Origin of the sequence: Desulfurococcus sp., assembly GCA_026626905.1 — an archaeon.
Lineage (GTDB): Archaea > Thermoproteota > Thermoprotei_A > Sulfolobales > Desulfurococcaceae > Desulfurococcus.
On record JAPNUX010000001.1, the window covers coordinates 57,672 to 278,264 of the forward strand.

223 protein-coding genes, 4 tRNA genes and 3 pseudogenes (1 of these 230 cut by a window edge) are annotated in these 220,593 nt (G+C 46.8%); 133 read left to right on the forward strand and 97 right to left on the reverse strand.

The annotated features are described in order from the left end of the window. On the forward strand, nucleotides 1-285 hold the 3' end of the coding sequence (gene feoB, locus OWQ48_00320) for a ferrous iron transport protein B (GenBank protein ID MCY0867668.1). 1,779 nt of this gene lie to the left of the window's left edge; 285 of the gene's 2,064 nt are visible here — the last part of the coding sequence; the start codon falls outside the window, past its left edge; the stop codon is at nucleotides 283-285. On the opposite strand, the gene OWQ48_00325 is transcribed toward feoB, so the two are convergent. After that, entirely contained in the window at nucleotides 282-1,268 is a 987-nt protein-coding gene (locus OWQ48_00325; GenBank protein MCY0867669.1) for a phosphate uptake regulator PhoU, read from the reverse strand. The two genes, feoB and OWQ48_00325, sit on opposite strands and share 4 nt — an antisense overlap. 123 nt (nucleotides 1,269-1,391) lie before the next feature. Between OWQ48_00325 and pstS the strand changes: the two genes are divergently transcribed. The 7 genes from pstS to alaXM all read left to right on the forward strand — a co-directional run bounded on the left by pstS (nucleotide 1,392) and on the right by alaXM (nucleotide 6,566). Next, on the forward strand, nucleotides 1,392-2,504 hold the full coding sequence (pstS, locus tag OWQ48_00330; protein MCY0867670.1) for a phosphate ABC transporter substrate-binding protein PstS: 1,113 nt from the start codon (nucleotides 1,392-1,394) through the stop codon (nucleotides 2,502-2,504). 29 nt (nucleotides 2,505-2,533) lie between these two features. Continuing rightward, nucleotides 2,534-3,415, forward strand: coding sequence for an ABC transporter permease (locus OWQ48_00335; protein ID MCY0867671.1), 882 nt, complete (start codon nucleotides 2,534-2,536; stop codon nucleotides 3,413-3,415). Then, nucleotides 3,408-4,253 (forward strand): ABC transporter permease subunit, encoded by an 846-nt coding sequence (locus OWQ48_00340; protein MCY0867672.1) that lies wholly within the window; start codon nucleotides 3,408-3,410, stop codon nucleotides 4,251-4,253. The genes OWQ48_00335 and OWQ48_00340 overlap by 8 nt, the downstream gene beginning before the upstream one ends. Further along, complete coding sequence (locus OWQ48_00345) at nucleotides 4,253-5,008, forward strand: phosphate ABC transporter ATP-binding protein (protein ID MCY0867673.1); 756 nt, start codon at nucleotides 4,253-4,255, stop codon at nucleotides 5,006-5,008. Before OWQ48_00340 ends, OWQ48_00345 begins: the two co-directional genes overlap by 1 nt. Further along, complete coding sequence (locus OWQ48_00350; GenBank protein ID MCY0867674.1) at nucleotides 4,992-5,627, forward strand: phosphate uptake regulator PhoU; 636 nt, start codon at nucleotides 4,992-4,994, stop codon at nucleotides 5,625-5,627. Before OWQ48_00345 ends, OWQ48_00350 begins: the two co-directional genes overlap by 17 nt. 82 nt (nucleotides 5,628-5,709) lie before the next feature. After that, nucleotides 5,710-5,799 (forward strand) — tRNA-Gln (locus OWQ48_00355). 50 nt (nucleotides 5,800-5,849) lie between these two features. Then, nucleotides 5,850-6,566, forward strand: a complete 717-nt coding sequence (gene alaXM / locus OWQ48_00360) for an alanyl-tRNA editing protein AlaXM (protein MCY0867675.1) — start codon at nucleotides 5,850-5,852, stop codon at nucleotides 6,564-6,566. Nucleotides 6,567-6,577: 11 nt separating this feature from the next. Here alaXM and OWQ48_00365 read toward each other — a convergent pair. From OWQ48_00365 to OWQ48_00395, 7 genes are all read right to left on the reverse strand, one after another. Then, nucleotides 6,578-6,705: transfer RNA gene (locus OWQ48_00365), tRNA-Ser, on the reverse strand. 198 nt (nucleotides 6,706-6,903) lie between these two features. Then, complete coding sequence (locus OWQ48_00370; protein ID MCY0867676.1) at nucleotides 6,904-9,687, reverse strand: glycoside hydrolase; 2,784 nt, start codon at nucleotides 9,685-9,687, stop codon at nucleotides 6,904-6,906. Nucleotides 9,688-9,950: 263 nt separating this feature from the next. Next, complete coding sequence (locus OWQ48_00375) at nucleotides 9,951-10,130, reverse strand: hypothetical protein (GenBank protein MCY0867677.1); 180 nt, start codon at nucleotides 10,128-10,130, stop codon at nucleotides 9,951-9,953. 25 nt (nucleotides 10,131-10,155) lie between these two features. Beyond that, nucleotides 10,156-10,302: a hypothetical protein gene (locus OWQ48_00380; GenBank protein ID MCY0867678.1), complete on the reverse strand. Its 147-nt coding sequence runs from the start codon at nucleotides 10,300-10,302 to the stop codon at nucleotides 10,156-10,158. A 50-nt stretch (nucleotides 10,303-10,352) separates the two neighbouring features. Beyond that, nucleotides 10,353-10,496 carry a hypothetical protein gene (locus OWQ48_00385; protein MCY0867679.1) on the reverse strand — a complete coding sequence of 48 codons (144 nt, stop codon included), beginning with the start codon at nucleotides 10,494-10,496 and terminating at the stop codon, nucleotides 10,353-10,355. Nucleotides 10,497-10,638: 142 nt separating this feature from the next. Next, nucleotides 10,639-12,525 (reverse strand): DUF87 domain-containing protein, encoded by a 1,887-nt coding sequence (locus OWQ48_00390; GenBank protein MCY0867680.1) that lies wholly within the window; start codon nucleotides 12,523-12,525, stop codon nucleotides 10,639-10,641. Between the two features lie 16 nt (nucleotides 12,526-12,541). Continuing rightward, complete coding sequence (locus OWQ48_00395; protein ID MCY0867681.1) at nucleotides 12,542-12,814, reverse strand: hypothetical protein; 273 nt, start codon at nucleotides 12,812-12,814, stop codon at nucleotides 12,542-12,544. A gap of 268 nt (nucleotides 12,815-13,082) precedes the next feature. On the opposite strand from OWQ48_00395, the gene OWQ48_00400 reads away from it, so the two are divergent. Further along, nucleotides 13,083-14,885 (forward strand): DUF87 domain-containing protein, encoded by a 1,803-nt coding sequence (locus tag OWQ48_00400; protein ID MCY0867682.1) that lies wholly within the window; start codon nucleotides 13,083-13,085, stop codon nucleotides 14,883-14,885. 1 nt (nucleotide 14,886) lies between these two features. Continuing rightward, on the forward strand, nucleotides 14,887-15,198 hold the full coding sequence (locus OWQ48_00405; protein MCY0867683.1) for a hypothetical protein: 312 nt from the start codon (nucleotides 14,887-14,889) through the stop codon (nucleotides 15,196-15,198). Here OWQ48_00405 and OWQ48_00410 read toward each other — a convergent pair. The 6 genes from OWQ48_00410 to OWQ48_00435 form a co-directional block, all read right to left on the reverse strand. Continuing rightward, nucleotides 15,195-16,307, reverse strand: coding sequence for a glycosidase (locus tag OWQ48_00410; GenBank protein MCY0867684.1), 1,113 nt, complete (start codon nucleotides 16,305-16,307; stop codon nucleotides 15,195-15,197). The genes OWQ48_00405 and OWQ48_00410 overlap by 4 nt on opposite strands. Nucleotides 16,308-16,365: 58 nt before the next feature. Further along, on the reverse strand, nucleotides 16,366-16,773 hold the full coding sequence (locus OWQ48_00415) for a nucleotidyltransferase domain-containing protein (protein ID MCY0867685.1): 408 nt from the start codon (nucleotides 16,771-16,773) through the stop codon (nucleotides 16,366-16,368). Continuing rightward, entirely contained in the window at nucleotides 16,760-17,164 is a 405-nt protein-coding gene (locus OWQ48_00420; GenBank protein ID MCY0867686.1) for a HEPN domain-containing protein, read from the reverse strand. The genes OWQ48_00415 and OWQ48_00420 overlap by 14 nt, the downstream gene beginning before the upstream one ends. Before the next feature lie 114 nt (nucleotides 17,165-17,278). Then, on the reverse strand, nucleotides 17,279-17,590 hold the full coding sequence (locus OWQ48_00425; protein ID MCY0867687.1) for a hypothetical protein: 312 nt from the start codon (nucleotides 17,588-17,590) through the stop codon (nucleotides 17,279-17,281). A 3-nt stretch (nucleotides 17,591-17,593) separates the two neighbouring features. Next, the gene (locus tag OWQ48_00430) at nucleotides 17,594-17,821 is read right to left on the reverse strand and encodes a DUF5622 domain-containing protein (GenBank protein ID MCY0867688.1); all 228 of its coding nucleotides are present in this window, start codon (nucleotides 17,819-17,821) and stop codon (nucleotides 17,594-17,596) included. A gap of 12 nt (nucleotides 17,822-17,833) precedes the next feature. After that, complete coding sequence (locus OWQ48_00435) at nucleotides 17,834-18,571, reverse strand: GtrA family protein (GenBank protein ID MCY0867689.1); 738 nt, start codon at nucleotides 18,569-18,571, stop codon at nucleotides 17,834-17,836. A gap of 201 nt (nucleotides 18,572-18,772) precedes the next feature. On the opposite strand from OWQ48_00435, the gene OWQ48_00440 reads away from it, so the two are divergent. Further along, the gene (locus tag OWQ48_00440; GenBank protein ID MCY0867690.1) at nucleotides 18,773-20,398 is read left to right on the forward strand and encodes an APC family permease; all 1,626 of its coding nucleotides are present in this window, start codon (nucleotides 18,773-18,775) and stop codon (nucleotides 20,396-20,398) included. A 67-nt stretch (nucleotides 20,399-20,465) separates the two neighbouring features. On the opposite strand, the gene OWQ48_00445 is transcribed toward OWQ48_00440, so the two are convergent. Next, complete coding sequence (locus OWQ48_00445; protein MCY0867691.1) at nucleotides 20,466-22,139, reverse strand: hypothetical protein; 1,674 nt, start codon at nucleotides 22,137-22,139, stop codon at nucleotides 20,466-20,468. Between the two features lie 105 nt (nucleotides 22,140-22,244). Here OWQ48_00445 and OWQ48_00450 point away from each other — a divergent pair, with 105 nt between their 5' ends. Then, nucleotides 22,245-22,925, forward strand: coding sequence for a cytidylyltransferase family protein (locus tag OWQ48_00450; GenBank protein ID MCY0867692.1), 681 nt, complete (start codon nucleotides 22,245-22,247; stop codon nucleotides 22,923-22,925). On the opposite strand, the gene OWQ48_00455 is transcribed toward OWQ48_00450, so the two are convergent. Continuing rightward, nucleotides 22,906-23,643: a flavodoxin family protein gene (locus OWQ48_00455; GenBank protein ID MCY0867693.1), complete on the reverse strand. Its 738-nt coding sequence runs from the start codon at nucleotides 23,641-23,643 to the stop codon at nucleotides 22,906-22,908. The genes OWQ48_00450 and OWQ48_00455 overlap by 20 nt on opposite strands. Before the next feature lie 119 nt (nucleotides 23,644-23,762). Between OWQ48_00455 and OWQ48_00460 the strand changes: the two genes are divergently transcribed. From OWQ48_00460 to OWQ48_00475, 4 genes are all read left to right on the forward strand, one after another. Continuing rightward, nucleotides 23,763-24,248 carry an NUDIX hydrolase gene (locus tag OWQ48_00460; protein ID MCY0867694.1) on the forward strand — a complete coding sequence of 162 codons (486 nt, stop codon included), beginning with the start codon at nucleotides 23,763-23,765 and terminating at the stop codon, nucleotides 24,246-24,248. Nucleotides 24,249-24,382: 134 nt separating this feature from the next. Beyond that, nucleotides 24,383-25,096, forward strand: coding sequence for an ECF transporter S component (locus OWQ48_00465; protein MCY0867695.1), 714 nt, complete (start codon nucleotides 24,383-24,385; stop codon nucleotides 25,094-25,096). A gap of 43 nt (nucleotides 25,097-25,139) precedes the next feature. Then, nucleotides 25,140-26,432, forward strand: a complete 1,293-nt coding sequence (locus OWQ48_00470) for an ATP-binding cassette domain-containing protein (GenBank protein MCY0867696.1) — start codon at nucleotides 25,140-25,142, stop codon at nucleotides 26,430-26,432. Between the two features lie 6 nt (nucleotides 26,433-26,438). Continuing rightward, a complete protein-coding gene (locus OWQ48_00475; GenBank protein MCY0867697.1) occupies nucleotides 26,439-27,146 on the forward strand; it encodes a hypothetical protein in 708 nt (235 codons plus the stop codon). Between the two features lie 171 nt (nucleotides 27,147-27,317). On the opposite strand, the gene OWQ48_00480 is transcribed toward OWQ48_00475, so the two are convergent. The 8 genes from OWQ48_00480 to OWQ48_00515 form a co-directional block, all read right to left on the reverse strand. Beyond that, nucleotides 27,318-29,522, reverse strand: a complete 2,205-nt coding sequence (locus OWQ48_00480; protein ID MCY0867698.1) for a DEAD/DEAH box helicase — start codon at nucleotides 29,520-29,522, stop codon at nucleotides 27,318-27,320. Next, nucleotides 29,523-29,792, reverse strand: coding sequence for a hypothetical protein (locus OWQ48_00485; protein ID MCY0867699.1), 270 nt, complete (start codon nucleotides 29,790-29,792; stop codon nucleotides 29,523-29,525). 363 nt (nucleotides 29,793-30,155) lie between these two features. Beyond that, nucleotides 30,156-30,335 carry a hypothetical protein gene (locus OWQ48_00490; GenBank protein MCY0867700.1) on the reverse strand — a complete coding sequence of 60 codons (180 nt, stop codon included), beginning with the start codon at nucleotides 30,333-30,335 and terminating at the stop codon, nucleotides 30,156-30,158. A gap of 98 nt (nucleotides 30,336-30,433) precedes the next feature. Next, entirely contained in the window at nucleotides 30,434-31,684 is a 1,251-nt protein-coding gene (locus OWQ48_00495; GenBank protein ID MCY0867701.1) for a molybdopterin molybdotransferase MoeA, read from the reverse strand. Next, nucleotides 31,668-32,537, reverse strand: coding sequence for a DMT family transporter (locus OWQ48_00500; GenBank protein ID MCY0867702.1), 870 nt, complete (start codon nucleotides 32,535-32,537; stop codon nucleotides 31,668-31,670). Before OWQ48_00500 ends, OWQ48_00495 begins: the two co-directional genes overlap by 17 nt. 22 nt (nucleotides 32,538-32,559) lie before the next feature. Then, nucleotides 32,560-34,797, reverse strand: a complete 2,238-nt coding sequence (argS, locus tag OWQ48_00505) for an arginine--tRNA ligase (protein MCY0867703.1) — start codon at nucleotides 34,795-34,797, stop codon at nucleotides 32,560-32,562. Nucleotides 34,798-34,852: 55 nt separating this feature from the next. After that, nucleotides 34,853-36,811, reverse strand: a complete 1,959-nt coding sequence (locus OWQ48_00510) for a glyceraldehyde-3-phosphate ferredoxin oxidoreductase (GenBank protein MCY0867704.1) — start codon at nucleotides 36,809-36,811, stop codon at nucleotides 34,853-34,855. 164 nt (nucleotides 36,812-36,975) lie between these two features. Then, nucleotides 36,976-37,425 carry a PadR family transcriptional regulator gene (locus OWQ48_00515; protein ID MCY0867705.1) on the reverse strand — a complete coding sequence of 150 codons (450 nt, stop codon included), beginning with the start codon at nucleotides 37,423-37,425 and terminating at the stop codon, nucleotides 36,976-36,978. Between the two features lie 88 nt (nucleotides 37,426-37,513). Between OWQ48_00515 and OWQ48_00520 the strand changes: the two genes are divergently transcribed. Genes OWQ48_00520 through OWQ48_00530 form a run of 3 tightly spaced genes read left to right on the forward strand, consistent with a single transcriptional unit; the run spans nucleotide 37,514 to nucleotide 43,020 of the window. Continuing rightward, the gene (locus OWQ48_00520; protein ID MCY0867706.1) at nucleotides 37,514-38,236 is read left to right on the forward strand and encodes an ABC transporter ATP-binding protein; all 723 of its coding nucleotides are present in this window, start codon (nucleotides 37,514-37,516) and stop codon (nucleotides 38,234-38,236) included. 11 nt (nucleotides 38,237-38,247) lie between these two features. After that, on the forward strand, nucleotides 38,248-41,790 hold the full coding sequence (locus OWQ48_00525; GenBank protein ID MCY0867707.1) for a hypothetical protein: 3,543 nt from the start codon (nucleotides 38,248-38,250) through the stop codon (nucleotides 41,788-41,790). A 15-nt stretch (nucleotides 41,791-41,805) separates the two neighbouring features. Beyond that, on the forward strand, nucleotides 41,806-43,020 hold the full coding sequence (locus OWQ48_00530) for an ABC transporter permease (GenBank protein ID MCY0867708.1): 1,215 nt from the start codon (nucleotides 41,806-41,808) through the stop codon (nucleotides 43,018-43,020). A 3-nt stretch (nucleotides 43,021-43,023) separates the two neighbouring features. Here the strand turns inward: OWQ48_00530 and OWQ48_00535 are convergent, their stop codons facing one another. Then, nucleotides 43,024-44,052: a TIGR00269 family protein gene (locus OWQ48_00535; GenBank protein ID MCY0867709.1), complete on the reverse strand. Its 1,029-nt coding sequence runs from the start codon at nucleotides 44,050-44,052 to the stop codon at nucleotides 43,024-43,026. A gap of 78 nt (nucleotides 44,053-44,130) precedes the next feature. Here OWQ48_00535 and OWQ48_00540 point away from each other — a divergent pair, with 78 nt between their 5' ends. Continuing rightward, complete coding sequence (locus OWQ48_00540; protein ID MCY0867710.1) at nucleotides 44,131-44,799, forward strand: metallophosphoesterase; 669 nt, start codon at nucleotides 44,131-44,133, stop codon at nucleotides 44,797-44,799. A gap of 69 nt (nucleotides 44,800-44,868) precedes the next feature. Next, nucleotides 44,869-45,513 (forward strand): class I SAM-dependent methyltransferase, encoded by a 645-nt coding sequence (locus tag OWQ48_00545; protein ID MCY0867711.1) that lies wholly within the window; start codon nucleotides 44,869-44,871, stop codon nucleotides 45,511-45,513. A 31-nt stretch (nucleotides 45,514-45,544) separates the two neighbouring features. Here the strand turns inward: OWQ48_00545 and OWQ48_00550 are convergent, their stop codons facing one another. Both OWQ48_00550 and OWQ48_00555 read right to left on the reverse strand, forming a co-directional pair. Beyond that, nucleotides 45,545-46,183: a class II aldolase/adducin family protein gene (locus OWQ48_00550; GenBank protein ID MCY0867712.1), complete on the reverse strand. Its 639-nt coding sequence runs from the start codon at nucleotides 46,181-46,183 to the stop codon at nucleotides 45,545-45,547. Between the two features lie 34 nt (nucleotides 46,184-46,217). Next, on the reverse strand, nucleotides 46,218-47,711 hold the full coding sequence (locus tag OWQ48_00555; protein MCY0867713.1) for a carboxypeptidase M32: 1,494 nt from the start codon (nucleotides 47,709-47,711) through the stop codon (nucleotides 46,218-46,220). A 170-nt stretch (nucleotides 47,712-47,881) separates the two neighbouring features. Between OWQ48_00555 and OWQ48_00560 the strand changes: the two genes are divergently transcribed. From OWQ48_00560 to OWQ48_00575, 4 genes and pseudogenes are all read left to right on the forward strand, one after another. Then, a complete protein-coding gene (locus OWQ48_00560) occupies nucleotides 47,882-48,808 on the forward strand; it encodes an MBL fold metallo-hydrolase (GenBank protein ID MCY0867714.1) in 927 nt (308 codons plus the stop codon). A 26-nt stretch (nucleotides 48,809-48,834) separates the two neighbouring features. Beyond that, nucleotides 48,835-49,533: a phenylalanine--tRNA ligase beta subunit-related protein gene (locus tag OWQ48_00565; GenBank protein MCY0867715.1), complete on the forward strand. Its 699-nt coding sequence runs from the start codon at nucleotides 48,835-48,837 to the stop codon at nucleotides 49,531-49,533. Nucleotides 49,534-49,824: 291 nt separating this feature from the next. Then, nucleotides 49,825-51,171, forward strand: coding sequence for an acetyl ornithine aminotransferase family protein (locus OWQ48_00570; protein ID MCY0867716.1), 1,347 nt, complete (start codon nucleotides 49,825-49,827; stop codon nucleotides 51,169-51,171). A gap of 133 nt (nucleotides 51,172-51,304) precedes the next feature. Then, nucleotides 51,305-52,426 (forward strand): annotated as a pseudogene (locus OWQ48_00575) (DUF763 domain-containing protein). A 73-nt stretch (nucleotides 52,427-52,499) separates the two neighbouring features. Here the strand turns inward: OWQ48_00575 and OWQ48_00580 are convergent. The 4 genes from OWQ48_00580 to mvk all read right to left on the reverse strand — a co-directional run bounded on the left by OWQ48_00580 (nucleotide 52,500) and on the right by mvk (nucleotide 56,541). Beyond that, nucleotides 52,500-53,678 carry an iron-containing alcohol dehydrogenase gene (locus tag OWQ48_00580; protein MCY0867717.1) on the reverse strand — a complete coding sequence of 393 codons (1,179 nt, stop codon included), beginning with the start codon at nucleotides 53,676-53,678 and terminating at the stop codon, nucleotides 52,500-52,502. Nucleotides 53,679-53,800: 122 nt separating this feature from the next. Next, entirely contained in the window at nucleotides 53,801-54,910 is a 1,110-nt protein-coding gene (locus OWQ48_00585) for a glycosyltransferase family 2 protein (GenBank protein MCY0867718.1), read from the reverse strand. 131 nt (nucleotides 54,911-55,041) lie between these two features. Then, a complete protein-coding gene (locus OWQ48_00590) occupies nucleotides 55,042-55,482 on the reverse strand; it encodes a hypothetical protein (protein MCY0867719.1) in 441 nt (146 codons plus the stop codon). Between the two features lie 105 nt (nucleotides 55,483-55,587). After that, nucleotides 55,588-56,541 (reverse strand): mevalonate kinase, encoded by a 954-nt coding sequence (gene mvk / locus OWQ48_00595; protein MCY0867720.1) that lies wholly within the window; start codon nucleotides 56,539-56,541, stop codon nucleotides 55,588-55,590. A 246-nt stretch (nucleotides 56,542-56,787) separates the two neighbouring features. Here mvk and OWQ48_00600 point away from each other — a divergent pair, with 246 nt between their 5' ends. Both OWQ48_00600 and OWQ48_00605 read left to right on the forward strand, forming a co-directional pair. Then, nucleotides 56,788-57,639, forward strand: a complete 852-nt coding sequence (locus OWQ48_00600) for an Mrp/NBP35 family ATP-binding protein (GenBank protein MCY0867721.1) — start codon at nucleotides 56,788-56,790, stop codon at nucleotides 57,637-57,639. A gap of 50 nt (nucleotides 57,640-57,689) precedes the next feature. Beyond that, nucleotides 57,690-58,367, forward strand: coding sequence for a hypothetical protein (locus tag OWQ48_00605; GenBank protein MCY0867722.1), 678 nt, complete (start codon nucleotides 57,690-57,692; stop codon nucleotides 58,365-58,367). Nucleotides 58,368-58,383: 16 nt separating this feature from the next. Here OWQ48_00605 and OWQ48_00610 read toward each other — a convergent pair whose 3' ends face one another. The 3 genes and pseudogenes from OWQ48_00610 to argF all read right to left on the reverse strand — a co-directional run bounded on the left by OWQ48_00610 (nucleotide 58,384) and on the right by argF (nucleotide 62,522). Further along, nucleotides 58,384-58,920, reverse strand: coding sequence for a hypothetical protein (locus tag OWQ48_00610; protein MCY0867723.1), 537 nt, complete (start codon nucleotides 58,918-58,920; stop codon nucleotides 58,384-58,386). A 122-nt stretch (nucleotides 58,921-59,042) separates the two neighbouring features. Next, on the reverse strand, nucleotides 59,043-61,493 hold the full coding sequence (locus OWQ48_00615; GenBank protein MCY0867724.1) for a peptide transporter: 2,451 nt from the start codon (nucleotides 61,491-61,493) through the stop codon (nucleotides 59,043-59,045). 84 nt (nucleotides 61,494-61,577) lie between these two features. Then, nucleotides 61,578-62,522, reverse strand: a pseudogene (argF, locus tag OWQ48_00620) (ornithine carbamoyltransferase). A gap of 58 nt (nucleotides 62,523-62,580) precedes the next feature. On the opposite strand from argF, the gene OWQ48_00625 reads away from it, so the two are divergent. The 4 genes from OWQ48_00625 to OWQ48_00640 all read left to right on the forward strand — a co-directional run bounded on the left by OWQ48_00625 (nucleotide 62,581) and on the right by OWQ48_00640 (nucleotide 67,306). Beyond that, complete coding sequence (locus tag OWQ48_00625) at nucleotides 62,581-63,630, forward strand: DUF711 family protein (GenBank protein ID MCY0867725.1); 1,050 nt, start codon at nucleotides 62,581-62,583, stop codon at nucleotides 63,628-63,630. Between the two features lie 118 nt (nucleotides 63,631-63,748). Next, entirely contained in the window at nucleotides 63,749-65,275 is a 1,527-nt protein-coding gene (locus tag OWQ48_00630) for an AMP phosphorylase (protein ID MCY0867726.1), read from the forward strand. A gap of 109 nt (nucleotides 65,276-65,384) precedes the next feature. Beyond that, a complete protein-coding gene (locus OWQ48_00635; protein ID MCY0867727.1) occupies nucleotides 65,385-66,752 on the forward strand; it encodes an NAD(P)/FAD-dependent oxidoreductase in 1,368 nt (455 codons plus the stop codon). Then, nucleotides 66,746-67,306 (forward strand): DUF429 domain-containing protein, encoded by a 561-nt coding sequence (locus tag OWQ48_00640; GenBank protein MCY0867728.1) that lies wholly within the window; start codon nucleotides 66,746-66,748, stop codon nucleotides 67,304-67,306. The genes OWQ48_00635 and OWQ48_00640 overlap by 7 nt, the downstream gene beginning before the upstream one ends. Before the next feature lie 267 nt (nucleotides 67,307-67,573). On the opposite strand, the gene OWQ48_00645 is transcribed toward OWQ48_00640, so the two are convergent. Continuing rightward, nucleotides 67,574-68,527, reverse strand: a complete 954-nt coding sequence (locus OWQ48_00645; GenBank protein ID MCY0867729.1) for a DHHA1 domain-containing protein — start codon at nucleotides 68,525-68,527, stop codon at nucleotides 67,574-67,576. A 117-nt stretch (nucleotides 68,528-68,644) separates the two neighbouring features. Between OWQ48_00645 and OWQ48_00650 the strand changes: the two genes are divergently transcribed. Beyond that, on the forward strand, nucleotides 68,645-69,364 hold the full coding sequence (locus tag OWQ48_00650; protein ID MCY0867730.1) for a hypothetical protein: 720 nt from the start codon (nucleotides 68,645-68,647) through the stop codon (nucleotides 69,362-69,364). Nucleotide 69,365: 1 nt separating this feature from the next. Here the strand turns inward: OWQ48_00650 and OWQ48_00655 are convergent, their stop codons facing one another. Then, complete coding sequence (locus tag OWQ48_00655; GenBank protein ID MCY0867731.1) at nucleotides 69,366-71,048, reverse strand: type II/IV secretion system ATPase subunit; 1,683 nt, start codon at nucleotides 71,046-71,048, stop codon at nucleotides 69,366-69,368. Between the two features lie 108 nt (nucleotides 71,049-71,156). Here OWQ48_00655 and OWQ48_00660 point away from each other — a divergent pair, with 108 nt between their 5' ends. From OWQ48_00660 to OWQ48_00700, 9 genes are all read left to right on the forward strand, one after another. After that, nucleotides 71,157-72,899 carry a type II secretion system F family protein gene (locus tag OWQ48_00660; GenBank protein ID MCY0867732.1) on the forward strand — a complete coding sequence of 581 codons (1,743 nt, stop codon included), beginning with the start codon at nucleotides 71,157-71,159 and terminating at the stop codon, nucleotides 72,897-72,899. A 13-nt stretch (nucleotides 72,900-72,912) separates the two neighbouring features. Then, on the forward strand, nucleotides 72,913-73,671 hold the full coding sequence (locus OWQ48_00665; protein MCY0867733.1) for a hypothetical protein: 759 nt from the start codon (nucleotides 72,913-72,915) through the stop codon (nucleotides 73,669-73,671). A 71-nt stretch (nucleotides 73,672-73,742) separates the two neighbouring features. After that, nucleotides 73,743-74,519 (forward strand): hypothetical protein, encoded by a 777-nt coding sequence (locus OWQ48_00670; protein ID MCY0867734.1) that lies wholly within the window; start codon nucleotides 73,743-73,745, stop codon nucleotides 74,517-74,519. Beyond that, nucleotides 74,519-77,125, forward strand: coding sequence for a DUF2341 domain-containing protein (locus OWQ48_00675; protein MCY0867735.1), 2,607 nt, complete (start codon nucleotides 74,519-74,521; stop codon nucleotides 77,123-77,125). Before OWQ48_00670 ends, OWQ48_00675 begins: the two co-directional genes overlap by 1 nt. Then, nucleotides 77,122-78,240: a hypothetical protein gene (locus tag OWQ48_00680; GenBank protein MCY0867736.1), complete on the forward strand. Its 1,119-nt coding sequence runs from the start codon at nucleotides 77,122-77,124 to the stop codon at nucleotides 78,238-78,240. Before OWQ48_00675 ends, OWQ48_00680 begins: the two co-directional genes overlap by 4 nt. 8 nt (nucleotides 78,241-78,248) lie before the next feature. After that, a complete protein-coding gene (locus tag OWQ48_00685) occupies nucleotides 78,249-78,635 on the forward strand; it encodes a hypothetical protein (protein MCY0867737.1) in 387 nt (128 codons plus the stop codon). After that, on the forward strand, nucleotides 78,632-79,969 hold the full coding sequence (locus OWQ48_00690) for a hypothetical protein (protein MCY0867738.1): 1,338 nt from the start codon (nucleotides 78,632-78,634) through the stop codon (nucleotides 79,967-79,969). Before OWQ48_00685 ends, OWQ48_00690 begins: the two co-directional genes overlap by 4 nt. Nucleotides 79,970-80,168: 199 nt before the next feature. Next, nucleotides 80,169-80,963: a hypothetical protein gene (locus OWQ48_00695; protein MCY0867739.1), complete on the forward strand. Its 795-nt coding sequence runs from the start codon at nucleotides 80,169-80,171 to the stop codon at nucleotides 80,961-80,963. Nucleotides 80,964-81,304: 341 nt separating this feature from the next. Further along, the gene (locus OWQ48_00700) at nucleotides 81,305-81,493 is read left to right on the forward strand and encodes a helix-turn-helix domain-containing protein (protein MCY0867740.1); all 189 of its coding nucleotides are present in this window, start codon (nucleotides 81,305-81,307) and stop codon (nucleotides 81,491-81,493) included. A 17-nt stretch (nucleotides 81,494-81,510) separates the two neighbouring features. On the opposite strand, the gene OWQ48_00705 is transcribed toward OWQ48_00700, so the two are convergent. Further along, complete coding sequence (locus OWQ48_00705; GenBank protein MCY0867741.1) at nucleotides 81,511-81,636, reverse strand: hypothetical protein; 126 nt, start codon at nucleotides 81,634-81,636, stop codon at nucleotides 81,511-81,513. 78 nt (nucleotides 81,637-81,714) lie between these two features. Here OWQ48_00705 and OWQ48_00710 point away from each other — a divergent pair, with 78 nt between their 5' ends. The 8 genes from OWQ48_00710 to OWQ48_00745 all read left to right on the forward strand — a co-directional run bounded on the left by OWQ48_00710 (nucleotide 81,715) and on the right by OWQ48_00745 (nucleotide 87,316). After that, nucleotides 81,715-83,223 carry an HD domain-containing protein gene (locus OWQ48_00710; protein MCY0867742.1) on the forward strand — a complete coding sequence of 503 codons (1,509 nt, stop codon included), beginning with the start codon at nucleotides 81,715-81,717 and terminating at the stop codon, nucleotides 83,221-83,223. A gap of 8 nt (nucleotides 83,224-83,231) precedes the next feature. Next, nucleotides 83,232-83,498, forward strand: coding sequence for a hypothetical protein (locus OWQ48_00715; GenBank protein ID MCY0867743.1), 267 nt, complete (start codon nucleotides 83,232-83,234; stop codon nucleotides 83,496-83,498). Nucleotides 83,499-83,731: 233 nt separating this feature from the next. Next, nucleotides 83,732-83,917: a hypothetical protein gene (locus OWQ48_00720; GenBank protein ID MCY0867744.1), complete on the forward strand. Its 186-nt coding sequence runs from the start codon at nucleotides 83,732-83,734 to the stop codon at nucleotides 83,915-83,917. A 2-nt stretch (nucleotides 83,918-83,919) separates the two neighbouring features. Continuing rightward, nucleotides 83,920-84,324 carry a hypothetical protein gene (locus tag OWQ48_00725; GenBank protein MCY0867745.1) on the forward strand — a complete coding sequence of 135 codons (405 nt, stop codon included), beginning with the start codon at nucleotides 83,920-83,922 and terminating at the stop codon, nucleotides 84,322-84,324. 16 nt (nucleotides 84,325-84,340) lie between these two features. Beyond that, complete coding sequence (locus OWQ48_00730) at nucleotides 84,341-84,889, forward strand: nicotinamide-nucleotide adenylyltransferase (GenBank protein ID MCY0867746.1); 549 nt, start codon at nucleotides 84,341-84,343, stop codon at nucleotides 84,887-84,889. A 33-nt stretch (nucleotides 84,890-84,922) separates the two neighbouring features. Continuing rightward, nucleotides 84,923-85,591: a YkgJ family cysteine cluster protein gene (locus tag OWQ48_00735; protein ID MCY0867747.1), complete on the forward strand. Its 669-nt coding sequence runs from the start codon at nucleotides 84,923-84,925 to the stop codon at nucleotides 85,589-85,591. Then, the gene (locus tag OWQ48_00740; GenBank protein ID MCY0867748.1) at nucleotides 85,584-86,489 is read left to right on the forward strand and encodes a biotin--[acetyl-CoA-carboxylase] ligase; all 906 of its coding nucleotides are present in this window, start codon (nucleotides 85,584-85,586) and stop codon (nucleotides 86,487-86,489) included. Before OWQ48_00735 ends, OWQ48_00740 begins: the two co-directional genes overlap by 8 nt. A gap of 188 nt (nucleotides 86,490-86,677) precedes the next feature. Next, the gene (locus tag OWQ48_00745) at nucleotides 86,678-87,316 is read left to right on the forward strand and encodes a hypothetical protein (GenBank protein MCY0867749.1); all 639 of its coding nucleotides are present in this window, start codon (nucleotides 86,678-86,680) and stop codon (nucleotides 87,314-87,316) included. Between the two features lie 10 nt (nucleotides 87,317-87,326). Here OWQ48_00745 and OWQ48_00750 read toward each other — a convergent pair whose 3' ends face one another. Continuing rightward, nucleotides 87,327-88,892, reverse strand: a complete 1,566-nt coding sequence (locus OWQ48_00750) for an oligosaccharide flippase family protein (protein MCY0867750.1) — start codon at nucleotides 88,890-88,892, stop codon at nucleotides 87,327-87,329. A gap of 70 nt (nucleotides 88,893-88,962) precedes the next feature. Between OWQ48_00750 and OWQ48_00755 the strand changes: the two genes are divergently transcribed. From OWQ48_00755 to OWQ48_00765, 3 genes are all read left to right on the forward strand, one after another. Further along, a complete protein-coding gene (locus tag OWQ48_00755) occupies nucleotides 88,963-89,973 on the forward strand; it encodes a thiamine-phosphate kinase (GenBank protein ID MCY0867751.1) in 1,011 nt (336 codons plus the stop codon). After that, on the forward strand, nucleotides 89,951-90,808 hold the full coding sequence (locus tag OWQ48_00760) for a dual specificity protein phosphatase family protein (protein MCY0867752.1): 858 nt from the start codon (nucleotides 89,951-89,953) through the stop codon (nucleotides 90,806-90,808). Before OWQ48_00755 ends, OWQ48_00760 begins: the two co-directional genes overlap by 23 nt. Before the next feature lie 131 nt (nucleotides 90,809-90,939). Continuing rightward, on the forward strand, nucleotides 90,940-92,142 hold the full coding sequence (locus OWQ48_00765; GenBank protein ID MCY0867753.1) for a hypothetical protein: 1,203 nt from the start codon (nucleotides 90,940-90,942) through the stop codon (nucleotides 92,140-92,142). Nucleotides 92,143-92,180: 38 nt separating this feature from the next. Here the strand turns inward: OWQ48_00765 and OWQ48_00770 are convergent, their stop codons facing one another. From OWQ48_00770 to OWQ48_00780, 3 genes are all read right to left on the reverse strand, one after another. Next, nucleotides 92,181-92,684: a mechanosensitive ion channel gene (locus OWQ48_00770; protein ID MCY0867754.1), complete on the reverse strand. Its 504-nt coding sequence runs from the start codon at nucleotides 92,682-92,684 to the stop codon at nucleotides 92,181-92,183. Continuing rightward, a complete protein-coding gene (locus OWQ48_00775) occupies nucleotides 92,684-92,806 on the reverse strand; it encodes a hypothetical protein (protein MCY0867755.1) in 123 nt (40 codons plus the stop codon). Before OWQ48_00775 ends, OWQ48_00770 begins: the two co-directional genes overlap by 1 nt. Nucleotides 92,807-93,158: 352 nt before the next feature. Then, nucleotides 93,159-93,860, reverse strand: a complete 702-nt coding sequence (locus OWQ48_00780; protein MCY0867756.1) for a VTT domain-containing protein — start codon at nucleotides 93,858-93,860, stop codon at nucleotides 93,159-93,161. 99 nt (nucleotides 93,861-93,959) lie between these two features. On the opposite strand from OWQ48_00780, the gene OWQ48_00785 reads away from it, so the two are divergent. From OWQ48_00785 to OWQ48_00815, 7 genes are all read left to right on the forward strand, one after another. Then, complete coding sequence (locus OWQ48_00785) at nucleotides 93,960-94,478, forward strand: DUF2299 family protein (protein ID MCY0867757.1); 519 nt, start codon at nucleotides 93,960-93,962, stop codon at nucleotides 94,476-94,478. Between the two features lie 33 nt (nucleotides 94,479-94,511). Beyond that, nucleotides 94,512-94,940, forward strand: coding sequence for a hypothetical protein (locus OWQ48_00790; GenBank protein MCY0867758.1), 429 nt, complete (start codon nucleotides 94,512-94,514; stop codon nucleotides 94,938-94,940). Between the two features lie 76 nt (nucleotides 94,941-95,016). Beyond that, the gene (locus OWQ48_00795; GenBank protein ID MCY0867759.1) at nucleotides 95,017-95,373 is read left to right on the forward strand and encodes a helix-turn-helix domain-containing protein; all 357 of its coding nucleotides are present in this window, start codon (nucleotides 95,017-95,019) and stop codon (nucleotides 95,371-95,373) included. Nucleotides 95,374-95,375: 2 nt separating this feature from the next. Then, nucleotides 95,376-95,726, forward strand: a complete 351-nt coding sequence (locus OWQ48_00800; protein ID MCY0867760.1) for a hypothetical protein — start codon at nucleotides 95,376-95,378, stop codon at nucleotides 95,724-95,726. Continuing rightward, a complete protein-coding gene (locus tag OWQ48_00805; protein ID MCY0867761.1) occupies nucleotides 95,727-97,244 on the forward strand; it encodes a radical SAM protein in 1,518 nt (505 codons plus the stop codon). 55 nt (nucleotides 97,245-97,299) lie between these two features. Then, entirely contained in the window at nucleotides 97,300-98,820 is a 1,521-nt protein-coding gene (metG, locus tag OWQ48_00810) for a methionine--tRNA ligase (GenBank protein ID MCY0867762.1), read from the forward strand. Further along, nucleotides 98,807-99,799: an ROK family protein gene (locus OWQ48_00815; GenBank protein ID MCY0867763.1), complete on the forward strand. Its 993-nt coding sequence runs from the start codon at nucleotides 98,807-98,809 to the stop codon at nucleotides 99,797-99,799. Before metG ends, OWQ48_00815 begins: the two co-directional genes overlap by 14 nt. Here the strand turns inward: OWQ48_00815 and OWQ48_00820 are convergent. Then, nucleotides 99,787-101,151: a hypothetical protein gene (locus tag OWQ48_00820; GenBank protein ID MCY0867764.1), complete on the reverse strand. Its 1,365-nt coding sequence runs from the start codon at nucleotides 101,149-101,151 to the stop codon at nucleotides 99,787-99,789. The genes OWQ48_00815 and OWQ48_00820 overlap by 13 nt on opposite strands. Before the next feature lie 48 nt (nucleotides 101,152-101,199). On the opposite strand from OWQ48_00820, the gene OWQ48_00825 reads away from it, so the two are divergent. Both OWQ48_00825 and OWQ48_00830 read left to right on the forward strand, forming a co-directional pair. Then, complete coding sequence (locus tag OWQ48_00825) at nucleotides 101,200-102,183, forward strand: isoaspartyl peptidase/L-asparaginase (GenBank protein ID MCY0867765.1); 984 nt, start codon at nucleotides 101,200-101,202, stop codon at nucleotides 102,181-102,183. Next, nucleotides 102,180-102,752 (forward strand): HAD hydrolase family protein, encoded by a 573-nt coding sequence (locus OWQ48_00830; protein ID MCY0867766.1) that lies wholly within the window; start codon nucleotides 102,180-102,182, stop codon nucleotides 102,750-102,752. The genes OWQ48_00825 and OWQ48_00830 overlap by 4 nt, the downstream gene beginning before the upstream one ends. Here OWQ48_00830 and OWQ48_00835 read toward each other — a convergent pair. Continuing rightward, nucleotides 102,749-103,534 carry an ATP/GTP-binding protein gene (locus tag OWQ48_00835; GenBank protein MCY0867767.1) on the reverse strand — a complete coding sequence of 262 codons (786 nt, stop codon included), beginning with the start codon at nucleotides 103,532-103,534 and terminating at the stop codon, nucleotides 102,749-102,751. The two genes, OWQ48_00830 and OWQ48_00835, sit on opposite strands and share 4 nt — an antisense overlap. A 7-nt stretch (nucleotides 103,535-103,541) precedes the next feature. Continuing rightward, nucleotides 103,542-104,615, reverse strand: a complete 1,074-nt coding sequence (gene amrS / locus OWQ48_00840) for an AmmeMemoRadiSam system radical SAM enzyme (GenBank protein MCY0867768.1) — start codon at nucleotides 104,613-104,615, stop codon at nucleotides 103,542-103,544. A 60-nt stretch (nucleotides 104,616-104,675) separates the two neighbouring features. Between amrS and prs the strand changes: the two genes are divergently transcribed. The 3 genes from prs to OWQ48_00855 are packed head-to-tail and all read left to right on the forward strand — an operon-like array spanning nucleotide 104,676 to nucleotide 107,342. Continuing rightward, complete coding sequence (prs, locus tag OWQ48_00845; protein ID MCY0867769.1) at nucleotides 104,676-105,578, forward strand: ribose-phosphate diphosphokinase; 903 nt, start codon at nucleotides 104,676-104,678, stop codon at nucleotides 105,576-105,578. 20 nt (nucleotides 105,579-105,598) lie between these two features. After that, nucleotides 105,599-106,603 (forward strand): TRM11 family methyltransferase, encoded by a 1,005-nt coding sequence (locus tag OWQ48_00850; GenBank protein ID MCY0867770.1) that lies wholly within the window; start codon nucleotides 105,599-105,601, stop codon nucleotides 106,601-106,603. After that, complete coding sequence (locus OWQ48_00855) at nucleotides 106,593-107,342, forward strand: ribonuclease Z (GenBank protein ID MCY0867771.1); 750 nt, start codon at nucleotides 106,593-106,595, stop codon at nucleotides 107,340-107,342. The genes OWQ48_00850 and OWQ48_00855 overlap by 11 nt, the downstream gene beginning before the upstream one ends. Here the strand turns inward: OWQ48_00855 and OWQ48_00860 are convergent. Both OWQ48_00860 and OWQ48_00865 read right to left on the reverse strand, forming a co-directional pair. After that, on the reverse strand, nucleotides 107,339-107,734 hold the full coding sequence (locus OWQ48_00860; protein ID MCY0867772.1) for a hypothetical protein: 396 nt from the start codon (nucleotides 107,732-107,734) through the stop codon (nucleotides 107,339-107,341). The two genes, OWQ48_00855 and OWQ48_00860, sit on opposite strands and share 4 nt — an antisense overlap. Beyond that, nucleotides 107,715-108,272, reverse strand: a complete 558-nt coding sequence (locus OWQ48_00865; GenBank protein MCY0867773.1) for an AAA family ATPase — start codon at nucleotides 108,270-108,272, stop codon at nucleotides 107,715-107,717. Before OWQ48_00865 ends, OWQ48_00860 begins: the two co-directional genes overlap by 20 nt. A 164-nt stretch (nucleotides 108,273-108,436) precedes the next feature. Here OWQ48_00865 and thpR point away from each other — a divergent pair, with 164 nt between their 5' ends. The 3 genes from thpR to OWQ48_00880 are packed head-to-tail and all read left to right on the forward strand — an operon-like array spanning nucleotide 108,437 to nucleotide 111,166. Further along, complete coding sequence (thpR, locus tag OWQ48_00870) at nucleotides 108,437-109,006, forward strand: RNA 2',3'-cyclic phosphodiesterase (GenBank protein MCY0867774.1); 570 nt, start codon at nucleotides 108,437-108,439, stop codon at nucleotides 109,004-109,006. 19 nt (nucleotides 109,007-109,025) lie between these two features. Continuing rightward, complete coding sequence (gene cca, locus OWQ48_00875; GenBank protein MCY0867775.1) at nucleotides 109,026-110,417, forward strand: CCA tRNA nucleotidyltransferase; 1,392 nt, start codon at nucleotides 109,026-109,028, stop codon at nucleotides 110,415-110,417. Then, nucleotides 110,360-111,166, forward strand: coding sequence for a serine/threonine protein kinase (locus OWQ48_00880; GenBank protein MCY0867776.1), 807 nt, complete (start codon nucleotides 110,360-110,362; stop codon nucleotides 111,164-111,166). The genes cca and OWQ48_00880 overlap by 58 nt, the downstream gene beginning before the upstream one ends. Here OWQ48_00880 and OWQ48_00885 read toward each other — a convergent pair. Beyond that, entirely contained in the window at nucleotides 111,150-111,413 is a 264-nt protein-coding gene (locus tag OWQ48_00885; GenBank protein ID MCY0867777.1) for a hypothetical protein, read from the reverse strand. The two genes, OWQ48_00880 and OWQ48_00885, sit on opposite strands and share 17 nt — an antisense overlap. 246 nt (nucleotides 111,414-111,659) lie before the next feature. On the opposite strand from OWQ48_00885, the gene OWQ48_00890 reads away from it, so the two are divergent. Then, a tRNA-Pro gene (locus OWQ48_00890) sits at nucleotides 111,660-111,765 on the forward strand. Nucleotides 111,766-111,873: 108 nt separating this feature from the next. Here the strand turns inward: OWQ48_00890 and OWQ48_00895 are convergent. Then, nucleotides 111,874-112,278, reverse strand: coding sequence for a thioesterase family protein (locus OWQ48_00895; GenBank protein ID MCY0867778.1), 405 nt, complete (start codon nucleotides 112,276-112,278; stop codon nucleotides 111,874-111,876). A gap of 210 nt (nucleotides 112,279-112,488) precedes the next feature. Between OWQ48_00895 and OWQ48_00900 the strand changes: the two genes are divergently transcribed. Continuing rightward, nucleotides 112,489-112,755: a hypothetical protein gene (locus OWQ48_00900; GenBank protein ID MCY0867779.1), complete on the forward strand. Its 267-nt coding sequence runs from the start codon at nucleotides 112,489-112,491 to the stop codon at nucleotides 112,753-112,755. A gap of 2 nt (nucleotides 112,756-112,757) precedes the next feature. Here the strand turns inward: OWQ48_00900 and OWQ48_00905 are convergent, their stop codons facing one another. Beyond that, complete coding sequence (locus OWQ48_00905; GenBank protein MCY0867780.1) at nucleotides 112,758-114,875, reverse strand: minichromosome maintenance protein MCM; 2,118 nt, start codon at nucleotides 114,873-114,875, stop codon at nucleotides 112,758-112,760. Further along, entirely contained in the window at nucleotides 114,859-115,455 is a 597-nt protein-coding gene (locus OWQ48_00910; protein ID MCY0867781.1) for a DNA replication complex GINS family protein, read from the reverse strand. Before OWQ48_00910 ends, OWQ48_00905 begins: the two co-directional genes overlap by 17 nt. 74 nt (nucleotides 115,456-115,529) lie before the next feature. Between OWQ48_00910 and OWQ48_00915 the strand changes: the two genes are divergently transcribed. Together OWQ48_00915 and OWQ48_00920 are read left to right on the forward strand one after the other, a co-directional pair. Further along, complete coding sequence (locus OWQ48_00915; protein ID MCY0867782.1) at nucleotides 115,530-116,516, forward strand: replication factor C small subunit; 987 nt, start codon at nucleotides 115,530-115,532, stop codon at nucleotides 116,514-116,516. Nucleotides 116,517-116,522: 6 nt separating this feature from the next. Beyond that, entirely contained in the window at nucleotides 116,523-117,800 is a 1,278-nt protein-coding gene (locus OWQ48_00920) for a replication factor C large subunit (protein MCY0867783.1), read from the forward strand. 21 nt (nucleotides 117,801-117,821) lie between these two features. Here the strand turns inward: OWQ48_00920 and thiI are convergent, their stop codons facing one another. Then, nucleotides 117,822-119,273: a tRNA 4-thiouridine(8) synthase ThiI gene (thiI, locus tag OWQ48_00925; GenBank protein ID MCY0867784.1), complete on the reverse strand. Its 1,452-nt coding sequence runs from the start codon at nucleotides 119,271-119,273 to the stop codon at nucleotides 117,822-117,824. 186 nt (nucleotides 119,274-119,459) lie between these two features. Between thiI and OWQ48_00930 the strand changes: the two genes are divergently transcribed. Beyond that, complete coding sequence (locus OWQ48_00930) at nucleotides 119,460-120,146, forward strand: DUF432 domain-containing protein (GenBank protein ID MCY0867785.1); 687 nt, start codon at nucleotides 119,460-119,462, stop codon at nucleotides 120,144-120,146. A 1-nt stretch (nucleotide 120,147) separates the two neighbouring features. Then, nucleotides 120,148-121,014: a mechanosensitive ion channel family protein gene (locus OWQ48_00935; GenBank protein MCY0867786.1), complete on the forward strand. Its 867-nt coding sequence runs from the start codon at nucleotides 120,148-120,150 to the stop codon at nucleotides 121,012-121,014. Nucleotides 121,015-121,215: 201 nt separating this feature from the next. On the opposite strand, the gene OWQ48_00940 is transcribed toward OWQ48_00935, so the two are convergent. Together OWQ48_00940 and OWQ48_00945 are read right to left on the reverse strand one after the other, a co-directional pair. Beyond that, entirely contained in the window at nucleotides 121,216-122,220 is a 1,005-nt protein-coding gene (locus OWQ48_00940; protein MCY0867787.1) for a hypothetical protein, read from the reverse strand. A 19-nt stretch (nucleotides 122,221-122,239) separates the two neighbouring features. Continuing rightward, a complete protein-coding gene (locus OWQ48_00945; GenBank protein MCY0867788.1) occupies nucleotides 122,240-122,452 on the reverse strand; it encodes a hypothetical protein in 213 nt (70 codons plus the stop codon). Nucleotides 122,453-122,862: 410 nt separating this feature from the next. Between OWQ48_00945 and OWQ48_00950 the strand changes: the two genes are divergently transcribed. The 7 genes from OWQ48_00950 to OWQ48_00980 all read left to right on the forward strand — a co-directional run bounded on the left by OWQ48_00950 (nucleotide 122,863) and on the right by OWQ48_00980 (nucleotide 129,945). Beyond that, a complete protein-coding gene (locus tag OWQ48_00950) occupies nucleotides 122,863-124,026 on the forward strand; it encodes a pyridoxal-5'-phosphate-dependent protein subunit beta (GenBank protein ID MCY0867789.1) in 1,164 nt (387 codons plus the stop codon). Between the two features lie 402 nt (nucleotides 124,027-124,428). Then, nucleotides 124,429-125,097: an orotidine-5'-phosphate decarboxylase gene (gene pyrF / locus OWQ48_00955; GenBank protein ID MCY0867790.1), complete on the forward strand. Its 669-nt coding sequence runs from the start codon at nucleotides 124,429-124,431 to the stop codon at nucleotides 125,095-125,097. Beyond that, nucleotides 125,085-125,678 (forward strand): orotate phosphoribosyltransferase, encoded by a 594-nt coding sequence (pyrE, locus tag OWQ48_00960; protein MCY0867791.1) that lies wholly within the window; start codon nucleotides 125,085-125,087, stop codon nucleotides 125,676-125,678. Before pyrF ends, pyrE begins: the two co-directional genes overlap by 13 nt. After that, complete coding sequence (locus OWQ48_00965) at nucleotides 125,679-126,440, forward strand: dihydroorotate dehydrogenase (protein MCY0867792.1); 762 nt, start codon at nucleotides 125,679-125,681, stop codon at nucleotides 126,438-126,440. It abuts the gene before it with no gap. Next, nucleotides 126,437-127,345, forward strand: coding sequence for a dihydroorotate dehydrogenase PyrD (gene pyrD / locus OWQ48_00970; protein ID MCY0867793.1), 909 nt, complete (start codon nucleotides 126,437-126,439; stop codon nucleotides 127,343-127,345). Before OWQ48_00965 ends, pyrD begins: the two co-directional genes overlap by 4 nt. Nucleotides 127,346-127,580: 235 nt before the next feature. Continuing rightward, nucleotides 127,581-128,252: a SagB/ThcOx family dehydrogenase gene (locus OWQ48_00975; protein MCY0867794.1), complete on the forward strand. Its 672-nt coding sequence runs from the start codon at nucleotides 127,581-127,583 to the stop codon at nucleotides 128,250-128,252. A gap of 190 nt (nucleotides 128,253-128,442) precedes the next feature. Continuing rightward, nucleotides 128,443-129,945: a hypothetical protein gene (locus OWQ48_00980; protein ID MCY0867795.1), complete on the forward strand. Its 1,503-nt coding sequence runs from the start codon at nucleotides 128,443-128,445 to the stop codon at nucleotides 129,943-129,945. Nucleotides 129,946-129,997: 52 nt separating this feature from the next. On the opposite strand, the gene OWQ48_00985 is transcribed toward OWQ48_00980, so the two are convergent. Then, entirely contained in the window at nucleotides 129,998-130,768 is a 771-nt protein-coding gene (locus tag OWQ48_00985) for a hypothetical protein (GenBank protein ID MCY0867796.1), read from the reverse strand. A gap of 176 nt (nucleotides 130,769-130,944) precedes the next feature. Next, nucleotides 130,945-131,460, reverse strand: coding sequence for a flavin reductase family protein (locus OWQ48_00990; protein MCY0867797.1), 516 nt, complete (start codon nucleotides 131,458-131,460; stop codon nucleotides 130,945-130,947). A gap of 129 nt (nucleotides 131,461-131,589) precedes the next feature. Here OWQ48_00990 and OWQ48_00995 point away from each other — a divergent pair, with 129 nt between their 5' ends. The 3 genes from OWQ48_00995 to OWQ48_01005 are packed head-to-tail and all read left to right on the forward strand — an operon-like array spanning nucleotide 131,590 to nucleotide 134,732. Continuing rightward, nucleotides 131,590-132,015, forward strand: a complete 426-nt coding sequence (locus OWQ48_00995; GenBank protein MCY0867798.1) for a flagellar protein G — start codon at nucleotides 131,590-131,592, stop codon at nucleotides 132,013-132,015. Nucleotides 132,016-132,067: 52 nt separating this feature from the next. Further along, a complete protein-coding gene (locus tag OWQ48_01000; GenBank protein ID MCY0867799.1) occupies nucleotides 132,068-133,336 on the forward strand; it encodes a type II/IV secretion system ATPase subunit in 1,269 nt (422 codons plus the stop codon). After that, nucleotides 133,323-134,732, forward strand: coding sequence for a hypothetical protein (locus OWQ48_01005; protein MCY0867800.1), 1,410 nt, complete (start codon nucleotides 133,323-133,325; stop codon nucleotides 134,730-134,732). The genes OWQ48_01000 and OWQ48_01005 overlap by 14 nt, the downstream gene beginning before the upstream one ends. Before the next feature lie 40 nt (nucleotides 134,733-134,772). Here the strand turns inward: OWQ48_01005 and OWQ48_01010 are convergent, their stop codons facing one another. Genes OWQ48_01010 through OWQ48_01025 form a run of 4 tightly spaced genes read right to left on the reverse strand, consistent with a single transcriptional unit; the run spans nucleotide 134,773 to nucleotide 137,308 of the window. Next, complete coding sequence (locus OWQ48_01010; protein ID MCY0867801.1) at nucleotides 134,773-135,588, reverse strand: ABC transporter ATP-binding protein; 816 nt, start codon at nucleotides 135,586-135,588, stop codon at nucleotides 134,773-134,775. Further along, complete coding sequence (locus OWQ48_01015) at nucleotides 135,589-136,380, reverse strand: energy-coupling factor transporter transmembrane component T (GenBank protein MCY0867802.1); 792 nt, start codon at nucleotides 136,378-136,380, stop codon at nucleotides 135,589-135,591. Then, nucleotides 136,344-136,661 carry a PDGLE domain-containing protein gene (locus OWQ48_01020; protein ID MCY0867803.1) on the reverse strand — a complete coding sequence of 106 codons (318 nt, stop codon included), beginning with the start codon at nucleotides 136,659-136,661 and terminating at the stop codon, nucleotides 136,344-136,346. The genes OWQ48_01015 and OWQ48_01020 overlap by 37 nt, the downstream gene beginning before the upstream one ends. A gap of 2 nt (nucleotides 136,662-136,663) precedes the next feature. Further along, nucleotides 136,664-137,308: an energy-coupling factor ABC transporter permease gene (locus OWQ48_01025; protein MCY0867804.1), complete on the reverse strand. Its 645-nt coding sequence runs from the start codon at nucleotides 137,306-137,308 to the stop codon at nucleotides 136,664-136,666. A 94-nt stretch (nucleotides 137,309-137,402) separates the two neighbouring features. Here OWQ48_01025 and nikR point away from each other — a divergent pair, with 94 nt between their 5' ends. From nikR to OWQ48_01060, 7 genes are all read left to right on the forward strand, one after another. Then, nucleotides 137,403-137,807 (forward strand): nickel-responsive transcriptional regulator NikR, encoded by a 405-nt coding sequence (gene nikR / locus OWQ48_01030; protein MCY0867805.1) that lies wholly within the window; start codon nucleotides 137,403-137,405, stop codon nucleotides 137,805-137,807. A gap of 334 nt (nucleotides 137,808-138,141) precedes the next feature. Further along, complete coding sequence (locus tag OWQ48_01035; protein ID MCY0867806.1) at nucleotides 138,142-138,804, forward strand: FmdE family protein; 663 nt, start codon at nucleotides 138,142-138,144, stop codon at nucleotides 138,802-138,804. Nucleotide 138,805: 1 nt separating this feature from the next. Then, a complete protein-coding gene (locus tag OWQ48_01040) occupies nucleotides 138,806-139,951 on the forward strand; it encodes an ABC transporter substrate-binding protein (GenBank protein MCY0867807.1) in 1,146 nt (381 codons plus the stop codon). Nucleotides 139,952-140,017: 66 nt separating this feature from the next. Further along, nucleotides 140,018-141,007: an iron ABC transporter permease gene (locus tag OWQ48_01045; protein ID MCY0867808.1), complete on the forward strand. Its 990-nt coding sequence runs from the start codon at nucleotides 140,018-140,020 to the stop codon at nucleotides 141,005-141,007. After that, nucleotides 140,988-141,746, forward strand: a complete 759-nt coding sequence (locus tag OWQ48_01050) for an ABC transporter ATP-binding protein (GenBank protein MCY0867809.1) — start codon at nucleotides 140,988-140,990, stop codon at nucleotides 141,744-141,746. Before OWQ48_01045 ends, OWQ48_01050 begins: the two co-directional genes overlap by 20 nt. A gap of 220 nt (nucleotides 141,747-141,966) precedes the next feature. Then, nucleotides 141,967-142,326, forward strand: a complete 360-nt coding sequence (locus OWQ48_01055; GenBank protein MCY0867810.1) for a hypothetical protein — start codon at nucleotides 141,967-141,969, stop codon at nucleotides 142,324-142,326. Continuing rightward, nucleotides 142,323-143,081, forward strand: coding sequence for a hypothetical protein (locus tag OWQ48_01060; protein MCY0867811.1), 759 nt, complete (start codon nucleotides 142,323-142,325; stop codon nucleotides 143,079-143,081). The genes OWQ48_01055 and OWQ48_01060 overlap by 4 nt, the downstream gene beginning before the upstream one ends. Nucleotides 143,082-143,195: 114 nt before the next feature. Here the strand turns inward: OWQ48_01060 and OWQ48_01065 are convergent, their stop codons facing one another. Beyond that, the gene (locus OWQ48_01065; protein ID MCY0867812.1) at nucleotides 143,196-144,311 is read right to left on the reverse strand and encodes a hypothetical protein; all 1,116 of its coding nucleotides are present in this window, start codon (nucleotides 144,309-144,311) and stop codon (nucleotides 143,196-143,198) included. 43 nt (nucleotides 144,312-144,354) lie between these two features. Continuing rightward, nucleotides 144,355-145,971, reverse strand: a complete 1,617-nt coding sequence (locus OWQ48_01070) for an NAD(P)H-hydrate dehydratase (GenBank protein MCY0867813.1) — start codon at nucleotides 145,969-145,971, stop codon at nucleotides 144,355-144,357. A gap of 34 nt (nucleotides 145,972-146,005) precedes the next feature. Between OWQ48_01070 and OWQ48_01075 the strand changes: the two are divergent. From OWQ48_01075 to OWQ48_01120, 10 genes and pseudogenes are all read left to right on the forward strand, one after another. Next, nucleotides 146,006-146,707, forward strand: a pseudogene (locus OWQ48_01075) (TIGR00266 family protein). 116 nt (nucleotides 146,708-146,823) lie between these two features. Beyond that, entirely contained in the window at nucleotides 146,824-147,774 is a 951-nt protein-coding gene (locus tag OWQ48_01080) for a MoxR family ATPase (GenBank protein MCY0867814.1), read from the forward strand. Further along, entirely contained in the window at nucleotides 147,755-148,483 is a 729-nt protein-coding gene (locus OWQ48_01085) for a hypothetical protein (protein ID MCY0867815.1), read from the forward strand. Before OWQ48_01080 ends, OWQ48_01085 begins: the two co-directional genes overlap by 20 nt. Before the next feature lie 2 nt (nucleotides 148,484-148,485). Beyond that, nucleotides 148,486-148,740 carry a hypothetical protein gene (locus OWQ48_01090; protein MCY0867816.1) on the forward strand — a complete coding sequence of 85 codons (255 nt, stop codon included), beginning with the start codon at nucleotides 148,486-148,488 and terminating at the stop codon, nucleotides 148,738-148,740. Beyond that, nucleotides 148,737-150,518, forward strand: a complete 1,782-nt coding sequence (locus OWQ48_01095) for a hypothetical protein (GenBank protein ID MCY0867817.1) — start codon at nucleotides 148,737-148,739, stop codon at nucleotides 150,516-150,518. The genes OWQ48_01090 and OWQ48_01095 overlap by 4 nt, the downstream gene beginning before the upstream one ends. Continuing rightward, nucleotides 150,502-151,347 carry a hypothetical protein gene (locus tag OWQ48_01100; GenBank protein ID MCY0867818.1) on the forward strand — a complete coding sequence of 282 codons (846 nt, stop codon included), beginning with the start codon at nucleotides 150,502-150,504 and terminating at the stop codon, nucleotides 151,345-151,347. Before OWQ48_01095 ends, OWQ48_01100 begins: the two co-directional genes overlap by 17 nt. A 4-nt stretch (nucleotides 151,348-151,351) precedes the next feature. Beyond that, on the forward strand, nucleotides 151,352-152,896 hold the full coding sequence (locus OWQ48_01105; protein ID MCY0867819.1) for a DUF58 domain-containing protein: 1,545 nt from the start codon (nucleotides 151,352-151,354) through the stop codon (nucleotides 152,894-152,896). Nucleotides 152,897-152,960: 64 nt separating this feature from the next. Further along, on the forward strand, nucleotides 152,961-153,383 hold the full coding sequence (locus OWQ48_01110) for a hypothetical protein (GenBank protein ID MCY0867820.1): 423 nt from the start codon (nucleotides 152,961-152,963) through the stop codon (nucleotides 153,381-153,383). A gap of 4 nt (nucleotides 153,384-153,387) precedes the next feature. Then, entirely contained in the window at nucleotides 153,388-153,873 is a 486-nt protein-coding gene (locus OWQ48_01115) for a DUF1616 domain-containing protein (GenBank protein MCY0867821.1), read from the forward strand. Nucleotides 153,874-153,878: 5 nt separating this feature from the next. Beyond that, nucleotides 153,879-154,433 carry a DUF1616 domain-containing protein gene (locus tag OWQ48_01120; protein MCY0867822.1) on the forward strand — a complete coding sequence of 185 codons (555 nt, stop codon included), beginning with the start codon at nucleotides 153,879-153,881 and terminating at the stop codon, nucleotides 154,431-154,433. A gap of 250 nt (nucleotides 154,434-154,683) precedes the next feature. On the opposite strand, the gene OWQ48_01125 is transcribed toward OWQ48_01120, so the two are convergent. Beyond that, nucleotides 154,684-156,327 carry an ABC transporter permease subunit gene (locus OWQ48_01125; GenBank protein ID MCY0867823.1) on the reverse strand — a complete coding sequence of 548 codons (1,644 nt, stop codon included), beginning with the start codon at nucleotides 156,325-156,327 and terminating at the stop codon, nucleotides 154,684-154,686. Then, the gene (locus tag OWQ48_01130; protein MCY0867824.1) at nucleotides 156,327-157,232 is read right to left on the reverse strand and encodes an ABC transporter ATP-binding protein; all 906 of its coding nucleotides are present in this window, start codon (nucleotides 157,230-157,232) and stop codon (nucleotides 156,327-156,329) included. The genes OWQ48_01125 and OWQ48_01130 overlap by 1 nt, the downstream gene beginning before the upstream one ends. Nucleotides 157,233-157,307: 75 nt before the next feature. Between OWQ48_01130 and OWQ48_01135 the strand changes: the two genes are divergently transcribed. From OWQ48_01135 to OWQ48_01165, 7 genes are all read left to right on the forward strand, one after another. Next, nucleotides 157,308-158,144: a radical SAM protein gene (locus OWQ48_01135; protein ID MCY0867825.1), complete on the forward strand. Its 837-nt coding sequence runs from the start codon at nucleotides 157,308-157,310 to the stop codon at nucleotides 158,142-158,144. A 90-nt stretch (nucleotides 158,145-158,234) separates the two neighbouring features. Then, a complete protein-coding gene (locus tag OWQ48_01140) occupies nucleotides 158,235-158,480 on the forward strand; it encodes a hypothetical protein (protein MCY0867826.1) in 246 nt (81 codons plus the stop codon). A gap of 120 nt (nucleotides 158,481-158,600) precedes the next feature. Then, on the forward strand, nucleotides 158,601-160,124 hold the full coding sequence (locus tag OWQ48_01145; GenBank protein MCY0867827.1) for an amidohydrolase: 1,524 nt from the start codon (nucleotides 158,601-158,603) through the stop codon (nucleotides 160,122-160,124). 173 nt (nucleotides 160,125-160,297) lie between these two features. Next, complete coding sequence (locus OWQ48_01150) at nucleotides 160,298-161,590, forward strand: ABC transporter substrate-binding protein (protein MCY0867828.1); 1,293 nt, start codon at nucleotides 160,298-160,300, stop codon at nucleotides 161,588-161,590. A 10-nt stretch (nucleotides 161,591-161,600) separates the two neighbouring features. Continuing rightward, nucleotides 161,601-162,515 (forward strand): sugar ABC transporter permease, encoded by a 915-nt coding sequence (locus OWQ48_01155; GenBank protein MCY0867829.1) that lies wholly within the window; start codon nucleotides 161,601-161,603, stop codon nucleotides 162,513-162,515. Beyond that, entirely contained in the window at nucleotides 162,512-163,381 is an 870-nt protein-coding gene (locus OWQ48_01160) for a carbohydrate ABC transporter permease (GenBank protein MCY0867830.1), read from the forward strand. Before OWQ48_01155 ends, OWQ48_01160 begins: the two co-directional genes overlap by 4 nt. Nucleotides 163,382-163,394: 13 nt before the next feature. Continuing rightward, a complete protein-coding gene (locus tag OWQ48_01165; GenBank protein ID MCY0867831.1) occupies nucleotides 163,395-164,465 on the forward strand; it encodes an ABC transporter ATP-binding protein in 1,071 nt (356 codons plus the stop codon). A 100-nt stretch (nucleotides 164,466-164,565) separates the two neighbouring features. Here the strand turns inward: OWQ48_01165 and OWQ48_01170 are convergent, their stop codons facing one another. From OWQ48_01170 to OWQ48_01180, 3 genes are all read right to left on the reverse strand, one after another. Further along, nucleotides 164,566-164,898, reverse strand: coding sequence for a nucleotidyltransferase domain-containing protein (locus OWQ48_01170; protein MCY0867832.1), 333 nt, complete (start codon nucleotides 164,896-164,898; stop codon nucleotides 164,566-164,568). Nucleotides 164,899-164,918: 20 nt separating this feature from the next. After that, nucleotides 164,919-165,320: a HEPN domain-containing protein gene (locus tag OWQ48_01175; GenBank protein MCY0867833.1), complete on the reverse strand. Its 402-nt coding sequence runs from the start codon at nucleotides 165,318-165,320 to the stop codon at nucleotides 164,919-164,921. Nucleotides 165,321-165,394: 74 nt separating this feature from the next. Next, nucleotides 165,395-166,156: an AAA family ATPase gene (locus OWQ48_01180; GenBank protein ID MCY0867834.1), complete on the reverse strand. Its 762-nt coding sequence runs from the start codon at nucleotides 166,154-166,156 to the stop codon at nucleotides 165,395-165,397. 96 nt (nucleotides 166,157-166,252) lie between these two features. On the opposite strand from OWQ48_01180, the gene OWQ48_01185 reads away from it, so the two are divergent. The 4 genes from OWQ48_01185 to OWQ48_01200 are packed head-to-tail and all read left to right on the forward strand — an operon-like array spanning nucleotide 166,253 to nucleotide 169,620. Next, nucleotides 166,253-167,734 carry an FAD-dependent oxidoreductase gene (locus tag OWQ48_01185; GenBank protein ID MCY0867835.1) on the forward strand — a complete coding sequence of 494 codons (1,482 nt, stop codon included), beginning with the start codon at nucleotides 166,253-166,255 and terminating at the stop codon, nucleotides 167,732-167,734. Continuing rightward, on the forward strand, nucleotides 167,721-168,206 hold the full coding sequence (locus OWQ48_01190; protein MCY0867836.1) for a 4Fe-4S binding protein: 486 nt from the start codon (nucleotides 167,721-167,723) through the stop codon (nucleotides 168,204-168,206). Before OWQ48_01185 ends, OWQ48_01190 begins: the two co-directional genes overlap by 14 nt. A gap of 5 nt (nucleotides 168,207-168,211) precedes the next feature. After that, nucleotides 168,212-168,493 (forward strand): (2Fe-2S)-binding protein, encoded by a 282-nt coding sequence (locus tag OWQ48_01195; GenBank protein ID MCY0867837.1) that lies wholly within the window; start codon nucleotides 168,212-168,214, stop codon nucleotides 168,491-168,493. Beyond that, nucleotides 168,490-169,620, forward strand: coding sequence for an FAD-binding oxidoreductase (locus OWQ48_01200; protein ID MCY0867838.1), 1,131 nt, complete (start codon nucleotides 168,490-168,492; stop codon nucleotides 169,618-169,620). Before OWQ48_01195 ends, OWQ48_01200 begins: the two co-directional genes overlap by 4 nt. Nucleotides 169,621-169,726: 106 nt before the next feature. On the opposite strand, the gene OWQ48_01205 is transcribed toward OWQ48_01200, so the two are convergent. From OWQ48_01205 to moaA, 4 genes are read right to left on the reverse strand one after another with little or no spacing between them, the layout of a single operon-like run. Continuing rightward, nucleotides 169,727-170,191: a molybdenum cofactor biosynthesis protein MoaE gene (locus OWQ48_01205; protein ID MCY0867839.1), complete on the reverse strand. Its 465-nt coding sequence runs from the start codon at nucleotides 170,189-170,191 to the stop codon at nucleotides 169,727-169,729. A gap of 1 nt (nucleotide 170,192) precedes the next feature. Next, nucleotides 170,193-170,429: a MoaD/ThiS family protein gene (locus OWQ48_01210; GenBank protein MCY0867840.1), complete on the reverse strand. Its 237-nt coding sequence runs from the start codon at nucleotides 170,427-170,429 to the stop codon at nucleotides 170,193-170,195. After that, nucleotides 170,413-170,871: a cyclic pyranopterin monophosphate synthase MoaC gene (moaC, locus tag OWQ48_01215; GenBank protein ID MCY0867841.1), complete on the reverse strand. Its 459-nt coding sequence runs from the start codon at nucleotides 170,869-170,871 to the stop codon at nucleotides 170,413-170,415. Before moaC ends, OWQ48_01210 begins: the two co-directional genes overlap by 17 nt. Then, entirely contained in the window at nucleotides 170,871-171,839 is a 969-nt protein-coding gene (gene moaA, locus OWQ48_01220) for a GTP 3',8-cyclase MoaA (protein MCY0867842.1), read from the reverse strand. The genes moaC and moaA overlap by 1 nt, the downstream gene beginning before the upstream one ends. A 280-nt stretch (nucleotides 171,840-172,119) precedes the next feature. On the opposite strand from moaA, the gene OWQ48_01225 reads away from it, so the two are divergent. Continuing rightward, nucleotides 172,120-173,019: an ARMT1-like domain-containing protein gene (locus OWQ48_01225; protein ID MCY0867843.1), complete on the forward strand. Its 900-nt coding sequence runs from the start codon at nucleotides 172,120-172,122 to the stop codon at nucleotides 173,017-173,019. Between the two features lie 92 nt (nucleotides 173,020-173,111). Here OWQ48_01225 and OWQ48_01230 read toward each other — a convergent pair whose 3' ends face one another. From OWQ48_01230 to OWQ48_01270, 9 genes are all read right to left on the reverse strand, one after another. Further along, on the reverse strand, nucleotides 173,112-174,077 hold the full coding sequence (locus OWQ48_01230; GenBank protein ID MCY0867844.1) for a radical SAM protein: 966 nt from the start codon (nucleotides 174,075-174,077) through the stop codon (nucleotides 173,112-173,114). Further along, nucleotides 174,058-175,602 carry a phenylalanine--tRNA ligase subunit alpha gene (locus OWQ48_01235; GenBank protein MCY0867845.1) on the reverse strand — a complete coding sequence of 515 codons (1,545 nt, stop codon included), beginning with the start codon at nucleotides 175,600-175,602 and terminating at the stop codon, nucleotides 174,058-174,060. Before OWQ48_01235 ends, OWQ48_01230 begins: the two co-directional genes overlap by 20 nt. A gap of 65 nt (nucleotides 175,603-175,667) precedes the next feature. Then, complete coding sequence (locus tag OWQ48_01240) at nucleotides 175,668-176,453, reverse strand: dipeptide/oligopeptide/nickel ABC transporter ATP-binding protein (protein MCY0867846.1); 786 nt, start codon at nucleotides 176,451-176,453, stop codon at nucleotides 175,668-175,670. Continuing rightward, nucleotides 176,450-177,406, reverse strand: coding sequence for an ABC transporter ATP-binding protein (locus OWQ48_01245; protein MCY0867847.1), 957 nt, complete (start codon nucleotides 177,404-177,406; stop codon nucleotides 176,450-176,452). Before OWQ48_01245 ends, OWQ48_01240 begins: the two co-directional genes overlap by 4 nt. Further along, complete coding sequence (locus OWQ48_01250; GenBank protein MCY0867848.1) at nucleotides 177,397-178,287, reverse strand: ABC transporter permease; 891 nt, start codon at nucleotides 178,285-178,287, stop codon at nucleotides 177,397-177,399. Before OWQ48_01250 ends, OWQ48_01245 begins: the two co-directional genes overlap by 10 nt. Nucleotides 178,288-178,296: 9 nt before the next feature. Next, complete coding sequence (locus OWQ48_01255) at nucleotides 178,297-179,325, reverse strand: ABC transporter permease (GenBank protein ID MCY0867849.1); 1,029 nt, start codon at nucleotides 179,323-179,325, stop codon at nucleotides 178,297-178,299. After that, nucleotides 179,326-180,945 carry an ABC transporter substrate-binding protein gene (locus OWQ48_01260; protein MCY0867850.1) on the reverse strand — a complete coding sequence of 540 codons (1,620 nt, stop codon included), beginning with the start codon at nucleotides 180,943-180,945 and terminating at the stop codon, nucleotides 179,326-179,328. A 174-nt stretch (nucleotides 180,946-181,119) separates the two neighbouring features. Next, the gene (locus OWQ48_01265; GenBank protein MCY0867851.1) at nucleotides 181,120-181,485 is read right to left on the reverse strand and encodes a hypothetical protein; all 366 of its coding nucleotides are present in this window, start codon (nucleotides 181,483-181,485) and stop codon (nucleotides 181,120-181,122) included. A gap of 144 nt (nucleotides 181,486-181,629) precedes the next feature. Then, nucleotides 181,630-182,580 carry a triphosphoribosyl-dephospho-CoA synthase gene (locus OWQ48_01270; GenBank protein ID MCY0867852.1) on the reverse strand — a complete coding sequence of 317 codons (951 nt, stop codon included), beginning with the start codon at nucleotides 182,578-182,580 and terminating at the stop codon, nucleotides 181,630-181,632. A gap of 135 nt (nucleotides 182,581-182,715) precedes the next feature. Here OWQ48_01270 and OWQ48_01275 point away from each other — a divergent pair, with 135 nt between their 5' ends. After that, nucleotides 182,716-183,825, forward strand: a complete 1,110-nt coding sequence (locus OWQ48_01275) for an aminopeptidase (protein ID MCY0867853.1) — start codon at nucleotides 182,716-182,718, stop codon at nucleotides 183,823-183,825. On the opposite strand, the gene OWQ48_01280 is transcribed toward OWQ48_01275, so the two are convergent. The 4 genes from OWQ48_01280 to OWQ48_01295 form a co-directional block, all read right to left on the reverse strand. Then, a complete protein-coding gene (locus OWQ48_01280) occupies nucleotides 183,812-184,357 on the reverse strand; it encodes a ZPR1 zinc finger domain-containing protein (GenBank protein ID MCY0867854.1) in 546 nt (181 codons plus the stop codon). The genes OWQ48_01275 and OWQ48_01280 overlap by 14 nt on opposite strands. Before the next feature lie 33 nt (nucleotides 184,358-184,390). Next, nucleotides 184,391-185,299, reverse strand: coding sequence for a radical SAM protein (locus OWQ48_01285; GenBank protein MCY0867855.1), 909 nt, complete (start codon nucleotides 185,297-185,299; stop codon nucleotides 184,391-184,393). Between the two features lie 172 nt (nucleotides 185,300-185,471). After that, nucleotides 185,472-185,981, reverse strand: a complete 510-nt coding sequence (locus OWQ48_01290; protein ID MCY0867856.1) for a PA14 domain-containing protein — start codon at nucleotides 185,979-185,981, stop codon at nucleotides 185,472-185,474. A 13-nt stretch (nucleotides 185,982-185,994) separates the two neighbouring features. Beyond that, nucleotides 185,995-186,201, reverse strand: coding sequence for a hypothetical protein (locus tag OWQ48_01295; protein ID MCY0867857.1), 207 nt, complete (start codon nucleotides 186,199-186,201; stop codon nucleotides 185,995-185,997). A gap of 197 nt (nucleotides 186,202-186,398) precedes the next feature. On the opposite strand from OWQ48_01295, the gene OWQ48_01300 reads away from it, so the two are divergent. The 3 genes from OWQ48_01300 to bgaS all read left to right on the forward strand — a co-directional run bounded on the left by OWQ48_01300 (nucleotide 186,399) and on the right by bgaS (nucleotide 190,344). Beyond that, on the forward strand, nucleotides 186,399-187,196 hold the full coding sequence (locus OWQ48_01300; GenBank protein MCY0867858.1) for a phosphohydrolase: 798 nt from the start codon (nucleotides 186,399-186,401) through the stop codon (nucleotides 187,194-187,196). A gap of 61 nt (nucleotides 187,197-187,257) precedes the next feature. After that, on the forward strand, nucleotides 187,258-188,556 hold the full coding sequence (locus OWQ48_01305; GenBank protein MCY0867859.1) for an asparagine synthetase A: 1,299 nt from the start codon (nucleotides 187,258-187,260) through the stop codon (nucleotides 188,554-188,556). Between the two features lie 309 nt (nucleotides 188,557-188,865). After that, on the forward strand, nucleotides 188,866-190,344 hold the full coding sequence (bgaS, locus tag OWQ48_01310) for a beta-galactosidase BgaS (protein MCY0867860.1): 1,479 nt from the start codon (nucleotides 188,866-188,868) through the stop codon (nucleotides 190,342-190,344). 24 nt (nucleotides 190,345-190,368) lie between these two features. Here the strand turns inward: bgaS and OWQ48_01315 are convergent, their stop codons facing one another. Further along, nucleotides 190,369-190,503: a hypothetical protein gene (locus OWQ48_01315; GenBank protein ID MCY0867861.1), complete on the reverse strand. Its 135-nt coding sequence runs from the start codon at nucleotides 190,501-190,503 to the stop codon at nucleotides 190,369-190,371. Nucleotides 190,504-190,570: 67 nt separating this feature from the next. On the opposite strand from OWQ48_01315, the gene OWQ48_01320 reads away from it, so the two are divergent. Further along, nucleotides 190,571-190,810: an AbrB/MazE/SpoVT family DNA-binding domain-containing protein gene (locus OWQ48_01320; protein MCY0867862.1), complete on the forward strand. Its 240-nt coding sequence runs from the start codon at nucleotides 190,571-190,573 to the stop codon at nucleotides 190,808-190,810. Next, complete coding sequence (locus OWQ48_01325; protein ID MCY0867863.1) at nucleotides 190,803-191,204, forward strand: type II toxin-antitoxin system VapC family toxin; 402 nt, start codon at nucleotides 190,803-190,805, stop codon at nucleotides 191,202-191,204. Before OWQ48_01320 ends, OWQ48_01325 begins: the two co-directional genes overlap by 8 nt. Before the next feature lie 178 nt (nucleotides 191,205-191,382). Here OWQ48_01325 and OWQ48_01330 read toward each other — a convergent pair. Next, a tRNA-Arg gene (locus tag OWQ48_01330) sits at nucleotides 191,383-191,457 on the reverse strand. A gap of 127 nt (nucleotides 191,458-191,584) precedes the next feature. On the opposite strand from OWQ48_01330, the gene OWQ48_01335 reads away from it, so the two are divergent. The 6 genes from OWQ48_01335 (at nucleotide 191,585) to OWQ48_01360 (ending at nucleotide 197,059) form a co-directional block, all read left to right on the forward strand. Further along, on the forward strand, nucleotides 191,585-192,451 hold the full coding sequence (locus tag OWQ48_01335; GenBank protein ID MCY0867864.1) for a hypothetical protein: 867 nt from the start codon (nucleotides 191,585-191,587) through the stop codon (nucleotides 192,449-192,451). Nucleotides 192,452-192,489: 38 nt separating this feature from the next. Further along, complete coding sequence (locus OWQ48_01340; protein ID MCY0867865.1) at nucleotides 192,490-193,641, forward strand: AAA family ATPase; 1,152 nt, start codon at nucleotides 192,490-192,492, stop codon at nucleotides 193,639-193,641. Between the two features lie 218 nt (nucleotides 193,642-193,859). Continuing rightward, complete coding sequence (locus OWQ48_01345) at nucleotides 193,860-194,045, forward strand: chromatin protein Cren7 (GenBank protein MCY0867866.1); 186 nt, start codon at nucleotides 193,860-193,862, stop codon at nucleotides 194,043-194,045. A 290-nt stretch (nucleotides 194,046-194,335) separates the two neighbouring features. Beyond that, complete coding sequence (pgk, locus tag OWQ48_01350) at nucleotides 194,336-195,571, forward strand: phosphoglycerate kinase (GenBank protein ID MCY0867867.1); 1,236 nt, start codon at nucleotides 194,336-194,338, stop codon at nucleotides 195,569-195,571. Beyond that, complete coding sequence (locus OWQ48_01355; GenBank protein MCY0867868.1) at nucleotides 195,565-196,638, forward strand: type II glyceraldehyde-3-phosphate dehydrogenase; 1,074 nt, start codon at nucleotides 195,565-195,567, stop codon at nucleotides 196,636-196,638. The genes pgk and OWQ48_01355 overlap by 7 nt, the downstream gene beginning before the upstream one ends. Before the next feature lie 4 nt (nucleotides 196,639-196,642). Further along, nucleotides 196,643-197,059 carry a universal stress protein gene (locus OWQ48_01360; protein MCY0867869.1) on the forward strand — a complete coding sequence of 139 codons (417 nt, stop codon included), beginning with the start codon at nucleotides 196,643-196,645 and terminating at the stop codon, nucleotides 197,057-197,059. Here OWQ48_01360 and OWQ48_01365 read toward each other — a convergent pair. Then, complete coding sequence (locus OWQ48_01365; protein ID MCY0867870.1) at nucleotides 197,052-198,590, reverse strand: glycogen/starch/alpha-glucan phosphorylase; 1,539 nt, start codon at nucleotides 198,588-198,590, stop codon at nucleotides 197,052-197,054. The genes OWQ48_01360 and OWQ48_01365 overlap by 8 nt on opposite strands. Before the next feature lie 82 nt (nucleotides 198,591-198,672). Between OWQ48_01365 and OWQ48_01370 the strand changes: the two genes are divergently transcribed. Genes OWQ48_01370 through OWQ48_01380 form a run of 3 tightly spaced genes read left to right on the forward strand, consistent with a single transcriptional unit; the run spans nucleotide 198,673 to nucleotide 201,996 of the window. Continuing rightward, nucleotides 198,673-200,316, forward strand: coding sequence for a M28 family peptidase (locus tag OWQ48_01370; protein MCY0867871.1), 1,644 nt, complete (start codon nucleotides 198,673-198,675; stop codon nucleotides 200,314-200,316). Nucleotides 200,317-200,322: 6 nt separating this feature from the next. Beyond that, nucleotides 200,323-200,847 (forward strand): hypothetical protein, encoded by a 525-nt coding sequence (locus tag OWQ48_01375; GenBank protein MCY0867872.1) that lies wholly within the window; start codon nucleotides 200,323-200,325, stop codon nucleotides 200,845-200,847. 39 nt (nucleotides 200,848-200,886) lie between these two features. Continuing rightward, nucleotides 200,887-201,996 carry a hypothetical protein gene (locus tag OWQ48_01380; GenBank protein ID MCY0867873.1) on the forward strand — a complete coding sequence of 370 codons (1,110 nt, stop codon included), beginning with the start codon at nucleotides 200,887-200,889 and terminating at the stop codon, nucleotides 201,994-201,996. Nucleotides 201,997-202,088: 92 nt separating this feature from the next. Here OWQ48_01380 and OWQ48_01385 read toward each other — a convergent pair whose 3' ends face one another. Together OWQ48_01385 and OWQ48_01390 are read right to left on the reverse strand one after the other, a co-directional pair. After that, nucleotides 202,089-203,270 carry a cation:proton antiporter gene (locus OWQ48_01385; protein ID MCY0867874.1) on the reverse strand — a complete coding sequence of 394 codons (1,182 nt, stop codon included), beginning with the start codon at nucleotides 203,268-203,270 and terminating at the stop codon, nucleotides 202,089-202,091. A gap of 63 nt (nucleotides 203,271-203,333) precedes the next feature. Further along, complete coding sequence (locus OWQ48_01390; GenBank protein ID MCY0867875.1) at nucleotides 203,334-204,224, reverse strand: hypothetical protein; 891 nt, start codon at nucleotides 204,222-204,224, stop codon at nucleotides 203,334-203,336. 180 nt (nucleotides 204,225-204,404) lie between these two features. Between OWQ48_01390 and OWQ48_01395 the strand changes: the two genes are divergently transcribed. Beyond that, nucleotides 204,405-205,127: a phosphoribosyltransferase family protein gene (locus tag OWQ48_01395; protein ID MCY0867876.1), complete on the forward strand. Its 723-nt coding sequence runs from the start codon at nucleotides 204,405-204,407 to the stop codon at nucleotides 205,125-205,127. 14 nt (nucleotides 205,128-205,141) lie between these two features. Here OWQ48_01395 and pyrB read toward each other — a convergent pair whose 3' ends face one another. Both pyrB and OWQ48_01405 read right to left on the reverse strand, forming a co-directional pair. Further along, complete coding sequence (gene pyrB, locus OWQ48_01400; protein MCY0867877.1) at nucleotides 205,142-205,984, reverse strand: aspartate carbamoyltransferase; 843 nt, start codon at nucleotides 205,982-205,984, stop codon at nucleotides 205,142-205,144. 102 nt (nucleotides 205,985-206,086) lie between these two features. Then, nucleotides 206,087-207,430 carry a dihydroorotase family protein gene (locus OWQ48_01405; protein ID MCY0867878.1) on the reverse strand — a complete coding sequence of 448 codons (1,344 nt, stop codon included), beginning with the start codon at nucleotides 207,428-207,430 and terminating at the stop codon, nucleotides 206,087-206,089. Between the two features lie 206 nt (nucleotides 207,431-207,636). Between OWQ48_01405 and OWQ48_01410 the strand changes: the two genes are divergently transcribed. After that, nucleotides 207,637-208,998 carry a TrpB-like pyridoxal phosphate-dependent enzyme gene (locus OWQ48_01410; GenBank protein MCY0867879.1) on the forward strand — a complete coding sequence of 454 codons (1,362 nt, stop codon included), beginning with the start codon at nucleotides 207,637-207,639 and terminating at the stop codon, nucleotides 208,996-208,998. A 147-nt stretch (nucleotides 208,999-209,145) separates the two neighbouring features. On the opposite strand, the gene OWQ48_01415 is transcribed toward OWQ48_01410, so the two are convergent. From OWQ48_01415 to rbsK, 4 genes are all read right to left on the reverse strand, one after another. Continuing rightward, entirely contained in the window at nucleotides 209,146-210,189 is a 1,044-nt protein-coding gene (locus tag OWQ48_01415; protein ID MCY0867880.1) for a substrate-binding domain-containing protein, read from the reverse strand. A gap of 179 nt (nucleotides 210,190-210,368) precedes the next feature. Then, the gene (locus OWQ48_01420; GenBank protein ID MCY0867881.1) at nucleotides 210,369-211,334 is read right to left on the reverse strand and encodes an ABC transporter permease; all 966 of its coding nucleotides are present in this window, start codon (nucleotides 211,332-211,334) and stop codon (nucleotides 210,369-210,371) included. A gap of 9 nt (nucleotides 211,335-211,343) precedes the next feature. Further along, nucleotides 211,344-212,921, reverse strand: a complete 1,578-nt coding sequence (locus OWQ48_01425; protein MCY0867882.1) for a sugar ABC transporter ATP-binding protein — start codon at nucleotides 212,919-212,921, stop codon at nucleotides 211,344-211,346. Then, the gene (gene rbsK, locus OWQ48_01430; protein MCY0867883.1) at nucleotides 212,918-213,856 is read right to left on the reverse strand and encodes a ribokinase; all 939 of its coding nucleotides are present in this window, start codon (nucleotides 213,854-213,856) and stop codon (nucleotides 212,918-212,920) included. The genes OWQ48_01425 and rbsK overlap by 4 nt, the downstream gene beginning before the upstream one ends. Nucleotides 213,857-213,953: 97 nt before the next feature. On the opposite strand from rbsK, the gene rbsD reads away from it, so the two are divergent. Beyond that, nucleotides 213,954-214,373 carry a D-ribose pyranase gene (gene rbsD, locus OWQ48_01435; GenBank protein ID MCY0867884.1) on the forward strand — a complete coding sequence of 140 codons (420 nt, stop codon included), beginning with the start codon at nucleotides 213,954-213,956 and terminating at the stop codon, nucleotides 214,371-214,373. On the opposite strand, the gene OWQ48_01440 is transcribed toward rbsD, so the two are convergent. Beyond that, a complete protein-coding gene (locus OWQ48_01440; protein ID MCY0867885.1) occupies nucleotides 214,370-215,275 on the reverse strand; it encodes a ribose-phosphate diphosphokinase in 906 nt (301 codons plus the stop codon). The two genes, rbsD and OWQ48_01440, sit on opposite strands and share 4 nt — an antisense overlap. A 147-nt stretch (nucleotides 215,276-215,422) precedes the next feature. Here OWQ48_01440 and OWQ48_01445 point away from each other — a divergent pair, with 147 nt between their 5' ends. Then, nucleotides 215,423-216,403, forward strand: coding sequence for a methionine synthase (locus OWQ48_01445; protein ID MCY0867886.1), 981 nt, complete (start codon nucleotides 215,423-215,425; stop codon nucleotides 216,401-216,403). Nucleotides 216,404-216,493: 90 nt separating this feature from the next. Here the strand turns inward: OWQ48_01445 and OWQ48_01450 are convergent, their stop codons facing one another. Beyond that, nucleotides 216,494-217,201 carry a 5,10-methylenetetrahydrofolate reductase gene (locus tag OWQ48_01450; GenBank protein ID MCY0867887.1) on the reverse strand — a complete coding sequence of 236 codons (708 nt, stop codon included), beginning with the start codon at nucleotides 217,199-217,201 and terminating at the stop codon, nucleotides 216,494-216,496. 218 nt (nucleotides 217,202-217,419) lie between these two features. Here OWQ48_01450 and OWQ48_01455 point away from each other — a divergent pair, with 218 nt between their 5' ends. Beyond that, the gene (locus OWQ48_01455; protein MCY0867888.1) at nucleotides 217,420-218,109 is read left to right on the forward strand and encodes a corrinoid protein; all 690 of its coding nucleotides are present in this window, start codon (nucleotides 217,420-217,422) and stop codon (nucleotides 218,107-218,109) included. Beyond that, complete coding sequence (locus OWQ48_01460; GenBank protein ID MCY0867889.1) at nucleotides 218,090-219,688, forward strand: ASKHA domain-containing protein; 1,599 nt, start codon at nucleotides 218,090-218,092, stop codon at nucleotides 219,686-219,688. The genes OWQ48_01455 and OWQ48_01460 overlap by 20 nt, the downstream gene beginning before the upstream one ends. Here OWQ48_01460 and OWQ48_01465 read toward each other — a convergent pair. Continuing rightward, the gene (locus tag OWQ48_01465; protein MCY0867890.1) at nucleotides 219,685-220,590 is read right to left on the reverse strand and encodes a tetrahydromethanopterin S-methyltransferase subunit H; all 906 of its coding nucleotides are present in this window, start codon (nucleotides 220,588-220,590) and stop codon (nucleotides 219,685-219,687) included. The genes OWQ48_01460 and OWQ48_01465 overlap by 4 nt on opposite strands. Between the last annotated feature and the right edge of the window lie 3 nt (nucleotides 220,591-220,593).

Genomic DNA, 220,593 nt, shown 5'->3' on the forward strand with positions numbered 1-220,593 from the left:
ATAGTAGGCTTCATCGCTAAAGAGCTCGTGGTTTCAGCTATGCTTATAGCAACAGGCTCTGACACTATGAGGGATGCAATGGCTTTAATAGGGTTAAGCGACCCCCAGCTACTATCTCTAGCAGTCTTCGTGACCCTCTACGTGCCCTGCCTTGCAACTATCGCGACAATATACTCTGAGACAAGGAGCTTAAAGTGGACTCTACTAGCTGTAGCAATCTCGCTTTCAGTAGCATACGTCTTTGCTTCTCTCGTAGGACTGGTAGCCATGCTGGCAGTAGGCTAGTCGCCACACTTCGAGGATCTCACGCTTCTACTCACTACTATATCCATTGCAGCCTCAACAATATCTGTTAGATACGCGATTATACGCATCAAGTGTACTACCGCGCTTGCATCAATATCCCTGCTCTTCAACTCCTCCTCCAGGCTCCTTAGCTTCAATATGGATTCCTCCACGCTGAGAGGCCTGCCTGGATCCTCGAGTATACTAGTGTACTCGCTGAGAATATTAATCATGGCTTCACGGATCCTCTCCATGAAGCCTTCAACACTCTCCAGCTCGCCTGCACTCCTACCCCTAGACCAGTAGTATAACTGGACTATGTGGTCGCCTATTCTCTCAAGAGTTTTAAGCGTGCTTGCAATAGAGAGGGCTTCGCTAAGAGACTTCAACCCGGTTTTATCTAGTGGTAGCCTGCCCTGCATAACCATATTCAACTGCCTAATAGAGTAGAGGTATAGCTTGTCGATTAATCCATCCCTCTCCTCTACGTCGAGAGCCAGCCTGCTTCTAATGGATTCTTCAACCTCCCTTATGAATAATGGTAGAGCCCTACTCATCTTTCTAACAGCCTCGATTAAGGGTAGTGATGCCACGTCAACCAGGCAGGCGAAGGTTATATAGCCTTCCCCCTCCTCGATGACCTCTAAGCCGATTAAGCTTGACTCGAGAACCCTGTACACTCTCTCCCTGAACTCACTGCACTTCAACCCGCATTTAACTCTAATCAAGTCTACTCCATTAACGTAGAGTGACACCAGCTTCAGGAATGCCTCGTTAAACCCTATGCCCTCGTAGTCTACTGTAAAGCAGCTCTGCTGAACAGGCTTTCTAGTAGTAGACGGCCTTACGATCAACGTGTAGTCTTCAGCTACTTCAACTTCTACTTCATCTCCTCTCTTCAAGCCGTGGTAGCGCAGCCACTTCTTCGGCAGGGATACCCCTAGCGATGCAGCCCCCATCTTCTGGAGTCTCCTCCTGTACACTCCACGACACCATTCTACTGGTACGTATCACATATACGGTTTAAGAATGCTCTTACAGTACGACCATACCCCTACACCGTGTATTTAATCAGTAAAGTTCATTCAGCCAGCATGGTGCATGTTATGGAGAAACCCGTGCTTCAGATCGCAGTTGTAGTTGTAGCAGTAGCTACTATAGCTCTAGCACTATACCTCCTCCTCCCACTATTCTCACCAGGTTCAACCCAGCAGTCAATAGTGATTAACGGGGCTGGAGCAACATTCCCAGCCCCCCAGGTGCTTGAGTGGGCTAAGAGATTCAGCATGGAGACCGGGATTACAGTAGAGTATAATCCTGTTGGGAGTGGTGCTGGTAGAGCAATGCTCTTCAATAAAACTGTTCTATTCGCATTCAGCGACCCGCCCTTAGAGAGAGACCTCTACCTTGAATACCAGGGTAAAATACTCCAGATACCAGTAGTCATAGGAGCAATAGCAATATCCTACAATATACCGGAGCTACCGAAGAACATTCACCTTAACTTGACAGGCGAGCTACTAGCCTTAATATACAAGGGTGAGATCTCAAAGTGGAGTGATGAGAGAATTAAGAGAGTAAACCCTGAGGTAGCAAGCCTCCTCCCAGATAAGGATATAGTTGTAGTTCATAGAACAGACTCCAGCGGGACCACAAGGATCTTCACAGGCTACCTGCATAAAGTCGCTCCTAGTATATGGGGGTCTGATCTCGTCGGCTTCACAGTAGACTGGCCGGTGGACAAGCTTGGCAGAGGGCTAGGTGGTAAGGGTAATGAGGGTGTAGCCCAGCTAATACAGCAAACCCCTTACTCCATAGGCTACGTTGAAACAGGGTATGCTTTAGCAGTAAACATGCCTATAGCAAAGCTAATGAATAGGGATGGATACTACACGCTTCCAACTCGTGAATCAGTTCTCTCAGCCCTCGAGAACGCTGTAAGCAAGCTGCCAGACTCCCCGTTAGACGACTTCAGCATGGATCTCGATGTAGCTCTAGACGCACCTGGCTCTAACTCCTATCCTATAGCAGCATTCTCCCACATGGTACTCTACGCTAAATACGATGATCCACTAGTAGCTAAAGCTCTAGCAGACTTCATCAGATTCATTGTAACCAAGGGTCAGCAGTATCTTCTCCCAGGATACTACCCGCTCCCCGATAGAATAGTAAGCCTAGGCTTAAAGGCTGCAGAGATACTAGAGAAGACTGGTGGCTGAGATTTAGGAGAGATAAGAGCTTCTTCTACATTCTTTTAACCCCTTCTCTCATCCCTCTCATAATACTCGCTCTCCTAACCCTCCACGTCCTCCTTATATCTCTAGATGCATTCAAATCCTACGGAGTTAACCTAATCCTAGGGGTGGTATGGGATCCACCCTCCCAGTCGTATGGTTTACTTCCAGCTCTAGCTGGAACACTAATCTCAAGTTTTATTTCAGCTATTATTGCAACCCCTATCTCAGTATCCTTGATGTTTCTCATCGGGGATCTCCTACCTAAATCTGCCTCGAGGATCCTTCACAGGCTTGTCGAGGTCATGGGTTCAATCCCCACAGTAATCTACGGGCTGTGGGGCAGCACTATTGTAGCAGAGTTTCTGAGAAGCCAGGTTTACAGCCCGCTGTACAGCTACCTCGGCTTCCTACCGTTGTTCTCCTGTGAGCCTTTAAGCGGCCAGAGTATTCTGACAGCCGGGGTAGTCTTAGGGTTCTCGATAATCCCGTTTGCTTCATCCCTCCTGATTGAAGGCTACCGTGCGCTCCCCGTTAAGTATCTTGAAGCAGCCTACTCTCTTGGATTCTATAGGTTTGAAGCCTACAGGCTTCTCCTCGGTGTCATGAAGCCCATTATTGTTGCCTCAGTACTCTTATCTCTCAGCAGGGCTCTAGGAGAGACAACAATAGTCACCTTAACTATTGGCAACGCGTACCTGCTATCCCCCTGCCTCTTCAACCCTGGTTCAACTATTTCATCATGGGTTGTAAACCAGTTTGAGAGCTCCTTCCTCTACCCGGGCGCGTTTCAAGCACTCTACTCTGGTGTACTACTAGTAATGATCCTCGCGTTAATCTTCAGCTACATTGGTGTCTCCTTGATTAACAAGTGGCAGGGTGTAATCTATGGCTAGAAGACTCAGATTCATCTTAGATAGATTGATGTTAACCCTGGTGGCTGCAGCAGGATCCCTAGGCCTTCTAGTATTATTCTCCCTGCTCTACAGTACAGTGGTTAAAGGACTACCCGTTCTACTGGAGAGGGGTGTTTCATTCCTCACAGACCTTCCTCCAACCCCCCTGGAGGAGGGTGGAGGTATTGCTCCAGCACTCGTGGGGACACTGCTCTCGTCGAGTATAGCGGTGGCTCTAGCAGTAGTACTAGCGTTCTTTACATCTTTCTTTACTCGTGAATACATGTTCTCGAAGACCTCTAAGCTCATTGAGTCTGTTATAAGAGCTTACAATGGTATCCCGACAATCATTGTCTCAATGTTCGTTTACATGGTAATAGTTGTATGGATGAGGCGCCCGAGCATTCTAGCAGGAGCTATAGCACTCTTCATTGCAGTCCTCCCTACAGCCCACTACTATCTTTCAACAGCATTAAGGAGTGTTGAGGAAAGGTATAGGGAGGCAGCTCTCTCACTAGGCTTCAAGAGAATCCATGTATTCAGGTACATCTATCTCGGTATAGCCGGCAAGCAGATAGCCTCGGGAGTCCTGGTGACATTCATTAGAGCTATAGGGGAGACAGCCCCCCTCCTCTTTACAATCGGCTTCCTCACGAATGCAGTCTTCAAGGGTATTGATCAACCGGGTAATGCTATCTCCCTCCTAATATTCAATTATGCTAGAACCCCTTACAGAAGCTACCATGAGGTAGCATGGGCTGCAACACTGGTTCTCATGGTGATTGTTCTAATAGCTGCACTAATCATCGAGGTCTCTATGAGGGAGGTGAGGAAGTAGTGTCGGCTTACATAGTTGAAGTAAAGAACCTTGTTGTTAAATTCGATGGGAAGACAGTTTTAAACGGGGTTTCAATGAGCATTAAACGCAATACTATATCAGTCGTGATGGGTCCAAGCGGCTCTGGCAAGTCTACTCTACTCAGAGTACTGAATAGACTGATAGATGTGAATCCTGAGGCAGAAGTATCCGGTAGCGTAGTAGTATTAGGGAGGGATTTATACGAGTGGGATCCCTACGAGCTGAGGAGGCATGTAGTGTTAGTTCAGCAGGAGCCAACACCCTTCCCTAATCTAAGCATATTCGATAATGTAGCTCTACCAGCAAGAGTAAACGGGGTTGCAAGAGGAAGAAGGGATCTAGAGAAGCTTGTGAAGTGGGCTCTAGAGAAGGTGATGCTCTGGGATGAAGTCAAGGATAGACTGGATAAGCCTCCCACAATACTGAGCGGGGGGCAGAAGCAGAGGCTCTGCATGGCTAGAGCTCTAGCTCTTCACCCCGAGATCCTCCTGCTCGATGAGCCGACAGCTAACATAGACCCAGTTAACACTATTAAGATCGAGGAGAGCTTAAGAGAACTGCGGAATGAAACCACAGTGATCATGGTGACCCACATGCCCCATCAGGCTGTTAGAGTCGGCGACTACATATACATTCTATTCGATGGTAGAGTCGTCGAGGAGGGGCCGGTTGAAGATGTCACCCTCCACCCGAGGCACGAGGTGACAGTTAAGCTCCTTGAGGGAGCGTGGTAGCATGAGCTATGATCTAACTAGTCTTAGAAACCAGGTAGCCCGCCTCTACCTTGAAGCTCTAAGCCTGCTCAGAGATCTCGCCATGCTACTCGAGCCTGGAGATGAAGTGAGGAGAGAAATTGGAAGAATATTCCAGGAGAAAGGCGAGCTACTCATGGTTACCCGTGATCAGCTCATTAACAGTATTCTAGTCTATATTGCTAGAGTACAGCCGCTGGGCCCTAGTCTCGTAGAAGCGAGTAACCTGCTCTACTTAACCTACGATGTCTACAGGTTCGCGAGGTACGCTAGAGAGATATACATAGCTGACGTAAAGGGTGTAAGCCTCTCTACGCCGAGGTTGAAGAGTATTGTTGAGCCAGCCTTAAGAATAGCAGTTGAAGCAGCTGAAAACGCTTATAGAGTCTACTTCGAGGATTGCACTACATGTATTGATAGTTTAAGAAGGCTTGGAGAAGAGTCAGATAAACTCTACTTAAACCAGCTTGAGAAGATATCGTCAACTCCCCTCGTAGAGAACACTGATGCAGTAGCCCTCCTAGTGCTAAGGCATGTAGAACGCATAGTAGACCATGCTGAGGGAATAGCATTAATGAAAACTAGAATAGCGAGACGGTGACCTATAAAACACTACTCCACTCTTCACACAGAGAATAGCGTTTAAAACACCAAAACACGCTAAGAAATATATCTTGGAAGGTAGCCGGGTCGTCTAGCGGCCAAGGATGCGGGGCTTTGGTCCTTACACGGGAGGAAACCCCGAGACCGGGGTTCGAATCCCCGCCCGGCTACCTTAAACATTATTAATTCCTTCAGCCGATACCCTATGGAGGTGGCGGGTTTGACTGAGCTTGTATACCAGTACGACTCCTACATCAAGGAGTATGAGGCAGTTGTGAAGAGTGTTACCGGGAGCAAAGTCTTCCTAGATAAAACTATATTCCACCCTCGGAGCGGCGGTGTTGAAAACGATACAGGATTCATTATTGCAGGGGGTAGGAGCCTGAGGGTTGTAAGCGTCTACTACGATAAGGAGACTGGGGATGTAGCACATGAAGTAGATGATCCATCACAGCTAGCCCCAGGCCTAAAGGTTAAGCTACAGCTGGACTGGGAGAGAAGGTACAGGTTGATGAGGCTTCACACAGCAGCCCACATACTCTCAGCAGTAATGTACAGGGATTACGGGGCGCTGATCACAGGTGGCAACATAACTCCTGAATACGCCTACGACGATTACAGCCTAGAGGAGTTCAAGCGGGAGGTCTTCGAGGAGGCTATCGCTAAAGCAAACAAGGTGGTAGCAGAAAACATAGAGGTGAAAGTATACTGGCTGCCGAGAGAGGAAGCCTTGAAGATACCAGGCATAGTGAAGCTCGCTGCAAGAATGCCGCCTAGCATTGAGAAGCTGAGGATCGTGGAGATACCCGGCGTTGACATTCAAGCTGATGGAGGACCCCACGTTAAAAACACAGGAGAGATAGGAGTAATCAAGTTGCTGAGAGTCGAGAATAAAGGAAAGAACAAGAAGAGACTATACTTCACGGTAGAACCATAGATGATTAGCAGCGCCGGGGGCGGGATTCGAACCCGCGTACCCCTTCCGGGGCAGTGGGTCTCCCACAGTAGAGCCGGAGCACTCCTTAATCCTCTTAAAGCCTCGAGCCCACCCCCTTAGGCCGCTCGGGCACCCCGGCACCACTCTAACAGCATGTAGTAGAGGATTATTTATCTCTTACCTTCTTCAGTGCTCCCGCCCCTCGCAGCCAGGGGATTCTTCACCCTATCAGAGGGTAGTCTCCCGACGGGGCTTCATCGGGGCCTAGAAAGCCTATGGTTCAAGCCCCTCTTTAACTTGTAGTAGTGGAGGGTTTCATGGAGGAAGAATTAAAAAACTAGTTGTAGCCGAATGTAGCTCTAGCATAAGCCCAGCTTGCAGTCGATATGCTTGCTTGAAGTTTAACTACATACTGCATTGTATACTTTACTAGATCCTGGCTACCAGTCCACTTTAATCCTTGTACTGGAGTGATTGACGCGTAAGCCCCTGATACAGAGTTATTGAAGCCAAATGTATTAGTATTCAAGGGACTGTTGAGTTGCACGAGCTTATTGCCGTAGAATAGATTGTTGTAGACGTCGACAGAGAAGCCTACTGCAGTGTAGAGGGTTCCATTAATAGTCCCCAGGTATGAGACATAGAGGTTTACTGAGGAATCGTAGAGCGTGTAGTACTTGTAGAAGTCTGGCTTCCCATCGCTATTGAGGTCTGGAGCATTAAGCTTTACTACAACCTTCTTTGCTGTAGTGTCACGGTAGACTGAAGCTAGAGTGTAAGAGACATTATAGTAGTTTTTACCTGTAGCTGTAAAGTAGTCGTCGGCGAAGAAGCCTACATGCGCATCCCTATACCAGATATCCCGCGTGGTTCCCCAGTAGACCATTGGGGCTCCAACAGCCATAAACACCTTGTTCAGAGTCTTATTGTACATGAAGATATAGGGTGCTGCCCCGCCTCTATCATCTATGAACACGAATAGATACTGGTTGTATATTACCACTTCTTTTCTTCCATCCCAGTCGAAGTCCCCGGTTATATAGGATGAAACAGTCACCTTTCCAGCTCTAACGTCGTCAAGCCATTTAGCTGCAGTTAAGAGGACGTTGACGAGTCTTAAGTGATTCCATATTGTGAGACCCCATCCAGGGGCATCGTGGAGGCCATCGCCATCCCAGTCGAAGTCGTCGTGCCAGGCTGTTTCGTAGAGCATGGCGTTTGCTGTTATAAGTGCAAGCCACCAGATCTCGTTTCTAGGTGTTGTATCGAAGAGTCCGCCGGGGGCTAGAAGCCTGTAGATAACTGTGTTGTTAGGGGAGCCGTTATAGGAGGTGTAGCCGAATACATCGCCGAGAGGCATTATCGTGTCAGGTAGATAGTAGTTTGGTTGTGTAACCCCGCTACCATACCACGCGAAGTTCTTCTCCACGGAGGTACCCCAGTACCAGCCGTCGTAAGCCCTCCTGTAGTCGTATGGGTAGCCTTGAACCCAGTCCTTAATGAATTTGTAGGTATCATAACCGCAGTAGTAGCCTGTTACAGGGCTCCACGCGCCGGAGTCAAGCCATCCTACGATTTCATCTGGTGTCACCACCTGGATCCACGGGTGCATGGCTATCCACGTCAAGGAGTTATTGTACCTGTAGGGTCCTCCTGAATCCCAGCCTGCTACCCCGGCAGCTTTCTCCCAGTCATCAGCGTACACGAAAACCATTTGCTGGTCGCTGTTAGTTGCAGCCCAGATATACTTCCTCCTTAAATCTATGTGGAGGCCTCCATCAGTGTTAGCAAGTATCAGCTGCTGTGTATCCCAGTCTATGAAGAACACGTAGAGGGTTCTCCCAGCGGTCTTCGAGGTATCATACTTGTGAGGCTTGTACGGGTTAGTGCCGGGACTCCACTCATCGTGATGAGTGTTCGCATCCAGGATTACAGCACGATAATACTTGCTTAGAGTGTAAGCTATACCAGTTCTCTCATCATCCCACGTTCTCTCGGGAACCCATGCTACTACTGGGTCGTATCCTAGAGTACTCTTAGTGTACAGTTTAGTAAAGTATGCTGAGGGGTCATTGAAGTTATCGTAGAAGTAGGCTGTGATATGCTCAGCCCAGACGCCTCCTAGTACTGTGGCAACACCCCTTGATACTATATTCTTCACGTAGCTTATGAAAAGGGGATCCCACCACAGGAAGCTGGCGATCAAAGTACCACTCATATGTATGGCTACAGGGATCCTCCTACCAGTCTTATTACTGAGGTAGTCATGCACAGAGAGAATGTAGCCGTAGCTGTTAACTGAGGATGGATTGTTAAGAGCCCGGTTATCTGTTAAATGCTGGTTGCCGTGGTGTACTAGTGATACTTTAGCTGTACCGCAGGCTGCATCACTGAATAATGCTCCACTCCACTCAGCTCTACCACTCCCCACGCTAATAGTATTAGGCATTACATCAGATATAATGCTTTCCCCACTAGTAGTAACCAGCGTGGATGCAACCTTCGCCCATACCCTCGTAGTATCACTCCAACCATAACTCGCTAGTATAGTCTTGGGGATCCCGACTTCAACAATATCCCACTGACTATTGAATGATACAAGGAGCCCGCTGTTTGAAGCCACCTTACTCCACTTGTAGTCATAGACTGTGTAGTGGGTGGAGCCGTATATAGCTATTGCTAGAACCCAGTGATAGTCTGACAGGTGAACTCCATACCCATTGAACTTAACGTAGTCTGGAACCCACTCCTGGTATCCCGGTGCACCAGCCCAGCCTATAAGAATGTACAGGTTTAACGCGTCACTTATACTACCACTAGATGCTACTTCAGCACCATAGGCTAAGTCCAAGAGGTCAATTCTCATGAAGACGTAGCTTGAGCCGACGAGATAGTACCAGGCGAGCAGGTCGCGGCTATCACTATAAGAGCTGTACGAGTCTAGCAGGTCACCTGCATAATCTAGTGCGTGACAGGAAGAGTAAGGCCAGTCGAAGCCTAATCCATCAACGCTCACCGGCTCACTTCCAGCTTGCACAATACCGGTCTTTAACGGGATTCCAGGCGTTAATATTAGTGCTACTAGGAGGAGGATTAGTATATTCCTAATATACCTCTTCATAACGTATACACCGGCACTAACTTAATGATATAGAATTTAGTATTAACAAGGGTTTATAAAAAAATTTACCACTAAAGGGGGCAGAACTAATCCAGGCTACTACATTACAGCTCTCTAGAATACTGGTACCTTCCGAAAAGTCTAAGGCCACTACTCTCTAAGCTTGCATCCTGCAGGATTTCACGCTGACCTCTATGAAGCCTCCTGTATTCTACTTAATCCTGTATTCTTATCAACAGGTGGTTGAAGCTGCAGGTAGAATTCTAGACTATTCTACGGGATTTCTTAAGCCACCAGCTGTAGGGTAGTTTACTCAACCTCTCTTTACTAACTACGTGTAAATCAATCATGAATGCAATGCTACCCAGCTTATCCTCTAGTATCCTAGATAAAAGTACATGGGTTTCGCGCTCACTAAGATTGCCTGGGATAGCGACCAGCATGTCTAGGTCGCTTGCACCTGTAACTCTAACCTTCTAGTATGCTACCGAACACGTAGACTTCTACATCTGGTATGACCTCCTTTAAAATATGTGCGTCAGTATACGATAATCTCTCCCGGCTACCTAGCACGTACCGCCGTCTAGACAACCATTCTCCAAGATCTCTCGACAATGCCTAGGATCTCCCCCGCTACATTAACTGTGATCTCTGCTTCCTCGCGGTCAATATTTAGAGCTCCATACTGCCCTATAATTACGGGGAGGCTCGAACCCAGACTTAACTATCAGGGCTTTCAAGGCTAGCTGGGCAGCAATCTCGTCTTCAACAACAGCTACATCAAGCCTTCTATCTGCAAGGTTACTTATAGCTGACTCCAGGTATCTTCTAGCTCGACTAAGTAGTAGTTCAGCTTACTCCACGCTCATGACGTAGAACCCCTAGGGGTCTAGGTGTATTGCTATCCTAGAACCCTAAATACTTGTTGTAAGCCATGTAGTTTAAAGTAGTCTACTCTACACGGTCTAGTTTAACTATTACTGGTGGAGGTGGTGGTTCACTAGGCTGGCCTGTAACCTTTAATACAGCGGTACCCACTGGTAGAGAGGTTAGTGTCTTCTCGAGGAGCCCAGCATAATCAGCGTCTATTGAGCTGAGCCTCCTGGCGTCTCCCCCAGCAACCTGGAAGACTACTTTCACGCCTGTATTAGTGAGTAGTGATTGAATTAAGTGTTCTGGTAGCTGGCCTGTATGCTGGTGTGCTATGACTAGGTGCAGCCCGTACTTTCTCGCCTCACTTAACACTGTGTCTAGGACTGGTAGATCCGAGATCAACTGGAACTCGTCGACTACGAGTAGCACGGGTGTCCTCGGCTCGCCTAGACGGGCTCTAGCTAGCACCTCATACCAAGTTTTCAATACTATTGTTGACGCTACTAGCCTGGCGAGCTCCTCCCCGAGGGATGCCTTGGGTGTAGAGAAGAGTGTTACTGAGGCGGGCTTCATGACATCTCTCATATCTATAGTTGTCCTGCTCGTCAGCTTCCTTAGGAGCTTGTCTCTAGCGTAGGGTTCAAGCCGTGAGAGCGCTGAGATCAATGACTGCCTCTGCATGCTTCTCAGGACAGCCACCTGCCTTCTCCACTCAGCGTCCCGCGTGTCCTCTAGGCTGCTTCTTCCCTCATAGAGTTCTAGTATAGTGTTGTAGACGTCGGCCATTGTAGGCGAGTCGCTCTTAGAGTACAGGTACCGTAATACAACTCTAAGGAGGTAGCGGACGTTTACAGCTGTAGCCATGAGCTTCAAGATATCCTCGAATATACTGAGTAGTACGTCTATAGCTACTGTCACAGCATGCTCACGATCCCTATGCCTGGGCAGGTCGAGCGGGTTCAAGCCGAATGGTGCTTCAAGAGGATCATAGAATCTCGCCTCAGGGATCATCGAGTGTAGCTCCCTCGACATATCCCCGTGGGGGTCTACTACTATGATGCCGACACTACTATTCTCTCTAACCCTGTACACTAAGAGCTTTAGGAAGCTGGTTTTACCACTCCCTGTCTGCCCCACCACGTAGACATGTCTAGCAAGGTCTCCAAGGCTTAATCTAACCTCTCTACCTGAAGGCGTCACCCCTATCCTGAAGGAGCTCGAGCTTCTTAACGGTACTGTCTCCGGGAGTAGCCTGCCTCTCGCGAAGTCCACTGGATGGAAGCTTGGATCCGGGAGGACTATGGAATCGTAGATAGCGCTCCCGCATGCAACAGGTATACTCCTCGTGAAGAGTTTATCAAGGAATTTGAACTTAAAGGGTTCAAGTAAGCCTGGTAGAGCCTCGAAGCCAGCCTTCTTCTCAACCCACTTTAATCTTGTTGATGATGCAGCTGATACAGCATCTTCAGCCTCACTTACAGTACTCTCACTGCTAGCTGCAATAGTTATTCTTAGACTCCACACCCCTCTCCCAGCTCTCTCTAGAATCAAGCGTGCCTCAACCCCGCCACCACGGCTCCCGCCTTCCAGCAGGCTACGGGCCTTCGAGCGGAAAATAGCGTCAAGCACATGATCTCTTGAAGCCCCAAGACAGAGGAGAACCGGGGGCTTCAGGGATACAGTCAAGCCGGGTGGATCAGTAATCACTGTATCCTTGAGCCAGAAGTCTCTTTCATCAGCCAGCCTGGCTTCCGCTACAAGTACCCTCTCCCCGAGAACCCCCTGCAGAATGCTGAAATCGTATCTTTCAACCACAGCGAGCTTCTGGAGAACTACTTCAGGCATTCTAGTCTCAATGATTACTTGAAGCCTTCCTCCAGTATTGAGAAGACAGTAGGTGAAGCGGTAGCCTAGGAGAGCCGGCTCAAACCTAGTGTTAATTCTAGGGAGAACCCGGTAGATCAATCCGAGGGCACTCTCTTCAAGCTATGAGAGTAGAGATTAGGACCCATAGGAAGGCTAGTAGTAGTGCTCCAGCAATCGAGCCGGCTACCAGCTTCTTCCCCTCCTCTACATCACCTAACACTATCTTTAAGACACCGTAAACCCCGGCACCTACTACTGCAACCCATGCAAGCCAGTAGATCCAGCTGAGTATTCTCGCTACAGCCTCCCCGATCCCCGGCGGAGGCTCCGGTGTAATCGTGATGGGTATAGAGTTGAATAGTAGGTCAGCTGAAATTTTATGCTTCACGTGAAACACCATGCTACATGCTCGTTAAGGGGTTAAATAATGAGGAGTACTACTAGGGTAGCAGAGGCCGGTTCCCCATCCCCGGTGGCGCGAAGGCTACTATACGCCTGCCGAGCTCAAAGCTGCATTAGTGGATATGGGGCGTCATTCCTCCTCTGAACTGCTTCTCCAATGGTACTTTCTCACGCTTCCCAGACACCTGAATTCTCTCTGAGAGGCTAGAGTAGTCTAGTATAGCATGTTATTTGACACTTCCTCCCAGTAGCTAGTGGTGTTTAAAGTGAAGTATTCGTGGTGGAGGTTGAAGGGTATTCCATTCTACTCCCTCAGTGATAGTGATAGAGATGTAGCTCTCAGCGAGTGGCTGGCAGTGATCTCCACGATTAAGAGCGGCGTAGTATTAGCGAGGAGGATTCCAGGCAGGTACAGGTACAAGGAGTTTGAGGTTGATACAGCTAGATACGAGTACTATGCTCTAGCCCCCATTGAAGTTGATCTCTCAAGGTTCTTTAATGCTGTAAGAGAAGAGCCCTTGAGACCCGGGGTTGCCGGGTTAAGAGGCTTCAAGACCCTAGTACTCGAGAGCGGGGAGCTTGCCCGAGTCTACGTAGCATTCAAGTTTCCTCTACAGCTGCCTGAAGGATTCACCTACATGCTTCTAGCAGCCTGTGATGAAGTCGCATTGGTATTCGAGAGAACCCCTAGGGCTAGAGCTCTCTCAATAGCGGACTCCCTGAGGAGGAGAAGAATGGGGATTATAGGCGTGAGGGAGGAGGCTAGTGTTGAGCTAGCAGGAGAACTCGCCTCGAGGGTTATAGAGGGAGCAGAACTCTACGTATTCTACCTGCTCTTAGTTCTAAAGGCATCCAGCACGAAGGTACTGGAAGAGAGAACAGAAGTCTTGGAGAGCACGCTTAGAGGATACAGTATTGAAGCTGAAGCACCACCACTACAGCCTCAACTCTACAGCTTCAAGGCTCCCGGGTTCCCCCTGCAGTTAGAGGAGAGGTATACTGATACATTCTCGCTTAAACCATTCTTTCCTTTAATAGACGAGGAGTTAAACGATGAAGGCGGAGTCTTCCTCGGTGTTTCAAGCGCTCAGTCACCCGTGGTATTAGACTTGTGGAGCAAGCCTAACTTAAACTTCACTATTCTAGGTGTATCAGGTTCAGGTAAATCAATGACCGTGAAGATCTTCTTGAAGAGACTGCGCGAGCAGCATCCCAGCATAGTCTACATGGGCGTGGACCCTGAAAGCGAGTACACTAGGGTAGCAGGGGTTCTCAGGGCTACTGCAATCGAGATCAGGGAGGGCTGGAAGCTAGGCTTGGATCCAGTTAAACTAATGCTTGAAGGTGTACTGGAGCTAGGGCAGGTTGCAGACCTGCTCTCAGAGCTCTACGCTATACCCCCTAAGCTCCAGGGGTTACTGAGAAAGGAGCTCTTCTTGAAGGCTGAGCTAGCTGGAGGTATAGAGGGGTTTGTAGAAGCCATTGAGAACAAGCAGCTCAAGAGGCTTCTAGAGGGTGCAGTAGCACCTCCAGACGTCTACGTTTATGAAGGCACAGCCCCTGAAATAGGAGGTTCAGCTATCTTCGGCTTAGCAAGCGTGAGATCAAAGAGGCTTAAGGTACTTATAAGCGCGTTAATGAGTGCTTACGCATCGAATAAACTGCTCGCTGGAGTACGCAGGTCAGTTCTATTCATTGACGAAGCCTGGCTCTTCACTGAAACACCCTCAGTGATGAGCCTGGTTGAGAATGCTGCTAGAAGAGGGAGAAAGCATGGTGTAGCCTTCATATATGTCACGCAGAGAGCTGAGGATCTAGCTCGGACACCACAAGGCAGGAGTATTCTAGAGCAGTCAGCTACAGTGTTAATCTTAAGGCAGGAGCCGGAGGGTAGGGATACAGTTAAAACAGTATACAGGCTCAGCGAGACTGAAGCCGATATGCTGGTTAATGCTCCACCAGGCTACGGGCTCCTCAAGGCTGGAGATAAGAGGTTGTTCACGAGGATACTGGCTACAAGAGAAGAGTTAGAGCTGTTTTCAACTAGAGGTGTCTAGAGTGAAGGCTAGGCTACACCGCTTCGTGTACCTTGAGGAGGTATCCCTGCTAGACGAGAGGCTGGTAGGCTCGCTAAGACTCAGGAGCACTCTACTTTTAGCCCCAGGTATAATACTACTGCACTCATGGCTTACTACGGGCTCGCTAGGCTCTCTTCTCTTAAGTATTATGCTAGCCTCCCTCGCTTTCCTTGATGCAGTATACCCTAGGAGAACCATGCCTCCACTTCAACTGCTAGCAGCATACACCTACACAACCATTAAGCTACTATACTACCCGCCTACGAAAAGAACTCGAGTCCCTAAAGACTAACCAATCCTTCCCTTATCCAGCTCGCTCTCCAGCTCTGCTAGGTCTAATCTACCAAATCCAATCACGTAGTCGCCGGCACCGTAGGATATGTAGACTTCATCTTTCTCTCGGAGAACCCCGCAGGGGAAGATCGTGTAGGGTCTATCACCGAATACCTCGTAGAGTTCCCTCGGCTCCATAATATACCTGGGTGTAACAGCTGTAACAGCCACCTCGCTTCCCCTCAACTCTAGTTCAATAGCGAGTAAACGGTAGGCTTTAAGCTCTCTATCAACTGCGTGCAGGAAGACTATAATCCTGCCATTAGAGGCTGTAATCGGAGGCGTTGACCATCCAAGCTTCTCCTCCCACGGGGAGGGTTTTAAGACCTCTATGTTGTCAACGAGAGCTACCTCAAGCATACCACCTACCCTTGTGTAGCCTCCCTCCCTGCCCACTAGAAGGTAGTGTTGCTCGTCATCCATGTACGGCCGGTGGAAGAAGTACGTGTAGCCGTCATATTTGAATGCAAATGCATCTTTATTGCTTACTACATTTCCATGCTGCTCCGCTGGCAGCTTATGCACATACATCTTCACCCACTCTCTACTACCAGCCTCCTTGACAGCTGTTACAGGTAGAGTTTTATCGAAGCGTGCTGACGGGTCGAGGTAGCTTACCGTTCTACCAGTATACGTCATGTACAGTTTACCATCGGTAAAGTATACTCTGGGATCCTCAGCACCCCATAAGTCATACCTTGTAGATGGGTATACTACTAGTCTAGCAGTATAACGATTGTAATTCACGCCCCCGTTCTCCAGGTCATCGAAGGGTACTGCTAGCTCGATAATACCCGACACATACATGTAGTAGCCGCTTATGATCCTAGCGTAAACGTATATTTGCGAGCCCAGCTTAATCATCGAGGAATTAAAGACTGCAGGAGGATGGATTACCGGGTAGTTATCCATGTAGACTCTATCAGGTGATATAATACCTATCCTCTTCACTATATCCCTGGTCTCGTTTACTCTTAAACTACTAGCTTCAGCTGAGCCTGCAGCAAGAGGGAATCGCATGCTAGTAGTATTACTCAATGAATAATCAACCTCCAGCCTGGCATCCACTATGAAATATAGTCCACTCTAGCATTTAAAACCCAGTTAGCTTAGGCTCTCCGAGCAGCTACAGCTTATCTGGTAGTATTACCGTGGTATGCGTTCTTCTTAACCCTTTCTCTCTGAGTTCACGGTATTTTTCCAATAGAATTTCATACTCGCTAGTTGAATACAGTACTATACCTTCCTCAATAGCGTTAACTATGATAGGGTTACCCTTGGAGAGCATTTGAACAGCTTCCTCCAGGGTATAGGGATGTGGTTCTATGTTAAGCACTGTGTCTCCTAGAAGGTCTAGAATGATCTTGATTCTATCAAGGTACTTGTTCTCAAAGTCAGCAATGATCAATAAATCGTAGTCACTCCACGGTACCCAGTCTCCGCGAGCTCTTGAACCAAATAATATTATCGCCTTCGGTTTAAATCTCTCCACAAGCATTCCGACTATCTTTTGTAGTTCATCAGCTACTACCATCTAGCAATCTCCTGGCATATTCTACTATTTCTTCAGCAGCCTTAATAGCTCTACTTGATGTATCCTCATCGTAGGCTTCATGAGGAGCACCAGCTGGATGAGCATTCGGATACCTGGATGGAATGTAGTGTCTATCGAGTTCCCTAGCGTTATTTAGAAGGATAGGGTTGGCATTTTCCCTCCTTCTCTCAAAATACCTCTCGAGAAGTACGCGTACACTATGACCCCATGGAGCCTCATTCACACTATACAATAGTGCTTTAACAGCTTTTTCTGCTGCTTGATGAGAGTAGAATGCTGCGGCATTATATCTCCTCTCTCTGTGAAGTATTCTAGCTGTCTCTAAATCCCACAGTGCTTCATCAAGCCATCTGCGGGCCTCTTCCTTCAAGCACGCCACCTCAATACAATAATTTTGTTGGTTTATGAGGGTTTACAAGATTCACCTTTAGACTATTATTGAGGATACCATTATATTCTGCTAGTACTAGTGTTTGATCTATATTTATCTGCTGGCTGCTTCTACCTGACTATCTACTTGCTCTAGCTTAGAGTGTACTTTGGCTGCCAGCTCCTGGATTGACTTGGCGAAGATGTAGAGGCCCCTTGGCTCGTATTCTATCTCCTTGCAGTCAAAGGAACTTGCTGCATCAGCTCTAACCAGCTTCCCGTAAACGTGCTCGCCACGCGTTTTAGGCAGGCAGAGTATATACTTGCGTGAAGCTATGGATGCAATGAATAGTATATGGGATCCCTGATCCTCTGAGATAACTCTCTCGAAAAATTTCTCCAGTTCTTTTCTCACAGGATTCTCCAAGCTTTAAACCTCGTGAAGGAGGTTTCTCACAGCCTGGGGTAGTGCATCCTCGCTTAAGACTACTGCGCTCGCCGGGGGCTTTACTGTTTTAACATTCATCACAATGTACCTGGAGGGATCACTTAAATCTAGCTCCTGCTTCTTCTTCAACCTAATATTGAGGACTCTCACCTTAACGTACACTCCATCACTCCTCTTAACGTAGATGTACTTGCCGTGCTTCAAGCCCATAGCCGCCACCTCTTAAATCCTGTCTCTGCTCCACGTATACACGTATCCTAATATAAAACTTATAGTGAAGCCTGCTATAATACCTGCTAGCTGTCCAAGCCAGAAGGGAGTTTTAAGGTAGACTGGTAGCAGGGTTGAGAGTAGCGCCTGCATAATCCAGCTAGCTACACTGGCTGCATGATACCTAGCAAGCCTTGAAAACCTATCGAGCAGGCTGCTCTTAAGGCCGGCACCTCTGAAAGTCCAAGCTTCATTAAGAGCATAGTTCCACATGACGCTTGACTCGAATCCAATAGTGGATGCAGCAGGGTTTACTATGAATGGGTCTCCGCGAATTGATCTATGCGCTAGTTCCGCTGCAAGCAGGTTCACGAGAACCCCGATCCCGTTGACAGTGATAAACTTTAAGAACCGGTCGATCTCAGATAACGGTAGAGCTAGTATTCGGGGAAGCCTGCGATTGTATAGTTCTAGCTTTACCTTCCACCCTGGTTCGAATACTCTCACTTCTACTCCACTTACATCTAGCGGTATTGAGTCACCTGCAGTCGTAGTAAACCCTATTATAATGCCGCCACAATAATAGTAAACAGGGATCTTGAGTAGCTTGAATAGAATTCTATCAAGAATATTCAATCTCAGTGTTATTAGAGCAGGAGCTTCACCAGGATGAAACCCCTTGAATAAATCCTCTAAGCCTTCTTCAACGTAGAATTTAACTCCATTTCTCTCTGAAACCACCTTAAACACTCATCCCACCTTGATTCATCCTCACTACTCAAAGTTTACTCTCACCTGTGAAATAAGTGTTTACTGCACCACGCTACTATATTCTAGTAAGCCCCGCTGCGAGCCCTGTTAAACCCTGACATAGTAAAACAGTAGAAAACCTTATTTAGAATCCCAGCTACTCATACTACATGAGACTCTAGGTATTAGAGGTGTTGGCTGGTGAACGAGGAGGAGTCTTTCCTAGTTTTCAGAGCGTATCTTCTTCGAAGAGAGTTCACTCTACTCGACGTGTTTCTATGGGTTATCGCTGCTCCTCTGGCTTCAGGCCTCATCTACTACTCTGTTTCAGCTGTGGGATTCCACGGCTATTATGGTGGTGTAGTCTACCTAGCATTCCTGCTGGGTGGGGTAATCTTCCTCCCTATAACCCTGGCATTCATGGTTACTGCTTCCTCACTGCCTCGTAGTGCATCCCCCTATGTTCTATCAACTAGAAGTCTAAGTGTTCTCGCAGGATACATTGCTACAGTAGTATACTTGTTTATTAGTGGAGGCTTGCTGAGCATAGGCTTCCTAGCTTTTTCATCTATTGGTGTTATAGGCGATGGGTTAATTCTAGGCGGCTACATTAGTGGCAGTAGGATTCTAGCTGGTTTAGGCGAGTACTTAAAGAACCCGGCTATTGCGTTTATCTCTACCCTGGTTGTCTTCACGATCCTATTCTTCGCTGAATCCTATGGGAGGAGGATGGTGAAGATACTATTATATGCCTCTACAATCACACCGCTCGTGATCTATCTAGCCGTATTGCTATCCATGTACCCCTTCTCTAACAGCGTGTTTAAGAGCAACTGGGATAAACTATTCAATAACTCATACCAGGCAATCATAAGTATAGCTCTACAGGGCGGGGTAGTTAATGGAAGCATTGTAGAGCCCTTAAAACCTGTTGACATGTGGAGTGGAACTATAAGCTTAGTTACAATGGCTATGTGGGCTTACATGGGTGTAGAGGCGGCTAGTTTTATAGCTAGTGAAGTCAAGGATCCCTCTAGAACATATCGTAGAGGATATATTGCAGGCTACCTGCTACTCCTAGCTATCTATACTTCTACGCCAGTAGCTATTACTTCTCTAGCAGGCTACGACTTCCTAGCTGCATACTCGTACCTCTACCATAGCAACCCTGTTCTACTGAAGAGCCTGATGAGGGTTGAAGGCCCTCTCCCCAGCCCCAGTATGGTGACCGTTATATCAGTCTACACTAACAGCGTCTTCTCAACCATGCTATTCACTATCACGGCTTTTCTACTATACTTTGATACACTGCTGGTGACATGGGTGAGTGCTGTGAGAATACTGTTCACTTTAAGTGAGGACCACTTAATGCCTAGACTTCTCAGTAAGGTGTCGAGGAAGTATAGTGTTCCATTCTACTCGAATCTTCTAATATACATTCTCTCAGTAGTTGTCGCTCTGCTAACCGTGTACATTAGATCTCAGCCAGCCCTAGAGCATGCTTTCCTGCGGTACATGAACTTAGGGTACGCTGTCTTCGTAGCTATCATAGGGCTCTCGCTAGTAAACATCCCGCTGGCTTCTAGGAGTCTACGTGGATGGTTTAAGCATATGAGAGAGTGGCAGCTTCGATTCCTAGGCCTCATAGTATTCATTACTGGATTCCTGATGGCCGGCTTCGATCTCATGTGGTTCTCGCTGAGGGATCTAGCTGTCATATCAGTTATCCTCACGGGAGTAGTCGCCTCATACATCGCGGTCACAGGGTACATGAAGCGGAGGGGAGTAGTGTACGAGGAACTCGTATCCAGGGTTCCGCAAATGTAGCTTCCAGCGTAGTGGCTGCCTCCTAGGCTGAATGGTAGTGGCTGGTCAGCTAGAAGCGGTACTCCACCTATGAGCGTTTAACAGGCTCCTCTACGACGCTTAATACTGGTGCCCCCATGCCTTCAAGTGACTCCAGCATTACACGGAGTCTTCTCTCGCCAAGGGTGATTTCAACGGGTGTTATTGAGGCTGCAACATACACCTGGTTTGCGAGCACTATACTAGCATACAGCTTAGAGTACAATCCATCGATGTTCAACGGCTTATTACGGTGGCCTACGTACACGCATATAGTTTTATCCCTGCAGGCATTCAGGGTAACCCACGCGTTAAACGCTTTCTTATCAGCTGTCACTAATACCACAATCTCCTCGCTTAACACGTGTTTAGCAACTACTATTGAAGCCTCGCAGGGCTGGCTTACAGCCGGGATGTGTACTCCCCTGTAGCGCTGCTTGATTTCGTCGGCAGCCCTGTTGGCTAACAGCGCCATTATATAAGAGTACCTGAGTACTCCAGTAGCTCCACTTGATACCTCCGCGACCTTACCGTTTATCTCTGCTTCAGCGCATACAGGAATGTAGATTCTAACCCCTTCAATCGGCCCCCACGGCCTCCCGCTTCTTATACTCGCTTTAAGCAGCACCATGTGCAGCCCTTGATAGAACATGTTGGTGTCAGGGAGTAGTGCTACAGGCTTACCCAGCTTCTTGTATAATTCGATTAGGAGGCTGTGGATCTTCCACCCCTCGAAGTCCCTGGCTTCAGAGCCTTCAACTTCTCTTGCTATTAAGTCTACTGCACCAGTATACCTCTGGAACTGCATGAGTACTCTTTCAATAAGGGATTTATCGATGTCAGGGTGGTTCTCGTGGACTATATCAACTAAATGCTTCCAGTTACTCATGAGCATATTAACTGAATCCTCGTTTAACCCCTCGGAGACCTTGAATGAAACCATTTTCTTTCTCTCGCCGCTGACAGGGTTCACAGCGTTCACAGATAGCACTGGCGACTCCCCTGAAACATCTACTCTAGACTCCCCGCCAAGCCTCTCAGCTATTCTAGTGGCTGCTAGGCTGTTTACAAGCCGGGAGATACTCTCGAAGATACCTAGACTCCCCCTCCATTGTATTTTACCTCCAGCTGGCTGCGTGTAAGAGAGCATGCCTGGGAGACTGTAATCTACACTAGGGGACAGCGCACCGGCTCGAGCAGTATTATCGTAGATGTAGACTTTGTGCATCCACCTAGGGCTTCCAGGGTACTGCGGGAGCTCTGGGAGAGGCACTACATCCACGAAGGTATACGTCACCAGGGGTGAACTACCCTGTCTATCTAGTGCTTCACGGAGCGTGATGGCGAAGGAGCCTGTTGTGAGAGTTAAATCCACGTATATGCTTCTAGCTTTCTCGCCAACACCTTTCACGAGGTGCGCTAGAATAATGGAGTTCTCGAAGACACTATCCCGTAGAATACTCCTGTATACAGCGTTATCAACGTATACATTAATATCTCTAAATAACTCCCGGTTAAGCGAGCGGTACACGTCGTCGACGAGCTCTCTCCTCGTGAGAACAACAAAGTCTAGTACCCCTAGCTCCTCGCTTAACCTGTTAACTACTGTAGCAGTACTCCACGGTGAAGTTAAAACCGGTACAATCGATAAACTCCCGCCATGGAAATCCTTCGAGCTAAGAAACTCGAGTAGCTGGCTAATGTAGCCTCCAGTGGCCTCCATTAAGAAACACCCTTAATACTCAACAGTCTTTACAGGTTAAATATCCCAGTGCACTCGTCACGTGAATTTAGTGTTAGACTGCTAAATATACTAGGGGTGTGCTTATTGGAGGAGTGCGAGCGGATTAAAGCCTACATATATAACGTGGAGCAAGCTCTCAAGCAGGTAGACAAGGAGAGGCTCAACCAGTATAAGACTATAGTAGAGCTTGCAGAAGCGTACACTAGTGACGCAAAATACTACCTGGATAGAAAGGACTGCTTCACTAGTCTTGCATGCATAGCCTACGCTGAAGGCCTTCTCGATGCTCTCAGGCATCAAGGTGCTTTATCATTCGAGTGGAAGCCTCTCACCCAGCTACTCAAAAGACCTAGAGTCCTTGTTGCAGGCAGCTTCGATATACTTCACCCAGGCCACATACACCTGCTTCGAGAAGCCTGGAGACTGGGAGAGGTCTACGTTATCGTCTCAAGGGATAAGAATTTCAAGAGGTTTAAGGGAAGGAAGCCTCTTCTCAGCGAGAATGAGAGGCTTTTAATGATCGAGAGCGTCAAGTACGTCTCGAAAGCAGTCCTCGGTGATGAAGAAGACTTTCTCAAGCCTATTGAAGAGTTGAAGCCTGACATAATACTTTTAGGCCCCGACCAGTGGTTAACCCCCGGTGAGCTGAAGAAGCTGCTAGAGGAGAGAGGCCTTTCAGACATCAAGGTAGAGAGGTTGGAGTCAAAGCTTAACGAGTGGAGTTCCAGCGGGATTATCGAGAGGATTAAACGCGAGCACTGCTGAGTAGAAACTCCAGCTTCTTTAATCTCTCTCCTCTAACTCCTCTAGCACCGGCTTCACTCGAGTACTTGAGTACCAGCTCTCTGAGCTCGCGGGTGTTGACTGAGGGGTTGTATCCAATGTGCCTCCCGTACTCCATTAAAGCTCTCGCTGTCTCTACAACTATGTAGCCGACATTATATGCATCTCTGAGGGCTTGCTCATCGTCAGCTATGTTCTCTGAGTGACTGTAAGCCATGCTCCACGGCACTATATGTACTCCCATGCTGTTTAAGACTACAGCTAGATAAGATATAGCCATCATAACCCCGCTGTCGAGCCCGGTGGCTATGAAGCCTGCTACTTTTCCTTCCAGAAGACTCCTTCCCTCGTGAAATATCATGTTCTCTAAGCTTGTCAATCTGTCAATGAAGTTCTTTAGCACACCGCTGGGAGCATACCAGTAGACTGGTGTTGATACTATAAGCCCGTGAGAGTTTAGCAGTCTCCTAGCAATACTATTGAAGTCGTCATCGTTGACTATGCACGGGAACCTGCAGTATTTGACGTTGTCTGAAACACACCCCAGGCAGGGCTTGATGCTATACTCGTAGAGGTTTACGATCTCGTAGGTTCCACCTGCATCTTCAACGCCTTTAGCTGCAATCCTAGCTAGCTGCATCGAAGAGCCGTATCTACGGGGAGATCCATTAATTATTAGCACGTGAGGACTACCCTTCATTTAAGCCACCTCCGTGAACTCGGCTTTAAGCAGCCACCATGAATAGGATCTTTAAAGGTTACTTCCAGGCTTAAATAATTTCACGTTTATCCATGTAGAAGCAGCATAGGCGTTGAAGCATGGAGAGAATCTACCCGCGTTTCGCTCTAGGAGCTGTTGGAGCAGTCCTGGTAAAAGAGGATAGAATGCTTTTAGTAAAGAGGGGGAGTCCACCAGGCAGGGGTTTATGGAGTCTACCGGGAGGGCTAATTAAGCCTGGTGAGAGAGTGGGGGAGGCAGCTAGAAGAGAGCTGAGAGAGGAGACAGGACTGGATGGAGAGCCTCTTGGAGTAATATATGTACTCAATAATGTTGTCCTGGATCAAGAGGGGAGTGCTAGATACCACTATATAATCCTAGATGTCTTATTCGACCCTGATAGCATTAAAGGAGAACTTAAAGCAGGCAGCGACGCACTTGACGCTAAGTGGTTCTCTCTTCCTGAAATTCTAGCTGGTAAAGGAGTCTCTAGAATAGTATTAAAGCTTGTTCACCGCATGCTTAGCAGCGGGTTAAGCTACATACCATTAGAGTATGTTGAGAACATAGTGTCTGAAAGCAGCTAGAGAAAACAGCGCTCCCCAAAGGTTATTTAATTCGAGGCGGCAGCCAGGCTGAGTATTACTCTCCAGCAGCCTCTTATTGAACGTTCAAATCACCTTAAAAGAATAGTTGAGGATCACAGTTAGCGGTGAAACACGTGAAGACACGCCTCATTGTGGATGCTGTTGTATTCACAGTGCTTGTTTACGCTGCTACAATAGTTCTCCAGGTATACCAGCCTGTGACAGGAGGTTACTTTAATCTAGGTGAATCAATGATATATGTTGCAGCCATGGTCTCCACCCCTCTGGCTGCAGGAGTAGCGGGAGGTATAGGTGCCTCGCTAGCAGACCTGACAACCGGCTACCAGATCTTCGCGCCAGCTACTCTAGTAATAAAGTTCACTGAAGGTTACATTGCAGGTATCCTCATCGAGAAGCTTAAAGGCAGGCATGGAAGGATTACAGGCGGAGTGCTCGGCTCAGCGTACGCCTTAGTCTTCGCAAGCTTCGCCTTAGCATACTACGCTGGCCCCATCGAGGTTGGGCCCACTGGTATCACTGTAAACGTGCCGTGGTTTATCTGGCTGCTTATCAGTATAGCTTTAGGCTTCACAGTAGTGTACTCTCTAATCTCAAAGTATAGTAGTGTGGGTGAGGCTCTAGCACTACTAGCAGGCGGGTTAATAATGGTTACAGGATACTTCCTCTACGAGTACTACGTGTCAAATCCGTATACTGGTAGGCCGGCAATCCACGCTGTATTCGAGATCCCAGTTAACTTAGGACAGGCGATTACAGGTATCATGATAGCCCTCCCCCTTGTCTCCTGGCTTAGAAGAGCCGGGTACCTGGAGGGTAAGTCTTCATAAGGATTTTTCCCTTCAAGCAATCCTTTACACTCTGGTGGCATCTGTGCTGAAAGCTAGTATTAAAGCAGCAGGCTATCGCGGCGGATTTACACTTAGAGACATCAACCTAGAGATCCCTGACGGGGAGATCCTGGTTGTAACAGGGCCTTCGGGCAGCGGGAAGACTACTCTTCTTCGAGCTTTAATCGGAGTGCTAGATAAGATTGGAGGCTTCGTGGAGGGCTCAGTCTTCATTGATGAACACAATCTAAGTGAAATACCACCTTGGAGAATACACGAGCTAATAGCATACATACCCCAGGAACCCTGGTATGCTATCGTAGGCTACACTGTGAGATCCGAGTACTGCTACACGCTATCCCTCACCGGCTTGAAGTGCAACTACAGGCATCTCGATAGACTAGGATTAACAGGTAAGCTGGAGTCCCTGACAGCTAATTTAAGTGCTGGTGAAACCCAGAAACTCCTGTGGGCTGGGGCATCTGCTGGAAGAACCCGTGTACTCGTGTTAGACGAGCCCCTCGTATACCTTGACGAGGAGACTAAGGGGATTGTTGGCAGGATAGCAATGGAAGCCTTAGAGAATAAAACGTCGCTAATAGTAGTAGACCATAACCCCTACTACTGGAGGAATATGCCTGGGAAGCTCTTAATCCTAGATGAAGGAGTTGTCAAATACTACGGTGAATGGAGTGACGACGCGCTAGCATTAATTAAGCCATCCTGGGCGCTGGATAGAAGGAGAGAAACACCTAATAGTAGTGACGCTGCCATCGAGGTTGAAAACCTCTGGTTTAAGTACCCGGGGGAGAAACCACTCTTTAAAGGCTTAAATTTAATAGTAGAGAGAGCGCAGCTTACAGGCCTCACGGGCAGGAATGGTAGCGGTAAGTCAACTCTTCTCAAGCTAATGGCCGGCATGCTGAAGCCTGTAAAAGGCCGTGTTAAAAAACGTGGACGAGCCACCTACATACCCGAGAACCCGCTACTATACTTTACTAAGCCTACACCAGTAGAAGAGCTACTCTACGCTGCAGGGGGAAGGCTTGAAAGAGTCACCGATGTAGCCGAGGCATTCGGGCTCTCGAAATCCCTTGAAACTCCGCTTGCAAGGCTTAGCTCTGGTGAGAGGAGGAGGCTTGCTATAGCCTCAGCATACCTTAGCGGCTTCGACATATACCTGGTGGATGAGCCTACAGGCGGCTTGGATCAATGGAATACAGTAAAAGTGCTGGAAGCTCTCTCCAATATAGTAGATAGCGGTGGGACTGTTGTAGTCGCTACGCATGATGAAAGAATAATTAGAATACTTGACAGCGAGTACCAGCTGGGCTGACTAGATATGGCTGTACTAGGCTGGCTTGTATCAGTTGTCTACAAGGCTTTCTTCCTTAAAGGTGACACGGGATTTAAGCGGGCTCACTGGACGGTTAAAGTACTCTACATAGCCATTCTGACTCTTATTATTGCTAGAGGAGATCTAGGGCTGCTTCTAGGAGCCCTGCTGGTCTCACTAGCTCTAGGTTTAATATCACCCGGCTATGAATGGGTTCTCTCAACTCTAACGCTTTCATCAATAGTCTCAGCCTACATGTCGCTGACATCTCTCATAGCATCTCTCGCTGGTTTCTCACCTGTAGGAGGCTACTGGAGCATAGTATTCATCGCTTTAAGGACTCTCTCACTTTCCACTATCATAGCATTCTCCTTCGTTATTATATCGCCTCTCGAGATATCCTCACTACTCATACTACTAGGAGCTGGAAGACTAGCCGGCATCCCCCTGCTCGTATGGAGGCTGATACCCTACGGGCTTAAATCTTTCAGTGAAAGCCTAGGGATAGGATACGTTAAAGGTGAAAGGGTCTCCCAGAGGATCCCGCCTGCTGTTGCAAGCGTGATCGAGATTGGAGGATTCATCGAGGAGTACTGCTTCTACAAGCTGAACTCTAAAGCTAAACGCATAGTGCTACCGGAGTATACGTGGAGGCATACAGCTATTTTAGCATTAAGCAGCGTGATCCTGATGCTCCTGCTGGCGGCTCAGTGAGGCGTGTCAGGTGCTCACCCGTTAATCACAGCACGGGTGGCTCATAATTCGGAACCATCATCATCCATTAAACACTATATTCACGCAGAGTATTATGGCTTCACGCTATAGGTTTACCTTCACGCTCCTCCAGTGGTCTACCTGCAGCAGTTACTCCTCTTCTAATCTTGCTTAACACGTACACAGCCTTCCTGCGTGAAAGGACTTGGTTATTACGCAGTATGGGCTGTACACGCATCTAGGGCATCCATCCTCGCAACTACACTTACTCATGATTTCTAACGCTAGGTCCTCTGCTCTCTCGAATCTCTCGTAGAGTAGCTTTGATATCCCGCTACCACCTATAGTGGAGTCGTATACCACGATATCGCCGCTCGGATAGCTTATCCCGCCTAGATCTGTTAAGCCAGCACCACATGTAAGCCTAGCGGCAGAGATTAAAGCATGCTCGACCGCGTGGAATGCTTCCGCGTTACCCTTTAATCCTAGCTCTCTGAACACCGGGTATTTCAGTAGCACTGCTCTCGTTGAATACCTGTATTTGACCGGCTCTGTGAGGTACTCGGTTGAGATTATCTCCCCACTATACATGTCCTTGAAGACTACTCCCTCTACACTAAGCTCTAAGAGTACTCTCGCATATGCTATTCTAGTACCATGGAGGGTCAGCCTCTCGGATAACACCTCGTATTCTACTATATCAACAGTGTACAAGGGTCTAGTGTAGTACCCGGCATCAGCTTCCACCTTCCTCACTGTAGCTTTACTACTCGAGAGATCTACTGATTCAACGATGTAGGGTTCACCCATGTATAGGTAGATAGCTCTAGGGTATAGTTCGAGTAGAGCTATAGGAAGCTCTCTAGTCGCGATTACACTGCCAACTCCAGCTTCAACTACACTGACAACCGGGCCAACCGCTCTTAAACCCCCCTTCTCGTTGAGAAGTCTTCTCGCATGGTATCGCATGGGCTTAACATACCCATTCACCTCTCTCACTAGATTCATCGCTTTCAACTCGCCTAGAACCCTCCTCCATGCTTCAGGCAGATCGCCTGCTCTCGCTCTCCCAGCTTGAAGGATGTATGCTAGCAGGTGGACTTTAGATACTTCTTCATTAAAAGGCTCGATTACCACAGGTGGTATATCCTGCTTGAAGAACCGATCAGGGTCTCTAGCGTAGTAGGCGTCAATTGGATCCTCTCCTAGTATAGTGAACACGTAGCCCTTACCTCTCCTGCCAGCCCTGCCGGCTCTCTGCAGGTATTTAGCGTAGGAGGGGGGAGGTGAAGCCATTACTACAGCGTCTAGAACACCTATATCAATACCCAGCTCGAGTGTCGGTGTTGCTACAACACCCTCCAGTCTACCCTCCCTGAGCTCAGCTTCAATACTCCGCCTAATACTAGCTGGCAGGCCAGCTCTATGAACCATGACATTAATACCGTATCTTACTCTTAGAATCCTCGTCAATAGCTCTGCTAGCTGCTGGCTATCCACGAAGACTAGGAATCTCAACCCCTTTTCTGATAGAATATGTGCTAGGCTAGCTGTAACACTCCACCTGCTTAAGTAGCCAGCTGAGATTAAAGCATGGATAGCAGTACCCTTCCTCCAGGCTTCTCCTCTAACTTCAGTGAAGCTCTCGTTGAAGAGCGCTTCAGCAAGTTCCCTTGGATTGCTTATAGTGGCTGATGAACCAATGAATACAGGCTTCCTGCTAGCCGTTCTCTTCAGCCTCTCTGCGAGGTGGTGGATATGGCTTCCAAGCACCCCTTCGTAGACGTGTAGCTCGTCGAAGACCATGAAGCTGGATCTCTCAGTGAAGCTCCGTATATGCTCACTATAAACTAATCCAATGTGAAGCATATCGGGATTCGATACTATAATAGAGGGTGGATTCAACGCCAGCCTCCTTCTAACCCTGCTCGGAGTGTCTCCATCGTATATTCCGAAGCTGATAGCAGGGTACACTAGGTAATCGCGGAATCTATTCACCTGGTCTCTAGCAAGGGCTTTAGTAGGGTAGAGTATCATTGCTCTCGGGTTAGCGCCTCTATGCTCACTAATATGCTTAAGTATTGGGAGAAGGAAGGCCTCAGTTTTACCCATCCCTGTTCCAGCTGAGATAACAGTATTCTCGCCATTCAGGATACGCTTGTAAGCCTCATATTGAAACTTATACAGTCTCCTAATACCCCTGCGCTCAAGGACCCCGAGTACTTCAGCAGGCAGATCTACATCCCAGATGCTTGGCCCTGGCTCAGGCTCGCCGGTCTCTTCTACTTTCTCGTAGAGAATTGAGACACCGCTTCCAGGATACCTGGCTGCTAGCTCATCGTTAACCTCTGCAACCAGTGGATCCTTAAGTTTCAATCAAGCCCCCTTTCTAGCGAGATCTCTTGCAAGACGTTCAGTTTTACTCAGCCTCCTCCACATCTTATAGTGCTCCTCGCAGAGGTACACGTAGCCGGGTCTCCTAGGGGGCTGAGCATCAATAGGATTCAGCTTCAACCCATGCTTCTCAAGGATCCTTGCATCCAGGTAGCTTAACCGGTGCAAGCCCTCCCCGTTGCAGCCTTCAACACTACATCTCCTAGAATCCATGGTAAACCCCCAGCAAGCTACATCCAGCCTAGACCTCACGCTCCAGGAGACTTTATATGAATGCTACCTTTTAAGGAAAAGAAGCTCCACTTCAAGGTAAGAAGGCTGAGGAAGGCATGGTAAACCCGTTAAGGCTACAGGCAGGCTAAGATACATCAACTGGAAACAGGTGGATGCGGCTGAGTGAGTAGTTTTAGGCGGCATGAGTCCCGAAACCTTGTGGAGACGACGGTGCTTTAAGGCTTAGTAGACTGATGAGCCCCCTTAGTGCTGGGTTCTCTTGCAGGCTTAACCTCTGTGCCTCCGGTGATAGCCGTAGATGTTCTCCTATTGCTATGCGATGAAATAGCGTTATTCTAGAATAGAGTGTACCGAGATAGAGACGTAATTGGAGACATGTTCTCAGCAGTTAAAACCTTCTAATCCCGCTGAGAAGCCCCACGTATACATAGTACTCGGCAAGGGTGGAGTTGGCATGTCAACTACAGCTATAGCTCTCTCCCTGAAGCTATCTAAGGAGGGGAAAACCCTGCTGGTGAGCTTTGGATCCTTAGAGAGTACTGTAATATGCCTGCTCAGCATTTATGCCTACCCTTCCTGAAGAATCCTCCTTCAACACTCAAGGATGTAGAGGCTTTATGGGAGGAAGCCTTCAACTGCTGTAGTAATACAGTTCCTGGTTAGAACAAGTATACTGGTACAATGCTATCCTTCTCGAATCCCTCCACGTTCTCAGGTATAACTATGTAGCCGTGGCTCCTGAGAAGGCTTGAGAGTACACCGCTCCCTCTTAGCATGTACGGTTCAGCAACGTATTCTCCACCGGTATCCCTCAAGGTGACTCTTATGTAGCTTGTATAACCTACAGTATTAGGTATTCTACGGGACAGCCTAGCGTACACCACGGGTCTTTCAACACCCTTTAGCCCCAGCCACTTAGAGAAGGCTGGCATTAATATGGCTTCGTATCCAGTCCACGCTGCAACTGGGTACCCGGATAAATGAAGCACTGGCTTCCCTTCTACTAGTGATAGAGAGGTTGGTCTTCCAGGCCGCATTCTAACACCACGGAATACTAACCTCCAGGAATGCATTGCTACATCTATTACAGTGTCACCCTCGCTGACACCAGTGCCAGCTGTTGTCACCACGAGGTCGTTTTCTACAGCCGCTTTTCTTAACGCGTCTCCCAGTATCTCAGGGTCGTCGGGGAATACCCCATAGTATTTTACGCTTGTGAATCCCGTGTTGAGTAGGAGGGCTACAAGCAGCCTCGCTGAGGAATTATAGACTCCTGTCTCGCACTCTACATCTACTCCTGGCTCACAGACCTCGTCGCCTGATGCTAGAACACCTACCTCCAGCTTCCTGTAGACTTTAACCTTATCTACTCCTATGCTGGATAGAGCTGCAATATGAACAGGTTTTAGCAGTGTGCCTTTAGCAACTACTAGCTCTCCTCTAGTGAAGTCTTCCCCCATCCTCGATATATTCTGGCCTGGTGAGACAGGCTTGTAGACTAGTATTCTACTATCAGCGACTTCAACGTCTTCATCCATTACCACAGCATCAGCTCCACAGGGCACAGGTGAGCCTGTGTGAACTCTTATAGCCTCCCCATGGCCTATACAGGTGCTGGGGGGATACTCGCCAGCTGCCACTGAACCCTTCAATAAAAGTTCAACCGGGTTGTACACTGATGCGTTAACAACATCAACTGCTCTAACAGCGTAGCCGTCTACAGCACTTCTATTGAATGGAGGTATATTTATGCCTGCGTAGACATCTTCTGCGAGAATCCTGCCCAGCGCGCTTGAAACCCTAGCCTCCTCTACGCTGAGCTTTACTGTACCCCTGAGGATCCCGGCGAGCAGGTCTACGGCTTCACTAATACTTACAAGTGCTGTGATCCTCTTACTCAACCCTGCCACCTGCTGAACCTGGATTTCCACCTCTATAACCGTAGATTATTAGGGCTAAAGATAATATTATGATAGCGCCGGCTACAAGATCACTTAAAGCTATAACCTGACCGAGAATTACGTGTGCTAGTAAGCCCGCTCCAAACGGCTCTCCAAGGGACACAGAGGTTACAAGGTGGGCTGGATAATACCTTAAAAGATAATTCATAAGAGTGTGGCCTAGCATCATGGGTATTAAAGCCATTAAAGCGAAGTAGACGTAGGATACAGGGTTACCTGGAATAGGATTCAAGCCAGCGGCAATATTATAGGCTAGCGTGAACACTGCTGCAGTAAGATACGTTGGAAACGCGTAGTCAGCTAGAGTCTCCCCTCTAGTACTCCTCGCATACCTACCTATTTCAAAGTATACTGCTACCGAGAAGCCTGCTGCAAGCGATGAGATCGCGCCTGGATTAAAGGCAAGCCTGTTAACCCCTATGTAGAAGACTAGAGATAGTACACTCGTAGTAAAGCCGAGTAGCTGCAAGCCGCTAGGCCTATAACTGTATAGAGCTACCTCTAATAGAAGCGAGTATAAAGGGTATAGTACAACGAGCAGTGTGCTAGTATACACTGAAACCATGAAGAGACTCTTCATCCATAAGATAAAGTGGAAAGCGAGAGCGGCCCCTGATGCCACGTGATGCAGTCTTACCTGCGGCTTCTTCTCCAGCCATGATGGCAGTAGCAGTAGTGATGAGAGAAACATTCTCCAGAATGCATTAACCTCGCCGGGAGCACCTGAAAGCACGACTAGAATGCTAGCTGAGCTTATTGCAAGCCATATGACTGGGAAGAAGAGAAGATGTTTCACCTGCATTTAAAAGCCCTTTTCAAGGGTGCTACAGCTTCCTAAGCTTATAGAACCCCATTACATCTGATAGGTCTGCTAGCAGCAGCATAGTAGCTATAGTCAGCAGTATCCTCGCGCTCCTCTTAACAGGGTCGGGCTCGTTTATTATCCTGTGCTTCTCGTAGAGCTTGTTGAAGCCTAACGCTAAATTCACAGCGTACACGAGGATTTTATCAGGCCGCATGTACTCGTAGGCCTCTCTTAAGACCTTCATGTAATCTAAGAGCTCTTCAACCAGCTGCCTCTCCTCCACACCGAATTCCAGCTCCCTGCCTTTAAGATTCGAGAGTACCTCCATGCCTCTAGCTCGCAGTTCACCAGGGTTATCTAGGGGCTCGAAGCCCCAGAGCTTCCTGAGCACGCTTTGAGCTCTCACAAGACTATATGTGACTATGACTCCATGCTCGAAGGCTCTCGCATTCTTTAAGTCGAATGTAAGCACTTTGCTCGGCTCAACGGAGAGTAGGAGGGCTCTCAGGTTGTTCACAGCTAGCATTCTAGCTGCTTCCTCTAAATCACTGCTCTCCCCAGTTGCCTTACGCTTCTCCTCCGAGCTTTCCAGCTGTTTTTCAATCATGAAGTCCACTATATCAGCTAGTAGCTCGTCGATCGTATAGTATATGCCTCTCCTGCCACTCATCCTCATACCCTTTAAGTGAACCATCTCGTACGAGAAGTGGATGAGATTCTCCGCCTCTTTTTGATATCCCAGTAGGTGTAGGATGGCTTTCAGCTGTTTCTGCGCGCGTGCCTGCTCGACAGCTATAACATTGTAGACTTTATCCGCATTATACCTTGTAAACTTCATGAGAGTGTAAGCGATATCCCGTGTCACGTAGAGTGTGGTTCCATCCCTCCGCCTGATAATGAATCTACCGGGTTCATCAGGGTAGAATAGCCTTCTAACGTACTCGTGTTCCTCTCCAGCCTTGTTCAAATCTACTTCTACAGCTCCATCCACTATTCTAGCATACCGCGATCCCGCGACATTATCTACGATACGCTTCGATAACTCTAGTATCTCGTCGCTGGACTCGTGGTCGAATCCATCGAAGAGTATATTCAGGCTGCTTAGGGTTTCCTTGAAGCCTCTTAAAACCTCCCTGGATACATCTCTAAGAAGGCTTCTAGCTTCAGGATCGCCTTTCTCCGCTCTCCTCATTAACTCTGCTATTTCTTCTTCAGCCTTCTCATACCCTTCAAAGGCTTTGAGGAGGCTTACGCACTCCACATGGTAGTCTCTGCACAGCTTGTTCCTGGCTTTCACGTAACCCGCGTACTCTTCATGAAGCTCCATGTATCTCGTAATGACATCTAGGAGTCTTGCTCTATAGGGGCTTACAGCGGGATGCTGGCTGCCTGAAACCTCCCGGACTACTCTAAGTAGCTTTAGCGTGTCATGCTTAAGCTCTAACTTGCGTAGTACTAGCGTGATCTTCGAGTAGATCCTCACTGCCTCAGGATCCTCTCCGCTAAGCTTTTCTCGAAGTGACCCAGCTATATCCTCTAGGATGCGCTTCAACTCCACTTTTAGATCAGCGAGCTTACCAGCCAGCTTATCCTCCTCTATCAGGATGTTAGTTAACGCGTATACTACACCATACCAGTGGTCTACCTTTAACTCCCGTCTAGGCTCTACTCCTAGAGCTTTAAGCTTGCTGACACCGTATGCTAGCACTGCTATTTGACGGCCGAGATCGTTAACGTAGAAGAGTCTTATGGTATTAAAGCCCAGCCGTTTAAGTAGTCGTGCATAGGTGTCACCTAGCACACTGTTTCTAGCGCTACCAAGGTGGAGAGGGTGGACTGGATTAGCACTTGTATGCTCGACTACAATTATTCTACCAGCTCCAACTCCTTTCAACTCTTCTTCCATTTTCCCCGAGAGCAGGGACTCCATGAAGGATGAGAATAACGTAGAGTAATCTACCTCAATGTTGAGGTAGCCGTTAGTAAATAGTGTCTTTCTAGCCCTGCACTCAGAGGGGAGATAGCCTAGCAGCCTCTCTGCTATTAGCTCTCCCAGCTCACCCCACTTCTCGCGAGGATAGGATTTCAGTACGGCGTGGAGGGGAATACCATAGTCGCCCATAGCAGGGCTAGGAGTTGGAGCAACCTTGATTCTCCCCTCTCTTATGTAAGCCTCTAGTAGGCTACTATCTAAACCTAAGACTTCTCCTGCAGCCTTGATAAACCCTTGTAGTATGCACTCTTGAAGTCCTGTCAAACCTTAATCCCTGTCTTCAACAGGATACTAGAGTAGATTAAAATACCGTGTTGATTTAGATTCCTCCTAGTAGCTCCTGGATCCTCCTATAGAAGCGCTCCCACCACTCTCTTGCAGCATCCTCCTTGTTTGAATCGAACCTACGGCTCCAAGCTTCATTACCATACTCTCTGGCTGCTAGAGCCATGAAGTCTACTATCTTGCTTGAATCCCAGTAGGCTGGGAGTGCTCCAGCCAGCTTCTGATATCTAGCTATCTCCCTGTATACTTTCAGTGATCTCTCTAAAGGCTTCTCGAGACCATAGTATCTCTCGAGTATGACTGGTATTGTCTTCTCAGCCCATCCCCTGTGGAATCTACATATCCCCATATCTGTCACCAAGGCTTCGTTGATAGCTCTCTCAAAGGACTTAGATGCGAATTCCTCGGGCTCCAGGAATACACCAGAGTAGAGGGTCCAGTACTTGCCTAGAACTATCATCGGGGCGACAAGCCCGGGAGTCCAGTAGAAGTTCGGCGTGATGTGTCCTTCCTCACCGAAAGCCGCGTATACTGGGATATCAGTGAACTTGGTTTTACTTGTAGTAGTTCTATCACTGTACAGTATGTCGAGTACTCTAGCAGCTGACCTTAACCCCTTCTCACCTATAAGTCTCAGTATCGGGTTGCCTCCGAAGGCAAGCTGCTCTATTAATCTAACAGCTAGCTCGGCGTTGACACGTGCATGCTCGATGCTATAGGATGCTGGATCGAAGAATGGCTTGCTCGGTAAGCCGACCTCCTCAGGCTTCAGTAGACCCTTGTGTAGTGCTTCGAATACAAACCCGACTATCTGGGCTAGCTCTATAGCGTCGAATCCATACGCGTCTGCTAGTTCAACAGCTTTCTCGGCTTCATGTATATCTAGGACGCCTATCATGGGTCCAAGGCCATTGTACGGCTCGTAATCACTCTTGTACCGGTCTCTCCTCACCTTCTTGCATGCAAGCGGGCAGGGTTCACCACAGGTCTTCCAGCTCTTAGTTTCAATAGCCTCTTTATTGAACGGCTCCCACATGTACTTCATTATAAGCTCGTGGAGTTTTTCTCTCACATCTCTCGGCTGGTAGATGAAGTTCCAGTTGAACATTGGTGTTGTTACCCCTAGGTGAGGATAGTTGCCGCCGAGTGTTCCCCCGGTATTCAGCTTGGAGTCGTATCTATACTTGACTCCAGCATTAATCACTGCCTGAGTGTACGGCTGCTTAATCAGCTCGGTGAATATCTTGTCTAGTCCACGTGTATCCCTTAGGTCTTCAGGTAACTTTACGCTTCTATCGTATCTACCCCCGTAGATTATAGCTGCAACCCCGTGGGCTCTGTAGAGAACGCTTCCTCCTCCTGCTCTAGCAGCGAAATCCTCGCTTCCAAGATCCATTCTACCCTTATGGAGTGTTATAGATGCTAGTGCACCTATATTAGTGTACTTGGATGCCGGGCCTACTAGAATAGACCTCCCATCGTACTCCTCGTAGAAGCTCTTAAAGTTGTCACTAAGGTACTGCTGGAGCGCGTAGACACCCTTGAAGCCACTGTAACCCCTCCACACTTCTTCAAGCTTCTCTTCAGCTATCTCGTGGAATTCAACTACGGGTTCCCCGCCTCCCTCATCGTAGATTTTAACTACTAGAGGTGTAGTAGATTTGCCAACTACGACTATTGCGTCGGCGTTAACTCTAAACTGGAATGCAGCGCCCCCCATCTCAGAGGAGTGTAGTCCCCTTGTTAACGGGCTGCGGAATACAGCTACGAATCTATGGGCACCATACATCTTAGAGCCTGTGAACAAGCCGGCTCCTAATACCAGGGCGTTATCAGGGTGGTAGACAGGCTTACTCCACGACTCATACCTCTCAAGGTGTAGTTTAATACCCAGGGAGAGCGGCGAGTAGACCTCGCTTAACGGGTATTCTTCAATCCAGTACTTCCTTTCTCCTGCATCAATGAATAGAGCCCTATACTTACGCTCACTCAATTCTCTCACCCATCTTCAAGACGGTTGTGATCTAGGCATCCTTATTTAAAGCCTTCTACATATTGTTCCACATTAATGTCTTAGAGATTTTAATTACGTGATTCAAAATAGGTATTCCAGCAGGCTAGGGCTCACGTGAGTAGGCATTGAACTAAAGCTAGCTCTCAGGTAAGCACGCTGTTTAATATAAGCCTAAACTCGTTGATCCCGCACTCAATTTCACGGAGTTGCCTGGGTTCAAGCTCGTCTAGCCTATCAATAAGCTTTAATAGCCATCCAATAAGCTCCAGCACACCGATTTTCTTTGCAAGTCTTAGCTTTGAAAGATACTTTCTTGCCTCCTCTAGCTTTTCTCTATTCTCATTAAGATATCGAGCCCCCTTCTCAGTAAGCTTGAAGATCTTTCTTCGTCTACCATCAACTTTATTTTCTTCAACGCTAAGCAACCCCTCTCTAACCATCTGCTTCAACAGCGTGTAGAGAATGCCGGGGTTGACGGGTAGCCCTGTCTCTACTCTAATACTCTTTAGTAGACTATAACCGTAGAAGCCTTTATCTCTGGCTGCTTCAAGCACTAGTAGCTTGATATACTTGCTCTTATGCCTTAGATTCACCGCGATCATCGCCTCGGAAACTTAATTTAAACTAATATATTAGTTTAAATAGTTTCAGCTATCACTGGTATCAATGGTGCTAACACCTATGAGAGAAGTCTTAAGGCTTGAAGATGTCTGGAAGATCTATAGGACAGGGGAAGTTGAAACTAAAGCTTTAAGAGGAGTAACTCTCGGGGTTAATAGAGGCGAGTTCATAGCTGTAATGGGTCCAAGCGGCTCCGGCAAGTCTACTCTACTCAACATCATGGGCTTACTCGACAAGCCTACGTCAGGGAGAGTGTTTGTTGAGGGCAGGGATGTAACAGAGCTTGATAAAAATGAAATAGCTGATATAAGGAATAGAAAAATAGGCTTTGTCTTCCAGCGTTTTAACCTAGTTAACAGGCTTACAGTCCTAGAGAACATTGAGCTACCATTAATTCCCAGAGGTATCCCGAGGAGTATTAGAGTTGAGAAAGTAGTTAGAGCCCTCAAGATGGCTGGAGGAAGGGAGTCCTGGCTTCTCAAGAAGCCTGAGCAATTGAGTGGTGGCGAGCAGCAGAGAGTTGCTATCGCTAGAGCGATTGTCGGCGACCCTGAGGTTATACTAGCTGATGAACCCACAGGTAACCTGGATAGAGCTTCAGCCAGGATTGTTGTAGAAACGTTCCTCTCATTGAGGAGCACAGGGCTAACTATTGTTGTTGTAACCCATGACCCGGAGATAGCTAACTGCTCTGAGAGAATACTCGTGATAAGAGATGGAGTTATAGCATCTATAGTAGACCCCGAGCCGGATAAATGCATCATGAAGACACTAAGCTCGTGAGAGTGGTGTGCATGAATACCACTTTACCACGCATCCTCTTAACCCTCATAATAATTGGAAGCCTAGTCCAGTTAACTCTAGTTAATACTCAGCAATCCGAATGGGTTCTAGAAGGCTACTCCTACAAGTCGAGGACCGGTGGCAACGTATACCCTGGCAGCTCGGCGACAGTGCTCACAGTAGACTACAGGTATACAGGGTTAAACACAGCTCTCTCACCTCACGCCTGCCTCTCAACACCAGAAGGCTTTATGATTAGAGGAGCTGAGTGCACTGGAGCGGTGTACCCTAATGGAACATACGCTACTATAATATACCAGGGGGATGTAGCTAGGTTCACCTTCACACTAGATGTATCCCGTGATGTCACGCCAGGCGATCACTATTTCACCTTGAATATCTCATACTACGTTGGCGGTGAGAGAAGAACTTACACCACGCTTCTAAAAGTCAGTATATCACCTTATCCTCCTCTCCTACTAGCAGTTGATAAAGCCTACTTCACCCCATACAGCTATGCTGGCTCAAACCCTGTAAGCTTATACCTGGAGGTATTGAATAATGGTGCCACAGATGTAACATCCATGGATCTCACATTGAGGCTGCCCAGCGAGTACTTTACGCCTCCAGTAGTCAATGCAACGTATACAGGTCGCATAGCTCCGAGTGAAGCAGCCTCAGTAGTCTTCAGCGGCATTGAAATTAAACCCTACACTCCCCCCGGCGTGTATAAAGTGCTCCTAGAGGTTTCAGCGAGACTTGAAACCAGTGATGGAGTCTCATACCGTGATTCAACTATACTAGAGCTCACTGTGAGTGTTGAAAGCGCTCCGCAAGTAGATTTAAGAGTACTAGACTACTCTCTTACAGCCCAGTACCCGTTGCCCGGCTTAAACAACACGGGTTTAAGACTCCTACTACAGTCCCTTGAGCCTACTACCCTGAGAATAGTCTACATGGAGGCTGAGTTCAAGGGAGCTTCAACAGGCAATGGCAGTAGCCGCGTGATCGTGGAGGTAGGCCAAGTGCTCTCATACATGGATACAGTTGAATTGAGGGTTATAGGCCTCAATACAGCGGAGAATACTTCTATAGTTGAAGCCGACATCCTGTTATTCTGCATGGTGAACAGGGAGGGAGCATGGTATCCTGCACTACACCATGTAAAACTAGCTATACCTCTACTCTCCCTCGCCAAGCTCAATGTGTCTGTAAGTAGTGTCTCCTGGCTGACAGCTGAAGCGTTCCCCGGCTCCACTAACCTAGGTCTCACTGTAACAATACTGAATGCAGAAGGCTTCAGCCTCCGGGATATTGAGGCAGTACTATTACTGCCGGAGGGATTTAAGCCGAGTGAAGTAGTCTCAAGGAATAACATGGTAAACCCGTATTCTCTAGCCGAGATATCTTTCACAGGCATTGATATAGCTGCATCCACCAGTCCAGGATTATATAGAGCCCCAGTGATTCTCAAAGGCTTCATTGTGAATAGTGATGGCTCAACAAGGTACGTCGAGCTCACGTTAAGTGTTAGCCTAGTAGTACTAGGATTCGAAGAGCGATCCCAGTGGATTCCTAGACTCGAGCTAGCAGACTACTACTGGGGTGAGGTAGCACCTGCCTACGTGTACCCTGGGAATCCGAGAGCGGCTTTAACAGTCGTGCTAGCTAACACCGGGTTGTATCAAGCCTCCAACATAGTAGTGGAGATCCAGGCTCCCAGCGACGTGAAGCCTATACTGCATAATGCTACCTGTACTACACTGCTTACACCAGGCTCAACATGCCAAGCTGTATTCTACCTGGATCTCTCCAATGCATCACCCGGCTTAAAGCTGTTTAATCTCACAGCAAGGTACCTTGTTGATGCATTTAACACTAAGATCGCTTTCAACAGTACATTAAGCTTCAAGCTACTGCTTCCAGAATACAGGGCTGGCAGCGGGTTGGCAGTAGCTTACTCCTCCTGGGAGAGTGGGAACCCCGTGTACCCAGGTGAGAAGGGAGTAGTCTACACTATATCCATAGCTAATCTCGAGCCGTACCCGGTATACTCGATGTGGATTCACATTGAACCCCCACTGTGCTTTAAGATCCATGAGGGCTTCGATGAGACAGTTTACGTTCCCGGGCCCCTTAACAGCCTCCAAGTGTATACAGTAAGCTATACTCTAGATGCGTTCTGTGAAGCCCCTGGCTCGTACACTGGGTACGTTAGTGTAGACTACTACGTGCAGTACGCTGGAGGTGGGTATAGGAAAAGTATTAGGGAGCCCCTGGTCTTCACTATAAGCGATCCAAGTGATGCTGTTGAAGTCGTATACGCTGGATGGCTGAGCGGGGCACCAATAATGGGTGAAAAAGGTGTAAGCTACTATATTGTCTTAAGGAATAAGGAGTTCCCATCTCTAGCAAACCCTATTCTAATCTTGCACTTGCCGCCTGGGTTCACGGATGCTTCAACCAATACTGGGGAGGCTGTAGCAACACCTTTAACTGTAATACCAGGACAGCAGCTTCAAGCAGTACTGCAGGGTACCGGCTTAGCCAATATCCTCCAGGCAATTCAGCAGGCTAGCAGCCAGCGCCAGCTTCAAGCGGGGAGAGGGGATGTAGTGGTTTTCACTGCTAGAATAAACATTGTGAATGCTACAAGTGGATCCTATAGTGTACCATTCACGCTGTCATTCACAGATCACTGGGGCTACGTTTACAGCTTGAATTCAACGCTCACTATGAGATTAGAGCTTCAGCCACCGTTAATATCAGTACGCCCGGTAACCCCTGTTATCTACTTTGTGAACGGCTCAAGCATTCTCGACATAGAGGTCTCTAATGAATACAGTGCCTCAGTCTATAACGTCTACGTAGCTCTAATACCCTCCTCGAGTAATGCTATACCTCAAGGAACCGTCAAGTACGTGGATGAAATAAAAGGTAATTCAAGCGTGAGGCTTAGATACGAGCTGATATACAACCCGGTTTCAATCAGCATGGGGGGTGGTGTCACAGTCACCCCGACGTCAGCTGTATTCACTGTGACACTAATGTACAAGGATTCATACGGCTACACTAGGACAGTAAACACTACGATCTCAGCGGTCGTAAAGCCCTTTATAAGCATAGAGGTCACGCCGGATACTACTGCCAGATACTACAATGAGAGCAGGAAGCTAACAGTCAGCGGTATTCTACTTAACAGTGGTTTAACCCAAGCTAGAAGCGTATACGTGAAGGCTGTCTGCGGTGAGGCTTCAGGGTACTCGTTTATAGGTGATATTGATCCATCCTCTCAGATACCATTTAGAGTAGACCTCTCACCAGCTGAAAGGCCTGAGAACTGTAGCTTAATCATAGAGTTTAAGGATGAATATAACTCTCTCTACACTGTGAGCCAGAATATTCCAGTCCAGCTTGTAGCAGGACAGCCACAACAGCTGGCGGCTCCCTCGGGTAGCAGCTATGAAATATACCATGTGGTCGTGGTGGTTGTGGTATCGCTATTCCTAGCGGGAGTATTCTTCATTCTCTACAGGCGTGTAGGTAGACACTAGCTCAAGGCGATTGCAGTGCTGTTAAGTGATGCTATTAGGCTCAGCTTCAAGACGCTTACAGAGAAGAAACTGCGAGCTCTACTAACGATCATAGGTATAGCTATAGGGCCTATGGCTCTTATAACTATAGGCGGTGTCACCTCAGGTTACGGCGACTACATTATTGAGAGTATCACTGGGCTGGGACAGAACCTCATAGTTGTTACGCCGAGCAGTGGCTACAAGCTTACGAGCAGCGACCTCAACACTCTTAAGAGTATTAATGGGGTAGCAGACGTCTCACCATTCTATTCAACTCAGGGGGAGATGTATCTAGGAGGCGAGAAGAAAACTGTCTTCATCTACGGCGTTAACCCGGAGTTCCTTTTAAAGGCTTTAACAAGCTTGAGTGTCAAGGAGGGTGAAACACCTTCTCCCAGTGATGTGGGTAAAGCTCTAGTAGGCTATAAAATAGCTTTTAGCGATAACGGCGAGCCCAGATACCTTCTCGGTGACACTATCTCTATAATAATATACAGTATCCAACCCGGGGGGAAGATAGAGTTGAAGAGGCTTAACCTCATTATATCAGGTATACTAGACAAGTATGGGGGAGCAGCATTCCTAAACCCTGATCAAACGATCTTTATTTCAATGGAAACTGTTGAAAAAATGCTTGGTGTAAAAGAGTGGAGCGGTATCCTCCTGCTAGCCGAGTCGCCTGAGAGAGTTGAGGAGGTTTCAAGTACCGTGAGAAACATGTATAGCGGGAAGGTTGATGTCATATCCTTCCTAGCTATAGCGAGGATTGCATCAAGTATAATCTCAGCTGTAAACTTCATAACATTCGCTGCAACCCTCTCAGCATTCGCTGTTGCTGTCGCCGGCACTGCATCAACAATGATAACGAGTGTCATGGAGCGTACAAGAGAAATAGGTGTCTTGAAGGCCCTTGGATTCAAGGATAGAGAAGTACTATTCCTCATAATACTTGAAGGAGTGATAATGAGTGCTATAGGATTCATCATAGGATTCGTTGTGGGGTATGCAGGGTCACACCTGCTATCATCAAGAGGGATGGTGATATCAAGCGGTGTCTTCTCCATTAGTATTCAAGCATCACCTAAGATTACAGTTAAACTGGTGGGGGAGGCAGTGATCCTCACTATTCTGACAGGTATCTTTGGGGCAGTGTTCCCAGCATATAGGGCTATGAAGATACCGCCAGCTGTAGCTTTAAGATACGAGTAGTATTCACCCTGAGGAGTCCACTATCTCAGCACGATAAATGTATTTTCGGAGCTCAGGGTACCGTTTAACTGCATCTATAGTTTTACCAGCCTCCTCACTACTCATTAAACCCAGCTCAAACCTGTAGAGGCACGCCCTGCACACAGGATGGGATGAAGGCTCACCACATATCTCGCAGTTATATCTTCTACCTTCAGCCTCCTGCAGCGGTCTTTCAGTTAGAGAGATAAGACTGTTTAGTAAACCATGCTTGAATCCCGGGTACTTGTCTTCAAGCTCGTTTAACGCTTTTCTTACAGCAAACCTTATATTGTATTGAGCGTAAGGACACTGCACGTAGTCTGGCTCGATTAAACCGTTTAAGAGAGCGTATAGTGCTGACTCCTTCTCCGGGATCATGTAGAATGGCTTAATTCTCCTAATGAACACGCCTTCATCGCTGGAGACAACAGGAGTCAACTTGAAGATCTTACTAATGCTGTTTGAAGCCAAGTTCATAATGAATGTTTGAACCATGTCGTCGAGATTATGTGCGGTAGCTATAACTGTACCCCCGAGCTTCCTAGCTGCTTTATTTAAAACATACCTCCTGAAAACCCCGCAGTAACTGCACGGGAGGTATGGAAGCCCTTTCTCTCTTCCCTTCTCAATGATCTCATCGAGTGTTGCACCAACATACTCCTTGAATGAGGCAATATGGTACTCTACGCCTGTCTTCTCAGCGTACCTTACGAGGTTCAGGATAGTCTTCTCTCGGTATCCTTTAATGCCTTCATCAACTAGAACTGCTGTCACCCGCCAGCCTGGCATCTTCCTAGATAGCTTATGAAGGATGTGGAGGAGGGCCATTGAATCCTTGCCTCCGCTTACCGCGACAATTATGTGCTCCCTCCTTCCCAGCATTCTATACTTTCTTATAGTCTTCTTCACCTTCCTCTCAAAGTACTCTATGAAGTGCTGTCTGCAATAGGCTCTCCTATTCACAGGGTTAACGTACACAGCTGGCTTCTCGCAGATACTGCAACTGGGCATTACAACACCTTGTACTTTTTACTTTTCCTAATAGATAGTTAAGCTATAAGGGTCTGCTGGTAGAAGGGGGTATTATCCTTGACTAGAATACTAGTTTTAAGCGATATACACGAGAGAACCCAGAAGCTTAAACTACTCTCCAAGCGGGTTGAAGTAGAAGGAGGAGTAGATGCTGTTATTGTAGCCGGCGATTTAACCTACTATAAGACTATGGAGGTTGCAGTCGAGGTCCTGAGGAAGCTGAGGGAAGCTATAGGTAGGCCGGTTTTCTTCATTCCAGGCAACTGTGATGACCCAAGGCTTCTTAACGCGGGGGAAATATACGAGGGTATTATAGGAGTGCACGGTAGAGCTGTAGTATTAGACAACTACGTGCTCTACGGTATCGGTGGGGGAGGTATATCTCCATTCCACACTATGATCGAGTTCAGCGAGGAGGAGTTCAGTAGATTCCTGAATGAGGCTGAGGAATTAGATCCCTCAAGGTTGATCATGGCTACCCATCAACCAGTACACGGATTCTTCGATAAAGTTGGAGGCGTCAACGTGGGTTCAAGAGCATTCAGGAGGTTCCTTGAAGAGCGTAAACCCCTCCTCTGGGTGACAGGGCATATACACGAGCATTCAGGATGGACTAGAGCAGGTTCAACAATAATAGTTCATCCAGGCCCCTTTATGAGAGGATACCACGCTCTCATAGAGCTATCAGGTACAACCGTCAATAGAGTAGTAGTTGGAAGAGTGTAGGAAGCCATCATAAACCCTGCCACCAGGCTATTAGGGACCGTAGATTAACGTAACATGAGGGAGGAGATCATGCCTAGAATAGCTCCTTTCGAAGAATACCCCACCAGATACGATGAATGGTTTGAGAAGCATAAATACGCATATCTCTCAGAGCTCAATGCTATCAAGCTACTACTACCGAGATTCAAGAGGGGACTCGAAATCGGCGTGGGAACTGGGAGATTCGCTATACCACTAGGGATAAAGTTTGGTGTTGAGCCTTCGAAGCGTATGAGGGAGATTGCTGCACAGAGAGGTGTTAACGTTGTAGATGGCGTCGGTGAAAACCTTCCATTCAAGGACGGCTCGTTCGACTTGGTATTAATGGTGACCACTATATGCTACCTCGACGATCCATTGAAGGCCTTAAAGGAGAGCTATAGGGTTCTAAAGAGTAAGGGTGCAGTAATCATAGGATTCATAGATAGGGAGAGCCTCCTGGGAAGAATATACATGGAGGAGAAGGATACAAACCCCTTCTACAGGGATGCATCCTTCTACACTGTACGAGAGGTGGTGGAAATGCTATACGAAGCCGGCTTCAGAAGCCTTGATTTCACGCAGACGATATTCAGGAGGCTTGATGAGATAAGCGGGGAGGAGCCTGTAAAATACGGTTTCGGTGAAGGCTCATTCATTGCTGTAAGAGCCTTCAAGCTGGGTAGCATGTACTAGCTACTTAAAAGTAAAGTATACTTACGCGGCTTCACGTGAGTATCCTGCTTGAAGACTGGCCTCCCGCATGCAAGACAGGCGTTCCTCCTCCCGTCAGTATCTCTGAAAGCACGTACACCTGGGATAATCTTTCAAGCAGGCTTAGGACTTCAACAGCCTCCTCGAGACTACCTCCCACTGCGACGACACCATGGCTTGCCAGTAGAACAGCCTTACGGTCTCCTAGAGCTCTAACAACATTTTCAGCTAGCTGTACTGTACCGTAGGGTGCGAACTCAGCGACTCTCACCTCTCCTCCTAGGAATAATACTGCCTCCTCTATTATCGGTGGTAGCGGCTTCCGGGCAACTGCTAGAACCGTCGAGTATACTGTATGTGCGTGTATTATTGCATTGACATCGTTTCGAGCCTTGTATATAGCTAAATGCATGTTCACCTCCGAGGAGGGCTTCCAGCGGCCTTCAACTACTCTCCCCTCAGTATCAATTACCACTATATCATCAGTATTTAAACGAGACTTTACAAGCCCGCTTGGTGTTATGAGCACGTGGTTAGAGTCCGGTACTCTCATGCTTATGTTACCGGATCTACCATGATTAAGGTTCTTCTCCTCGAGGAGGCGGGCTACCTCAACTATCCTAGCCTTTAAATCCGTGTACAGCGCTGTCATCTACTATACCTCTCAGAAAAGTTTGGCTTGACGGCTAGCCTAGATACTTCTCCCTGATGTATTTGAGGAAGTATTCTGGGTTGTATTCGTCGCCCAGCATTCTTCTTAGAAGCTCCTTAGGTGGGTATGTAGCACCCCACTTATGTATCTTTTCTCTCAGCCATTCACGCACTTCATTGAACCTGCCGTTTAGTATTGTATCATGGAGATCAATGTCTCTTGAGATAGCGTATTTTATCTGAGCTGAAACAAGATTGCCTAGAGTGTAGGTCGGGAAGTATCCTACACTACCCATACTCCAGTGTATATCCTGAAGTATTCCTTCACTAAATGACCTCGGCTTAACTCCGAGTAGCTCTTCCATGCCTTGATCCCATAACTCGGGTAGCTCGGCTACCTTGACTTCACCTCCTATAACTAGCTTCTCGAGCCTTGCTCTTAACACTATGTGCATGTTGTATGTTACCTCGTCGGCGTCAACTCTTATGAGGCTTGGGCGGACGGTGTTAAAGTAGTAGTAGACGTCGTCCACAGAGTAGTCTCTCAGGAACTCTAAGTGCTCTCTTAGAACCGGGTATACGAGTTCAGTGAACTCACGGCTTCTACCGATAATATTCTCACAGAATCTACTCTGGCTTTCATGGATACCAAGGCTGACTCCACGTCCTATTGGAGTGTACGCGAGAGCTGGATCAATCTGCAGCTGGTATAGTGCATGGCCGAACTCGTGGAGGACACTGTACATTGTTCTCTTGAAGTCTACGCCCTCATACCTTGTTGTAATTCTTACATCGTAGACACCCATGTCTATTGTGAAGGGGTGGGCTGATACATCTAGCCTAGCCCTCTTACCTAGCGGGTATCCAAGCAGCTCTAGAATCTTCTTGTTGAGGGCTTCCATTCTACCCTTATCGTACTCTACATTCTCAAGTGGATGGCTTCTCGGGTACTTGGATTCTGAGAGCACTTTATCTATCAGGTTCTTTAATTCTCCAGCCAGCTTCGAGAGTATTGAGTCAACGTCACTAGTTCTTAACCCCTCCTCGTATAAGTCTAGGAGTGCATCGTAGGGGTGCTTCTCCCATCCCAGGTAGTCTGCTGTCTTCCTGCTTAAATCAAATATTTTCTCCAGGTAGGGCTTGAACTTCTCGAAGTCGTTTTTAGCTTTAGCCTCCCTCCAGACCACCATGGCTTCCTGTGTTGTCTTAGCCATCTCTGCAATCAGCCATGGAGGGAGAGCTTTAGCTATCCTAATTGATCTCTCCAGGGTTCTCACAACTCCTCTCTCGTACTCGTTTAAATCCTCTGACCTCCCAGCTTTCTCAACAAGCTCAACGAACTCAGGCCTCAATAGTAGCTGTTGTGAGAGAACCTCTAGTTCAGCTCTAGCTACAGCTCTATCCTTGTAGCCTTCTTCAGGCATGTATGTCTCGCTATCCCATCCCATGAGTGAGGATGCATGGTCTAGTGCCCATAGAACCCTATACTTCTCAAGGATCTCCTTTACAATTGGATTCTGGAAGACCAATGTAAGACGCCTCCACGCCAGCTATAAACTCATAAGGCTGCTGAAGTAATAAATTTAATCTAACGGCTTCACAGGCTGTTACAGTTGATTGCTGAAGGCTTACCGTGATCCAACGCTTCAAGCAGATAGCCTAACGCTTTATTAGCATCATGTAATCTATTACCAGTTAGGTGGCGTGTTTGAAGATTGAACTTCTGGCTTTCGATAGCATGGGAGTTAGATCCATGTCTACTTTCATAGAGACTCCTGATGCTCGAATACATATCGATCCAGCTGTCTCCCTAGCCCCCCGCCGCTATGGTCTACCACCTCATCCAAGAGAGATTGACCGTCTAGTAGAAGCTGGAAGGTTGATAGAGGAGAAGGCTCGTAGAGCTGATATAATAATTATAACACACTACCACTACGACCACCACGACCCCGGCTTCTTAATCCCTGTCGACATATACCATGGGAAAATAGTGCTCGTTAAGGATCCACGCAGCAACATTAATGCTAGTCAGAGAGCTAGAGCCTCAACTTTCCTAAAGCTTATTGAACCTATAGCTAGGGATATACGTGTAGCTGAAGGCAGTGCTCTAAGAATCGGGGAGACTAATATAAGAATAAGCCAGGCTGTACCTCACGGGCCCACCACTAGGCTCGGCTATGTTGTTGAAGTCAGCGTTAAGTACAAGGAGAACAGCGTGGTTTACACGAGTGATGTAGAAGGGCCCTGCCTCGACGAGCATGTAGGCTTCATTCTAGAGGAGAAGCCTGAGACAGTAATCTTGGATGGGCCTTTAACATACATGCTTGGCTACAGGTATTCGAAGAAGAGCTTAGAGGCGAGTATAAGCAACCTTAAGAAGATTATTGATTCAGGTGTAAAGAGAATAATAGTAGACCACCACCTCTTAAGAGACCTTAAGTATAAGGAGGAGATTAAAGAGGCCATTGACTACGCGCTAGCTAGGAAAGCCTCTATTATAACAGCAGCTGAATACATGGATAAACCTGTAGAGCAGCTGGAAGCTCTAAGAAAGCAGCTGTACGAGAATGAGCCAGTGGAGAAACCCGAGATCCCCGAGAACCTTAAAGAACTCTTAGAAGAGTAGAGGCCCCCAGTAAGGGCTGGAATACTTTGACTTCAAGTACCTGCAGTATAGTTGAAGACAACCTAGTGGTCATCGAGGATGATGCCCGAGAGCTAGGGGTGAAAATAGCTTACACGGCAGCATGGGGGCCGGCAGTCTCTACTCTGAGTGCACAGATACTAGAGCCAGTAGTAAGCGATACAATTAATTACTTAAAGCGGGCACTATCACTCAATACTCTCAGGGAGGATCCCCGTGTAAGAGCCTATAGAGACTTCTACTGGAGAATAGGTGTGGATCCAACGAAGACTAGGCCTAGTAGCGAGGCTCTAGTCAGGAGAATCCTGCGAGGAGAGTTCCCTAGAGTAAACCCGGTAGTAGATGCAGGAAACATTGCTAGCGCGAGAAGCATGGTGCCGATAGGCATGTATGATCTAGAAGCTGTAAGCCTACCACTGGCTTTAAGGCTTACAAGAGGCTACGAGTCCTTCAAGCCTATAGGTGGAGGCGAGGAGAGACTCCCCCAAGGGATCCCCGTGGTGATTGATGCTAAAGGCAGAGTTATCCACGTATACCCTCATAGAGATTCTGCTGAAACCTCTATTAAGGCGTCGACGAGTAAAGCGCTCATAATTGCTGCAGGAGTCCCGGGAATACGTAGTGAAACCCTCATAGAAGCCCTTGAAATCCTCGCAGGGCTACTAGCACTCCTCAACTGGAAGACCTGTACTGTAAGACTAGCTTGATGAAGCCTAGCTCACTGCGTCTACATCTAGTTGTATTAGCACTTACACTCCTGCTGATAGCAGTATTAGTGTATTCATGCTTAACAAAGCTAGGTCGGTGCACTCAAGGGATTCTTCATCAATCCGAGAGTACGGCCTTCTTCATCCCTAGTCTCATAATTTTATCTTACACCCTAATTTAAGGATAGTGTAGCTTACTACTAGGCGTGAGTGTAGCTACCTGAATATATTATATACGTATAGATAGAGTATATATACGTCAACCTGGATATAAGCTAAGGGTGTTAGAGATTGAAGCCTGAGGTTAAAGTGAAACCCGGCTCACCTGGCAGTAAATCAGTCTACTGGATTGAAGAGCACTTCAAGTACGTTGCAACAACAACACACGACCCTGAGAACCTACCTCTTGTTATTGAAAGAGGAGAAGGTGTATGGCTGTACGATGTTGACGGGAACAGGTATCTCGACTTCTCTAGTGCTATAGGAGTAAACAATCTAGGCTACCCTACACACCCGGAAGTTAGAAAAGCCATCATAGAGCAACTCGACAGGCTTGCCCACGCAGCTGGAACAGATTTCTTCAACCCCTACCAGGTTATGCTAGCTAAGAAGCTAGCTGAGATATCACCAGGGAGGATCCCTAGAAAGGTATTCTTCTCGAATAGCGGGACTGAGGCTAATGAAGCCGCTATAAAGATAGCTAGACATGCAACCGGGAGAAAACTCTTCATAGCCTTCTACGGGGGATTCCATGGGAGAACAATGGGGTCTCTCGGGTTAACTGCTAGTAAAAGCGTCCAGAAGAAACACTCGTTCCCATGGATGCATGGTGTAATCCACGTACCTTACCCCAACCCGTACAGGAATCCGTGGCATATTGACGGCTACGAGGAACCTGAAGAGCTAGTTAATAGGGTTGTAGAGTTCATCGAGGAGTACGTTTTCGATAAGCTTGCACCGGCAGATGAATTCGCAGCAATATTCTCGGAGCCTATTCAGGGTGAAGGCGGGTATGTCGTGCCTCCTAGAATGTTCTTCGGGGAGTTGAAGAAGATTGCTGATAAGCATGGTATACTACTAGTGGTAGACGAGGTTCAAATGGGCTTGGGTAGAACAGGCAGGATGTTTGCAATAGAGCACTTTAATACTACTCCTGATATCATAACGCTGGCTAAAGCTCTCAGCGGTGGCGCAGTACCAATAGGTGCAACAGTCTTCAGAAGCGACCTCGACTTCAAGCAACCAGGCATACACAGCAACACCTTCGGCGGGCACGCGCTTGCATCAATAGCAGCCTTGAAGACCCTAGAGGTCACCGAGAAGCTTCTCCCTCATGTAGCGAGGCTGGAACCCTTATTTAGAGACGAGTTGAGCGAGCTAAAGGATAGAGTAGAGCAGATTGGTGATGTTAGAGGTATAGGTTTAGCTTGGGGTGTTGAAGTAGTTAGAGATAAGAAGTCTAAGATACCAGAACCTGCTCTGAGAAATAAGATTATTACTAAGGCACTGAAGAACGGTCTCGTGCTCCTGCCGTGCGGTAAATCCTCGATAAGACTCATACCACCCTTAGTGATAAGTGAGGAGGAAGCTAAACTAGGATTAGAAGTATTCAAGAAGTCGGTGAAGGATTCTCTTTAACCACCTTCTATACACTTCTTTACACTTCTTCCTCGGAACCAGTGGTTAAAACTAAATGCATGGTTTAAAGCGCCCGGTAGTGATACTATATCTTAGGAGTCTAGCACACTACGGTAAGCACGTGGGTACTCAAATGACTACTCGCGGGATAGCCGATCTCCCACTACATGATGGCCGTGTACCCTACTTTCTACTCGAGAGAATGAAGAAGCTGGGGGGATTAATCGCCCGGTACATTGTGGAGGTTTACGGGCCGAGAGAGTTACTCTACAGGTTATCTGACCCGCTATGGTTTCAAGCTTTCAGCAATGTTATAGGCATGGACTGGGATAGCAGTGGCTCGACAACAATAGTTCTCTACGTCTTGAAGAACACTTTTCCTCCAGGGATGCTGAAGGATAATGAGGTTGCTGTACTAGGAGGTAAGGGGAGTGATTCAAGAGCTGTGGTCAGCGAGGTTAAAGCTATAGGCAGCATAGTGGATGAAGAAAGAGTGGTTGATGCGAGTAGAATGGCCGCTAAGATCGATGGCGTCGCCTTACAGGACGGCTACAACTTGTATATCCACGGCTTAATAGTAGACTATGATGGCAAGATTCTCGTGGTACAGCAGGGAATGAACCCTAGCTTAAAGATTGCTAGAAGATATCATCTTCAACCTCCTGAGAGCTCCTCGTTTACAACGAATATAGAGCCTCATACAGGTGTAGCCTCAATTAGAGTCGAGCCCTCTCTAAACCTAGCTGATGCTGAGAGCAGAGAAGCTAGGAGAGCTATTATAGAAATAGCTTCATCAACACCCCCGGGATCACTGGTTAGGAGTTTAGCGGAGGTGAATAGGCGTCTTAGAGGTGAGCCTTCAATCTTGGCATGGACGTCTAGTGGAGGGCTTGTAAGCGGAGTGGAGGAGAGGAGGCTTGCAACACTCTACCCAAGGTACTATAGGCCTGTAGCCAACTTAAAGCTAGTTGAAAGAATTGCTGAATAATTAAAGATAAGAGGAGTCTTAGAGTTCGATGAACTACTCAGGATACCGGGTGTAGGAGCTGAAACTGTGAGAGCTCTAGCTTTAATTGCAGACTTAATCTACGGCTATAAGCCTTCACTTAGGGATCCCACGACACTACCACTGGATCCATTCCTCTACGCTTACGCTCATGGAGGCAAAGACGGCGTCCCATACCCTGTTAGAGTGGAGAATGTGGATAAAACCATAGAGTTCTTCGCGAGTGCTCTAGAAGAAGTTAAAGCTTGAAGCCGGGAGAAAGAATTCATGTTGAAGAAACTTGCAGAATTTGCTAGGAGAATGAAAGCTATGGCTGCCGCTTCTAAAGGGATCTCTCAACGATATCCCTGAGGATCTCGACGTCCACCTTGAATGGTATTGAAGTGTAGCGGGTATTGATCATTCTCATAGCGAATTCTAGTGCCTTCTCTACATCACTTCTATCCACGCCGTAATCACTTAATCTCTGGTCAAAACCTATGGACTCCTGAAATCCTTTAACAGCTGTGTACGCTTTCCAAGCGTCTCCGCTCACAGGCTTGACTCCAGGGGCAAGAGGCTTTAATACTAGCGCTGAAGCCTCAGGAACCGCTTTGTGAGTGTAGTAGACTACTGCCGGGCCTATAATACCTAGGCCTGCTCCATGAGGTAGCTCCGGGTAGAGTCCGCTGAAAGCATGCTCAATAGCATGGCCTAGGTGAGTCATGGATTGATCAATTGCTATACCAGCTATCATTGAAGCGTATAGTAGCCTCTCCCTGTAATCCACGTTTCCAGGGTCTCTTAGAACCCTGGGGAGGAAGCGTGTAACAATACCAACCGCCTCTCTGGCTAGTGTTGCTGTTAGAGGATTACTGTAACGTGAAGTAGCAGATTCATAGGCGTGGTAGAATGCATCGAGGCTAGTGTAAACTGTTTGATCTCTGCTGAGAGTCCTTGTGTATAGAGGGTCATCGAATCCTAAATCAGGGTATCTTACAGCTACTCCCCTCTTCTCTATGGTTCCATCTATTGTGGCTACAGCATACCTATCGACTTCGCTTCCAGTACCATGGGTTAGATTTACAGCTATTAAACGCAGACGAGGGGAATTAAGGGCTAATCCTTGATTCCTCAGTATGTCTGCAGCACTAGCGCCTGTAACAGCTGTAATAGAAGCTATTTTGGCTACATCTATGACGCTCCCGCCGCCGGCAGCTATTATAAGGTCTACTTTGCTCTCCAGAGCCATCCTGCTAGCTTCATCTATGATGCTTGTATACGGGTTTGGCTTCACGCGGTCATACACTAAGTATTCTACGCCAGCCTCCCTCAGAGAGTCCATAATGGCATCTAAGGCGCCTGAAACCTTCGCAGCACTCTTACTGGAAACTATTAATGCTCTCCTAGACCCTTTTACATTCTCAGGAAGCTTTTCACGGAGGACTCCTGCCCCGAAGAAGAGTGTTACATCCTCATATCTAAGTTTAAATGGATTGCTTGAAGTCATTTGGTATCCCATGAGCATGAATTATTGTGCTGGAATATAAATGATTCTTGAGATTCCAAGCTTCATGCTCTGAGAGCTAGGAGTCCTCGAGAATACAGGCTCTCCCTCTACGCCTCCACTGGCATACGGCTGTGCTAGTTTTTATCTATTACTACGAAGTCGTTGACTTCGACAAGCCCATATATCCTCGAAGACACCTCTATGAGTCCGAAGAGGGGTATAAGTAAGAGTAGGTAGGGCTCTCTGCTTCTAATTACCCCGTACGTATATGTGGCTAGATAATATATGCTGCCGGGTAGCATGTACCACACTAACCCCAGGTATACTAGCACTGGGAAGAGGAGTATTGAGACGGCGAGATTGAATACCCATGTAAACGACCTGAAGGCTACTATAAGCTTCATGGGTGCAGGCGACCGCTTTATATCCATTATCATACCCTTAAACCATCGTCCACGCTGAAACATTAAGTCTTTGAGGCTGTTCGGGCTTTTAATGGATACTCTTGTAGCAGACTGCCAAGTCTTGTATTTCCTTTTCACGAGCTCTATTGCGAAGCTGAAGTCCTCTGTGAGTGTTTTCGTGTTAAAACCTACCTCTTTTAAAACAGACCCCTTGACTATTAGTAGCTCTCCGTGGAGGCCTAGAAGAGGCCTACCTAGAAGCCCGGTGAAAAACCTGTAGAGTGTTAGGTCATCCATGTACCTGATCCAATCCATAGCATACGAGATCTTACTTCTCCCCGGCCTCGGCAGGAGAACACCGTTTCCAGCTACATAACCCTTAGACTCATAGTATGGTATCTCGTAGAGGAATGATTCATCGAGAATCAAGTTATCGTCATCGATGAAAACATACCACTTGTCAGGTGAGACGAAGTGCTCGACGAAATAGTTTAATGCTCTCCCCTTGCCGACTAGATCCCTCCTATAGCTTGAGGGTACTACTATTAATCTAACACCTTTAAGGTATCGCAGCATGCTGAGTAGTGGTGCTCCCTCATCTACTACGAGTGTTATGTGGCCGAACATTGCGACATGATATCTTATGGATTCCAGGAGGCTTCTCTGAACCCTCTCGTCAGCCTTGGAGACTAAGACAATCTCGTAGTTGCTGGTTTTAACACTGGATCTTCGTGGCTTGTAGACTGCATAGCCGGTTAAACCAATTGAGAGCAGCACCGTGTATACTAAAGCGACTCCAACAGCTACTTCGAGTATATCCTGTGTTAACTCCTGGTTCAAACCACATCATCCAGTGTTCTCTTGCAGTAATCCTAATATATAGTTGGTCTTGATTTAAAAGTGCTCTTTAAGCTGTAGCAGGCGAAAGAGGATCCTCACATTGATGACGGATTCACATGGGTGCTAGGCTGCTAGCCCTGCGAGGACTGCTGCCGTGCGAATAGCTTGCTGTAGAGACGCTGGAATACCTCCTCGCTCGCGAACATCAATAGTATTGTGTTTTCATCCTCGATCTTCTTGACAACCAGGCCTTCCAGCGGGTTTTCTGGGGGATCAGGCAGGTTTTGCGAGGGCTTGCTTCTACCAAGGTAAATCCATTTTATCCTCCCATTTTCGTTCTTCTCCATTTTATACCAGTATCTCCCGTAATAGTAGTACTTTACTATTGAATCCATCGAGGTCCTCCTTGAAACTATGTGCACGGGCTTTAGATAGTATCCCTCGCTCCTAATTCTATCGTTATAGCTGTAGATTGAGGGGAGTGACTCGAGGAGAAGATTGTTGAGTCTCTCTAGTACCTCGCGGGTCACGTAGAGCCTTATCTTCCCGCTTCTCAGTTTCTCTGGAAGCATGATGTATCAGCCTATGAGAGTTTTCTCTTTACTCTTATTTATCGTTAACTCTTCAGGAGAGTATTTAATTCTAACAGAGGGAGCATGCATCTACTACCATAAGTGTTAACCGGGCTCTACGTTAACTTCATCCACTAATACTACCCCACTATAATCTGGTTTAACCCTGTAGACTTTGAAGCCTTCTCCGGTGAGCCTGCTGGCAATCACCTCGCTTACTGCGGCTGGAGCTAAGCCTATAACCACCCCGCCTCTTCCCGCGCCACTCAGCTTTGCTCCGTAGGCTCCTAGATTAATCATTCTATGGACTAGGTAGTCGTTAACCCATGAGGAGGCTCCCATCGAGAATAATAGCCCCTGGTTAACACTCATAAGTTCCCCGAGCTTTACGATATCTCTGCTCTCAAGTGCTCTGAGTGCTTCCTCAACTATTAATCCAGCCAGCTGGTAGATAGTATCTCCAATAACCCCGAGTCTCGCACGCCTCTCGATGACTTCTCGTACAACAACACCTGTGCTTCTCTTCACGCCTGTATCAGCTACAATTAACTCCACGTTCTCAGGTATCTGTACATCAAGCCTTCTAAATAATCCCTGCTTGTAGTACATGAATCCACCGTAAGTTGACAGCGCGTTATCCACGCCACTGGGTTTACCGTGGACTTCAACCTCCCCTAGGTACGCTATACTGTTAACATCATCCCTTGTGAAGCTGGCTCTGCATGCCTCGAGGAGGGAGTTTGCAAGCGAGACGTTTAAGGCTGCTGAGGAGCCCATTCCAGCTCCAGGTGGTATCTCGGAGTCAACGTATACTGTAAATTCCTCCCCGCACTTAAATCTCCTCGAGACCTCTCTGATCACTCTTAAAAAAGGCTTAGCCTCCATGCTGGAGGCATCTATCAATCCAAGCTGCTTAGAGTAGATTCTTAAATCTCCTCTCTTAACGCATGTCTTAGCGTAGAGGCTTACAGCAACACCTATCGCTGGGTAGCCTCCTACAACAAAGTGCTCGCCAAAGAGTATAATCTTTCCAGGTGCCCTGCTACACACGATATCCACTTAAACCACCTCAGACTCTGGGATGATTCAAAGGGATATATTTTATGATGGAGTCTAGAGCTCGAAGCCGCCTGGAATACAGGCGGGATATCCGTGGATGATCCCTCCTAGTAGTTAACTAGGATTAAAGTCTCCACCTCCTTGAACACTAGGGTAGCTCGAGCAGTAGACCTACTACAACTATAAAAGAGGATTACGTGATACTCCTGAAATGCCATCTGAGCTAGTGGTCTAGTGGTGTACTATATGAGTTCACAGGGGAGAAGAGCTCCCATAACACCAGTTTTTAAGCTGGTGGATGAAGCCAAGAAGAGGCTTGCAGGATACAAGTATAAGATTGTAATCTTAAGCGGTAAAGGCGGGGTAGGCAAGACCTTTGTCTCCACGTCGATAGCTCTCGGGCTAGCCATTAAGGGTAAGAGAGTAGCCATACTAGACGCTGATATCCACGGCTCCTCGATACCATTAATGATGGGAGTGCAGAAGCTGAGGCTCTACGCTGACGAGAATGGCAATATACTCCCCGTAGAAGGGCCGCGTGGAGTAAAAATAGTTGCAATCAACTTGATGCTGGATTCCCCGGATCTCCCAGTTGTATGGCGTGGCCCATTGGTCTCTAAGGCTATAACAGAGCTACTAAGCAAGGTTTCATGGGGTGAAGGAGACTACATGGTAATCGATATGCCGCCGGGGACAGGGGATGCAGCGATAACCGTTGCTCAGACAATACCCGATATATCCGGGGCTATAATAGTCACAGCCCCTAACATTCTAACTGAAACCATAGTGGCTAAGACAGTGAACTTCGCTGTAAGAAACAAGATTAGGCTGCTTGGTATAATAGAGAACATGAGCTACTTCAAGTGTCCTGTATGCGGTTCAGTACACAACCTACTGGGTAAAAGCACCGGGGAGTACCTGGCAAGCAAGTATGGAACCCGTCTCCTCGGCAAGATACCTTTGGATCCATTGATAAATGAGGCTGTAGATAGAGGGGAGCCCTACCTGCTTGCTTACCCTGAGGGAGAAGCCGCTAAAGCTGTAATGATGGTGGTTGAAGAAATAATAAAAAGCTTTGAAGGAAATGAATCATCGTGATATTGCAGCATGGATCCACGGGGTTCCCCCGGGTAAACGTGGTGGGCGTCTTGAGCCAGGAGGACTCGCAGGGTGTTGAGAGAAAGCCTAACTGGCTTCTCCTGAAGGAAGCTGCTGAGGAGCTCTACAGGAGTGGTAGAACCTACTTCACGCGTAAAGAGCTGGTCTCTAAAGCTAGAGAGAAGGATCCCTCGAGATCCGAGATGAGCATGGACTTTGAAATAGACTTAGTCTCCGTTAACAGTAACAGTAAGGATAGATACAAGGACCCCGAGAAGCTATTCCTTTACAGGGTTGGCAGGGGGAGGTACACTCTCTATAATCCAGAGGAGCACGGCGAGCTAGAGAAGTATATAGGCATACCCAGAGTTTCACCAGCAAGGAAGCATCTCATTGAGGAGGTCATAGAGAAGCTTGAAAGCCTAGGTTATGACGCATACGAGAACCGCTATGCTAAGCCTCTTCAACCAGATGTTATAGCTGAGGGAGAGGATGAGGTTATCGGTGTATGGGTTATAGACCCTGGTGTCCCGCTCTCAGATCAACATAAAATGCTCGCTTACGCGATAGGCTCAAGCCTGCTTAACAGGGAGTTCAACCAGTACATCATAGTTTCACCAGGTGAGCTCTTAAAGAGGGTGACAGAAGATCTCGTGGAGATGCTGGGCAAGTTTAAGATACGCTTCGCTACAGTGAGAGAGGATAGGAGGTATACCCTGCAGTTCTAGCCTCCTAGACGGCTTCTCAAGCGGTCAGCTCGTCTGTCAATCTCTCCTTGACTATAGCTCTAGCTTCCTCAAGTATCTTCTTGACGTCGCCATCTAATGGAGGCGAGTACTCAAGGCTTACTGGAGAGCCTGTTCTACTTGCATCCTCGAGTTCTTTCACAAGGCCTTCAAACTCCACGAAAACCATGCTTAAGTCAGGTATATTGAACTCCGGCATCTTTGATAGATCTTTAACCAGCCCATTGACTTCAGAGGCGAGCTCCGCGAACTTCCTCATATTTATAGAGTACTGTAAGGCTAAGTCAACCTTCTCGAGCACTAGCTGAACGAGCGACAGCCTTGAGAGGAGTTTATCTAGCTTGGATACTTCTTCAGCGTACTTCTTAGCTAGGTACTTCTCCCCCTTGGACTCCAGGTCCACTAGCCTCTCGAATAAAGCTTTTCTTCTCTCCTCAACCCTATTGTAAAGCACATCTATTCTATCCCTTAGCACTCTCACCTTATGCAGCATCTCCAAAGAAACTCTTAAAGGATCCCTCTTCCTCCTAAACATCCCCGGGGCACCAATAGTTAACTCAAGCATAGAACTCTTTTAAAGGAGAGGGTTCCCCGTGGATCCAGCTTGAGGATGAAGTTAAATAGTTTTGATGATTAAAAGTTTAAAATAAGTGGTATTTAAGGTGGAATGTTTAGCTCGTATAATACTATAACGCTGTAAACAATGCCGGGTTTACCGTCAATAGTTGAAGCCTGCAGTGGCGTTCCTGTGTATGGGTTCACGAATGGCTCGACGATCACTCTGTACGGCTTGATATATGTGTCATTGGCTAGAGGCCTGGTTTCCAGTGTTGCTAGAGAGCTCGCCATTATATAGCTTGTAATGTTAATGCCGAGGCTTTCTCTAATCCTGGATGCTGTAGCTGAATCCAGTGTACCTGTGCTTCCAGTAATCCACTCGAAGACACTTGTCTTATTGTTCTGCTCAGCCCAGTACATTACTCCATCTACGAGAAGCTTGTAGAGTAGCGGTATGCTTTCTGGTTCATTGAACGCTGGTGATATAAGGGAACTCTGACCTCCTAGACTATACACGTAGAAGTACCTAGAGGTATCTCTCCTCGAAACGTTAACACCCACGCTCTTCAATATATCTACTACGCTGTCTCCTATACGTATCATCCATATACTCTTAGGTATATCAACTAAACCTGGGATACTACCAGCTATGACAGGAGAGATTACACTCCCGTCGCTCGAGATCACGAAGCCATCTATAACCATTATGTAGGTTTTACCTACAGGAGGCTGGAGTAGCCTAGCTAACTCAACTGCTTCACTGGTGTTGATGGATGTTAGTATCAGCCCTATAATACCGATTTGAGTCTCATTGAGTGTTGCACCATCAGCAGCACTTGCTCTTCCTCCTCCGACTGTTATACCGTAACCGTAATCCCACCACGCAATGATTAGTGAGCCGTTTGGCGTTGACCTAATAGCGTCTAGAGCCTTATACCATGAATCACTGTAGTATGGTAGGCTTGTTAAACCAGACTTCAGAGTGTAAACCATGCTGGAGTTAGCTGTATAATCCATGTACCCTGCATAGATGATGTTTGCTACAGCTAGCACCACGAAGAGTAGAGCTATCAACCGGTATCCTTTAGCCCGCCCATACCTAACTCTCCCTTTTCTCCAGTCCTCGAGCTCCCGCCTGCTCGGCGTCAGATACCCTACTATTCTATCTAGAATCAACCCCACGATCACAGAGCCCATGTACGCGGCTGCAGCAATCATGTAGGCTGCATTCAAGTACGAGTAGAATGCTATGAGGAATCCAACAGCCACGTACAGCCCGCCAGTCTCCCCCTTGTACACTAGGTATAAGGCTCCTAGGATCCCTAGGACTAGTGGCGAAGCAAAGAACAGCCATGGGTAGACACCCCACGAGTGCAGCATGCCGATAAAACTACTGAGACTTGAGAGAGGTGATTGATGTTCGGCAACACTTTCAACTAGAGGTGTGGCTGGAATGAACCTTAAGCCCAGCGCCCAGGCGAGCCTTCCTCCTATCGGTATAACTCCTTCTGAGACAGCTATACCACCAGCTATCAAGAAGACTACTAGGAGGATCAGGTACCTACCCTTAGTTAGAAGAGGCTTCTTCAACCCCAGCCTCCTGTACTCTACAGCTAGGAGCTGGTAGACTACTGGTAGCATTAGGCTCGCGAGTAGCATGAACCCTAACCCCTTGATTTCAAACGGGTATAAACCCAGAGTTGATGCATTTGCAGGTGAAGGAATAACCATGATCATCGATGATGCAACTAAACCTATATGGTAGGGTAAGAACTCCTTTATCGAGGACTCCCTGGCTAGAAGCGGGTATAAAATGATGAAGGCTACAACTGTTCCAAGCAGGAATACATAGCCTCCCCACAGCCATCCAACTAAAGCAAGGAAGAATCCTGCGAGAAGCATGTACGCTACTCTCCTACCTACACCAGTGGATTCATCTCTCATGGATTTAGCGAGCTTACTATAGAAGTATATGTAAAGCATTAAGGGGACCAGCGAAATCCCCTCCTTCTCGACAAACCCGATTACAGTTCTCTCGATTGCAGCTGGTAGCACAGCTATAACTGAAGCTGTAGCTAGACCGGCAACTCTACTACCACCTGAAAGCTCTCTCCCAGCTAGATACGCTACAATGATGCCCACAGCGCTGAATATCAAGGGCTGTAGAACTGCCCAGTCCTTTAGAGTCAGCCCAGTCCACTCAACTAGATGATAGGTGGCCCCGATCCACATTGGTAGCAGTGGATAGCTTGTGTGCACGAAGTCTCTTCCCCATGGATACCAGAATAAGTGTGTTGCGGGGTTATCTCTTGTTAAAGTATACCAGGATAGAGGGCCATTCTCGTACGTGTAGAGTGCCTGCCAGTACTCTATGTAGCTATCAAACTCGAAGAACTCGAAGTCGTTTAGGAAGTATGGAGCGAACCTGATGTAGACGCCACTGAACACGATAAGTGCGAGGAGAGCGTAGGTTAAAGCTTTAGCTAGGCGTGGTCTAGCAGTGAGATAACCGTACACCCTGTAGATAAAGCTTGAAGCAGCTCTACTCATAGACGAGCACCTTTAAGCTCAAGCGTTAAAGTCAATGATGAATGCAAATAAAAATGCTATCCTCCAGGCTTTGTGGAGTTGATCTCAGGGTATTATGAGGGCAAGTAAAGCCTTTTGAGCATGCTTTCTGTTCTCAGCTTGATCCCAGACTACACTCCACCTGCCGTCGATGACTTCATCTACTACCTCTTCCCCTCTATGAGCTGGTAGGCAGTGCATGAATATAGCATCAGGCTTCGCTCGGCTCATTAAATCCACTGTAACCCTGTAAGGCTCTAGATCCCTGATCCTTTTTTCTCTCTCCTTCTCTTGACCCATGCTAACCCATACATCCGTGTATACCACGTCCGCGTTCTCCACGGCTTTATACGGGTCTCTCTCTATTTCATACGATCCTCCATTAGGCTCAGCATGCTCCCTGAAGAGTTTTACAACGCTTGGATGAGGGTCGTAGCCTTTAGGTGATGAGATAACTATTCTGCCTCCCAGTATCCCTACAGCAAGCATGAGGCTGTGAAGCACGTTATCTCCTCCATCGCCTACGAAGACTATCTTAAGCTTTGAGATCTCCCTTCCCTTCTTCTCTATGATTGTGAAGACATCGCTTAGAGCCTGTGCTGGGTGGTGGAGGTCGCTTAAACCATTTATCACAGGAACTCTACTATACTCTGCGAGTTTTTCGAGCTTGGCGTGCTCGTAGACACGTGCCATTATACCGTCTACATACCTTGATAGAGTTCTTGCTGTATCCTCTATTGTCTCGCCTCTAGCTAGCTGTAGCTCGCTAGAACTCAAGTATATAGCGTCTCCTCCAAGCTCCCTCATAGCTGTCTCGAAGCTAACTCTAGTCCTAGTACTAGGCTTCTCGAATATCATTGCTAGGTGGCGCCCGGGGAGGAGTGGTATTATCCTCTAGCCTGCAAGATACCTTAGCTTTAACTGTGCAGCCAGCTCGATTATAGCAGAGAATTCTTCACGAGTGTACTCAGCTAGAGTTAGGAAGTGCCTTCCTTTAAGACTCGACACCATTAACACCACCATTAATAGCTTTAAGCTTAGCGGATACTTATAATTATTTGGTGAGCCAATGGAGATCGTTGTACGTGCAGTCACCTACTTCGCTGACTCACGCCAGGACTTTAGAGAAGAGTACTGGAATGGATTAAGGATTCTTGATGAAGCCTCTGAAATCATACGTGAGCTAGGCTTCAATGTTTTCACTAAAAGAATCTCCATGTACAAGTTGAGTAGAAGTGACATCTTAAAGCTGCCGAGCCTGGCTAGCAGGGATGTACTAGTTAGCGCCGGGTATATTAATCCAAGAAGCCTCCACGTAGATGACTTCAAGTACTTAACGAATAGTGGAGTCTATACTCCAATCCTCCCCCGCCTCGATGACTTTACAAGAGATGAAGCAGTCAACTTCTCTAGGATTATTCACAGTGTAGCCGAGGAAAACCCGGTTAACGCTACAAGAGTATCCATAGGCTTCCACAGCGAGTCGTTCATGACACCATACTTCCCTGATTCATCTAGTAGAGGCTTCAAGAGTATTGGGTTAGCCTTCCTCTATACAGAGGCTCTTAAAGCTGGCAGCCTGAACAGTATTTCAGCTCATATAGAGAGAGTGTTCAAGGAGTTCGAGGTGATTGCCAGCAGTCTTGAAGTAAAACTAGGCCTCCCAGTCTTCATAGACTATAGTCTCTCTCCGTGGATGGAGATGAGTGTTGCAGGGCTACTGGAATCCCTTGGCTTTAAGGTTACCGAGCCAGGCTTCAACTACGCGCTCTACACTGTGAACAAGCTGATAGCAGAGTACTCGAATCACTCTAGAGCCATAGGTTTTAATGAAGTAATGCTGCCTTACGCTGAGGACTCAGTGCTAGTGGAGTACGGTGGTAGCGGGCTGTTGAAGGCAAGGGACTTTCTACGTTATGCTTCAACATGTGTAGCAGGCGTGGATATGATCATTGTACCCTCGAATATCGAGAAGCTTGCAGGATTAATCATGGACTCCTACTCTCTCAGCATGGTGAAGTCTAGGCCTCTATCTCTTAGGGTGATACCGGTAAACAAAGAACCCGGCGAGAAAGTAGAGTTAGGGAAGTTCGGTGAATCCTTTGTGATAGGCTACTAGTAGCCTGGCGAGTAATCGATCCGCTGGGTAGTCTCCCCGTTCAAAGTTTATATACACCCCTAGTTTTATTCTTTATGCTCTTGCCTACGAGCTTTAAGGTGCATGAGAGTTGGCTAGTGTGCCGGAAGGTAAATCCAAGCTCTTCGAGGTTAAATCAATAGATGTAGATTTGCAGAGGAATCTCGTAGTATTGAATGAAAGTGATGCTGCAGAGCTGGGTGTTTCACCGAGCAACGTTGTTTTAGTTACCGCTGGAGAGAGATCAGTTTACGCGGTAGTCCTGGTTAGCAAGACTATAACTTCACCAGGCGTGATAGCTCTCACCAAGAACACTCTATCTTTACTCAAAGTACCAGAGGGAGAGAGAGTTGGAGTTAAGCCAGTGGGGTTGCCGGCCAGCTTTAATGCGTTAAAGAAGAGGCTTAGAGGAGAGAAGCTAACAGAGAATGAAATGAAGAGTATTATAAAGGATGTCGTGGACGGCGTCTACGGGGAGGCCGAGATAGCAGCATTCCTTGTAAGCCAGCTTTACAGAGAGCTTAGTGAGGAAGAGTTAAGCTATCTCATAAGAGCTATGGTGGAGACAGGTAGTAGAGTTGCATTCGAGGAGACAGTGTACGATGTACACAGTATCGGCGGGGTACCAGGGAACAGCAAGGTTGCCTTGATCACTGTTCCCATAGTAGCTGCTTCAGGCCTCCTCATACCCAAGACTAGTAGCAGGGCTATAACAAGCCCAGCTGGTACAGCTGACACTATGGAGGTTCTAGCTAGAGTCGACCTTACAATAAATGAGATAGTAGAGGTAGTGAGGAAAACTAAGGGTGTCCTGGCATGGGGTGGTAGACTTAACCTAGCGCCAGCTGACGACATCTTCGTTAACGTGGAGAGGAGGATAGCAATAGATCCAGAGCAGCAGATGGTGGCAAGCATACTCTCCAAGAAGATCGCTATGGGGGTTGAGAGGCTGGTTATAGATATCCCGGTTGGACGCGGCGCGAAGATCAAGGATTTAACTGAGGCTGAGAGACTAGCAGGCCTTTTCATCAGGCAGTCGGGGATGCTTGGTTTATCTGTGAGAATCGTGTTAACTTACGGTGGGCAGCCAATTGGAACTACAGCTGGTCCAGCTCTTGAAGCAAGAGAAGCTCTTGAAGCATTAATTGAGAGGAGGGGGAGCAGGAGTCTCGTTGATAAAGCTATCCTGCTCGCAGGCCAGGTTTTAGAGTTAAGCGGGAAGGTGCAGCCTGGTCAAGGCGAAGACGTTGCGCGAGAAGTCTTCCTCTCAGGGAGAGCGTACGAGAAGTTCAAGCAGATAGTGGAAGCGCAGGGAGGAAACCCGAATGTAAAACCAGAAGATATCCCCATTGGATCCCACACGTACACGCTTAAATCTCCACTGGAGGGGGCGGTAACACATATTGATAACACAGCTATAACACTAATTGCAAGAGCGTGCGGCGCCCCGTTCGATAAAGGAGCAGGTGTAAAGCTGCACGCTAAGGTTGGATATAGAGTCAACAGGGGCGACCCGCTGATAACCCTCTACAGTAGTAGTGCCTCTAGGCTTGAGACAGCTGTGAAGCTGCTCAGAGACCTCCAACCCATTGTAGTTGAAGGCATGCTGCTGAGAACCCTACCGTAGATTTTTACAGTGGACTCCATTCTTCACACTTATAGTGGAGTGAGTAGATTACTTAATGCTACACACTTATATTCTTTTAGAAGGCTAGTATTAGGAGGGTTGGTGTAGAATGTATGATGTAGTAGTTGTTGGAGCTGGTGTGGCTGGATTATACTCTTCGCTAGTGCTTGCATCTAAGGGATTTAAAGTTGCGCTCGTTGACAGTAAGCCTGCCAGCAGGATAGGAGATAAGACGTGTGGGGATGCGATAGGCGTACACCACTTCGAGCATATAGGGCTTAAACTCCCGGAGAATGTTATAGACTACTACTATAAGGGCGTCAAAATATATAGCCCTAGCGAGAGGCATGAGATAGTTGTTCCAGGTGAAGGAGTAAGCATCGATAGAATCAGGTTCGGACAGTGGCTTTTAAAGCAGGTTCTAGATAAAGGCGTCGACTTATACGATGAGCACTCAGTCTACGATGTTGTTGCCGGGAGTGAAGGCGTTAAATCCATCCTAGCTAGGAGGACTAGTGGTGGAAGCATAGAGCTAAAGGCTAGAGCCTTCATTGACGCGAGCGGGGCGAAACCAGCGCTGAGAAGCAAGCTACCCATGGAGTGGCCTATCTCTGAGAGACCCTATACAACCGACTACAATATAGCGTATAGAGAGATAGTAGAGTATGATGGAGTCGTGAGAGATGAAGACAGGGATTACGCAGTAATATACTTGAATACCGAGATAGCCCCCGGCGGATACTGGTGGCTCTTCCCTAAGTCAAGGGATGGTAGAATCATAAACCTAGGTCTTGGAGTCATATGGAACAACCTCTACAATCCACGACACAACTACGAGAGATTCTTGAAGCCCCGGTTCCCTGGTAGAGTAATACATGCCGGCGGCGGAATAGTACCCACCCGCAGGCCAATGCCAACTCTAGTCTGGAGGAATGTTGGCACTGTAGGAGATGCGGCATACACAGTGAACCCAGTGCACGGAGGCGGAAAAGGGTCATCGCTTGAAGCGGCACACATAGTTGCAAAGCACATGGGTAACGCTTTAGAGCTAGGAACAGTCAGCGAGGAGGCAATGTGGGAGGCTAACATAGAGTACATGCAGGTTTACGGAGCTAAACAAGCTGGGCTAGACGTGCTTAGAATGTACCTTCAAAAACTATCGAACAGCGACTTCGAGTGGATTATATCGAATAGGCTGGTGGATGGAGCATCCGTATACGATATAGGTGTTAAAGGCGAGCTCGGCGAGAGAATAACCCACGGGATACTATCGATCCTTAAGGCTCTCGGCAGGCCGTCACTACTAAACCAGCTGAGAATTGTTAGAAGCTACATGAAGAAAGCAACAGAGCTACATCTAGACAAGTATCCTTCGAAGCCAGCAGACCTGAAGAAGTGGGTTGCAACTGTCGAGGAATTATTCGAGGAGTACAGGAGGACTATAGGCTTCGATAAAGGAGAGAAGGTTAAATGGTGAGATACGCCGGCGTAGACTTAGCTGGAAGCCCATTAAATCCCAGCGGTCTGGTAATCCTGGAACAGCTGGCTACACCTAGGGTAGCCTACGCAGGCCTACTATACGGTGACGAAGACCTACTCTACTATATTGAGAAGTTTAAGCCATACATTATAGCTATAGATGCCCCTTTAACACCCCCGCACGGTAGTAGCTACCGTAGAGTAGACTTAAAGCTCTTAAGGGAAGGATACAGGCTTCTACCACCCGGCTGGAGGGGCATGAGAGCGCTAACGAAGAGAGGCATGAGGCTTGCAGAAAAGCTCAGAGGTGTGGGTATTAGAGTTGTAGAAACTCATCCGGGAAGTGCTTTAAAGTCAAGCCGCTGCAGTAGTCTCAGCGAGTTACTTAGCACAATGGGTTTAACTGTAGACATAGATCTCTCAAAGGATTTAGCTGACGCGTTAATAGCATCGATCGTTGCATTAAAGCTTAAAGAGAGCTGTGTTGAAGTCTACAGGGATAGCGACGGCGAGATAGTACTGCTTAAACCACTCTGCATGCAGCACTACTAGATGATCTGATCTCCGAGAATTCAATTTCTTGTTGAACCTAAGGAGTTCACAGGGCTCTCGTAATGAGACTAGTAATCACCACGTAAATGAAAGGGCTAGGAGTGCTGGATGAGCACTTGCAACTACTCTTTCCTAGCTTCTCACTAGGTTTAGATGCTGGGGGAAGGGTTTCCCACATAGAAGTATTATGGTAAACACGTGAATGTTTTATGCTGTTATTCAGGCCTGAGTGTATTGACTAAAATGTCAGCTGACGGCTCTTATAGATTACTTTAGAAGGCTTGCATGCTCAGCTATTTTATCAGCTACGTACTCTAGGAGCGTCTTCTCGTGTATTCTCGAGAATAATCTTACTCTTAATGGTACTTGTATTTTAGCTCCCGAGGCTGCTGGATGCCCGCCGCCACCGAGTGCTACTGCTATATCTCTTACGTTTACCCCTCTACTTCTAAAGCTTAACTTACCGTCTGGTGAAGCTATGACTACTACGTCAGCGTTGAATCTCGACATGAGGTATGACGCTAGGAAGCTGTTTTCAACGTCATCTCTCGACGTGGAGATGTATACTGTGATACCGTTGATGTTTCGTGAAACCTTCACTAGATCCTCTCTGAGAGCATTAAGCTCGGCTTCTACAGCCTTAATAATCTTATCATTGAAGGAGTCATCCCAGTATAATCCTCTCGATAGGGTGCTGAGTACTTTCATCTTCCACTCAATGCTATCGCCTCTTCTTACAAGCCTAATGTAGAATGGGCTCAGCCAGTGGTCGAATCTCCATAAGTCGCCTCCACAGACACCGTTAACGAGGTTTGATGTAAAGACTTCATCCTCGAAGCTATTCTCGTGATTACTGTACTTGTAGACGACGCCAGTTGCGCATGTAGATTTATCAAGGTACAGTGAGACTCCTAGCTCCTTGACTTTTTGGATCCATTCTTCACTCCAAACATGGTGGTCAAACCAGTATACTCTCCCCCCTCTTCTCACGTAGTCTCCTAGCAGCTTAACTACTCTATTGAATATAAGCGGGTTAACACCTATATCCATTATTGCTATTCTCTCGAATCCCTCGTTAAGGTTTCTCTCTAACGTCTCGTGAAGACTATAAGGCTCTGTAAAGTAGACTCTGTATTCACTAAGCTTCTCTAGGTACACGTATAGTGCTGCTGATGCAACACCATCCATATCGCTGTGCGTAATAATTAGTGTACTAGCCATCCGAGCAATCCCCGTACACAAATAGTAGAATTCTGGTAGAGTCCTTATAAGATGTTGATGAGTGAGTTAATAGGTGATTTAGGGGTTAGAGTAAAGCTTTAGATGGTGTCTCGTGTTTTGAGCGAGTACTCCGAGATACATGGAGTAAGATACGATAGAGGATCCCTAGGGCTACTAGGGGATGCTTTCACAGAAGCCCAGTTGCTTTTAAAGACTAAGTACATTGAGGATTTAACACTAAACCTCCAGGTACTCTTAGATCTCTTGAAGACCAGGCTAGGGAAAGGAAGCTATCTTCTCTCATGCTACAGCGATGAGAAACGCTACGTGATACTTTTAGAGGAAGGCGTGGTTAAGTCTGTTGCGTACACGTATATTACTAGTGGTGGAAGAATAGCTGGCTACGTAGCCTTGGAGGATCTAATTGCTGATCTGAGAGTTGCAGGCCTTAACTGTCGTTTATCAGCAATAGTCGCTGAGGCCGAGGAGAAAACAACTGTAGCGCAACCACCCGAGAAGGCATCTAGCATTGAATCCAAGGTGGTTGAGACCACTCCATTAAAACGAGATATGGATTCACTGAGAGGTTTCCTTAAGCATCTAAGAGATATTATCAGTGATACAGCATCACTTTACGGTTGCACGATGACGGGTGAGTTGGCAGTCGAGGAGAGAGATGGTGTACTAGTGGTTCGCGTGAAGCTGGGTAGAAAAGGCATTTTTGGTAAATGTAGAGGGGAGGAGCTGAAGAGAGCTGTAGATAAGGATCTACCACTTCTCACAGAGCTACACGATTTAAGAGGTGTAAAAGTAGTGCTTGAGGTAGTATTCGCGTGACTCACTCTACTCTACTGCTAGTCTCGAAAGCTGCTTTCCCAGCACTAGTACTCTTGATCTCGCTTAAACGTTTCACTGCATGCTCGTAGACTTCGCTAGGCGTATAGTAGTAGTCGAATATGATTCTTGATACATCCCATGCATCCCTAATCCCCTCCTCCTTCATCCACTCTAAGACTACTGCCCTCCGCTTGACCTCCTCGATTACATCCTCTAGGTCTAGGCCCCGCTTAGCTGCTACATCTGCTAGATGAATACTGTTCTCTAGGTGGACTTCATGAGTATCGGATGCAGGATCCCACTTCGTGATCACTCTATACTTCTCGTAGCCTTCAACCTCCTGGACGACTGTAATCCTCCTTCTAACCTTTACAACACCCTTCTCAACTCTTGTTATAACCCTCTGGATATGCATGAAGACGTTCATTAAACCCATGTAGGCTGGTGGGATGTTCATCGGGGGGCTTGTTAATCGTTTAACAGCGTAGTCGAGGGTTTCAGCGTGTATTGTTGAAGCCCCGCTGTGCCCTGTAGCCATAGCCTGGAATAACACGAATGCCTCCTCGCCTCTAACCTCTCCAACGATAATGTAGTCTGGTCTATACCTTAAACTTAACTTGACTAGATCGAAGAGTTTAACGCTTGTGCCAAGACTCTGTGCTCCAACAGTATACGTCTCCCTGCTAGTTAGTTGAACCCAGTTCACGTGAGGCAGGTTTAACTCGGGGGTATCCTCGATTGTCACGATCTTCATGCCAGGCTTGATGAACATTGAGAGAGCATTAAGCATTGTAGTTTTTCCTGTACCCGTGCCTCCCGCAACCATAAAGGTCTTCCCATGCTCTAGTAGCACCCAGAGGTAGCTGGCTGTAAGCGTGTCTATATTGCCTCCTTCCACTAGTTCTATAATGCTGAATGGTTTCTCCCTGAACTTACGTATTGTGAAGGTGGGGCCCTTAGTGCTAACTTCCCTCCCATACGTGGCTGCAACACGATGCTTCTCTGGGAGCATAGCGTCTAGGACAGGGTATGCTACACTAATATGCTTGCCCGCCATGTGAGCCATCTTCATTATCAGCTCGTTTAAAGCCTCCTCATCGATGAAGACTATGTTAGTGGGGATGCTCTCATATCTGTGATGCCAGACGAATACTTGTACCCCGACGCCATCGCATGATATATCCTCGATCTCGGGGTCCCTCATGAGAGGATCTATGATCCCGTATCCCAGCAAGTTTCTCTCAATGTAGTACATGAGTTTTAACCGCCTGGTGCCAGCTAGGCCGAGCTTCTCGCGGTACTTCTCGCTAATCCTGTTAACCTCCCTGAAAACATAGCCTCTTAGATCTGCAAAGTCCTCTTTACTCTGCGGTGGCTTCATTTCATCCATGAGTATCTCGTAGAGCTTCTCCAAGACTATTTTATCTTCTGCATCTAACCCCATTTCTTCAACGAAGTATGTTGGTCCTTTAGGTGTCTCAGCAATCGTGACTTTAACGAAAGGCTTGTATATGTAGTATGAGTCCAGGATACGCCATGAGGGGTCTCTTTGGAGAACTTGAACTGACTCCTCAAGTGCTGTGATACCGCGGGTAGTAATCTCCTTCGGCTTTACTTCGGCTTTCTCTCCGCGCTCAGTCTTGGATAACTTTGGTAGAGGTATCTTAAAGCTTAGTTTTTTCAAAGCCGGGCATCCCTCTTTGACATATATAACAGGCTACCTGTATTGATATTAAAATATTATCTAACTTTTAAGTAACAGGCGTTCAAAGAAGGTAATGGGGGTCTGGGTTTGGGGTTTTGGGATAAGGTATACACGTACTTCTACTGGCTGGGGAAACCGCTGCTAAAGCTCTTTCCTAATATACCTGAGCACATTAGGAGGTCAGGGATACATGTATACTATGAGGTTTATGCTTCACTAGCAGGCTTAGTCTTTATAATCACCTCAGTATTCTCACTCATCATGCTTGTAGTAACAGTACTAGTCTTGAAGAACCTTGTTGTTGCAGCAGTACTAGTAGTAATACCTGTAGTAGCCCTCCTATTCGCAGCCTCCCTACCAGCCCTTATAGCTTCAAGCAGAGCCTCATCCATTGACAGCGAGTTCCCCTTCTTCTCCAGCTACTTAAGCACAATGGTTATGAGCGGGCTTTCACCCTACGTAGCCTTCGAGAGAGTGCTTAGAGGTAGCTCTATATTCAAGAGAACTAGCGAGCTTGTGCAGAGATTCGTGTTATTAAACAGAATGCTGGGTAAGGATCCTCTTTCATCCTTCGATGAGCTAGCAAAGAGAACTCCTAGTAGCAAGGTTAGAGGAGTGCTCTCAGGGTATATTGCAACCGTTAAAGCTGGAGGCGACGTAGCCGACTACCTCAATAAAACGACAAGGTTATTGTTCAATGAGATGCTTGTCGGCTTAAAGATAATTGCCGACAGGCTCGGCGGGCTCCTTGAATCATATCTAGCTATGATACTGCTAACCATGATAGCATTCACTGTAATGTACTTTGTTACAGCAGGATTCGCTGGAGCAGTCCCATTCGGGCTATCAAGCGAGGGAATGTTCTTCTTCCTCTACATTATTGCCCCGCTGATAAGCGGCGCCATAATATACGTAACTGACCTACTACAATACAAGGATCCCTACATGGATTGGAAGCCCTACATAGTGTTTCTTGCTACCTTCATCCCGATATTCCTATTCCTCTCTATCATAGGCATAGTATTCTACATCTCCCTCCCGCCCTACCACCCCTTAAAGCTGAACCCCTTAGTCCAGCTAGTAGGAGGATTCCTCACGCTGTTTAGTGCCGAAAGGCTTCCAGGATACTCTCACACATCAATAGCTCTCTCAACAGCCTTGATTATTGCATCACTGCCTGGAGCAGCTTACTATATTTACACTGTAAGGCAGTACAGAATTGTAAACGGTATAACCAGGTTTCTAAGAGATCTAGTCGAGATTAGGAAGACTGGGCTTTCACCTGAGAAAAGCATTCTAGAGCTAAGTACAAGAGACTACGGGGTTTTCACTCCACACTTAAAGAAGATAGCAATGCAGTTAAGCCTTGGAATGCCGTTGAGGAGAATAGTCTGGGATGTGATGAAGGGGGTTAAATCTTGGGTGGGCCAGGTATTCCTCTTCATACTCACAGACTCCATCGAGGTGGGTGGTGGCACAATAGAAGTTCTGGATAATCTAGCGTGGTTCGCGGAGAGCTTTGAGGCTATTGAGAGTGAGAGAAAGAGGAGTCTTAGAACCCTGATGATAGTCCCATATATCGGTGGAATACTCTCAGCGGTGACAGTTGTCTACATGACGAGCTTTATGGGTAATATAGCAATGCAGTCAGGAGCATTCAGCCAGGCGGCTGGGCTAGTCTTACCCAGCATAGTCATCAACAACTACATAATGGGGGTTGTTGCAGGGAAGATATCTTCAGGGAGAGTTATCGCTGGAGTTATCCACGGGATACTACTAACTCTAGCAACTCTTGCAACACTACTAGTAATGCCTAGCCTCGCAGGGTAAATGGTGCTATCTTATGGCTAAGGGTATAGGTGAAGCTATATCACTGCTGGTATTATTCACTGTGGTGCTAGCAATTTCCCTCTCCATATACTTCTATACAATGTTCTATACTGATCAAGCTAAAGCTCTCTTAGAGTACGGCTATGTGAAAACCATGTTCAACAAACTTGCCGATGCAATCGTAGAGAAGTGGAGGAGCAACTATACAAACGAGTACTCATACCCTCACGAGCTGGTGGCATTAGGCTACGAGCCCAAGAATACAGGCTACAAGCTCAATATAACACTTGGCGGGAATAACAGCAGTAGAGTAATTGATGCAGTCGGCTGCAGTATCCTTAAAGCATTAATAATGAAGCCTGTGGTAAGCAATCTAAACCCGCTTATAGTTAGAGGTGTCAACTATTCAATAGTACGTGATGTAGAGTTGATCCCACTAGTATACGAGTACTATGCTAATGGATCGAGTATTCTAGTGCTAGATACCTGTAGAGCATACTACACTATTAACTTAATCGGCGGTGAAGAGTACTTAGAGATAGCAGTCTTCAATCTCACCGGTCCAGGAGGACTAGGATACCCCCGGGTGGTAGGTCAAGGCCTGCTAGCCGTATCATTCAGCACTAGGATTCTAGCAGAAGACTATAATGTAAGGAGCGTGAGACTTGAGAGCATAAACCCGGATCTAACCGAGGAAATTAAACCCATTAAGTCGCAGGCTTTTACCAGGGTAACCATTACTGTAGTAGAAGTACAGGTGTTCATTGGTTAGATTTCAGCTAAGTGTAAATTTAAGTTTTTGAACCCTTCAAGAGTAACATTATTAGTGAGCTGGGGCGTGCTATGAGGAGTATTTCAGAAGTCTACCCGACCATAATAGTGGTGTCAGCTCTTCTAGCTTTAACTCTAACAGTCCTCCCACTCGGCTACGCTATGCTGACTGCTAGCATGCAGAGATCAGAGTACGAGTACGTTAAGCAGGTCTTCAAGTCTATTGCATCAAGCTTCCCTAACATCATCGCGGTAGGAGAATACTCTGCTGTAATCCCCTCACACTATACATCACTAGGATACGGGAGAGCAGGAGTTATAGAGGTGTACTTAAATGGGAGTTCAACACCAGCCCTCATATTCAACTGTACAGCTTTAACCCTGGGTGCAAGCGTAAGCAACCCGGAGGGGCTAGTCTATGGTTCCGGATACTATCTAGTCAACGATTCAAGGTTTATTCCAAGAGTCTACGAGTACAGGGATCGAAGCAGCAGCTTAATGATCACTGAGCTAGATGCCTGCAGGCTACTCGTGGATGCCAGCGTGGTTTTAACAGGTAATCTAACAGGATACTACTATATCCTTACATACTATAACATCACGGTTGCAGGATTCAAGGGTACGGGGGGCTCTATAAGGGTCACACCAACCAGCATACGCCACGTGTATACTAATATTAATGCAAGCCTCTGGGATCTAAAGATCACTTTCATAGACGAGGTATTAAAGAGTAGAGTAACCTATGGTGTAGTAAATTTAACTGAGGTGGGCTTGGGAGGCAGGTGCACGGGAGTCCCCTTCTCTCTCGACATAATAGTCGTGGATTTACTAGTTGAGGTGGGAGCCTGATGGCTTCAACACTAATAGTCCACGTGATAGGGGTCGGTGTTCTCCTAGCCCTACTAGTAGCTATGGTTAACTACGGCTCTGCGATCTACGAGGAGACACGTTACACTAACCTCCAGCGTTTATACGAGGATATAGCGCTTGCTATAGCTGGAAAGCTCAGTGAAGCCATACTAGACGCACTTGTAAGAGGCTTAAACAATACTATAATCCAGCTAGCAAACCCTGTTGAATCAGCATCAGGAGAGAAGTACAATGTCTACATAGGCTCAGGCGTGTATTTGAGTAAGCTGTTCCCTAGGATACCAGCTGACACAGGACTCTACGTTGCTGTAGCAAGCCCCGATAACACTATCTACGGTTACGCTAGAGTAATCGATAAGCCTGTTGAAGTAGCCCGCGGGCAAATAGTAATCGATAAGTATAGAGAAGGCTTTGACCCAGGATACGGGTACAGTGAAGGCGGGTCGCTATTCCTCTGCAGAATACCCATCAATATATCCGAGAAGGCAGGCGTAAACCTAACCGGCTACCCTGTCCTCGTAAACCTCTCCTACGCAGGCATAAACTGCAGCTACCTTGGTAGAGTCTTCACACCTACGAGGAATGATGTAAGATTCACGGATTCAGATGGGATGACACCACTAAACTACTACATCGAGTACTGGAATGATACAAGCAAGCAGGCATTAATATGGGTTAAAATACCCTTCCTAAAGGCTGGTGAAACCAGGACGATATACATGTACTGGGGTAACCCCTATGCTATTGAGAAGAACGACCCCTCACTATTCACCTTCTTCGACAACCTAGGCGTCTACAATAATATAACGGATCTACTGTTGAGTGGTAAATGGGGTATTAAATACGGTAACACGAGCTCGCTGAATGTAACCGGTGGTGGAGCCAACTTAACTATTTCAGCCGGGTATCAGAATAACCCCGGCTACGTGAACGTGTATACTCTCAGAGACTTCTGGGTTAACGGGACGCAAGGGTATATTGTTGAAGCCCTCGGTAGACCCGTGTCAACGGGAAAAGATAGTGATAGTCAAAACTACAGGGCAGGCTTCTACACGTGGAATACAACCGCCAGGAAATACGGCTTGCGTCTAATACCCACTGTAATAGATCCCTCAATCAATATCTCACACTACACCATCATATACGGCAACTGGAGTATTACACTCGACCCTGAAAGCGTAGAGCCTGAAAGCGTAAACTATGTAGTAGCAAACAACGCTGTAAACAACACTGTAGTAAAAGAAAAAAGTATTGCTATTGCTCAGAGAAGTATTAACTCGACTGGAAACTATGCTAGTATCCTCTACAAGATCAAAGTACCTTCTGATAACGTGCTGAGAGGCCTAGTTCTAAGCGATAAACTGGTTAACGAGTCAACACAGGCTTTCGCTCTACTCTTAAAGAAGAATAAAACCAGTATTTACGTATGCTCACTCGATGTAGATAGTCTACTGAAAACAGGGAATGAAAAACTCAATTGCAGTAAAATCAATCCCGCAGGTTCAGATGAATGGTTTTACATTAATGTGACTATTCGAAGCCCGTCCAAGGGGCAGGGTAACCCTGAGCTGAACATGAGCGTTTACACTTCAACAGGTGAGATCATTTACCAGCTGCATAGGAGTGGTACCCAGGGGTTGCCCGGCGACCCTGCTTTCATTGGGCCAATGGTATACTATGATGGAGTTCTAGAAGAGTATAATGGCTCATTCTTCGACGACTTAATAGCTTTAAGGTATAGTGAGCCAGTGGACTTAACGACTATAAAGGTTGTCGGCCTGCCTCCAGGATGGAGGATTGAAGTACGGGACGGCAACTACACTGTGAGTAGTGTAGTAAATGAAAGTGGGATAGCTGTACTCAATGTTTCAACTCACCCGATTCTCGGCGTTACTAATCCAGTTGAAATACTAGTGTATGATAGTAATGAAACACTCGTAGACTACTACATTTGGAGTGAGATTCTATCCGGAGGCATGATATTAGTATACGCGCCGGGTATTGAGGGGTCAACAGCATCTACTTCAGCTATGATTCACGCTACTGCTAATAAAATAAATATAGGAAAAAGTTGCAGCGTTCCATCTGATAAAACCTACGTGTTCATCCTGAATAATGGCAGCATAGTGTGTAATACTACAGGGAATATAGCCTGGGGTAGCGACTATCTAACAAGCGTGGGATACTATAACGGAGTCTTCTACTACTACATCTACACGCCTAGCAGAACACTAGTAGCTAACTGTAGTATCCCTGCTGGAAGCTACAAGCCCCTACTACTGAAGGCTGTCTTCGGTGTATCACTAGAGGGCGAGGTGCCTCCAGGGCAGGTAAAGGATATAAATACAACTGGAGTCTTCACGAGGATCATGGTTAGACCATTCGTTTACCCTGAGCCTCTAGCAGTCTACAATCCAAGTTTAACTCAGAATGCATCTTTCCCCAAGCCACCCATCATAATTGCTGTAGAGCGGGCGGGATACATAGTGTTCTCAAGCGATCTTGCAGTAGATTTAAGTGTAGTGCTAGGGGATAGAGGCTCGGTCACAGTTGTAATAGCAGTGAAAGGGGTGAGAGGCGGGTGAAGGAGGTTGTCGAGTATATTCTAGCTATACTTATAATTTTATCAGTACTACCATTCTACAATATGGTTGTATCACAATTCTACACGCCTGAGAAGACTGTTATCGCAGGCACTGATATCAGTGAGGTCTTCACCACTATAGTCCAGAAGGTTCTTGCAGATGCATTTAATCAAGGTAATCTTACACTCGAAGTCAGCGAGATTAAGGAGAGCTTGGAGAAAGCTGTTGAAAGTTATGCCGGCTCGCTTGCAGGAGAATACTACTATTATGCTAGAGTATACACTCCCCTCAATATAACAGTGGATCCAGTAGGCAGGGTTATCACTGTCACCTCGCTCTTCAATGCAACGATACGTATTCTCGCAGTGTCATTAAACGGTAGTTCAAGCATAGTAGTAGAGCCAGTGCTCAGTAAAACAGGAGGCGTATACATGTACACCTACAACTACACTACATCCCCTGTTAAAAGCTTCTCAGCAATTATAGCTGTAGGAGAGCAGGGAGCTGTAAGATTCATAGGGTACTGGCTTAACTCTACAGAAGGCTACACTATAAGCGATAGTACTAGACGCCTGCTAGTACTCGCACCGAGTAATATAACCTTGAATACCACCAGCTTCTACAATTTCACTGGTGTCAACACCACGCTATACTATCTTGCCTCGAGCACGCTAGCAAACTATACTTCGTCGAAGACAAATATAACATGGAACATGAAATTTTCAGGCGGTATCCCCGTAGAAGTACATTATAATATAACTGAGACAAGGTACATGGCCGATGAAAGCAAGCAACAGTACAATTCATCATTGAAGAAGTACGAAGTCTACCTTGTGAAGGGGAGAACATACTACAGGTACGAGCGGGGGCAGACATGGCCCGTCGAATCTGTATCCAGCATCGAGGATATCTATGCACCAATATATAATGCTGTACTAGTATCACTAGTATCTCTCAGCGATGGCTCGAAGACTATTCAAGCACCAGTGTACAGGAATACTTATATCCTGACTAATGCTCCCGGAAGCCCGCTGCCGCAGGCTACAAGAGTTTCAAGCTACATTACCATCGGGGCTTTCACCTACATGCTTGAGCTGTGGGTTTGGAGGCGGTAGGCTTGAAGATGCAGATTCAGGTTCTAGCATCCAGCATGGCTCTCGCTCTAATTGTAGCGGCATCAGCAATACTCTTCCTGGAGATATACGCTTACACCACTAGCTATAAGCTTAAAGTTAGAGAGACTAGTGTCTATGATGTAATACAGGAGAAGCCAGCTTGGACAGCGTGCAGTCTAGCCAGCGAGCTCCTCTCACGGCTTAACGCTGTAAGAGTAAGCGTGAATATAACAGAGTACAGGCTCTCCGATAGCGTGGAAGTCTTGAGAGCCGAGAACTGTACTGCCGAAGCCCTCACCAAGAAGAGTGGAGGCTACACGGCAAGCTACACGTATACTACTGGAACAGTCTACGGGACAATCATAAAGTATAGTGTCGAGGTGGTGTATGCTTGAAGACCCAGCTACCTATAGCAGTCGCAGCTGTAATAGTAGTAGTACTCATCGCTACAACACTATTCTACACTACATCAACACTAACCCACATCTCTAACATCGAGGTACAGTCAAGGAGACAGGAGGTCTGGAGGCTAGTAGACCAGCAGTTAAACAGCATTATCATCTCAGCAATAGCCTCAAGTAATACAACAGCCTACAATAACTTTACAAGCAAGTGGCTGGAGGGCATGAAAAACTTCGACGATATAAATCAAACCGAGCGACCGTATGAGAGAAAATGCACGCCAGCACAGAATGAAGTCTGCAAGACTCCATGCACTCGAAGCGGAAATAATTGTGCCTGTATATGGCCTACACGCTATAACTACACAGGCTTTGTGGAAGGAGGTTATAGGACAGCAAACTACACTGGGACTGGAGTAAAGGATGCACTATCTAGATACATGGATATCTTGAATAATACTCTTCAAGTCTACTCCATTGCTGTTGCTAAGAAAGTCTACGCTTCACTCAATAGCTGGGCTACGCTTATGAGGGATGCCGGGTTAACGGTAGTCGTGTACCCGCCTACAGTAGAGTACTATATCGGGTTTGAAGGCAATTCCACAGTCCCCTACTCCAGGTTCACTAATATTCTAAGGGTGAATGTATCAGTGGACGTTTTCTCTGTGGAGGCAGGCTACAAGCGGTTTAATAAGAGTATAGAGTATGGATTTAATGCTACATTCGTAAGAGGCAGGCTGATAGAGGATAGCTTCATTATACCAGTCTACATTAATGCATACGTGGACATCAACGGGCAGAGATCCCTCTATATCCCTGACCCCTCCCGTATACAGCTCTGGGTTTACAGCAGGATGCTTGAGAGACTAGGCTTCGTGAATCTCACTGAGACTAATGGAGTTAAATACGCTGTTGGTGAGAGGTATGCTTCATACTACTATGGAAACGGTACCACGCTAATACTATTCAAGATACCGCTAGCTAGCGGCATCAACGCGTACCAGGATGCACGAAGCGTAGCCTCCAAGGTCGTCAATGCAACAATGTTTGTTCCAAGCGTGGACTTAGATGACACGTTTAAGCCCCCACAAAATTTGAATGAATCATGGTGCCGGGGAGTATATAATGATGCGACTGCCGCCTACCTTTTCGCCGGCCTGGTATCAGTTGATATTAACGGCTTAACAATGTTCAGTGGCTTAAAGATCGTGTTCAAAGTGTACTGGGATACAACTCCTTCCAGCGGGGAAGACTGGTATATAATAATGTATGCCTCGCTTTACGGTGATGAGAAAAGCGACTTCCAGATAACTGTACCACTGTATTAGCTTCTAAGGGGTTACTCAATATTTTTATCCCTCTCAACCTTAATATTATAGTATCTTGTGGTTTAATAATAAATTGAGCTTGTATTCGCCTGAGGGCTTGCCGGGGTGATGAGTTATCTTACGGAGGCTACTAGGTGGTGGGAGACTTAAGCCTGGGGACTATGACTCCCTGGTGATCCATATTCCCTCGGTATTTTTCTTGAGCGGGGAGCCGTTTACACTCCTCGACATGGTTGTCCGAAATAAAGCCGGGGTTGCCGCAAGGATATCTGATTTAATTGCTTCGAGAGGTCTTAGCATCGCCAATATAACTACACCTGGCATTATTACAAGCGATATTAAGGAAGGCAGGCTTTTCATCCTTGTTGAGAAATGCGATGAAGCATGCGGCTCCAGCATAGAGGAATCCTTGAAAAAAGAGCTAGGTGACATTGTTTTAAGCGTGAAGCATTTATCAGCCCTCAACGCCTATGTCTTCCCGAAGAGTAGAGTCCTTATGCTAGCTGATATGAGGGCACATATATTCACGCATGGACTGCTGAGAGAGGGCTTTAGAGAGATGTATAAGCAGCTAGCATCAACCCCCGGGTTAGAGGCGCACTTCCACAGTCTTCTAAGGAGCTTTGGCCGAGGGATTGGAAGACACCTCTACGAGAGGTGGAATGTCAGGATAGAGGATGTAGGCGGGTTCGAAGAGTATGTTGAGCGAGGGCTGAGATTCTTCGAAGCCATATATAGTGCTCTAGGCTTAGGAGTAGTGAAGGCTTCAACAGAAAACTACGTAAACTACCTCATAGAGATAATAGACAACTGGGAGTGCTTAGCACTTAGTGAAGCAGGGTTAGCAGTTAACCCCCAGGTAACCCTTGGGATAATAGAAGGGTATTTTAACAGCATGCTGGGTAGACGTGTAGCAGTATCCACTACGAGGACGGGTAAAGCTCCCGGTGAAACCTCAGTGTTCACTGTGGAAAGCTTAGGTAGCTTAGCGTAGCCCCTCATCTTCCCGTGGATTTCACCGGGAGCATTAACTAATGTTAATGCGTTTTAAGTTTCCGTCGTGGATTCCAGTTTTCACCCTCCACGTTAGTATTCTATGCCGGCTACATGATTCAACTGTACTGTTTCCTTCAATCTTAAGTCTCACCTGCCCACTGAAACTCCATGGATAGTGGAGTTTGAAGCTCCGTGTATACAATTCAAGCTTTAATTCCCGGGGTGTAGGACTTAGACCACGGGGTGACTTGAGTGGGAGTATGGTGTTAGATGCCGTCTCATGTTTTTAATACCTTTATTTACTATATACAGTGATCAAGGATTGAATGGTGGTGTGTTTTGAGTGAGCAGAAGACTGTAAAGGAGAGGATACTTGAGTTTCTGAGGAGCCAGAAGACGCCGTTAATGCCTAAGGAGATAAGCAGGATTACAGGGTTGAATTATAATACAGTTAGAGCTAGACTCCACGACCTCAGGAAGGAGGGATTAGCTGAGAGGACTGCTGAAGGCTGGATTGCAAAGAAGTAGCCGCATTGACTCTAAAACTACACAGGCCTCCTGAATGTTTCCCTTACCCTAGTCCTGCTACTTCTAAACCACCTGCTACAGTATAGTTGCTGTGAGAGGCAGGGTAGCTCTGGATCCATGGATTCCAGGGGAACAGTAATCATAAAAGCATGTAAAGTAGGGTAGGTTTAAACGGTGGTATGGCTGTGAGCAGCAGTTTCAAAGGTATGTTTACTTGGAAGATGGTGAGTGATCCTATCTACGGCTACGTCTACTTTAATAGGGAGGTTGAGGAGCAGGTTATCAATAGTATTGTTGTTCAGAGACTCAGGTACATAATGCAGCTTCAGACAGCGCATCTAGTATACCCTGGAGCCGTCCACACTAGATTTCAGCATAGTCTTGGAGTAATGCATTTAACCGGGCTTGTAGCAGAGGATTTCACGGAGAAGCTGGTATTCTTCTACGGGGAAAGTATTCTAGAGGGGTTTAAGCCAGCAGTGATTGTGGAGGCTAGCCGGCTAGCCGGGCTACTACACGATATAGGTCACGCAGCCTTCGGGCATTCATTCGAGCACTCTATTCTATGGAGGAGGGATCCCCCTAGCGATCTCTCGAACCACGAGAAGATAGGGTTAAAGCTGTTTAAAGTTCTCTTAGAGGATAAGCTGGAGAGCATGGAGAGTAAGCTAGACCTCCCAGGGCTCACCGAGCTAACTGTAAAACTACTGGGAGATAAGGGGGAGCAGCATCCTGTAATAGAAGCCTTCAAGTGGATTCTAAGGGATGGATTATACCCATCTGACGTCATGGACTTCCTGAGGAGAGATAGCTATTATGCGGGGACAAGCGAGTACGGTTATGTGAGCTACGAGAGACTCTATAGAAACACGTATCCAATCATTGAGAATAAATCGTTTAAGGCTGTCCTCGATAGAACCGGGATAGGGGAATTCAAGCAGTACATGATTGCTAAGGCCAGCATGTACGAGCACGTCTACTATCACAGTGTCTGCAGAGCCTTCGATAGAATACTCGACATTCTACTCGAAAAGCTGGATGAAGAATACGGGTTCTACGAGAGAGTTGCAGCTATATCGAGGGGCGAGCTGGAAGGATTCCTCGAGCTAACAGATGTATATGTTTACAGCTTAATGCTCTCAAAAGCCTTGAGAGAGGACTCCGAGGTAGGGCGTTTAGCAAGACTAATGCTGATTGAGAGGAAACCTTTATGGAGGCGGGTTGGCGGAGACTACGTTTTAAGCGGCTACAAGGGGCCGGTGCTCACAGGTGAGATACTCAGGTTAATCCTCGATAGAAGCTGGAGGAGTAGAGTGGAGACGGCTCTCCTAGAGGAACTAAAGAAGAAGCTTAAAGGCTTCAACATAGATGAGAGCAGCCTATGGATAGATATACTGGATTTATCACCTGTACCTAGGACTCTACTATACCCTAATGGGGGTGGAGTTCCTAGAGTAGTACTCTACACTGGCAAGGTATCCCGCCGGCAGGTAGTGGTAGATAGAGAGCTAAACCTGCTTGAAGGGGAGTCACCTCTAGCAGTAATTATTAGAGCCTATGTTGCTAGAGACAAGTATACTATTGAGTTAGAGCCCGTGGTCTCGAAGACTGTAAAGGAGACTCTGGAGAGCATGCTCGGCATTAACGCAGAGGAGTACAGGAGGGCTGTTGAAGAGGCATATAAATCTACTAGAAGTATTGATCACTCGAGGTTTAAGATGACAATGTAGGTGGTTTAATGCCTAGGCTAGTAGTCAACGTGTACTTCACTGTAGACGAGTACAAGGTTGAAATCAACAAGTATAGTGAGGAAGGTAGACTCGACGAGACAAAAGTATTCATGGGTGTTAAACAGTTAGTCCTAGAGAATGTTATAGCCAGAATAAACAGGCAACTCTATAATCAGCCTTGGAGTATTATCGTGGAGGCTGGAAGCCCCATCATAGAGTACAAGGAGGGCGGGTTACTTCGGATCCGTGAGGGTGTAGTAGGTGGTAGACGCTGAGCAGCATAGGGTACTTTAAGATCGAGAACTCGAGGAGCAAGAGTGGGAAGCATATTGCTTCAAGCTCCCTGCTAGTATACAGGAGAGGGCGGGGGCTCGTAAAGCCGAGTGCAAGCGATATAGTAGAGGAGGCGGCTGCTAAGCCAACCTACACTGTAGGCTCGGCGAGATCCCTTAGGATCACTCTCTCTCATGGTGATTTCGCAGTATACGGGTGGTTTGTAAGGAACTATATGGGTAGAGTTAAAGGATACATAGCTGTATACAATCATAGAGGGGAGATAGTGTACAAGGCTAAATACCAGAACGGTGTCCTCAGGCGTAGCATAGGGGACCCTGTTTATGCGTGGCTTGTGAGAGTATATGTTGATACTCACCGGATACCTGTCTCAAAAACGGTACTAGGTGATGAGAAGTGAGCATGGAGGAGCTAGCTAAGCGGGTCTCTAAAGCATTCTCAAGGTACAACTGCTTTATATTCGAGGAGAACGAGCTAGAGAACGTCAGAAACCTGATAATAATGGCTGAACTTAAGGGGATTGTAGAGGTTAAGCAGCTTGACCCGCGATACCCGGGTATATACATTGCTACAGTGTGGACAAAACGTATTGAGAGAGAATGCATATCCCTCGTTGAAGGCATGCTTTCGAAAGGACAGTTGACGCCAGAGGAATACAAGAAATACAGAAATGAGCTAATAGAGCAGTGCATTGTAAGCATGGAGATCGAGGAGTCTAAGAAGGTTGTTGAGGCTCTCTCAAGGTATATTGATAGATTAAAGAGTACCAGCGAGGTAAGCGGAGCCGAGGGTAGATCTGAGAGTTAAGCGAGGTAATTTAACTATGGATGTAGAGAGATGTCTTATTATAGCACGATTCCAGCCCTTCCACTACGGGCATCTCCACGCTGTAGAATACTGCTATAGAAGGCATAGCGAGGTCATAATAGTAGTTGGGATGGCTAGCCAGAGCCATACACCTGAAAATCCCTTTACAGCAGGTGAAAGACTCCTCATGATACGGGGGGCTCTCAAGTGGGCTGGGCACGATTTATCAAGGTATATAACAGTCACTCTGCCAACACTAGAAGTCAACAGGGCAGCTGTACACTTTGTTAGACAGTACAGTCCCCCCTTTAAATACGTTGTAACCTTAAATCCGATAATACAGCGCCTCTTCACTGAGGAAGGCTACACTGTAGTGGCTCCGCCATCTATTGATAGAGATAAGTATAGTGGGAGTATTGTAAGGAAGCTTATAGCGAGTGGTGATCCCTCATGGAAGCAGCTGGTTCCACCGCCGGTTGCCGAGATAATTGAAGGTATTGGTGGTGTTGAGAGAGTTAGAATGCTCTATAGCGAGAAGCTGCCCGGATACTACTCTACTGCGTGAGGTGGAGAAGCTATTCGAGGAGATAGCAGGGAGATACCTGTATTCAAGTGCCCTGCATGTGGTCTCTGCTGTACTTTCTCTCCTGTATCACTACTACCTCACGAGGACGTAGTTTTAAAACTCATAGCTGGTAAGCTGGGCTTACCCTACAAGAGTCAGCCAGGCTACATGGTTTACGACGAGATATCAGGCGTGAATATAGCCTTCAGCTACGTCATGGAGCTAGTTAATGGTAAATGCGTTTTTCTCAATGGAGTTAAATGCTTGATTCACGATGTATACAAACCGCTTATATGCCGAAGCTACCCGTATATTCCACGCTACGTTAAATACAATATAGATGAGAGGGAAAAACGTGTATTCGCTGTAGCCGAGTACGGTTTAAGCCTCGCGTGCCCTGTTATTAGAAGAGACCGTGGTGTACTCGAGATGCATGTAGAGCAGCCCGGCATACTATTAAAGTATATGCCGAGAGAGTACTATGCGTCAATTGAAATGGAGAACACCAGGAACCTCCTACTAGGCCTTCTATCAAAGCTCTGGAGGGACGGCTTAGTTGAGATATCAACAGCTAGAAGAAGCACGCAGGTGGTTAACCTCTACGAGTTTCTAAGAGTATACTACCCTAACCTCCCAAACATACTTAACATTGATAAGGTTGTCGAGAAAGTAAGAGTACTGGAGGGCGAAGCCGGTGAGTGAGGATTTACTGTTGAAACTAGAAGTTCTAAGAGTACTCTCCCAGCGTAGGGAGATGGAGCTTCAAGAGTTAGCCAGGGAGCTTGGTGTGACCGAGGAGTATGCTCGCGGAATCCTCGGTGAGCTATCCAAGTACTTCATTATCAAGGTATCAGAGTCATCTGTCTCCTGGAGTACTAGTGATAACCTTGGATGGCTTAAACCCTGGGGGTGGAGCTACTACTACAGGATTATAATGGGGTCTTCAATGACCTCAGCGAGATGGCTGCCTCCCTGGAGTATTGTAGTATCAGAGCTTCAAAGCCAGGGTAAGGGGAGACACGGTAAAACCTGGATAAGCAACCTGGGGGGCTTATGGGTGACATTCAAGATCCACGCTAAGCCTCAGACCACTCAGCTACTACCAATGATAGTCCCCGTCGTACTAGTTAGAGTTCTAAGAGATAAGCTCTCAGTTAACTCGGAGGTAAAGTGGCCTAACGATATAGTCTACAAGAATGGAAAGATCGCTGGCATCCTCTTAGAGGGAGAGTACGCGGGAGCAGATATTATAGGCTATATTGGAGTGGGAATGAACGTCAATAATGATCCCCCGATAGAAACTGCTGTAAGCCTCAGAGGTATTAAAGGCGAGCTAGTACCACGCGGTAGGTTACTCTCTTATTTAACGGGATGGATGGGCAGGCTAGACAAGCTGTCGGAGAAACCTGATGAACTGAGAAGAGAGTACATGGAGTATCTTTCAACCCTAGGTAGAAGAGTTACAGCTCTAACTGTAAGTGGAGAGGTTAAGGGTGTAGCCAAGGACATCACAGAGCTAGGCGAGCTAGTAGTAGAGAATGAGAGAGGTAGCTACAAGCTAACTAGTAGTGAAGTACTCAGACTCATACACGTTGAGTAGTACTCCACTGTATTCACTCCTATAGCCTAAAGGCCTAGTAATCGTAGAGTAATGGTAGTCAAGGGTCTCTCACTACATTTTACCCACACGGTAGCCTCTAGTATACGCCACCCCCTTAATGAGAATTTAAAGCATTGTGAGCAAATATCAACTAGAGCAGGCATGATAGGTATGTCACTGGTGGTTTCATGGAGTTCACGGATCTCCTGGCAGTCCTAGCTCTATCTATTCTCGCTGGCGTAATGATTGTATGGTATTATTACTGGAGGAGGAGAATGCTCTGGTTAATGCATAGTATCGTGAAAACACTCGAAGAAGTCTTCAAGCCTGTTGATAAAAACTATGTGCTTCTCGGGTATCTCGTTGGCTTTAAATCCGAGTATAAGCTTGACTCCACCGGGGCAAAGAGGATCTACGCTAGGCTTCTACTTCTACCACACTACAGTCTACTCTACTACCCTATAGCTAGGCTTCTAACGAGCAAGGTTGACAGGCTGGATATTCTAGTTAAGGAACCTGGCTTGAAGCTAAGGAGGATGCATGTAGTGAAGCGTGGATGGCTCAGACTATTGAAGCAGGATGATTTGAGTGTAGAGGGCTTGAAAAGCGAGGTCTTTGAGCATGGTGGGGTCGAATACTATGTTTACTACGAGGATGGTAGAGATAGGGATATACTAGTCAGCTTAGTTAAGAATCACAGCGGCTATCTAAGGGTATCAAGCATACCTGAGGAGAACGCTATACTGATCACCATGAAAGCTGAGCCCGAGAATATCGTTCAGGCTGCAAAAGACCTAGTAGCATTAAAGAGGAGTTTCAGAGACTAGCTTTGAAAGGCTAGTCGCGTCTAGTGAGATCAGCTGCCTTCCTGTACAGCCATACTAGAATTCCCAGGATGGATCCCACCACTGGGATCCTCCTGGATAACGCTTCAAGCATTGCTACCTCAATACTACTTATGATGCCTATTAAGCCACCAACCACGGTGAATGCAATAGCGTATAGAGTGAAGCCTACTAGAGCCTGGGCGATATAGTACTGGAGGCTTAATGTAAGGTACCTGATGGGCATTAAGAGAGCTATGGATACCGCTAGTATCATGGAGACTCTTCTGAGTGAAGGATTCACCTTGTACTTGTAGCTACCGTAGTAAGCTAGTACGAGAGATGATACTAGAGGGTATAATCCCTGTGCTACCGCTATACCCTGTAACCTCATTACAAGTGAGAGTGGAAAAGCGAGTAGAAGCCCGGAGGACAGGATTGCAAGCCCGTAGAGTGCGAGAGGCTTCTTATCCTCGAGAATCCAGTAGATGGCCCCGTATACTGCTTGAATAGGCCATGCAATCATGCTTATAGACATGTATCTGAAGAATAAGGGTGCTAGAGTATAGCTTCTCCCGTAAACAGAGTATAGCAGGCTGTCAGCGAAGAAGAAGGCGTAAGCGGTTAAAGGCACTGCTAAAGCGAAAAGCACATCGAGTAGAACTACTGCTGTATCCCTGAACTGATCCCCTGCTCTCTTAGCTAGGAGGGGGGTGAGAGGAATGGCTAGTGAGCCGAGAACTGATGTCACAGCGCCGAGTAGTGCGCTAGCTGCATTATAGTTACCCACCTGCAAGTCCCCCTCCAGGCCGAGGTCTCGTGTAGTATATGCTACTAGGAAGCCTATCACTCTGTAAACTAGGAGGCCTGAAAGCCCAATCAAGTATATTGAGAGTGAGAGGGCCAGGAAATCCCTGGGCTTGAATGCAGGCGAGCACGAGCCTGCGATCTCGACTTCCCTAATCGATAGGAGGATGCATATGAGAGCCATTACTACGTATGTGGCTACGTGAGCTAGGATCACTCCTTGAACAGATAAACCCATTAGTAGAGCAGTTGACACTAGTATGAGCCTTAAGAGCGGGGCGAGTAGCTGGAGGAAACTTCTTAGAAAAGCCTTCTCGACGCCAGCATAGTAGGCTAGTGCAGCAGAGTACAGAGTTGAGGCAAGCGGGTATGGTGCTGTAGCAATGATTAAAGCATCTAATCCTTCCCGCTGAGCTAGTAGCACCCCGAGTTCCCTAGGATATAGTGCTATCAGGGCTAGTAGTATAGTGTTGATTGCTGAAAGTATTAGCAGCGAGAACCTATAGGAGTAGGCTGCTGTGCACTCGTCTCCTCGAGCTCTAGCAGTCGATACGTACCTGAACATCGATGAAGTAATACCTGGGTCAGAGATCGCTGAGAGAATAGAGGAGGGTAGGAGTGCTAGAGTGTAGATACCGTAGTTTGAGGGCCCCAAGCTCCTCGAGATAATCATCATTGTGGCTACTTGAAGAGCAACTTGAAGTATTGTTGAGAACCCGTATAAGACGGCTTGCGTAGCTGTATCAACGGCCTCGCCGTTACCCCTGCTCAAGTAGTCCACCTTAGCGAAAGTTAACTAAATATTACATCAGGATAAAAACAAATGCTGTAATGGTGGTTTAATGGGGAGGGTTCTCAGAGATCTCGGTGAGGAAAACGTTATAAGCATACTAGCTGGGAGATTATTGCAAGCCCCATCTATTACCGAGAACCTAGGCCATCCTGATGATGCAAGAGATATGCTTCCCAAGGGCCCTAGGATTATATATGCCTTGGATGCCTTCAGCATTCGGAGCCTTAAGCTACCGTGGAGAACGATGAGGGATGTAGGCTGGATGGCTTTAACTGGAGCAGTAAGCGACGTAGTAGCTAAAGGCGGCATTCCCTCTGTAGCTATGATAGGGCTGGGTCTGAGCGGCGAGATGACTGCTGAAGATGTAGAGGAGCTTGCAAGTGGTGTAAGAGAGGCTGGAGACTACTATAAGGTCAGGGTTACAGGTGGTGACACCAATGAGAGCAGGGATCCATGGATAGCAGTTTCAGTCATAGGCTTCACGACATGCAAGAAACCTCCACGTAGACGTGGCATTAAACCGGGGGATGTAGTAGTAGCTACAGGCTCCTATGGTGCAATGGGCTTTGTAGCACTCCACGGGTTAGAAGAAGCAGGCAGGCGTGAGTGGGTTGTAAGAGATACAAGGAGGAGTACGGTGAGAGTCGAGTTAGCAAACGTGATCATGGCAACCTACAGGTATATTCACTCCTCAATGGATGTAAGCGATGGCCTCGGCTATACATTAAGCCATATCTCCGAGTTAAACGGCTATGGGATAACCCTCAAGCAGCTACCCCACCACCCGGTTGAGCTGGAAGACTACTGTAGTGGTGACACTACATGCATGTGGAGACACGTGCTAGCTGGCGGTGAAGAGTACGGTGTAGTACTCTTCGTCGACGGATCTCGTGTCGACTACGTGACTAGGGAGCTAGACTACTACGAGATATCCTACAGCGTGATCGGTGTTGTCGAGGACCGCCCGCCCGGAGTATACATTAACAACTCTACTATACATGTTGCTAGATGGGATCAATTCAAAGGGTGGTGGAATAGTGAAGTGGATTCTAGAAGGTAAGCTGGCTCAATCACCAATGCCTCGATTAAGTGATATACCAAAGCTGGCACGGAGGTTCACAGGAATCGTTGTTCTCGCTGAAGCCAGCGAGTTACCCTTACACTACCTTGACACTCTAGCTGAGCACGGATTAGAGGTACTTCACGCTCCAACCAGGGACTTCCATCCAGTTGAACTACTCGACTTGCTGAAGGTAAGCATCTTCATTGAGAGACACATTGAGAAGGGTGGATCAGTTCTCGTGCACTGTATAGGTGGACTCGGTAGAAGTGGTGTTGCCACAGCATCATACCTAGTCTTTAAAGGCTATACTTCCTACGACGCTATACGTAAAGTGAGGAGTACTATACCAGGCTCTATTGAGAATCCCTGGCAGTCTAGAATGGTGAGAACTTATGAGGTGCTAGTAAACAAGCTCAGAGAACTAGGGCTGCTAGACACTATAGCTGAAGGAGTCCAGAGGCTTGAGAGAAGAATATATAGGCATGCATCTAAGGTACTACAGTTCCACATAGAACTCCATGATCCCCTCTACATCGACGAGGAATCCATGATACGTGGTTTAGCGAAGATTACTAGGAAATACATAATAGGGGAAGATAGAGGAGACTATGCCAACAGCGAGCTATGCCTGCCGGAGGCTTTAGACTACGATTACAGTAGCAGGGTTGTAACACTCTCCATCGACACTGTTGACAAACCCATTATAACACTACTATGTGATGATGACTGTAGCACCACTGTTAGAAAAGCTGGGGAATGCAGCAGGTATGTAGCGGAGATCATGGGGGGCGAGCCCGTCTTCAACTGGGGCTACTACACGGATTACGTTTAAGCTACTACGAGGTAAACGGAAGATAGGTTGCAGGTTCTTGCATCCTAGATTCTACGGGCCGATATCTTATTACCTAAGGCTCTTAAGCATTACCTATCTGGTATAGCTTACAACTCTGAGGAGGATGAAGAATGGATTTACCGCTGGCTGCTCTAAATAGGGGATTGTTCTCAATTATAGGCACACTTTTAAGTCTAATAGCTATCGTGTACCTGGGATTCGGTGTCGTAGAGCTGGGTGTACTAAACGCTTTAAACATCCTTGCCTACATCTTCGTGCTCCAACTAGCTGATAAGCTAGCTGACGCCGGCAGAATCAACTTATTGTGGCGTATAGGTGGTCTCTCAATGATTCTTCTTCACGTCTTAATATACCTCTCCATGGCGTTAAGCTCGAAGACATTAATTTACGTAGCTTCAGTAATCTATGCTGTGCTAATAGCTTCAGCAGGACTCGCCATCAACACTTACATATTCGAGTCTAGGAGTAGCTGGGAGTGGAATGCTGCGTTTGTTGAGACCTCTAGGTTTAGACTACTCTTCGAGGCGCTACTACTCTTCGCTATAGCTTATGCCAGCCTTAGAGTAGTTATCTCATCATACATATACTACGTGGCCCTACCAGCTACACTAGTCTACATGCTAAGCGGCTTAGTTATCCGTGAACCCTCACTGAAGATTGAGAGAATACACTATAGGCTTGAATCAATCATGTCGAAGGCAATGGTGTCTGTCGACGGCATTCTAGCCCTCTCATACATGGAGCTGGGGGGAGCAGTACCTATATCCACGAGGATATACATGGCTGCAACTGTTTCATCCGGGCTGGTTTTCACGGCTTTAACAGGCTTCAGGCTGGGCAGCGAGTACCTGTGGGTTCCTCTACCATTCCTCCTAATGAACGTTTTGAATCTAAGCATAGAGAACGTGTTGTTAATCTATAGTGCCGGCAGGCTAGTGGCATTCACTTTCTACACTCTCATCAGAAAGGATGTAGTGTTCAAGAAAAGCTTTCTTACATTCAGCATTATACTCAGGGTAGCAACAGTTCTAGCGTTAATTAGAACAAGTAGTGTTATAGTAATAGGATTATTTCTAGGGCTCATATACTTAACCAGCGACGTGATAGGTAGCAACTTATTCCTGATATTCGCTAAGAGTAGAGGTGGGTATGGTCTTGGTCTCTTCAATATAGTCAGCGAGATTGTAGGTCTTGTAGGCTCTATAACATCAGGATATGTGTTCGCGTCACTAGGGCCATCAAACACTATGTCCCTGATAGGAGCACTATTCCTGCTAGCTATGCCGGTTGCATTAAGATACCGGAGTGAATGAGGAAAGAAGATAAGGAAATCTCTTAGAGTTAAAACAAGCTAGGCTCTTTTCCTTATAACTATCTTCTGACCAATGATCATAGAGCTTGGTATTAGCACTTCTAAACCATCCTTTCTCTCTACAATTGTGAACATTGCTGAGACATCTTTAACTTTTACTTCGCTTTCACCAGCTACGTCTACTACATCGCCAATCCTGAAGGGTTTAGCTAGCAGTATGAACACGCCTGCTATAGCTTGCCCTAGAACCTGCTGGGTAGCAAAGCCTACGACTAAGCCTATGAAACCTCCGAGAGCTACACCTGCAGCACCACCTGCAACTCCTCCAGCGATACCAGCTAGCAGGCCTCCAAGCCCGAGTATCCTGATTAAGCTTCTAACAGCCGCGGCGGTGGATTCGTCATACTTACGCTTTAACATCACGTAGAAGGCTTGGGCTATAGCGTTAACTATAAGCCAGCCTAATACTAATAGCACTACTATGTAGACGTATACACTATAATCTTTTATTACTGCTAAGCCCTGCAGGCGTGTAGCGTTCACTAGTGCGTCAACACCCTGCGTGAAGAACCATTGGAGAACCCCATTACTATTACTGTGATTATAACGTATACTATTAGCTTACCCCATATTCCTCCGGTTGCTTTAGAGCCCTCCTTAGACACCATGTATCACCTCGAATACTACTAAAATATTGTTGTATAAGGCTTGTATACTTTAAAGGAGAAAATTTAACTAAAAGTGTTAACATACTTCGAATAACCGGCTAGGAGACCAGATAGCCTGAGTGATTTCAAGCTTCTAGTGGTCGGAGCCCGCTTTAATACTTCTCATTCATCGAGTGCTGCTCTCGATCTCCCGGGTTCCTCCTCATCCCATGTAGTATTAACGAGTTAATCCCATTAAATATTAAGTGTAAGGCCACCTGGCTTGCAAGTGCCTCTATTCACCTAGGGCCTGGTATCTCGAAGGCTATAGTGCAGATAAATTACCTAGTTAGGAGTGGGCTATCTAATCCTATACGACCCTGATTCTTTTAAGGAAGTGTTGTATCACGCTCGGTATTCTTAGTAGTGAAGTATAGGTTTCCTTGATTACGAGTTTTAACGCCTCCCTTAACCCCTTCTCCCTGGCTGTACTGCTTACTTTCACCCAGTCTATTGATCCAGTTACGTACATTATTACAAGCGTGATCACTATGTAAATGATTGTAGCTAGCCATGAAGGTAGCCCGGCATTCTCCTCGAAGAGAAATGAGAGGCTTCTCCCGAAAACTGCTGCCAGGAATGTTATAGTGAGCTTTCCCAGTAGAAGTGCGGTAAAGAATATTAGGATATTATATCCAGCGTAGCCGAGCGGTATGTAAACCACGTCGTCCGGTAGCGGCGTAGCTGCCACCAGGAGGACTGTTACGAAGAGAGCTTTGCTCTGCGTGCTCGCTAAGTAGGTGATATTCTCTTTGAACCTGCTCCTCGATCCAATGGAGCTTAAACTTCTACCAATCAAGTACACTATTATCTTCCCTAAGCTTGCTCCAAGAGCTGCTGATACAATAGTGAGAGCTAGTATCCTGGTATCCTGGATTCTCGTGAAGACTGGTATCAGCCAGAAGAGATATGGTATAGTAGAGTATGGTATAGCATTTGAAATCAGGGAGAGCATAAAGACTCCAATGTATCCTCCAGCCTTACTAAACCATTCTAAAAGCCACGCTAGCAAGTACTATTCCACCACTCTCAGTAATTTGGTAGCATTAACAGCTAGATAAATCTACAGGCTAATAAGGATGAAGAGTTATCACAAACCCTGGTGGCAAGCATGGTGTCTAAGGCTAGCGACATGATTAGTAGGTGGCTAATCGAGGAAACCTTCACGCTAAGGAGGCTTGAAGCACCCCCTGAAGCACGAATTAAATGGGGTATTAATGTTTCAACCCCGGGTTCTCCTGGAGTAAGCTTCACTATTGTGAATCCTGCTGACAGAGAGGATAGGTATGTGCTCACTCTTGCAATACTAGTATCCCCTGAGCACCTCAAGGAGCTCGAGAAGCTGAAGCCTGCTGACAGATTGAAGATTATGCACAGCATTCTATCTAGGGCTCTAGCCGTCTGCATCGACTGCAAGATCATGGTTCAACCAAATGTACTGAACCCTCAAGCTATAGTTGTCAACATGGATATCTTCGAGGATGAGGTAACTAGCTACGGAAAAGGATTCTTCCTTAGAACTGTATGGAGGCTTATAAACACTTATCTCTCAATAGTCTCAGGCTTCAACGAGTGGATGCCGATACTGCCTCCAGAAGCAGGCAGGCAGTCAACACAAACCTTTATATAGAATTGGTTTAATTTGATCTAAGGGGTGAAGTAGTTGAGTGGAAAACTCTGGCTCAGCCTGCTAACTCTTCTACTAGTATTATCAGTGATCTCCGCGGTAAGCGTTAATGCCCAGAGTAATGAGACTACTACAGCACAGGATGTTATGAACAAGATTCTAAGTAACCCCAAATCATACATGGTGATCCTAGTACAGTTTCTCCTGGGGCTTGCATTAGGCTACTTCTCGTTAAAGGTCATCAAGTACATTATAGCGCTGATACTAATAGTAGTCTTAGGCATAGCTCTCTCAATCTGGAGTATCGGCGGGGACATCTACGACTTCCTGACAAAAATAGCTGGGTACTCTAGTGAAATCGCAGATATTATTTGGCGTGTAGCAGTTGCACTAGGTCTTCTAACACTAGGACCTATAACTGTCGGCTTCATAGCCGGCGCTATACTCGCGTGGATTAAAGGCTAGCACTGTAACTCTAAAGCTGCAAGGTTTTATTCCCTTTCGATCATTTTGATCGTTCCGAACGATCCGGTGGTTTTAATTGAGGGGCTTGAACTTGCTGCTCAGCCTTACTGGTTTAAAGCCCTCTATGGCGAGGATTCCAGCAGTCCTGATACTTAGTAGTAGAGAGTTAAGCTTGAGTGAACTATGTGAGGCAACAGGCCATACTAAGAGCATGATTTCAGAGATAATGAGTGTTCTCGAAGCTAGAGGGCTGGTTGAAGCTAGCAGGGTTAAGAGAAGAGTGAGCTACAGGGTTAGAGTGGATGCTCTAAGAAAGCTTATCGAGGAGCACTTAGAGAAGCTTGGAAACGCCTTGGAAGACGCGTACAGGGAGAGCGGTCTCAGGGATTTCCACGAGATAGCTGAATCCATTAGGAGACGTAGAGGAGGATAAGCGTGACACAGAAGCATGAGGACTCAACAGTAATCCTCTTGTATTCTCTAAGCAGTGATGCATCTAGTGCTGCAAGAGAGATATACGGCTACATTGCTAGAAGTAAGACCCGAAAGGTAGTGTTAATCTTGCACAAAGAGCTAGAGGTAGATATCTATGAGTTAATGAGGGAGCTCGTGCTTATCAACCATGTGTACACTGTTTCAATGTACAGCTACTCAAGTAGGAGGGAGGCTCTTGAAGCAGCTTTCAGCAGCTTCTCTGGGAACTCTATCATAATCTTAGCTACAGGTAGCGACGCCGGAAAACTAGCTAGGGAACTCGAAGGGAAAGCTGTAGTCGAGGTGGCTTAATTGGGCTACGAGATAGTCATAACAACCGATAGAACAATGATGAGTAATCATCACGGCAAGGAGTTCCTGGGCTTCGTGGCAACAGGCCCGCCGATAGGGATGCCTGAATCACTATGGCTGGCTCTAGCAGCACCGAAGGTTAAAGTCGACAAGGAGGGAAGGCCGAGGGAAGCACCATACGGGATGAGGAAGATTGAAGCTGTATTAGTTGATGCAGGCTTCAATGCCGCTATAGTGGACCCGGATCATATAGCTAAGCACATTGACTCCATGCGTATATTAATGTTAAGCCATCACGACTACTTCGCCTATGGGCCTCCAAGTAGTGAATGGTGGAGTATAACAGGCTTAGAACCCGTGAATAGGAGAAGCTTTATAAGGTTCATGGAGAGCCCGGCTGTGAGAAAAGCGAAAGCAAAAGGTGTTAAGATTATAGCTGGAGGTCCAGCAGCATGGCAGTGGCTTTACGAGCCGGAGCTAATGGAGAAATGGGGGGTGGATACTGTAGTCGACGGCGAAGGCGAGAAAATAGTTGTTGAACTCGTGGAGAAAGCCTTGAGAAACGAGCCGCTACCACGCTACGTTTACGTGGGGGTTGACAACGCCCCCGGCGTCAACGAGATCCCGGTTATAAAGGGTGCCAGTGTTAACGGGCTGGTTGAAATCATGAGAGGGTGTCCGAGGGGATGTAAGTTCTGTAGTGTCACGCTGAGGCCTCTTAGATTCATTCCTCTCGACAAGATCCTAGCTGAAGTAGACGTAAACTTGAAAGCCGGATTGAAGGGTATCATACTTCACAGTGAGGACGTACTATTATATCATGCAGACGGTGTTAAACCAAGACCAGAGCCCATATTAAAGCTTCACAAGGAAGTACTCGATAGAATAGGCGGTAAGAGAAGCCTAGCATGGTCTCATGCAAGTCTAGCTGCAGTGAAGTACGCTGAGGATAACTACAAGCTGATATCAAAGCTTATGAGCGAGCTAGTGCTAAATGAACATAGAAGGTTCCTGGGAGTCGAGGTTGGAATAGAGACTGGAAGCGTGAGGCTGGCAAGAGAGATTATGAGGGCTAAGGCTTCACCCTACCCAGTTGAAAGCTGGCCCAAGGTAGTGGAGGATGCCTTTGCAATAATGCATGAAAACATGATTATACCGGCGGCAACAGTCATCCTTGGGATTCCAGGTGAAACACCCAGCGATGTCATGGAGACAGTAGAGTTGATTGAGAGACTTAAACCCTACCGTAGCATTATTGTTCCAATGTTCTTTGTGCCTATGGGTGCTTTAAAACAGAACAAGTGGTTTATGCGCGAGCATCTTAAACGAGAGCATATAGATGCACTGCTAGCAATGTTCAACCACACAATCTACTGGGCTGAGGAAATAGTGAATAGATTCTACTTTAATGAACCATACCACATGCCGCTTAAAGCACTCTTAAAGTACTTCATGAGGTATGTGAAGAAGCGTGTTAAAAAGTACATGGGGAAACTAGAAGAAATGATTAAAAGCTGAGTTCTCATCTAGTAGCCTATAGTAGCCTAAAACAGGACTGCTAGTGGCGGTTGACATGGAGGTATTCTACATAACTACGCCGATATATTACCCTAACGCCTCTCCCCATATAGGTCATGCCTACACAACAGTATTTGCTGACGTCATGGCTAGATTTAACAGGTTAATCGGCAATAGAGTATTCTTTCTAACCGGTAACGATGAGCATGGATTGAAGATTCAGAGGGTTGCCGAGAAAGCTGGCAAGAACCCCCAGGAGTTCGTTGACGAAATGGCAGAAGTCTATAAGAGATACTGGAGGATGCTGGATATCTCTAACGACTACTTCATCAGGACAACGGATCCACGCCACGAGAAAGCTGTGCAGGAAGCCTTTAACTACATATACAGTAAGGGGCTGATATACAAGGCTAGGTACGGGGGATACTACTGCGTGGACTGCGAGAAGTACTACTCGCCTGGAGAATATGCTCTCGTGGAGGGTAAACCCTACTGTCCAATACACAATAAGCCGTTAGAATATCTCGAGGAGGATACATACTACTTCAAGCTATCAGAGTTCAAGGAATACCTGCTGGATGTACTAGAGAACAAGGATATCGTGTACCCCCCTCAGTACGCTGGAGAGGTTGCATCAAAGATCAGGAATGAGGGTTTAAAGGATATCTCAGTGGCTAGACCTGTTGAGAGAGTTAGATGGGGTATTCCAGTCCCCTTCGATAGAAACTACGTGATATACGTCTGGTTTGATGCACTCATGAACTACCTCAGCGGGGTAGGTTACCTTGATGACAAAGAAAACCTTAAAGTCTACTGGCCCAGCGCCCACCATGTGATTGGAAAAGATATACTATGGTTCCATACAGCTGTATGGTTCTCGATCCTAAAAGCCCTCGACCTACCACCTCCAAGAAAAGTAATTGTTCACGGGTACCTGGTAAACAAGGGTTTAAAGATAGGGAAGAGTACTGGAAACGTTATATCGATCGAGGAGCTCGTAGCAAGATACCATAGTAGCGATGGAGTTAGATACCTGCTTTCAAGAATATTCAACATGGATAAGGATAGCGAGGTATCCTTCGAGCTCTTCGACAGCATTTACAACAGCGAGCTAGCCGATACCTACGGGAATCTAGCTAGAAGAGTTGGAATACTCGCAATGAAGAAAATGAATGGAAGAGTATACAGGAGAAGTATTGATAAGCCGGTAGTAGACATTGTAGAGGAGAATGTAAACGCTTACATTGATGCAATGAAGAGCTTCGAGGTCTCTAAGGCGCTTGAGCACGCTATGAATATAGCTAGATACGCTAATCAGTACATTAACGAAGTGAAGCCGTGGGAGAAGTCTAATCCTAGCAGGGAACTCTACGTGCTATTAGAGCTGATTAGAACTGTTGCAACCCTCCTCTACCCGTTCACACCTAACGCTTCACTAAAGCTAGCTTCATCCTTCGGCTTCGAGGTGAGAAACCCGTTAAAACTGGATCTTGGAGGCGTGGAGAGGTATACTGTCGCAGATGCACCAATACTCTTCAGGAAGGTGAGGGAGGAGGGTAGTAGTGGCGGCGGGTGAACCCAGGTATATAGCTGTGGATCTAGGTGCAACAAAGATTAGAGTAGCTATCTGCAGTAGAAGCAGGATACTCGACAAGAAGGTTATCCCGACACCGAGGACAGGAGGTAGCGAGATCATAGCTGAAACCATTGCATCACTAGTAAGAAGCGAGTGGGGGAATAAACTAAAGGATATTAACGCCGTCGGGGTAGCATCAATAGGGCCACTGGATTTAAAGAGAGGTGTAGTGGTTAAACCACCCAACCTACCCTTACTCAGAGAGATAAAGCTACTGGAGCCTCTGAGAGAGATGCTCGGAGTAAGAGTATATGTTGTTAACGATGCTGTTGCAGCAGCATGGGGTGAAAAGCACTTTGGATCCGGGGGTAGCGTGAGAAACCTGCTATACGTGACTCTGAGTACTGGTGTCGGTGGAGGAGTAATCGTAGATAACCACCTGCTTCTAGGTAAGAAGGGGAATGCCCACGAGATAGGCCATATAGTAGTCGACTACAACTCGGATCTTAGGTGTGGCTGCGGGGGCTACGGTCACTGGGAGGCTTATGCTGGAGGAGGAAACCTGCCTAGGGTTGCAAGATGGCTTCTCGGGAAAAACCCCGAGCTGTATAAGGGGAGCAAGCTAGCCGAGAGGATCACTAGAGGAGAGGAGGTGACCAGTATAGATATATTCGCGTACTACAGGAGTGGTGATCCCCTCTCATTGAAAACCGTGGAGCTCTTCATTAAAGCTACAGGAGCAGGTCTTGCCTCAGCTATAAACAGCTATGATCCAGAGCTTGTAGTGATTGGAGGAGGCGTCTTCCTCAATAATACTGATATACTACTAGAGCCTATCACAGCTGAAACTTTAAGGAATATTGTGACAGAGCCTCCATTAATAAAGCCGACAAGCCTCGGCGATGATGTAGGAGTCTATGGGGCTCTAGCTATAGCCGTGAACCCCCCACCGGAACTAGTGGATATTCAAGGTGTCTGAACAATTAGAGAGGCTTCAATTAATGCCGCAGTAGCCAAGAGTATCATACCAGCAAGAATAATCGTAAGATACTTTCTCTCCGAGCTAAGCCTTGTCACAGAGGATGCGAGGACAGCGTAGCCGGAAAGCTCTAGGATAGCGTAGGGGTGAATCATGAGTAGCAGTCCAGCTATTCTACTAGGCCAGTCGCTTAGCATTAATTTAAGCCCTATTACCACTCCAGCGTTAAACACTCCTGTAGAGAGCACTACCGACCCGAAGGGCGTAATAGAGGCTATTGAAGTATAGAAGTTGTTAAGAAATATCATTAACGTTAAATCCTGGAAGCTCAGGTTACGGAGCGATTCCCCTAGGCTCTCAATACTTCTACCTAGAAGTTCAGAGTAAACTCTATAGCCTACTACACCATTTACTACTCCGATAGCTAGAAGCAGGTACGCTAACCCTACGTTAAATACTAGTATGGATGAATACCTGTACTGCTTGATAGTAGTGTTCAACGAGAACCATAGGAGCCCGAGAGATGGTCCTGAGAGAATACTGATAGGAAAACCCATGTAAGAGTAGAGTATTGAGAGCCCGGCTACCAGTAGTATAGCTGAGATTACTCTTAAAGCACTCTCACCTCTCATCCCAGTACCCGCGGACTCACTGTAGGCTAGCGGGGCTGGCGGGTTAGGGTGGTTACCGTGCACTACGCTTACATGGTTGTTGAATAAACCTATGATCTTGAAGGCTAGGAGCGAGGTGTATAAACCCATGGATATTATGGATAATGCTAGATCCATGGCTATCGATGCACTACTATAATCTCTTACCCGGCTATAGCCTAGAAGAGTTCTCTCCTCCTCGATTACGTGTTTCACCAGCGCTCTCTTAACCATTACGAGGAGAACTAGATACCCTAGAACAGGCAGCATGAATACTAGCAGCATGCCTGTAACTGGTGAGGGGAGAGTAGAGGATTCTATAGCATTGCGCACATAGCTGAGAGCACCTTTAAAGTCTTTTCCCCGCGTGAAGTAGTATGCTGTAATACTGCTCTCGTAGAGATGCTTCTTAACTAATCGAAGCATATAGAATACGGATACTGTTGAAGAAGCCGTGAATGCGAGAAGTAAGGCTGCCACCGGGCTGAACAAGGGAGGGATGCTTAGATCTCTTAAATACACTTGAGTATAGTAGAGTGATGTCAACGTGAATAACGCTAGAAGCACTCCTGGTATCACGTGTAGTACCGGTTTCTCCTTATTGAAGGAGATTGCTGAGACAAGAGAACTTAATTCATCTTCACCCATGGATACCGTCCCCTTCAAACTGCAGTGTGCGGCCTCGAAACCTACTATAATCAAGTTGACTTTTATAATGTAAGTGGGATATACTACAGCTGGTGTAGGCTTATGGTTAAAGCCCTAGTTCTCCACGGTGGCGCCGGTAGCTGGAGAGATGAGAGAATAAGAGTTAAAGCTGAGGAAGTTGTAGGCGAGTGCACTAGAAGAGCGTGGAGCGTACTCGAGAGTCATGATAGCTCCCTGGACGCTGTGGTCGAGGCAGTTAAATGCATGGAGGACTCAGGCTACCTTAACGCTGGCTACGGTTCTACACTCGACTTGCTTGGGAATAGAAGCCTCGACGCCGGGCTTATGACGTCAACTGGGCTGTTAGGTGCTGTAGCAGCTGTAAGAAACGTGAGGAATCCTATACTGCTCGCTAGGATTGTAGCCGAGGAGACACCCCACATCCTACTAGCTGGAGATGAAGCTGAGATGCTTGCAAGATTAAAGGGGCTTCCACCGCTACCTCCACCTCCACAGCACGTGGTTGAAAGGTATGTTGAAGCTGTTAAACGTCTTCTAGGAGGCGAGGTTAAAGGGGAATACTATAGGAGGATACAGGAGTTCATCTCAAAGCACGCTAACATATACTTCAAGCTAGTTAGAGGAGTGCTGGATGTATTCGATACTGTTGGAGCAGTAGCTGTTGATGGCAAGGGGGTACTCGCAGCTGCAACAAGTACAGGAGGAGTCACCCTTAAGATACCTGGGAGGGTAGGGGATACACCTATACCAGGAGCCGGCTTCTACGCATCCAGGAATATTGCATGTAGTGCTACAGGTATCGGGGAGTACATTGTGAGATCAATGCCCTGCCTAAGACTAGACATGGAGGTGTCAGACGGGATTGGAGTAGAGGAGGCAGTTAAAAGAGTAATGAGCTACGTGGAGAGCTCTGTTGGATTAGATACCCTTGGCTTCATAGGTGTTAATAGTGATGGGAGAATACTCTACGCCTTCAACACTGAAGCTATGCTAGTCGGATATACAAGGGATGGAAGAGATATACGGGTTGCATCAACTCATCCAGCTAAGATAGTGATAGTATGAAGTGTACTAGAGTAATAGCTGTAGACGTGGATGGAACACTCATACCAATCCTAGTAGACTTTGATGCTCTCCGAGAGAGAATTAGGAGCGAGCTAGGATTAAACCACGAGTTAAAGCCGCTTGGACTCGCGCTTTCAAAACTCCCTCTACCAGGCGAGGTTGAGCAGAGGGCATGGGAGATAATTGAGGAAGCCGAGTTGAATGCAGTACTGCTCTTAGACTCTGAGGCTGTTAGAGAGAACGTAGAGAAGGTTAAAGAGCTAGCATTAAATGGTTTTAAGATCATTATTGCAACTAATAGAAGCCTTAGAACACTATTACCGTTAATTGAGAAGCTGGGTTTAACAGGCTACATTAGTGAAAGCGTTACAAGAGACTACTCTATTGACAGGATTCAACAGCTAGTTTATCTGAAGGAGAAGTACGGCGAACTAGTGTTCATAGGTGATACAGTGTACGATGAAGAAGCCTCCAGGAAAGCCGACGTCTCCTTCATCAGGGTTAACTCCTATAAGGAGCTTGCAGGTGTTCTAGGAGAACTAGAGAAATTATGCAGGGAGACATGCTAGAGGACAGGGTTAGGCTCCTCGGTTAGGTAGTCTTCACCGCCGGCAAGTACTCTCTGTATCGCAGCGTAGAGGGAGTCGAAGCCTTCGCCTGAAACATTGGAGACCGGGACGACATCGAATACTAGTAGTTTTTCAAGGAGCACTGAGATCTCGGATTCATCCCATATTAAGCTAGCCTGCTTCTCGCGGGCTATATCACTGCTAAGAGCCTCAGGGTCACTCAGGGACTCCAGGATTCTTTCTAGTTCACCGCTATTAAGAACGTCTATCTTTGTTAGAACATTCACCTGCGGGTACCCTAGTCTAGCATGAGTTGATGCAGCGAGCAATAGAGCCGAGAACGCGTTGGATCCCTTAAGCAGGTATGTTGAATCCATTAAGTACAATGAGACCGCTTTAGCATCTTTAATAATTGATTCTAAGACTATTGGACCGGCATCTCTGAACGCGAAGAGCTCCATCTGCCCAGGCGTATCGATTACTATGTAGTTGGCTTTAAGACTCCATACTAGTTCTTCAAGCTCATGTATATTGGCTAGCAGCATGTCTATAGAGGCTAGTAGAGCTCCATTCGGGCCGAGACCCGTCTTCCTCATGACCTCTCTTGCATCCACATAGTCTCTGATATCCACGTCGGGCGTGTATGGTAGGGTCTCTACAGCTGGATCCAGGTTGACTGTTGCAGCGTCGAGCTCGTGGGATTCAAGATATGTTTGAAGCATGCTGGTCAGAGAGGTCTTGCCACTTCCAGCTGTCCCTAAAACCACTATGAAGTAAGGCATAGTGTTCTCACCAGTAGAATCTTCTTCTAGATGTATAGGGTTTACCAGTAAAGTTAAGCTTGTAGCCGCAGACAGGGCACTTGAAGTCTTCTCTAAGCTTCCACTCAATTATCGTAAAACCTGCTCTCCTAACAACCAGGGAGCCGCATCTCGGGCAGTATGTGTTCTCGAATGGATGGCCCCATACATTCCCGATATACACGTGTTTAAGCCCGGCTTCACGGGCTACTTTAACATGCTCTTCAAGTGTCTCCACTGGTGTAGGCGGTAGATCCTGCATGAGGAAGTCTGGGTGGAATCTTAGAAGGTGGAATGGTGTCTCCTCACCTAGATTTGAAGCTATCCATTCTGCGAGCCTCTTGGTATCCTCGACTCTATCCCCTACTCTAGGTACTACTAGGTTTGTCACCTCGATCCACCATCCCTGCTTCTTCATTTCTAGAATATTCTCGTATATAGGGCTGGGGTCAGGTACCCCCATGTACTTACGGTAGAATTCTCTGTTGCCTGAAGCCTTAAAGTCTACTGTTGCAGCATCCATTAGCCTGCCTAGTTTCCTCACAGCTTCAGGTGTCATGTATCCATTGGTGACCATTGTGTTGTATAATCCTTTATCCTTAGCCAACTTAGCTACGTCATACATGTACTCGAAGAAGATGGTGGGCTCGTTGTACGTGTAGCTTATCCCCTCACACCCCTCGCGGAGTGCCTCTTCGACTACCTCCCATGGCTCGTAGAGTTTACCGAAGATGCTTCCACGTCTAGTCTGGCTTAAAACCCAGTTCTGGCAGAACTTGCAGTAGAAGTTGCATCCTGCCGTTGAAATCGAGAATACACAGGAGCCTGGATTGAAGTGCATTAAAGGTTTTTTCTCAATAGGATCGGGGTTTGCTGCTGTAAGCAACCCGTAGACTAGAGTGTAGAGTCTTCCATTATAGTTGTATCTGACACCGCAAGCTCCGTAGGCTCCAGAAACAATAATACATCTCCTGCTGCAGAGATTACAGCGTACTCTTCCATCTCCCAGAGGCTCCCATAGGTCAGCTTCTTTAACCCACGGTAGCTCTAGTGAGAACTTCAATTTCAGCCATCCCAGTTCTTAATTAAAACCGATCCACCTTATTATAGGTGGGTGATACCTGTGCTTAAAGCCCTAGTCTTAGGGAACTATAGTGAAGGAGTAAGAATAGCTAGAAGCCTCGGCGTAGAGGTAGTTGGGCTTACAGAGAAGTTTTTCCCTGATGGAGAGCAGTACTTGAGGATCAATGAGCCGAGAGAAGTTGACGGGGAAGTAGTCTTAGTGATATCAACCATGTATCCAATGCAAGATCAAGCCTTCACTAAACTGCTTATAGCTGCGGATGCAGTGGCTAGAAGCAACGCCAGCGAAGTGGTGGGGGTTGTACCGTACATAGCTTACTCAAGGCAGGATAAAGAGTTCATGCCAGGTGAGCCGGTTTCAGCTCTAGTAGTCTTGAACGCTTTGAAGACGGCAGGCTACAGTAAGATCTTCACTGTAGACTTCCATAGTAATAGTCTTTTAAGCCTCACCCAGTCCTTCCTCGTTAACATCCACATCTCAGACCTCCTCGTTAAAGCTCTAGCGGAAGTGGTGGAGAACCCTGTGGTTATAGCACCTGATAAAGGCGCCTTAGAGAGGGCTAGGCTTGCAGCTGAAAGCATTAGCGCCGACTACGACCACCTAGTTAAGCTTAGAGATAAGGTTAGCGGGGAGGTCAGCTATACTCCTAGAGAGGTAAGTGTTAACGGTAGAGATGTAATACTAGTCGACGATATTATAAGCACCGGTGGGACTATTGCAGAGGCTTCTAGAATACTCTTAGCACAAGGTGCTCGAAGAATATACGTTGCAGCCTCGCACGGCCTGCTTGTAGGTGATGCTTTAACAAGAATAGCTAATGCTGGAGTCAAGAGGATTGTGCTAGCTAATACTCTAGGCGTGAGGATTCAAGACCCCCTAGTACAGTACATTGATGTATCCGATAGAATAGCTGCAGTTATTAGAGAAGTATTAGGAGTTTAAGCTACCCGGGTCACGCATCAATGAAAACTCGAGTCAGCTACTTCCTCCTACGGGGAGATAATGAGGCTCTTGCTATAGGAGAGCTCAAAGCACTACTAGACGTATATGACTGCAGGCCTAGGCGCCTGCAGTGCTATACTATGGTCTGCATAGTGCACCACGAGTGCAATAGCATAGAGGAGAAAATCGTGGGGAGAGCAGGCTTCATTAAAGAGGCTGGCATTCTAGTAGCATTAGACAACCCGTATAATCCATCTCTAAACGTTAACAACGCTATTGAAAAAGGGGCTAGGGTACACGCATCTATATTGAAGAAGGGAGTAGAAGAGGATGAGGCTAGAAAGTACACCTCATATCTCGCTGAGAGATACGGGTTGAAAATAGAGGGGGGCAGAGGGAGGCTTAGAGTATTATTCACAGATGGTATTGCAATTATAGGAGTAAAGACAGCTGAACAGGACACTAGAGGATTGTACGAGAGAAGCAAGCTTAAACCATACAAGAGGAGTATATCACTAACTCCTGAGATCTCTAGGCTACTCGTGAACCTAGCTAGAGCTAGAGAAGGCATGGTGCTACTAGACCCCTTTGCAGGCACAGGCAGCATACTCGTTGAGGCTGGTTTAATGGGTATTAGAGCTATAGGAGTGGAAATAGACGCGGACATCGCCCGGGGAATGGAGGAGAACTTGAGATTCTACAATATCAATGCTATCCCAGTAGTAGGCGATTCCAGCGAGATAGAGGCTACAGTTGTCGACGCTATAGCAACAGACCCGCCATACGGGAGAGGGGCTAGCACACACGGGTATAGTCAGGCAGTATTACTGAAAAAGTTCATTGAGAAAGCATGGACTACTCTTAGAAGCGGAGGATACATGAGCTTTATGACCCCGCTACACCTAGAGGATCTAGTAGACGAAGTGCTCTGTAAGAGTGAATTTATGAGTATTGCTAGATACTACCAGTATGTTCACGGAGGGCTAACTAGAGTAATCTACGTGGTGGAGAAGATTGAATACTAGACTGTTCTTCCTCGGTACTGGTGCTGCAATCCCGCTTTCAAGAGGGCTTCCCTGCATAGCCGTGAAAATCGACTCTAACATCTACATCTTCGATATCGGTGAGGGATGCCAGCACAGGATGCTTAAAGCCGGCTTAAGTCCTCTTAAGGTTAAAGCAGTCTTTGTGACTCACCCACACGGAGACCATTATCTCGGGTTACCCGGGCTCATCCAGACAATGCGGCTCTCAAGTAGAATAGAGGAGCTCAGACTACTGCTTCCAAGCGGGCTCGAAGACTACTTTAAAACTCTAGTTGAGAAAGGGCTCTTGAAGCCGGGATTCCAGGTTATCGTGAACCCGCTTGCCAGCGGCGAGGTCTACCGTGATGCGAAAATAGCTGTAAAAGCCTTTCCAGTATGCCATGGCGTAGAAGCCTTCGGCTTCCGTATCGAGGCGGGGAGAAGAACTATCTGCTACACGGGGGATACTATGCCCTGCAGTACCGTTATTGATAACTGTAAAGGAGTTGATGTATTGATACATGAGTCTACGTTTACAAGCCATATGAGTGAGGAAGCCCACGAGGAATACCATTCTACCGCTAGGGATGCAGCTCTAATAGCACTAGAAGCAGGTGTATCATCACTCGTGTTAACTCATATAAGCTCAAGGCATAGCGACGAGGAAATCCTGTGGGATGCCCTTAGATTCTTCTATAATACTATAGTAGCCCGGGATATGATGGCCTTATACTTTTAGCTGCCTGTCAGATAGTAGACTACGCTGTCGAGTTCTTCTTCGCCTCCTTCTACTAGTAGCCTTATAGCTCCAAGCGGGGATTCCTTATCGCTGTCCACTAGTGATAACCTGCCTGCGTATGCTGCCTGCTTGTGTATGAAGAGCTCTATTACACCACTCCTCCTATACTTACTTAGATAGCTTCTTAAAGCTGGCTCCACCTGCTGGATTCTAGCTAAATCCCTAAGGGGTTTTAAGGCTTCAATGGATTCTGATACTCCTCTTGCAATCCTGTATCCTTCACTCAGCTCGCTTACAATGATACTGCCAGCGAAGATGTTTCTGAGTGCTTCTACAACCTTCCTCTCATCCTCTGTAGGCCTGATTTCAGCGCTAACTGTCACTTTCACCATGAGCTTTCACCAGCATTCTAAGTAATTCGAGAGCTTTAGCTTTAGCTTCCTCGATGCTGGATTCATTTACAATCATGTAGTCTGCTAGAGCTATTACATTACCTATACCAAACTCCAGTTCTGTTCTATCTCGTTCAGCAAACTCCTTGTATGAGCCTGGATCACCCGGCCTCCCTCGTTTAAGAAGCCTCTTAAACCTTGTCTCAGGCGACGCGTGAACAGCTATTATCACCACTCTACCATGCTTTCTGAACTCCTCTACTTCAGCAAGACTTCTCACGCCATCAATAACTACTACTTCACGCTCCCCCTTAATCCTTTCAATAGTTTTAATAGCTATAATGGTATCCCCGTAGGATGACCGTAGCTCCCTCGAAAGCGATACCATGAGCTCGGGGCTAACTACTCCATACCGCTTGAGAGCCTCTTCTCTAACTACATCACCCATAGTGTACACTGGGAGGCCGAGCTCTCTGGCAGCCTCAGCCACTATACTCTTACCTGAGCCAGGCATCCCCGCGACAAGTATGTAGAGCAAGCTTCCACACCCTGCAGGCTTGAGATACCACGGTATACTACGATTACTCTCTCCTAAAACACATAAAATCTAGCTGCCTGAAGGAATTTAAACATGGGAGTATACTGGTTTAAAGACTGCTCGTGAATAACTATTTTCATTGAAGTGGAGTGGAGGGATATAGCTTGAGCCGGGATGAAATCATAAGGTGCTTTATAGCCGTGGAAGTAAAAGATGAAGGCGTTTTAAGAAGCCTCATCAGCATCAGGGATAAGCTTACGGCTACAGGCGCTGACTTAAAGCCTGTTGAAGATGAGAATATACATTTAACCTTAAGGTTCATTGGGGAAGTACCGAGAAGCATCGTGGAGGAAGTATGCCGTGCTATCTCAGCTATATCGTTCAAGCCGTTTAGAATACATGTTGCTGGTATAGGAGTCTTCCCAAGCATCCAGAGGCCGAGAGTCATATGGGCTGGTATTAGAGAAGGTAGCAGGGAGCTAGTAGAGTTATATGAAGCCGTGGAGAGAAAGCTAGGCGAGATCGGATTTAAACCAGAGAGAGAGGAGTTCGTGCCTCATATAACGCTCGCCAGAGTTAAAGGCTACAGAGGTATTGAGAGACTCGTGAAGACTCTTAGTGATCTAGCTGAAACAGACTTCGGCTACACAACTGTGGATGAAGTAGTTGTTAAGAAGAGTACTCTAACTCCTCGCGGACCCATCTATAGTAATATATGCGTGAAGAAACTCTAGTAGCTGGTGAATCCCTGAAATGAGCATCGAGGAGAAGGTACTAGAGTTGATAAAGCCCAGCCGAGAGGAGTACGAGCACCTCTATAAGGCTTACGAGCTGATAGCGAGTACTATTAGAAGTATTCTCAGAGAGCACGGTGTGGAAGCAGAGGTGACTCTACAGGGAAGCATAGCACACGATACATGGCTCTCAGGAGACAGAGATATGGATGTATTTGTTCTCTACCCCGAATCATGGAGTACTAGTGAGCTTAGAAGCAGAGGCTTTAATCTAATAGTTAAAGCAGCTGAGAGGATAGGAGGATACGAGCTACGATACGCTGAACACCCCTATGTAAGAGTCAGGGTTGGCGACGTGGAAGCCGACATAGTGCCAGCCTTCAAGCTAGCTAATCCATCATCAATAAGGACAACTGTAGATAGAACCCCCTTCCACACCCGCTTCCTCCTGGAGAAGCTAACCCCTGAGATGAAGGATCAAGTGAGACTCCTCAAGAAGTTTATGAAGGGGATTAAAGTCTACGGGGCTGAAGTGAAGACGAGGGGTTTCAGCGGCTATGTAGCAGAGCTACTAATAGTTAAGTACGGCTCTCTAAGAAGGGTTCTAGAAGAAGCCTCTAGCTGGAAGCCTCCAGTCCGCGTGGATACTCTAGGCGTCGACAAAGAATTCTGGAGGAGATTCGAGGAGAAATACCCGGATTCAGTACTATACATGCCTGACCCAGTTGACCCGATGAGAAATGTAGCTGCAAACGTATCCATGAGAGCTCTTGCAACATTTATCCTAGCATCTAGATGCTATCTATCCCATCCATCGCTAGCCTTCTACGGGCTTGAATACAGCTACTTATCGACTGAGAAGCTTGAAGAGAAGCTAAGGAATAGATGTATTATCCTGTTAGAGTATACTCTAACCGAGAAGCTGCCCCCTGACGTTATATGGGGTGAGGTTAACAGGGTTAGGGATACACTCGTCAAGTTTCTAGCTAACATGGATTTCCATGTGGTTGATTCCTCCTCCTGGAGCGATGAAGATAGATACTGCGCTATACTCGTAGAGCTTGAGGACTGCACACTGCCACTCTTTAAACACTACGCTGGACCCCCAGTAGTGTTCAGTGAAAGAGCACAGAACTTTATAGCCAAGCATTTAAGGAGGGGAGTGGGGGTATGGATTGATGAAAGAGGCTTGCTGAATGCAGTGACGCCAAGGAGATACGTAGATGCTATTCAACTACTAGCTGAAAGAGCTAGTGAATACAGTGTTGCACCACACTTCAAGGACTTAAAGCCGGCTGTCAGAATCCTTGACAGCCAGGTTCTCAACGAGCTGTCTAGAAGAGGTGCCCTCCAATGGGTTTCAGAGTTTATCATGAAGACACCTTTCTGGATGGAGATGTGCATTTCATAGTAGAAGGCTTGAGAGATGAATACTTGAAGAAGGTTTTATGCTATCCTTCATGTAGCGATAACATTATAGCTGAGAGGATCACCAGGCTACTCGAGGATGGCTTCGTATACATTCTCGAGACAGGTTCCATGATCCATGGAATTAGAGTTCTCGGCAAAGGCTACTCATCAGTGACAACCGTAGCCTTCCATAGGAAGCATGGTATAGGAGCATTAAAGATTAGAAGAATGGACAGCAGGAGAAGCGATTTATCTAGGGAGGCAGAGGCTATGCTGAAAGCAGAGCCATCCACAGTAGTACCCCGGTTATACTTGTACAGCAAGGACTACCTGTTTAGAGAGCTAGTCGACCCGGTTAAATGCCTCCCTGTTGAACGAATACTCGAAGAATCCATTACCTCAGGGGATATCGAGGCAGTTAAAAATACACTGCACTCTATTCTCACCTCACTCTACAAGCTTGATTTAACGCGAGTAGACCACACTGAGCTCAATCGTCCTGAAGGCCACTTGTACATGTGTCCTGGCGGCGTGAAGATAATTGACTGGGAGAGCGCGAGGATCTCTGAGAAGCCTGCTAATCTAACATCTTTCTCATCATTCATACTCTACCGCTTCAGGTTTAAAGATATCCTGCTTAAAGCACTCGACATAGATGCAGGTAGGGTTTTAGAACTGCTTAGAGAGTATAAGAGCAGTTATAGTAGTAGTGTATTCAACAGTATCCTTAAAGCTATGAGTGTTGTCTAAGCGGGGAGACCTCGCTGAAAGCAGCTTTAGGTATAGTGTACTTGTATGATATAGCACTCCTTATGACTATTCTACTTCTTATCTCTTCGAGAGATGGAACCTCGAGTAGAGACTTACACTTAGGGCATACACCACCATAGAGCCTGTATACTTCTTCAGGTGTAGGAATACCGTAGAAGTTCTGGCCAACCCTAACGAACTCGTAGAGTATAGCCCCACAATTTCTACACCTATATCTAATAGCCATAGGTATCACTCAACTACATACTCGAAGATAATTGGAATTAAACCATAGGCTATGTAATACTTTAAAACAAGCATTACAATAGGTAATGATAGCTTGAAGTACCGCCATTATAAATTTTTAAATGGATACTTCATGTATTACATTCCTCTCACTTAAATATTCTGGGAGTTCAGTGAAACTGGACTCTGATAGCCTGGCATCTCATATAAAGTTATAAATCCAGTGTGCATATACTTGAAGCGGTATGGGGCCGTCGTCTAGCTTGGCTAGGATGCCGGCCTGGGGGGATGCCCCCCGTGGCCAGGGACTCCCGGAGCGCCGGTGGTCCCGGGTTCAAATCCCGGCGGCCCCATTAAGTTCTCGTGATCTCAGTGTAAGCATGCTATGGGGGGATCCCTGTCGTGTGTCCAGTGGTATTTGAGCTATTCTAGTGGTATACTCTACTGCTCCTAGAGGCTAGCTACTGCTGCATGCTAGTTAACGACCGCACTTTCTCAATAAATTTTGCTGTGTTTACAATGTATCTTTCATGTAATCCCTCACCTATCAGTATGCTGCCCCAGAATGCTTTAACCTCGAATATCAGTCTTCTTCCATCCACAGAGACTAGTCTAACTGCTACCTTTATCTCGGCTCCTACTGGTGCAGGGTTGACATGCTTGATGTTCACCATAGTGCCTACAGTAGTGTAGTCTCCTGGAAGGTATTGTTCAGCACAATGTAGTGCTGTTCTCTCCATGAAGGCTATCATGCTTGGTGTTGATAGAACTCTAAGGCTGCCACTACCTATGTGCGAGGCTGCATGTTCCTCCCTGACTATATACTCCTTCTCGCAGTAGAGGCCTTCACTAAGCTTAAACTCCATCATGCTACACCTAACATTAATGTATGCTACCTAGAGGTTTATAGCATCCTGGACTCACCTGTATCCAGGCCTAATATGATAGCAGGAGTCGAGTTTAACTCTAGTCGTTCTATACCCTAAGGGATGAGACTCAGGCTGTAAGGACTCTGCACTTCGCTCAGTGTATTTAAACCCCGCTTCTACTTTAATCACAACCTAGGTGTTTACTATATGAGTGGAGAGCCAGTTTACGTGGTAAGGGTTGGGGGGAAGGAAATAGTTATAGATGAAAAGACGCTTAGCGTGCTTCAAGAGTACATTAAAACCCCGATGGGATTAGAGGATCTAGCCGATAAACTAGGCTTAGAGGGCTGGGAGGAAGCCTACGAGTTCATAAAAGCTATTCCAGCATGGGTTCTATGGACTCAGCCATCGCTGTGGAAGTACAGGAAGAAGTGGATTGAAGCTAAACTAAAGGCAGGGAGCTCAAGTAGCTAGCATTACCGTACAAATGCTATATATCCTGGTCTAGGCTCATATATCTCCCCGCTTCTTCTCATCTTGTTTATCTCTTCACTAACAATCTCTCTCTCAAAGCCTTTCTCCCTCGCTTTCTTTAGAAGCTCTGTGACACTTATCTCTCCTACCTCCCCGAGGACTTCTTGGAGGAACTCTCTGAATCTCTTGATCTTCTCTCTTCTAGATGCTGAGACGCCTGTCTCAATGACATCTATATCTATCTGGCCACTCTCAACATCTATACCAACCTTGGTTAGCATGGTCATCATTAATCTGATAGCTTCCTCTGCATCCTCTCTCTCAGCCTTACTCTTCAGGTAGAGGCGGGCATGTGCTTCAGTCAGCCTTATAAGCGCTTCCAGCTGCCTTGGGGTTATAGCTATTGGGGCGGGCTGAGATGGATCGCTGGGTATGTAGGAAGCCCTCATATTAACGTAGAAGTCTTCTATCAGCTTAGCAGCTTCTGGGGTAAGCTGCGGGTAAACGTATCTCCGCGCATAGCTAACATACTTCTTGAGTGTCTGAACGTCTATTAAGGGATAGGTTCTCTCAGCATCGCTGTGAACCCCCAGGACGTGTCTAGCTAGCTTTCTATCATGCTCCACGCTGGGTATATCTTTCACAATGAAGATTAAGTCGAATCTTGAGAGTATTGTCGGCGGGAGATCTATGTTCTTGCTGACAGGCTTCATGGGATCATATCTCCCATCCCTTGGGTTGCCTGCGGCTAGTACAGCTGTCCTAGCATTCAGCCTCGCCACTATCCCGGCTTTAGCTATGCTTACAGACTGCTGTTCTAGAGCTTCATGTATAGCGGATCTATCCTCCTCCCGCATCTTATCTATCTCATCTATACATGCAACACCGCCGTCAGCTAGCACTAAGGCTCCAGCTTCAAGATAGTACTCACCTGTCGCTTTATCCCTTAACACTGTTGCAGTTAAGCCTGCTGCAGTTGATCCTTTACCGCTAGTGTAGAGTCCACGTGGAGCAACCTTTGAAGTAAACTGTAGTAGCTGGGATTTAGCTGTACCTGGATCACCTACGAGAAGAATGTGGATGTCACCTCTAATCCTGGTTCCATCCCTGAGGATTTTTGGAACGCCGCCGAAGAGCAGGAGTGCTATGGCCTCCTTGATATCCCAGTACCCGTATATCCCTGACGCTATGCTAGCTATAATCTTCTCCTTTATCCATGGATCCCTAGCCATCTCCCTGATCTTCTCTTCATCCTCTCTAGTTATCTCTACATCCTCTAGGATCTTCTCCTGTATTTCAATGTTATTAGCATCAATGTAGAAGGAGAAGAGCTGGTGGGAGCCGCGCTTCTCGTAGACTGGTATAGGTGAGACACGCAGCACTCCTATTACGGCAACTCTATCTCCAGGTCTAGCTACATCTACTATATCACCTGTTAGAACCACCTCAATGCTTCTCGGTATTTGTCCCCCGGGAACCTCTTCAGGCTTCTCCTGTACTACTATCTTCTGCCAGTCTATGAAGACGCTTTTCTCGGGGATCAACTCGAATCTACCGCCACTCCTACCGCATACAGGGCAGAACTGCGGCCTGCCAACTGATACCTCGGCTTCCTCCCCGCTTGGATGGTCGAACTCGTGGATCTCCCTGGTTTCAGGATCATAGTGCTTGTATCTAGCTTTAACCAGCTTAGCGTCAACCTTAGTGATTCTTGTGACTATTCCTTCAATAGCTATTAGTTTACCAACGTACTCGCTTGTAATCTCTCTTATTCTCAGGACTTCAGGTGGATTCCTGAACCTAGGGTAGAATCTCACTACTCTCTCAGCGTACTCGGGGTTTTCCTCCTCGACAACTAAGCGTATTGCCTCACTGAAACGCTTGATCGCTTCATCAGGCTGCTCGATGATCCTGCCCGCCAGTTCTTTATCGTACTCTATGATGTCTGCGAAGTCGACTATAAGGCTTCTCTGCCCTAATAGAACCATCTGGGTTATCCTGTCATAGTACTTACGGAACCCCTCCTTGGAGCGGTAGCTCTTAATGAATTTTACAAATGCTTCTGTGAGTAGTTCTCCCGCCAAGCCGGCTTCAGTTTCAGTTTTACTTTCCTGGCTCACGTGCTTCAACCCCGAGCACATTATTGTAGTATACGTCTAGGAGTGCCCGTATACCCTTGAAGAACAGCTTCTCCTCTTCGCTTAGACTCTCAACGATTTCACGAGGGTAGATTCGAGGCGTGAGAAAGTTCAGTATTTTCCTCGTTCTCATGTCGACTAGAGATGAGAGGAAGTTACTGATAGTCTTAATTATTTCAACCTTCTGGATGTCCCTTACATCACTAGACCTGTATTCTCTGATAACATCGTTCATCTTCTCCTTCAGCCTCCGGTAGAAGTATCCTTTAAGCTTCTCGAACTTCGGCTTACTCTTGTTTTTACTCTCAATGAAATCTATGATGGAGAGTCTTCGGTTGTCAATATCATCCTCGGCGATTTTAGCGTAACCGTACTCTACTAGAGCTCTAGCAATCCATCGTGGAAGCATTATTTCAGAGCCTCTAACAAGCTCGATAAATCCATCCTGGAGAAATACTGTGAGACCCTGAGAGGTAAACATGACTTTAACCTGCTCTTCCTCGAAATCCCTCTCCACGAATCTACCTATCAGGGGGCCTATGGCCTCTATTAAACCATCCAAGGATTCCACCAATATTAGTGAGCATATACCCCTTTAATATCCTAAACTCAATTACTTATTAGGCTTGGAGCCAGGTGTCAGCCTTGAGCGAAGTAGAGATGTTATGGGCTGAGAAGTACCGTCCTAGGACACTTGATGAAATCGTTAATCAGAAGGAGATTGTTGTTAGATTAAAGAAGTTTGTTGAAGAGAAGAATATACCCCACATGCTCTTCGCAGGCCCCCCTGGCACCGGTAAGACAACTATGGCTCACTGTCTTGCCCACGACCTCTACGGCGATGACTACAGGAAGTACATGCTTGAGCTTAACGCCTCCGATGAAAGAAAAATCGAGGTGATTAGAGGTAAAGTTAAGGAGTTTGCTAGAACAAGAGTTGTCGGCGAGGTACCCTTCAAAATAGTTCTGCTGGATGAAGCAGATAACATGACTGCTGATGCCCAGCAAGCATTAAGGAGGCTTATGGAGCTCTATAGTGCTACAACGAGATTCATTCTTACAGCTAACTATCCAAGTAAGATCATAGAGCCTATCCAAAGCAGGACAGCTGTATTCAGGTTTACATCTCTTTCGAGAGAAGATGTGGTAGGCAGGTTAGGGTACATCTGTAAAGCTGAGAAAGTTAAGTGCGATGAGAAAGCCCTTGAAGTAATATATGAGGTCTCTGAGGGTGATTTAAGACGGGCTATAAACATCCTCCAGACAACTGCAGCTCTAGGCGAGGTTGTTGAAGAAGCCGTCTACAAGGTTGTAGGGCTAGCTCATCCAAGAGAAATTAGAGAAATGCTGAATGAAGCTCTTGCAGGTAGGTTTAACGAGGCTAGAAGCAGGCTGAGAGCACTAATGACTGAGTACGGGTTAAGCGGGCTAGACGTGATTAAGCAGATACACAAGGAGGTCTTCAGCCAGGAGGTTAAAATACCAGATGAGCTGAGAGTTCTAATAGCAGATCTAGCTGGTGAAATACAGTTCAGGCTCGTAGAGGGTGCTGACGACGAGATACAGTTAAATGCTTTTCTAGCCAGGCTGGCTTTAATAGGCAGGAGGCTTAAGACGGGGTAGCTTCTTTTGAGCCAGGAGAGAATACCCTGGGTGGTAAAGTACAGGCCTAAGACTATAGAGGAGGTTGTAGACCAGGAGGATGCGAAATCAAGGTTGCTCAAGTGGCTTGAGTCATGGGAGAACGGGAGGCCGAGTAAGAAAGCAGCCTTGCTCCACGGGCCTCCCGGATGCGGTAAGACAAGCCTCGTTGAAGCTATAGCTAGAAGTAGAAGATACCAGCTCTTCGAGATGAATGCCAGTGATGCTAGGAGAAGAGAGGACATAGAGAGAATAGTTAAAATGGCTAGCAGGTCGGGTGCTCTAACTGGTTCTAGAAAGATAATTCTACTAGATGAAGTAGACGGCATGGATCCTAGAGCAGATGCAGGCGGTGTGGAAGCACTCGTAGAAGTAATAAAGAATGCTATGAACCCCATCATAATGACAGCAAACAACCCCTACAAGCAGCACTTATACCCTCTAAGAGAGCTCGCAGAGATGATAGAGCTCAAGAGGCTCAGCGAAAAAGACGTGAAAACAGTGTTGAAGAAGATATGCAACGCTGAGAGAATACTATGCGAGGATGCAGCGCTCGGAGACATAGCTAAGAGGAGTGAGGGTGATCTAAGAAGCGCTATAAACGACCTGGAAGCCATTGCCGCCGCCGACGGTAAAGTAACACTTGAAGCAGTACGTAGAATCGCCACGTACAGGAATAGAGTATACGCTCCATACGAGGCTTTAAGCGACCTCTTCAACGCTAGAAGCATTATTCAAGCTAGGGCTGCCGTGGAATCCACTGATCTAACGCCAGACGAATTCATAGTATGGATTAACGAGCATATACCGACATACTATGAGGATCCAGAGGAGATAGCTAGAGCCTACGAAGCACTCAGCAGAGCTGATGTATACATGGGTAGGATAGTGAGAGAGCAGAACTGGGATCTACTCAGATACGCTTTAGAAATGATGGGGCCTGGAGTAGCATTCGCTAGAAAATCATATAAGTATAAATGGAAGGCCTTCAAGTCGCCTGAGAGGCTAAAGCTCTTAAGGGAAACCAAGAGGTCAAGAGAGATCATGGAGAGTATTGCTGAACTGTTAAGCAAGCACCTGCTTGTAAGCAAGTCTGTTATTAAAAGCGATGTAATACCCTTCCTCAGAGTGATATTCAGGTATAATCCTGCATACGCAGCTAAGCTGGCCAGAGGGTACGGTCTTAGTGAAGAAGCCGTTGAATGGTTGAGCGGGCCTCGAGCTAAAGAAGTGTTAGGCTACATGAAGAAGGGTAAGACTAGGTAGAATATTATCCTACTGGACAAGTCAGGTGGTAGTGCCGGCTAAACGCCCTCTAATTCTTCTTAAACCTCCTTTTAAGCTATATGCTTTAAACCCCATGCTACGCAGCTCTGCTGCCAGGATACGGCTGATACCACCTGTATCGCAGTAGAATACTACCGGCCTATCCCTTGGTAGCTTACTGTAATCCACCATGCTTACATGTAGTGCTCCTGGGAGAGCGCTACGTTTATACTCCTCAATGCTTCTAGCATCTACGAGCACGGAGTCCGAGGGGATGTAGTCTATTTCCTCAGGGTATTCTGGTATAGCTTCCTCAGGACTGCTTACATGCACATCTACAACTCTCATATCTTCCACAGCTTTATCCAGCAGCTTGTTTTCAATTCTTTCTAGGATACTCTTCAGCTTCTCCACGCTAATTCTAGTTGCTGTATGCCGTGGCGCTATAGCGCAGGCTTCAGCCACCTTCGAGGAGTACTCGTATAAGCCTAGCTGTCTCGAGTAGCTAATGATCTCTTCTTTATCTAATCCTATTAAAGGTCTCAGTATCATGCTATTCAATGAGGCTGCCTTCTCAATGGCTTTAAGATTCGCGAGGGTCTGACTGGATGCTTGAGCCAGAGACTCTCCTGTCACTACAGCATCGTAGCCGCGTGCTCCTGCAACTCTATCTGCAACCATGTACATTAAAGCTCTTAGAACCACTTGCCTGTAGCTCCATGCTACTTCTCTTTCAATCCAGGCTACAAGCGGTGTGAAATCAACTATAATGAACTTTGGGTTATAGCTGCTCAGCCACTCCTCGCTCAGTTTTCTCGCCACTATGAAGGCTTGACGGCTGATGTCACTTGAACCCATCACGTAGTGCAGGAAGTCGACTTCCAGCCCCCGCTTAGCAGCCATCCATGCTGCTACCGGGGAATCAAAGCCGCCGGAGAATAATACGAGTGCTCTACCACTACTACTAATTGGGAATCCACCGGGGCCTTCTACATCATTCTCATGGAGGTAGGCAGTATTGCCTCGGATCTCGAGAGTCACCTCTACTTCAGGGTTCTCGAGATCTACGCCGGCTGAGTAGGGTTTTAGTAGTGCTCCTACTTCTCTCGCTACATCTAGTGAAGTAAACGAGTGTACCCCGCTTCTCTTAACTCTCACAGCAAACCTCCTGCCTTTCACGCGCTCTAGGGTTCTCCGTGATACTTCTCCTGCCAGTTCTTCTAGACTCGTGAATTCTATAGCTTGAACCTCTGAGACTCTGTGAACACCGAAGACCCTGCTTAAAGCATGGATGGCTACACTACTCGTCTCAACAAGTATCTTGGCATCGAGGATTCTAGCTGATAACACAGTAATACCTTTTCTCTTAAGGCTTCTTCTAATATTCCTAAGCAGCTTAGAGTACAGCATTGAACGAGTTCTACTGGATTTCAAGGGTATCTCGCCTGAAACTGTAACCAGGTATAGCGGCAAGCCTTCACCCCGCTACTTGCAAGCTCACATAATAGTTGACTGCATTATTGAAAATTAATTAAAGAGGTGAATAAATCCTCCAGTTAGTGAGTAGTATTTAGGCCTAGTTGACGCTAACACTAGGAGTGGTATACTAAGATGTACGGGGTTCTAATAAGCGGGAAAGTAAAAGTAAATGGTTATATAGTGGAGTACAATTCAGAGGAAGGCTGGTATAAGAGGCTAGATAGCAGTGGATCCCCTGTAGTTTCTTTAAGTCTTGCAGGCTGGCAGGGCCCAGCTATAGCGGAACCTGTCCCCTCACTATACACTCCTAGCTTTATTACAAGATACATTCTGGTTGCACTCCAGGATAGAATTTTAATAGCCCCTGGCTCCTCCATAGACTTCTACTTCACAATTCCAGTGGACCTCGGGGTTTTCATTGGAGTAGGCGATCACTACGAGCTAGTAGACACTATTCCACTAGGCAGCTACTACAAGTATGCGCTGTACGGTCCACCTGTAACCTCTGACGAAGCCGGTGGCGTTGTATGCAGGCACTGGCGTAGCAGGGTTTACAGCTATAGAGCTAACGTTAATCAAGGTGAATGCCTGGTTGAAGCCAGCGTAGTAAACGATTACAGTGAGCCTGTAGTAGTCTCCAGAATACTAGTTGACTCCGCTTACATCCCCCTCTACTACAAGCAGAACACGTTCAACTGCTATACGGGTAGAGTTAGACTTACAGTAAGGAACTCGCAGAAAGGTGTTGTAACATACCAGGGTACTACAGCTCCTCAAGGCTACATAAAGGCTAGAACACCAGTCGAGTTAAAGCATCCCCTCATACCATTAATAGCTCAGAAGACATTAATGGACTGGGGGATTTAGCTTGACTCTTCCATCATGGCTATCATGGCTTCAAGACTTTCAAGCCGATGTAATCCAGAAGGTTATCGTAGCTCTACTAATCCTTGCAGCAGGATACCTGGCCTCCAAGATAATTACTAGAATAGTATCTAGAACTCTTCACAGGTTATATACGAGTCATATTGCAGCCATGGTATCCAGGATCATATACTACGTTCTACTCTTCGTGGTTATCACAACATTCCTAGGGTCACTAGGCATAGATGTCTCAGGGCTCATAATCGCCGGTGGATTCGCAGGCCTTGTGGTCGGTATAGCTATGCAACCGCTCCTCTCGAACCTATTCGCTGGATTATACATTATGGCTGAGAAGCTTGTTAGACCAGGTGACCCTGTTGAAATCGGGAGTGTATCAGGTATTGTGATGTCAACCTCCCTAATGTTCACTAGAATAAGCACCTGGGATGGAGTACTAGTAGCAGTACCCAACAACAATCTCCTCTCCACGGGACTCAAAAACTTCAACATGAGTGTTGCGAGGAGACTAGAGGTTAAAGTCCGCTTATCCTATAATGAAGACGCTGAGAGAGCCTGCCAGGTAGTGAGAAGAGTACTCGAGGAAGCCAGCTACGTGCTCGTAGACCCAGCACCCGTAGTATATGTCTCATCCCTTGGAGACGCTGGTACTACAGGTGTCACGATAACAATATGGGCCTGGGTCCCCGTACAATACTTCTTCGACGGCTTCACAAAGCTACCATGGATGATTAAAAAAGCTCTCTCAGATGCAGGAATAGAGATACCGTTACCACAAGTAGACGTCTGGTTCAGAACGCCATTAGAGATAACTGGAGGCATTTTCAAGGAGGCCGGTGGCGTAAAAGCATAGTCTACCCCTTAAGTCTCTACCAGCCGACCCAGAGTACCAGTATAATGTCTCCTCCAATAAGAGGAAACACTCCGAACATTGTGTACCCTGAAGCCTGAACTCAACTATGTATTCTTGAAAGTAGAGCAGGTAGCTGCCGGCAGCTAATGGACTTGAAGAAAATGTTTAAAAAATATTAAGTGGGCGTGCCCTAACCCGTATCTAGCCACTCGTATACTGGTAGAATTCTACCGTAATCTCAGTGTAGGCTCCATAGGCTTTCGAGGCAATAGTTAATCCAACAGTCTCCGAACCCTTGTAGCCAGCAATCGTTATTTCTCCGGGTGTCTCGCTTCCAACAACTATACTCCAACCGCTCTCATTCAAGTAGTTCTTGTACCATGCTACTACTTGATCCACGGGATCCCCGGTGACATAGGTTATAGATGTTGCATTAACGCCTCCTGAGGAAACGGAACTATATGAGATCATTTTTGACCCAGCTAGATCCTGTGATGGCGGCTTATACGAGTTAATCTCCATGTGTATCAAGGTGTAAGCTCTAACATCGTTAGGTGGCGTGATCTCAAGGTATAGTGTCTCGCTCCCTTTAACAGCATCTATCTCAATGCGCTCAGGGTCTCTTGTTTCACCTGTAATATTCCAGCCTTTAGATGAGAGAGTTTCCTTATACCAATCGGCTATCCTATTCATATCGTCTGCTGACCCGTACTCAATGAATGTGCGTGTTGGAAATCCCTTCTCATCTCGATCATACCGTAGCATTACTGACCCGGGGTACCTTTGCTGCACGGGATCTTCTCCTGAGACTAGGTCATGAGATGGCAGGGTTTCAACACTTCCCCCGGACACTATTCCTGTTAACCCCTCGATACCATCCTTCACTATGATGTATACTGTTCTAGTCTTACCCTCCACGATAACCGAGGATCCACTTACAGCCCATACTCCTACGCCTTCATCTCCCTTCTTGAATACTATTACACCGTACTGTACTGTTCCATTCTGCGTGGTAATCGATGTGAGGCCTACTCCACCTACGAACTCATAGCCTTTCGCTGCCAGGCTACTGTTAAACCATGCTAGAACATTCCCTGCAGTATTGCCTTCGATGAAGTAGCTGCTGATAGTGTAGCCTTCTCCCGGGATCCCTAAGGGCTCATAGTATACTAATGGTAGCGAGTAGAGCTTTGAACCCGGAATCACCCACTCGTCTCCCCCACCGCTACCAGAGGTAGTCTGGGTTGGCGGGGGGTGTGGGTGTCTGCGTGGTTGCCGGAGTTGTTGTGGTGGCTGGTGTAGGTGTTGTCGTGGTAGTCTCTATTCCTCCTGGATGAGTGAGGAATGAACCACCCAGGAGAAATACTGCAGCTGCTGCAACCGCTATTACTGCTATAACAATGGGCACTAGTATCTTCGAGCCTATGATACTACTCAATAGATCCACTCTCTTTGAGGAGAGGATAACCTTTCAAGTCCTTATTATACTTTATGTTTTTACAACCCCTGGTTAGAATACTTAGAAGAAAACTAAAGGTTTTATAACTCCAATCTAATAGAGGCCTGTCCCTAAGATAAAAGCTTGCAGGTCTTCACTACTAGCCTCTAGGTGTCACTCTATAATTTGTGAGCGACTGTCGAGGCTGTCATGAAGTCCCTGATCTAGGATGTCGTGCTCTAAGATGCTGGGAACACGATTCCCCGCCTCGCCGGGTAGACTGCTTGAACCTCAATCAGCATAAATACTCCCTGAAACAAACAGAATAGTAGCCCTGCTTCACGGGAACGGTTCCGGTTAAATTACCTCGAGATAAATGCGTTATGACCCATACTGATGTCCAGTAAAGAATGAGGGGGAGCATGGAGTCTATGGCTGCGGGTCAAGTGGTTTACACAAGGTGCTTAAAGTGTAATAGCCGGTTTAAGGGAATCTATCTTAAATGCCCGAAGTGTAGTGGTCCAGCTATACTGGAGTATACTAGCATGTCGCTTCACGTGGAGAAGGGGGAGGCAAGCCTCTGGAGGTATAGGGATCTTCTACCAGAGTTTCCTCAGAGAGTATCGATGGGTGAGGGTTTAACCCCCTTAAGAATAGTGGATGGAGTAGTAGTGAAGAATGAGCGGAAGAATCCGACTGGATCCTACTCTGATAGGGCTTCAAGTGTTATAGCAAGCTACCTAGCATCAAGTAGTAGAGGAGTTGTTAGAGTAGAGTACGTTGAAGACTTCGCCTACTCTATGGCTTACTATGCTCGCAGCGTGGTTAACGGGAGGATAGTTATTGCTGATCCATTCGAAGCCGACAGCGATGAGCTAGTCCAAGTTAACCGCTTGGGCTTCAAGGTGGAAGTCGGGGATCCAGAGGATGCTGACGTACCCTACATTAACCCGCTGACCTTTGAAGGCTTGAAGACTATTCTCCTAGAGATCTACGAGAGGAGGCTTAACATTGAAAACATAGTTGTACCTGTCGAGAGGGGGGCTTTAGCCTTCTCTCTCTGCAAGGCTTTAAGAGAGCTCGAGGAGATGGGGGCTGATGCTAGCTACACTATCATAGGAGCTCTCGCTAGAGGCTCTGAGGAACCATGGCTTCTAAAATACTGTGGAAACTACGTGAGAGTAGAGGAGATTGAGCCCTCCGAAGCTGTTAGAGCACTCTTAAAGCTGAGTGCTAGCGGTCTGAGAACAAAGCTTGTATCAGCACTAGCGTACGCAGCGGCTAGGATCACGGGTAACTCGCTTGCAGTGATCACAATAGGCGAAAAGCATGTAAGGTATCGTAGAAGAGTGAGTAAGCTGGGGTCGGATATTCTTAAGGTCCTCGAGAAGCATGGCGAGCTCACAGCATACGAAGTATGGAGGATCCTAGGAGGATACAGCTTGAGAGGAGTCTACAAGGCATTGAAGTCTCTTGAAGACCTGGGATTAGTCTGCACTAAGCATGTCGTTAAAGGTATAGGTAGAAAGGTACGGAAGTATTATCCCTGCGAGGACTCCTATATAGTGGAGTAGAATCCAGCTAGATGCGGAGGTTCAGCCTGCATTAGGTTTCAATAAGCCTATGTGAGCCTTAGTGTACACTACCCCCATCCTCTCTAGGTTCACTGAGGGTATATCATCAGCCCCCTACTCTTTCAGGGCAACCCCACCCCTTCATTCACGCCTCAAGCCGGGGAATCACTCTCTTAACCACCACTCAATGAAAAGGGATTGGGGAACACCGGTATCTTTAGATTCACCTGTACCCTGGAGCTTTTTTTCTAAGCGTTTTACTCCTCCGCCGCACTTAGAAGCGGGTTCAGCAATGCTTATCTGGATATTGAATGAAAGAGTTCTACAGGCTCCGAGCTCCATGGAACTTTATATCTTCTATATTTTTAAACTAATCCACTCATAAACTAGGGGTTGGGCTTCTTGCTCGTAGTAGCTATTGATCCAGGTGTAAGAGAGAAAATTAGTGTCAGCCGGCTTGTAGAAGAGGTAGATGATCTGGCCGCAGGCTACAAGATCGGGATTCCATTCGTATTGAAGTACGGAAGGAAGGGGGTTAGAGAGCTAAGAAAGGCTACTGAGCACCCGATTATACTGGACTTAAAGCTTGCTGATATAGGGGATGTAATGGCTGAAATTCTTAAGCTTGCTGCTAGTTTACGCGTGAATGCTGTAATAGCGCACGCATTCGTCGGCTATGAGAGTGCTCTGGAGATTCTAGCTGAGACAGCAGAGCGTGTTGGTGTAGGTCTAATACTAGTGGTTTCAATGAGCCATAAAGGCTCCAGGGAGTTCATAGATAAACATGTAAATGAATTCGTGTGGATTGCCAAGAGGATTAGAGCCCACGGTGTAGTGGCACCAGCTACTAGGCCTGATATAATCAAGCATGTGAGAAGTCTCGTTGAGGATTCAATGAAGATATACTCGCCAGGTATCGGAGTCCAGGGTGCAGAACCCGGGGTAGCTCTCTGTGCTGGAGCAGACTACGAGATAGTAGGGAGGCTTATAACAGGCTCTGTCAACCCTCGTGAGGCAGTTAAAGCTGTGAGAGAGACACAGCTGAGGAGGTGGCTTAAGTGTCGTGGCTAGCCCTAGAGCTCTATGAGAGAGGCATGGTGAGAGTAGGCTGGTTCAAGCTCTCATCAGGTCTTGAAAGCCCATTCTACATAGACTTAAGAAGGCTCTACATGCACCCTAATCTAGCTAGAAGAGTAGCCATGGAAATCGTAGAGAGAGTTGGATTAGACGATGTAGATGTAGTACTAGGTGTTGCTACAGGCGGCTTACCGCTAGCATCCTATATATCATGTATAACAGGTAAGCCTCTAGCCTACGTGAGATCCGAGAGAAAGAATCACGGGCTTAGCTCGCTGATCGAGGGGGATGTCGCCGGCTTGAGAATCCTAGTAGTAGATGATGTCTCTACAACAGGCTCATCAATAGCGCGAGCTGTCAGTGCTGTTAGAGAAGCCGGCGGGATACCTCTAAAAGCCAGCGTAGTAGTAGATAGAGAGCAAGGAGCTAGTTCAACTCTAGCTAAACTAGGTGTTAAACTATACTGGCTGATTACAGCTAGAGAAATATTCGAGGAGCTCCATAAGCACGGATTGATCAGTGAGAGAGAGTACAAGGATATCATGAACTACCTGAAGCAGCATGCAGTAGGGTAGATGGTGACCCAAGTGTACATTCACGGCAGGCTCTCCTTCTCCGAGGAGTTGAGCGAGAAGACATATCTAGTTGAGATAGAGTTTCCTGAAGAACGCGCTCCCAAGCCAAGGCCATTCCAATTCCTTCTTGTATGGGTGCCGGGCACTGATTTACTACCAATGAGTGTAGCTGGCTTCAGGGAAGACGAGGTAGCTTTGATAGTAAAGGAGAAGGGGGAGGGTACAGCCAGGCTAGTTAGATACAAGGGGTTCATTGGAGTTATGGGCCCATATGGAGCTGGATTCGAGCCTTGGAGCTATAATAGGATACTCTTTGTAGCTGGTGGATCCGGTGTAGCTCCATTCTTCTACCTAGCTGAGGAGGCTGCTGGCAGGGGGGTGACAGTGGATTTAGCCTGGGGTGTGAGAAGAGGTAGCGAGTTCTTCACTCCACTGAGAGTAGTGAGAGAACTGAAAGGTAAGGTATGGGTGGCCACAGAGGATTGTAGTATAGGATACTGCGGCAGAGCCTCCGACCTCGCAGTGAAGCTCGTGAAAGAAAACCCTGATGCATGGGATGCTATTATAGCATCCGGGCCACGGGGTCTCCTAAGGGAAGCCTGCAACCTTCTCAGTGAACGTATCGATGTATACGTTAACGTGGAAGCCTACGTTAAATGCGGTATAGGCGTCTGCGGGTCTTGTACCTTGAAACCCCATAAGCTACTTCTCTGCAGGCATGGTCCAGTATTCAAGTGCAGTGATGTAAGGGGGTATATTTGAACCAGGCACTCATAGTTAACCTAGCTGGGTTAAGACTTGAACACCCAGTTATGAATGCTAGCGGGATACTAGGCTCTGAGCCCGAGCACCTTGAAGTACTCGCCGGCTACGGTTTCTCCGTGCTGGTTTCAAAAACTATAACACTTGAGCCGCGGGAAGGATACCCTCCACCCATAACTGTAGAGTTGAGGAACAAGGGCTTACTCAACGCTGTAGGCTTAGCAAACCCTGGAGTGCAAGCTGTGAGGCCTCTAGCTGAGAAGGCTAGAGAGCTAGGTAAACCATTGATTCTCAGTATAGGGGGTTCGAGTCCACGAGAATTCAGTAAGCTTGTAGAGGCAGCCAGCGAGGCACGTGTAAATGCTATAGAATTAAATCTAAGTTGCCCTCATGTAAGAGGCCATGGATTAGAGCTTGGAAGCGATCCAAGCCTAGTATACGAGATAGTAAAGAATTCATCCTCGATTACAAGCATCCCTGTGATAGCTAAGCTAGGGTTAAGTGATAGAGTAGTGGAGTCCGCTGGTAGAGCACTTGAAGCCGGGGCTAGAGCGCTAACATTAATCAACACTATTAAGGCTATGGCAATAGACGTCTACGTCATGAAGCCTATTCTAAGCAATAAGCATGGAGGTCTCTCAGGCCCCCCAATACATCCAATAGCTGTCCGAGTAGTCTACGACGTCTACAAGGAGTATAAGCCTGAGATAATAGGGGCTGGAGGAGTCTCCACATGGATTGATGCAGCTGAGCTAATACTAGCAGGTGCTAAAGCCATCCAGGTAGGCACAGCACTACTCTACAACAGTAGAATAGTAGCTGAACTTAAAGATGGACTACTCAAGTGGATCAAGAGCCTAGGGTACAGTAGACTAGAAGAGCTTGTCGGTAGAGCAGTAGACTAAGTAGTAGACTCCAATAAGCAAAGCCTGCGATCAGCTCAAAGCGTAAGTGCCGATACACTAGGAAGTCGCAGTACTTGGTGTCACTCAAGATTCACTCTAGTAAAGATTTTAATTGTTGTTTCTACTTCATAAACTAGCTTCAACTACTCTACCCCCAGATTTACGCGTTTAGCAGAAGACAACTTATATACAGGGTCATGTAAGAGTTAATGTAGTGGTGGGTTCTTTGAGCCTTGTGATCAAGCTCCCCTATCCCCGAAGGGTTAGCAGTCTTACTGTTGAAGAAGCCCTACTGCTTAGGAGGAGTATAAGGGAGTTTAGGGATCAACCGGTTAAACTCGAGGATTTAGCTTTAATCCTCTGGGCTTCCTACGGGGTAAGCGAGCCCAGGGAAGGCTTACTGACTACTCCTAGTGCCGGCGCCACATACCCTCTCAGAGTCTACGTTGCAGTAGGCTCTAACGGACTGCTTAGTAGCGAGGGCTTCATTGAAGCCGGGATTTATAGATACGATAATGTGAAGCACACCATGGTGTTACTGAAGCGAGGGGATGTTAGGAGAGAGCTGAGTAGAGCAGCGTTAACACAGGAGTACGTTGCCACCGCTCCCTTAAGCATCGTGCTTACAGCCATATACGAGAGGACTACAAGTGTGTACGGGAGGAGAGGAGAGTTAAGGTACGTTCCAATGGAGGCAGGACACGCCTCCCAGAACATTTACTTAATGGCTACCTCACTAGGCTACGGTACTGTCGCTATAGGAGCCTTCAGAGATAGAGATGTTTCAAGTATCATCGGAGTAGACGGCGGGGAGACCCCTCTATACATAATGCCGATCGGTATACCACTAACTGCTCGTAGAGTAAGCTTCGACAGCCTAGCAGAATACTTTCAAGGTGCCCCCTAGCCGTCATCAGGCATTACCTTGCGGTTGAAGACTGGTATATTCAGGCGGTTAACAGCATAGATTGAAGTCTAGGAGTGCTTTAACTGTGAAAGGAGAGCTAAGGATATTAACTATCCGCTACTAGTATTAAAAAGAGTGAGAGCCAACTTCAGCGGGCACGTAGCCTTAGGTGCAGCGTGGTGCTTAAAGCTTGAATAAGAGTTTGATGGTTGCACTAGTGGTTTTAGTGCTTCTCCGCTTAACACCCTTCCTATGGACTTACACGGTTTTCTCGACTGATACCTGGCCGCTAATTAAGGATAGTGTTATCCTCGCCTCCAATAGCAGTATAAAGGTATTTGATGATAGAGTTTTCGACGGCTACCATAATAGGTGGCCGGGGGTGATGCTCTCTTCGAGCATGCTCTCCCTGGTTGCAGGTGTAGACTTGTGTAGTGTTTACGCTGTATTAATGGTTATGGTTTTGAATACCGCGCTGATACTATGCTTCTATGCTGTATCGAAGAGGCTTGGCGGAGGTATTGCTTCAGCTATCCTGATGGCATCCTTCCCCTCCCTTGTAGTCTTTACTTCAGCTACACTGAAAGAAGTCTACTCCTACCCTATTATGGCTTCAACAATCCTGCTTGTAGTCTCCTCAAGTAGCCTTAAACCACTGCTAGTGCTGTTCCCGCTGGCATCTCTAGCGCAGGTCCTCTCACACCCTCTCTCAGCAGTCATGGAGGCTTCAATCCTTGCTAATACAGTGTTAATAGGTCTACTGAAGTACCTGAGGGACCGGGCTTCCTCCCTGCAACTAGTGTTGAAGGCTCTACTCTACACGAGTATAGCTGCCCCTATATCACTAGCCTACATGAAGCTTCTAGCCTCGAAATCTATCTCAGTAGCTGTCAAGTATCCGAGCGTACTAGGGGTATTAGGGTTCTTTGCGATCCTTGATTCGCTGTACGTTTTCGCTAGGCTTGACTCACCGAGGCTTAGAGGCGTAAAGCTAGGTGTTTTAACCCTTATTGCCTCGATTACAGTGCTGGTTGCAGCAAGCTTCCTCCACATGACTCCCTACAATTATGATACAGCGGGCATACTACCATACATTGCAGGCTCACTCATACTCCTCTCAACACCTAGAGAAGATAGTACTATAAGTGCGGCGACAGCTATCTCCGTGTCAGGAGCCCTCATCTACGCTTATACATCACCGGGGTTAGGGAGCCTCATCCACAGGGTTTTAAACTATCTTTCATTCTACCTAGGCTTCTCGATCATTAAGGGGAGGGCATCGAAAGCCTACAGCATACTCGGGCTTGCTGTAGCCTCAGTGATCATGCTACAATTGCTTGCAGGTTATGATACTGTTAGCTTCTACTGGCTTTACACTCGTAGTGATCTAGAGTTAGCGGGCTTCCTCGAATCGTATGCTAATGGGAGTAGAATAGTAGCAGACGAGAAGTTGTACTATCTAAGCATGTACACGGGTTCAATACACGTGGATACCGAAGCAGTTAGAGGATTACTGAGCGGTAGCTACAAGTGTAGGAGCAGCGTGATAGCATTGTACAGGGATAACACTTTAAAGGGTTTCGCTTTAGGCTCAAGTGTGTACGGGATGACGAGTTCTGCAAGAAGGCTACTGGAAGCTAGCTCCCTGGTATACTCGTCGCCCACGCATAAGCTATACTCGTGTACAGGATAGCTAGAGGTTTACTGTAAAAGAGCTGTAGGACTCGCTTCAGGCTGGATGCACGTTAACCCATCCGAGTACACGGCTCTCTAAACACCTTTAACCCTAGTTTCCTCAGCATGGATTTATACGCGCTGTCCCCGGCTACTACTTCATATGCTTTATCGAAACTTGAAGACCTTACAAGAATATTAAGGTACCTTATAGACCAGTCAACAGCTTCTCTGAGTGCTGGGAGGAGATCCCTTCTAACATTAACTATTATGTCTACTACTTCAAGTGGTGTTGGAGTAAAATCCTCTATGAAGCAAGCTTTAACTCCTGCTAGCTGCTGCTCAGCCTCTACTATATCCCTGTATCTATCCGTCAAGTATACAGCCCTCGATCCGCCTACTGCTCTCAGCGCTTCGAGATGGCTGGAAGGCTCTCTATCCGCGAACACGTCAATCCATTCATCCAAGCTCACTTTACCGTAAGCGTTAGCCTTGAATAGCAGGTATGCAAGCCTCCCACCCCTATCCTCAAGGGTTCTCTTGAATTCTTCATCATACAAGCATGAGAGCAGGGTGTGGTGAAAACCTGGGCTACCGAGGATTACAGCCAGCTTCCCCAGTACAGGCCTCCACAGTCTCTCGAGGGATGCACCAATATAATTCGAGATTCCTCCTGGATCATACTCTTTCCTTCTGGATGCTACTTCAACTACCTCTCTACAGACATCTATGGGTAGAGGCAGGTAGACTACTCTCACTTCTTTGAGAAGCTGTTCTAGCATGCTGGAGAGTCTTAGGAAACTACTCTCCCTGCGCGGGAATCCCGCGAGCACAAGGTTCATCTCTATTAACCCGGGCCCTGAAAACCAGAGTAATAATAGCGGAGTGTAAAAATAGTTTAAAGGCGTCATAGTATACTAGCTAGTACTAGATGATGTAGTGTGGCCGTAGCTGAATTGTGATGTATGGCGGGCTTGAATAACTGAGCATTAATCCTTGCAATACGTGTCCAAGGGTATCACGGCTTGTAGACTCTACCCTCTATTGTTGTAAACTCATCTCTAGCTAGATGCAGGATGAAATGGTACTTCAGGGAGGGTTCTCCACCCGTGAACACCTCTGGTTTCCTGTGAGTGTATACTACTTCAGCTATGAAGAGCTCGTGGTCACCGTACAGCTTGGATTCTACGACCCTGCACTCTAAGTTTGCTACTGCATCCTCGATCACAGGGGCTTTCACTACGGCACCTCTCTTCAACTTCAACTTAACTCTACTCAGTTTACTAGGGCCGCTTTCACTTCCCAGCACCCATACATCACTTAAATGCTCTAATACTGGTACAGCCACCACGAGCTCCCTGTGAGTTTTAACCAGCCTGTAAGTATATCTTTCAGGGGATATTGAGACTGCTATTATGAATGGTTTTGCTGAAACCACTGTAACCCAGTCTGCAGCCATTATATCATAGTGTTCCGGGTAGACACCTGATGATATAAGATATGTTCTCAAAGGGTAGAGCAGTCTATAGGACATCGAGCCACCTCTAATTCTTCTCCTGCTGAATCCAGGTTAATATCTCTAAGGATTCCATTCTAGTCTAAGCTATCCATTAAGCTGCTCCTTATTTAACACCTAGATGCCACTACAGGATGGTGGTGCGTGATGACTAGTAGACACCTTAAGGCTGTAAGCGAGGTGACAGCTGTTGTAGTAATGGTGATGATTGCTGTTGCAGCCGCCTTTGGTGTAAAGCTCTTCGTGGATTCACAGGTCTCTAGGCTTCCCTCCATGGATACAGCTATAGCTAGGTATAGTGTCTCCTATACTGCTCCTAACAGAGCAGTAGTTGTCTTAATTGTAAGTAACCTCTTATCCACGAGTATTAATGTGACAGGTGTAACCGCTATTCTATCGGATGGTAGCCAGGTTTCGCCGGCTATAGAGCCACGTGTAGCTCAAGGTAGAAGCGATGTTGAGATAGTCTTCACTCTGCTACTACCACAGGGGGCATCTATTACCAATGTACTTGTTAGCGTTACTGATGTATCCACTGGGAGAACCCAGGTTATCACAGCTACCGGCAGCTAGTTTTTTAACCTCCTTCTTCCTCTCCAGCCACCTCTTATTCAGGGTGCCTGGAGTGTCCTCCGAAGCTACCGGGGACAATAGTATTCTAGCAGAGTATACTGTAGGAGGCTATAGAGTAAGAGTACGCAGGAGTAGTGAGGGATACCTATACGAGGCAGTACTACTCATAAACCAGGATCTTGTGAAGCGGGTTGAGGAGAGACTAGAAGATTTAATCCTAGTGATGCGTAAAGGTGTTGACCCAGGCGATGCAGTATCCACGGTTCTAGGGTTAGAGAGAAGCAGTGTCCCCCAGGTGTTATACCTGCTTAGAGTACTCTTAGGCTTCAAGGAGCTTCAAGTACTCCTTGAGGATCCGCTAATCGAGGATGTATCGATCTCAGGGGTTGGGCCTGTCTGGGTTAGACACAAGCTGGTATGCAGTGATCCGAGAGTAGACTTCATTAAGACTAACATAGTGGTGGACTCGATGGAGGAGCTAGTAGAGCTACAGCAGCAGATCGCTTTAAGATGTGGAACCTATATCTCCACCTCTCACCCAATCATTGACGCCCAGCTACCATTAGAGGATGGCGGGCACCGGGTACACATGGTTTCTCCTACTGTAGCGCAAAGCCGTCCTGAGATAGTTGTGAGGAAGAAGCCCTCGAAGCCTCCATCTATTAAAAAGCTTGTAGGTGAAGGAGTGCTACCAGAAAGTATTGCAGAGTACATTAGGATTCTAATGGGAAGAGGCTTCAGCTTGATTATCGCTGGGCCCCCGGGATCCGGGAAGACAACGCTTCTCCGCTCGATACTCTACTCCTACATACCCAGGGACTGGAAGATCGTGGTAATCGAGGATACAGGTGAAATAGATCCTCCACCGGATAGTGCTTGGGCGAGGTATGTCAGCGTGGAGATAGGGGCTCTCCGAGTCAGCTTATTCGATTTAGCTAAAGCAGCATTAAGGTCGTCGGCGTCGAGGCTTATAGTTGTCGGGGAAACACGCGGCGAAGAAGCAAGAGTACTAGTTCAAGCAATGCTGGCGGGAATGGCTGGTTTGACCACATTCCATGGGAGTAGTCCAGAGGAGGTTATAGCGAGACTTACTTCTCCCCCTATAAGTCTAACACCCCAGCAGGTAAGCATGTTCACAGCGATAGCATTCATGGGTTTCTCCAGTAAGCCTAGGAGAGTGTTGAAGAGAATTTCAGAGCTCCGCTTGAACCGTGATGGTAGTGTAGGCTACGTTGACGTATGGGTTAGAGAGCGGGATGGTGTAAGCGTTAAGCTCGAGGAGCTGTTAGAGAGGAGCGTGAGGCTTCATGGAGTATCTTAGAAGGCTTGCAACTACTCTCCTCTCGCGCTACAAGCAGGCTGCGCTAACCACGAATCCATCGCTGAAAACCTTTAAACGGTTGAAGCTAGAGCTCCTTGCATCACTAGCTTCCCCACCCGCCGCTATCCTACTGCTTTTGCTATCAGCGTACACGGGTCTAGAGGCCTATACAACACTACTTCTTCTACCAGTGGTTGTAGCACCAGCCTGGCTTGTCGTCGAGAAGCTAGCTTCAGCTAGAGAGCTGTGGAAGCGAGTAGACGACGAGCTAGATTTCTTCATAGTGGCTTCAGCCTCAGTCTGCCGGACTGGCCTGGAGCCCTTAGAGTTCTTAAGGAGACTGCAGGATTCAAGGGTTTTCAAGGGGTTTAGGATACTAGGTGAAAGATTCACCGGGCTTGCAGGCCTAACTAGTGCTGGAGAAGCCCTCCACTACCTGCCTGCTCTATCTAGAGGTAGGACTAGAGTGTTCTTCACAGAGTATCTTTCAGCGCTTTCAGCCGGCGTTGTAGTAGAATACTTGCTGAGGAGTGCAAGTGAAGTCCTAAGAGACTCGTGGGTCAGGGTCTCGAGGATGATTGAGAAGAGAGGTGAGATCGGGGTGGTAATTGCTGTAGTATCAGCTTCAGTGCCAGCTTTAACTGCAGGGTTCTCGGTAATCCTGGATCCAGTGGTTGTAAGCCAGGCTCTCGCAGTCCTCGTGGCTACCGGTGTAGCTGGAGTAGTATTAATACCAGGCTACCCTCTCCCCTTGAGAATCGTAGTAGAGGAGAAGTACTCTAGGATTCTAGCTGTTCTAGAGGCTGCCGGGCTACTAGTACTGCTAGCACCACTAGTGCTTCAAGCACTTAATATTTCAGTGAGCAGGGAGGTAATCTTATCTACCAGCATAGCGTCAATTCTCCTCGGTGCTCCAGGCTTAATTGCAGTAATAAACGCCTTCATAGGAATCCACGCGCTTAAATCTATCCTCGAGGATCTCTTAAGGCATGCAAGAGTCTACAGGTCTATTCACCTCTATAGGAGCGAGAAGCTGAAGGCTGTGTCATCAAGAAGAGTTAGACTATGGCTTGTAGACTATACTCTCGAGGCTATTAGATTCCAGAGAGGGCTCGGCGACGTCGACCCTGACATCTACGCTTTATTCGCGCTGTTTATTAGCGAGGTATCTAGGGTTCTATGGGCGTACCTTCACAGTGTAACCGTAGTTCTTGCTGCCGCCCTCGCCACACCCCTCCTGCTTAAGGCTCTCGCCGTGCTCTCCCCTGCACCGATGACTACTATAGCCTACGTAAGCCTCCTGGTAGTAGGCTTTACGTCCTCTAAGCTAGTGCTGGGAGGGAATACTAGTACCCTAATACCCGGGGTGCTTACAGCCCTCTATGCTCTCCTGTAAAACTGGATACTAGGCTTCAAGTACCACTGGAACCCTAGGATTAAGCCCTGGGTAGGCAGCATCCTCTAACAAGCTCTACTAGCTCCTCTAGAGTTACGGGAGGGCTACCCGTGTACCCGAGCATTCTAGCAACTCTAACTGGTGTTGGAGGTGCTAGCTCAATGCCTGCTAGAGTTTCCTCATCTCCTAGTAGCTCGCGGGCTGCTCCCCTACCTACAACTCGGCCTTTATCCAGCAGGTATACTCTATCAGCGATACGGGCTACGAAGTCGACGTCATGTGATGCTATTACAACCGCCCTGCACTCCCTCCTCCACTCTCTGATTAAGCGCTCTAAGAGCTCAACTACTCTAGGTGGGAGGCTTGCTGAAGGTTCATCTAACAGTAGCAGCCGGGGCTCGTAGACTAGTATTGATGCTAGTGCAACCCTCTTCTTCTCGCCTAAGCTAAGCTTGTAGGGGGGTTTATCGAGGATGCCCTCCACGCCTAGCTTAACAGCCACCTCATGTATCCTCCTAGAGGTCTCCTCGCAGCTGTAGCCTAGCTGCCGTAAAGCAAATGCTATCTCATCGCGTACAGTCGGGTTGAAGAGCTGGTCGTCAGGGTTCTGGAAGAGTACTCCTATATGTCTTCTAGCCCAGGGTAACTGCTCTCTCAAAGGCTTCCCGTCGAACAATACTTCTCCTCTAGTAGGCTCGAGGAGGCCGGCTGCAACCATGAGTAGAGTTGACTTACCGCTTCCATTAGCTCCAAGTAGTGCTACAACCTCGCAGGAGTCGACTTCAAACCCTGCTCCACGGAGAGCTTCTGTTCCATCGGGATACTTGAAGTAGATGTTAGAGGCCTGGAGGAGCATCTACAACACCTCTAGGATCACGCATACAGTAGTTAATGCTAGCGTGAAGCCTAGTAGAGCGATGTCACTGAAGCCTACACGAAATCCTACACTATTATACGAGCCGTTGAAGCTTCTAGCTTTAACAGCCTTCTCCAGCCTCCACGCTACCTCATAGCCTCGGAGCAGTAGCTCACCTATAATCGATGATATTGATTTAAAAGCGAGTCTTCTATCAGGCTTTAAAATCCTCGCCTCCCTCGCCGCCATCATTGAGAGAGCATCACTGAGAAATAAGGGAATGTATCTAGCTAGTAGTCCAGTCATAAATACTAGTTCACGGGGAAGGTGGAGGCCTCGGAGTCCTTCAACAAGGCCACGCCACCCGAGATACAATAGAATAGCTGTAAGAGATGATGTAGCTGCTACTGCTCTAAGAGTTAAAGCGGTAGCCTCTCTTAAACCGCTCCATGAAACCCTAAGAGCTAGCGAGCCTAGTGGAATCACAGCTACCGTTGAATCAGGGGTGGTGAAGAGTAGTGGTGTTGAAGCTAGTCCAACAAGAATAGCGATGAATACCACAGGTTTAACCCACGCCTTCAAGTCTATTTTAAGCAGGAAGGCGAGGAGTATGGATGCCAGTAGTATTAGGCTGGGTGCGAGAAGACCCCGAGTGAAAGATGCTGTTGAAGCGAGAATTACAGCCGAGGCAACAGCTACTGAAGGATTAAAGGAGAAAACAGGGGATCCAGTGCTTAAAGCCTCCATAACCTCTCTTAACTCCTCGATGAAGCGTGCTGTGAGCCCCTGCAACCCTCTGCCACCATCCTCGATAGGATGTATCCCGCGGCTAGTATAATGCTTACACCAATAAACCCTGATACAATGTAGCCAATAGTGTCTGGGAGACCTGGAATCCTGTAGTCTACGAGAGGCGTCCAGTTAACTTCTTCTGTGATATCCTTGAGGCCTAATGCTTCAGCAGCGAGATCCAGTGGTTCATGGTAGCCTACTAGGTCTGCTAGTATCACGCCGAAGACTGGGCTAACAAGCACTAAGACTACTATAGCCAGCAATACCTTTGATATCTTCACGTTCACCACCTCTCAGCTGCAATCAACCCCGGGGATCTCGCTGCAATATACTCTACTACAGCTGCTGTAATAGCACCCTCAACAACCCCGAGGACAGCGTGCCAGCCCCCCATTACCGGGATAGTCACCGTATACCCGTAAGGGGTTGAAGGTGAGAGCCCTATCTCAACACCACACGCTAAGCCAGCGATCAACGTGCTAGCCCATCCAGCGAGAAACGCAGCAGTAGCTCTAGTAGTACTTGAGGCTCCAAACCTCCTCACGATAACCCTGTAGAGAGCATAGCCTACGAGAACACCTATAATCCCCATGTTAAGCACATTAGCTCCAAGCGCTGTTATACCTCCATCATGGAATACTAGGCACTGCACTAAGAGCACTAGGAAGAGAGCAAGGAATCCAAGCCAGGGGCCAAGCAGTATCCCAGCTAGAGCACTACCAACAAAGTGAAGCGATGTCCCGCCGGGTATCGGCCAGTTAAGCATTTGAGCAGCAAAGATAGAAGCTGCTAGAACTGTGACTAGTGGAGCACTCTCAGGATTCAACGAGAGCTTTACACGCTTGAACGCGTAGACAGCAAATGCCACGAATATAGCATAGGTAGCTCCCGCTGATACTGGATCCAGGAATCCATCAGGTATATGCATACCACTCCACCTAACTCAGTATTACTTTCCAGTGTTTTAGTAGCACTAATCCATTTATATATTTCCTGTATTTGCATAATATTGGGAGAACACTATGAAGAGGGAAAACGTGAAGAGATTTAGTGTCTCGGTACCACCTAAACTACTAAGAGACTTCGATGAATTTGTTAAGAGCATGGGCTACAAGCGTTCAAGAGCAATCCAGCTCGCCATGCAGAACTTTCTATCGGAGTACGCAGTGAAACGTGGAAAAGAAGTAGTAGCTGGCGCCATCCTCATGCTCTACGACCACAAGAGAGTGAAAGATACACTAACAGACATACAACACGAGTACACCAATGTAATTAAGTCAACAATACACATTCACATAGATGAACGAAACTGCTTTGAAGTAGTAGCTGTTATAGGTGAAGCAGAAGTCATCCAGAACTTAGCTAGAAAACTAATGAAAGAAAAAGGAGTAAAACAACTAAAACTAACCGTATTCCCCCTCCCCTAGTTTTGCTTGTTTTAAACTTGAAGGAACAACCCGATGTACAGGTAGTGGAAGAGTAAACCTCTTAGTTTTGCTTGTTTTAACTTACCTTGCTGGTGTATTCGCCGAGTTCGAGGATACAATCCTCTTAGTTTTGCTTGTTTTTAACGAACGAATTGATCGTCGTGTCTTGCTACCGCGAGAGGCTCCTCTTAGTTTTGCTTGTTTTGAACTGAGAGTGTTGTTAGCATTCCATGAGCCCGCGGAAAACCCCCTCGTTGAATGCTAGCCGAAAAACTTATAAACTCTTATCCTCTGGTATTACTTTTTCATGGAAAAGTAATACTAGGTGGGAGAAGTGAATAAGGAGGTCTTAATTGAGAAACTAAGAGATTTCCATGGTCATATATGTCCCTTTCTTGTTCTTGGCGCAAGGGCTTCAATACTAGCTATGGAACATCTCGGTGTTAAAAAGCTGGGGGTTTATGAAAGTATTGAAGAGGACTTGCTGGCTATAGTGGAGTGTAACAATTGTTTTGCAGATGGTGTTCAGGTGGTGACAGGCTGTACTTTCGGTAATAATAGCCTGATATACTTCGATCTAGGTAAGAATGCAGTTACTCTAGTGAAGAGGGGTAGCTGGGATGGAGTGAGAGTTTACATTGATGCAGAGAGACTTAAGGAACGTTATTTCCCTAAGAGCGCGCTTGAGCTCTTCGATAAAGTTGTTGTAAAAAGAAGTGGATCGGAGGAGGAGAGAAAGCTCCTCTTAAAAATGTGGGAGGAAATCGGCTATAAAATGCTTGAGATACCTAAAAGCGAATTTAAAATTGAGCGGGTTAAGGTTCAGCCGATCGAGCGGGCGCCAATATTTGGAAATGTACGGTGCTGTAAGTGCGGTGAACTCGTGATGGCAAGTAGAGCTGTCCGTATTTCTGGAAGAGACTATTGCCTGAGGTGTGCTGGAAAACCATACTATGCTGTTATTGGGAGAGGAATAGTGAAGCTGAATGGTGAATAAAATGAAGAAGCTTGCCATAGCATTAATCATAGTTGTAGTTCTTAGTGTAACTGTAGCCTACCTGCTATATCCGCAAGTACAGAGTGGTTTAGGAGAAAAGCCTCCTGCACAAACTGAATACGTGTCGATAACTGATTTTGCGAATAGAACTCTAACCCTGCCGAGAAATATATCGAGGATTGTAGCAATCGGGCCTGGGATGCTCCGCCTCATCGTATATCTTAACGCAGTAGACCTGGTTGTCGGTGTTGAGAAAGCAGAGAAAACCTGGGGTGTTGTTGGAAGAGACTACGCTATGGCTATAAAGGAGAAAATCGAGGAGCTACCTGAAATTGGTCCCGGGGGGCCTGGTAACCCACCGGATCCCGAGCTCATATTATCCGTGAAGCCGGAGCTAGTAATCATGCATACAGCCTACCTGTCCTTCTACAACCCCGACGAGCTGCAAATGAGAATAAATGCAACTGTAATAGTTTTAGATTACACTCCAGCTACATCACCTGATCTCGAGCTATTCTATAAAGCAATAGAGATTCTCGGTAAAGCTTTAAACCGAGAGGAGAGAGCGCAGCAACTAATAGCATACACCAGGTCGTTGCTCGCTGATTTAAGCCGCAGAGTTGAAGGTTTAAACACAACAGCAGTTAAAGTATATGTTGGAGGAGTTTCAGCTAGAGGTCTCCAGCCGTTTACAGCCACGCAATCACCATACCCACCGCTCGTATGGTTGAAGACTCAGAGCATATCTGATGCTTACGCTAAAACACAAGGGCTTCTATCCCTACAATTTGAAACTCTACTTAAGGAGCAGCCTGATGTAATATTCATCGATGAGAATAGCCTCAAACCTGTAATACTACCAGACTTTAAGAAGGAGCCATCAAAGTATCTAAGCCTTAAAGCATTCAGAGAGGGAAGAGTGTACGGGCTCCTACCCTACAACTACTATCACTGCAATATCGCAGTGGCTCTGGCGAATAGTTACTACATAGGTAAAGTGCTCTACCCAGAAAGGTTTGCAGATATCGACCCAGCCGAGAAGGCAGATGAAATATTCAGGGTGTTCGTAGGCAAACCAATATATGATCTCTTCCTGAAGGGCGGGTATGAGGGGTACAGGAATATATCAGATCTCTTCTCGAGTTAGGGGGTCCAGGTGAACAGGGTCTTCATCACCTATGTTTCTTTATTTACAGTAATGTTCATGTTATTTTTGATATCGGTTTCAATTGGCTCGTATTCTCTAAAGCCACTAGACTCCCTGAAGACTATTGTTTTAGGGAGTAGCGATAAGATTGTGAAAATCGTTGTGGATTTAAGATTAAGGAGGGCTGCTACGTGCATAGTTGTAGGGGCTATTCTAGGTGCTTGCGGTACTATTCTACAATATCTTCTACGCAATCCATTAGCATCACCTTATACACTGGGAATTCAGAGCGCGGCAGCACTAGGTGCTGGTATAGCAATCATGTTATTGCAGGGCGGCTCGATGATTGGATCACGCACAGCAGCTACTGCCACATTAATTATTGAGAACCCCTACACGGTATGCATTCTAGCATTCACTTTCTCAGCCATGCAAGCTCTATTAATTCTTCTACTAGCATATGCCGTAGGGCTCTCCGTATACTCCATACTGCTTGTTTCTGCCGTCATGTCCTTTGCTGTTCAAGCTGTACTTTCACTACTACAGTACTTATTCTTTAACGAGATAGCTGTAGCCGCCTTAGTTTTCTGGACCTTCGGTGATGTAGGTAGGACATCATGGGTAGAAATCTGGGGGTTAACAGCTGTAGCATTCATTTTGCTACTTGCTTTCACCGCTAAATCTATCGATCTAGACCTCATATCTCTTGGAGATGATATAGCATCTTCAAGTGGCGTAAATCCAAAGATATTCAGAGTTGTATCAATACTTGCAGTCGCCTTAGCAACCGCGGTAGCCGTCTCCTTTACTGGAGTTATAGGTTTCGTGGGGCTTCTAGCAGGACACATGGCCAGGCTCTGCACTGGCTGGTCTGCAAGAAAAAGCCTACCGGCATCAGCTATTTTAGGGTCTATAGTCTTACTGGCCGCTGATATCGTAGGGAGGAGTGTAATTCCCGGAGTAGTCCTGCCGGTTGGCATAACAACAACAATTATCGGTGTTCCCCTTCTCATAGTGCTTCTTGTCGGCGGTAAGCATGGTGTACCTAAAGATTAATAACGTTGAATTCTGGTACAGGAGCTTCAAGGTTCTCAGCAATATAACCTTCGAGGTATGTAAAGGCGAGGTTCTATCTGTTGTCGGCCCTAACGCTTCAGGGAAGACTACTCTGCTTAAAGTTATAGATGGTATACTAAAACCCCAGCAGGGCTCGGTTTACGTTGACGGTAAAAACCTGCAGGATTTTAAACGACTTGAAGTTGCAAAACTTATCGGCTATGTTCCACAAAGACTTAATGTAATACAGCCACTAACAGTATATGATTTCGTCATGACTGGCAGGAAGCCGTATATAGCTTTCACTCCAACCAAGATGGATAGAGATGCTGTACTAGAGGCAATTAAAGTAGTTCAACTCTCTGATAAACTATCAAGGAGTATTACAGAGCTCAGTGGAGGGGAATTCCAGAGAGCATTAATAGCAAGAGCTCTTGCAGCTAACCCGCAAATCCTACTGCTAGACGAGCCAACAGCTAACCTTGACCCATACTATCAAATCGAGATATTGAAGTTAATAGTGAAGCTAGCGAGATCCAAGAATATATTGGTTATCATGGCACTACACGACCTTACACACGCCTACAAATACTCTGATAAAATCCTAATTATGAAGAATGGAGCAATATATGCAGCTGGAAGCCCGGACGAGGTACTCACCCCTGAGAATATATATAGTGTCTACGGGGTCCGTGTCCACGTAATTCGAGATTTAAAGAGTATAGTAGTCGTAGAGTAGAATGCTTACTGTATTAGCTTAACACCCTTGATAAGTCATCATACCTTATATACTTTAAAACCTGATTGAGTGGTGCTCTAAGCCCTGTAGCGGTGAGTGGAGTGTAGAGATAGTATGAGAGCCACGTGCTGTTAGGCTTGACAGCTGCTCACAGCCTAGAGCTAGTACCAGGCTCGCTATTAAACTCCTCTTTAAGAGAGGGTTCCCAGGGGGTGCCTGGATGAGGAGTGTAAGTAATATTGTTGCATCTATACTTATACTGCTGGCTGTAGCTCCTGCTATAGTCTACGTGGCTAGCGAGGCTGTATCTAGAGCTAGGATTACAGAGTATACTAGTACTCCATACAATCATGGTGTACTCTACCTCTTAAGGGATAACAATGGATTCAAGATTCTCATCTATGTTGAAAGACCACCGCAGCAATTGCTACTATATGATTCACAGGGCGTTGAATTTAATCTACTAGACTACTGTGATCTCACTGTATCGAGAACCTGTATTCTCCGCCTTAACCTAGCACCCCCGGTCTACATGGTGGTTGACGGGGTTGTTGTGGAGGGAGAGGTGATTACTGGTTGAAGAGTTTAATTGAAGTCTACGGGGTTCTACTACTATCACTCCTAGTAGTAGCCGGGGTAGGAGTCTACGCGGCACTAGTAAACTATTCATTAAAGGCTACAGGCGAGTTAAGCAGTACGATTGCTTCTGATTCAGCTAGGAGAAGCGAGAAGGTATACTTGGAGATGGAAGGTGAGAGATTAAAGCTTACTTCTACTACAAGCCTGGTGGTGAGAGACATCCTAGTCTATGATGCCACCGGCATACTATTCGAGAATAACACTAGTATAAGACTCCAGCCTGGTGAAACCGTAGAATACTTTCTCCCAGGTCAGGTGGCTTCAGCAGTCTCGCAGGGAGCCGCCTTCATAGGAGTTTACACTGAGAGAGGAAGCTTCATCACGTGGAGTCCTCTAGAGCAGACTCTAACTCGAGATTATAGTGGATTCACTAGCACTAGGGTTCACGTGGTATACCCAGAGTACACTCCCCGTGAATCCGTTTTATTCGAGTATAATGGGAGTGGAGTGATCCAGGGTGTTACAATCTACTCTTACTACACGGGGGTCAACATAACGCGGATACTAGTGGACGGCGTGCAGGTGAATACTGCTCCAGTAGTGGTCGGCAGGTTCGGGTTGTTTACGCCTGCCCAGATATCCTCACTCTACATTCCTTTGAACGCGAGGTTTACAAGCGGAGTTCAAATCTACGGGACGGTACTCCCGCAGGCTGGGGGATTCGCCGAGGTAGTAATCACTATATCTTCTCTCTAACACGAGTTCACCTACCTACTACACGCTCTAATGCTACCTGTAGCCGAGTTTAATTAGCCTTGCTTTCCCAGGATACTAGAAGCATGTCTTCTACCCCTCGTCACTGTTACTCGGCTAGGAGTCTACGAGCAGGGTTTCTAAGTGGAGGTCCCCGAGGAGATGGCTTACCTTCAACCGGCAGGACTGTACTCTGCATTCACCTAGATGCATGATAGCACTATCCCCTCTTATGGGGGCTCCGTTAACCCATACTGGGATTGCAGCCTTGACAACGATGTCTCTTGGCTCCCCTCTAATGTCTTCAAGCTTCAAGTAGCTTTCTCCAGGCTCTACTAGGCCGCAGAAGGCTCCCCTGCAGCAGAGGATCCCGCTTCTAGACGCCCAGCATCTAGTATCGCTACTCTTCTCTAGTACTGCCTCTTGCTCTCCATCCTGGTTGAGGACTTCTAGAACCCTGCCTTTATCAATAACTATTATGCTCCCGAAGCCTGTGGCTAATCCGCTTTCAACTCCTGCTATCTCAACTAGGCTTGAACCCTCAAGGGCAACCAGCAGGTTGTTTTTAGTGAAGAGGGGCTGTTGTCCACTGAAGCCTGCGAACACGCCTTCAGCGAGGGTAATAGGCTTTATTTCACCGCGCCGTGTTTTCACCAGCCAGCCACTAGACTCTACTAGAGCTGAGTTATCCCAGAGGAGGGCTATAGCTCTAGCAGGTACTCCTAGATCCCAGAGCTCGCTCTCAGAGATAACTAGGCTTCTTCCATCTCTAAACGTGCAGGCAAAGAGCTTAAAGCCCGCGGAGCACTCCACTGGAATACCTTTATAGGCATCCTCGACAACCCTAATACTTCGAGTAGTAGAGTAGGCTATAGATGTATACCTGCCTGTGTAGAATGCTACTATGAGTGCTCCTATAGTACTCCCCACGGCAATCCTTGATGCATAGTACTCTTCCCCCCTAGCTGTGATACTATAGTTTTTCCCGGCTGCGGCTACACGAAGCCCGTTAAACCAGGCTATGCAGCCTCCACTATTATTAATCCTCCTCCAGGTGCCGCTATCTGAGCCGTAGGGTGTCACCCTCGGGTGCTCTACTCCACTGTAGACTATTGACTCGAAGTCGTAGCGGGATAGCTCGGCACTGGTACTCCAGGGGTTTAAACCCGCGTTCTCGAGCTGCTGTGAGACATCTACTAGTGACTTAACAGTATAGTTAAGCTTTAACTCCACTCACGCCACCACAGGCTTCAGGAGCAGGGGGTTTAAAATAGAGTTAGACTTGTATAGGCATGTATCTCCTAGTAATGTACTCCGGGTTCTCTCTTAGTATCCTCATGGCTTTAGGCAGGTACTCCATTATTAAGTCTGGTGTCACGCCGTCCTCCCCGACATCCTCTGCTGCTAGGTCTCCTGCAAGCCCGTGGATGAGGACTCCTATTCTCGTAGCTAACCCTGGATCTCTCAATCCAGCACCGTAGACTCCTGCTATAGTCCCTGAGAGCACGTCTCCACTACCAGCCTTAGCCATCCCCGGGTTCCCAGTCATATTTATGAATGCTCTTCCATCAGGGTAGCATATAATGCTGTGAGCTCCCTTGAAGACTATGTAAGAGTTAAGCTCCATGCATGCTCTTCTAACGTTTCTAACAGGATCCTCCTGTATCTCGTTTAAGGGTTTCCCTGTGAGCCTTGAGAACTCAGCTGGGTGGGGTGTGAGTATGGTTGGATGCCTCCTGGATTTAATAATATCTAGATTCCTGGAGACAGCTGTTAAGCCGTCGCCGTCGACTATAATAGGCCTGTCTACAGCTTCAACAAGCCTTCTTACCAGCTCCTGTGTCTCCTCGTTTAATGATACCCCGGGTCCCACCACGAGTATATCGATATCATGTTTCTCCACGGCTTCTAGTATCTTCTCCATGCTGGAGAATGCAATGGAGCCTTCACTCGTCTCCTCTAATGGAATATATACTACTCCAGGGGCCCTTGAGGCTATAGAAGGTATAATACTCTTAGGGGCTGCTAGCCTAGAGTACCCACCTCCCGTCTTAAGGAAGGATTGCGCAACGTAGTATGGAGCTCCATAGTAGTATCTGGCTCCAGCAACCGCTAAAAGCTTCCCGAAGAAGCCTTTATGCCCCCATCTAACCCTCTCGGGCGGCTTAACAGGAGTGTTAAGCTCCACTCTAACTGATTCAATAAGGCTCCTCGGGTAGGATAATATTGAAACGTAGAGCTTGCCAGCGTAGTAGTATCCTGGGTAGAGCACGTTACCATACTTGAGTAATCCTAAAGCAACTGTTACAGTAGACTTGACTGCAACACCTTTAACTAAGCCGTTATCCCCGTTCACTCCAGACGGGATATCAACGCTTACAACTGGCTTTCCAGCCGAGTTTACCAGCTCGACCACCATTCTATGAATCCCTGAAACCTCCCCCTTCAAGCCTACCCCTATTAATCCTACAAGAATTACGTCGGCTCTACGAGTAGACTCTGCGAGCTCGTTGAGGTCTCCTGGTGACGTGATGTGTTTAACCGGTACTCCCAGCTTGACGAGTAGCTCGTGGTTGAATCGAGATGCCTCAGTCATCCTCTCAGGATCCCCTACCACGAAGACTTCAACCACACCTCCAGCTGCATGTAGTCTTCTAGCAGTAGCTAGAGCATCCCCGCCGTTATTCCCTGTCCCGGCTACAACTGTAAACCTCCTCCCTTCTACACCATACTCTCTTAGGATAACAGTGTAGATAGCACTAGCAGCCTCCTCCATCAAGAGGATACTGCTTAAACCGTAGTGGGATGCCTCACTGTCAATCCATCTTACTTCTTCAACACTACACACCTTCAACATATACACCACGGTGACAACTACTCTACGCGGGCTCAAAAGCTTAAATTACAGCGTTTCATACCACGATACGGTGGAAGACTTGGAGTACAGGGTTGAGTATTCACCCGCGTACAGCGTTCTGAAAGTACTCCTCCAGCCGGGTGAATCAATAGTCGCCGAGCCAGGCTCCTACATGATGTATCGAGGCGATATTGAAGTCAAGACGAGCACGCTGGGTTTAACATCAGCTATAGCAAGGCTCCTAGCAGGAGGTGAATCACTATTCTTCAATACTATAACAGCTAGATCCCAGGCTGAGGTGTGGATAGCGCCCGAGACACCTGGAGATATAAAAGCTGTAAGAGTTGAAGGCGAGCTAATAGTGCAGGATACAAGCTAACTAGCGCATGCAGGCAGCCTAGAAGTTAGTGTAGCATGGAGAGGACTTAAAGGAGTTCTAGCTGAAGGAGAACTCTTCTGGCTCAAGCTTACCGGGCATGGAGTAGTCTTCATAAACTCCTACGGTGCTATAGAAGAAGTCACGCTTAAACCAGGAGAGAAGGCTACAGTCGACAACTTCCACTTCGTAGCCATGGATCCATCACTTAAATGGAGAATTAAGACTTTCGGAGGCTTGAAGTCAACGATCCTCGGCGGGGAAGGCCTCGTCGTAGAGGTTGAAGGACCTGGGAGGCTGTGGGTTCAAACAAGAACTCTACCAGCATTCGCTGAAGCGCTACTAAGATTCCTCCCGCGGAGAAGTGGAGCTAGCCTCTCTATAAGAACACGATGAGCTTAAAATAGCAGACTGCGTTGAGAGCTCCGATAAGACCTCTATCCCATCAATCTTATTAATGGATGCATACTTAAGCTTAGTCTAGCTGGACAGTATTTTAGGGTGCAAGCGAGTTGGAGAAGCTCAGCCTTGATCAAGCTGTAGACAGAATTAACAGTGTTATTAGAGCTGTATCCAAGGTCTATGTTGGTAAAAGCGAGCTCGTCAAGCTCGCTGTTGCAACCCTCTTCTCAGGCGGGCACCTGCTGATCGAGGGGTACCCTGGGACTGGTAAAACTCTTCTAGCTAAGGCTCTCGCCAGAGCTATTGGTGGAGTCTATAGGAGGGTACAAGGGCACCCTGATATTCTACCAAGTGATATTCTAGGCTTCCACATATACAGGCCTGGAGGAGAGAGAGTGCTTGTCCAGGGCCCTGTTTTCACTAATATCCTGCTTTTCGATGAGATCAATAGAACGCCGACTAGATCTCAGGCTGCACTACTAGAAGCTATGCAGGAGTACCATGTTACAATAGATGGCGTCACATACCAGCTACCGCGCCCCCTGCTGGTTATAGCAACTCAGGTTCCCGTTAAGCACGCTACCGGTGCATACCAGCTCATGGAGACGCTTGCAGACAGGTTTGCTGTTGCTGCTCAAAGCTACTATGGCTCGATGGAGGAGGAATTCGAGATAATTTCCAGGTCTGATGTCATACTTACCCTCCCGGTAGAGCAGGTCACAACACCCAGGGAGGTTGAGGAGACTGCGAGGGTTCTCCAAGAGCTAGTCCATGTGGAGAACCATGTTATGGACTACATGGTTAGACTTGTAAACTATGTGAGAAGCCATCCTTCTGTTGCACTCGGCCCCTCGCATCGTGCTACTGTGAGCTTGCTGAGGATTAGTAGAGTGCTAGCCTTAATGAATGGTAGAGACTATGTTATCCCAGATGATGTAAAATGGCTTCTACCCTACGTGATTGCACATAGAGTCTGGCTTAGAAGAGAGCATGAGATTGAAGGGGTTACAGTAGACGCTATCATTAGGGAGGCCCTCGAGAATGTCCCGGTTCCAAAGTAGCGTGGAGAGCGGGTTCCTGCTGCTCGGGCTCAGCGTTGTAGTTGTATCTGTAATACTAGCACTCTATAGTACTAGCATTAGTGATACAGGGCTTCTAGGTATTGCTTTATCAACCGGTGTTGTCGGCGGGGTACTAGTAGTATTAGGGACGGCTCCTCGAGGAGAATCACTTGAAGCACTCTACTTCTACACTAGGATGATTGTATCAGGCTCTACAGTCGTGCTTGAAGACTTAGACCTACTCGACGCTAAGCTCTGCGCCATCGATAAAGGAAGCCATATTGCACTAGTATACAGTAAGATAGCGTGCACTGATACCGTTGACCCAGGTGTTGGCTTTGCATCTGGAGTCCCCTACTACGCTATACCAGTGAGTGTTCCCGTAGAGGTGCCGGCTGCCATAGGAGAGTCTAATGACGCCATTGAAGAGGCATTAAACGCAGTGCTAGTTGAAGAGCTAGGTTTATGCAGGAGTGTGAGAGTTGAAAGTGAAGGCGGCCTCCTCAGAATCCATGTTATTGGTGTTTCACCACTTCTTGCAGGCTACACAGGGTACCCGGTTAATCCAGCTGTACTCATCCCGCTTGCAGTTCTAGCGAGGATCACAGGCTCTAGGATAGTAGAGCTCGTTGAGAAACAGGATTCACCGAGAAGTACTGTTCTAACAGTGAGAGTCAGTGGTGGGTTAGAGCTTAAAGGGGAGGGTTAGGCGTGGCGGGCCGTCTCGACTTATTCCTCCTGCTTTACACAGGGCTAGTGGAGCTAGGCGGGCTCTGGCTATACCTTCTAGGTGAGAAGAGGGCTACAACATACCTAGCAGTCAACATCCTCGTCTACCTGCTTTTATACTCGATTCTCAAGCCTATCCCCTCCACGCTGGCACGGGGTCGATTACTCACGATTATACTCTTCACTGTTTTCATGGCTATTGTAGCCTACAGGGTCTACGAGGTGCTTTCACCTTGAGGCAGCGTAGAGCCCTGCTCCTCTTAGTTTCTCTAACTCTAGTTGCTGCCGTGTCGCCAGGCGCTCTGGCTGCTAACAGCGAGGTTGACTGCCTCTACCATCTTGCAGTTCTCGAGAAGACGCTTAACTATGCTACGGGGCTGGATCCTCAGGGTTCAATTATAGCCTGGTATATGGCTAACGCTACTATGCCTCAGCTTCAATTCTACAGGGATACATGGACTACAATACTAGGCTACTATGATGTCGTAGGTGAGGTTGCGAGTCCAGTTGGAGTACTCAATGCTTCAAGCCTCTACTATAAGATCGCTGGTGTCGTCCAGGGTTTAACATCTATAAGAGGGTATGCGGAGACCCTGGCTTCATGCTCACGCGACCGTAGCTCGGCTAGCAAGCTCATCGAGAGAATAAACTTGGAGCTGGAGAGCATGGAGAGCAAGCTCAGCGGGATCCTGGAGATTCTAACTGAGGTATACAGTGGTGTAATAGAAGTCGGTGTATCCCCTCCTAGAGACTACTACGAGCCTGGCGAGAAGGTATACGTGGAGCTGAGAGCCGCAGGTGGAAACTACACTCCAAGGTTTCTCAGCGTGTATACCTGGCCTTCACTAATACTCGTAGAGAGATCCATCTTCAGTAGCATAGAGAATAGAGTGCTACTAGAGATACCTTCAGCTAAAGAGCTCTACGAGAAAGGGCTTACCAGGGATGTGAGGAGCGGGGTGCTTAAGCTCGTGTTAACAGTAGAATTGGATGCCGCCGGGAGAACAGTAAGAGTCTCCAGGATACTCGAGGCTAGATACTACACGCCGGAGATTACATTAAACGCTTCAGTAATTGATGCTGCAAGAGGTCTACTCAGAGTTCAAGTAGCATCGGATCAAGAGTATACTGGACTCCTCGAGATTAACGGGGAGCGAGTAGCTAACATAACACTTAAACCCGGATTAAACGAGCTAGAGGTGAGTATAGAGAGGCCTCTAAACCAGGTGGTTACATTAAGGCTCTGCGTGGAGGCTACTGCAAAAACTCTACCTGCATGCACTAGTGTCTCGCTCGGCTTTAACCAGGTACCTATACCTAGAATAAGCCTACAGGTAGATTCACCCGTATTCACACTACTCGGCTCTCTAGGGTTTACTCTCGTAAACGAGGAGGATAAGCCAGTTAACGTGACAGTTTATGCAGGAGACCTAGTACTGTTTAACGGCCTGTTAGCCGGCTCCACCACGCTGAGCATGCATGCAGGCTACCTGCCTTTCAACACAGTAGTGATTAGAGTTGTAGTCGAGGCTTACACAGCGAGAACACCAGTTCTGGAGAAGAACATCATTGTAGTTAATACAATGTCACTGGCAGCTGCAGCCTCCACAATACTGGTCTCAGGAATCCTGCTTCGTAGACGCGTGGCGGACGTGATGCAGGGAGCTCTTACAGTTTTAACCCGGGTGAAGAGGAAGACGAGCAGGCTTAGGCCCACGGGACTCAAAGAGTATCAGGGTATACTGAAACCCTATGCTCTAGGATTAGGCTCGAGGATAGCTAGGCTCTACTATGATGTTGTTGCAAAACTAGGAGCCCGTCTACCCTACCCGCCTGAAACACTAAGAGAGCACTACTCAAGTGCTGTTTCCCCAGCTATCTCTAGAAGCCTGGTTAAAGAGATCGTTGAGAGACTCATGTACTTAGCTGAACGCGACATGTACTCAACGAGGAAGCCCAGCCTCCCTGAAGCCGAGAAGCTCTACCGAGGTGTAGTTAATGCGCGGAGGAAGTAGTCCTGTAATCCTCGTAACACTACTGCTAGCATTGACTACAGGGATAGTATTGCTAACTGTAATCCCGTCGAGCAAACCCTACAGCATATACAATACAGGTGGAAACGGGTACTCGAAGCTAGCTTCACTAGAGAACACTAGATGGGTCTCGAGTCTACTCCAGCTTAGTGGAGTAGATGCAGAAGGGTCAATTCTCATTGTGAGTCGAATGAGGGCTTTAACCGAAGGAGAGGTTAGCGAGCTACAAGCATACGCTGCGAGAGGTGGCATAGTTCTAGCCTATGGATCAAGAGAGATGCTTGCTAGTCTCATCGAGCACCTAGGCTTGAATATCGTGTTGGGAGGCAGCGTGTACGACCCTATCTTCAATGCAGGCGACAAGAGCCTAGTACTAGCTAACTCAACTCTGTGTAAAGCTACCCTCGTTCTCCCCGAGCCTGCAGTATTCGAGGTGGCCCGTGAGAGTAGAGTAGAGGTGGCTGCGTGGAGTAGCCCTCTCTCATACGTGGATTCCAATGGCAACAGCTTCTATGACCTAGATGAGCCTATTCAACCTTCTCCGCTGGGTGTTAGAATCCCGGTTGGCGAAGGCTCCATCATAGTGTTCTCGACGCCGTGGCTTCTCGCCAACAGTGTACTGGAATATAACACTGGATTCCTTAATTGTATTTCAGCAGGGAGATACATCGTAATTGATGAGAGCGAGGTTTTCAGAGACCCTGTTGAATACTTGAGGAGCATGCTGCGGGGGAGTTCTTTCTCCCCCCTCTATGTAGTGGCTATGGTGGTTATTCTAGCATTGATACTGTACTACTTGTACGAGAGGTGAAGCCTTGAGGAGGCTGCTTGTACTAGCTGCTGAAGCTCTCGGAGTACTACTGGTGGTGTTTTCAAGCAGAGACTACACTCTAGCTGTATCTCTGCTAGCCGTAATGATGCTAGCGTTACCCGGTTCTACTCACCTAGTCTATATTTCAGCATACGCGTATACTCTACTAGCGATTATACTTGAAGGTAGCTTGACTATCCAAGTAGCATCTATTACTGTACTGCTACTAGGCTACTTGTACTACTTTAAGCTGTATACAAGAGAGGATTTTCCACGTAAGATTCTAGTGTCGCTTCTAGCCTTCACGCCACTCTACTTGCTTAACCTGAGGTCGCTTATAGCACCAGTTGTAATCCTGCTGGCTACGCTGGCAGCCTCTGTGAGAGAGGGTTTAAGGCTGAGTCATTCAAGTGTAAAGGTGAGTACTTCTGAGAGCATTGTGCGTCTAGGTGGAGGGCTAGCACTGAATACCCGTGTAGAGTGTAAAGGCCGCTTCAAGTACAGTATTATCCTAGATGGCAGGACTGCCAGCTCAGGTATTAGAGACAGCAGCTTCGAGGAGACACGTATCATTAAAGCAGGTATTCTAGGCCACCATAAGCTTAGAGTAGAAGTCAGGCTCAGCGATCTCAGAGGGCTTGCATCAATCACTCACGGACCCTACACCATAGACTACACTGTGGTACCCGGGGTCGCTGAGATCCTGGAGAGAGCTGAAGCCGTGCTTAAACGCTACTCCACGTATCTTAAATCACCGAGTGTTTACAGAGTAGTATTAGCTGCAAGTAGTGCTAGAGGTATCTCTAGTGGAGCACAGAGTGGAGGAATTAGCGGGGGGATGACGACAAAGGATTCAGCTGGGAGGATCCTAGAGGCTGTTCTACTAGTTCCTAGAAGGCTTGTTGAAAGCATTGAGAGCGCGGTTAAAGCCTACCGAGGCGAGTACATTGGCCTGCGAGACTATCAGCCGGGTGACCCTCCTCACCTCATATACTGGAAGAGGTCTATGGTGCGCGAGGATGTAGAGAAGCTCTACGTTAAACAGTACTCTAGGAGCAGTGAAGAAGAGGGGGCTGGGGGTGGAGGCGAGGTCACTGTTATCTCTGATCTAACATCTGTGAGCCCTATGGAACTAGACCTCCTACTCCAGGCAACATACAGTATACTCCTCTCTCATGCAGGTATCCGTGGAGACGCCTACCTCTACGTTAAAACCCCTAGGAGCGGCGCTTTCCTCTTTAAGGGTAAGGTGATAGATGTAATTCTAGGATTAAACACTCTACTCGTCGAGGAGGATGTCACACCACTCTACTCGTATGATACGTGGGAGAGAGTGAGAGGAATACCACTCGGCGAGTCAAAGGGCTTCATCAGAGGGCTTGAAGAATACTATGAAGCCTACGCTAACGCTTTAATTAATGTCATCGAGCGAGCAGGCGTTAGGAAGAAGAGCGTATTCCACCTAGTGCACTCTAATGCTCTCAGCTTAAAGTACTCGATTCTATCCAGTATACTAGCTGAGAGAGGTTATATTGTTGCAAGAGTTTAAAATGAGTAGTAAGGTAGAGTTTTATTCCAGCTGTGCTGAAATAGTGAGATGTGTGGTGGGATAGTTGAATTTAACACCCTACCTTCTAGTGATACTACTGCTCTCACCATTAATACAGGTATCCCCCGCTTACCAAGACCTCAGCACAGAGGTATTAGAGGGGAGGCTCGCCGACCTCCTAGCTAGAGCCGGCAGTCTAGAGGATAAAGGAGTTAATGTTAGTGGAGTCATAGCGCTCCTCGATAGAGCTGCAAAATACATTGATGCAGGCAGATACGAGGATGCTGAGAGACTCCTCTCTGAAGCGGAAGGAGTGCTAGCGGGTCTCGAAGAAGAGTCTAACACAGTGTACCTGGGGAATTTAATTGTAAAGGGGGTTGAAGCTGCTATTATAGCCTCCATACCTCTCGCAGTATACTTTCTGCTTCCCCGCTTCTACATTTACACTTGGTTTAAGCTTAAGAGGAGGTGGCTTGTGAGGCGGTAGCTCCATGCTACTCGACGAAGAAGTCTTCGCGGTCATACTAGCAGTCTCCGTGATAGCCTCAGTGGTAGGCTTAGTATACCTTTTAAAGCCGGTTGAAACTGAGCCCTTCATAGCTCTTGGACTCCTGGGTAAAGACTGCCTTATAGGAGGCTACCCTAAAACCGTGATCAATAATACTAGAGTCGAGTTATGCTTATTCATCGGCAACTACTTGGGGAGCCCCGTCTACTATCAAGTGCGTTACAAGATAGCTAGCACACCGGATCAACTGCCATCAAATACCACGCCATCGCCTCTCCCTACACTCAGCTACTGGAGCGGTGTCCTGGAGAATAATGCCAATACTACTTTTAGAGTGGAGGTACCAGTGTATACTACAAGCGACTCTAATACCACAGCACTAGTCTTCGAGCTATGGACGCGCAGCAAGGAGGGATGGGTTTACACTGGTAGATGGGTTCACCTATACGTGAATGTAACATCGTGGTGAGATCCTTGAGTAACAGGAGATCCATGACTCTAGAGGAGTATATTGAAAACCGCGGGGGATTTAACTGGAGGGTTCTTAGAGAAGTGTACAGTGAAGTTGCGAGAGGCTCTATTAGACTAGTAGACCCGGAGCCTCCTGCAAGCCTCGTAGAATACTTCTTCAGACTAGACTACACGCTGTGGTACTGGGCTACGCTCACTATAACACTGCTCACAATCCTAGTAGTCCTCCTCTCCGAGAACCTTGGGTTCAGCCAGCTACTACCCTTAAGGTACATCCTAGGATCGCTCTACGTTCTCTTCACGCCAGGCTACACGCTGGTTGAAGTACTATACCCTGAGGAGAAAAGCCTTACACCCCTCGAGAGGACAGCTCTCTCAATAGGATTATCTCTCTCCATAGTACCCCTGCTAGGACTACTATTAAACTATACACCAGTAGGCATAAGGCTTAACTCAGTGCTACTAGCCCTGGGATCCTTTACCCTGCTAGTAGCTACAGCAGCCGTTTACAGGAAGTATAGTATACTGAGGACTAGGAAGCTAGCGGAAGCTGTGTAAAACTGTAGTACCCTAGAGATCAAGGGGTAGGGGGACAAGCAGGCTTCCCGCGTGAAGGCGACGTGGAAACCCGCCTAGGCTGTGGAAGCCGAGTTCTAGCCGAGCCAGGTTAATCCTGGATGAAAGCTTAGCTGTCAGCCTGGCGGTCGCTCTGAATTCATCCCGCAGAATTGTGAAGGTAAGGTGAATAAATTTCTATAGGCGGGATCTCAGCGTAAAAAGCGGTAGGGGCATGTGGAGTTAATGGAGGTTAACTGGAGAGATCCTTTCTCTTAAACCTGTATAATCCTAGTATGAACGGTATGAGAGTCCATGCAGTGAACGCTAGTGCTATGTACTCTGGTTTAACTACTTCTCTAACTACGTTTACCATGCCTTCGTATACCACGCTCTTGTATGTTATGGGTGCTGTAATTAAATCTAGGAGCTGCAAGGGGTTGAAGTAGCTGAACAACAACTGGATCCTCGTGAACTCCTCGAGTGTAGTAGCATGGAACACTGTGATGGAGGTGATCACTCCTATAATCTTAATGACCACTAGGAAGAATACGTATAGTCCTATAGCAGTAGCCAGGTAGAGGCTGCCCTTTAACTCGACTGCAGCATAGTAGACTAGCGTGTAGAATGCTACTAGGGATGCGGCGAGACCCGTGTATATTAACAGCAGGTCTGAGGATGAAAGGGTGATGTGGAGGAGAACACGGATACCGATATATAGTGATGCAACCAGTAGTGCTGGAGCTACTAAGGCTACTAGTACTCCAGCAGTATATCGGGTAATGTATACATCAGTCCTCGTGACAGGCCTTGCTAGAATAAACTCTAAGGCTCCCTGGCTCTTCGGCTTAGCTATTGATGTGTAAGCTAGGTATAGCATTATAACAGGAAAGAAGCTTGAGAACAAGCTTATACCGGCCTGCATAATACTCGCTGTGACAACCTCGGCAGCACCTCTCAAGTTCAAAATGTATTGATAAACGCCGGTGCTATTGCCGGCTGTATAAACCATGGTTAAACATACAAGCTTAGAGTCATCGAGAACCTCTGAGGGAACACTGATTGTGTACTGGTAGATCTTCATCCCTTCCTCTATGCTGCCGAGAAGCTTGAACTGGCAGAGGCTAACGTTTCTAGTGTCTACTCCACACATAGTTTCCTCATATCTCATATATATGGATGAATCAGTAGATTGATCTGTACTATTATAGAGTACCTTGCTCACATTGTAGTATAAGCTCACAGGCTCCTTTACAATCTTAGCGACCCCAGCTATAACGTATATTTTCCCACTCGTAGGTATTATACTGTAGCATGGGCGTGTATCTCTAGCTACTCCTGTATCATCTGAACCTGGTATGATGTACCCAGCATCCTCAATACCATATGAGCCTAGATTAAAACAACCTGAGAACACCATTGATATCGTATTATTTTGAGGTACCAAGGGCGCACTTTCCAGTAGTCTACCCCCCTCTCGGATTGTGAAACCTCCAATTTCCACTCCGTAGTTAATCCATAGAGCTGAGTCTAGTGGTGTAAAGTACTGTTTAACTGTATCATTAAATTCCAGTTTTAGAGGTGTGTCACCTTTAATTCTATAGTCACCTAGATTTATCACAGTGCTATTTTTAAGCGAATGAATTTGGACTGATATCTTAACGTCAACCGGCTTCAAATCATGATCGTATACACCGGGTATTAGCTCGAGTACCCCTCTCGATGGATCCAGCCTGTAGAGTACTATACCTCCATATAGCTCCTGCGGGTTCCGCGTTACAACTGTCTGCGTTGTAATGTATGCAAGCCCGACCCCTGCTACTGTGAATAATATAAGTGCTATTAGAGTGGATGCCCTGATGAAGAGCCGCTTGAAATCGTAGACTACAGGCTTCACTATCCTTCACCTCTTCTCACTAACTCGAAGAAGAATGATTCAAGGTCTCTTTCCTCGTATTTTACTTCCCTTACGTGTACACCTTTTCTAACGAGTTCTGCTACTATTTCCTCCGAGCCTACTTTTCCCTCAGGTTTAACATGTATCACTGAGTTCTCTACGCTTACTTCCCCGAAGCTTCTAGCGATTTCAACGGCTTTCTCGAGTTCTTCTGCGACTCTTATCATTATAGAGGGTTTAGCCAGCCTTCTCACTTCATCCATGGTGTAAACTCCTATGATCCTACCTTTATGGATGAATACTACTCTATCAGCTATCTGTTCAACCTCACTGAGTATGTGGGAGGAGAATAAGACTGCCTTACCCTGCTTCCTGAATTCACGAGTTAGCTCTCTAAAGAACTGTATGCCTTGGGGGTCTAGTCCATTGAGGACCTCGTCGAAGACGTAGTTGGCTGGATCGCTTATCATGGAGACTGCTAGAGCAAACCTCTTCTTCATCCCCTGAGAGTACTCTGAGAGCTTCTTGTACAGTGCATCGCTTAAACCGACTCTATCGAGTAGCTCTCTTCCAAGTTTAATAGCATCACTACGGCTTACCCCGTAGTATCCTGCTAGATACGTGAAGTAGTCTAGTGCTTTATGCTCCTCCTCGAATACAGGTTTCTCGGGGACCCAGCCGATCCTCTCGGAGGCTTTCTTCTTCTCTCTGAAGACGTCGAATCCATCAACTACAACTCTACCGGTGTCAGGGTTAAGCACGCCTGCAATAATCCTTATAGTGGTTGTCTTACCAGCTCCATTCAAGCCTACGTAGCCTACGATCTCACTATTGCTGACGGTGAATGATACATATGATAATGCTCTAGTTCTACCGAAGGTTTTCGAGATGTTTTCAATGATCATCAACGGCTTCCACCGGTCTACTCTAGAGATCACTGAGTTATTCTCCTATTATTTAAACCTGGGGGTTAAAGAGAGGTGAAAACTGTTACCAGTATTGGTGCAGGCATGGCTAGATGCCGTATCTGCGGTAGAAGTAAGGCTGTATCTAGTGTTATAGGGTACTGCAGGGACTGCTTAATTAAGCACTGGGAGAGAGTTAAAAGTAGTGTACTAGAGGCTCATAGAGAGGTTAGAAGACTCCTTCAGTTGACACCTGAGACACCAGTACACCCTGATGGATTAAAGTGCAGGTTCTGTGGAAGGGGCTGCGTGATCCCAGAGGATAGTAGAGGGTACTGTAGCTTCATAGTGAATCGTAGAGGGGCTCCAGGTAATATTCTAGGTAGCTTCGAGCTAGCCCTCGGCGACTGGTACTATGATCCACATCCAACAAACTGTGTTGCATTCCCAGTATGCCCTGCTATAACCGGGGAGGGCTATCCGAGGTATGCTTTAAGCCCTCTAGGTGAGCACGGCTATTATAATATAGCTGTATTCTACGGCTCATGTAACCTGAACTGCCTCTACTGCCAGAACCACGTGTTCAAGAAGTATGCTGCAGCGAAATACCCCTTTATGAGTGTTGAGGACCTGGCTGGAGCAGTCAACTCTAAGACTACATGCGCCTGCTTCTTCGGTGGTGACCCAGCCCCTAATGCTGTTCACGCCTTAATGGCTGCTAGAAGAATGATCTCCAGGGCCAGGGAGATAGGGCTCCAGGTATTCAGAGTCTGCTGGGAGACTAATGGATTATGGGAGAGAAGCCTCCTGAGGGAGGCCTTGAAGATAAGTCTTGAATCAGGAGGCATAGTTAAATTCGATGTTAAAGCATACACTCCTCAGGTATACACTGCTCTTACAGGAGTAGACTAGAAGCACGTTAAAATAATATACGGGAACCTTGAGTACGCTCTAAGAGAATTCAGTAGGCTTAGAAGCAGTCCACCTCCGATAGTAGTCTCAGTGCTCCTTGTACCAGGGTACGTGACAGTTGAAGAAGTCGAAGGAATAGCAGGCTTCATAGCAGGCTTAAACCCTGAGACACCATTAGTTCTATTAGCATTCCACCCAGACTTCTACATGAGTGACCTTCCAGCTACTAGCAGGAAGCACATGGATCAGGCAGTTAAAGCTGCTAGAGGGAGGGGGCTGAGAAACGTTTACATTGGCAACGAGTGGCTTCTAACAGACAGCGACTACCCGTTTTAAGAGGTTGTTGATGAAGACTTGAGTGGAGAGGGGAGGACTGCATCACAGTATTCGTAGAGGACTCCTCGCTAAGCACTACTAATTAGCTCTGGAGAGCATACTGTAGCTTAGGGGTTAGTGTTGAGCCGTACCACCTGCTATGTTAACGGCAGGGTGTACGTTAAATTCAAGCCTTTAATAGTAGAAGAGGCACTAGTTGTCTCCTACGATAGAATCCTGTACGTTGGCGAGGAGAGTAGAGCACTATCAATATGCGGGATCCTCAATGGTAGAGTAGTAGACCTTAACGGGAAAACCGTGATGCCGGGCTTCATAGACTCACACATGCATCTCGATGGATTAGGCTTCAGCCTGTCAACCCTGGATCTCAGAGGCGCTAGAAGCATCGAGGAAGTGAAGGATATAGTTAAGAGATACGTGGAGAAGTACTCGCCGGGAACTGTTCTCGGGCGTGGATGGGATCAAGAGTTATTCGAAGAGAAGCGCTGGCCGACACGCTGGGATCTAGATGAAGTTGTAGGTGATAGGCCAGTAATGCTGGTCAGGATATGCGGGCATGCCGCTGTACTGAATACTAAGGCTCTAGAGTTAACTGGTCTACTAGATAGCTCTTCTCCCTGGGTTTACAGGGATGAGAAGGGGACTCCGACAGGTATTATAGTAGAAGAAGCTGTTACCACAGCTCTAGAGAGGCTGCAGGGCTCGGTGAGCTTAGAGGAGAGAGTCAGGCTATTGAAGAAAGCGCTAGAGTACACGGCATCCCACGGGGTGACTACTGTTGGATTCATGAGCTGTGGTAGAGAATCTCTTAGAGCACTCATATCTCTACTAGGTGAGTGGAGGTATCCACGGGTTAGAGTCTACGTTGAACCAGGGCTACTAGATGAAGCTGTTAAACTAGGGCTTAGAGGAGGCTTTGGAAGCAGGCTGCTAAAGATAAAAGGTGTTAAAGTCTTCGCTGACGGAAGTCTCGGCGCTAGGACAGCATGGCTTACTAAACCTTACAGTGATGATCCTTCGAGCAGTGGCAGGCAGTTGATCACTAGGGAGAAGCTTTTAGAGGTTGCTAGAAGAGCCTCTGAGGCAGGCTTCCAAGTCGCTGTACACGGTATAGGTGATGCAGCCATAGACCTCATACTATCAGTATACAGGGATATAGAGGAGACTAGGAGGCTCAGGCATAGAGTAGAGCATGCATCAGTTATAAGACCTGATCAAATAGATGAAATCGTGAAACTTGGTGTAGCAGTCTCAGTGCAACCACGCTTCGCTATATCAGACTGGTGGGCTAAGGATAGACTAGGCTTAGAGAGACTGAAATGGCTTTACCCATTCAAAACAATGGCTACAATGGGAGTTCCACTAGGGTTCTCCACAGACTCCCCAGTAGAACCATTAAACCCGTGGGAAACAGTTTACGCAGCAGTCTCCAGGGAAGGAGGCGAAGCCTTGACGGTAGAAGAGGCACTACACTACTACACGCATGGATCAGCATTCATACTAGACGAGGAAGACGAGCTCGGGTCACTAGAAGCCGGGAAGCTAGCAGACCTCATAATAGTTGACAGGGATCCATTGAAGGCCAGGCTAGATGAGCTAAGAGAAATAAACTCTCAGATCCCCGTGAACCACTATTCCATTTAACGCAATATATTACCTTATCAGCCATCTCTTTAGAACTATGTATGACTTAGTATACTCTATTCGCGTCAACCTCTACATTAAAACAACATTGATAAGAATGTTTAAAACAAAATTTATTAGCCTGCAGTTTCAAAATAGATTACCTAGCAGAGTATATTTCAAGGTGGGCTTAATTGCGGGCTCAAGCCTCTAAGACCATTCTAGTATTAGCTATAGTCCTCCTAATTGGTATTGTAGCTGGCTATGGAATAGGGCTTGCAACCATAAAGCCTGAAACTGTGACAATCACGCAGACCCCGCCGGCCACACCCACTACTACTCCAACCCCGCCAACAGGGCAGCAAGTAACACTAAGAGTGATAGGTCCATGGGCTGGAGCTGAAATGGATGCCTTCATGGAGGTTATAAAGGCCTTTGAACAGGAACATCCCAACATAAAAGTAGAGTACTTGATCTATAGAGCCGAGGATATAGCTTCAGTAGCACCGGTTCAGTTTGCTGCAGGAATGACACCTGGAGACGTAATCTTTGGCTGGGGATGGTGGATTAAGAAGATGGGTGAAGAAGGCCATCTCTACGACCTAAGCGGGTTGGTTAACACTGATGAATTCATTAAGGGTATCTTCGACCAGGTAAAATCCGGTAACAGCATATACGGGCTTCCGTTTACAGCTTGGGCTAAACCCGGCTTCTGGTACAGGAAGTCATTCTTCGAGAGTCACGGGCTAAAACCACCTGAAACATGGAGTGAATTTCTAAGCCTTCTCCAGAATCTCAAGGAAAAGCTGAATGGGCCACCTATAGTCTCCGGAGATGGCATGGGTTGGCCTCTAAGCGATATCACAGAACACTTTATAATAACATTCGGGGGGCCGGAGCTTCAGTTAAAGCTTATCAATGGTGAAGTGAAATTCACGGATCCACAGGTTAAAAGTATATTCGAGAACTACTTAGTACCCTTAATCCGCGATGGCTACTTTAGCGAGCCAATAGAGTGGACGAAAGCAATAGAGCTATGGTGGAATGGTAAGTACGCTCTCTACTTCATGGGAACCTGGTTAACCGGCATGGTTCCGGATCCAAGCGACCTAGGATTCTTCCCGCTACCAGGATGCAAAGGGGTAGTTATGGGTACTGACTACCTCGCAGTCCCCAAGTATACTAAGCATCCCGAGGAAGCCCTCCTGCTCGCAAAGTGGCTGGCCACTGAGGGTCAGAGAATACACGTCGGTACAAAGGCAGGTAAGTTTGCTACATGGCTTAAAGTAAAAGTCGAGGATCACTGGAAGCCCATGCAGGAGGTCTACTCGAAGCTTAAAGACATGACTCCTCTACCCGACCTAGACGATACTGTTGGAGGAGACTGGCAGAAACTGTTCTGGGATCAATTAAAGCTACTATGGGTTAGCCCAGACTCCTTGAACCAAGTGCTTGAGACTCTTACAGCGAACTTCCCTAAGAAGTAGGTGGCTGGTCTTGAAGACCTCAACTCTAAGTGGTTTTTCCTTTATTATTCCTGCTTTAATACTAATTTCAATCTTTGTCGTATACCCGATTATTGCAACCATAGCTTTAAGCTTTAATGTAAGCCTTGGCTTAGGTGGAGGCGTGGTTCGTGACTCCCAGCCGGGCCTGGAGAACTACTACGTGGTGCTTGCAAGTCCTAGTTTCATTAATGTTCACGGTATTGAAACGCTATCCTTCCCCATGGGAGCCATAGTGCATAATATCTTGTGGATAGCTATTCATCTTCCTCTCACAATCATGCTGGGATTGCTCTTCGCGGTCCTCCTACAGAATGTGAAGGGTGGAGCGGTAATCAGGTCATTTATGTTTCTCGGGATGGTTATACCAATGATTGTGGGAGGACTTCTGATAATGTTCTCGTTAGACAGGGATCTCGGGGTTGTAAATCTCTTCTTAAAGGTTATCGGCTTAGGGAGTTATGCTAGAAGCTGGACTATATATCCTGATACAGCATTATTCTCCCTCATCCTTGGTTCCCTATGGCTGTGGAGTGGATTTAGTGTCACCCTCTACTCGGCTGGGCTCTCATCCCTCCCTAGAGAGCTTATTGAAGCAGCTGTGGTTGATGGTGCAAGCTTCAGAAGAATACTCTTTGACATCATAATACCTCAATTGAAGCCTGTTACAGTGACAGTTGTAGCTATGACTATACTATGGGATTTAAAGATATTCGATATAGTCTACGCTTCTACAATGGGGGGTCCCGGCGGTGCATCCATGGTTCTCGCGGTACTCATGTATGATTACTTCGCGAGAGCATTAAATTATCCTATGGCTTCTACGGTTGCAACAATACTTACCTTGGTGACAATACCTCCTGCAATACTATTATTTAAGTATTCGAAGACAGGTGAGGCCAAGTGAGAAGGAAGCTTGAAGCTTTTCACAGTGGGTTATTCCGCACACCATTTAAATGGCTAGTGGTTAACATCGTAATGTGGGCTGTAGGAATACTATGGATTACTCCTTTTATCGGGATTTTCATGACGTCTATTAGGCCTTTCAGCGAGGTAGTTTACGGCTGGTGGAGGTTAAACCCCTTCACCTTCACTTTAAGCAACTACTATAATGCTCTTTTCAATCCATCATTCTCACTACTACGCGGTATAGTGAACTCTTTCATAGTATCCATACCTAGCACTGTAATCCCAGTTCTCATTGCGGCGCTTGCAGCATACTCGTTTGCACGTTTCAGCCTCCCATTAAAGAACTATCTCTTCGTGTTCATGTTGTTCCTGATGGCTGTGCCTCAGCAGATGACGATAGTGCCTATATTCTTAATGCTAAAGGATATGCAGTTATTGAATACTTATCTTGGATTAATTCTGGTTCACTCTTCGTGGGGTATACCCTGGGTGACATTCTTCCTTAAAAACTACTTCTCACTGCTACCGGTAGAGCTGGAGGAAGCTGCACGCGTCGATGGAGCCACAAGCAGACAGGTATTCTTCGATATTATCCTCCCTGAGGCTCTACCAGGACTCATCTCAGCATCTGTTCTACAGTTTGCGTGGGTCTGGAATGACTTCTTCTTCGCCTTAATGCTAATCTTCGACCCTGATAAAATGGTTGTCACGCAAATGCTACCTAGACTTAAAGGCCAATACCAAGTAGACTGGGGCTTACTGTCCAGTGGCTCCGTGCTTGCTATGATAGTTCCTCTTCTAGTGTATGCACTCCTAAACAAATACTTTGTGAGAGGGTTCACCGGGTGGGCTTTAAAGAAATAGGGGGTGAAGGCATGTGGCTGTAGGCGTTAGAGTAGAAGACGTGTCAAAAATATTCCCGCCTAATACTATAGCATTAAAAGACGTGAGATTCGAGATCAAGCCTGGAGAATTCTTTGTAATCCTAGGCCCCTCAGGGTCCGGTAAGACCACTCTACTAAGGATCATTGCTGGGCTAGAGGTACCAAGTAAGGGGAGAATAATCTTTGGTGATAGAGTTATCGTTGATGCTGAGAAAGGAGTGTACGTTGAACCTAGAGAAAGAAACATCGGGATGGTATTCCAGAATTGGGCGTTATACTCGCATATGACAGCCTACGATAATATAGCATACCCGCTTAAACTCAAAAAGCTACCTAGAGATGAAATCGATAAACGCGTCAAAGAAGTGGCTGAAGCTCTAGGGATAAAAGAGCTCCTTCACAGGAAACCTGCTCAGCTTTCAGGCGGCCAGCAGCAGAGAGTAGCTTTAGCTAGAGCACTAGTCAAGCAACCCGATATACTACTGTTAGATGAGCCATTCTCAAACCTGGATGCTAGAGTAAGAGTCACTGCTAGAGAGTTCGTGAAAGAAGTGCAGAGAAAGCTTGGTATAACTTCAATACTTGTCACACATGACCAAGCGGATGCATTTGCTGTAGGAGATCGCATTCTAGTCTTAAGGAACGGTGTAGTCCAGCAGGTGGGCTCAAGAGAAGAGCTCTACGATAACCCAGTAAACCTCTTTGTAGCAAACTTCATCGGCGACCCGCCAATGAATATCGTGGAATTAAGTATAAACCACCCATTACTTGAAACCTTAGGGCTCAAGAAATTTGTATCGGAAAGCAGTAGAGTCTACCTCGGTGTAAGACCTGATGAAGCACTAGCTGTAGTGGAGAAAGGAAAAGCACATGCAACAGGTATAGTCACACTAATAGAGTATCTGGGCTCGAGAAAATACTGTAGAATAGAAACTCCAGATGGATTAGCTCTTAAGGTTTTAGCTGGAGATAATATATCAGAGGGCATGGAGGCCGGCATCTATATTAAGAAACTACACTTATTCCAAGCAAATGGTGAGAGAATTACAACCATTAATCTCTAACAACACCTTTAATTTCTACATCTCCATCTCCGATTTCCGTTCAAGGGGCAGCCAGCCCTCAGATTTCGCGAAGCCTCTACAGGAATATTACAGCTGGAAGCTAGGCTTCCTCTACTACTAATACCTTACCTCTTCTCATGAAGAATACGGCTTCACTTGGTGTTACAATATGTATTTCAAAGGGATGGTAGTATGGTAGCTTTAATTCCTCTTCAATAATAGATTTTATCTTCGCTTTAGCTAAAATACCCTTGGGATATTCTGATACAGGGACAACAACTAGTATATCTACATCACTTGCACCTATGTAATCGCCTCTAGCGATGCTCCCTATAAGGTATACTTGCGACCCAGGTAGATGCTTCTTAACTATTCTTGCAATTTCTTTAACCCACTTACGCCACGCATCAATCATTCTTCGTCTCTGAAGCAAAGTATCCGTGAAGAACCACACTAAGACTCACCTCTTAGGAGAGTGTTAATCACGTTAACAGCCTCCTCTACAAGCTTGATCATATCATCTGCATCCTCTGCAGTATAATCCTTTACGAAGTATCTTGCGAGAAGGTACGAGTCCTCTAAAGCAAGTATTCTCACCCTATTGCTCTTTATGAATTCCTCTAGCTTCATTGAACCGGATACTCTAGCTATCTCACCGAGAAGTCTTCTAACACTATGAGTTCTAGGGTAATCTCCTATGAAAACTAAAAGAGCGTACTTTAAGTATAATTGGAGAGCTTGCTCAGCTAGAAAGCAGGCTAGATCATAGTATCCCTTACTACGGGCACTTCTAGCTTCATCAAGAAATCTCATATACCTATCCTTTAAAACTAGCGCTTCTTCACTACTAGACATGACTCCTCTACCAATCTTGTTCTCATGGAATTCATTGGTAAAATATTAATGCTCTCCTAGTAGCTCTTTTGAGATTACTTCTCGATTCTCAGAATTACTGGTTTCACCCCGGTTTTATCGATAGTGTAGAGTACCCAGCCGTACCTATGGGGTACACCCTTGATTCTTCTCACTATTATCTGGCGTACCTGTACTGGTAGCTGCATGGGTAGGCCTTCTGCTAAGCTCTGGGTTTCAATTACCCCGTCGACTAAGTGTTCTACTGCATGGAGGTATTCTCTGAAGCTCTCCGTGGATGTGTGGAGTGATGCTATTATGGGTACTTCGAGAGACTTCGAGATGTTTGCTCTTAGCGTTTTCACAAACTCCATGAATCTAGTTGGGTCAAGAGATATCATTACGTCGTTCAGCGAGTCAATTATCACTAGCCCTCTTCCCTTCAACCCTCTTGACTCAACTACTCTTAGGATAGCGTTAACTATATTCTCCGGGTTCCTTGGATCCACCTCCTCGGCTACCAGTGGGTGCAGGATTCCCTTCCTGCTTTTTACCAGGTAGCTGAAGCCGTCTACTATTATTAGAAGCCTGCTTGTATTCTCATCTATTTTCAAGCCGAAGGATTCAAGCTGCCTTATGATAGTTAATGGATCGTCATCTATGCCGACGTATACTACTGGTTCACCGCTCTCCACGATGCTTCTAGCTATGTTGGCTAGTATAGCGCTCTTCCCGGATCCTCCCTCACCGCTTAGAATTACAAGCGTGTTCCTTGGTATACCCTCCGGGAGTATGTAGAGGAAGAGGTCTAGTTTAATGAGTATTCTTGAAGTCTCCATTAGATGCACCCTCTAGCTCATCTATACTAAACTATATGCTATATGTTTATTTATGCTTTGATTCAACCTTGTATGTGGAGTACTGGTGAAGTCTTAATGCCCGATTACAGGATATACGAGCACCCTGTGTTAAAGTTCAAGCGGGGGCGCCATGTAATCTTCAAGTATAATGGGAGTATTATTGAAGCCTATGAAGGAGAGAGTATCCTAGCTGCTCTCTACGCTCTCGGGTACAGGGTTTTCTCGAGGAGCCCTGATGGAAGCAGGCCTCGCGGAGCATTCTGCATGATTGGCAGGTGCTCAAGCTGTCTTTCAACAGTCAACGGGGTCCCGAATACTAGGATATGCATTGAGCCTGTGAGAGACAACTTAGAGGTTGTAGGAGGTACTGGGATTCCTGAAGCCCCGGTAAGCGTCACCGGGTTCAAGCCTGTGGATAAGGAGATTGTTGAAGCAGACGTACTAGTCATTGGTGGAGGACCGGCTGGACTTCAAGCAGCTCTCAGACTAGGCGAGAGAGGAGTCAAGACAGTTGTTGTGACAGACCACTTTAAGCTTGGAGGACAGCTCGTCAAGCAGACTCATAGATTCTTCGGTAGCGTGAGGTACTACGGGGGGTTACGGGGCTTCAGGATAGCTGAGAAGCTTGTTGAAACCTTATCGAGGATGCCCTCTGTGAAGACTTATACTAGAGCCTACGCATACGGTTTCTTCAGTGAAGGCTTCATCGGTGTAGCAGTTAGCGGCGAGAACCCTGTTAACCTCTTAGTGAAGCCTAAATACGTTATCATTGCTACTGGAGCCATGGAGAGAATGGCGTTATTCGAGAATAACGATCTACCGGGGGTTATGGGGGCTGGAGGCGCTCAAACCTTAATGAATGAATACGGAGTTAAACCAGGTGAGGATGCATTAATTGTCGGCGCCGGCAACGTAGGCTTGATCGTAGCCTACCAGCTTCTCCAGGCGGGGGTAAGAGTCCACGGCGTGATCGAGCTACGCGAGGAGATAGGCGGCTGGGTTGTACATGCAGCTAAAATACGCAGGTATGGCGTGCCAATTCTAACAGGACACTCAATCCTCAGGGTAGAGGGGCAGGAGAGGGTTGAGAAGGCTGTTATAGCAGCCGTGGATGAAAAGCGTAAGCCTATACCCGGCACTGAGAGGGAGTATAGTGTTGATTTAGTTCTACTGGCTGTAGGACTCCAGCCGGAGTACACGCTTCTAAGTCAGATGGGGGCTGCCATGAAGTACGTGCCGGAGGCTGGTGGATTCATACCTCTTAGAACCAGGTTCATGGAGACAAGTATCCCCAATGTCTTTGTGGCTGGCGATACCTCAGGGGTAGAAGAGGCTACAACAGCCTTCATAGAGGGAGAGATAGCAGCATACACCATACTAGAGAGAATGGGCTTCAGGGATGCAGCTGAAGCAAGAGATAGATTACTAGACTTCCTCTGGAATGAGTATAGGCTGAGCCCGGTTGTAGCTAGAGCCCGTGAAGGAAAGCTAAAGGTGACAGTCAGCGAGGAGGAAATAGAGGAGTTGAGGAAGGGGAGTAATCATGTCCACTTCTAAGCGGACAGGCGTGATCTCACCTAGAGAACTGGAGGAGAAGGGCCTCCTACCGCCTCTTGAGAGGCTTCTCAAGGGACCTGTCGCAGTACTCGAGTGCCCTGAGGAGATACCCTGCGATGTATGTACTGCTTCATGCCCATTCCACGCAATAACCAAGAGTAGAATATACGATACCCCGAAACTCGACCCCGATAAGTGTATTGGCTGCGGTGTCTGTGTAGCGAGATGTCCTGGACTAGCTATATTCGTCGTAGACCTCAGTAAGCCTGGTAAAGCTTATGTGACACTACCATACGAGATGCTTCCGCAGCCCTCGAAGGGTGTTCAAGTAGAACTACTAGATAGAGAGGGAGTGAAGGTAGGTGAAAGCGTGGTCGTTAAGGCCTGGAGCTATGATGGAACATGGGTTGTAACAGTCGAGGTCCCCAGAGACAAGTGGCTTGATGTCAGAGCTATAAGAGTGAAAAGGTGAGGGCCGTGAGCCTGGATGCGAGGAAAGTAGTGGTGTGCCGCTGCGAGAACGTTACTCTAGCCGATACACTAGAGGCAGTGGACAACGGTATCGATAACCTCGAGCTCCTGAAGAGGAAGCTGAGGATTGGAATGGGGCCCTGCCAGGGTAGAACATGTCTGATTCTTGCAGCTGAAATCATAGCGAGAAGGACGGGCAGGAGTGTAGAGGAGGTTCTCGTGCCGCCAAGCCGGCCGCCGATATCACCGGTTAAAATAAAGTACTTTATTGGAGGGAGAGTAGAGTGAAAGCAGAGCTAGCTATCATAGGTGGAGGTATAACAGGTCTCTTCACTGCTGTCACGCTAGTAGAGCAAGGATATAAGAGCATAGTTATACTGGAGAAATCCTATGTGGGCTCAGGAGGCACTTTCAGGTGTGCTACAGGAATAAGAGCCAGCTTCACTAGTAGAGAGCATGTTGAAGTCATGAAGAGAGCCATAGAACTATGGCCTCAGCTCGCTAAGAAGCTCGGCTTCCCCTATAGAAGAGACGGCTACCTGTGGCTGCTGACAAGAGACGAGGATGTAGAACTATTCAGGCGTGTAGTAGAATTCCACCACTCTCTTAACGTGCCGACGAGAATCGTGGATCCCAGCGAAGTCAAGGAGATCGTTCCCTCAATCAACAATAAAGGGATTCTAGCGGCAGTCCACGATCCTCTAGCAGGCAAGGCAAGCGTCTTCCAAGCCGTAGTAAACTCTCTCGTATACCTCAAGCAGAGGGGTATTAGCGTGCATGAAAGAGTAGAGGCTACAAGAATACTTAGAGAAAACGGTAAACTCGTAGTTGAAACCAGCAGGGGGAGGATTGAAGCAAATAAAATCCTAGTTGCAGCTGCACGCGGAACAGTCGACCTGCTTAAAAGCATTGGCGTAGAGCTCCCAATACGAAATCTAGCTAAGCATGCACTAGTCACAGAAGTCTTCAAGCCTGTTATAAAACCACTGATAATAGACTGGTCTTCCTCATCCTACATAGTTCAATTAATCCACGGCAACATATACATTGGAGCAGACATCCCTGAAAAGTACGATGAGCCGGCTGCAAGCAGATACCTGTTCCTCGAGAAGGCTGCCAGCGTGTGGGTAAAATACTTCCCGTGGCTGAGTGAAGTATACGTGCTTAGATACTGGACGGGATACTACGATATGACCCCAGATCACCATCCGATAATAGGCCCACTAGACGAAGACGAGAATATACTTGTAGCAGCAGGCTTCAGCGGGCACGGCTTCATGATGGCTCCAGCTGTAGCAGAAGCCCTCGCATTCTACATACTAGGAGATAAGCCACCTGTAAGTGAATTCCTGAATCTAAAGCCAGATAGATTCAAGAAGGGAAGACTGGTAAAGGAGGTTGCAGTCTTCGGCTAGTGATACGTGAAAATACACGGTATCTCAGAACACTATCCATGGAGTGCAATAGACTGGTAGGCAGGGAGCTTAACATCTGAGTGTAATAAACCAGGGCTTTTCTTTTCTAACTGCTAGTTCTCTTAAATCTTGCACCGTCACCTACAACCCAGTATTCTCCATCACTCCTCTTCTCCAGCTTGAATATCGGGGCTTCCCTCTTAACTCTCTCTAGTGCTTCAATCATTGCTGGATTACTATTATTTCTACTGACGCCTGCAGCAACAATATATATTGTAGACTCGCCTGGATTAAGACCGCCTAGCCTATGGTATATCATGATAGCTTTGAGAGAGTACTTGGAGCAGACTTCTCTAGCAATCTCTTCAAGCTTCTTTAATACCAGCTCTTCTATAGCACTATACTCAAGTTTGTATACTCTAGTATCCCCTAGATCCCCCTTCACTAGGCCTATGAACATGGATACTGCTCCGATCGCGTGCTCCTCATCTATTAATCTCAGCTTATCGAGGAGCTTGTCGAGTGATATATCCTCGCTCTCGCTCAGTAATCTTACCTCTACGTAGCACAATTCAACCACCTGAGAATGGAGGTGCTATGTAGATTACATCCCCGTCTCTTAAAATCCTGCCGGGTTGAGCTGGCTCTCCGTTCACGAGTACTACGGGCTCAGGCTTCTCGGGTATATTGTACTTTAGCTTCAAGTTCTCTAGTAGCTTGCCGAGGGATACCTCCTCGTCTAGAGTTATATTGAATTCTCTTCCTAGTATATCAGAGTATATTGAGTAAGCTTTAATGGTTATCTTCATCTTCTCCGCCCTTCTTCTTCTCGAGAACTCTTATATCCGTTATACGTGTATGCGGGTACTGGCCGCTTTCATCCTTCTCGTACTTCTTAACCATATCCCATATATTCAGTAGTGCTACTGCAACACCCATTAATGCCTCCATTTCAACTCCTGTTTTAGCTGTTGTCTTCACTGTCACGTAGACTCTTACCCCGTCCTCCTGGATCTCGTAGTCTACTTTAACACCTGTTATGGGAATATTGTGTGTTAGTGGAAGCATTCTAGGCGTTTCTTTAACCCCCAGTATAGCAGCTATTGTTGAAGCCGAGTAAACGTCGCCTTTCTCGACAAGTCCCTTCTTTATCAACTCGATTGTTGAAGGCTTAAGCTTTATGAAGCCTGTGGCTGTCGCCTCCCTGTATACATCCTCCTTACCTGTTATATCCACCATTCTAATGCTCATCACCTATCCCCTCTACTATCTAGGGATTCAGTACTGCTCTTAAGGATGGTTACACCAGGGGGCTTGAAGAAAGGTTCTCTCAGGTATACGGCTCTCCTAATACCTTCTTCAACACCTAGTTGATCTCTCACCTTGATCTCACGGGATATATCAACGTAAGGCTTCTCGACGAACAAGCAGGTTTTAATCCATCCTTCAGGCGTTAACCTGAGTCTTGTACACCCCATGCAGAGAGCTGGGTTTCCATAGCCTTTTACAACACTAACTCTTATTCCACTAGGCATCACGTACTCCGGTCTATTCTGGAAGCTCCTTACGCTTCTACCTACAGCCTTATTCTCGAGATACTCAATTACAGGGTCTAATTGAACATGCTGCTCGGAGTATACACCTGGAGGAGTACCTAGAGGTATTAATTCAATGATATTTACATCTACTCCTTTTCCTGAAGCGTACTCTATGAGTTCCCCTAGCTCGTTTAAATTAGCTTTTAAAACCACTACATCTAACTTGACTTTCAACCCGTAGTTTAAGGCTTCATCAATTCCTTTAAGAACTTTTTCGAGGAGGAGAGATCCACCTGTAATGAACCTGTAGGTTGAAGGGTTTAATGAGTGCACGCTTACATTAAGCCTGGCTAATCCTGCTTCAGCTAACCCTCTCGCCTTCTCTAGAAGGAGGCTCCCATTAGTTGTCATTGATACTTCCTTAGCGTGGAGAGCTATCTCTCTTACTATCTCAACAATATCATCGCGTATCAGGGGTTCACCGCCTGTAAGCTTGAAGTATGTAATACCTAGCTTCGCTGAGACCTCGGCGAGAAACCCGTAGTCACCAGGGTTTAAGGCTTCGTTTCTAGGGGATCCCGTTAACCCTTCTCTATGACAGAATATACATTGATAGTTGCATCTATCGGTCACTGAGACCCTAAAGCTATCTACTCTCCTACCAAACCTATCGACTAACATAGTAGTTGTCACCTAGCTCCCTTACCCGCTATTCTGATAGAGTAATAGTCTTCAGCAATCACGGCTTCCAGTAGATTATGGTTATAGTAGCTGCGCACAGAGGGCAGCCTCTCTCAGCATTTAATTTACACTCCAGCTATAACAATGTTATATTGAGTTAATAGTGGTTTATTAATTTAGCTATCAACTACCGTGGAGCCTGTCTCCAGCTTCTACGTGTTCACCTTAATAATCTAAAAAGCTCATTATAGGGAGGGCTGGTTTAACAGGGGATTTAATCGTGAAGCCTAAGCCGGAGTGCTTGAGATGCCTGCTTAACGTGAGATTGAGGGATATAGAGTACTCTTCGCTGAAACCTGAAGGCAAGGTAGCTCTAGCTAAGAAGGTACTAGGTTCTATCATAGAGGAGTTCAACTTGGAGACCGCTGAGCTAACTACCCTCGCCTCAAGTCTCTTCGAGCTCGTAGTGAAGTCTGCACCGGATATCGTGGACTACTATAAGCTAATTAAGAAGCGTAGCATGAGGATAGCACTCGAGAGTATTGGAGTTCACAGAAGGTATCTAGAGGGTAAGGGAGACTTCGAGAGACTCTACTACTTACTGAAGTTGGCTGCCTTAGGCAACATTATAGACTACGGGGTTGCCGAGCACTCCTTTAAAGAGGAGTTAGACCCTTTGCTCATTGAGAAAACTGAGCTGGCAATTGATGATAGCCGTATACTCTACGATATGATTAAGCGGGGAGGACTTAGAGTACTATACCTCCTTGATAATGCAGGAGAAGTAGTCTACGATGCACTACTAGCAGAGTACATTCGAGGTAAGGGTAACAGAGTTATAGGAGTAGCTAAGGATGAACCAGGCTTCCAGAACGATGTAACTCTAAACGACCTCGTGGAGACAGGAGTTGATAAAGCCTTCGACCTCCTTGTAACACCCGGCTGCAGAGGCGTCTGCTCATCAATACATCTTGATAAAGTTGACAGCAGCTTCAAGGAGCTCCTAGGGAGCGTTGACCTCGTTATCGCGAAAGGGATGGCTAACTTCGAATACCTCTCAAGCACTAGTCTCGGGAAGCCAGTGCTCTTTATCCTGGTGGCTAAGTGCAGGCCTGTTGCAGAAGCCTTAGGCTCCTTCTTCTATCTTGGAAAGCCAGTGGTACTCTTAAAGACTAGTTAATCCTTATTGCGCCTGGATTACAGGATTACCCGGCAGTAGATAATAGTGGGATGTAAGCGTAGAACCAGCTGGCCAGCCCTTCAACCCGGCTCCTAGAGGAGAGCCCTATAGAATACCATTCCCTCCCAGGCTTTCTTCTCAACTAGCCCTCTTGCAATGAGATTATCAAGTGCTATCAAGCCGTTGTCACCGTAGATCGCGCGCACTTCTCCGGTTGATAAGGGGTGTCGGAGCACGTGATTGTAGATAACATTGAGTAGGCCGTGTACTCTAACACCCTCTAACGGCTGCAGCTGCCGATCGCATACTTCAACATGGAACCCGTTACTAGAGAAGTACTCGGCTATATCGCTTAAAACGCGTTTAGAGACAGGCTTGTATCTCTCATCAAGCGGCGGCCTCGTGAGAGTTTCAACCTGGATCCTCGAGATACTGTTCTTCGAGAGCATGGAAGAAAGCCTGCTGAGAAGTAGTGGATCCGGGTATACCTCAGAGCCTTTTCTAGCGACAACCAGCTCTGCAACAATATTCCTCATACCAGATACTACGTGAAGCATGTTAGCGAAACCGTCTAGATGAGTGTAAGCGTAGCCCATGAAGTCCTCCACGCCGGGCCAGGGTAGCTGTACTCGTAGCTCGTCAATATAGTTGAGGACTCCTGTTTTTACTGCTTTAGGGATAACTGCTCCACTCGAATGCACGATCAATATACCGTCGCCACTAAACCTCCTGATGACTTTAATGACTTCAGGGAGATTTGCAACTAGCAGTGGATCCCCGTATCCCCATAGAATAACGTTTCTAATGCTTGCGAGCACGTCAGCATGCTTTTCAATAGCGGACTCGAAGTGATTTAAGTCGACTTTTACTTCAAGGCTTTTTTCAACCGGCGGGCTGGCTGGTAGCGGGCAGTAAGGGCAGTTGAAGGGGCATTTCCTAGGGGGTAGAAGGAGGTCTATTGCAGCCAAGTATCCATGGCATTTATCCGGGTGTACACCGTAGAAGAATGATATGAAGGGTCTTATACTACTCGTTCTCCTAGAACGGGTACTCGACAACCTTCACCTCCCTTCCAGTAGTCTTGGAGGTAAAGAACGGTAGCCCCGTGTACTTGATTCCCTCTAGCTTCTCGAGGTCCCTTGTGAAGAGGAGGCGGATGTCATCTAAGCCTAGCACTGTCATAGCTAGTCTATCAACACCTATACCCCATGCAATAGCCTTCACGCCAGGGGCTCCTAGTATCTCCATTACTTCCGGCCTGAACACGCCTCCAGGAAACACCTCAAGCCAGCCTAGCTTTGGATGCCTTATGTATCCTTCAACACTAGGCTCAGTGAAGGGGAAGTAGCCGGGTTTAAACCACACCTCTTTTACTCCTAGTGCTGCTGCAAGCTCCTTGAAGAAGTAAAGGAGGTGCTTGAAGTTTACATCTCTGCCTACTATAGCCCCATCGAGCTGGTAGAACTCCATGCTGTGCTTAGCATCCAGGTTTTCCGGCCTGAAGTTCCTGTCTATCGTGAAGATTCTATACTCTCCTTCCCCCCTCTCGTAGATGGCTCTTACTGTTACAGCTGTAGTCTGGCTTCTCAATACTAATCTAAGAGCTCTCTCGGGACTCCACTTATACCTCCATCCAGCCTCGTGAACTCTACCAGCTTTCTCGAGTAGCCTTGGATCAATCTTACCCTTTAAACTGGTTTCAAGGAAAAACGTATCGTGTATTTCCCTTGCAGGGTGATCCTGTGCTTGAAATAATGCATCGAAATTCCAGAACTCGGCTTCCACGTGAGGCCCTTTAACCTCCTCGAATCCCATGGCTACCAGTATATCCCTTAAATCATCAATGAACTCCATGAAAGGGTGTTTTCTCGCCTGCCACGGCATCGGGGGTTCAATGTTTAAATCGAACTCCTTGATAACGTATTGTTCGAGCTGTAATGCGTGCATCGGCTTTACAACTGTTAATACTTCGGCTTCCCTGATTAATCCTCTCTTATAGAGCTCTATGAGTCTATCTTCAGGTTCAAGTACTACTATAGTTTTATCCCTTACCTCCACGAGGCGACGTCTCTTCAAGGTCTCCGGGTCTACCAGCGGCTCTTTTCCTTCTACAACTGCCTTAATGCTCTCCTTGATCCTAGCGGCATCCTCTAGTAGCTTCCTGCAGTTCTCGGGGTTTAAGCCAGCTACTACCCCGCTCTCTATGATGATGCACCTGGATTTAGCATGGTATTGAAAACCTATTTCAATAACGCTTCTCGCTGCTTTGATATGTCTTTCAAGACAGTTCATGAAATCCTTGGTTGAGCCGCCAATACACTTTTCTAGAGCATAGTATACTTGCTCCTCTGGCAGTCCTTTCTCCAGGTATCCTAGAGCCTCCTCTGTTGCAGCTAGAGTTTTAATAGAGTGCCTGAGGACTTTCACTAATCCCTTACCTTCTAGCTCGGCTACATCTCTCATTAAATCCTCGGGTTTAAGCCCCATGCTTGATGCAAGTGAGCCTAGATCACTTGCTCCCTTCTCAACAATATACTTTGCAATCGCGTACTGCTTTGGTGGGAGAATCACAGGCTTACTCAACAAACTCCACCCAATGCAGCTGTACTACTCAGTAGATATTGATGTTAGAGTTGAGTATAAAATTGTTAATAATAGTAGCTTGATACAAGCAGCTTTGTGTACTCGCTTCTAGGGCTCCTGACAACCTGCTCGAATAATCCCTCCTCGACTACCTCGCCATTGTAGAGTACAACTGCTCTATCTCCAAGGTATTGTGCAACACCTAGGTCGTGTGTAACTGTGAGTACAGCTAGCTCGAGCCTCCTGTGGATCTCGTTTATCAAGTTGACTATCTGTGCTTGAATAGAGACGTCGAGAGCTGATGTCGGCTCGTCAAGCACAAGTATCTCAGGGTCGTGTATTAGAGCTCTAGCGATCAAGACTCTCTGCCTCATCCCCCCGCTGAGCTCTGAGGGGTACATTTCAAGAACCTCCAGGGGTAGCTGAACTAACCTCAGGACGTCTCTGACTCTTTCACCCCGTCCTTTACGCACACCTAGAGCCTCCAAGGGTTCTTCTAGGATCACTTTCACCTTCACGCTTGGATCGAGAGCTCTATAGGGATCCTGTGGTACATACCCTATATGTCTTACGACGAGTTTTCTCTCAGAGGGGCTTAAAGCGTAGATATCTTTTCCCATTACGAGGACACGGCCCTGGAAGGGTTTAAGCAAGCCTAGGATTACTTTGAGCAGGGTTGTCTTACCTGAGCCGCTCTCACCTATTATTACAAGCCTCTCGCCATCTCTAATACTTAAGTTAATGTTCTTAAGCACGATCATCTTCTCTTTGAAGAGACTTCTCAACCCTTTTCTGACAACTCGATATCCTGCTACAACTCCTTCAAGCCTAACTATCTCGTTGGAGTTCATCGCTCATGGTACCTCCAGCATGAAACTTTCCTCCCTACAACATTGAAGAACGGGGGGTGCTTGCTACACTTCTCGAAGAAGAACGGGCATCTATCCCTGAATACACACCACTCTATTTCACCACCGCTTTTCGGAGGCTCGCCGGGTATAGATTTCAGTGGCTTTACTACGCCTAGAAGAGGGACAGCGTCGACAAGCATTTGAGTGTAAGGATGTAAGGGTTCAGTGAACAGTAATCGACCTTCTCCCTCCTCTACTATCTTACCAGCGTACATGACGGCTATTCTATCACATATCCTTCCAGCCATCACTATATCGTGAGTTATTAGTATCGTGGTGAGCCTTCTAACTGCAGCCAGGTCTCTCAGCAGTTTAACCAGCTGGAGTCTGAGGTGCGCGTCAAGAGATGATGTAGGCTCGTCAGCTACTAATATGCGTGCGCCTGTCGCGAGAGCTATTCCTATAGCTACCCTCTGCTGCATTCCCCCACTCAGCTCGTGAGGGTATTTATCTAGCACGAGATCAGGGTTTAATCCCACTAGGAGGAGGTGTTCTCGAGCCTCCTTCAGGGTTCTCGCCCTATTATACCCGTAGATACTGTTTAACACGTAGTGGAATTGATCCCCTACAGTCTCGTAAGGGTTGAGACTTGTTCCAGGATTCTGGGGTATGTATGAAACTACTCTTCCCCGTACTCCTTGGTAGTATGTTTCCTCTTCATCAATAACCTTCACACCGTAAACGTAGAGCTTACCTCTTGTTACAGCATGGGGTGGTAGAATGCCTGCTATCGCATTACCCGTGGTAGTCTTCCCGCATCCGCTTTCACCGACAAAACAATAGATCTCGCCCTCCTTGACCTGGAAGCTAACTCCTCTGACAGCCCAGCGTACCTCTCCATCTTCATCTAGGTATCCTATCTTTAAGTCCACTGCTTCTACTGCTAGAACCACAGCCTCCACCTCCTTCTAACTCTAGGGTCAAGTTCCTCTCTGAGGCTATCTCCTATGAGGCTGAAGCCTAGGGCTGTTATCAGCAGGAAGAACCCTGGGAACAAGCTTATCCACGGGGCTCTCGTTATTACTGGAAGGCCTTCCAGCATTATTACGCCCCATTCAGGTGAGTTCAATGGCACGCCTAACCCAAGGAAGTTTATGGATGCAGCCTCTAGTAGCACGCTACCCATGTCTGTGACAGCTTGGACTAGAACGGGAGGCAGTGTGTTCCTGATGACATGCCTGTATATTATCTTGAGATTACTTAGCCCGCTGAGCTTAGCGAGAACCACGTAGTCCATTTCAACAATGCTTCTAGAGTAGACCTGGGATACTCTAGCATACCACGGCCACCAGGTTACTATCAAGCTTGCTAGAACTACGTGGAGTCCTGGCCCCGAGATCAATCTCACCATGAGTGCTATCACTACTGCGGGAATACTCATTAGTAGCTCAGTAGCATAGTTTAACACGTATTCGAGAAGACCTCTGTAATAGGATGCTAAAACCCCTACAATCACCCCTATAGATAAGCTTATTGAGACCACTACCACTATCTCAATTATAGCTGAGCGGGCACCAAGAATAATCCTCGAGAATAAGTCTCTCCCCCTAGTATCCGTCCCGAAGAAGTTGCTTGGATTAGGAGGAAGGAGAGTCCTAGATGATGCGCCTGGAGGCACGTAGCCCAATCCCTCCTCAGGGTAGGGGAGTATGAAGGGGAATAACGATGCTAGAATTGCTATAAGAACCATTATTGAAGTTATCACTAATCCTACTGTGAAGCGTGTTCTCCTCAACTGCCTCCTGAATGCTTGTTTAAAGCCTCTAATACTCATCTCTCATCCTCACAGCTTAATTCTTGGATCCACGAGGGCTTGAATTACATCAGTTAAAGTATTAACTGTAAGGTAGAAGACTGTTACAACAATGATCAACCCTATGGCGAGCCTGAAGTCACTGTATCCTAGTGCATCGTAAAGCAGGCTGCCCAATCCCTCTCTGCCGAAGACAGAGTACTCGACTACCATGGCGTCTACAAGACTATAAGTAAAGGAGAGCCCTGTAACCTGGATTATCCCTGGTATCGAGGACTTCAAGGCGTATCTCCATACAACAATATTCCTCTTGATACCCCATGCTACTGATACTCTCACAAAATCCTCTAGGAGGGCTTCAGCCATTAGAGTCCTAGTTAACCTCATCAGCACGCCAAGAGGGTAAACCGAGATTGCGAGAGCAGGTGGTATAAGTCTTGTGAGGACATCGGTGAAGACCTCGAGTTTCCCTTCAATCAAGCTGTCAATTAAGTAGAAGCCTGTTATTGGGTGGAAGTCCGTGGATACTGCTAGCTTAACGTCGACTCTACCATAGAGTGATATACCCGCGAGAGAGAACACGAGGAAGAAGCCTATGGCCAGCCAGAATGTCGGCGTGTTAGCTAGTATTGTCCCGGCAACCTGTATAGCTGAGTCAACACGGCTGCCTCTCACTAGAGCCGAGTAGGTGCCGAGGAAGACTCCTAAGGGTACTGCAATCAAGTACGCAACTAGGAGTAACTCGAGTGTAGCCTGCAGCCGCGAGTATACTAGCGGGAAAACAGGCTGCTTGTAAGCAATACTATCACCGATATTCCCTGTGAATACATTGTAGATAAACCTAGCGATCTGAACGTAGAGTGGATCATTTAACCCGAGCTCTGCTCTAGCCTTCTCGATAGCTAGCTGGGCTTGAGGGCCTCTCGGATTACCAGCCCACTTGACAGCTGGATCGCCTGGGGCAAGAATGAGAGCAAGATAGGAGACGGCTATTACGCCGATGACTATTAGGATACACCATAAAACTCTTTTAACTAGATAGTTAAGGCTCAGAGGCAACTAGCCTTCCACCTTAACGTACTGGAATGCTATTACATACATGTAGAGTGGGTTGAGTGCTTCATCCTGGAGGAGTACTCTACTACCATATATGAAGGGCTTGACTTCATCCCACAGGTTTACAGCAATAGCATCCCTGTAAAGCATCTCCTGGGCTTCACGGTATAGTTCCAGCGCCCCCGTATAGTTTACACCCTCCAGCTCGAATGCTCTTTCAACAATCTCATCGAAGACTGGGTTCTCGAAGCCAGCGTAATTCCACTCCTTCGACTCACTGTGGAACATGGAGTAAAGATAGTCGTATGGGGAGAGAATAGTTGGCCACCAGTCAGCTATTATGATATGCGGGGTTGACTCGGGATGCTCCCATACCCCTGCCGCTATATCCTTCAGCTGGGACCACGGCTGTGGATTCAATACTAAGTCTACACCTATCTCCTTCAACCTGGACTGCAAGTACTCTGCGAAGATCTTCAGCTCCTCGTAGTCAACTTGGTAGAGTATCTCAATGGTTACAGGTGTTGAAACACCGGACTTCTCAAGGTACATGCGTGCTTTACTTAGATTGTAATCATATACTAATCCCTCAACATGCCCGGGGAACCCGTGTGGTATTATCCCGCTTCCCACGATACCGTAGCCTCTCATAGCTAGCTCTACTGCCTCCGTCAAGTTGAATGCGTGGAGAATAGCCTTCCTGAACTCCGTGATATTCGTCGGGTATCTCTTCACGTTAAAGAACATTACATAGTTGTGGTATGTTGTTAGATTGAAGGCTTTAAAGCCTTTCTTTAAGAGCTCGCCTATAGTGTCTCTGGGTACACTTGACGCTATATCGATCTCACCGGCTATGAGACCATTGTACTGTGAGCCTGGATCTGTCACTATTTTTACAACTACTTCGTCTGGTGCATTAGGATTATTAATGAGGCTCCAGCCCCACCACTCCTTGAATTTTTTCAGCCTTACCTCTCTATCAGGGTTATAGCTGACGATCATGTAGGGTCCTGAGCCAGCGTCATTACCGCTATTGAACCAGGTTTCAAGCTTCTCATCCATGTATGAGGTAGCACCACTCTTCTCGATAGCGCTAGGCGAGAATATGTATGCTGCGTAGCTTGCAGCAGCAATCATATCCAGCCTCTGCGGGTATTTCAGCTTAAACTTTACTGTGTATTCATCTATGACTTCAATGCTTTCTAGGGCATCCCATATATAGCCTGCGCCACGACCGATTTCATTGTATATATCCCTAGCTCTCTCTATACTGATCTTTACTGCCGTGGCGTTAAAGGGCGTTCCATCGTGGAACTTTACTCCCTGTCTTAAATAGAAGACCCACTCTGTACCATCACTGCTTTCAGTCCAGTTGACTGCTAGTGCTGGAACGAACTCTTCTCTCAATGGATCGTAGTATACTAGAGGCTCATAGACTATTCCCAGGATTACTAAACCTGTATCATCCTCGATGCTTGGATCCACACCGGTGATTCTATCGTTGTACGCGTAGACAACTATCTTACTGGACTGGGCTGGCTGACGAGGGATCACGAAGCTATATAAGATTAATCCTAAGATGACCACTGCAACAATTAAGAGAGTTAAGAGCCTCTTCTCCACTTCTAAACCCTCAACCACAAGTAGATAGACCCAGGTGTTTTTAAATAGAATCCCCGCGGTCTTCCAACGACTACACTAACGCTTAAAATGCTTTAAGCTAACTGAAGCTGCAGCCCAGCTTGAATAATCCACGTATTTCAGAATTAAGGGATACTAGAGTACTAGACGCTGGATTTACTTCACATATTCATCAAAGTCTACTTCCTTACCATGCTTCACAAATTTTATCTTAAGGTCAGGTTTAATGTCGAGGCCCAGGGTCTTGATGATACTGTAGACTGTTAACCCGTCAATCTCTCTTAAAACCCCCTCCTTCAGCATCCTATAGAACTCTCCGATGAGAGCCTGGTATACGCTCGGGTAGAAGGCCTTCAGCTTCTCCATGAGCTCTCTCGCTCTGTCATCAGCAAGGCTTCTTAGTACTGTCTCCTCTGGACTCTCGCTTCTAGAGTCATCCTTCTTCTTGCCTACTGATTCAAGATACTTCTTGTAGAGCTTAAGCTTCAGTGACTCAGGTATTTCATCGCTCAAAGAGACCACCATGTAGAATTACTACAGCTATAATGCATCTTAATAATCTAATCACTCACAGATACCCTAGGGCTTAGGTGACTGTTCACTGCAGTAGGGTTCATGCAGCTAGGCTTGGCAGCCACTCGGCAAGCATGCGGGATGAAGGCTAGGTTAAGCTTTCAGGAAAGGCTTTCCTTTAGCAGTATTCTCCAGCATGAATAAAGCTATTGCTGTAGCTGTTAAATCAGCTATTGAGCCAGGGTTTACTCCACGCTCGTGTAGTTTTTCATCAAACTCTGCTACAGGGGTTACCCAGTCCTCTCCCCAGCTCCTCAATACTCCTCCCATGATTATTCTAGCAGTATTCTTCACGAAGCCGGCTACTTCAACCCCATGCTTTAAAAGCACGACTGTATCGGTGTTCTCGGAGAGAAGATGAAGGTATGTTTCAACAACAGCTCTATTCCAGTCTCCATGGGAGTTGAAGCGTGAGCGGAGGAACTCGCTGGCTTTAAGGCTTCTCTTATATCCTTCAACTAGCTCCTTGGCAACTACATCGATTCTCGAGCTGTACTCTAATACATCTATAAGCCTATCTCCTCTCGCTTGAAGCTTCCTCGCGTACTCAGGGTCCCATACGTTAACGTAGCTGCCTGTATCATCTGTAGGCTTAAGGTAGCTGGGTGCAGCCTTTCGAACAGCCTTATAGTAGTATACTGAATCCCCTACGCTTGTAGCCTTAACGGCCTCCAGAGCCTCTCTGGTGAAGCAGGAGACATCCTCCTTACCGCTGGAGATACATCTACCGACACCAATGCTTAAAGGTATTAGAAGCATGCTGGAGCCAAGGCATGTGTTAGATGAAGGTATGCTCTCCATTACATCAGATACCAGCCTGTATACTAAGTCGCCGAAGACTACACTACGCCACCCCTTCAAGCCTCTTAGAATTCCTCTTCTAAAGTATCTGTACGCTACAATGCCGGTAGCTAGGAAGTACTCGTATCTTAGATCAGGGTTGTCTCTAAACCTGTGGACGTTCCCGGGTTTAGGCCATGCCGAAGCCTCAAGTATCATGGAGAGAGCAAGCGCCCTTGAATAACTCTCGGGATGCGGGTTCACCTCTAACACCAGTTATTATAGTTAACCACTATGAAAGTAAATACCTTCCCGAGATTCCAGCTTAAGTGGAAGCCTTCCCCATAATACCTTGATGTATTTTAACTAGGCGGCTCATTAGGTAGCAGCGGTGGGCTCATGGCTGATCCAAGGGTCTCTAATCTAGCACGCCTCATAGTAGACTACTGTGTTCACTTGAAGAAAGGGGAGGAGGTCGTTATTAATGCTACTGTTGAGTCAATCCCTCTAGTGAGAGAAATAGTCAAGTATACTGTGGAGGCTGGAGCATACCCTGTCTTCATAAATATAAGCGATGAATCCATTACAGAGGTATTCTACAAGCATGCATCAAGCGATATTCTATCCCATGTAAGCGTGCTTGAAGAAGAACTAGTATCCAGGGTAAACGCTCAGATAAGCATTCTAGCACCATCCCACACCAAGCCTCTTGTAAGCATAGACCCAGAGAAGCTTAAGCTGCGGAGTCAAGCTAGGAGAGGCTTAAACAAGATATTCTTGGAGAGAAGTGCTAGAGGCGAGCTTAAATGGGTTGTAGCTCCATTCCCCACGAGAGCTCTCGCACAGGAAGCCGGGATGAGTATCAGTGAGTACGAGGACTTCGTTTACCATGCAACATTCGCTGACACGCAGGACCCTGTTTCAGAATGGGTTAGAATAGGGGAGAAAATGAGGAGGATAGCAGAGTTCCTTGGGAAAGCCCGGGAGATCAAGTATACTGGTCCAGGCGTAGACTTATACCTCCGCGTCGACGGCAGGATATGGGTCGGTGATGACGGTCACTACAACATGCCTGGCGGCGAGGTGTTTACAGCCCCCATAGAGGACTCCGCTGAAGGATACATTGAATTCGACTACCCGGCTATATGGCGTGGAGTAGAGGTAGAAGGAGTTAGACTAGTATTCAGGAAAGGCGAGGTCGTTGAAGCCAGTGCTAGAAGAGGAGGAGAGTTCTTGAAGAAGATGCTGGAGACTGATGAAGGTGCTAGAAGGATTGGTGAGATAGCATTCGGGTTAAACTACAATATCTCAAGGTTCACTAAGGAGATACTATTCGATGAGAAGATAGGGGGAACAATACACTTAGCATTAGGGTCAGCATACCCTGAAACCGGGGGGAGGAATGTTTCAGCGATACACTGGGATATGATTAAGGATATGAGGAATGCTAGAGTATACGTGGATGGAGAGCTAGTATACGAGAACGGCCGTTTCACTATAGACTTCTAGAAGTGTCCTCTAGCTTCTCATATACTGTTTTCTCGCTTACTATATTGCTTAAACCTCTCCAGTCCTCAATTATCACTGTATAGCTTATCATTCCATCCTTAGCTTTAGCCAGCTCATCTAGAATTCTCTTGCATTCCTCTCCACGCTCCTCGCTCTCGCAGAGGAATCTAATTTTCTCCATGAAGTCCATTATAATGCCTTCCACGGTTGAGATGAACCCCTGTGAGAGCGGGCCGGGTTCTATTGAGAGATCTAGTTCAGGTATCACGAGGCGGCTTCCAGCAGCTCTAATTACGAGAGCCCGTTCATCGCCCGGCTTCTCAACCCTGTACACTATTCTCCTCGGCTCCTTCTGCTCGACTAACCCGACATCCCTGTACTTGTATCCGCAGGACCTGCATTCTCCCACTGTTATCAATATTGTTTCGTAGAATGGTATCCTGTAGATGTACTCCGAGTAGATCATCTCTCCTCCGCATACAGGGCACTTTCCAGTATACTCGTTAAGCTTCACTGGTTCATTTAACTCCATTTAATCCCACACCATGCAACCCTATAGTCTCAACTACTTATAATGATGCTGTACTGCAGGGTGGAACATGATGAGACCTGATCCATCACATGATGGTGCTTTTAGAATACCGATTCCCTCTCTGCATGTAGCTATGTAGAGCCCGCTTCTAATAGCCTCGCTTATAACAGGTTCTAGAAGGGTTCTCCTCAACTCCTCGGGGAGATACATGTATCCATGAATGCGCTCTCCTCTCTCAGTGTAGAGCCTCCTCAGCTTTAAGGCTGTATCCTCTGGCAGGGCGCTTGTAAGCCTGCTTAGACTATCCCATCTAGCCTTGAAGCTCGATGTAGTCACCTGTAATGCCCCGGCATCTCTAACCGTTTTTACAAGTCTACGCAGCTCCTCTGGATCGCTATTCACGTAGGGTATCACAGGGTCTACTCTAACACCCACCGGCACCCCTTTCTCCATGAGTATTCTAACGGCTTCAAGCCTAACGCTAGGGGGTGGTGCACCAGGCTCTATAAGCCTTGCTAGATCCTCGTCTAGAGTTGTAATTGTAATCATGACTGAAGAAGGGTATTCAGCCAGCAGGTCGGCGTCTCTTACAACCAGGTTGGATTTAGTGGTGACTAGTATTCTAGAACCATGTTCCCCGAGAAGCTCCACAGTCCTACGGGTAAGCATTAACGATGCCTCGATGGGGGGATAGGGGTCGCTACTAGTACTCATCTCAATGATACTACCAGGTTTAACACGCTTTAAGTCTCTTCTAAGCCTCTCAATGAACTCTTTTTTAGGGGTGCTCGGCTTCCTCCCAATATACGAGGCTGCATAACAGTACAGGCAGAAGTGGCTGCACCCGGTGTAAGGGTGAAGAGAGTACTTGAAGGGGCATGTGCACAGGGGTGAGCGCCATGGGTCGAATACTCTGAGAACACTCCCTTTAAACTCTACCATTCCACTTTAAGCCTCCGTAGTGTACCCCGCCCGACCGTCCTCCATCATCTTCACACCCCTCTATGGGGTCTCAGAGAGGTGTGAGGGAGGCGGGGCGATTAATGTTACCAGTGTATTCAGGCTAATAATTCTTCTCTACGTGTACCCTAGAGGCCTGTGAGAGCCTGGTAGATTATATTACTTGAAGAGTGTATTCATCGCCGCCGAAGAACGTGAATGGCTCGGAGAATCTAGCAAACACCCTGCCAGCCTCACTGTAAATGCTTACATAGGCTTCCAAGGGCTGCTCACGCCAGGGGGCGTTTACAACACAGATGTTCATAGCTGACACGCACTTCTTCTCAGGCATGTTCTCTCTGAGAGGTATTATTTTCACGGTATAACCGTCGGGCAGCCCTGTTATAAAGAAGTGGTCGCCTAGTGAAAAGTAGAATCTATCGCTGGGGATAACCTCTAGGATCGAGCTGGGTTTCACCCATTTAAGTACAAGCTCACCAGGCATGGATCTCCTATAGTGTAGTATTCTAATCCTCCTGTAGCCTCTCCCCAGCGTAATCCTCCTGCTCTCATGGAGCCTCAGTGGCTGATCCATCCATGAATCAATTACTATACTGTCATCTAACTCGAGTAGAACACCGTCGAAAGCAGTAGCGTAGAAAACGTACTCCCCTGGCTCATCGATTTTAATGAAACCTTTATACTCGGCTATGAAACCCTCTACTATTCTTCACAGGCGGCTTCTCAAGCCACTTGTAGTCTACGCTAGCTGCAACAACTTCAGCTGAAGGAGCCATGCCATCAAGGCTTCTCGGAGGGTTCTCGAAACTATTCAAGGGATAGAAGCGTAATCTAACCCCCTTAAAGAGGCCTGGTTTAGCGAGCTTTAAAGCTACCCGCGGCATCAGTACACCACCATCGTTTATCCTACGTCAAAGATATTTAAACCCGTGGATGTATGTAGCCCTTCAACAAGGCTACTCTAGCTGATAGCTGTATTCGAGGGGCTCTACCAGGTAACCCTTAAATACTCTACATCTTCATCAGCTAAGGTAATAACATGGTTTAAGCATGCTTTAAAACACTTTAGGAGGCTTAAGCTATGGTAGCAGTTACACCCAAGCTTCTCGAATCAATGCTCTCAGGGGAGCCGCTAGCCCGGAAAGCCTATTTAATGCTAGTTAACGACCCTGAGGTTCAAGCCTTATGGAGCATGGCTAATGTTATGGCCGTAAACCGCTTAAAGTACAATGATCACGGCCCGGTGCACGCTCATATAGCTGCTGGAGCAGCCCTCTACATATACCAGCTTCTACTCTCAAAGGGTATCCAGCCATCTCTAATCAAGGATGGAGTAGTAAGTGATGTGAAATACACGTGGCTTGTACCATTGATCGGCGCGCTACTCCACGATGTAGGGAACAGCGTCCACAGGGATATGCATGAGAGAGTTGGAGCCTTGATCTCCATGCCTATAGTGGATAGAGTCCTCGGGAAGATCATCGAGGACCCGGTGACTAGAGTTAAGCTTAGACAGGAGATAATGCATGCGATATACTGTACAAGCTATGACGTAGAGTGTTTAACCTACGAGGCTGGAAGCGTTAAAGTAGGAGACGGCGTTGACATGGCTGAGGGGAGGGCAAGAGTCCCCTACAAGCTTGGCGGTGTATCTATTCACAGTATCTCAGCTCTCAGCATTAAGTCTGTTGAAATACTCCCATCAAGCGAAGTAGACGTAAGGATAAACGTCTACATGACTGAGAGAGCCGGTATATTCCAGGTGGATGAGATACTTGTGCCTAAGATAAAGTCGACTCCTCTGAGAAGCCATATCGAGGTGTACGCTTTAATCGGGGATCAAGTGGTTAAATCCTACACGCCGCCTAGACAAGTATAGAGGGTTAATACGTGTATGTAGAAGAGTTTATAAGCTGCACTCTACAGGTATAGGTGGATTGGTGGATGAGGGATGTTATTTAACACGTAAGCCTGGAACCCCTATACCTGTATCCAGCCTCCTAGTAGGCGAGAAGATAACTATAAGGGCTAGGATTAAACCATTAGGCTCCTCGAGAATCCTTCTGAGGGATCCCACAGGCGAGAGGATAGTAAAGCTGGCGGGAGGTAAAGCCCTCGAGATCCTCTCACTACCCTGCGAGACACTCGTGGAGATAACTGGAGTAGTAAACGGGGAGGAGCTTACTGTAGACGACTATAGTATTCTACACAAGCCTTTAAAACCCGAGGTACTCTGCGTTGACAGGATACCTGAGGATCCAGTCGAATATACTAGAAAATACCATGTATACGCTAGACACCCGGATATTCTGCGTGCAGTAAAAACCTACTCGGTTGTCTTGAAGTCATCTAGGAGCCTGCTGGATAAGCAGGGGTTCACGGAGCTCCCAGCTCCTATTATAGGGTATGCTAGCGATCCAGGCTTGCGGGGTGCTATAAAGGCTACTCTCCCCCTCTATGGAGGCGTCTACGAGATTCAAAGCAGCGTGATCATGTATAAGCAGCTGTATTCTTCGCTCCTCGGCAAAATATACTATGTGGCCAGAAACCTGAGGATCGAGCCTCCTGAGAACGCGGGTACAGGTAGACACCTCGTTGAGTTCACTCAGCTAGATGTTGAAGCCTCGCTCTCAACAGCTAGTGAAATGATGAAGCTAGCTGAGGAGGTAGTCTATAAGATAGTAAAACACATTCTCGACGACTACTACGAGCTACTCACCCCTAAGCAGGCAAGCTTCCTCGAGAAGGCTGTACCGAAACCCCCCTACCCGAGAGTAGACTATGATTCAGCAGTAGAACTCCTGGAGAGAAAGGGGTGTAGAGTCGAGCACGGTAGAGAGCTAAGCTTTAATGCTGAAGCACTACTCGGTGAAATCTACGGCACACCAGTATGGGTGCATGGATTCCCAGCCAGCAGTAGAGGATTCTACTACGTGGAGGATCCAGGGAAACCAGGATATAATGTAGACTACAACTTGATCATGCCTGGGCGGTCAGGCGAGATCCTCGATGGAGGATGCAGAGAGTACAGGTATGAGAAGCTAGTTGAAAAAATAAAACGCCATGGTGAACCCCTCGAGAAGTACAAGTGGTTCCTTGATCTAGCTGAAGCAGGCGGCATTCAGCCGTCGTGCGGGTGGGGGCTAGGCTTGGAGAGACTAGTTAAATTCATTCAGGGATTACAGCACGTAGCCTACGCTACACCACACCCGAGAATCCCGGGAGTCATAGGCCCCTAACCAGCAGCTATCTTCACTCTAAGCGCTACGAAGCCGCGTCCCATTATGAGACTACCAATGCTCTAGCGTTAAACACCTAGGCTTTAAACGCATCTCCCTGGTTATCGATTACTTCCTGCAGGTTTTCACTATCAATGTATTCCTTGTTATATAAGCTCGAGAACTCTTCACCATTCATTAGTGAGAAGTGTAGGCCATTAACTTACCCTCGAGCATCTCCTTAAGGCTTCATAAAGCTTTCTTCATTATGAAAGCTTTTTAATTAGAAGCGCTTAATAGATCAGGAGAATTTATAGAGGTGTAATCTAGTTGTATGAATTCCCTAAGAACTTCATGCTAGGCTACTCCTGGGCAGGCTTCCAGTTCGAGATGGGCTTGAAGGGTAGCGAGGTACCAGGCAGTGACTGGTGGGTCTGGGTGCACGATAAGGAGAATATAGCAGCTGGGATTGTAAGCGGGGATCTACCGGAGAACGGGCCTGCCTACTGGCATTTATACTCGAAGGATCACGATATAGCGGAGAAGCTCGGCATGAATGCTATGAGAGGCGGGATAGAGTGGGCTCGCATCTTCCCGGAGCCGACATTCGATGTAAAAGTGACTGTTGATAGAGATGAAGAAGGCAGAATAATTTCTATTGATATCCCTGAGAGCGCGTTAGAGGAGCTCGAGAAGAAGGCGGATATGGAGGCCCTCAAGCACTACAAGGAGATCTACTCGGATTGGAGGAGCCGGGGGAAGACTTTCATATTAAACCTCTACCACTGGCCTCTACCTTTATGGCTACACGACCCTATAAAAGTACGCAAGCTTGGACCCGATAGAGCTCCAAGCGGGTGGCTTGATGATAGGAGTATAGTTGAGTTCGCGAAGTTCGCGGCTTTCATAGCCTACCATCTAGACGACTACGTGGATATGTGGAGCACTATGAACGAGCCGAACGTCGTCTACGAGCAGGGCTATAGCCGGCCTAAATCAGGCTTTCCACCCGGCTACTTAAGCCTTGAAGCTATGGAGAAGGCTAGACTCAACATTATATACGCTCACGCTAGAGCATACGATGCTATAAGAGAGCACTCGAAGAAGCCTGTGGGAGTAATCTACGCTTACGCTTGGCTTGACCCTCTAAGCGAGGGTATTGAGGAGGATGTTAGGAGGATAAGAGAAGGCAGCTACGGCTTCGTTGACTCTATATACTTCGGTGAGTCAAAGATTGTGGGTGAAGGGCGGAGAGAGCTGAAGGGGAGGCTCGACTGGCTTGGAGTAAACTACTATTCAAGAATAGCTTTCGATAAAGTAGGCGGGCAGGTCACACCTGTACCCGGATACGGGTTTGCAGGGGTTAGAAAAGGCTACGCGAAGTCAGGGAGGCCTTGCAGCGACTTCGGATGGGAGATCTACCCGGAGGGCTTGGAGAAACTTCTCAGAGAACTCGGTGGGAGATACAAGCTCCCCATTATAGTGACAGAGAATGGGATAGCTGATGAAGCTGATAGGTATAGACCCTACTATCTTGTAAGCCATCTTAAAGCCGTGCACGATGCAATCAAGGCAGGTGTTGATGTTAGAGGATACCTCCACTGGTCGCTAGTCGACAACTACGAGTGGGCTGAAGGCTTCAGAATGAGGTTCGGGCTGGTTAAAGTTGACTATGAGACCAAGAAACGGTACCTCAGGCCAAGCGCACTCGTATTCAGGGAGATAGCAACTCAGAAAGCAATACCAGAAGAACTAGAGCACTTAATAGACTTAAAGCCTATTCTAAGAGAAAATCTAGTCCCGCTATAACCCCCGTAGAATAACCTTTTATTTTCACATACAGCCATAAAGGAAGGCGAGTCCCTCTCTCCTAAGAACTACCAGGCTTAGAGAAGCAAGCACGAGGAACCAGGTCACGAAGAATAATAGTGCATAGTAGGTTCTCAACCACGCAGACTCCTCGGGCACTATAATGCTAGGATTAGAGTAAACTTAATAAATGATATGTTTTACCAATAATATTAGGGTGGGAAAATTGATTGAAAGTAAGGAATACATTGTACGTGTTAGTAGGAAAGGGCAGATTGTAATACCCGTCGAGGTACGCAGGGCCTTCGGTATCAAGGATAGAGTTGCCGTGAGAGTAGAGGATGGTGAAATCAAGATCATACCTGTAAAACCCATGGAAGAACTCTTTGGTGTTGATGGAGAAGCCATGAAGAGAGTTGCACTTGAAGTAAGTGAGGAGAGATTACGGGAGATAGAGAATGAGTAGATATGTTATTGATGCCGGCGTGCTTGCATTATACTTTGCGGGAGATGAACGAGTTAAGAATTACATGGATAGAGTTCTCAGAGGTATCGATGAAGGCTATATATGTGAAGTTAACCTAGCAGAATTCTACTATAAGACAGGGGAGATCCTTGGAGTAGAAGTCGCAGATATTAGGTATATATCGATAAGGAATTCTAGAATAAAACTGGTTCCAGTGCAAGGAGAACTCACTAGACAAGCTGCTAAGTATAAAATAATGTATGGGAGAAAGATATCGTTAGCTGACGCATTCCTCATAGCCTTAGCAAAAAAGATTAACGGAATAGTATTAACAACTGATAAAAGAATAAAAGAGGTACTTGAAGACAAATGCATATACTTCAGTATAGATTAACACGTAGCTTAACTACCCTCAAGACACCAGTTCACCAGGCAACTTTCCACTCGTTGAGCTTGACTCAAGGTTTCTAACACTCCCTGAAATCCGCGAAGTCGGATTCTCTTTTAATGAACCTACGTTATATCACCGCCCGAGAAGATAATACTTTGTTAAATCCTGGATCCTGCGGGAACGGGCCCGCCGGGATTTGAACCCGGGTTCTCCGGCTCCGGAGGCCGGCGCCTTGTCCTGGCTGGGCTACGGGCCCCGGTTGTCTCATTATTCTACTAAGGGTTATTTTAGCTAGCTGTTTGGCGTAGCGTATTACCATACCTGTTGTTTAAAAAGGGTTTTATGGGCGATGTGATGGCGGAATAACAGGGGGTTTAGGTTAGATGTCTGCATCAATTAGTAGCTACAGAGGAGGCTTCTTCGGTAGGCTGCTAGGGGTGTTTAAGCCTAAGGATCCCTTTGTGAAGAGTATTGAGGAATCTATAGTCCTACTTGACAGGATGATTAGGAGTATTGAGTCCTCGAAGAAAGGCTTGGAGTTCACGCTTGAAGAGCATAAGAGGAAGATGAGGGTTACTGGGGGTCAGGATAAAGCTCTACAGGAGATTATAGACGAGGAGAATAAGAATATAGCGGGGTACTTAAATCTCTTCACGAAAGTATACTATGATCTCATGAGGGTTAGACTCAGACTTGAAACTATAACCCAGGTTCAGGAGCCCATGAAGGTTCTCCCAGAGGTACTTGACGAATTGAAGAGGATTGAGCCGGATGTAGAGAAGATAAACCCGCAGCTACTCAGCTTGATGAGGATGATCGAGCAGAAGGTTGGAAGCATACAGCTGGCAACCGATAGCTCCACGCTACCGCAGGCTGTACTCAGCAAGTACATGGTGAGAGGAGAGCAGGTTCCTCAGCGAGTATCAAGCAGTATTGTAGAGGAGGTAGGTAGTAAGACTCCTGAGAAAATACCACTACCACCTGTAGAGTCAGGTAGACTTGAAAATAAGTCTCAGAGTACAGTTAGCGTTGAAGCCGGGTTAAAGCACGCCGAAGACTCCGGTACAGCTAGCCGTATTGAAGTACCAGTGCATGTTGTAGAACAGTGGATTCTCGCCGAGTTAAGAGAGAAGGCGGGGATCCTTGACATCCAGTACTTTACAGCTAAGTACAGGGTTCCAAGGGATAGAGTCTACGAGGCTCTAAGAAGGCTGGAGGAGAAGGGGTTAGTTAAACTCAAGCGCTTCTAGCTTGAAGACAATCTGAGTGGAGGGGCCTCGTGGTGAGCATGCAGTATCTAGTGGATAAAGGCATTGAGTACGCTCATAAAGCTGTAGCAGCTGATAAAGCCGGCGACTACGAGAATGCTGTTAAATACTACAGGATAGCAGTAGACTTACTCTCAAAGTACTTGAAGCTGTATCCTGACTCACCTCTAGCTGAAACCTACAGGGATCTAGTGCAGAAGTACAAGGATCGAATAAACACGCTGGAGAAACGCCTCTCCAACCAAATTAAGGTGGGAGGCCCTCAAAGTGATAGTAGCGATGATGCTATAGAGGTATTAGAGCCTGAGAAAAGAGCTAACAAGAATACATTCAAGGATCTAGTAGACTTAGAGGAGGTTAAGCAGGCTCTTAAACGCTCAGTTATATACCCTGTTAAAACCCCTCACCTCTACCCACTTGGCTGGGCTCAGGGAATACTATTATTCGGGCCGCCTGGATGCGGTAAGACAGAGCTTGTAATAGCTTTAGCCAACGAGATCAACGCTATCTTAATAAACGTGAGCCCTGCAACCATCATGAGCAAGTGGCTCGGCGACAGCGAGAAGAACGTTAAGAAGATCTTCGATAAGGCTAGAGAATACGCCTCCCAAGGAAAGCCCGTGATAATATTCATTGATGAAGTAGACAGCCTGCTACAACCACTCAGCAATGAGGTAGGCGGCGAGAAGAGAATGAGAAATCAGTTCCTGATTGAAATGGATGGCTTGAAAGGCAAGGAGTACAGGAGGCTACCGTTATTCGTCATTGGAGCCACGAACAAGCCGTGGACTCTTGATATAGGCTTCATAAGAAGATTCGAGAAGAGAATATACGTTCCTCCACCAGATAAAGAGATTAGGAAGCACCTCTTCATGCACTATATTAGCAAGCTTAAGGATACTTACTCAGTGGACCAAGTAGACTATGACAGGCTAGCCGAGCTCACGGAAAACTATAGTCCAGCTGACATAGCAAGCATAGTCAAGGAGGTTCAAAGCAATATTGCCGAAGAGTTAAACGAGAAGGGAGTCACCAAGACAGACGACGTGAAATCCACGAGGCCCCTGACAACCGAGGACTTCATTAAAGTCATAAGCAGGAGAAACCCGAGTATTGATCCATCATGGCTTGAAGCATACAAGGAGTGGCAGGAGAAGTACGGCGCCATCTAGCAGTTCTTCGAGAAGCAATATAAATCACTCTCCTCTAACATTGTGGAAACATAGGAAGCGATGATGAGAGTCATGCCCTTAGCAGACCCGGGGTATCTGAGCACTTAAACAGAGTTCCATGGGAATATAGCTTTGTACCATTATCCATGTAATCGTTAATACACTTAAGAAAAAGTTATAAACCAGTTTAAGCGATAAGCCTTCAATGGTGGTAGAGAATGCCCTGTACAGATAAAGTGAAGACTAGAACTCCTAGTGGTAGAGAGCTAGAGCTTATACCAGTAAAAGTATGGCAGCTGAATCCAAGAGGTAGAAAAGGCGTTAAAGTAGGCCTATTCCAGGACCCGGAGACAGGAAGATACTTCAGAGCTAAAGTACCCGACGAGTACCCACTGTGCAGTTAGAGTTCTCGCGTGTTAACTCTATCCAACTCTAGTTAACATATTTTTACACTACAAGCAAAATCAAGCTTCTCTAAATACTCCTTCTAACTTAGTTAAAGCTATTCATTGGTAGCTTAACCCCGGTCGCCTGCTAGTTTAATAGGGTATTGTAAAAAATACTATTAGCATATATTATAATGTTTTATTAAATCCACCACGGAAGGCTATCAATGTATTCTCTTGAAATATTTAAATAAAACTTTCCATTGAGGTTATTAACTCCAGGAAGAGTTCTAATTTATGGTGTTAGAATGAAACTATCTATCCCTCGGCTGCCTACAGTTAGAGATGTAGATATCAATGGTATAAGAGTATTCATGCGTATAGATGTTAACGTCCCAGTCAACCCTGATACCGGCGAGATACTCGATGATAGACGGATTAAAGTTCACTCGATATTTATTAGGAAGCTGCTAGAAGAGTACAAGCCGGCGCTTGTTGTTGCATCCCATCAAGGGAGGCCAGGTGAGAGTAGCTTCACTACGATGGAGAAGCATGCTGAGCTACTCTCAAAGTACACGGGTGTTAACGTCCGCTATGTACCAGATGTCATTGGGCCGAAGGCTATTGAAGAGATTAAGAGGCTAGAGCAAGGGGAGGTTTTAATGCTTGATAATCTAAGGCTTCTAGCAGAGGAGATCCCGGAGGCGCCTCCTGAGAAGCAGGCGTTAACTATTATGGCTAGAAGGATTGCATCAGTGTTCGATGTATACGTGAATGATGCCTTCGCGACAGCTCATAGAAGCCAGCCTAGCATTGTAGGTATACCGCTACTTATACCTGGATGCATGGGCCCACTATTCGAGAAAGAGGTAGAAGCTATTAAGAGAGTTGTAGAATCTGGTGAGTCACCTAGAATCTACATTCTAGGTGGCTCGAAAGTAGTGGAGCTTCTAAGAGTCATCGAGAACCTCATGAGGAATAAGCTGGCAGATAGGATACTTACAACAGGCCTCCTCGCACAGTTATTCCTGGTGGCTAAAGGACTGAAGCTCGGCGCCGAGAACGTTAAAGTACTCGAGGAGAAAGGGCTTCTCCCACTGGTATCAAGAGCTAGATATATACTCATGCGTGGAGCACCAATAGAGACCCCTATAGACTTGAAAGTCGAGGTTAATGGCGAGGTGAGAAACACTTATATAGGTGAGTTAAAAGGTATCGTGAAGGATGTAGGCGAGCACACCATTGGAGTCTACAGCGATCTCATAAGAGACGCTGGCTTAATAGTAATGCGGGGGCCAGCCGGCGTAATAGAGGATGTAAGATTCAAGGAGGGAACAGCTAGAATCCTTGATGCAGTCTACAGCTCGAAGGCGTTCACGCTAATAGCAGGTGGGCATTTAACCTCCATGATCGATGAATCAAAGACTTCTAGTAGAATACACGTGTCAACAGGGGGGAACGCACTACTCCTATTCCTCTCGGGTGAAGAACTCCCAGCCTTCAAGGCGTTAGAGCTCTCAGCAAGAATGTTCCTAGGATGGTAGGCTTGACAGTTAAGCTGGCGGTCAACGGCTACGGAACTATCGGGAAGAGAATTACTGATGCAGTACTACGCAACAGTGACTTCAAGCTTGTGGGTGTAGCCAAGTATAGAGCCGACTACTCAGCAATTATTGCATCGCAGAGAAACATACCAATCTATGTTCCAAGAGATAGAGTCATGGACTTCCGAAAAATAGGAGTAGAGCCTGAAGGATACGTAGACTATCTCTTCGAGGAAGCCGAGTTAATATACGATGCATCACCAAGCGGTACTGGAGCCTTAAACAAGAAGATATACGAGTCCCTGGGAAAACCTAGTATCTTCCAGGGGGGTGAGAGCCCGGAGATTGCTGATGCCAGCTATAACACCTTCTGCAACTACGATAAGATAGCAGGTAAGAGGTACGTAAGGGTTGTCAGCTGCAATACAACAGGCTTACTAAGACTTCTCTGCACACTCAACAAGACTTTCAGTGTTAAGAGGGCTCTAGCCTTAATTATTAGAAGAGCAGCAGACCCCCATGAGGATAGAAGGGGGCCCGTCAACTCCATAGTACTCGACCCTCCTGGTATACCCAGCCATCATGCAAGAGATGTACTCAGTGTAGCACCATGGCTTAACATTACTACAGCAGCTGTTGCAGCTCCCACAACACTCATGCACATGCATTTCCTTGAAGTAGAGCTAGCTACCCCTGTGAAACGCGAGAGTGTACTAGAAGAGCTTGAAGAAGTTAAGAGGATGCTTACAGTAGAATCTCATGGAACAGGATTAGACTCTACAAGCAAGATAGTAGAGCTAGCTAGGGATTACGGTAGGCCAAGGTACGATGTATACGAGAATATTATATTCACTGATACTCTTAGAGTTGAGGACTCGAGAATCCAGCTCTTCCAGGCAGTACACCAGGAGGCCATAGTCATACCCGAGAACATGGATGCAGCGTATGCTATACTAGGCTTAGAGAGCGATCCATTCAAGGTGATTGAGAAAGTAGATAGAATACTAGGAGTAGGAGGCCTGAAAGATTCATTAAGGTCTTCTAGGAAAGGGTTACATGGTGTCTAAGACTGTGAGTGAGGCTCCATCTTACCAGATAAGCTTCTACTATAGGAGGATACTAGTACCTGTAGATGGCAGTGAGAACAGTCTTAAAGCCCTCGACTTCGCGCTAGATCTAGCTAGGCATTATGGTTCAAGAGTAATTATAGTCCACGCTAAACCTAAGGGTAAAGCCCGCAGCGACCCCTATGAGCGAGTGAAGCAGAGAATCCGTAGAGAGAGCTTGAGCGTAGAATACAAGACTATAGAGTATGATCCTTTAAGTGATAGCTGCTCCTCAGCTATCCTCAGGGAGATTATAGAGGGAGGATACGATGCTATCGTGCTGGGAGCCCGTGGTTTAAGCCTTACCACTGATATACCAGTGGGGAGTACTGCTCTCTCCCTAGTAGTTAACTCACCAGTCTCAGTCTTCGTGATCAGGTAGGAGTCTTGAAATAGTATTCTTTCAGAGTTTTTTCTATGCTAACCTTTCCAGGTGTTTTCATCCAAGCCTTTAACGCTACCTCAAGGTATTTTTCTGGATCGCTCTGGTACAAGTCGATGATCTGTAAGAGCTTACTCTTGAATTCACTGTATTCTTTCTCATCTATCTCTCTAGCTCTTGGATCAGTATATATGTTTATGAAGTCCCTGATATCCTGGCCGAAGAGCCAGCCGGTCTCATTATCCTCCACCACCTCGAGAACGCTTCCATCTCTACTCGAGAGTACTGGTACACCGTTAACTTGAGCCTTCATGAAGCTTGTTCCACTAGCCTCCCAGCCGCTGAATGGTGTGAAGAGCCATAGGTCTGAGCCTTGGACGAGTACACGGGCTACTTCAATGTTATAGTCTTGCAGGTAAACGGTGTTTGTCAACTTGAGATCTAGCTCCTTGAATCTCCTCAAGTATTCTAGTCCATCGGGATCCCTAGGGTGAGGTTTACCTGCTAGCACGAAGAAAGCGTTTACATCAGGATTCTCCTCAATAAATCTAGCTATAAAGTACGGCCTCTTATACCTTGATAAGCGTCTAGCCCACACCACGATAATTCTGTCATCTATGCTTGCATTGCTCTTAGCGTTTTTCACTAGTGATATAAGGTTCCTTCGAGACTCTTCTTTAGCCTTCAATAGTATTTCTAGCAGCTCCTCCCTGCTGAATTTGCCTTTTCTCCAGGCATCGTAGAGATAGGGGTGCATCCATCTAGCTAGGTGTATACCATTGGTTATTCCTCTGAGTTTATCCTTATATGAGGGGAATATTCTAGGTATAACATCCACCTGCTTTTTCGATACAACTATACCTGTCTTGACACGTGAGAGAGCAAACTCTGTGAGCTTAACGCGATCGCCGAGAAAAACCCCGAACTCCCTAGCTATTAATGACCCTGGGAACTCGGGGTGACCCCACGGCCCTGGAGTGTGAATTATAATCCTGGCTTTGCTAGCTAGATCAACGGCAAGTAACACTAGTGCTGTATAGGATTCCTCAAGGTCTACGACGCTGACGTTGCTTAAACCTATTACCTCCTTAATGTAGTAGGCTGAGGCCTTCGCCAGGAAAGCGTACTTCAGGAACTTCTCCTCCTCACTATCCTCTAAGTATACCCTGTCACTAAGCTTTCTAGCCCATAAGGGACACACAGCCTCAAATAATACGGCTTTAGCAGTCTTATACCTGTACAACCATGGTCTAACAACAATCTCCTCGCCTCTAAGAGTCACCGTGAATTCCTTACCAGGGGAAAGCTTCTCTAAGAAGACCTCGCTTTGCTCCTCAGGGTCTAGTGATGGCTGAGAGTTTCTAAATGATACTGAAACGTAGCCGTGCCTATAGAATATTGAGAGAGCAGTGTAGTCGAGCCCCATGTCGCCTGCTCCGTAAAGTTTATCACCTTCCAGGACTCCTAGACCCCCAGCATATATACGAGAGTCGTCGAGAGCTATCTCAGGTGTTATACTAACTATAACCATTCTACTCCACGCCCCTAACAGTTTTAAGGTAGATCATCTCTATAAAGTAACCGTTAATATTAAAACGTTGCCTTCATGAGGATTGACCGGCTTGATTAAAGAAGTACTAGATAAAGTTAGAAGAGGGGCTCAGAGAACCCCTGTACTAGATGTATTAAATACTATTACCAGGCACCATAGGATTCAAGGTAGTAGTGGATTAGAGAGCGCTCTAAAAGACCTCCAGGATCTACTGGGAAGAGAAGGCTACTCAACGAAGCTAGTAGAGGTTCCAAGCGACTCCGGGAAGGGATTTATGGATACACCGATTTCATGGGATGTTGAGGACGCATACTTAAAGATCTCAATGAACAACGAGATCGTTGAGGAGTATAGTTTCACAGGCCATCCAACACTGCTTGCAGCACACTCACCCTCTGGAGAAGGATGCGGCCAGCTATCTCTCTGCGGTGAGAAGTGTAGTGGTGATGTAGTCATAGCGAGAGGGCCGGCTTATGAAGCCTACATGAAAGCTGATGCTAGACTAGTGTTAGTCTACGATCCAAAACGCTATGTTGATGCAGTACCCTACACCGGGCTCTTCCTGCATAGTAGTGAGATTAAGGATAAAGTAGTAATGAATATACCCTATAAAACTGCTCTTAGAGTACTAGCCTACCTCTTCGAGAATCCATCTAGGAAAGTAGAGGTCTGCTGGGAGGCTAGGTCTAGGTATACGGGTAGACCTATGCACGCGCTTGTAGCGTGTAACAACTGGAGTGAGCCTGGGGTACTCCTAGTTAGCCATATATGCCACCCTAAGCCTGGAGCGCATGATAATGCAAGCGGGAGTACTGCTAACTATGTAGCTGCTGTAGCCTCTATTACAGCTAAACTCGATATTCCACTATGCTATGCATGGGTGCCTGAGTACACGGGTACAGTATACCTTGATGAAGTATTTAGCCACCCGCCTCTTGGAGTGATAAACCTTGACATGGTTGGCTCTAAACAGTGGGCTACTGGCTCAACTCTCAACATTGTTAATACTCCACTCTACATGGAGTCCAGGGTGACCCGCTATACCTACATCGCTGTGAAAGCGGTATTCGATACAGCTTCATCCTTTGGTGGATTCAACCTACCTGGGGCAAGATACTCGCTCTCACCGTACACTGCTGGAAGCGACCACGATGTCTTTCTTTCATGGGGTATAGATACCGTGATGCTCAACGAGTGGCCGAGTAAATACTATCATACAGACATGGATACAGTTGAAACTCTCTCCCCTCGCTCTATTACTGACACCGCTGTAGCTTCTCTTACAGCTGCATACCTGTTCTACAATAACTATAAAGCTGAGTGGATCACCAGGGTCTTCGACGACTACTTGAAATCCTGGTACGCGCTGGAAGCTGCTAAGACTGGATTTGAGTCAAGCTTAGAAGGTATCTCGAAAATCCTTGAGGAGCGTGGAAGACTCAAGCCAGGTGAAATGGAGAAGCTTAAATCTCCAATATCAACGAGACGGCTCCGAGAGATCCTAGGCTTCAACGAGTATAGAAGGCTCTCTGAGATCAAGGGGGCTGTATCCTACCTATCACTCTACGCTCCTCTAGCCTACATTAATGGTCTTGAAGACTACAGAGAGCTCTTCAAGCTTGAAAACCTTGTTAAATGGAAGAGAGAGGAGGAAGAGCTTCTCGAGAAATCCTGGGTGCTTGTTAGAGATACACTACTGAAGTGATGAGCAATGCCGGTGATCAGAGTTAACCTAAGGGATCTCGAGAGGCTTCTCGGCAAGCCTCTAGAGCTCAGAGAACTATACAAGGGGTTAGCGAGACTTAAATGCGAGATCGAAGCTGTCAGCGGCGATATCCTGGAGTACGAGGCTAGCCACGACCGCCCCGACCTCTTCAGCTGTGAGGGGCTAGCAAGAGCTCTAAGACCCTTCCTGGGTCTACCGAGAAAAGACTACAGGATCGTGGATTCTTCTAGAGTTAAAGGCTATGCTGAACACATAGCTGGCAGGCCATACATAGCTCTAGCTGTAGTCAGGGATGTTGAACTGGATAACGAGGCTATAACCCAGATAATGCAGCTGCAGGAGAAGCTAGCCTCAATATACGGGAGAAACCGGAGGAAGGCTAGTATTGGAGTGTACGATTTAGACGCTATTGAACCCCCAATATACTACAAGGCTGTGGATCCAGATGCCGTGAGGTATATTCCGCTAAATGAAAGCCGCGAGATAACTCTTAGAGAGGTTTTAATGTAGACAGAGAAAGGAAGGCTCTACGGGTACATTATTGAATCCATGGATAAATACCCTGTTCTCATGGATTCGAAGAATAGAGTGCTAAGCCTTGCACCAATACTAAACGCTGACTTCAACAAGGTTACATCAAGCACCCGCAACATACTGATAGATTCAACTGGAGTGGACCCACAGCTAGTTATAGATGTAGTGACGATAATGTCGCTAAGTATCGCCGAGAGATCTAAAAGCGGGATAGTAGAATCCGTGGAAGTCGTATATCCCGACGGCTCAGTCCTCAAGGCTCCAAGAGAAAGAGGTAACACTATTAGAGTTAACGTGAAGGAAGTCGGAAGACTCCTAGGCGTTAACCTGGAGCCGGAGAGCGTGGCTGGATATCTAGGGCAACACTACTACAAGATTAAAGCTGTAGAAGGAGACTCCATGGATGTCGAGGCTCCAGCATATAGAATAGATGTTAGAAGCTGGGTGGACGTAGCAGAGGATATAGCTATCTCCATCGGCTATAATACCCTAGGAGGCGAAGCAGCCTCCCTCCCACACTCAGTAAGCATAGGGAGAATGCATCCTCTAGAATACTACTCTAGGAGAATAAGGGATATCCTAGTAGGCTTAGGGTTAAGCGAGGTAGCAAACTACATGCTAAGCAGCATGGAGACTCAGAGGACTCTACTAGGCCAGCGGTCACTCAACATCTTCACGCTTGAAAACCCGAGGTCCGAGAAGTATGCTGTCTTAAGAGCTTGGCTGTCGCCAGGTATCCTTGAAACGATAGTGGAGAATGCAGGAAGGAGATCAAGGATAATGATTTTTGAAATCGGCGACGTCGTGATCCCGGATGAATCCATGGAGACTAATGCTAGAGTAGAGAGAAGACTCTGCATAGCAATATCTCACAGAGATGCAACTCTCACTGATGGACTAGCAGTAATTAAAGCCCTCTCTAGAGAGCTAGGATTAGAGCCTTCATTCATGAAAACTAGTATGGAAGGATTCCTGGAGGAGAGGACTTCCCTCATAGTAGTTAAAGGTAGACGGGTAGGCTTTATAGGTGAAGTCGACCCTAGAATACTCTACAAGCTTAGAGTAGAGAACCCAGTGGTTATCGGTGAAATAGTTTTAAATGAGCTTATAAGCATGTTTCAATAGAGATGCCTGCTCTCAGGCTCCACTAGCGCCTCCAGCCGCCCGGAGGATGAGGCTTGGAAGGGATGACCTGTTAAAGGGATGAATGCACGGGCCTAGCTGAACGCTAGCTTTAATCTCATATTCTCTCTCCTAGCAGCGATAGAGGAGATCACAGTTGTTACAACCATTAGTAATAGTAGTGCTAGTGTTACAGTGTTAAATACTACTGTACTTATCAAGCCTAGCTTTAAGCCTTCTAGTAGCAGTGTTAGTTCAAGTAGACCTCCAGCACTCATTACAACCCCTGCCAGCATGCTTGTTGACACGCTTTCACCCTGCACCTTGAATAGTATAGTATAGGGTATCATTTTAGCGAGGAAGCTAGATGCTACAAGAGCCATGAGAAGTGCTACATCTACAGTTGTGATACGAGCATATAATCCAACACCCAGCATGAAGACTGGAATGAAGACAGCATTTAGTATACTGCTTAGTATACCAGCGAAATCGCTTATCCTAGTTCTATACCTTAACATTGGATCGTATAGTTGAAGCCCGCCGGACACTAGGATCCCAGCTAGGTAGGCGGCTACGAGGGTACTAGCCCCGCTTCCCACCGCCAGTAGGATCAGTATGGAGAGAAAGATTAATGTTGCATCCATGAAGAACGATATATCCCTAGACATATAGGAGTAGATCCTCTTAAGGCTACCACTACGCTTGAAGAGCATTATGTATACTATTATCGTTGAGGTCAACGTCTCTGCGATCGGTGTAAGAGCATTGTAGAAGCTGCCTTCGAGAATCCAAGCGTAGTATGCTGAAACCATGAAGACTACGAGTATATCGTCAATAGAGCTTGCTGCTACTAGAATAGATTTAATCCTTTGAGGGAACTTTTCGATGAGGATGGAAGCCATCTCAGTCGCTGTATCTGAGAGCGTTAATGCAACAATAAACGCTGCGTGGAATGGGTATCCGAGATACTGCATAACTAGCATTATGGTTGCAGTTGAAGCTGCTACAGAGGTAAGTGATGCTATAATCGAGAGAGATAGGTTCTCAGCTATATCGCCTGGATTGCTTGTTGCCCCAGTGTAGAAGACAACAAATATTGCTGCTAGACTCATTAGAGGTGCAAGCTCATTGATATAGTTGTTTCCATTAAAAATTAATCCCAGGAGAACACCCACCACGAGATACCCTACAATCTCGTTAACACCAATACTTCTTAACACGTGGCTGGTAAGCCTTGAGAGAAGAATACCTAGAAACAGGAATCCGAGTATACTCATAAATCACTGCACCGGATACCAATACTTTACTATATTCAGCTCTTTTAACTTCAATCCTTGTAGTTAGGGTGGCAGCTGCCTAACACCCCATATTCTGTAAGCTATCCTCCTGGTAGAGAGGTATTTTTCAAGAAGATTAAGATCGCTTTGAGCACCTCTAATTACTGAGCTCTCTATTCTCCCGAATAATCCTAGAGGCTCTCCGCGTTGATCAACAAATACCACAATGTCTACCCCATCATCCTTCAATGTGACTAACCCTAGCTTGTACTGGGAGAGTGATCCAGCTTTCTCCTTTATCCCCTCCATTAGTGTTGACACAGCCCACGGAGGCTCTAACTCGCCGACACTAATTAACTCCGAGTTGAATAGCATCATGGCTATTGCTACTTCATCGAAGAATCTGGATACGTCTGGAACTACTTCTCTAGTAGCGGGAGGTGGTTGCGATGCTAACTGCGGTGGTTTAACAGCCGGGGGTTGTGGTGGAGCAGCAGGTTTAGCAGGCTGTGCTCTTGGAGCAGGCTTCGGAGGCGTGAGAACAGGCTGAGGCGGCTTCTTCAGTAAGTTTTCAAGCTCCTTTAGAAACGAATTAACTATTCTAGTGCAGGTGCTGGTATCACCCTCACACTGCCCTCTTACATTAATGTGCACGGCGTAGAAGACTGGTACAATCTTGTATTCTATCCTAGCTTTAAAGCCCTGTGATTCCAGGTGGTTGACGACTGTGTCCTCTGATATAACCTCGCCTTTCACTTTAATAGGCAAAGATACTCCGGCGAAAAGAGACCTCTCCGCCCAGTACCCGGAGATCTCGTTGACTTCTAGATTGCGTGCTGTAAGCCTGAAAGACTTTATGCTTGAAAATAGCGTGGCAACATCATAAAGCAACCTGTAAACTAGCTCCTTCTCGACAGGCCTTATAATGGTTTTCTCAATTATACTTGTGCTCACGGAACACTAACACCCTAACATGAATTCATGTATTCTAAGATTTAAATGTTAGCTAAGTGCAACCACTGAATTAAAAGTTATCCTAATCAGGAGCATGCTTAAAGGCCCGAGCCCCCTATCTTAATCTACGAGTATTTAAGCCACCTGCTGTATCACCTATACTGGAAACGGGGGCTTATATTGCCTGTCATAGACTATAGGTTTATCGCCGTAGATTTACTGAGAGCATATAAGGAGCTTTTAGACTACCGAAGGCTCGAGGAACTCTCGGGGCTGGAAGCCCAGACGCTATGGAAGTATATTAGGAGAGGTGTTAAACCTAACTACAAGAGAGCTGTAGAGTTATTTAACATACTAACCAGCCGCGAGCTAGTAGAGGACTTAATTAGAAGAAAGCTGGTGGAGGTAGAGGAGGAGCTTTACGGCCTCTACAAGATAGCATTCAATATCCCCCTGCTCAGAATTCTATCGTACATTGCTTTCAAGGAGTTTCAGGGATACAAGGTTAACACTATAGCAACAGTTGAATCAGATGGTATACCACTAGCCACCAAAGTTGCCGAAGTCCTTTCCGCGAAGCTAGTTGTAGCTAAACGCCGCCCTGAGATAGGAGCGAGAGGATATCATCAAGCCTCATATATATCAAGAGATCCTCCAGAGTACACTATTCTCTTCACTCCAATCGACATGCTATCAAAGAAGGATAGAGTTCTAATTGTTGACGACGTCCTGAAGACTGGTAAGACTTCGATGGCGCTTATAAGATTGATTAAGACGGCTGGAGCGACACCTGTAGGCTTATTCTCCATAATAGGTGTAGGGGATAAATGGATGAAGATAGTACCAAGGGAGCTGGAGAAAGTATATGTTGTGCTAACAGTTCAATCAAGCAGCTCTTTCTAAGCCCAGCTAGAAAGCTATACTCCTAGAATAATCTTCAATAACCCCATTCTCACGTAGAGTCCATTTCTTGCTTGCTCAAAGTATACTGCCTGAGGTAGCTGGTCTACATCTGTAGCGAGCTCCCATGTTCTCGGAAGCGGGTGCATTATTAAAGGTATTCTCTCATGCCTGGATAGCATGTTGAGTGATATAGTATAGCTTCCCTTAAGCCTTTCATACTCATCCTGATTCATTCTCTCCCTCTGAAGTCTTGTCACGTAGAGCACGTCTAGTCTACTGATTACTTCACTGAGATTCCTGGTGAACTCGTATCTCACTCCTCTCTGATCGAGTACCTTTAGTACTTCCTCACGCGGTCTCAGCTGTGGAGGCGAGATAAAATACACTGTGATATCTTTGAAGTTTGAGAGAGTGTAGATAAGGCTCGGGATAGTCCTACTATACTTGAGGTCACCCATTAAGCCTACTGTGACACCATCTATTCCTCCAAGCATCCTCCATATGGTGTAGGCGTCGAGGAGTGCTTGTGTGGGGTGTTCATTATAGCCGTCTCCAGCATTGATTACTGGAGCTCTACATATCTCGGCTGCTCTAGCAGCAAAACCAGGCTCCCAGTGTCTTACAACTATAACGTCAGGATTATAGCTGTCGACTGTTCTAAGAGTATCCTCCGGGCTCTCGCCTTTAGCTCTACTTGTAACCTCCTCTGGACCCAGGTCAACAACGCTTCCCCCGAGCTTGATCATAGCGAACTGGAAGCTCAGTCTCGTCCTAGTGCTCGGCTCGAAGAAGGCTGTGAAGAGTGTTCTCCCTCTAGCAAGCTCTAATCTCCCCTCGCTTTCAACTCTCCGTCTAATCTCTTCTACTACTGTGAAGAACTCCTAGATATCACTTCTAGAGAACTGGAGAGCTGAGATTACATCCATGCCTCTACGCATATCTACCACGCCCTCCAGCTACTAGTATCTAGGGTTCTTGAGCCACTGGCCGCTCGGCTTATCCGCTAGAATACCATCTCTGTACACCACGCTACCCCTGAGCACTACGTATCTGATTCTCCCCTTGAACCTCCAACCTATGAAGGGTGTCAGCTTATACTTGTATTCAAGCCACTCCTCGCTAACCATGGTTTCACCACGAGGATCCACTATTACTAGGTCACCGTCGAAGCCCGGGGCTATTGAACCCTTCCTAGGCCACAACCCCCAGATTCTAGCTGGGTTTTCAGAGAGTAGCAGTGGTATCCTAGTTAACGGGATAATATTTCGTAGAGCGAGATCTAGCATTGAAGGAAGTAGCGTCTGAACACCTGGAAACCCTGCTGCAGCACTCCATATATCCCTGGTTTTCTCTGAGGGAGCGTGAGGAGAGTGATCCGAGCCAACTGTATCAATTAGACCCTTCTTTACTGCACTGAGGAGCCTGGCCTTGTGTACTCCACCCCTAACTGGTGGATTGATCTTGACTAGACTACCATATCTAATGTAATCCTCTCTATCGAATAGCAGGTAGTGAGGGCATGTCTCCCCGTAGACTTCAACACCCGCGCTTCGAGCATTTAATATGGCTTCAAGAGCTTCACTCGAAGAGACATGTAGTATCAACGGTCTCCCTCCAGTATGCTTTGCGATCACAGCGATCTTGGTAATACTGTACTCTTCAGCGATAGGAGGCCTGGCATCAATGTATGATGAAGGACTAGTAGCTGTATCAGTCCTCTTCACTCTCTCGGTAAAGTACGAGATTAACGATTGATCCTCAGCGTGAAACGCTATAGTTGCACCAGTTAAACTAGACTTGTAGAGTATCTCGTATAGGCCTGCATCACTTGGAGGAGGAAGATCCCCTGTAGTAGACGCCATATAGACTTTAAATCCCACTGCTCCTTCAGCCAGCATATCCTCAAATAAGTGGAGGTTTCCATCGTGGAGGACCCCTAGGAGAGCGAAGTCTACATGGGCCTTAGACTCGAGGAGCCTAGCTTTACTGGCAAGCTTACCCGGGTCGTCAACCGGCGGGATGGTGTTAGGCTGCTCTATTACAGTGGTGACACCGCCTTTAACAGCAGCCCTAGAACTGTGAGTGAAGTCATCCTTGTACTCTAAGCCTGGCTCCCGCATGTGGACGTGCTCGTCGATCACTCCAGGTAAAACTAGCATTCCTGAGGCATCAATTACTTCATCCACTCCACTGCTATCTACGTGAGGGGCTATCCTTGTTACAACTCCTTCATCTATCCTCACGTCAACTCTTAGGAGGCCTTGAGGAGATACAACCAACCCATTCCTTACAAGAAGACTCAAGCTACGCCCGCATCCACGTATAATTCATGCTGAACGTATAAGATTTAATTTAAATGAAACAGGTAGGTCTTCCAGCCTCCACCTCCACTTACTCTAAGATTATTTGATTAAGTTCTCGCGCAGGAAGCTATAGCGAGCTGCAAAACGTAACACTTAAATACCCCGGGGCTCAATCCTCATTAAGCTCTAGGTGAGCCTATGCGCCAATGGTAGTCCCTGTAAGGATACGAGCTCCTCAAGACGAGGAATTAGTTCCAAAGCAGTGGTATAATATTATCCCGGATCTACCTGAACCTCCTCCACCCCCTAGGAGGTCTGATGGCTCTATAGTTGAACCCAGGGATCTCGAAGCATTATTCCCTAAGGAGTTCGTGAGACAGGAAACCAGCATGGATCAATACATCCCGATACCCGTGGAGGTTAGAGAAGCATACCTGGAGGCTGGACGCCCTACACCCCTTATTAGAGCTAGGAGATTCGAGCAGCGTCTTAATACTCCAGCGAGAATATACTTTAAGTATGAAGGTGTCCTCCCGACAGGATCCCATAAGATTAACACAGCTATAGCTCAAGCATACATGGCTTCAAAGGAGGGGGTTGAAAGACTTACCACAGAGACAGGGGCAGGCCAGTGGGGTAGCGCTCTATCTATTGCTGGAGCCATCTTCGGGGTTAAAGTAAGAGTCTACATGGTTAAAGCAAGCTACGAGCAGAAGCCCTACAGGAGGATACTAATGCACGTGTATGGTGCTGAAGTAATATCGAGTCCAAGCATGTATACCAGGACTGGGAGAACTATACTTGAAATGGATCCAGGGAACCCGGGGAGCCTCGGTATAGCGATCAGCGAGGCAATCGAGGATGCATTAACCCATCCAGGCACAAAGTACTCGCTCGGCTCAGTACTGAATACTGTACTCCTCCACCAGACGGTAATAGGCCAAGAAGCCATGAAACAGTTAGAGCTCATAGGAGAAGAGCCTCCAACACACCTGGTAGGCTGTGTAGGAGGTGGCAGTAACTTCGCTGGCTTCACCTACCCGTTCATAAGAGAGAAGCTGAAGGGAAAGCTGGACGCCGAGGTCGTAGCAGTGGAACCAAAAGCTATTCCATCAATGACTAGAGGTAAGTACACCTACGACTACGGTGACAGCGCCGGGCTCACGCCACTACTGAAAATGCATACTGTGGGACACAAGTTCACTCCTCCCCCAATACATGCCGGTGGACTACGCTATCACGGTGTAGCCCCAAGCTTAAGCATACTGGTAAACCATGGTATCGTGAAGCCAGTAGCATACACTCAGAGAGAAGTCTTCGAGGCGGCACAGCTCTTCGCTCAAACCGAGGGATTCCTACCAGCCCCTGAAACAGCTCATGCAGTAAAAGCAGTACTAGATCTAGCATTGGAAGCGAAAAAGAAGAATGAAAAAGCAATCATAGTATTCAACTTCAGTGGACACGGGCTACTAGACCTCCAAGGATACAATGACTTCCTAACAGGACACCTAGTAGACGTCGAGCCCGAGGAATTCGACTTATCATACATACCGAGAATAGAGGAATAAAGGTGGAGTTCAAAGGTTTTTGCATGAATAGAAATGAACCCTTCTTATTTAGTTTCAAATAATTTTCATTGGTAGAACACTTATCAGTATCACAAGAAAAATAGGGAATCATAGATCATTAGGAGGTACTAAAAGGAAAAATAATTGTTATCCGGTTGGAGCTCCTGGTAACGACTGTGGGGTTTTTACTTGTGACTCAAATGTATCGACGTTACTCTTAGTTACGACGACTACTGGTGTCGGTATCCAATCTTGCGCCGGTCTCCAGTCCTTGATTTTAATGTAATATGCAGCATATACACCCCAGTATCCCTGTAGGAATGGGGACTGAGCTATTGTAGCATACATTTTACCTTCTTTGACAGCTGTCACAGCATCCGGTATGGCATCGTATCCAACTACAATTATATCCGAGCCTGGCTTTAGGCCAGCACCCTCGATCGCTTGGATTGCTCCAAGAGCCATTTCATCATTAGCTGCTATGACGGCATCTACTTTTTGCGATGCAAGAATAGACTCCATCACTGAGAGTCCTTGATCTCTTCTGAAGTTAGCTACCTCCTCTGCTACAATATTTACTTTACCTTGCGCAACGTATCGGTCTAATACATTGTGGAAGCCTTTCTTACGATCTTCGGCTGCGGTAGTCCCTGGGATACCGTTAAGAATAACTACCTTCCAAGGTGTAGGTTTACCACTCTTCTCTAACGCACTTATTAATGCATTTGCAGCATCCTCAGCGCCCTTAACATTATCCGTTCCAATGAATACTATTCGCAGTGTACGGTCTACTACATCTCTATCGGTTGTTACAACAGGTATCCCGGCATCCTTAGCCTTCACTAGTGCCGGCTGGATGGCTTCAGCATGGACTGGGTTAACTACTATAACACTTATACCCTCACCTATAGCTGTTTCAATTTGAGTAATCTGTTGCTGAGGGTCGTCTTTAGCATCATATACTTTCATCTCAATATCTATCCCTTTAGCCTTAAGCTCGTCTATAGCTTTCTGTGCTCCATCACGTAATGCCACGAAGTACGGGTTGCCTAGATTGCTGATGAAGAGTCCTATCGTAGTCTTTGCTGGTTTCGCTTGCTGAGTAGTATAGAAGTATATACCGATTATTGCTACTATAACTACTAGTGCTATTATAGCTATGGCTATAGTTTTAGATAGAGCTTTAGACAAGGTCTAGCTCTCCTCCAATACTTTATGTATTATGTGTATTGATCAAGTATATAAATCTTACAAGTATAAGGAACACGTAAATCTGGCATTCACTAGTACATTCTTGGGATATAATTGGGTATAGAGGCTACAATTGTTTAACAGCATAGTATAATAGTATAGTAAAAAAGTTGCAATTGTTATTTAACGTATCTGAGGCCTCTCGTAAGGGCTGTTGCTGCTACAGCTAATACTGCTCCTTTAACAACCCATTGAATGTATGGATTAACACCTAGAAGTATTAATATATTGGTAATTAAAGTCAACATATACGCGCCTAGGGTTGGCCCGAGAGGTGAACCTACTCCTCCGGTTAACTGTATTCCTCCTAAGACTGATGAAGCAATAGCATCTAGCTCATATCCCCAGCCAGTCCACGGATATGCTACCTCAAGCCTCGCATTCATCATTAAGCCTGCAATAGCATAGTAAACTCCAGCTAAAGTAAATACTACTAGTTTAACTAGGTCAGCATTTATCCCAGAGTATCTAGCGGCATCTTCATTCCCACCTATAGCGTAGATTTTTAGACCCAGCGATGTTCTCCTCAACAACAGGACGTTTACTAATGTGAACATCACGAATATCCATACCATAACAGAAATCCCGGCGATATCGCGGGTGAGAATATTAAAGCTTGATAATCCCACTATTGGTTGCCCACCTGAGAGAATAAGCACCACTCCTCTACCTGCTACTAATGCAGCTAGTGTAGCCACAAATGATGGAATCTTGGCTTTCGTAACTAGTATTCCATTGATTAAACCTACTAGAGCACCAACTGCTAAGCCTGCGAGAAAAGCTATCTCAAGGGGCTGCTGATAATTGACATATATTAATGCTGCAACAGTCCCAGATAACGCCATAGTTGAACCAGGTGACAAGTCTATACTTCCCATTATTATTACCATGGATTCTCCCAGTGCTAACATAGCTAGTGGTGCTGTCTGCAACAGTAATATCCTCTGGTTGTATGGAGATAGGAAGTGGATAGAAAGTATTGCTGATGTAATATATAGGCTTATTAAAGCGATTAAAGGTTTAACTTCCTCGTATGTGCTGATTTTTCTCCAGAGGCTTGATATAGATATTCGCGAGCGCCCCATCTAAATCCCCTATGCAATTTTTATATCTAGGTTTGAACGAGGATCCCTATTAATTTGTCCTTCACCACTGACGAGATCTATCAAATAGTCGCGGGTAAGACCTTTATTTGGAAGTAGTGCTACCTGCCTACCTTTATATAGCACGAGGATTCTATCGGAGAGTGCTAGTATTTCATCGATCTCAGATGACATAAGTATAACCGATAAACCTTGATTTGCTAATTCCATGATAATCTTCCTGATTTCTACTTTTGCTCCAATATCTATACCCATAGTCGGTTCATCGAAGATTAGTATTTTTGGTTTAGATTCAAGCGCTTTAGCGATAACCACCTTTTGCTGGTTCCCTCCACTGAGATTTGCTACACGTATTTCAGGACTTGGAGCTACAATGTTTAATTTCTTAATCCACTCTAAGGCTACATGCTTCTCATCGCGTATCAAGCGTAGCCCGAGCTTCCTGGATAGTTTATCTATTGATGAAAGTACTATATTCTCTCGGATAGACATGGATTGAACTAATCCTTCGCTACGTCTATCTTCCGGCAAATAGTAAATACCGTATTTTAATGCATCAAGCGGGCTTCTAATAAAAACTTCCTTATTCTCGACGAATATTCTACCGTTTACAATTCTCTCCATGCCTACGAGAGCTTTACCTAACTCTGTTTTACCTGCCCCTAACAAGCCAGCTACACCCAGTATCTCGCCTCTCCGTAGATCAAATGTTATACCTCTTAACCATACTCCTCTCGCCTTGACTGGTTTTGTTGCTAGATTCTCAACTTTCAGTACGGGGATTTCTCCCTCCTTCTTTTCTTTTTCGATGTAAAATCCCTTGATTTCTCCCCCTAGCATTAATTTCACAATATCTAAAGGTTTAGCTTGCTCGACCCAAAGAGTTGCTACTTTTTCTCCATCTCGTAGTACTGTCACTCTATCAGCTATTCTAAATACTTCATCTATGTGATGAGTTATTAGTATTATCGATTTCCCAGACTCCTTTAATTCACGTATAACTTGGAATAATCTTTCTACTTCAGCTGGAGTAAGGGCACTTGTCGGTTCATCTAGGCATATAATATTTGCATTCTCAGCGAGAGCTCGTGCAACTTGGATCAGCTGTTGCTCACCTATGCTTAGATCTCTAACCTTAATCCACGGGTCTATGTTTAAGCCTAGTATCTCAATATATTTCTTCGAGAAGTCTTCAAGCGCGCTTTTACTTATACGGGTCAATGGATATTTGAGAAACGGAATTTTTGCAAGATATATGTTCTCGGCCACTGACATATTGGGGAGTAATGTTATCTCCTGGTGCACTAATGTGATACCGTATTTCTTTGCATCGAGAGGCCCTCTTATATGGACTTTTCTACCATTAATGATTATTTCTCCACTATAAGCTCTATGAATACCATTAAGTATTTTAACAAAAGTGGATTTCCCCGCACCATTCTGGCCTACAAGTGCGTGAACTTCACCTTCATATAGGTCGAAGTCAACTCCTTTGAGAGCTATTATACCAGGAAATTTCTTAACTATGCTTCTGGCTTCCAAGACTACTTTGCTCTCGTTCTTTATCAATTATGCGCCACCTCCATCTTCTTAAGGAAGTCCTCCAGTTCGTCTCTTGAAGGTAAGCCTTCCTGCGCACCTAGCTTTGTAATCTTGAGTGATGCTGCCGCATTAGCTCTCTTACAAGCTTCTAAGATATCATATCCTTCTGCCATGAAGACTGCTAAAGCACCATTGAATGCGTCTCCTGCTCCCGTCGTGTCAACTACTTCTACCTTAAATGCGGGTATATGTTCAGTGAGATCCCTTGATACCACAACTACTCCATCCTTACCCATAGTTATAACAGCGTATTCAACTCCTCTTTCAACTAGCATCCTTCCAGCTTTAGCTGCGTCTTCAATTTTTTCAACTTTAATTCCTGTGAGCATCTCGGCTTCAATTCTGTTAGGTGTAATTACATTCACATATTTGTAGATTTCTACCGGGAGTTTCATTGCTGGTGCTGGATTAAGTATAACAAGTCTATTTAGCTCTGAAGCCTTCTTAGCAGCATATAGTACTGTCTCTAATGGTATCTCCAGCTGGAGAAGAACGATATCCGTCTTCGCTATAATAGCAGTAGCTTTATCGATGTCCTCTTTTGATACATGGTAATCAGCTCCAGGTGCAACAGCAATCATGTTCTCGCCTGTCCGTCTATCCAGAAAGATGAATGCGAGACCTGTATGGGTTGACTGATCTAGGGAGATGTAATCTGTATTAACATTATTTCTCCTTAGGTTTTCCAAAAGTTTTTCAGCGAAGAGATCATTTCCGACTCTGCCAACCATGTATGTGTGTGCTCCTAAACGTGCTGTTGCAACAGCCTGATTCGCTCCCTTGCCCCCAGGCTTCATAGTGAAATTGAAACCGAGAACTGTTTCACCTGGTGTCGGTAATTTAGGTAAATCTATGTAAAAATCCATATGAATACTACCAATAACAACGATAGAAGCCTTCAAGATTCACACCTTATTGCTATATCAGTTTTAATTTCATTTATCCATTTATTTACATTTAAAAGCGTTTAGCTTAATGTGGGAATATTGGGTATGCCTGTTGAAGAAAACTGGTATCCTGAACCCTATATTACTACAAGAAATAGCTAGTCTAGGACATATGGATGTATTTATTATAGCGGATGCAGGACTACCTATACCCAAGGGTATTACCCGCGTAGACCTGGCACTTAAACCTGGTATACCCAGATTCCTAGACGTGCTTAAGGCTATTCTCGAGGAAGTAGTGGTTGAGAAGGCAGTATTAGCCCGTGAAATAGTTGAGCGCTCACCGGGAATGTATAGGGAGGTGATTAAACTCCTTGAGGAATTGCAAGGCCTAAATCTCAGTAGAGGAATAGTTTTTGTAGAACATGAAATATTCAAAAAGGAATATGTTGGTAGAGCTAAATTTGTAGTGAGAACAGGAGAGTTCACACCATACTCGAATATAGCTTTGATATCAGGGGTTCCATTTTAGTTAAAAAACTTATTTTTAACTTCGCTTGCTATTACTGGTGCAACTGTCACTTTGCTAACAGGGTTTAATACGGTGTCTGTGCATGCGAGGTCTTTTAAATCGAGTTGCAGTAGCTTCTGGTATGCTGTGCCGACGAGTAGTGGGTGAACACATGTAACAGTTATGTCTCTGGCTCCAAGCTTTCTCAGGGATTTAACAGCTTCTACTATTGTTCCACCTGTGCTAATTATGTCATCTACTATGATGACGTTCTTGTCTCTTACATTAATGCCTTTAGCTTCAATGACTACTTCTGTAGGGCTGAGCCTCTTCTTCTCTAGCACACCATACTCTACTCCCCCTAGCTCCTCAGCCATTATCTTCGCCCACTGCTCGGCTTCCTCGTCTGGACCCACGATCACAGTGTTCTCGAGAGATTGTTTTTCTCTAACGTATCTTGCCAGCTCGCGTACACCTGTAAGGTTGTAGAATCGGGCTCCGAAGAGCTCTGTGGGATCGCTTATTCTATGCAAGTGTGTATCGATCGTGTAGATGGCGTCGACTTGAATAGACTTGAAGAGCTTTGCTAGAATACGTATGCTTACAGCTTCACCTGGATTAAATCTTTCATCCTGCCTAGCGTAGGCTAGGTATGGTATGACAGCTATAACTCTAGATGCACCTAGATCTCTGAGAGTGTCAAGAGTATATAGTGTCTCAATAATCCTCTCGTTAGGATTGTATTGAAGCGAGTTAATGTAGACAACAGTTTTATCCCTGACATCCGGGATGACTCTGATATACGTCTCGCCGTCTGGAAAAGCTTTTACTTCGATATCACCGAGCTCAACACCGAGAATTCTGGAGACCTTGTACGCTAAATGGTATCCACTAGTGCCTCCGAGAATAACAGTGCTCTTCAAGACATGCCACCAGCACAGCTTACACTACAGTTAAACCGGGTTCAAGGTAAATAAAGCTGTCTTCAGGTGAAACTCTTAACCTGAGGTGTGTTTAAAGGATCCACTATGCGTTACACGAGCTTCAAACCAGGTTCAGGTGCTCTAGAGTTGATTAGGACAAGTCATGTTGGAAGCTTCCCTTTACCCTACACCCCTGGAAACATTAAGAGAGTTATAGAGGACTTAGCGAGTATAGGTATTGATGCGCCACCATACCCTCAGTTAAGGAGTTTTATAGACATATATCTTGAACCACTAGTAGGCACTGGAGCCCTAGCTAGTAGAAACGGCTTCTACTTCCTCAGGGATCCCGCGAGACTGAAGGATTCAGTAGAAGTTGAACCTGAAATACCGGAGGCTAGAGTTATGGCTGAAGCTAAAGCAAGAGGAGTCTATAAGTGGCTGAGAGCTCCTGTCACAGGCCCATTCACGCTATCCTCTAGAATATACATTGAGGATAACATTGAGGGAGGCTTGCAGGCTACACTCCTCAGAGAGAAGAAGCTCTTAGAGTACATTACTGAATACGTTAGAGTTAACTTGAAGTACCTGGCCGGCTTAGGCTACAACATCCTTTTTATAGATGAGCCGGTGCTAGGGGTACTTGTCGGCCGTAGACGTATCCTGCTAGGATACAATGTGGAGGAGATCACAAGTGTAATCAATAGTGTCTTCGAGGGGCTTCCAGGCGAGCATGGAATACATGTCTGCGGGAGGATATCTCCAAGCCTGCTCGATATACTAGCTGGATCCAGGGAACCCCAGGTACTAAACTTCGAGTTCCACGATAACCCTGGGAACATCGAGCTCCTCGATAGAGAAGTGCTTCAAGCAGGCAGTAAGATCCTGGCGCCGGGAATTGCAAGCTCTAAGAATCCACGTGTAGAAGAGTATACTGAGCTCAAGAATCTTCTACTAGAAATTGGTAGTAGAGTCAACTGGAGGATAGATCTAGTTTCAGCTGACTGCGGCTTCGGGGGACTAGCAGTCGAAGACGGTAGCCCGGAGAAAGCTTACGCTATCGGATTAGAGAAGCTTAAGAGAATTAAGAGGATTGTAGTAGAAGTAGTAGAAGAACTAGGAGTATAAGCCTAGCAGATAAATAGCAGCAGCCTATATAGTCCCCATCCACCTGCTGCGGGAGGAGACTACAACTACTGGTTCAATAAAAAACTCCTCTCATATAGCATGGCGTGCAAGAAGGCGGAGGCCCTCAATGGGCTCGAATGGCGAGGATAGTATTACACCATCCACAATATCATTGAGTGACCGCAGAGCATCCCCTAGTCTATCCCCCTCGATGTATGGTTGACCAAGCTTCATGAACAGCTTTCTATTCCTCCCTATCCCCAGGAGGAGGAATACGTATACCTTCAAGTTCCTTGACCAGGCTTCTCTAGCTATATCCTTAAGCACCTCGTTCTTCCAAGGAGCATAGTTTATTACATAGTAGAAGTCTGCTCCAAGCTCTATCCTCCTCTTGATCTCCTCAGGAGGGAAGTTAAGGCTCAAGATTACTCCAATCGGAAACCTGTAACCCTTCTTCTTGAGGAGACTAATAGCTTCCTCTGTCCCAATATCCTCGACTATCCCGCCTTCAACCGGCTTATCGCCTCTCAGTAGAACCAGTCCATCCAGCTCGTATTCTGCTACAGCATTAGCTATTGAGAGTAATGCCAGCCTGTTTATATCGTAGAGTCTAACGTGAGGTATGCTTCCAGCTCCATGAGAGTACTTGATGTATACAGCTGTCGCGAGACTGAATAATCCAGGGTAGCCGCCCGGCCCCTCAGGTATCGTGTACTTTGATACTACGCCTCTCCCCTCCTCTATAATGCTATCTACTTCACTTCTCCTCCAGGCTGCAAGCTCAAAGAAGTACTCCATTAAACCACCTGTGGCAGGATTTAACACTGACTTAGCTATTCCATAACTTATAAAGTCTCCTGGTAGTCTCTAAAGTCGGAGTGCCGCCTAATACTATGGTGCTATAGTCTACTACATGTCCCCTAGGATGCTTCAAGTCTCAAAGCAATGTAGAGTTAAAGCTATTACTGATGCATGTAGCATTATATGGGAAGTAAGATTAGAGCCCGGTGGCTAACGTGAACGCCGAGCGCAATAAACTCCTGCAACAGGTTAGAGACTGCCTGGTAAACTTAAATGAAGACTGTGTTCTCAGAGCTGTAAGCGGGCTCCTTGAGAGAGGGGTGCCAGCTACAGAGATAGTCTTAGGATCCATGAGTAGTGCCATGGAGGAGATTGGAAGGCTATACGAGGAGGGAGAGTACTTTATAGCTGAACTCGTAGAGGCAGCAGATATATTCAAGAAGGCTATGAAGATCCTGGAGCCGCGGATAAAAGAAGAAGCATCTAAGCTGGGGTCCAGTAGAAGGCTTAGAATAGTAATTGGAACTGTTAAAGGCGATGTCCACGACATCGGTAAAACACTAGTAGCTGTAATGCTTCAAGCCGCTGGCCACGAGGTAATAGACTTAGGAGTCGACGTTGACGCGGAAAAATTCGCTGAAGCTGTTGAAAAATACAATCCGCAGGTACTCGGCATGAGCGCGCTATTAACTACAACAGCTAGATACATGGCTGAAGTATTAAGAGTCCTCGAGGAAAGGGGTCTCAGGAGGAAGGTATACGTTGTGATCGGGGGAGCAGCCACCAGCAGGGAGTTTGCTGAGAGGATCAAGGCTGACGGCTGGGCTAGAGATGCTATTGAAGCTGTTAAATTAATCAACAAGCTAGCTGAAGAGATGAAGGATCATGCAGGAGAAGAAGGCTAGGATTGTAATCAAAGGAACTAGCAGAGTGCTGGAAACGGAACCTGGTGTAAACCTAGGCAAGCTACTGGCTTCCAAGGGTCTCCTGCCACTACCCTGTGGTGGTAGAGGCCTCTGCGGGCTCTGCCGCGTCAGGGTTTACGGAGAAGTGAATAAGCCCACTGTATACGAGCTGGCTCGTGGATTAAGAGGAGTGGAGAGACTTGCATGTCAGACCGTGGTTCAAGGATATGTTGAAGTAGAACTCCCATTACTCCAGCAGCCTCGTGCATCAGCATGGTCTCTACTAGTAGAACCCCGTGTGAGGAAACCGCTCGTCTCAACTCCTTCTACACTAACCCCGGTTGATTCAAACACATTTAAACCAGCTTCTAGACTACTACTCGTAGATGACAGGCTCTTCCATACAACCGGGGATCCAGACCGCGTGCTCCTCGTCGACATAGGATCCACTAAGATAGCATATCAGCTCGTCTCACTGGATGGAAAAGTACTCTGGGAGGATGTAGTATTAAATCCACTGAATATTTATGGAGCCGATATAGTCACGAGAATGACGCATGTACTCGACGACCCTTCTAAACTCCAGGATATGTCGGAGAGCTTGAGGAAAACCGTGGGTAGCACAGCTACATTAAAGGAGGCTGGGTTAATCCTTATCGCTGGGAACAGCGTCATGGAGCACTTCTTTAACGGGCTACCGATAGAGTCCCTAGCGCGTAAACCTTTTCAACCCTTAGTGAAGGACCCAGTGTACTCGTGGGTTAATGGAATCCCAGCTCTCACAATGCCCATTATAGGTGGATATGTTGGTGGAGACGCGTACTCAGAGCTTATAGCATCTCTAGAATTAGAGCTGGAGAAACCTTACCTTGTGATCGACCTGGGAACTAATACTGAGACACTACTAGTATCTAACAACGCTATCTACGCTACAAGCACACCAGCTGGACCAGCCTTCGAAGGACATATTGGAAGCAGCTCTACAGTACACCTGGGGGGTATTGTTAAAGCAGCTATAACTGGTGAGAGAAACGGGCTACCAGTCTTCGAGGTAGAGTACACTGGCTCCCCAAGAGGTTTCCTTGGTTCAGGTCTTGTAAGCACTATAGCCGAGCTGCTTAGACACGGCTTCATAGATGAAAACGGGAGGATTATGAAGGGGTATACGAGGGTTAACGGAGTGAAAAGCATTATAATAGACCCTGTTAACAATGTTAAGTTAAGCCAGCTGGATATAAGAGAATTCCAGAAGGCTACCGCGGCAGTTAAAACCAGCTGGAGGGTACTTTTGGGTAAGGCAGGACTTAGAGAAGAGGATGTTAAAACAATAGTAGTATCCGGTAGCTTCGGTTCAGGGATACCTCCCAGGGATCTCGTGGATCTAGGCTTACTCCCTGTTAGAGACGTGGATAGAATTATTGTAGCTGGCAACATGGTGCTCTCAGGGCTCCGCGTGATTCTCTTGAATAAAGATTACCTCGTAGACTACAAGAGGATCGCTGGGAGGATTATACATGTTAATCTAGCTGAGGAGGAAGACTACATGAAGGTATGGATTGAGAGCTTAAAGCTCGGCTAGGAGCTTGAAATAAAGAGCTTCTGGATAACCTTCAAGTAGGTTTTCAACGGGTGTACTCCTTCAATCTTCAGCCCTCGGCGTCTAAGACTGTAGGCTATTAGAGAGTCTATCATGGCTACTGCATCAGCAATATACTTGACTCTCTTAACAGGCCCGTACATTATGTAGTCTGCACCCATAACTCTAAGATAAGCTGCTACGCCTCCATGAACACCTACAGCTGTAGCTTGACCCACAGTTTTCTCGGAGACTGATCCCAGAGCGTTTGCTGGAGCACAGCCTGAAGGATACCCGTGTTTCTCCTTAACCATGTGTATTGTCTCAGCACTTAAAGCTATACTAGCTGGATCTATTACTACTGCATCCACAATAATGTTCTCCAGCCTGGCTCCCCTAGCCATAGGTAGCAGCCTCTCCTCCAGTATCTTCAACCTGCTCTCGGGATCCATGGATCCCGCCGCGTTTCTCGGGTCAAAGGTCATTAGGACTACTCCGGCAAGCTTGTTTTCAGCTACTACTCTAGGCTCTTCTGGAGGACTGTCAGTATACAGTCCATTAGCTATGCTTCTACCCGCTACTCCGAGCTCTCTGGCAACACGGTAGCTCTTCATTCTCGCCTCAGGGTCTGGTGAGTCGAGAAATAATGGTACATCATACTCTGCGATGAACTCCATTATAGGCTCAACACTCTCAACGCTGGGGAAGACAACATCTAAAGCGAGGACTAAGCCTTTCTCAGCCACCACGCTTAAAGCTTCTTCAATCTTCTCCCTGGCTTCACCACGCTTAAAGCCTCCTCTCTCATTCTCAAGGAGTTTATCACCATGGTAGAATATCGAGCCTACAAGCCACGCTGGATTCTGCCCAGGTAAACCCCCCAGCTCCCACCTATCAATCCTCATAAT

What these genes read in the sequence shown, in the direction of transcription:
- pstS (MCY0867670.1), top strand. Translation starts at nt 1,392, where the DNA reads ATGGAGAAACCCGTGCTTCAGATCGCAGTTGTAGTTGTAGCAGTAGCT.
- OWQ48_00340 (MCY0867672.1), top strand. Translation starts at nt 3,408, where the DNA reads ATGGCTAGAAGACTCAGATTCATCTTAGATAGATTGATGTTAACCCTG.
- OWQ48_00370 (MCY0867676.1), bottom strand. Translation starts at nt 9,687, where the DNA reads ATGAAGAGGTATATTAGGAATATACTAATCCTCCTCCTAGTAGCACTA.
- OWQ48_00375 (MCY0867677.1), bottom strand. Translation starts at nt 10,130, where the DNA reads ATGCTGGTCGCTATCCCAGGCAATCTTAGTGAGCGCGAAACCCATGTA.
- OWQ48_00415 (MCY0867685.1), bottom strand. Translation starts at nt 16,773, where the DNA reads ATGGTAGTAGCTGATGAACTACAAAAGATAGTCGGAATGCTTGTGGAG.
- OWQ48_00430 (MCY0867688.1), bottom strand. Translation starts at nt 17,821, where the DNA reads ATGGGCTTGAAGCACGGCAAGTACATCTACGTTAAGAGGAGTGATGGA.
- OWQ48_00445 (MCY0867691.1), bottom strand. Translation starts at nt 22,139, where the DNA reads ATGGAGGCCACTGGAGGCTACATTAGCCAGCTACTCGAGTTTCTTAGC.
- OWQ48_00455 (MCY0867693.1), bottom strand. Translation starts at nt 23,643, where the DNA reads ATGAAGGGTAGTCCTCACGTGCTAATAATTAATGGATCTCCCCGTAGA.
- OWQ48_00460 (MCY0867694.1), top strand. Translation starts at nt 23,763, where the DNA reads ATGGAGAGAATCTACCCGCGTTTCGCTCTAGGAGCTGTTGGAGCAGTC.
- OWQ48_00475 (MCY0867697.1), top strand. Translation starts at nt 26,439, where the DNA reads ATGGCTGTACTAGGCTGGCTTGTATCAGTTGTCTACAAGGCTTTCTTC.
- OWQ48_00490 (MCY0867700.1), bottom strand. Translation starts at nt 30,335, where the DNA reads ATGCTGAGCAGGCATATTACAGTACTCTCTAAGGATCCAAAGCTCACC.
- OWQ48_00500 (MCY0867702.1), bottom strand. Translation starts at nt 32,537, where the DNA reads ATGCAGGTGAAACATCTTCTCTTCTTCCCAGTCATATGGCTTGCAATA.
- OWQ48_00520 (MCY0867706.1), top strand. Translation starts at nt 37,514, where the DNA reads ATGAGAGAAGTCTTAAGGCTTGAAGATGTCTGGAAGATCTATAGGACA.
- OWQ48_00525 (MCY0867707.1), top strand. Translation starts at nt 38,248, where the DNA reads ATGAATACCACTTTACCACGCATCCTCTTAACCCTCATAATAATTGGA.
- OWQ48_00535 (MCY0867709.1), bottom strand. Translation starts at nt 44,052, where the DNA reads ATGCCCAGTTGCAGTATCTGCGAGAAGCCAGCTGTGTACGTTAACCCT.
- OWQ48_00545 (MCY0867711.1), top strand. Translation starts at nt 44,869, where the DNA reads ATGCCTAGAATAGCTCCTTTCGAAGAATACCCCACCAGATACGATGAA.
- OWQ48_00550 (MCY0867712.1), bottom strand. Translation starts at nt 46,183, where the DNA reads ATGACAGCGCTGTACACGGATTTAAAGGCTAGGATAGTTGAGGTAGCC.
- OWQ48_00580 (MCY0867717.1), bottom strand. Translation starts at nt 53,678, where the DNA reads ATGGGATACCAAATGACTTCAAGCAATCCATTTAAACTTAGATATGAG.
- OWQ48_00590 (MCY0867719.1), bottom strand. Translation starts at nt 55,482, where the DNA reads ATGCTTCCAGAGAAACTGAGAAGCGGGAAGATAAGGCTCTACGTGACC.
- OWQ48_00600 (MCY0867721.1), top strand. Translation starts at nt 56,788, where the DNA reads ATGAGTTCACAGGGGAGAAGAGCTCCCATAACACCAGTTTTTAAGCTG.
- OWQ48_00610 (MCY0867723.1), bottom strand. Translation starts at nt 58,920, where the DNA reads ATGTTTAGGAGGAAGAGGGATCCTTTAAGAGTTTCTTTGGAGATGCTG.
- OWQ48_00615 (MCY0867724.1), bottom strand. Translation starts at nt 61,493, where the DNA reads ATGAGTAGAGCTGCTTCAAGCTTTATCTACAGGGTGTACGGTTATCTC.
- OWQ48_00625 (MCY0867725.1), top strand. Translation starts at nt 62,581, where the DNA reads ATGGAGATCGTTGTACGTGCAGTCACCTACTTCGCTGACTCACGCCAG.
- OWQ48_00635 (MCY0867727.1), top strand. Translation starts at nt 65,385, where the DNA reads ATGTATGATGTAGTAGTTGTTGGAGCTGGTGTGGCTGGATTATACTCT.
- OWQ48_00640 (MCY0867728.1), top strand. Translation starts at nt 66,746, where the DNA reads ATGGTGAGATACGCCGGCGTAGACTTAGCTGGAAGCCCATTAAATCCC.
- OWQ48_00645 (MCY0867729.1), bottom strand. Translation starts at nt 68,527, where the DNA reads ATGGCTAGTACACTAATTATTACGCACAGCGATATGGATGGTGTTGCA.
- OWQ48_00665 (MCY0867733.1), top strand. Translation starts at nt 72,913, where the DNA reads ATGGCTAAGGGTATAGGTGAAGCTATATCACTGCTGGTATTATTCACT.
- OWQ48_00670 (MCY0867734.1), top strand. Translation starts at nt 73,743, where the DNA reads ATGAGGAGTATTTCAGAAGTCTACCCGACCATAATAGTGGTGTCAGCT.
- OWQ48_00675 (MCY0867735.1), top strand. Translation starts at nt 74,519, where the DNA reads ATGGCTTCAACACTAATAGTCCACGTGATAGGGGTCGGTGTTCTCCTA.
- OWQ48_00685 (MCY0867737.1), top strand. Translation starts at nt 78,249, where the DNA reads ATGCAGATTCAGGTTCTAGCATCCAGCATGGCTCTCGCTCTAATTGTA.
- OWQ48_00705 (MCY0867741.1), bottom strand. Translation starts at nt 81,636, where the DNA reads ATGATTACTGTTCCCCTGGAATCCATGGATCCAGAGCTACCCTGCCTC.
- OWQ48_00710 (MCY0867742.1), top strand. Translation starts at nt 81,715, where the DNA reads ATGGTGAGTGATCCTATCTACGGCTACGTCTACTTTAATAGGGAGGTT.
- OWQ48_00715 (MCY0867743.1), top strand. Translation starts at nt 83,232, where the DNA reads ATGCCTAGGCTAGTAGTCAACGTGTACTTCACTGTAGACGAGTACAAG.
- OWQ48_00720 (MCY0867744.1), top strand. Translation starts at nt 83,732, where the DNA reads ATGGGTAGAGTTAAAGGATACATAGCTGTATACAATCATAGAGGGGAG.
- OWQ48_00725 (MCY0867745.1), top strand. Translation starts at nt 83,920, where the DNA reads ATGGAGGAGCTAGCTAAGCGGGTCTCTAAAGCATTCTCAAGGTACAAC.
- OWQ48_00730 (MCY0867746.1), top strand. Translation starts at nt 84,341, where the DNA reads ATGGATGTAGAGAGATGTCTTATTATAGCACGATTCCAGCCCTTCCAC.
- OWQ48_00745 (MCY0867749.1), top strand. Translation starts at nt 86,678, where the DNA reads ATGGAGTTCACGGATCTCCTGGCAGTCCTAGCTCTATCTATTCTCGCT.
- OWQ48_00755 (MCY0867751.1), top strand. Translation starts at nt 88,963, where the DNA reads ATGGGGAGGGTTCTCAGAGATCTCGGTGAGGAAAACGTTATAAGCATA.
- OWQ48_00765 (MCY0867753.1), top strand. Translation starts at nt 90,940, where the DNA reads ATGGATTTACCGCTGGCTGCTCTAAATAGGGGATTGTTCTCAATTATA.
- OWQ48_00785 (MCY0867757.1), top strand. Translation starts at nt 93,960, where the DNA reads ATGGTGTCTAAGGCTAGCGACATGATTAGTAGGTGGCTAATCGAGGAA.
- metG (MCY0867762.1), top strand. Translation starts at nt 97,300, where the DNA reads ATGGAGGTATTCTACATAACTACGCCGATATATTACCCTAACGCCTCT.
- OWQ48_00825 (MCY0867765.1), top strand. Translation starts at nt 101,200, where the DNA reads ATGGTTAAAGCCCTAGTTCTCCACGGTGGCGCCGGTAGCTGGAGAGAT.
- OWQ48_00830 (MCY0867766.1), top strand. Translation starts at nt 102,180, where the DNA reads ATGAAGTGTACTAGAGTAATAGCTGTAGACGTGGATGGAACACTCATA.
- OWQ48_00835 (MCY0867767.1), bottom strand. Translation starts at nt 103,534, where the DNA reads ATGCCTTACTTCATAGTGGTTTTAGGGACAGCTGGAAGTGGCAAGACC.
- OWQ48_00850 (MCY0867770.1), top strand. Translation starts at nt 105,599, where the DNA reads ATGAAAACTCGAGTCAGCTACTTCCTCCTACGGGGAGATAATGAGGCT.
- OWQ48_00860 (MCY0867772.1), bottom strand. Translation starts at nt 107,734, where the DNA reads ATGGTGAAAGTGACAGTTAGCGCTGAAATCAGGCCTACAGAGGATGAG.
- cca (MCY0867775.1), top strand. Translation starts at nt 109,026, where the DNA reads ATGAGCATCGAGGAGAAGGTACTAGAGTTGATAAAGCCCAGCCGAGAG.
- OWQ48_00880 (MCY0867776.1), top strand. Translation starts at nt 110,360, where the DNA reads ATGGGTTTCAGAGTTTATCATGAAGACACCTTTCTGGATGGAGATGTG.
- OWQ48_00885 (MCY0867777.1), bottom strand. Translation starts at nt 111,413, where the DNA reads ATGGCTATTAGATATAGGTGTAGAAATTGTGGGGCTATACTCTACGAG.
- OWQ48_00895 (MCY0867778.1), bottom strand. Translation starts at nt 112,278, where the DNA reads ATGGAGTTTAAGCTTAGTGAAGGCCTCTACTGCGAGAAGGAGTATATA.
- OWQ48_00900 (MCY0867779.1), top strand. Translation starts at nt 112,489, where the DNA reads ATGAGTGGAGAGCCAGTTTACGTGGTAAGGGTTGGGGGGAAGGAAATA.
- OWQ48_00950 (MCY0867789.1), top strand. Translation starts at nt 122,863, where the DNA reads ATGAGGGGGAGCATGGAGTCTATGGCTGCGGGTCAAGTGGTTTACACA.
- OWQ48_00965 (MCY0867792.1), top strand. Translation starts at nt 125,679, where the DNA reads ATGGTGACCCAAGTGTACATTCACGGCAGGCTCTCCTTCTCCGAGGAG.
- OWQ48_00985 (MCY0867796.1), bottom strand. Translation starts at nt 130,768, where the DNA reads ATGAACCTTGTGCTCGCGGGATTCCCGCGCAGGGAGAGTAGTTTCCTA.
- OWQ48_00990 (MCY0867797.1), bottom strand. Translation starts at nt 131,460, where the DNA reads ATGTCCTATAGACTGCTCTACCCTTTGAGAACATATCTTATATCATCA.
- OWQ48_00995 (MCY0867798.1), top strand. Translation starts at nt 131,590, where the DNA reads ATGACTAGTAGACACCTTAAGGCTGTAAGCGAGGTGACAGCTGTTGTA.
- OWQ48_01005 (MCY0867800.1), top strand. Translation starts at nt 133,323, where the DNA reads ATGGAGTATCTTAGAAGGCTTGCAACTACTCTCCTCTCGCGCTACAAG.
- OWQ48_01010 (MCY0867801.1), bottom strand. Translation starts at nt 135,588, where the DNA reads ATGCTCCTCCAGGCCTCTAACATCTACTTCAAGTATCCCGATGGAACA.
- OWQ48_01025 (MCY0867804.1), bottom strand. Translation starts at nt 137,308, where the DNA reads ATGCATATACCTGATGGATTCCTGGATCCAGTATCAGCGGGAGCTACC.
- nikR (MCY0867805.1), top strand. Translation starts at nt 137,403, where the DNA reads ATGAAGAGGGAAAACGTGAAGAGATTTAGTGTCTCGGTACCACCTAAA.
- OWQ48_01040 (MCY0867807.1), top strand. Translation starts at nt 138,806, where the DNA reads ATGAAGAAGCTTGCCATAGCATTAATCATAGTTGTAGTTCTTAGTGTA.
- OWQ48_01050 (MCY0867809.1), top strand. Translation starts at nt 140,988, where the DNA reads ATGGTGTACCTAAAGATTAATAACGTTGAATTCTGGTACAGGAGCTTC.
- OWQ48_01055 (MCY0867810.1), top strand. Translation starts at nt 141,967, where the DNA reads ATGAGGAGTGTAAGTAATATTGTTGCATCTATACTTATACTGCTGGCT.
- OWQ48_01085 (MCY0867815.1), top strand. Translation starts at nt 147,755, where the DNA reads ATGTCCCGGTTCCAAAGTAGCGTGGAGAGCGGGTTCCTGCTGCTCGGG.
- OWQ48_01100 (MCY0867818.1), top strand. Translation starts at nt 150,502, where the DNA reads ATGCGCGGAGGAAGTAGTCCTGTAATCCTCGTAACACTACTGCTAGCA.
- OWQ48_01115 (MCY0867821.1), top strand. Translation starts at nt 153,388, where the DNA reads ATGCTACTCGACGAAGAAGTCTTCGCGGTCATACTAGCAGTCTCCGTG.
- OWQ48_01130 (MCY0867824.1), bottom strand. Translation starts at nt 157,232, where the DNA reads ATGATCATTGAAAACATCTCGAAAACCTTCGGTAGAACTAGAGCATTA.
- OWQ48_01175 (MCY0867833.1), bottom strand. Translation starts at nt 165,320, where the DNA reads ATGTCTAGTAGTGAAGAAGCGCTAGTTTTAAAGGATAGGTATATGAGA.
- OWQ48_01180 (MCY0867834.1), bottom strand. Translation starts at nt 166,156, where the DNA reads ATGGAGACTTCAAGAATACTCATTAAACTAGACCTCTTCCTCTACATA.
- OWQ48_01185 (MCY0867835.1), top strand. Translation starts at nt 166,253, where the DNA reads ATGCCCGATTACAGGATATACGAGCACCCTGTGTTAAAGTTCAAGCGG.
- OWQ48_01190 (MCY0867836.1), top strand. Translation starts at nt 167,721, where the DNA reads ATGTCCACTTCTAAGCGGACAGGCGTGATCTCACCTAGAGAACTGGAG.
- OWQ48_01210 (MCY0867840.1), bottom strand. Translation starts at nt 170,429, where the DNA reads ATGAAGATAACCATTAAAGCTTACTCAATATACTCTGATATACTAGGA.
- moaC (MCY0867841.1), bottom strand. Translation starts at nt 170,871, where the DNA reads ATGAGCATTAGAATGGTGGATATAACAGGTAAGGAGGATGTATACAGG.
- moaA (MCY0867842.1), bottom strand. Translation starts at nt 171,839, where the DNA reads ATGTTAGTCGATAGGTTTGGTAGGAGAGTAGATAGCTTTAGGGTCTCA.
- OWQ48_01240 (MCY0867846.1), bottom strand. Translation starts at nt 176,453, where the DNA reads ATGAACTCCAACGAGATAGTTAGGCTTGAAGGAGTTGTAGCAGGATAT.
- OWQ48_01250 (MCY0867848.1), bottom strand. Translation starts at nt 178,287, where the DNA reads ATGAGTATTAGAGGCTTTAAACAAGCATTCAGGAGGCAGTTGAGGAGA.
- OWQ48_01275 (MCY0867853.1), top strand. Translation starts at nt 182,716, where the DNA reads ATGGCTGATCCAAGGGTCTCTAATCTAGCACGCCTCATAGTAGACTAC.
- OWQ48_01280 (MCY0867854.1), bottom strand. Translation starts at nt 184,357, where the DNA reads ATGGAGTTAAATGAACCAGTGAAGCTTAACGAGTATACTGGAAAGTGC.
- OWQ48_01285 (MCY0867855.1), bottom strand. Translation starts at nt 185,299, where the DNA reads ATGGTAGAGTTTAAAGGGAGTGTTCTCAGAGTATTCGACCCATGGCGC.
- OWQ48_01295 (MCY0867857.1), bottom strand. Translation starts at nt 186,201, where the DNA reads ATGCCGCGGGTAGCTTTAAAGCTCGCTAAACCAGGCCTCTTTAAGGGG.
- OWQ48_01300 (MCY0867858.1), top strand. Translation starts at nt 186,399, where the DNA reads ATGGTAGCAGTTACACCCAAGCTTCTCGAATCAATGCTCTCAGGGGAG.
- OWQ48_01325 (MCY0867863.1), top strand. Translation starts at nt 190,803, where the DNA reads ATGAGTAGATATGTTATTGATGCCGGCGTGCTTGCATTATACTTTGCG.
- OWQ48_01335 (MCY0867864.1), top strand. Translation starts at nt 191,585, where the DNA reads ATGTCTGCATCAATTAGTAGCTACAGAGGAGGCTTCTTCGGTAGGCTG.
- OWQ48_01340 (MCY0867865.1), top strand. Translation starts at nt 192,490, where the DNA reads ATGCAGTATCTAGTGGATAAAGGCATTGAGTACGCTCATAAAGCTGTA.
- OWQ48_01345 (MCY0867866.1), top strand. Translation starts at nt 193,860, where the DNA reads ATGCCCTGTACAGATAAAGTGAAGACTAGAACTCCTAGTGGTAGAGAG.
- pgk (MCY0867867.1), top strand. Translation starts at nt 194,336, where the DNA reads ATGAAACTATCTATCCCTCGGCTGCCTACAGTTAGAGATGTAGATATC.
- OWQ48_01355 (MCY0867868.1), top strand. Translation starts at nt 195,565, where the DNA reads ATGGTAGGCTTGACAGTTAAGCTGGCGGTCAACGGCTACGGAACTATC.
- OWQ48_01365 (MCY0867870.1), bottom strand. Translation starts at nt 198,590, where the DNA reads ATGGTTATAGTTAGTATAACACCTGAGATAGCTCTCGACGACTCTCGT.
- OWQ48_01375 (MCY0867872.1), top strand. Translation starts at nt 200,323, where the DNA reads ATGCCGGTGATCAGAGTTAACCTAAGGGATCTCGAGAGGCTTCTCGGC.
- OWQ48_01380 (MCY0867873.1), top strand. Translation starts at nt 200,887, where the DNA reads ATGGATAAATACCCTGTTCTCATGGATTCGAAGAATAGAGTGCTAAGC.
- OWQ48_01385 (MCY0867874.1), bottom strand. Translation starts at nt 203,270, where the DNA reads ATGAGTATACTCGGATTCCTGTTTCTAGGTATTCTTCTCTCAAGGCTT.
- OWQ48_01410 (MCY0867879.1), top strand. Translation starts at nt 207,637, where the DNA reads ATGGTAGTCCCTGTAAGGATACGAGCTCCTCAAGACGAGGAATTAGTT.
- OWQ48_01420 (MCY0867881.1), bottom strand. Translation starts at nt 211,334, where the DNA reads ATGGGGCGCTCGCGAATATCTATATCAAGCCTCTGGAGAAAAATCAGC.
- OWQ48_01450 (MCY0867887.1), bottom strand. Translation starts at nt 217,201, where the DNA reads ATGGAGTACTTCTTTGAGCTTGCAGCCTGGAGGAGAAGTGAAGTAGAT.
- OWQ48_01460 (MCY0867889.1), top strand. Translation starts at nt 218,090, where the DNA reads ATGCAGGAGAAGAAGGCTAGGATTGTAATCAAAGGAACTAGCAGAGTG.
- OWQ48_01465 (MCY0867890.1), bottom strand. Translation starts at nt 220,590, where the DNA reads ATGAGGATTGATAGGTGGGAGCTGGGGGGTTTACCTGGGCAGAATCCA.